Origin of the sequence: Asanoa hainanensis (assembly GCF_900188485.1) — a bacterium.
Lineage (GTDB): Bacteria > Actinomycetota > Actinomycetes > Mycobacteriales > Micromonosporaceae > Asanoa > Asanoa hainanensis.
The window spans coordinates 1-226811 of record NZ_FZPH01000009.1; the positions used below are offsets into that span (position 1 = coordinate 1).

The following is a 226811-nucleotide window of genomic DNA, read 5'->3' on the forward strand; positions in this document are numbered from 1 at the left end:
CGACCATCTGGATAGCCCGTTTGAGTAGTGGCAACGCCGCGCGGAGTCGTTTGTTGTAGCCGGACTGACCTGGCAGGTACGGGAACGCGCCCGGTAGATGCACGGGTAGGAAGCGCAGCCATCGGGCCTCGGAACGGACCCCGAGCAGGGCCTGGGCCACCGCGATCGTCACCAGTTCGGCGTCCGAGAGCCGCGGCGGGCGACCAACCCGCCGTGGCCGTCCGAGCCAGTCGTCGATCTTCACGTACAGTGCGGTCAGAAGGGTGTTGATGTCTGTCGTCACAAACGGATCATCGACACCCTTCGCCGTACCCACGACTTAGGGGTAGTTAGGACTTACTCGTCTAGACCAGTTCCGCGTGGTCGAAGGCGGCTGTCAGGTGGGTGATGCCGTACTCGAAGGCGTCGTCGACCGAGCCACCGAGGCGGAAGGCGCCGGCCAGTTCCATGCTGACGAAGCCGTTCGCCCAGGCGGTGAGCGTGCGGGCGGCCGACAGGGCGTGCTCCGGGCCGGCCAGCTTCTCGGCGATCCGGAGCAGGGGAGCGCTGGCGCTGACGAACGCGTCCTGCTGTGGCTGGCCCGGCTCCGGACCCCAGCCGAAGATCAACCGGTAGCCGGCCGGTCGTTCGTGCGCGAACGCCCGGAACGCCCGGGCCAGCGATGCCAGGTCCGCCCGGGCGTCGGTGCTGCCGTCGAGGGCCCGGAGCCGCTCGCCGAGGTCGAGGATCGTGGCCTCGGTGACCAGGCCGATCAGGTCGTCGCGGCTGCGTACCCGCTTGTAGAGCGAGGGCGCGCGCACCCCGACGCGGTCGGCCACCGCCTGCATGGTCAGCCGGGCGAGCCCTTCCGACTCCAGGATCTCCCGGGCCGCCGCGACGATCTGGTCGAGGGACGTCCGCTCAGGCGTCGGCATCGGCAACTCCAAGATCTTTCGTGATAGCTATTGCCCATAGCCATGATGGCTATGTATCGTAGCTATCGTAAACGACGTACCCGATCATCTGGAAGGGGCGGACCGTGAAACTCGGTTCTCACCTGCACCGCATTGGCAACGACATCGTGGCGGTCTACCTGATCGACACCGACGAGGGCGTGACGGTCATCGACGCCGGCCTGGCCGGGCAGTGGAACGAGCTGACCGCCGAGCTCGCGACCATGGGCCGGTCGCTCGCCGACGTCCGCGGCGTGATCCTCACCCACGGCGACACGGACCACATCGGCTTCGCCGAGCGGCTGCGGCGTGAGCAGGGCGTCCCGATCTACGTCCACGGTGCCGACGCGGCCCGCGCCCGCGGCGAGGTCAAGTCCAAGGCGAGCTGGGGCAGCTTCAAGATCGGCGCCCTGTCGAAGTTCCTCTGGTACGCGAGCACGCACGGCGGCCTGCGCACGACCTACCTGACCGAGGTGGTCGAGGTCCAGGACGGCCAGGTGCTCGACCTCCCGGGCGCGCCGCAGATCATCGGCCTGCCGGGCCACTCGCCGGGCAGCATCGCGGTCTACTCGCCGCTCGCGGACGCGGTCTTCGTGGGCGACGGGCTCACCACCCGCCACGTGCTCACGGGCCAGAACGGCCCGCAGCCGGCCCCCTTCACCGACGACCCGAAGGAGGCCGCGGCCTCGCTGAGCCGCCTGGAGGGCGTGGACGCGACCTGGGTGCTCCCCGGCCACGGCACACCCTGGAACGGCGGCGTCAAGGAAGCCATGCGCCAGGTCAAGGCCGCGGCCAGCTAGGCCCCCAGTTACGAAACGGGGCTCACCGGCAGGTCGACGCGGCGACCGAGTCCGAACTCGGCGGCCTCGTCGTCGGTGACCATGGCGAACGAGCCGCGCGGCACTCGGGCGAGCGTCGCCACTCGCGACGCCGCCCGGAGCACGGACGCCTCGTCGCTTCCGGTGAGGAAGAAGATGTAGACCTCACCGTGCTGCTCGCCGTCGTCGTAGTCCCGCGCTCCGTCCGTACCCTCGTCGAGGTCCGCCAGGAAATCCTCGACATCGTCGATCCACGGGTACTGGTATTCGTCCGGAGCGACCGCCGGCGCTGGGAGCAATGGGACGTGCACCTCGACGATCAGTGTGGCCACCCGGCCATGATTCCCAACCCGCCGGCGCCGTTCAAGAGCATGCGTCAGGCGGCCGGGAGGTCGAAGCCCGAGGCGACGTTCAGGGTCGTGGCGAAGGTCAGGTACATGAGCCACAGCCCGACCAGGATGTGTACGGCGCCCAGCGCCCGCTCGCCCAGGTTCGGCGACTCGTGGCCGTCCGCGTCCACCCGCACGCCGATCTTGAAGCTCGCGAAGAACTCGCAGATGTAGACCGCGGTCAGGCCGCCGAACAGCACCCCGAGCGGCCAGGCGCCCGCGTCGAAGAAGACCACCACGCCCAGCACCGACACGATGATGAACGGGATCGCCATGTAGCCGTTGGGCCTCGGGTCGTTTCCGCGAGCCCGGTTCCAGCCCAGGGCGAACCAGTGGATGCCGTAGGCGCTGAACGCCAGCGCGGCCATGTACTGGCCCGGGTTCGTCGTGAAGACCGGAAACCAGGTCAACCCGATGAACAGCAGGATGCCGACCAGGAACTGGCAGAACCCCGGCATCAGGATGCCCCACACCCCGGTCGCGCGGTCGTCCTCCCGGCTGCGCCGGGGATACCGGAACAGCTCCTGCGGACCCCAGATCAGGTAGCCGGTGCCGAGCCCGAAGAACCCGAGCACGACGGGCGCGAACAGCGACGCGGGAAACAGGGACACTCAGGCAGTATCCGACAAATCGACCGCGCCAACGCCCTCTTTGGACTGCTCGACGTGGACATTGACTGCGATCTTGGTCGTCGTTACCGTCGATCCGTCAGGGAGGAGCCGGCATGGCAGCCCACTACGTCGTGCGCCACGTCGACCGGGCCGATCCGGCCGTCATCGAAGCGCTGGCCGCCGCCGGCGTCGCCACCGTCCACGAGGCGGCCGGGCGGGTCGGGCTGCTCGGCCCGCGGGTCCAGGCCCGCCAGGACGGTGCCACGATCGCTGGCTCGGCGATCACCGTGTCCTGCCACCCCGGCGACAACCTGATGATCCACGCCGCGGTCGAGGTCTGCGCGGCCGGCGACGTCCTCGTCGTCACGACGACCTCGCCCTCGACCGACGGCATGTTCGGCGACCTGCTGGCCACCTCGCTGGCCGCCCGCGGGGTCCTCGGGTTGGTGATCGACGCGGGCGTACGCGACCTCGCGAGCCTGCGCGCCATGGGCTTCCCGGTCTGGTCGGCCGCCGTCCACGCCCAGGGCACGGTCAAGGCCAGCCCCGGCTCCGTCAACGTGCCGGTCGTCGCCGCCGGTCAGCTCGTGCGGCCCGGCGACATCGTGGTCGCCGACGACGACGGTGTGGTCGTCCTGCCCGCCCCGGCGGGTGAGGCCGTGGCCGAGGCCGCCGCAAAGCGGATCAGCAACGAGGAGGCCAAGCGCGCCACGCTCGCCTCCGGCACGCTCGGGGTCGACCTCTACGGCCTGCGCCCGCTGCTGCGCGACCTCGGCGTCGAGTACGTCGACCGGCTGCCGGACCGATGAGCACCGACGGGATCCGCTGCATGCAGCTACGCGGCGGCAGCTCCAAGGGCGCGTACTTCCTCGCCGACGACCTCCCCGCCGACCCCGCCGAACGCGCCGACCTGCTCCTGCGGATCATGGGCTCGCCCGACGAGCGCCAGGTCGACGGCATCGGCGGCGGACACCCGCTGACCAGCAAGGTCGCCGTGGTCGCACCGTCGGAGGACGCCGCGGCCGACGTCGACTACCTGTTCCTCCAGGTGGTGCCGGACCGGGCGATCGTCACCGACGCGCAGACCTGCGGCAACCTGCTGGCCGGCGTGGGACCCTTCGCCATCGAGCGGGGCCTCGTCCCGACAGCAGACGACATGACCGAGGTGCGCATCCGGATCGTGAACCCCACCGTGTCGTACGCGCGCGAAAGGGTACGCACGCCCGGCGGCCGCGTGACCTACACCGGCGACACCACCATGGCCGGCACCCCGTTCCCGGCCGCCCCGATCGAGATCGAGTTCCCGGGCGGCGACCGGCTGGTGTTCCCGACCGGCACCGTCGTCGACCGGTTCGCGGGCATCGAGGTCACCTGCGTCGACGCCGGGATGCCCGTTGTCCTGGTGCGCGCCGCCGACCTCGGCCTCGACGGCACCGAGGCACCCGCCACGCTGGAGGGCGACGCCGCGCTGAGGTCGACCGTCGAAAGACTGCGCCTGGAGGCCGGCCCCGCGATGGGCCTCGGCGACGTCACCGACAGCACGGTCCCGAAGATCACGATCGTCTCACCGCCCCGGCACGGCGGCACCGTCACCACCCGGACGTTCATCCCGCACCGGGTGCACGCGGCGATCGGGGTCCTGGGCGCGGTCTCGGTGGCCGTCGGCGTAACCGCACCGGGACAAGCGACACAGGTGAGGATCGAGCACCCGACCGGCACCTTCGACGTGACCGTCGACCTCGACGGCGAAGGACCGCGGACCCGGCTGCGGTCCAGTGCCGTCGTCCGCACCGCCCGCAAGCTGTCCGACGGCCTGGTCTGGCCCCGCGACAGAGAGGCAACCGCATGAGCCACGACCCGGATCGGCGCCGCGACCTCGCCCACGTCGGCCCGGTCGAGCTCTACACGCCCGTACTCGAGCAGTCCCGCGACTTCTTCGTCGACCAGATGGGCCTGCGCGAGGTGCATCGCGACGCCACCTCCGTCCACCTGCACACCTGGGACGACTACCAGTCCTGGACCCTGCGGCTGGTCCAACGCGACACCGCCGGCATCGGCCGCACCTACCTGCGGGCCGCGAGCCCCCAGGCGCTGGGCCGGTTGGCGGAGGAGGCGAAGACCGCCGGGCTGCACCGCGGCGTGGTCCACGACGCCCGCAATCTCGGCGACGTGCACCTGATCGACGACCCTGACGGGCACGAGCTAGGCGTCTACTGGGACGTGGAGTGGTACAGCGCCGACGACAGCGACCGGCCCGCGCTCAAGAACCAGGCCGCCGCCTATCCCGGCCGGGGCGCCAACCTGCGCCGCCTCGACCACGTCAACTACCTCACCGCCGACGTGCCGCGGACCGCCGCCTTCCTGCGCGACACCCTCGGCGCGCGCTGCACCGAGCAGATCGTCAAGGACGACGGCAGCCCGCAGGCCATCTGGTACTCGCTGGGCAACAAGAGCTACGACCTCGTCTACACCGAGGACTGGACCGGCACCCGCGGCCGCCTGCACCACCTGGCGTTCGCCACCGACACCCGCGAGGAGATCCTGCGCGCCGCCGACGTCTGCCTCGACGCCGGCGTCCACATCGAGACCGGGCCCCACAAACACGCCATCCAGCAGACCTTCTTCCTGTACGTGTGGGAGCCCGGCGGGAACCGCATCGAGCTCTGCAACGCCGGCGCGCGCCTGATCCTCGCCCCCGACTGGCAGACGATCAGCTGGACCAAGGAGGAGCGCGCCAAGGGCCAGGCCTGGGGCCTGAAGACCATCGAGACCTTCCACACCCACGGCACCCCGGTCGTGCCGGTCCAGAATGGATAGCCGACCAAAGGTCGCCGTGCTCGGACTGGGCGAGGCCGGCGGCGAGCTCGCCCTCGACCTGGTCGCCCAAGGTGTCGACGTGCGCGGCTCCGACCCGCTGGTCGAGGCACCACCCGGTGTGGAACAACGACGGGACGATGCCGACGCGGTCCGTGACGCCGACCTCGTGCTGAGCGTCAACAGCGCCCACGACGCCCTGCCGGCCCTGGAAAACTCGCTGCCCGCCCTCGTCCCGGGCACCATCTGGGCCGACCTCAACACCGCCGCACCAGAGGTGAAGGCCGCGCTGGTCGACCGTGCGACCGGCATCGAGGTCGTCGACGTCGCGCTGATGGCGCCGGTGCCCGGCAACGGACTGCGCACCCCGATGCTCGTCTCCGGGACGGCCGCGGCCCGCTACGCCGCGCTGCTCACCCCGCTCGGTGCCGACGTCACGGTCCAACCCGGCCCGGCCGGTGCCGCCATCGCCCGCAAGCTCCTGCGCAGCGTCTTCTACAAAGGACTGGCCGCAGCGGTGGTCGAGGCCCTCGCCGCGGCGGAGGCGGCCGGCTGCGCGGACTGGCTGCGCGGCAACATCAGCGCGGAGCTGGCCGGCTTCGACGCGCGCACGATCGACCGGTTGGTCGACGGCACCCACCGGCACGCCCGCCGGCGGGCCGACGAGATGACCGCGGCGGCCGAGCAGTTGACGGCGCTGGGAGTCGAGCCCCGAGTCACCGCCGCCGCCCGCGACCTCCTCCGGGAACTGACATGATCATCGACTGTCACGGTCACTACACGACCGCGCCGGCCGCCCACACCGCGTGGCGGGATGCGGGGCAGACAACGCCGTACCCGAGGATCTCCGACGACGAGCTCCGCGAGTCGATCGAAGGCAACCAGCTGCGGCTGATGGCCGAACGCGGCATCGACCGCACGCTGTTCTCGCCGCGCGCGTCGGCGATGGGCCACCACGTGGGCGACGAGGCGACCAGTGCGGCCTGGGCCACGGCGTGCAACGACCTGATCGCCAGGGTGGTCCAGCTCTTCCCCGACAGCTTCGCCGGGATCTGCCAGCTGCCGCAGTCGCCCGGTGTGCCCATCGCCAACTCGGTGGCCGAGCTGCGGCGCTGCGTCGAGGAGCTGGGATTCGTGGGCTGCAACCTCAACCCCGATCCCAGCGGCGGCCACTGGACCGCCCCGCCGCTGACCGACCGGAGTTGGTACCCCTTCTACGCGGCGATGGTCGAGCTTGACGTGCCGGCCATGGTGCACGTGTCGGCGGTGACGAACCCGAACTTCCACGCCACCGGGTCGCACTACCTCAACGCCGACACGACCGCGTTCATGCAGCTGCTCCAGGCCGACCTGTTCACCGACTTCCCGACGCTGCGGCTGGTCGTCCCGCACGGCGGGGGAGCGGTGCCGTACCACTGGGGCCGGTTCCGTGGCCTGGCCGACATGCTGGGCCGGCCGCCGATCGAGGAAGCGTTGCTGGGCAACGTGTTCTTCGACACGTGCGTCTACCACCAGCCCGGCATCGACCTGCTCTTCGACGTCGTCCCGGTCGACAACCTCCTGTTCGGGTCGGAGGTTCTGGGCGCGGTGCGCGGTATCGACCCGCGCACCGGCCACCACTTCGACGACACCCGCCGCTACGTCGACGCCATGGAGCTGAGCCCCGAGGACCGGTCAAAGGTGTACGAACGCAACGCGTACCGGGTCTATCCGCGGCTCAGTCGACGACCTTGACGTCCTTCCAGAACGCCACCCGGTCGCGGACCATCTCGGCGTCCGGCTTCGGGTCCGGGTAGTACCAGACCGCGTCCGCGCTGGTCCGGCCGTCGTGCGCGAGGGTGTAGTAGGAGGCGGTGCCCTTCCAGGGGCAGATCGTGTGCGTGCCGGAGTCCTTGATCAGGTCGTCCCGCAGCGCCGCGCGGGGGAAGTAGTGGTTGCCCTCGACCACGACGGTGTCGTCGGACTCGGCTATGACCAGGTCGTTCCAGATCGCTTTCGGCATGATCCCCAACCTATGCCGGGCCGGTGGGGACTGCCACCGGGCTGAGCCGGCCGTACGAGACCAGCGTCCGCAGGCTGCCCAGGGTGACGATCCCGCGCCACTCGCCCAGGGCGGCCTGGCCCGGTGGCTCCCAGGTGACCGGCCAGCCGCCGTCGTCCTGCTGGTCGCGGGCCAGCCGGTCGAGGTGCGCCTGGATGACGTCCTCGCCGAACAGGCCGCGCCACGGGCTGTCGGCGGACGGTGCCACGCTCAGCGGCGAGAGCCCGTAGCCACCGTCGTCCGGGTCGAGGCGGAACCACGACGCCGTGGTGAGCGCGTCGCGTACGCGGTCGGCCGCCGCGATGGCCCGGCTCCGCTCCGGGGTGTGCTCGAGGAAGCCCAGCACCTCGCTGAGGGCGTGCGCGTCGGTGGGCAGGTCCACGGTGTCCAATGTGGTCCACACGTAGGCCGCCGCCGCCGGGACGAACGGATGCTCGACGCCGAGCTCGTACAACAAGCCGACGATCCCCGCGGTGGGGTTGAGGCCGGGCTCGTAGGTCCAGTCCGTCCAGTGGTCGGCCCGCGGGAAGTCTTCGATCACCGGGAACGCCAGCGGCACCGCCCCGTCGGAGGCAGCGACCTTCGTGAGGTAGTCGCACGCGTCGCGTACCAGTGCCTGGTCGACGGTCTTCGCCGTGGCCATGGCCCGCAGCGCGCACTCGACGTCGATGGGCAGGCTGGCCGGGCAGCGCTTGTCGGGCTCGAGCCCGTGGCCGAACCCGCCGTCGTCGTTGCGGTAGCCACGCACCGCGTCGAGCACCCCGGCGCCGGGCGCGCCCTCGAAGCACGTGGCGAACAGCCGCTGTTCCAGAAGCCGGCCCTCACGCCGGATGAAGTCGCGCCCGTCGGCGAATCGCTTGTCCATGCCCGCGACCGTACGCGCCCGCGCCGCCCGTGGCTTGAACGAATCGGACCCTAGCTAGGCGTTGCGGGCTTCGATGGCCTTGATGGTGCTCGCGAGCCCCTTGCCGAGCACGCCGGCGCCGGTGACGCTGAGCACCGCCCCGATGGCCTTGCCCTTGAGGTTTTTGCCCTCGCGCACCACGACGACGTCCACATCGGTCGTGCCGTCGGGTCGCGGGGTCAGGTTGTAGGTGTGGCCCGACTTACCGCCCCAGGTGTTGGAGTCCGTCGTCGTGAGCACGACGTGGTGCGGGTCGGACCAGTCGTAGTGCAGGCGTTCCCAGATGCCACCGGAGCCTTCGGTGACATCGGCGTGATCAGTGCCGCGCTCGTGCACCTTGAGATATCCGTCGTCACTGCGGCCGAAGAGCTCCGACCGCCCGGGGCCGAAGTCGGTGAGCCCGGCGACGAACTGCTCGGGCGTCGCGGTGGTCGTCTGGTGAAGCCGAATGGTGGCCATGCTCAACACTAGAACAGCAGCCGGTCGAGATCCTCGAAGAAGTCCGGGTACGTCTTGGTGACGCAGCCGGGGTCGGCGATCTCGATGCCCGGCACGCGCAGGCCCAGCAGCGACAGGCTCATCGCCATCCGGTGGTCGTCGTACGTCGCGAACCGGGTCGGTCGGGGCTGACCGGGGTGGATGGTGAACCCGTCGTCGTCCTCGGTGGCGTCGATGCCGGCCCGGCGCAGCTCGGTGACGATCGCCGCGACGCGGTCGGTCTCCTTGCGGCGGATGAAGCCGATGCCGCGTACCCGGGTGGGCGAGTCGGCGAAGACGGCGACGGCGGCCAGCGTCTGCGCGGTGTCGGAGATGTCGGCCATGTCGACGTCGACGCCGGTCAGTGGGCCGTCGACGCTGACCGTCAACGAGTCGGCGGTGCGCAGCACGTGGGCGCCCATCTCGGCCAAGACGTCGGCGAACCGCACGTCGCCCTGCAGGCTCCCGGTGCCGAGCCCTTCCACGGTCACCGTGCCACCGGCCACCGCGGCGGCGGCCAGCAGGTAGGAGGCCGCGCTCGCGTCCGGCTCGACGGCGTAGTCGGTCGCGCGGTAGGAGCCCGGTGCCACCCGCAGGCCGTCGACCGGGACACCGAACGCGGCCATCACCGCCTTGGTCATCTCGACGTAGGGCACGGACACCAGGGGAGAGGTGACCTCCACGGCCAGGCCGCCGGCCATCAGCGGCCCGGCCAGCAGCAGTCCGGACAGGAACTGGCTGGAGATGTGGCCGCTGACCTGGACCGGGCCGCCGCGCAGCGGGCCGCGCACGGTCGCGGGCAGGAACTCGCCGGCGGAGACGTCCGCGCCGAGGTCGCGCACGGCGTCCAGCACCGGCCCGAACGGCCGGGCGCGCAGCTGCGGGGCGCCGTCGAGCACGGTGTGCCCCGGCCGCGCCGCCGCGACCGGCAGGACGAACCGGGCCGTGGTGCCGGACTGGCGGGCGTCGACCGCGATGTCCGAGGTGCCGGCACGGAGGTCGACCCCGGTCACGGTGACGCGGGAGGTGGCTGGGTCGGCGTCGACGGTGGCGCCCAGCGCGGTGATCGCGCCCAGCATCGCCCGGGTGTCGTCGGCGAACAGCACGCCGCTCAGCGTCGAGGTGCCCGGCGCGAGCGCGGCACACAACAGCGCCCGGTTGGTGATGCTCTTCGAGCCCGGCGGGCGCACGACGGCATCGAGCGGCCCACGCGAGGGGGAAACGGCCAGGACGTCCGGGAAATCAGGCACGACCGTGGAGTCTAGGCCGGGCGGCGGTAGACGCCGTACCACCACGTGCGAGCCAGCTCGCGGGCGAAGGTGGCGTCGTCGGCGGGTGGCGCGCTGGTGATGTGGTCGAAGATGGCCCGCTCGCCGCCCACGACGATCACCCGGGCGGCGCTGACCAGGTCGATGTCGGCGGGGGTGCGGCCCGCGGCCTGCTCGACGCGGAGCGCCTCGATCGTCCGCTCGGTGAACCGCGCCAGGCCCTGGCTCCAGAAGTCGCGGACGGTCTGGTCGTAGGTGGCGACCTCGCCGATCGCCCGCAGGACTCCGGCGTGCTCCCGGTAGATCCCCAGGATCCGCAGGAAGTCCTCTGCGGCCTTGTCGACGCCCTCGGTCGGCTCCCACGAGGAGGCCACGTCGAAGGACGTGGAGAGCATCTCGGTGGCCAACCGCAGGAGCAGGTCGGTCTTGTCGCGGAAGTGCGCGTAGAAGGTCGACCGGGCCACGCCGGCCGCGGTCGAGATCTGTTGCACGCCGAGATCGGTGAAGCTCGCGCCCTCGGTCAGGATCCGGCGCGTCGCCGCCAGGATCTCGGCCTCGGCCGAGGCGGGCCGGGAAACCGCGCGTCGCCGGGTGATCGAGGCCATGGTGGGAATCCTATGGGCTGGGCGGGATGTCGATCATCACACTACACCATGTCCGGACGGCGTGTAGCGTTGCGCCGGACATCGTGTCCGGACGAGCTGACCGCGTAAAAGGGGTAAACGGTGAAATATCGTCTATTAGGGCGCACGGGGGTATGGGTTTCCGAGCTCTCCCTCGGGGCGATGACCTTCGGCGGCGCGAGCCACCCGGTCTACAAGACCTTGGGCGCCCTGGGCCAGGACGGCGCCGACCGGCTCGTCGGCATGGCGCTCGACGCCGGGGTCAACTTCGTCGACACCGCCGACGCGTACGCCGACGGCGAGAGCGAGCAGCTGCTCGGCCAGGCGATCAAGGGGCGCCGCCGGGACGTGCTGATCGGCACCAAGCTGCTCGCACCCGTCGGGCCGGGCCCGAACGACCAGGGCCTCACCCGGCTGCACATCATGCGCGCCCTGGAGGACAGCCTGCGCCGGCTGGACACCGACTACATCGACCTCTACCAGCTCCACAACTACGACCACCTGACGCCGCTGGAGGAGACGCTCGGCGCGCTCGACGACGCCGTACGCCAGGGCAAGATCCGCTACATCGGCTGTTCGAACTTCTTCGCATGGCAGATCAGCAAGGCGCTGGGCATCTCCGCGCTGCACGACCAGGCCCGGTTCGTCGCCAACCAGACGCACTACTCGCTGGTCTCCCGCGACGCCGAGCGCGACCTGGTGCCGATGGCCGAGGACGAGGGCGTGAGCCTGACGGTCTGGGCCCCGCTGGCCGGCGGGTTCCTGTCGGGCAAGCACGACCGCGGCGGGGTGAGCACCGAGCAGGACTCCCGCCGGGTCCAGTCGGGCCGCGACTTCGTGCCGTTCGACGAGGAGGCCGGCTTCAAGATCCTCGACGTGGTCCGGGCCGTCGCGGCGCGGCACGAGGTGAGCCCCGCCCAGGTCTCGCTCGCCTGGGTGCTGGCCCAGCGGGCGATCACCAGCGTCGTCGTCGGTGCGCGCAAGCCCGAGCAGCTCGCCGACAACCTGGCGGCCGCCGACCTGACCCTCACCGAGCAGGATCTCGGGGAGCTCGACGAGGTCAGCCGCCCGCCGGTCGCGTACCCGAACTGGATCCAGACGGCCTTCAACCCGGCCCGGATCCCAGCCGCCAACGTTGCCTAAGCGGCGTAGGCCTCGAACTCGTAGATGCGGGCGGCCTGGTCGGACGTGCTGGTCGGGGTGATCACGTCGAGCCGTAGGTAGCGCGTCGTGACCGGGCCGAACGTGCTGGTCGTGACGTTGGCCGTGTTGCCGCGCACCTGCGCGACCGTGGTCCACGTGGTGCCGTCGACGCTGGTCCGCAGGTCGAAGTCCCGGGTGTTGAACCCGGCGCTCTCACCACCGGCACCGGCGTGGCGCACCACGACGCGGCCGACGGCGGTGCTGGCCGACAGGTCGACGCGCAACCACTTGGACGCGCCGACGGAGCACCACTTGTCGGCGTTGCCGCCGTTGGTCGTGCCGTTGACGGCCTTCTCCGGCCCTTCGGTGGTGGCGCAGCGGCTGTCGGCGGTGGCGGGCTTGTTCAGGGCGAGGTTCGTCGCCGGCGGTGTGGCGCCGGTGAGGGCGAAGTCGTCGATGTCGAACAGCCCGCCACCGCTGCCGGTGAAGACCAGGAACAGCGACCCGGTGCCGGCGGACAGGCCGGTGCTGACGTCGGCGTAGGTGCCGTAGCCACCGGTGTTGGGCACCGCGACCGAGCCCAGCAACGGGCCGGTGGCCGAGCCGGACCGCACCTGGATCGTCCCGCCCGTCCCGCCGGACGAGACCCGCGCGGTGAAGCCGGTCCGGCCCGCCACGGACACGCCGGAGAAACCGATCCAGTCCCCGGCGTCGATGTAGCCGACCCGGTTGCCGCCGTGCGCCGCCGCGTCGGCGACGATCTGCACCCCCGACTGCGAGGTGTACGACTCCGCCTCGACGCGGCCACCGGTCGGCGGCGCCGTCGCCCACGGCACCTGCGGCGAGCGGTAGAACGAGATGCCCTGCGCGGTCCACCGTGGGCCCTGGGCGCCCAACCGCACCCTGAAGGTGTCCCAGCTGCGGGCCGACTGCGGCGACCACGCGATCTCCGCGATGGCGGGCATCCGCGGGAACGCCATGAACTCGATGTGCGCGAGCTGGGTGAGCGTCTCGCTCCACATCGGAGCCTCGACGCCGAGGACCGCGCTCGCCGGCACACCGGGCACCAGGGTCGCCGGATCCCAGCTGTACGCCGTCTGCACCTCGATCAGCCCGGCCCAGCTGAGCCCGAGCGGCGTCTCGTTGGTGTACTTCATGTCCAGGTACGCCTTGTTGGCCGGCGACATGACCACCTTGTCGCCCTTGGCCACCGCCGCGCTCAGGTCGGCGTCCGAGGTGGTCGTGCCCCAGAACTGCGCGATCCGGCCGGGCGTGTGGTCGGCCTGGCCGAGCTGGTGCCAACCCATGACGGTCTTGCCGAGCGCGGTGGCGAACGGCTGGACTCGGTTCATGAACGTGCGGTAGTCGGCGTCGGAGGTGCTGTGCGCCTCGTCGCCGCCGATGTGCAGGTACGGCCCGGGGGTGAGCGCGGCGAGCTCGGTGAGCACCTGCCGCACGAACGTGTAGGTGACCTCCTTGCCGACACACAGCGAGCTGAAGCCCACCGCCGTGCCGGTGTAGAGCGGCGGGGCGACGTTGTCGCAGTTGAGCTCGGCGTACGAGGCGAGGGCCGCGTTGGTGTGCCCCGGCATGTCGATCTCGGGCACGACCGTGACGTGCCGCGCGGCGGCGTACGCGACCAGGTCCGTGTACTGCGCCTTGGTGTAGAAGCCGCCCGGGCCGCCGCCGACCTGGGTGCTGCCGCCGACGCTGGTCAGCCGCGGCCACGCGTCGACCACGATCCGCCAGCCCTGGTCGTCGGACAGGTGCAGGTGCAGGGTGTTCAGCTTGTACTGGCTGATGTGGTCGATGTAGCGCTTCACGACGTCGACGCCGAAGAAGTGCCGGGACACGTCGAGCATCGCGCCCCGGTACGCGTACCGGGGCCGGTCGATGATCCTGCCCCCGGCGACCTCCCATGGTCCGGGTTGGACGGTCCGCGCCTCGACGGAGGCGGAGAACAGCTGCCGCAGCGTCTGCACGCCGTAGAACAGCCCGGCGGCCGTCTGCGCCCGGATCGTGAGCACGCTCGCGGTCACGTCGAGCTGGTAGCCCTCGGCACCCACGCTCGCGTCCGCACCGGAGAGCAGCAACGCGATGCCACTCGTGGGTGTGCCGCTCGCGGTCGTGACCGGCAGCGCGAAACCGGTGGAGGGGCGCAGGATCCCGGCGAGGTACGTGCCGACGGCCGCGCCGCCCGCGTCGGTCTGGATCGCCGCGCCGGCCGGCAACGTGTACGTGACCCCGGCCGCCGCCTGCACGGTCGCCGGCACCGGCACGACGCTTCCCAGGCTCACGACGGCCGCCGAGGCGGGGGTGGCACCGGCGACGAGCCCGGCGGCGGCGAGGATGGTGGCGGCGGCGAGCGCCAGGGCGCGACGGGGCACGACGTCCTCCAGCGAAACGGTAAAGTTTCCTGCGAGTTCGACGGCAGGCTATGTCTCCCCGGCGGTGGTGTCAACGGCTCACGGCCGTCTCCCGCTCCACGCGCGACAGCTTCTCGGGGTTGCGGACGATGTAGAGCCCGGTGACCAGACCGTCGTCGATCCGCACCGCGACCACGTTGTCGAGCTCCCCGTCGATCCGGATGATCAGCGCGGGCCAACCGTTGATCTGCACCGGCTCGGCCGTCACCACGCCGGCGACCCGAGGCAGCCCGGCGCCCAGGATGCGGGACACCTTGTCGACGCCGACGATCGGCTTCGGCACCGCCTGGCGGACGCCGCCGCCGTCGCCCAGCAGCACCACGTCCGGTGCCAGGACGTCGACCAGGCCCTGGAGGTCGCCGGTCTCGATCGCCCGCTGGAACGCGCCGACGGCGTCGCGGGCCTGCTCGGCGGAGACGTCGCCGCGCGGCCGGCGGGCGGCGACGTGGGCCCGGGCGCGGTGTGCGATCTGGCGGACCGTGGCCGGCTCCTTCTCGACGGCCTCGGCGATCTCCTCGTATTCGAGCGCGAACACCTCGCGCAGCACGAACACGGCCCGCTCGGTCGGCGTGAGCGTCTCCAGCACCAGCAGCATCGCCATCGACACGCTGTCGGCGAGCTCGACGTCGTCGGCCACGTCGGGCGCGGTCAGCAGCGGCTCGGGCAACCACGGGCCGAAATAGGTCTCCTTGCGGCGGCTCAACGTGCGCAGCCGGTTCAGGGCCTGCCGGGTGGTGATCTGCACCAGGTACGCCCGCTGGTCCCGGACCGTGTCGAGGTCGACGTCCACCCAGCGCAGCCACGTCTCCTGCAGCACGTCCTCGGCGTCGGCGGCCGAGCCCAGCATCTCGTAGGCGACGGTGAAGAGCAGGTTGCGGTGGGCGACGAACGTCTCGGTGGCGGGCATGGGTGGCTCCTGTTCGCGTTCGGCTCCGACACCCACCAGACACCGGCCGCCGCGATTCCGTGACAGCGGGCCGGCTATGGCGTGGGTCACCTCGCCACCCTGTCACAGGGAGCGGGCGGCCGGCATCTCATGAGCATCCGGAACGCGAGACACGAGCGAGGAGAACGTCATGGAAGCCCGCTTCAACCTGTTCGAGAGCCCGATCGCCGCGAAGTTCGGCAGGCGGGTCTTCGGCGCCGCGTCGGTGCTCCACGAGTCGACGCTCCCGCTGGCCACCGTCGAGCTGGTGCAGCTGCGGATCAGCCAGATCAACGGCTGCGCGATGTGCGTCGACATGCACACCAAGGAGGCCACCGCCGCGGGCGAGACCGCGGTGCGGCTCAACCTGGTCGCCGTCTGGCGCGAGGCCACCGTCTACACGGAGTCCGAGCGCGCCGCGCTCGCACTGGCCGAGGAGGGCGCCCGACTCGCCGACGCACACGAGGGTGTGTCCGACGAGACCTGGGCCCAGGTGCGCAAGCACTTCGACGACGACCAGATCGGCGCGCTGATCTGCGTGATCGCCATGATCAACATGGCCAACCGGCTCAACGTGATCGCGCGGACCCCGGCCGGCTCCTACGAGGCCGGGATGGCCGCCAAGATGTTCGCCTGAACGGGTGTTGGCCCGGCCCGCGCGCGGGCCGGGCCAACACCTACTTCACCGCCGGCGTCTCGCCGCCGTTGGCCCGATCGCCGAGCCGCGCCAGCAGCGCGGGCAGGTCGACACCGGTCAGGTCCGAGCCGAGCTGCAGACCCTGCGCGACGTTGCCGGCCACGGACTTCGCCAACGACGACGCGCCGTCGGTGGAGATGACGGTCATCTTGTCGATCGCGCTCATCGGGCGGCTGGCGGCCTCGACGACCTCGGGCAGCACCCGCACGAGCAGGTCGAGGACCGCGGCCTCGCCGTACGTGGCGAACGCGTCGGCCTTGCGGGCCATCGCCTCGGCCTCGGCGTTGCCCTTGGCCAGGATCGCCGCCGCCTCGGCCGAACCCTCCCGCTCGATCGCGTCGGCGATGGCGGTGCGCCGGCGCTGCTCGGCCTCGCCCTCCTTGGCACCTTCGATCGCGTTGGCCTCCGCCAGCGCCGCCCGCCGGGCCCGCTCGCCCTCACCGGTCAGCCGCGCCTGCTCGGCCACGGCCTGCGCGGCCGCGATGGTCGCCTGGCGCTCGGCGTCGGCCCTCAGGACGGCCGCGTTGCGGGACGCCTCGGCCTCCTGCTCGACCTTGTAGCGGGCCGCGTCGGCCGGCTTGCGCACCTCGGTGTCGAGCTGGCGCTGCTTGAGCTCGGCGTTGCGCTCGGCGACCTTCTGCTGCTCGGCCAGGATGGCCTGGTCGCGCTCGGCCGTGGCGAGCGGGCCGGCCGCCGCCGACCGGGCCTTGGCCGCGTCGATCTCGGCCTGGATGCCCGCCTTCTTCAGCGCGAGGTTGCGCTCCGCCTCGGCGATCGCCTCCTCGGCCAGCAGGCGCTCCTGCTCGGCGGCCTGCCGCGCGCGGGCCTCGGCGATGGACGCCTCCTTGAGCACCCGGGCGGCCTCGGGCCGGCCGAGGTCCTGCAGGTAGGACCCTTCGGCGACGATGTCCTGCAACTGGAACGTGTCGAGCACCAGACCCTGGTTGGTCATCGAGTGCTCGGCCTCCTCGGCCACCGCCGACGCGAACGCGGCGCGGTCCCGGATGATCTCCTCGATGGTGAGCCGGCCGACGATCGCGCGCAGCGAGCCGGCCAGCACCTCGCGGGTGAACTCGTCGATCTCGGCCTGCTGGCGCAGGAACCGCTGCCCGGCCGCGCGGATCGCGTCCTCGGTGCCGCCGACCTTGACGATCGCGACGCCGTGCAGCGCGGCGCGGATGCCCTGCTTGGTGACCGCGCCGGTGATCTCGACGTGGATGCGCCGGCTCGACAGGTCCAGCGACTGGAGCTTCTGCACCACGGGCACGACGAACACCGAGGCGCCCATCACGACCTTCTGGCCGGACAGGTCGGTCTGCCGGATGCCGTCGGACGACACGGTGGCGCGGCCCTTGCGGCCGGTGACGATGAAGGCCTCGTTGGGCCCGGCCACCTTGATGCGGGAGAGCACGAACATGACCAGGAGCAGGACCAGCAGCACGGCGCCGCCGATCCCGATGAGGAGTGGCATCTGGACTGCCCTTCAGGAGAGGGGGTGCACCGGCTCGACGACGACGCTCGTCTCGCTGGCGGCCTCGACGACGAAGATCTCGGTGCCCGCGGACAGCGGCCGGTCGGCCTTGGCGTACAGCTTGATCGGTTGCCCGCCGAGGCGGACCCGCACTTCGCCGTAGCCGGTCGCGGTGATCGGTGTGACGACGACGCCGGTGGTGCCGACGAGGTCGGCCCGCGTGGGCGTGGCGTCGGTGTGCATGTTGCGGGCGGCCCGCGACAGGCGGACCGTGAGAAACCCCGCGGGCAGCGCGGCGACCACGCCCACGGCCACCGCCGCCACCACGGCTTGGGTCGCGCCCGCGCCGACGAGCTCGTTGGTGATCGCCGCGGTGAACCCGAACGCACCGAGGAAGCCCGCGAGCGTCTCGATGGAGAACAGGTCAGGCAGGTCGAGGTGTCCTAATTGGAACAGCTCGGCGCCGAGCAGCGAGAGGGCCAGCACCGCCACGCCGGCGCCGCCGATGACCAGGAAGACAACGGTTGCCCCGTCCATCCGCACCGCCCTCCCCGTGTCCTGAGTGCAGGGTAGCGACCACGCGCCAGGGGAGAGAGCAGGCGAAAGGGCCGGGTGCCCGCGCACCCGGCCCTTTTCGGGATCGGTCGGTCAGCTGACGGTGATCGTCACCCGGTCGTAGCGGGTCAGCGGGAACTGGCCGTCGTCGGTGCCCTGCACGATGACCGAGATGGTCTGGCCGCGCACGGCGTCAGCGGGGACGTGGACGGTGCCACCCGCCGAGACCGGCACCGCGCCGGGGTAGGTGCCCTCCTCGCGGTACTGCCACCAGCTCGTGGTGACGCGGTCGTGGTCGGGGTCCGAGGTGCGCGCGCTCAGCGACACCGTCGATCCCGGCCGCGCCCGCACGCTGTCCTTGCCCCGCACCTGGACCGACGGTGCGTGGTTGCCGTCCCGGTAGCTCGGGGTCAACGTCCACTGGATCCGGGCCGCGAAGTCGTTCTGTGCCGCGGCCGCCCAGCGCAGGGTGGTCAGGTTGGCCACCGGCGTGCCGGTCGCGTCGACCTCCGTGGACGCCATCGTCCACAGGTCCGGCGACGTGGTGGTCTGGGTGGCCCGGCCACCCCAACCGCCGAGCAGCGGGTTCGCCGGGTCCTCGATGCCCGTCCTGAGCAACGGGTTGAAGGCGACGTTGTCCCCTTCGGACAGGAAGTCGTACGGCGCGAGCGGCTTGCACCACCCGCCCGGCGCGAGCACCGGGTCGCCGAAGATGTCGAGCTGGTCGCCCGGCATCGACTGGCCGTCGAGCCACGAGCGGTACAGCGAGCCGTACGGGCCGATCTGGATGTTGTCGCGGATCCACGGGCCGCTGAAGTAGACCCGGTCGGCCGGCAGCCCACGCACGTTGCCCTGGCCGCCGCGGTTGCAGTTGTAGCCCCACGTCGAGTAGCCGGCGGACAGCTGCTCGACCCGGATGCCCGGCCACGCGGGCGCGATGTAGTCCTGGTACGTCTCGTCCTGGAACCCGCTGGCCAGGATGACCGCCTTGTGCGACACCTTCTCCTGGACGGCGGCCCACTTACGGGTGCCGGCGTACTGCGACTCGATGGACTTCAGCGCCCGGGCGATGGTGCTCGTGCCGCCCCACGCCTGCAGATACAACGGCCGCTTGTCGTTGTCCAGCAACAGCTTCCTGATGAGGTCCGAGCCCGGCGTGTCCTTCGCCATCTCGCCCTCGAACTCGATGTTGCCGAGCTTGATCATCGACTTCAGCTTCGCCGGGCTGGGGTAGTCGCTGTCGTGCCGGCGCAGGTTCGGGTAGGCGGCGGCGTACGCCGGCAGCACGTGGTCCTCGATGTAGGTCGAGCCGACCCACCGCCACGAGGTCTGCGGCGTCGAGTACTCCCGGCCCGGGAGGAAGAACTCGGTGCCCTGGCCGTCGCCGGACCAGTGGAACCGACCGCTGGCGTAGACGATGCCCTCGGTGTCGACCTCGTTGGTGTAGAGCAGGTAGCGGATCAGGGACGCGAGGTCGTCCTGTTCCATGTCGGTCGTGACGACGGTGCGGGGCTTGTCGGCGCGGTCCGAGCCGTGGGCTGATGCCGGCGCGGCACCGATCGTGGCGGTGACGGCGACCGCCAGGGAAACGGCGGCCAGTAGTCGTAGGCGCATGCGACCTCCTTCGTCTGGCTATTCGGCGGGGGAACCGAACAGGGCGTCCTGGACGATGCGTTGCGCGGCCATCGCGTCCTGCCGCTCCTGTGCCTCCGCGAGCGCGGTGACGTCGAGCCGGTCGAGGGCGCGGTGGATCCGCTTGAGGGTGCCGATCGCGGTCTTCGCCGCGTCGACGCTGTCCTCGCGGAACGGGAACTGGTCGAGCTGCCAGACGCCGTCCCAGTTGTTCTTGCGCAGGGTGTGGAAGAACTCGAAGATCTCGGTCAGGTGGACGGTGCCGACCACGAGGTCGTCGTCCCAGCCGCGCAGGTTGTCGTTGACGTCCATGCCGAACAACCGGCCGTGGTCGATGATGAGCTGGGCCGCGTCCGCGGGCGACTCGCCGCCGTAGAGGCTGTGGCCGAAGTCCAGCAGGACCCCGACGTTGTCGAGGCCGATCTGCTGGATGCCCAGCAGGGTGCGAGCGGCCGAGTCCCAGGTCATCTTGACCCGGGGCTCGCGGGGCTTGTACTCGATCGCGAACTTGAGGTCCGGGTGCGCGCCGGCGAGCTCGCGCATGCCGTCGACCGCGAGCTTCCACAGTGTTCGGTGGTCGACCTGGAACGGGTAGTCCCACCCGTCCTGGCCCGGCCAGATCTTCACGTAGTCGGCGCCGAGCTCGCGGACCACGCCGGCCGCCTCGTGCATCAGGTCGAGGGCGGCCTTGCGGGCCGCCGGGTCGGGGTTGGTGAACGCGCCCCGGCCGAACCGGCGCAGGTAGATCTCGGGGGTGATGCCGATCGCGCCCAGGCCCTGCGCGGCGAGCGCGTCCTTGACCTCGCTGAGCCCGACGCCAGGGGTGAACGGGTAGTTGAGGTCGACGACGGACAGGTCACCGACCTGACCGGCCAGCTCGATGGCGTCCAGCGTCGTGCGCGCCGGGCCGTAGCCGTCGGTCGCGTAGCGGTCGACGTAGGTGGCGAAGTGCCAGAGGCCGGCACCGAAACGGGGGTACGTGCTGGGCATGCTGATCAGCTCCCGGGGTGAGGGGCGGACGGGGTGCGGGCCCGGGCGACGGCGGTGTGCCAGGCGGCGCGGGCCTCCTGGGCTCCGGCGCCGGGCCGGGGATGGAAGTCGTCGTACTCGATCGGCGGGTGCAGCCCTCCGGCCAGGAAGGCGGCGCCGAGCGCGGACAGGTTCGCGGTGCGGGCCCGCCGGACCGGCACGCCGGCCAGGTCCGCCTGGATTTGCATGAGGGTGTCGTTGCCGGTGGCGCCGCCGTCGGCGAGCAGCCGGCCGGCCGGTCCCAGCGCGTCGACCACGTCGGCGACCTGGTGCGCGATCGACTCGATGGCCGCCCGGGCGACCTGGGCCGGCCGGGTGCCGAGGGTGAGCCCGCTGAGCACGCCGACTGCGCTGTCGTCCCACCACGGCGCGGCCAGCCCGCCGAACGCCGGCACGAGGTGCACGCCGTCGCTGGACGCTTCGTCGGCGAGCTCGGCCACCCGGGCGGGGTCGACGCCGAGGAACTCCGCGAGCCAGAGCACGGTGGCGCCGGTGGAGCGGATGTTGCCCTCGGCGGCCAGGCGGATGCCCGGGTCTCCCCACGCGACCGTCAGGCACACCGCGTCGCTGGGCACGGTGGAGACCAGGCCCATCACCGACGACCCGGTGCCGTAGGTGACTTTCACGCCGCCGTCGACCTGCGTGCCATGGGCGTACAGGGCCGCGTGCGAGTCGCCGAGCACCGCGGTGATCGGCAGCCCGGCGAGGACGCCGCCGGCCGCGCCGATGGTGCCGAGCGAGCCGGCCGACGGGGTCAGGGCCGGCAGCGCGCTCTCCGGGATCCCGAACAGGTCCAGCAGTTCGGGGCTCCAGGACCCGGACCGCACGTCGAGCAATTGGGTACGCGACGCGTTGCCGACCTCGATCTGGTGGCGGCCGGTCAGCGCGTACAGCAGCCAGGCGTCGACCGTGCCGACCGCGGCGTCCGGTGTGCGGTCGAGCAGCCAGCGCAGCTTGGCCGCGCTGAACATCTGGTCCAGCGGCAGCCCGCTGATCCGGCGGATCTCGTCGGCGTGGGTGCGGAGGTCGGCACACGAGGCCCGGCGGTCCTGCCAGCCGAGCACCGGTCCGGCGGGCCGCCCGGTGCGCCGGTCCCAGACCACCGCCGACTCGCGCTGGGTGCTGAGGCCGACCGCGTCGACGGCGCCGCGCGGCACCCCGTCCAGGCAGGCCCGCGCGGCGGTCAGGACGCTGGCGAGGATCTCGTCCGCGTCCTGCTCGACCCAGCCCGGCGCCGGGTACCGGATCGGCACCGGGGCCGAGCCGCTGGCCACGACCGTGCCGGACCGGTCGACCAGGAGACACTTCGTGGAGCTGGTCCCCTGGTCGATCGCCAGGACGAGGCCGTCAGGCATCGGCGCGGGCCAGGTCGACCACCGCCGCCCGGATGTCCGAGGCGGCCAGCCCGAAGTGCTCCAGCAGGAACGCGGTGCTGCCCGTCGGCGCGAACTCGCGGTGCACGCCGAGCATCCGCATCGGCACCGGCGCGCGCTCGGCGACGACCACCGCCGCGACCGCGGCACCGAGACCGCCCGTCGTGGTCGCCTCCTCGGCGGTGACGATCCCGCGCGTCTCGCGCATCGCCCGGCGGATCACGTCCTCGTCCAGCGGCGCGATCGTCGACATGTTGAGCACCCGCACCGACACGCCGTCCGCCAAAGCCTCGTCAGCGGCGGCCAGCGCACGGGACACCATGGTGCCGGCCGCCACCACCGTGACGTCGCTTCCGTCCCGCAGCAACGTCGCCGTGCCGAAGCTGAAGGAATCGGTGACGGCGGGGACTTTGAACCGGCCGATCCGCAGGAACACCGGGGTCGCCGCCGACGCCGCCCAGCGCACGGCGGCGCGCGTCTCGGCCGGGTCGGCCGGCACGACGATGCCGAGGCCGGCGATCGCCCGCAGCCACGACAGGTCCTCGATCGAGTGGTGGGTGGGTCCGAGCTCGCCGTACGCCATGCCAGGGCTCATGCCGCACAGCACGACGGGCGACTGGCTGTACGCGACGTCGGCCTTGATCTGCTCGAGCGCGCGACCGGTCAGGAACGGGGCGGCACCGCAGACGAACGGCACGTAGCCGCTGAGCGCCAGGCCCGCGCCGACACCGACCATGTCCTGCTCGGCGATGCCGACGTTGATCAGCCGGTCGGGGAACTCCTTGGCGAACGCGACCAGGTTGCTCGAGCCGACGGAGTCGTTGCACACGGCCACGATCCGCTCGTCCGCCCGGGCCAGCGCGAGCAGCTCCTCGGCGAACGCGACCCGACAGTCAAAAGTCTCGGCCACCATCGTGCTCATCGGGCCAGCTCCGCCATCGCGTCGGTGATCTGCTCGGGGGTCGGCACCTTGTGGTGCCACTCGACTCGGTCCTCCATGAAGGAGACGCCTCTTCCCTTGATCGTGTTGGCGATGACGCAGGTCGGCCGCTCGCCCCGGGGTGCGGTGAACGCCGCCAGCAGGGCGAGGTGGTCGTGGCCGTCGACCTCGATCACGTCCCAGCCGAAGCTACGCCACTTGGCGTCGAGTGGATCAAGGGCACTGGTCTCCTCGGTACGCGCGCCCTGCTGGAGCCGGTTGCGGTCGACGACCGCGGTGAGGTTGGCCAGGCGGCGGTGCCCGGCGGTCATCGCGGCCTCCCAGTTGCTGCCCTCCTGGAGCTCACCGTCGCCGAGCACGACGTACACGTGCCGGTTCGACGCGGCCAGCCGCCCCGCGACCGCCATGCCGACGGAGACCGGCAGCCCGTGGCCGAGGGGACCGGTGTTGGTCTCGACACCGGGCACCTTGACCCGGTTGGGGTGGCCGTTGAGCGCCGAGTGCGGCCCGGCGAACGTGTCGAGCTCCTGCGCGGAGAAGAACCCGGCGGCCGCGAGGGTCGCGTACAGCGCGCCGGCGGTGTGGCCCTTGCTGAGCACGAAGCGGTCGCGGTCGGCCCAGTCGGGCCGCTCCGGATCGACCCGCAGCACGGCGAAGAACAGGGTGGTAAGGATGTCGAGGACGGACAGGTCGCCGCCCACGTGACCGAGACCGGCCCGGCCGATCATCTGGAGGTCGGTGGTGCGGGACTGGTTGGCCCGCCGCCGCAGCATCTCGCGGCGGCGCTCGGGTCCGGAGTCGGCGAGGTCCTGACGGAATCGACGCCAGGCGGCAGCGGCCCGGGGGTCGGCGACCAGCATGGTTGCCCTTTCTGTGGTGTTGACTGTCGCGGGCGGGCCGCGTCGGACGGCCCGCCCGCGCGGCGGTCAGGAACCCGCGACGGCGAAGTCCGTGACCGACTTGGCGTTGTCGGGGTTCACCAGCACGCAGTCCACCGACTGCTTCTCCGGCTGGCTGGCCTTGCCGCTCTTGATGTACGCGTCGGCCTGGTCGACGGCCATCTCGGAGATCTGGCTGGCCGGCTGGAGCACGGTCGCCTTGATGCCGTCCTTGAGGATCGAGGAGACGACGTCGGGGCTGCCGTCGAAGCCGACCACGATGATCTTCTTGCCCGCCGCCTGCACGGCCGCGTACGCGCCCAGCGCCATCGTGTCGTTGCCGGCGATGATGCCCTTGATGTTCGGATGCGCCTGCAGGATCGTCTGCGTCTTGGTCAGCGCCTCGGCCTGGTCCCAGTTGGCGCTCTGCTGCGCGACCATCTTCAGGTCCGGGTACTGGTCGAGCACGCCGTGGTAGCCCTGCGATCGGACGCCCGCGTTGGTGTCGGTGGCCTTGCCGGTCAGCTCGGCGTACTCGCCCTTGCCGCCCATCAGCTTCGCGAACTCCTGGCCGCCGAGTCCGGCGCCCTGCGCGTTGTTGGAGACGATCTGGGCGACCGCGACGCCGGTCTTGTTGATCTCACGGTCGATCAGGAACGTCGGGATGCCGGCGTCCTTCGCCCGCTGGATGGCGGCCACCGAGGAGTCGGCGCCCGCGTTGTCCAGGATGATCGCGGCGGCCTTGCGGGAGATCGCGGTGTCGATCTCCTGGCTCTGCTTGGTCGGGTCGTCGTCGTGGCTGAGCACCAGCGTCTCGTAGCCGAGCTTCTTGGCCTGGGCGGCCGCCGCGTCCTGCTCGGCCTTGAAGAACACGTTGTCCGGCGACGGCGTGATGATCACCATCAGCTTCGACCCGCCCGCGCCGGCGGACGGCGACGCCGCATCGCCCGTGCCAGAACCGGAGTCGGAGCCACACGCGGCCACGGCGAGCACAGCCGCCATGCCGATCGGCAGCAGGATGCCCGATAGCTTTCTCATGGGTGTGTCCTTTCGCGAGGGGGGTCAGGCGGTACGTTTCGCGAGCCCGGACTGCAGCCGTTGCTGCGCCTGCTCGGTGATGACGGCGAAGACGATCACGGCGCCCTTGACCACCGACTGCCAGAAGGTGGAGACGCCGACGAGGACGAGGCCGTCGCTGAGGAAGCCGATGACGAAGGCGCCCATGACGGTGCCGATGATGGTGCCGCGACCGCCGGCCAGGGCCGTGCCGCCGAGCACGGCGGCGGCGATGGCGTTGAGCTCGTACGTGGTCGCGGTGTCCGGGTACGCCGCGCCGAGCTCCGAGGTGAGCAGCAGGCCCGCCAGCGCCGCGCAGGCACCCGAGATGACGTACACGGCGATCTTGACGCGGTTGACCCTGATGCCCGAGAGCACCGCCGCCCGCTCGTTGCCGCCGACCGCGTAGACCCGGCGGCCGAACGGCGTGCGCGTGGTGACGACGATCGCCGCGGCGGCCACCGCCGCCATGATCCAGACAGCGACCGGGATGCCGAGCAGGCTGTCGACGCCGATGACGTGGAAGCCCTGGTTGCCGCGCTCGGGCGTGCCCGCGAGGTCGGGGAACGTGCCGCCGTCGCTGCGCAGCTGCGCGACGCCGCGGGCGACGTAGAGCATGCCGAGCGTGGCGATGAACGGCGCCACCTTGAACCGGGTGACCAGCAGGCCGTTGACCGCGCCGACCAGGGCGCCGACCACGATGCCGATGAGGATGACCACGGCCACCGAGAAGAAGACGGTGCCGCCCGGTAGGGCCAGGCCGGTGAACAGCAACCCGCCGGAGACCATGCTGGCCAGGCCGGCGATCGAGCCCACCGACAGGTCGATGCCGCCGGTCAGGATCACGAACGTGACGCCGATGGCGAGGATCGCGTTGATGGCCACGTGCTTGGTCATCAGGATCAGGTTGCTCTGCGTCAGGTACTCGGGGGAGATCGCGCTGAAGAACGCGACCAGCACGACGAGGACCACCAGCGTGCGCCCGCGCAGCAGCAGGAGCGCGGCCTTCGCCAGGGCCTGGTTGCCCGGCGGCGCCTCGGCCGGCGCCGGTGCGGGCGGCGCGACTGTGGTGTCGGTCATGCCATGACTCCCTCGGACGCGGAGGCCGTGACCAGGGCCTCCTCGGTGACGTTCGCGGCGGTGAACTCGGCGGTGACGCGGCCGCGGGCCATCACCAGCACCCGGTCCGCCATGGCGATGACCTCGGCGAGCTCGGAGGAGATGAACAGGACGCCGAAGCCGGCGGCGGCGAGCTCGGCCATCAGGGTGGCGATCTGGCCCTTGGCGCCGACGTCGATGCCGCGGGTCGGCTCGTCGAGCAGCAGCACGACGGGCTCGGTCAGCAACGCCCGGGCGAGGACCACCTTCTGCTGGTTGCCGCCCGAGAGCGCGGTGACGGTGGCGGCCAGCCCCGGCATCTTGATCGCCAGCTCGGCGACCTTGGCCGCGGCGGTGCGTTGCTCGGCGCCGCCGCGCAGCAGTCCGGCCTTCGTCAGCCGGCCGATGGTGGCCAGCAGGATGTTGTCGCGCACCGACATGGTCTGCACCAGGCCGTCGCGCTGGCGGTCCTCGGGCACCAGCGCCAGCCCGGCTTTCAGGCGCGCCCGCACTGTCGCCTTGGGTTCGAGGGTGCCGCGGACACGGACCTCGCCGGTACTGGCCCGCCGCAGGCCCATCAGGCACTCGACGAGCTCGGTGCGCCCGGCGCCCATGAGGCCGTAAACGCCGACCACCTCGCCGGCCCGCACGGTCAGCGACACGTCGTCGACCAGCGCTCTCGTCGGTCCGGGCACCGTGAGGTTCCGGACGTCGAGCAGCACGTCGCCCGTCGGCGAGGTGTTGCGGGTGTAGAGCGTGTCGGGGTCGCGGCCCACCATCTGCCGGACGATCCAGCCGGTGTCGGTGCGGCTCATCGACTCGTGCGCGACCAACCCGCCGTCGCGGAACACCGTGACCCAGTCGCCGATGCGCCGGAACTCGTCGAGCTTGTGCGAGATGTAGATGACCGTGACGTCCTGCGCGCGCAGGTCACCCATCACGTCGAAGAGCACGTCCACCTCGTGGCTGGACAGTGCCGACGTCGGCTCGTCCATGATCAGCACGCGGACGTCCTCCAGCAGCGCCCGGCCGATCTCGACGAGCTGCTGCTGGCCGATCGGCAGGTCGCCGACGAGGGTGTCCGGGTCGAGGTCCTGGCCCAGCCTGCGCAGGACCTCTCGGGTGCGCCGGCGCTGCTCGCCGCCGTCGACGAACCGCCGCGCCCGGCGCAGCTCCCGCCCCGCGAAGATGTTCTCCGCGATCGACAGGTTGGGGAACAGGCTCAGCTCCTGGTGGATGATGCCGATGCCGCGCGCCATCGCGTCCCGGGGGCTGGCCAGCTTGACCGGCTCGCCGTCGAGCAGGATCTCGCCGGCGGTCGGCTGCTCCGAGCCGGACAGGATCTTCATCAGCGTCGACTTGCCGGCGCCGTTCTCACCGACCAGGACATTGACCTTCCCCCGGTACGCGGTGAAGGTGACGTCCTTGAGCGCCCGCACCCCGCCGTAGCTCTTGCTCACCCCGCGCGCGACCAGGACTTCATCGGAGGTCATGAGGCCACCGCGAGCTCGGTCGGCACCAGCAGGATCGACGGCGCTCCGGGCAGGGCGGCGAAGGCGCCGTAGAAGGTGACCTCCTTGCCGGTCACCGCGGCCAGGTCGAGCTTGGCGATCACCTCTGTCTTCACCTTGCTGTTGATCTCGTTCGCCACCTCGGCGTACTCGATTTGGTTGGTGAAGTCCCCGAACGCGATGAAGCCGACGCCGTCGCGGACCGCGGTGCCGGCGATGACCGGGCCGGTCGCGATCGTCAGCGTCAGCGGCTTGCCGCCGGGCCGCGCGACCTCCACGGTCATCGGCCCGGTGGGCACCGAGGTGTCGACCTTGGTGACCGTGCCGGTGCCCATGACCATGAAGGCGTACGGGCTGCCGCTGCCGGCCTGGTGTCCGTACTGCTTGCCGGCGGCGGCCGGGTCCTGCTCGAGCGCGGCGGCCACCGTCACGATGTCGACCGCCTTCTCGTGGACCGTCGGCACGATCCGGGCGGACCAGGCGTCGGCCACGTAGCTCTTCGCGTCGGCCGGCGCGGCCGTGGCGGCCGCGCCGTCACGTTCGTAGACGTAGATCCCGGGGACCTTGGCGCAGGCTGCCAGCGCCAGCGCGAGCACCAGCCCCGCGACGGCGGCGCAACGGCGAAGAGTTAGCATCTGAATATCCATTCATTGGCGATTGGCCATGCAGATACTGTGAACGCTGGATGTCGCGCTTGTCAACGGGTGACATCGCAGGCGCGGTCGAGCGGCTACGCTTCGTTGACCACATCAGGAGGCCCTCGTGAGCCCGAAGTTCGACGCGAACGCCGGCGTGGAGCCCTACGGCGTCGCCGACGAACACACCCGGCTACTGACCAAAGTGGCCCGGATGTATCACGAGCGCGGCCTGCGCCAGCCCCAGATCGCCGAGCAACTGCACATCTCCCAGCCGCGCGTCTCGCGCCTGCTCAAGCAGGCGGTGGCCCTGGGCATCGTCCGCACCGTGGTGATCACCCCGCGCGGCGTGCACGCGGAGCTCGAGGAGGCGGTCGAGCAGCGCTACGGCCTGACCGAGGTGGTCATCGCCGACACCGACGGCCAGACCGAGGAGTCCGCGGTCACCCAGGCGATCGCGTCCGCGGCGGCGGTTTATCTGGAGACCACGCTGATCCGCAACGACCGCGTCGGCATCTCGTCGTGGAGCGGCACCCTGCTGGCCACGGTCGACGCGATGCACCCGACCCCGAGCCTGTCGGCGGAACGCGTGGTGCAGATTCTCGGCGGTGTCGGCACCAGCGCGGCCCAGAGTGCGGCAACCCGACTGACCGGCGGCCTGGCCCGCAACACCCGTGCCGAGGCCGTCTACCTGGTGGCGCCGGGCCTGGTCGCCACGCCGGCGATGCGCGACGCCCTGGTCCACGAGCCGAGCATCGCGTCGGTGATCGAGGCCTGGCAGGACCTGACGGTCGCGCTGGTCGGCGTCGGCAGCCTGGCGCCGTCGAAGCTCCTGCGCCAGAGCGGCAACGCGATCGCCGCGGAGGAGGAGCAGCGCCTGCGCGAGGTCGGCGCGATCGGCGACGTCTGCATGCGCTTCTTCGACGAGCACGGCCAGCACGTCGCGTCCCCTTTGGACGATCGCGTGCTGGGCATCAGCGCCGAGACCCTCAAGAAGGTCCCGCGCCGCGTCGGGGTGGCCGGCGGAGAGCGTAAGTGGCGCGCGATCCGCGCGGCCCTCAGCGGCGGCTGGCTCAACGTCCTGATCACCGACCACGCCACCGCGCTGGACCTGGTCGCCGACTAGCTACGATCTTGGGATGGACAGCCTGGTTACGCCCCGGATCCTGCTGCGCCGGTGGCAGGACGACGACCTCGACGCCTTCGCCGCCGTTTGCGCCCAGCCCGAGGTGATGCGCTGGATCCGCGACGGCAGCGTGCTGGACAGGGAAACCACCGCCGAGCACCTGGCCGCGTTCCGGCGACACTGGGAGGAACACGGGTTCGGGCTCTACGCCCTCGTCGTGCGGCAGACCGGCGAGTTGGCCGGGTTCACGGGCCTGGCGGTTCCGACCTTCCTTCCGGAGATCATGCCGGCCGTCGAAATCGGGTGGCGGCTGGGCCGGCAGCACTGGGGACAGGGCCTGGCCACCGAGGCGGCCCGGGCCGTCGTCCGGCACGCCCGCGACGAAGTAGGCCTCAAACGCCTGGTCAGCATCCATCAGGTGGGCAACGACGCCTCGGCCAACGTGATGATCAAGATCGGCATGCACCTCGAACGCGAGACGATCGAGCCCAGGGGCGGGCGCCCGGTCCGGGTCTACGCCATGGACCTGGTCGACTAGGCGGGGTTGAAGAGCTTCCAGGACCCCTCGGAGACGACCTCCACGGTGCCGTCGCTCACCTTGATGGCCGTGTTGTCGTCGATCGCGTACGCCGGACCCGCGATGTCTTCCGCCCAGCCCTCGGCCGCGGCCATGGTGAACCACGGGGTGTCCGGTTGGTCCAGGTGCGGGAAGATCGAGAAGTCGACCATCCCGAGCATGCGGTCGTCGTCGGACGGCGATTCGACGAAATGCCGCCCGACCCGCGGGGTCAGCACCAGGCTCCCGGCGCTGGATCCCACCCACACCAACTCGGGCAATGACGGCAGCAGGTCCGCCAGCCCGGACTCCCGCATCCAGTGGCGCAGGAACAAGCTCTTGCCGCCGTTGACCAGCAGGACGTCGGCCTCCCGGACCCACTGCACCCACTGTTCCCGGTCGATGCTGGGCAGCACGCTGAGCTCCAGCACCCCGACGGACTTCCACCCCAGGCCGACCAGGCGCGCGTCGGACCGTCCGGTGACGAAGTTGAACGGCCCGGCCGGATCGTAGAAATAGCCCGCCGTCGGGATGCAGAGCGCGTTGGACTCGGCGATCGGTTTGCCCAGCAGGTCGACCAGCGCCGCCTCGATCGAAGGGTTGTTGACGCCGGAGGAGCAGAGCAAGAATCGCATGCGGCAACCTAACATCGGTTAGCCCTTGGTCGCGCCCGCCGTCAGGCCGCCGACGATCCAGCGTTGCAGGATGACGTACGCGACGAGGATCGGGACCACCGCGATCAGGATGCCGGCTGCCAGGCCCGTGTTGTTGTTGGCGAACTGGCCCTGGAAGTTGAGCAACCCGACCGGGATCGTCTTGCTGGCGTCCGAGTTGAGCACGATCAGGGCGAACAGGAACTCGTTCCACGTCGCCACCGCGTCCAGGATCGCCACCGTCACCAGGGCCGGCAGCGACAGAGGCAGGATCAGCGTGAAGAACACCCGCCACTCGCCGGCTCCGTCGATCTTCGCCGCCTCGATCAGCTCGTCGGGCACCTGCCAAAAGAACGACTGCAGGACCAGCACCGTGAACGGGATGCCGAACGCCAGGTACGGGCCGACGAGCCCGAGCAGGTTGTCCGTGAGCCCGAAGCCGCGCAGCATGATGAACACCGGCACGATGGTGATGTAGATCGGGATCGTCAGGCCGAGGAACACCGCGAACATCAGCGTGCGGCGGAAGCGGATCCGCAGCTTCGACAGCGCGTACGCCAACATCGCCGACAGCAGCACGCCGACCGGCACCTTGAGCGCCAGCAGGATCGCGCTGTTGCGGTACGTGGTGGCGAAGTTCCCGAAGGATGAGGCAGTGGCGATCGGCTCTGTCGGTCGTGTGAGGATTCCTCCGTGAGCGCATGGGTCTACAACGAGCGTCCGACGGACGTCAGGTTCCTGACCGACCGGATCACCGAGCCGGGCCGCAGCGAGATCGAGGACGAGATCTGGGACTGGGTCGTTCGCGGCGAGGATGACGGCAGCGACTTCGTCGACTACAAGGACGACGAGGAGGAGCGGCACGGCGCCACCGACGAGGAGCTTTCTTCCGCGTACGCGAAGGCGGTCGCCGCCCGGATCGAGCAGCAGCGTGGCTTCGGCGACGTGGCAAGCAACCTGAACCGGGCCTTCGAGGAGCTCAACGACCTCGGCATCCTGGCCCGCGAGAACTTCAGCTGCTGCGGCACCTGCGCCTCCGCGGAGATTCACGACGAGCGCGACGATTCCCGCCACTGGCACGGCTATCTGTGGTACCACCAGCAGGACACCGAGTCCCTGCTCGCCAGCGCGGACGGCGAGGTCTACCTCGGCTACGGCGTCTACCCGCCCGAGGACTTCGACGAAGCCGCGTACGAGGCCCTGTCGGAGGACGAGAAGCGCGCGGGCTACCAGGCCGACCTGGAGCGCGTGCTGGACGAGATCGCCTTCCCGGTTCTGCTCAAACATGGCATGCGGGTCGACTGGAACCGCAACCAGTCCAGGCGAATTCGCGTCACGGGCGCCCAATGGTACGCGACCCTGGAGGCAGACGACGACGAGACAGGGGAGACCGCATGACCGAGCAGCCGCCGGCCGCGATCAGCGCGCTCATCGACACGACGAACGCCGCTGACAGTGCGGCGTTCGTCGCCGCGTTCACCGACGACGCCTACGTCCGCGACGGCAGCCGGGAGTTCACCGGCCACGCGGGCGTCGCCGACTGGGACCGCACCGACAACATCGGCGTCGGCATGCACTTCGACCTGCTGGGGTGGAAAGCCAGCGGCGTCGACACCTACGTGGTCACGATCCGGGCGAAGAGCCGGCGTTTCAACGGCACCGGCGACCTGGTGCTCACCGTGCGCGAGGGGTTGATCGCGCGCCTGGAGATCGGCTGACGGCCACTTCAAATCAACCTGCCGTTCACGGTAAGGTCTCACGCCTCGGTAGCTAGATACAGGGGAGTGAGTCGTGGAACGCATTGCGCTCGCAGAGGTGCGGGAGCGCACGTACAAGAAGCGGGACTCGTGGTGGACGGTCCTGCTCGTCGACCCGCTGGCCAGCCGGCTGACCCGCTGGATCGCGCCCTACCGCTGGTTCACCCCCAACCGGATCACGCTGCTCGGCTTCCTGGTCGGCTTGACCGCCGCCGCGTTCTTCGCCCTCGGCGGCGTCCGGGAGAACAACTGGTGGCTGGTCGCGGGCGCGCTGGCGTACCACGTCAGCTTCGTCATCGACTGCATCGACGGCAAGATCGCGCGCCTCAACGGCACGGGTTCGGTGTTCGGCGCGTGGCTGGACTACGTCTTCGACCGCCTGCGGATCGTGGCCTGCACGATCGGCCTGATGGGCGGGCAGTACGCGGCCACGAAGAGCATCGTCTACCTGGTCCTCGGCGGCGTCGTGGTCTTCCTCGACATGTTCCGCTACCTCAACGCCCTGGAGAACGCCAAGGTCAACCGGGAGCTGAAGACCCAGCTCGTGGAGGCCGGCCTCGCGGCCAAGCACCTGCCGACCGGCCCGGAGGCCGAGACCGACGGCAACCCCGACCGCGTGTCGATGCTCGCCATGGTCGACAGCTCGACGGTCGGGTTGGGCCTGTTCCACCGGATGCGGGTTGCCCTGCGCCGCAGCCGCATCCGGCCGCACCTGGTCGGCGGCATCGAGTTCCAGATGGCCGTCTTCATCATCGCGCCGCTCGTGGGCGCGATCGTGCCGGTCACCGTCGTCGCCGGCGCCCTGATGGTGCTGTTCGAGCTGGCCCTGATCTACATGCTCTACCAGGGCACGACCGCGGTGGCCCGCCAGCTGGCCGCCGCCGGCAACGGCGCGATCCCGGCCCAGCGCACCCCCGAGGCGGAACCGGTCGCCGCGCGAAGCTGACAACGATCGTTGGTCTGGTGACACGCCGCCACCCGACCAGGGAGTCCACTAATGCCGCACGCCGGTGCCCAGCGCGCGATCCTGGCGTTGCTCGCGTTCGCGATGCTGATCGTCTCGCTCGACCAGTACATCGTGGTCGTGGCGCTGCCCGAGATCGGGCGGGCGCTGGGTTACTCGGCACAGACCCTGCAAGCGGTGATCAGCGCGTACGCGGTGGCGTCGGCGGGCTTCCTGCTGCTCGGCGGCCGGGCATCGGATCTGCTCGGCCGCCGGCGGGTGCTGGTCACGGGACTCGTCCTCTACGGCGCCGGCTCGTTGGTCGGTGGGCTGGCGACCGGGCCGGGCCTGCTGCTGGTCGGCCGCGCGGTGCAGGGTCTCGGCGGAGCGCTGGTCTTCCCGGCGACCCTCGCACTGATCAACACGACCTTTCCCGAAGGCCCGCGACGTAACCGCGCCGTCGCCGTCTGGGGCGGCACCGGCGCCGCCGGCCTCGTCGTCGGCGTGCTCCTGGGCGGTCTGCTCACCCAGGCGTTCGGCTGGGAGGCGGTCTTCTATGTCAACGTCCCGCTCGCGGCGCTCGCGCTGATCCTGACGTTCGTGCTCGTCCCCGCCGACGGCGAGCGCGAGCACGGGCGCAGGTTCGACCTGCCGGGTGCGCTGACCGCCGCGCTCGGCATCACCCTGCTCGTCTTCGCCCTCGTGCAGGGGCCCAACCTCGGCTGGGTCTCGCCCGGCGTCATCGCGAGCGCGGTCGGTGCCGTGCTGGCCCTGACCGTGTTCGTGCTGCTCGAGCGCCGCGGCAGCGACCCGCTCGTGCCGCCGCGGTTGCTGGCCAACCGCAACCTCGTCACGGCGGCGGCGATGGCCTTCATGTTCTGGGCGACGTTCGGCTCGGTGCTCTACTTCCTGACCCTCTATTTCCAGGAGGTACGCGGGTACGACGCACTGGGCACCGGCGTCGCCTTCCTGGTCCCGACCGCCGTGGTGGTCGCCGGCTCGACGTTCGCCGGGCGGGTCGCGACCCGGTGGGGGCTGCGGCCCACGCTGGTCGTCGCGCTGGCGGTCGGCACCGTCGGTGCGGTCGCCCTGGGCCTGGCCATGTCGTCCGACGCGGCGTACCCCATCTTGATCCCGGGTCTGGTGCTGACCAGCGTCGGCGACGGGATCGCCTTCACGATGATCTTCATCGCGGCCGGCACCGGGGTCGCCGACCGGGAGCAGGGCGTTGCCTCCGGTATCGCCTCGACCAGCACGTCGATCGGCGCCGCGGTCGGCCTCGCGCTGCTGGTGCTGGTGGCCGCCGCCGGCACCGAAGGGCTCGCGGGTGAGTCGCTGCGCCTGGAGACCGCCGCCGGTCTGCGCACGGCGGTGTTCGCGATCGCGGGTGGGATCGGGGTCACCGGGCTGCTCGCGCTGAACCTTCGCCCCGATCCCCGTACCCGCGCGGAGGCTCCCTGCCCGCGCGGGGTGACCGTCAGAGCGGAGCCGGGGTGATGTTGAGGCTCGGCCGGAACAGGTTGTCCGGGTCGTAGGCGTGCTTGACCCGGACCAGTCGGGTGTAGGTCTCCGGGTCGTACGCCCGGCGTGCCCCGTCCGGTGTCGCGTCGTAGGTGCGCATGAAGTTGGCCATCGCGCGTCCCGTGGCCCACGGCGACAGGGCGTCGAGGAGGCCGGTCAGCGGCCGGTGGAGCTGTTCCTCGGCGCCCGGGTCGGCGGCCGCGCCGGCCAGGAACTGGAAGCCGGCGTCCCGACTGCCGACGGCGTTGGCCACCGCGGGCTCCCGGCCCAGCGCGCCGCCGAGCTGGCGGACCTCGACGACCAGCGCCGGCGTGTCCGCGTCGGGCCCGGCCGCGGCGATCAGCGCCTCGGCCGTCTCCGCCGGGAAATCGCGCAGCAGCGCCGTGGCCTCGTAGCCGGGCAGTGGGTCGACCGGATCCGCGTGGATCGCGGGGATGCCGGTGAACGGCATCTCGGCCACCGTGTCGACCAGGGTGGGTGCCGTCGCGCTCGGGACACCGTCGCCCAGGTGCGCGGCGGCCTGCGAGGGACGGTCCGGATGGGCTGTCCCGCGTTGATCGGCGCGCGGTTGGGCACGCAGGGGCTGCCGCACGTCGACCTGCCGGCGATCCTGGGCCGGTTCCACGAGAGCCATCCGCAGGTGGTCATCCGGCTGCGGGGCGCGACGGGCGGGTCGACGGCGCAACTGGTCGAGGTGGTGGGTGGCGGCCTCGACCTCGCCCTGGTCGGCACGATCGAGCGGCCGGCCGGCATCCGCCTGTTCCCGCTCGGGTCGGTCAGGTGCTGCCTGGTCTGCTCAGGCCACAACCCACTGGCCGGCGCCACGTCGGTCACCCTCGCCGACCTGGCGCACGAGACGTTCGTCGACTTCCCCGTGGGCTGGGGCATCCGCACGTTGGTCGACCGCGCGTTCGCCCTGGCGGGCGTCGTCCGCGACGTCCCGTTCGAGGCGGCCGACCAGGCGAGTGCGCTGGCGTTGGTCCGCAACAACCTGGGCGTCGCGTTCCTGCCCCGGGAGGGGAGCGAGACTCCGGAGACCGCCGTGGTCGACGTGACCGGCGTGGACCTGGACCTGTCGGTCGCGCTCGCCACCCCGGCCGACAGGTCGCCGTCACCGGTGACAGCGGCGCTCGTCCACGCGATCCTGGCCGCGGCGGGCGACGCGACTGCGACCTAGGCGGGCGGGTTGCCTTGGGCTAGGCGGCGGCGAGTGCCGGGGCCGGGGCGGTGGCGGCCGGCTTGGGCAGGCCGATCCGGAACGAGACGTCCGGCATGCGGCGCAGCGCCCGGATGCCCCAGCCGGCGCAGACGACGACCATCACCGCGGTGAGGATGCCGCTGAACACGCCGCGGGACAGGACGGCCGCGTCCAGGCCCAGGTGCAGGAAGCCCAGGCTCATGCCGGCGTCGACGAGCCGGCCGATGCCCCACAGGGCGGCGGTCTGCACGAAGACCTTGTGCAGGCCCGGGTGGTGGCGCAGGTGCGCCGGCAGCGCGACGAAGTCGCGGGCCAGTCTCTTGGTGATCGGTCTGCCGAGCAGTGCGCTGCCGAGGAACAGGGCGGCCATGAAGACCGAGGCGATCACCGGTTGTACGAAGTAGACCAGCGCGCTGGACAGCGCCAGCGCGACGCTGGCCCGGGCGATCATGGCGCCGGAGCAGACCAGCAGCGTGCCCGGCAGGTGGCGGCCGGAGACCCAGCGGATGGTCACGGTGATCACGGACCACCCGATCACCGCCAGCAGCGCGGGCAGCAGGCCCGCGGTGTGCAGCAGGATGTACAGGAGGCCGGTCGGAACGAGCACCGTCTCGGCGAAGAGGCGGGCGGCGCGCACCAGGGCTGGCTTGATCGCGCCAAGTTCGATGACGTGAGGACCTGCGTCGATGCTGATGGTGTGACTCCCGAGGGGATTCAGCGGACCGAGTTACACACCGTAGCGGGCCTACCTGAGTACGCATCCCCAGGAAAGCCGCGAATCCCTCGCGCATCGCGCTTACACCGATATATCCGGACAAAGCTTGTGGGGTCGTTCAGCCCTTAAGGACCGAATCGAGAAGGTTGACGAGCCTGGCCGCGTGTCCACCGTCACCGTCGAGGTCCGGACGGAAGTCGGCGACGCTCACTCCTAGCAATCTGTCCGACACTGCGAGTGGCGCCAGGGCAGCGGCGAGCTGATCGAAATCCGGGCCGCCGGCCTGCGGATAGGTCACCGCGGGCAGAACCGCCTGGTCGAGCACGTCCAGGTCGATGTGCAGCCACATCGATAGCCCGAGCCCCTCGCCCCACGCGGCGGCGGCGCGACCGGCTCCGGCCGGGTCCCGGAGCACGGCGGGCGCGTCGACGGCGAACACGTCGCCGGGCACGCGGGCCAGCTCCGCCGCCGACTCCGGATCGAGGTCCGCGGTCCGGTGCCCGATCAACGCGACGTGCCGGGCCGCGACCATCGGCACCGTTCCGCCGAGGCCGACGAGATCCGGGGGACCGTCCCCGGTCAGCACGGCGAGGTCGAGGTCGGCGGTCTCGCCGGTGTCCGAGCTGCTCCCGTCGGCGAAGTCGGGGTGGCCGTCGACGTACCAGAGCCCGACCTCGCCCACGGCCGCGCGCAGGTGGGCGAAGGCGCCGAGCAGGAGAGTGCAGTCACCGCCGACCACCAGGGGCCGCAGGCCCGGATGATCGCGCAGGCCGGCCGCCAACGACGACGCCAGGGCACGCGCCGCCGCGACGGTGTCGCCCAACGCGCGTACCCCCGTGACCGGGTCACGGTCTTCGGTCGAGATGTGGGTGGCCGCGTCACCGAGGTCGACGTCGACCAGCTCGGCCAGGCCGGCGACCCGCAGTGCGGACGGCGCCGCGGCCTCTCCTCGGCCCGTCCCGGAACAGTCCCAGGGCGCGCCGAGGAGAAACCAGCCACTCATGGCCCGAGCGTACGGGTCAGGCCGCGCGCTTGACCTCGGTCGCGGGGTTGCCGTCGATGGCCGTGGCCATCTGGGGCACCAGGTTGTCGAGCAGGTACGGCAGCGACAGCGGGGTGACGAACGACGTGGCGGCGCCCAGGGTCTCGTTGTTCTCCAGGAACACGTCGCGCGCTTCCTTCTTGACGCGCAGCGGCGCGTACAACGGGTTCGCCTGGACGCTCGCCTTGTCCTTCGCGTAGTCGTCGATCAGCCAGACGAGCACGTCGGTGTCGACCAGGTTGGTCTTCTCGGGGCTGAGCGTGACGCCGAACTCGGTGCCGGTCAGCGCGTCCAGGCCGTCGGGCAGCTTGAAGCCGAGGTCCGTGAGGAAGCGGCCGCGGGCGTCCTGCGACCCGTACACGTAGATGCCCTGGTAGTAGGTGACCACCGCGGCGACCTTGCCGGCGAACTCGGGGTGCGCCTGGCGGGCGGCCGCGAACTGTCCTTCGACGTCGGAGACGAGCTTCTCCGCCTCGGCCTTCTTGCCGACCGCGGTGCCGACGATGCGGGTGACGTCCTGCCAGCTCACGCCGTAGTCGATGACACCCTTGGGCTGCGCGATCGTGGGGACCCGCGCCGACAGCTTGTCGTACTCCTCCTTGGTCATGCCGGAGTAGGAGCCGAGGACGAGGTCGGGGTTGAGGGCGAGCACCTTCTCGATCTCGATGCCGTCGGTCGGCTTGAGGACCTGGGGCACCGGGTTGCTGCCGAGCTTCTCCTTGGCCCATGGCCAGAGCGCGCCCGGATGCTCGCCCCACCACTCGGTGGTCGCGATCGGCGTGACGCCGAGGGCCAGCAGCGCGTCCTGTTCGACGAGGCCGACGACGACGATGCGCTTGGACTCGGCGGGCACGGTGGTCGTGCCGTACTTGTGCTCGATGACGGCCGGGAACGCCGCCCCACTCGCGGCGCCTGGTGCGGCGGCCTCTGGGGTCTTCTCCCCGCAGGCGGCCAGGCTGGATGCGAGCACGAGAACGCTGGCCACGGCCGCGATATGACGACCTAGACGCATGGGATTCCTTCCGGTGGAGCTTCGCTGGACTCGACCGGGAGCATAGGTTAGCCTGCCCTAACTGTCTACGAGGGAGGCGGGATTGCTGACAGCGGTCTCTCCGGCGCCAACGGAGACCGCACCGCCCCCGCGGTCGGCTCCCCGCCGGCGCGCAACCGTCGGTGTCGCGGCCGCGGCCGGCCTGCTGCTCGCGGCCGTCGTGCTCAGTGTCGCCGTCGGCACGCGCTGGATCGACCCGGCCACGGTCTGGCACGTGCTGTGGCATCCCGACGGCTCGCAGGAGTCCGCCATCGTGCACGACGTGCGGATACCGCGGACGCTGCTGGCGGTGGCCGTCGGTGCCGCGCTCGGCCTGGCCGGCGCGGTGATGCAGGCACTGACCCGCAACCCGCTCGCCGAACCGGGCCTGCTCGGCGTCAACACCGGCGCCGCCACCGGGGTCGTCGTCGCGATCGCGTTCGTCGGCACCAACAGCCTCGGCGGGTACGTGTGGTTCGCGTTCGCCGGTGCCGGCCTGCTCTCGGTCGCGGTCTTCGTGCTCGGCGGTGCGGGCCGCGTGCCGACACCGGACCGGCTCGTGCTGGCCGGGGTCGCCGTCGACGCGGTGCTGTCCATGCTGATCTGGACCGTGCTGATGACCCGCCCCGACTCGTTCCTGCGCTACCGGCACTGGGACGTCGGCTCGCTGACCGACCGCGGCTACGACGTGCTCGGCCAGGTCGCCCCGTTCCTCGTGCTCGGCATCGCCGCGGCGCTCCTGCTGGGCCGCGGTCTCAACGCACTCGCGCTCGGCGACGACGCGGCCAAGGCGGTCGGCGCCAGGCCCGGCCGGATTCGCCTGGCCGGCATGGTCGTCGTCACGCTGCTCTGCGGCGCCGTGACCGCCGCCGTCGGGCCGATCGCCTTCCTGGGCCTGGCCGTGCCGTTCGCCGCCCGCCTGCTCGTCGGCGCCGACAACCGCGCCATCCTGGCGATGTCGATGCTGATCGGCCCCGGCATCTTCGTGATCGCCGACGTCCTCGGCCGGGTCGTCGTGGCCCCGTCCGAGCTTCAGGTCGGCATCGTCACCGCCGTCATCGGCGGCCCAGTGTTCATCGCGCTGTGCCGCCGGCGCCGGGTGGGTGTGCTGTGAACGCCCATCTGGTGCTGCGGATCGGTCCGTGGTCGCTGCGGCTGCGCCCGCGCACCGTCGTCGTCAGCTCCTTGCTGGTGGCCGCGGCGCTGGCCCTGGCCGTCGTCAACCTGTCCACAGGGGACTTCCCGGTGCCCTTCCCCGACGTGCTGCGCTCGCTGTTCGGCAGTGCTTCGGACGGGACCGCCTACGTCGTACGGGAGCTTCGCCTGCCCCGGGTCGCGGTCGCCATGCTGGTCGGCGCCGCCCTCGGCATCAGCGGCGCCATCTTCCAGAGCCTGACCCGCAACCCGCTCGGCAGCCCCGACTTCATCGGCCTGACCGTCGGCGCGGCCACCGGCGCGCTGGTCGTCATGTTGCTGCTCGGCGGCAGCGGGCTCTCCGTCGCCGCCGGCGCGCTGATCGGCTGCCTGATCACGTTCGGCGTGATCTACCTGCTGGCCTTCCGGCGCGGCGCCCAACCGGTGCGGCTGGTGCTGATGGGCATCGGCGTCTCGACGATGCTCGCCGCGTTCGACACGCTGCTGATCGTCCGGGCCAAGCTCGAGGAGGCCATGGAGGCCCAGCGCTGGCTCATCGGCAGCGTCAACACCAGCACCATGGTCGAGGTGGCGCTGATCGGCGGCGCCCTGCTGGTGCTGCTGCCGCCGCTGGTCCGTTACGGCCGCGAGCTCGAGATGCTCAGCCTCGGCGACGAGGCGGCCATCGCGCACGGCATCCGCGCCGAACGGTCCCGGCTCGTGCTCGCGGTTATCAGCGTCACCCTCGCGGCGGTCGCCACCGCCGTGGCCGGCCCGATCGCGTTCGTGGCGCTGGCCGCACCGCAGCTCGCGAGCCGGCTGACCCGCGCACCGGGCGCCAACATCGGTGCCGCGGCGGCGATGGGCGCGTTCCTGCTGACCGCCAGCGACTGGATCGGCCGGCGGGTGCTGCCGCTGGACCTGCCGGTCGGCGTGGTCACCGCCGCGCTCGGCGGCCTGTATCTGACCTGGTTGCTCGCCGGCGAGTGGCGGCGGGGACGGCAGCTGCTATGACCTCGGAGAGCACAATGGACAACCGGCTGGGCGCGCGCGAGCTGACTCTGGCGTACGACGGCGCACCCGTCGTCGACGACCTGCACCTCGACATCGCCGACGGTTCGTTCACGGTGATCGTTGGCCCCAACGCGTGCGGGAAGTCGACGCTGCTGAAGGCCCTCGCGCGGGTGCTCAAGCCGCGCTCGGGCTCCGTGCTGCTGGACGGGGCGGCGATCGCCTCGTACCCGACCCGCGAAGTGGCGCGGCGGCTCGGCCTGCTGCCGCAGTCACCGCTGGTGCCGCCGGGCATCGTGGTCGAGGACCTGGTGGCCCGGGGCCGGTTCGCGCACCAGCGGCTGCTGCGGCAGTGGTCGACCGAGGACGCCGCGGCGGTCGCGGACGCGATGCGCCTGACCCAGGTCACCGACCTCGCGTCGCGCTACGTCGACGAGCTCTCCGGCGGCCAGCGCCAACGCGTCTGGCTGGCGATGGTGCTCGCGCAGCAGACCTCGATCATGCTGCTGGACGAGCCGACCACGTTCCTGGACCTCGCGCACCAGATCGACGTGCTGGACATCTGCGCCGAGTTGCACGAGGGCGGCCGCACGATCGTCGCGGTGCTGCACGACCTCAACCAGGCCTGCCGGTACGCGACGAACCTGGTCGTGATGCGCGGGGGAGTCGTGGTGGCGCAGGGCCCGCCGGCGGACGTGATGACCGCCGACCTCGTCAACGACGTGTTCGGCGTGCCCTGCCTGGTGATTCCCGATCCCGCGACCGGCACGCCGCTGGTCGTGCCGGTTGACCGCTCCCGACGGGCGCTATTGCCGCAGTGACCGAACGGTCACTAAGGTGCGAGGGCGCGCACCCTCCACCCTCGACGGAGGCCCCTCATGCGACGACGCATGTTCGCCCTGCTCCTGTCCGTCTCCCTGGCGCTCATGGTGCCGATGCCGGCCTCCGCGCACGCGTCCGGGCTGCCGCGCGGGGTGTCCGTCGCGCGCGACGGCAACGGTATCGCGCACATTCGGGCGGGCAGCGAACGCGACCTGCTCTTCGCGCAGGGCTGGGTGCACGCCTCCGACCGGCTGTTCCAGATGGACACCACGCGCCGGCAGGCCTCGGGCACGCTGGCCGAGCTGCTCGGCCAGTCGGCGCTGCCCGGTGACATCGAGGCGCGGACGATCGGGTTGCGCCGGGCGGCCGAGCGGAGCCTGCCCGTCTACTCCTCGGACCTGCGACGGAACCTCGACGCGTACGCCGCGGGCGTCAACGCCTGGGTCGCGAGCCATCCTTTGCCGGCGCAGTACGCGGCCCTGCGGATCACGTCGTTCGCGCCGTGGACCCCGGTCGACAGCATCGTGCTGCTCAAGGCGATCGCGTTCAACCTGTCGTTCGACCTCGACATCGAGCTGACGGTCGCCGCCGACGCGTACGCCGCCGCCGGTTCGCAGGCCGGTTTCGACGGAGCGGCGCTGTTCAGCGACGACCTGTTCCGCGCGGCGCCCTTCGACGCGGCCTCCACTGTGCCCGACGCGACCCGGTCCCGGGCTGTCGAGGTGTCCGACGACGCGCTGCGGCTGGCGCGCGACTACCAGGGCCGGGCCGAGCGCACACCGCTGCTGGCCCAGGCCGTCGACCGCACCTTCACGCTCGGCTCCAACGAGTGGGCCATCTCGGGCCGGCACACCAAGTCGGGCCGGCCGATCATGGCGAACGACCCGCACCTGAGCCTGACCACGCCGGCGACGTTCTATCCCGTCGGGCTGCGCGGCGGCGGCCTCGACGTGCAGGGTGAGAGCTTCGCGGGTGCGCCGTACGTCATCCTCGGGCAGAACAAGCGGGTCGCCTGGGGCGCCACCACGAACCCGATGGACGTCACGGACACGTTCGTCGAGCGGCTGGTGCCGTTCGCCGGGTCGCCCAGCGGCCTGGCCACCGTCTATCAGGGCCAGCCGGAGCCGGTCCTCGCGATCCCGGAGACGTACCGCGTCAACGTGCTCGGCGAGCTGGTCACCGTGCCGGCGGGCGGCGCCGTGCCCGCCGCCACGCTGATCGTGCCGCGGCGCAACAACGGCCCGATCGTCTCGCTCGACCAGTCCACCGGGACCGCGCTGTCGGTCCAGTACACCGGGTTCTCGGCGACCCGCGAGATCGAGGCGGCCCGCGGGTTCAACTACGCGCGTGACATCGGCGACTTCCAGCGGTCGCTCGACTTCTTCGACGTGGGCTCGCAGAACTGGTCCGTGACTGACGTGAGGGGGCACATCGCCTACTTCACGAGCGCGGAGATGCCGCTGCGCGAGGACCTGGAGGCGGGCGCGGTGCGGGGCCGACCGCCGTACCTGCTGCGGGACGGCACGGGCGGCAACGAGTGGCTGCCGGCCAGCCGGACCTACCGGGGTCAGGCCCTGCCCTACGAGATCCTGCCGCCGGCCGAGATGCCGCACGTGGTCGACCCTTCGGCCGGATTCTTCGTCAACGCCAACAACGACCCGGCCGGCACCACATTGGACAACGACCCGGTCAACGAACGCCGCCCGACCGGGGGCATCTACTACCTCAACGTCGGCTACGACGGCGGCTTCCGGGCCGGCCGCATCACCGATATGGTGCGCGCGTCGATCGCCGGCGGCCGCAAGGTGACGGTGCGCGACGTCCAGGACCAGCAGGCCGACGTGACGCTGCTCGACGCCCAGTTCTTCCGCCCGTACCTGGTGTCCGCCCTGCACCGGGCCACCCGCAGCTCCACCCCAGCGCTGGCCGCGCTGGCCGCGGACCGCCGGGTGGTCGAGGCCGTGGGCCGCCTCGCCCGCTGGGACTGCACGACGCCGACGGGCATCCCGGAGGGCTACGACGCCACCGACGTGGCGGGTCACCGGCGCCCACCTCGATCTGACGAGGTGGCCGACAGCGTGGCGGCGACCATCTACTCGGTCTGGCGCGGGCAGTACGTCAAGAACGTGATCGACGTGCGCCTGGCGGGCCTGCCGCAGCCCAGCGGCCCGGAGGCCCTCAAGGCGCTGCGGGTCCTGCTGGAGCGGTTCCCGTCCCGCCAGGGCGTGGGCACGTCAGGCGTCGACTTCTACGCGGTGCCCGGAGTCGCGTCGGCGGCGGACCGGCGGGACGTGCTCTTGCTGCGCAGCCTGTCCGACGCGCTTGACCTGCTGTCCGGCCCGTCGTTCGCGGCGGCGTTCGGCGGCTCGACCCGGCAGGACGACTACCGCTGGGGCCGGCTGCACCGGGTGACCTTCTCGGCGCCGCTGGGCGCGCCGTGGTCGATCCCGCCGGCGGGTGGCGCCTTCCCGCCGCCCTTGCCGGACCTGCCGGGCGTGCCGGTCGACGGCGGCTTCGGCACGGTAGACGCGGCCAGCCACAACGTCCGAGCGGACTCGGCCACGGAGTTCACCTTCGGCGGCGGCCCGGTCCGACGCGCCGTAGCCCAACCCACCCGCAACGGCATCGAGGCGGTCTCGTCGCTACCGGGAGGCACGAGCGAAACCCTCGGCAGCCGCTGGTACGCCAACCTCCTGCCGCAATGGTTGACCAACGAGACCTACGAGGTGGAACTGGGCCGTTAGCCGGCGGGGCGGTGCACGCGGTCCTCGCCCTGGCCGCATTGGCATAGTAGGCCCGTGCCGAACCTGGACTTCTACGCTGCGGAAGACGACTGGTCCGCCGTGCTGCACGCCGTGTTCGACCTGGGGCTGTTCCGCGTCTTCGAGTCCGACTCGCGGCACGACCACGAACTGCGCGAGTTTCGAGCCGTCAACGAGGTATCCCCCGACCGCCACGGTCGGCACCTGCAGCTGCTGGTCGTGGGCGCCGGCCCGGAGCCAGTGGCCAGACGCATCAACTACCTTCCCGGGATCGTCGACGCCACCTTCCGATATACCTGCGAAGGCTGGGGCCTCATCCAGCTGCTCTACGGCGGAGCCTTCGGAGACCGTGAGCTGCGCTGGAGCCACACCAACCACAACACCGAGAAGCGCGCGACATCCTGGGCACGAACCGTGGACCACCTGGGCGATCCCGCCGCATGGGACTGGCCAGCCGTCACCAGCGCTTCCGGCGAGCTGAACCGGGCGATTCGCCGGATGGCCGTCGACAAGATCAGCTCACATCCGGTACTCCCGCAAGCCGCGCGGGTCATCGCGGGAGCGAACCTGCGATACGAGTACGGAATGGGGATCCACGCAACACCAGCATTCGGAATGACTTCCTGATCAGCTGGTCAAGCTTCCTGTTGCCACACATCGCTACCGTGATCGAAGGAGATCGTTGCGGCCGAGCGGGGGGCGCCCACGTGGCACGGCGGGAGATCGACGAGAAGATGTTGACTCGGATGCGCAACCGGCGGGCATGGTGGTGGGCCGTGTGGGCCACGCCGGTCACTTATCTGGGCTGGCTGGGCGTTCTGATGGGGGCAGCTCTGCTGCTGGCCCTTCCCGGTGCGCGGCTGGCTCAGGTGGTCCTCGGCATCGTCGGTCTCGCCGTGGGGGCGGCGGTGGTCAAGGCAATGGCAGTGGAGCTCGTCATCCGGCGCACGCTTGACCGCTCGACACGGTTCTCGATGCGCGCGCTGGACCGCGACGTCAATCGTCGCCAGATCTACCGGAAGACGCGCTGGGACGCCGTGGTGTGCAGCGGCGCGCTCCTGTGGGCCCTCTTCGGCCTGTAACGACGAACAGGGCGCGGTGACCCCGATGTCACCGCGCCCCGTCGTCTCCCTACCGGATCAGGTCGCGGGGGTTCCCTTCACCTTCAGGTCGGTCAGCCGGCCGATGTTGTCGAACGAGCCGAAGCCCACCCGACCCGAGCTGAACGTCGTGTCCTTGGCGGTCATCAGCGGGTCCTTGTCACCGTCCACATAGACCGCGATCTCGCCGGTCGCCGGCAGGTGCTTGACCCGCACCGTGTGCCACTTCGCGTCGACGATCGCGGGGTTGGCGCCCAGCGAGCGGCCGTTCCACTGGTAGTCGATCCGCTCGCGGTCGGCGTTGTTGACCTTGAAGATGCCGTTGTGCGGGTAGATCGTGTTGTCGGTCGAGACGTGCGCGTAGTAGAACTCCGTGTCCGACCTGTAGCCGAACACGATGATCACGTCGCGGTTGGTGATCTCGACGGGGGTGTCGAGCCGGACCTCGCCGGTGACCTCCACCGCGCCGAACACCGGGCCTGCGGTCAGCACCGCGTACTCGAAGGGGCGTCGGGGTCCGGGTCGGGCCTCGCCGGCCTCGGCCAGGATGACCTCGTTGTCCTCGAACCGCCACTTTGACGGCGTGACCGGCGCCCAGTTGGTCGGGCGCATGGTGTCCCGCACCGTCACCGAGCCCACGGATCCGCTGGCGAACTCCCGCGTACCCGTCACCTTCCAGATCTTGCCGTTGGCCTTGGCCAGGATGTAGAGCTCGCCCTGCGCGTCCGTGCCGAACCGCAGGTCGACCCGGTTCGGGTCGCCGGGCGCGCCCGGTGCCGACAGGTCCTGCATGCGCACCGGCGAGCCCGCGGCGTTGAACAGCGCCAGCCGGTGGATCGTCGCCGGGGTGCGGCCGCGGCGCATCTCGGATGCCTCCGTGTACATCACCCGGCCGTCGACCAGGTCACCGAAAACGTACTTGCCGCGCAGCTTCGGCACGTCCTTGCCGCGGTAGACGAAGCCGCCCGCCACCGCGACACCCACGTCGGCGGTGCAGTTCCAACCCGGTGCCGGATCATGGTCGTACGCGGCGACGGGGTATACGTAGCCCGCGTCGTCGGCCGGCAGCGGGAAGATGCGGTCGCACGGGTTGGTGGCCGTCTTGTCGAAGACGAACGCGCCCTCGCGCTCGCTCCAGCCCATGTTGTCGCCGGCGCGGACCTCGTAGATCGCCTCGATCGCGTGCTCGCCGATGTGGCCGAGGTAGAGCTTGCCGGTGCCGCGGTCCCAGCTGAACCGGTGCGGGTCGCGGTAGCCGTACGAGAAGATCTCGCCGAGCTTGCCGGCCTGGCCGACGAACGGGTTCGACGGCGGGATCCCGTACGCCCCGTTGGCCGCGTTGGTGCCCAGCGGGTCGATCCGCAGCAGCTTGCCGTGCGGGATGGCCAGGTTCTGCGGGTCGGTGTTGCGGGCGCCGAGGCCGCCGTCGCCAACCGCCAGATACAGGTTGCCGTAGTCGGCGTCCCCCCGCCGGGCCGTCGGGTTGAAGTTGATCTCCTGGATGCCGTGGACCTGGCCGCCGAACCCGACCCGCAGGACCTCGCGGCGGGTGCCGGCGAACGTGCCGGCGGACGGGTCGGTCGCCGTCCACTCGTTGATCACACCGTGGAACAGCGTGCCGGTCTGCTGCCAGTCGGGCACCTCCGGCGTCAACGACGCCTGCTCCGTGTGGATCGTGTAGAACTTGCCGTTGCGCTTGAAGTTCGGGTGGAACGCGACGTACCCGAAGCCCTGGCCGAGGCCGCGGCCGGAGAAGAACTGCGGCGCGAAGGTCGCGGCGACGTCGAGGTAGACGTGCGGCACCCCGTTCTCGACGAGGTAGAGCTTGCCGTTGAGGTCCGGCACGGCACGGCGGCCCGAGCCGTCGGGCAGCTCCATGATCGTGTTGATCCGGGCCTGGCGCATGAGCCGCCCGTCGGTGGGCGCCGGGGTGGGGTCGGTCTTGGGGAACGACGCGTACTCCTCGAGCACCAGCCCGAGGCGGCTCTGCACCTGGGCCTCGGGCACCGGGTCGTAGATGGCGTCGGCGGCGCGGGCCGGTGACGCGACGAGCAGAGACAGGGCCAGCGTGGCGGCGGTGAGGCAGGCGGTGGCGATGGGTCTACGCACGCGATCTCACTCCGTTCTCAGGGACGGGTCAACGCATGTGCCGGTACTGCTTCTCGACGTCGCGCGCCGAGACAACGGTGTCGAGGAACATCAGCGAGTCCATCCGGCAGTCGCACGGGTTCTGCTCGCGGGTGTCCTGCGGGAAGCTGCCGCCGATCTTGATGCCGCGCGGGTCCGACGCCGTGGTGACGTGCGGGCCGGGGCCGCCGACCAGCCACGGGTCGTCGGTGCGGGTGTAGAACCCGTCGACCGGCTTGCCGTTGCGGTAGAGGGCGAGCGTGCCGTCGGCGAAGTTGAAGGTGGCGGCCAGGTGCACCCACTCGCCGCGCGGCAGCAGCTCCTGCCACGGCTGGCTGGCCGCGAACGTCTGCGAGTTGCCGCCGTCGATCCGCCGGCCGAGCGCCACGAGTCGGAGCTCGCCGTTGACGTCGATCAGCTCCAACAGGGCGCGTACGCCGTGGCCGTCGGAGTCGCCGGTGAGCACGCCCGCCAGGCCGATCGCGTTGAACCGGTCGTCGGGTGCGGGCGTGACCGAGTTGAGCGCGGGTGCGTCCATGTCCACGTTGAACCAACCCATCACGGTGGTACCCGCGACGGAGTTGAACGCCCGCAGGGTACGCACACCGGGCTGGGCGTAGATGCCGGCCTTCCAGTCGTCGTTGCCGGTGACGGTGGGGTCGACCTGTTTCGTCTGTAGGGCGTTGCCCGAGCCTCTGAACGCGCGGTCGCGTACCCGCATCGATGTGCCGCCGTTGACCAGGTCGATCTCGGTGCCGGAGCGGCCCTGGTCGCGTTCGAGGGCGGCGTCACCCTTCACCGGGTGGTCGAAGTCGTAGTAGGCGACCAGGTCGCCGCGCAGGGACGGGTGGACGTCGCGCGGCCCGTCGTTGCTGGCCGCGGCCGGGACGGCGGCCGCGGTGACCAGCCCGGCGGTGAGGACGATGGCGAGGACGGCTTTCCGCATGGGCGTGCCTCCTAGGGACGGGGTTCGGCGGGTCGACCGCCGAGGTACAGCTCTGCGAGTTGCGGGTCGGCGACGAGCTGCGCGGCCGGCCCGGAGATGTGGACGCGCCCGAGGTCCAGGACGCAGCCGAGGTCGGCGGTCTCCAGCGCCCGGCGGGCGTTCTGCTCGACGAGCAGCACGGCCGTGCCGGCGTCGCGCATCCGGACGACCTGTTCGAAGACGGTGGTGGTGGCCTTGGGGTCCAGGCCCATGGACGGCTCGTCGAGCAGCACGACCTTGGGGTCGACCATCAGGGAGCGGGCGAACTCGACCTGCTTCTGCTGGCCGCCGGAGAGGAGGCCGGCGAGGCTGGTCCAGCGGTCGGCGACGACGGGGAACAGACTCTTCACGAATTCGGTGCGGTCGCCGACAACGGCCTTGTCTTTGAGGGTGTACGCACCGAGCAGGACGTTCTCCGCGACGGTCATCTCAGGGAAGACGCTGTGGCCCTGGAGCACGTGGGCCACGCCGTTGGCGAGCATCCGTTGTGGACCCTGCCCGGCGACGTCGACGCCGCCGACCAGGATCTTCCCCGCGCGTGGCGCGAGCAGGCCGCTGGCCACCTTGAGCACGGTGGACTTGCCGGCGCCGTTGGGGCCGACGAGGCAGACGATCGTGCCCGCAGGCACCGCGACACTCAGTCCACGTAGGACCGGGGCGGCACGGCCGTAGCCCGCCTGGACGTCGACGAGCTCGAGCTCAGGCACCAAGGTAGGCTCCCAACACGCGTTCGTCCGTGCGGATCAGCGACGGCGGGCCCTCGGCGATCGGCCTTCCCCGGTCGAAGACCACGATGTGGTCGCTGATGCTCATCACCAGGTCCATGTTGTGCTCGACGATGACGAACGTGCGTCCTTCGGCGTTGAGGTCGCGGACCAGGGCGCCGATCCGGTCGAGCAGCGCCGGGTTGACGCCGCCGGCCGGCTCGTCGAGCAGCACGGTCTCGGGCTCGCTCATCAGCACGCCGGCCAGTTCGAGGAGCTTCTGCTGGCCCCACGACAGGTTGCGCGCCTCGGCGTGGGCGAGGTGCTCGATGCCCAGCTTGGTGAGCCAGCCCCGGGCCCGGTCGGTCTCCTTGCGGCCGCCGGCACCGCGCAGCAGGTTGACGCCGCGTGGTCGGGTGGCGGCCAGGACGTTGTCGAGCACCGTCATCCGGGGGAAGACGCGGCAGAGCTGGAAGGTGCGGCCGAGCCCGGCGCGGGCAATCGCATGTGGACTGCGGCGGGTGATGTCGGCGCCGGCGTAGCTGATCCGACCGCTGTCGGGCCGGATCAGCCCGGTGACGCAGTTGAAGAACGTCGTCTTGCCCGACCCGTTGGGGCCGATGAGCGCGTTCACCTTGCCGTGCTGGAAGCTCACGGTCGTCTTGTCGAGCACCAGGTTGCCGCCGAAGGCCTTGGTGAGCTCAACCGTTTCGAGACTGCGCATGCTGTGGCTCACCTCCGATCGCGGCTACCTCGCCGGCCGTCACCTCACGGATCGAGGTCTCCGTGGTGGGGGAGAGGCGCCGCAGCAGGGCGCCGAGGGCGGGCAGGACGCCGTCGGGCATGAAGAGCACGACCAGGGCCAGCAGGACGCCGGTGGCGACCAGGTGCAGCGGGGTGTTGCCGAACTCGACCTTGAAGTACTCCAGCGCCGACCCGACGATCAGTGCGCCGACCAGGGGGCCGAACAGGTTGCGGACGCCGCCGAGCAGGGCCATCAGCACCATGTAGGAGCCGGTCAGGATGGAGAACTGGAAGATGGGGTCGAGGTCGCCGAACCAGAGGGCGTAGAGGCCGCCGGCCAGCCCGGTGAAGAACGCCGAGACGACGAACACGACCAGCTTGTACGCGAAGGTCGGCGTACCCAGTGTCTCGGCCTTGTCCTCGTCTTCCCGGATCGCCTTGAGGCCGAGCCCGAAGCGGGAGCGGTCGATCAGCCACCAGACTGTCAGCGCGATCGCCAGCAGGGCGAGGAAGAGGTAGAAGAAGACGCGGTGGTGCTCCGGTCTGAGCATTCCCGGGAACGGGCGGGGCACGTTGAGGCCGCGGGAGCCGCCGGTGAACGACGCCCAGCTCTGGAAGACCAGCAGGGTGACGAGGACGAGGGCGATCGACACGATGACGAACGAGGCGCCGCGTACGCGCAGGGCAGCGTACCCGATGGGGATCGCGATGGCCGCGACGATTGCCGCGCCGGCGGCCAGGGCCACGAAGCTCGGCAGGCCGCCCTTGGTGACGAGCAGGCCGGTGCCGTAGGCGCCGAGGCCGGCGAGGGCGCCGTGCCCGAGGGAGATGTAGCCGGTGAAGCCGCCTACGAAGTTCCACGAGGTGGACAGCACGGCGTAGTTCAGGACGACGATCCCGACCGAGAGGATGTACGGGTTGGGCGCGAGCTCGGGGAACGCGAGCGCGACGGCCGCGAACGCCACGATGGCGATGCCTGTCGCTAGGCGTTTAGAAACGCTGGGCAAGGCGACCTCCGAAGAATCCCTGCGGCCGGATCGCCAGCGTGAGGAACAGCGCGAGGTAGAAGACCGTCTGCGCCCAGGTGGTGCCGAGCTCGATCTGCAGGAGGCTCTGCGCGAGGCCCAGCACCATTGCGGCCGCGGCGGCGCCGGGCACGCTGCCGAGGCCGCCGACCACGATGATGGCCATCAGCGGGCCGATCCAGTGCCAGTGCAGGGACGGGTAGATGGTGGTATCGAGGCTGAGTGCGGTGCCGCCGATGGCGGCGGTGGCCAGGCCCAGCCCGAAACCGAAGCCGGCGACGCGGTCGGTGTCGATGCCGACGAGCTTGGCCGCGTCCCGGTGCTGGATTGTCGCGCGCAGGGCCCAGCCGAACGTGGTCTTCTTCATCACCAGGTAGAGCGCGGCGAGGGCCACGCCGGCCAGGCCGAACGCGATCAGCTTGACCACCGCGATGCGGCCGCCGAACAGTTCGAGGCTGGCCGACCCGTAGCCGAGTTGGATGCGCCGTTGGGTGCCGCTGAACACGTAGCCCAGCAGCCCTTCGATGACCACCGCGATGGCGAAGGTCAGCAGCACCGACATCATCGTGAGGGTGACGGCGCGCAGTCGGGCCAGCAGCAGGCGTTGCAGCAGCACCCCGCAGCCGAAGAACAGCGGGACGGTCACCAGCATCGACAGCAGCGGGTCGATGCCCAGCTCGGTGTGTGACCACCAGGCGAGGTAGGCGGCCAGGATGAGGAACGCCGAGTGGGCGATCATCACCACCCGCATGATTCCGAAGTAGAGCGTCAGCCCCGCCGCCAGGAGGGCGTAGAGCCCTCCCAGCAGCAGGCCGAGGATGACGCTCTGGAAGAGCAGGGCGCCGGACGGCATGGTCAGCTCACCAGGCCGGCTTCGGGTAGACGAGGTCGGACTCCTTGGCGTCCGCCGGCAGCACGATCTTGATCTCGCCACCGACCCACTGCTGGATCATGTGGGCACCCTTCGGCCGGCCGGCCTCGTCCCAGGACAGCGGTCCGACGACCGTGTCGACGGTGGCCGTGCGTACCCAGTCAATGAGTTTCTGCTGGCACTCACCCTGGTCGGCGCACCCGGCGGCGGTGATGGCGGCGGCGACGACCTGACCCGTGGTGTACGCGTTGGCCTCGTCCTCCTCCGGAGGCGAGCCGAACTGGGCCGTGTATTTCTCGACGAACTCCTTGTTGCTCTCGTAGGGCGCGTCCTGCGTGTAGCCCGTGGGGGAGAGGATGCCCTCGGTCTTGTTGCCGATCGCGGCCGCGAACTCGGGGCTCGTCGGAGCGGTCGAGAAGGCGGCGAGCTTGGGCTGGTAGTTCAGCTGTTGGAGGGCGACGATGAGGTTGACGCCGTCCTGGTACTGCGAGCCGCCCACCAACATGTCGGCCTTCGACGTCGCGATCTTCGCCGCGATGCTGCTGAAGTCGGTGGTGTTGGGCGGGTAGACCTCGTTGACCACGGTCTTGACGCCGGCGGCCTCGAGCTTGTCCTTGAGACCGTAGGCGGTGCCCTGGGCGAACGGGTCGTCCATGGCCGCGTAGGCGACGGTGGTCGGCTTCTGCCCTTCGGGGAGCGCGAGCAGGTATTCGGCCAGGTGGTTGTAGTGGTCGTTGGCCACCGCGGGGGCGGCGTAGAACAGGTTCTTGAACCCCTGCTCGAACACCTCCTTGGCGGCGCCGGCTGGCTCGACGAAGAGCATGCCGTATTCCTGGGCCACTCTTGCCGCTGGCACGACCAGCCGGGTCGAGAAGGGCCCGACCACGATGTCGACCTGGTCGCTGCCGATGAGCTGCTCGTAGTCGGCCACGACCCGGTCCGCATTGGACTGGTCGTCGAGAATCTTGAGCTCGATCTGGCGGCCGAGCAGGCCACCCTTGTCGTTGGTGATCTTCGCCCAGGCCTCGTAGCCGCGCTGCACGCCCTTGCCGGGCTCGGAGAAGTCTCCGGTGAGCGGCAACGAGATCCCGACGACGATGGGCCCGTCGTTGTTCGCTTCTTCTGGTTCGTCTCCACCGCAAGCGCCGAGCGCGAGAGCAAGCGTTGCCCCGACCGCGGTGATCCATGTGGTTTTCCGGTTCGTCATCTCCGGGCGCTCCTTCGAGCCGGTGACGGAAGCGCTTGCGAAAGCGCTTTCGTAGCCTAAGCTGTGGCATGCGGGGCTGGCAATAGAAAGATTTCGCTAGATCAATGTGCCGCGTGGGAGTCGCGTATGCCCAAGCCAGGATCACGGTTGCGCCTCGTGGATGTGGCCGAGGCCGCGGGCGTCTCGCTGGCCACCGCCTCCCGGTCCTTGACGGGGCGCGACGGGGTGAGCGAGGAGGTCGCGTCGCGGGTCCGCCAGGTGGCGGCGTCGCTGGGGTACGTGGTCAACCCTTATGCGCGGACGCTGGCCGGTGGGGCGAGCTCGTCGGTGGGCCTGGTGGTGCACCAGGTCGACGACCCGTACTTCTCGGAGATCGCGGGCGGGGTGATCCAGGTCGCGGGGGAGCAGGGCCTGATGGTGCAGATCTGCCATTCGGGCCGGGACCCGCACTACGAGCTACGCCAGATCCGCCACCTGATCGCACAACGGGTGGGGGTGATCATCATCGCGGGGTCGGGCTATGACGACCCGCGCACGGAGGCGGAGACCAAGGCGGAGCTGACGGCGTTTCAGAACCTGGGCGGTCGGGTCGCGGTAATCGGCCGGCATGCGTTGGGCGTGGACGCGGTGCTGCCGGACAACGAGGCGGGGGGTTTCGCGCTCGGCGCACACCTGCTCTCGCTTGGCCACCGCCACCTGGCTGTAGCAGCGGGCACGGGCGGCCTGACGACGGTCACGGACCGAATGGCGGGGGTGCTGCGCGCGCTGCGCTCTCTGGGCCTGGACCCCTCATCGCTCCCGGTGGTGCACACAGACTTCACCCGTGATGGCGGCTGCCGTGCCGCGGAGCAGATCCTGCGCGACCACCCGGACACGACAGCCATCATCGCCCTGAACGACGCGATGGCGATGGGAGTGCTGTCGGTCCTGCGTGGCCTGAAGATCTCGGTCCCGAAAAAGATGTCGGTAGTCGGCTTCGACGACGTCTCAGTCGCGGCGGACCTGGCACCGTCGCTGACAACGGTCCGGTTGCCGATGACTGACATGGGACGGATGGCGCTAGAGCTGGCCCTCAAACCACCGTCGACCCGAGCCCGCCGCAGATCGACCGGCCACACCCTAGTGGTCCGCGACTCAACTGGCCCACCCCGCCGCTAACGCGTGCCGCCGGCCGGTCCGACTGCCTCGGACCATAGACCTCCGCTCAGACGGATCGGATACTGAGCATCGTTAGCGTCGACATGCCCTTCGAGCGCGTAGCGCGGAGCCTTAAATGGGTGGTTGCGCGGAACCCGACCACACAGGTAGAGGCAAGGAGCGGAAGCCACCGATCAGACAAGCCCCAAGCCTCGGATCCACTCACCCGAACTTCAAAGTGAAGCAAAAAGAGGAACTTGATCTCTAGCGCCCCAGGTCAACAAGTCTGCTCCCCGCGCACGCGGGGATGGTCCCATGGTCAACTTGACAGAGTTGACGGGTGCCAACTGCTCCCCGCGCACGCGGGGATGGTCCGTACTTCGCGGTGCGGCCCTCGTCGTGCCGGAGCTGCTCCCCGCGCACGCGGGGATGGTCCTACCAGGGCCCGATCGCGGAGACGGTCGGGCTCCTGCTCCCCGCGCACGCGGGGATGGTCCCCAGTTGCGCCGAGACTGGCGCGCTGGCGTGCCCTGCTCCCCGCGCACGCGGGGATGGTCCCTGCTCACCGACGGAGGCCAGTGATGGCGGTCCCTGCTCCCCGCGCCCGCGGGGATGGTCCCTGCTCACCGACGGAGGCCAGTGATGGCGGTCCCTGCTCCCCGCGCACGCGGGGATGGTCCCAACGGATTCGGGATCCCGCTCGGCGTGGCGGTCTGCTCCCCGCGCACGCGGGGATGGTCCTAGATGAGCGCCAGCAGTAGCAGTAGCGCCATCCTGCTCCCCGCGCACGCGGGGGTGGTCCCTCGGCGCTGCCGAGGCGAGTCTCAAGTGCGTCCTGCTCCCCGCGCACGCGGGGATGGTCCGGGGGCGTGGCGTGAGCGAGCGAATCCTGACGCTGCTCCCCGCGCCCACGGGGATGGTCCGGTCGGCTTTCTGCCCGGCGAGTCCGGCTGGGCCTGCTCCCCGCGCACGCGGGGATCGGGCGCGGATCCCGGCCGGCCGGGCCAGCACGGCGACCGTAACGAAGGACCGAAAGCGATGCCCGGCTGCGCACCGCGATCCGCGCGCCAACCGTACCCTCAGCCCGCTTGTGAAGATCCGGCCCAGATGTTGAGGTCCGACTCGGTCGCGTGGCGGTCGATCTCGCCCAGCTCCTCCGCCGTGAAGCTGAGGTTGTCCAGCGCCGTCAGGCTGTCGTCGAGCTGCGCGACGCTGCTGGCGCCGATCAGCGTCGAGGTCATCCGCGGATCGCGCAACGTCCACGCGAGCGCCATCTGCGCCAACGTCTGACCCCGGCCAGCGGCGATGTCGTGCAGCGCCCGGATCTTCCGGAGGTTCTCGTCGGTCAGCCAGGCCGCGTCGAACGACCCCTGCCGGGCGGCGCGCGAATCGGCCGGAACCCCGTTGAGATAGCGGTCGGTCAGCAACCCCTGGGCCAACGGCGAGAACCCGATGCAGCCGACCCCCTGCTCGCCGAGCACGTCGAGCAACCCGTCTTCGATCCAGCGGTTCAGCATCGAGTACGAGGGCTGGTGGATCAGCAACGGCGTACCCAGGTCGCGCAGGATCTGGACCGCCTGCGTCGTCATCGCCGGCGAGTAGGACGAGATGCCCACGTAGAGCGCCTTGCCCTGGCGCACCGCGGAGTCGAGCGCGCCGAGCGTCTCCTCGAGCGGCGTTTCCGGGTCGAACCGGTGCGAGTAGAAGATGTCGACGTAGTCCAGGCCCATCCGCGACAGGCTCTGGTCGAGGCTGGCCAACAGATATTTGCGCGAACCCCAGTTGCCGTACGGCCCGGCCCACATGTCATAGCCGGCCTTGGTGGAGATCACGAGCTCGTCCCGGTGCGGCCGCAGGTCCTTGTCCAACAGGATGCCAAAGGCTTCCTCGGCGGACCCGTAAGGCGGTCCGTAGTTGTTGGCCAGGTCGAAGTGCGTGACACCCCGGTCGAAGGCCCGCCGCGCGATGGCCCGCTGGGTCTCCAACGGCCGCTCGCCGCCGAAGTTCTGCCACAACCCGAGCGAGATCGCGGGCAGCTTCAGCCCACTGCGCCCGGTGCGGCGGTAGCTCATCGAGTCGTAACGGTCCTCAGCGGCGGCGTAGCTCATGGGGCATAGCTTTACATGGTCTTCGCGAGGTAGCTCTGCACGGTGTCGTCGGCCACAGCCTGGAAGAGGGCCTTGGCCTTGGTCTTGTCCGAAAGGACGACACTCTGCCCGTCGCGGGTGGCGGTGCCGGCGTTGGGGCTACCCATGAAGGTGAGGTCGGCGCTCCGCAGCCCGCGCAGCTCGACGGCCGTGTCGACGAGGTCGAAATCCTGGTCCACGGTCAGGGATTTGGTGGCGGCCTGCAGGAAACTGTTGAGCTTGACGGGATTGGCGAGCGTACCGGCGCTAGCGGCCTTGTCCAGCAGGGCCTGCAGGAACTCGCGCTGGTGGCGCTCACGACTGAAGTCCCCGTCGGCGAACTGGTAACGCTGCCGCACGTAGTCCAACGCCTCGGCCCCGTCGAGGTGCTGCGTGCCCTTCTTGAAGGTCCGGTAGGGCGCGTGGATGGACTTGATCGTCTTCTCGATCTTCAGATCGACGCCACCGAGCGCGTCGACCACGTCGGCGAACCCGCTGAAGTCGATCAGCGCCACGTGGTCGATGTGCACACCGGTGAAGCCCTCGACGGTCTGGACGATCAACGGCGTGCCACCCCACGCGTACGCTGCGTTGATCTTCGCCATGGTGTTGCCGTTGTTGCCGTCCGGCGAGGTCGGCACGAACACCCAGGTGTCGCGGGGGATCGAGATGACCTCAGCCTTCTTGTGGTCGGCATCGACATGCAAAATCATGATCGTGTCGGTACGGGAGTCGGCCGTCTTGTCGGGGTCGCGGGAGTCGCTGCCGAGCAGAAGCACGTTGAGGGCGCCCTGGACGACCTGAGTGGGCCGACTCTCCTGAGGCACGTCCTTGAACGCGTCGGTACGCGCAAGGTGATTGTTGAGTGACCGTCCGTAGGCCCAACCGGCGACAACACCGCCGATGCCCAGCAGCACCACGACCGCCAAAGCCCCGATCAAAATCCGTTTCGTCCTACGCCGCACGATCCAAGCCCATCCGTCCCACCGAAACCAAGCCAATCCCCGAACGTGAGCGACGTTATATGTCGTTCCTGTGTGCTTTCTTGGAGGTCTGTGTTGATCTTCGGCGTTGTGCGGCGACGGTGATCGGCGCTAGCAGCCGACTCAGTTCTGCGCCGCCAGCGCCGGTCGCAGATCGGTGAATCGCCGGGGGAGCAGGGCGGCCTTCTGTTCGGGGAACTCGTCACCTCCGCAGCGGTAGATGCGGGCGCAGTTCTGCCCGCGCGTCTCGGTCGTCAGTGCCCGCCGTGCGAGCGGTGAGTACATGGTGCTGTGCTTCACCCAGGCGGCCTCCTCTCCGTGCCGGTCGAAGCCGCGCCCGCTTCCCGCGTGCCCGAAAGCGTCGTGGACCGCGCGGAACCAGTCGTTCTGCCCGTCGCTGAGATAAGGGTGGGCGTTGCCGCTGGCGGCGCTCGCCCACACCTTCAATCGGCGGAACCGCAGATCGTGAACCATGGACCCGACTTCCGTGTACGGGTCCTCGTCGACGAACCGCACGGTCACTCCCAGGCCACCGAACTCGGTGCGGCCGATCAGGAAGTCGAACTGGTCCCGGGTTTCGCGACAGAACGCGGCGTACGCGGAATAGGCGCGCTCTTCGCGGATCGGCGCGGCCAGGTAGGCGTCCGCGATCTCCGCGCCGACGTCCGGATCGAGCCGCACCCGGGCGTACACCTCGGTCGGGATGTCGACCTTCGAGCCGAACTTGCTCGAACCACTACGCAGGTACTCGACCGGTGGGAAGGGCAGTGACGGCGTGGGTACGAACAACGGTGTTCATGGTCCTCCTCGGGTAGTCGGAACTGGGGAAGCGTCAGCGGGCCGCCGAGCTCTTCCGGTGGGTGGCCGCAGGCGCTCGGTCTTCGGTGGCCCGCTGCTCGCGGCGCAACTGCTCACTGAACAGGCGGATCTCGGATACCCGACGGTCCTGATAGAACTTCGCGATCTTGCCGATGGTCGTGCTGTGCCCCCGACGCGGCATGTGGACCCCTCCGTGGAAGTGCGTAAACCAGGAACGGTGAACAAGGTAGCGACTGTGAACACTATCCACAAGCGCTTTGTCGATGCTAGCGTTCACGTGTGACAAACGAGCCGACAGTGACCATGGGTGAGGCCACGCTGACCGCCAGTGGCATCGCGCGACTTGCCAACGTCGGCCGGGCCGCCGTGAGCAACTGGCGCCGCAGGTACGCCGACTTCCCAGAGCCCGTCGGCGGCACCCCGGCGAGCCCGTCCTTCGCCGCGCGCGAGGTGGAACAGTGGCTGAGCCGCCACAACCGGCTGCACGAGCTCGGCACGGAGCAGTGGGCGTGGCGGCACATCGAGAGCTACCAGCCGGCGGCGGAGGTCAGCGACGTCCTGGCCCTCTGCGGTGCGCGCCTGCTGACCTTGGCGCGTGGCGCCTCGGCCGACGCCGTGCCCACGCCGCGTGAGCTCGTCTCTCAGCTCGACTCACTCGATCCGGGGCTGGCGCGGCTCGTCGCTGGTATCGCACCCAAACGGTGGACGCCACAGCATCACACCGTGCTGGGCACGATCGACCAGCTCGCCACCGAACTCGATCCGGAAGCCGCCTTCGAGTATCTGCACCGCCAGTTCGTGTCCTCGGCCCACTCGCTATCTGGTCTGGCGGGCACCCCGGACACCGTGGCCGCGGCCATGGTGGCGCTCGCGGGCTCGGGCCCGGTCACGTTCGACTTCACCAGCGGGACCGGATCGCTGCTGCGGACGGCCGCCGACCGCGCGCTCGCTAACGGGTCGTCGACGCGGTGCTACGGGCAGGAGATCAAGTCCGAGTACGCGTTGGTCGCATTGCTGCGGCTGTGGTTCGTACATCTGCGCAGTGGTCTTCCGGCGGAGCCGCCGCTCGTCCACGTGGGTGACAGCCTGCTCGCGGACGCGTTGCCGGACCTGGCAGCCGACGTCGTCGTGGCGAACTTCCCGTTCGGTGTGCACGACTGGGGCAATGAACGGCTCGCTTACGATCCACGGTGGACATACGGTCTGCCGCCGCGCACCGAACCGGAGCTAGCCTGGGTGCAACACGCCTTGGCCCACCTCGCGCCCTCCGGCACCGCGGTCGTGCTCATGCCGCCGGCCGCCGCCTCGCGGCCGGCCGGCCGGCGCATCCGCGCGGAGCTGATCCGTCGGGGAGCACTGCGGTCGGTGATCGCGCTTCCGGGCGGGCTCATGCCACCGACCAACGTTGGCCTGCATATCTGGGTGCTCAGACAGCCGTCGTCACGCGCCGGTTCGATTCTCATGGTCGACGCCACCGCCGCCCCGGCCGACCAATCCCTGTCCGAGGTGGTGGGGACCATTTGGCGTGCGTACGCCGGTGATTCGTACACCGAAGAGCCTGGCGTCCACCGCGCGGTGCCGGCCATCGACGTGCTCGACGACCAGGTGGATCTGACGCCGCAGCGTTATCTGCCGCAGGCCGACGAGACCGCGTCCGACCCGACGGAGGTCGTCGCTCGGCTCAAGGACTTCGACCAACGCATCGAGTCTTTGCGGCAGAGCGTGCCAGTGGTGACGGCAGCACCGCCGGGATCGTCGCGGCCCGCGCCCCGGGCGGAGATCGCCGACCTACTCCGGTCAGGCAGCGTCTCGGTTTTACGCGCCCTGGCCCGCAACCGACCGACGGAGGACGACACGACCGCGGTAGTCCTGACCCCTGGCGACGTGCTGTCCGGAGGGTCCGCGACAGGCTCGGCGACCCGCGCCACCCCGGGCCCACAGGTGCGCGCCGGCGACATCCTCATTCCGATCGTCGGCCACAAGATCACCGCCAGGGTGGCTGCCGAGGACCAGGTAGGAGCCGAGTTGGGCGCCGGCGTCCAACTGGTGCGGCTGGACGCGACGGTCTTCGACCCGTGGTTCGTCGCTGGTGTCCTCTCCCGAACAGACAACGCCCGGGTAGCCGGCCGAACCTCCAGCACTGTCAGCGGCACCTTCCGGATCGACATCAGGCGCCTGGCCATTCCCGTGCTGCCGTTGGAACAACAGCAGCGCTACGGGCTGGCCTACCGACGGGTGGCGGAGTTCCGTGCACAGCTCGATGTGGTGGCGGAGGTCGGCGCGGCGTTGGCCCGGGAGATCGGTGACGGGCTCACCGCGGGCGGCCTCGAACTCTCGCCCGAGTAGGTCTCAGCCGTCGAGGTCACGGAGGAGGGCGGCAAGGTCCTGCCGCTCGCTGCGCCCCAGTGCAGTGAAGATCTCCAGTGACTCGGTCGCTGACGTCCCGCGCTGCCTCGATGTCGCCGGCCGCTCGCTGCGCGCGAGCCAGATGATGCAGCACAGAGGCGACGCCGACCGGGGCGCTCTGTGTCCGCGCGATCTCGAGCGTCCCCGCGAACAACTCCAGCGCCGCCGACAGGTTGCCGCCCGCCAACGCGACCTCTCCGGCAAGGTCGAGGGCGTCCTTGCGGGCCAGGGCGAACGGCGCTCGTGCGACCAGTGCCAGTGCCTGCTCCGAGTGCTGACGGGCCGCCCCCAGGTCCCCGGCGCGCAGGCTGACCCGGCCCAGTGCGATCTCGACCATCAACAGGCCGAGCGGCTCGTCCACCTCGCGGAGGATCTGGACCGCCTCGTGGTAGCGCATCGTCATCTGCTCGTACCGGCCGCTTCGGCGCAGTGACTGCGCCAGGGCGATGAGCACGTTGGCTTCGCCTGCGCGGTCGCCGGCTGTTCGCATGACTGTCAACGCGCGGGCGTACTCGGACCGGGCAGCCGGCGGGTCGTCCATCTCCAGCAGCAGGTTGCCGAGGGCTAGCTGTGCCCAGCCGAGCTGCACCGGCACCGGCGAGGTGTCGAGCCGCGCCACAGCCCAGCCCACCGCGGCCAATGCCGGCCGCCAACGGCCCAGCACCCGGTACGCCATGCTCAGGTACGTGGCCGCCGTCGCCGCACGCAAGGAGTCGCCACCAACCGCATAGGCCCGGCGTGCCGCTCGCAGCGGGCCGCGCGCTGCCAACGGCCGACCGCTGCGCTGCCACACCATTCCCAGTCCGAGCTGCAGCGCGGCAGCGCCCTCCGGACCCGGCCCGGCCGCGAGCACCCGCCCGGCCGCATCCGTCCACTCCGGACCGTACGCGTGCGTCAAAGCGACATTGGTCGTCGCACAAACCAGCCGCCACGCCAGCGTGACCCAGCCGCGGGCGACGCAGTCCAGCGCCGCGGACAACACCAACGCCTGATCCACCGGCGAGGTGGCCGGCCCGGCCGGTGCGGGCTCCGCCGGATAGGGCCGCGACCCCAGGTCGGCCCGCAACGCCTGACTCAACAACGCCTCGTAGCCGCGCCGCAGCGCGGCCACATCCGCGTCCTCGCAGAGTTCCCGGGCAAAGAGCCGCACCAGGTCGTGCATCCGATACCTGAGCTCCTGCCCGGTATCCCACACGGACACCAGCGACGCAGCCGACAGCCGCTCCAAGCGTCGTGAGGCGTCCGGAAGACCGACGTCCAGCAGCGCGGCCGCGAGCGAAGCGCCGGCCGACGGCACCGGCAGCAGAGCCAGCCGCCGCAACAGCAGGGCCGCCGACTCGTCGACCAGTCGAAGGCTCTCCGCGAACACGGCCCGCACATCCCGGTCACCCACGGCCAGCTCGTCCAGCCGCGACCGCTCGTCGTCGAGCCGCGCCGCCATCCGTTCCAGCGACGTCCCCGGTTGCCGGGCGAGCCGCACACCCACGATCCGCAACGCCAACGGCAGGCCACCACACAGCGACAGGAGCCGGCGGGCCGCGTCGGGCTCGTCGACCGTACGCGATCGCCCAGAGACGTTGTCCAATAACGCCGCCGCGTCACGCGCGCCCAGCACGCCCGGCTCGACCGCGACGGCCCCGTCGAGACCGGACAAAGTAGACCGCGATGTCACGATGGTCCGGCATCCAGGCGCGCCCGGCAAAAGCGGCCGCACCTGAGCCTCACCGGCCGCGTTGTCCAGGACCAGCAACGGCCGACGTTCGGCCATTGTGGACCGGTAAAGACCAGCTCGGGCATCCCGGTCCGACGGCACCGACGGCCCGGGCAGACCCAACGAGCGCAGGATCGAGCCCATCACCTGGTACGCCTCCGGCGGCGAAGGCTCCGTCCCGTGCAGGTCGACGAACACCGCCTCGGTGTCGAGCCGGTGCGCCAGGTGCACCGCGAGCGTCGTCTTGCCCGCGCCACCCAGCCCCGAAGCACAGACGGTCACGGGCCGAGCAAAGGCGCCAGAGAGCAACGCCCCAACCCGCTCCAGCTCAGCCACCCGCCCGGTGAAATACGCGACGTCGGCCGGCAACTGGAGAACGCGCGGCGCGGGCCGCGCCGGCGACCCACCGAACCACGCCCGGACCAGAGCGACCCCAGCCCCCGTGTCACCGAGCAGCACATGCCGTTCCAGCGAACGCAGCTCCGCACCAGGATCAAGCCCCAACTCGTCAGCCAGAACCTGCTGCGCCCGCCGGTACGCGGCCAGCGCCTCCGCCTGCCGACCCTCCAGCGCCAACCCGAGCACATGCAGCACCCAGAACCGTTCCCGCAACGGCTCGGCCAGCACCAGGTCGGCGGTCTGCTCGGTGACCGGCCGACCGGCGAGCAGGTCGACGGCCAGGTGGCGTTGGAGTGCCTCCATCCGTTCGGCGTCGAGCAGCCCGCCCGCCGACCGGATCCGTTCGCCGGACGCGTCCTGGCACGCCCGCCCGCGCCACAGCCGCAACGCCGCCTCGTACCCTTTGCTCGCTCCGGACCAGTCCGCGGACGCCGCCCGCTGTGCGGCCCCCGCTGTCAGGGACCGGAACGCGCCCAGGTCGACCTCGACGGCGTCCGCGGCCAACCGGTAACCCGCCGGGTGCGTGGCCAGCAGCACCTGCGGGTTGAGACCGGCCGGTGCGAAGGCCCGCCGGATCCGGTGCACGGCGATCTGCAGCTGGTTGACCGCCGTGCGCGGCGGGGCCGCGCCCCAGACCATGTCGACCAGGTCGTCGACCTGCACGAGTACGCCCGACCGCAGCGCGAGCGCCGCCAGCACCGTCCGGGCCGGGGCACTGGTCAGGGCCGCCACCACGCCATCCGCCACGATCTCGACGGCACCCAGGATCCGAACTTCGACAGCGGGCACAGCCGCACGCTACCGCTGCCGCGCCTCACGAAGCCCGGCGCTCTCGCGCGGTGAGACATCGTCTGACCCACCCGTCCCACGATCGCCGAGCGGGGTTTGGTTTGGCGATTGGCGGTTACGGGTGGATTGGTCCGATCAGACGAGGGAGACCACCATGGCATTGCCCACGATCGTCCTGGTGCACGGCGCCTGGGCCGACGCGGCCAGCTGGAACGGTGTCGCGTCCGTGTTGCAGGCGCGCGGATTCACGGTCTACGCCCCACCGAACCCGCTACGCGGCGTGACCATCGACGCGCCGTACATCGCATCGTTCAACGCCCAGCGTACGAGCGGGCCCGTGGTCCTGGTTGGACACTCGTACGGTGGCCTGGTCATCACCAACGCCGCCCTCGGCGGCGGCGACGTGAAAGCGCTCGTCTACGTCGACGCGTTCATCCCCGACGAGGGCGACACGACCTTCGGGATGCTGGCCAACGCCGGTTCGGCGCTGGACGTCCCGGACCCGTCGACGGTGTTCGACGTGGCCGGCTACCCGGGCGGTCCGCAGGGCGACGCCGACGCGTTCCTCAAGCCGGACGCCGTGCACCAGTCCTTCGCGCAGGACTTGCCGGAGGCGGACCGGTGGCTGATCGCCGCGGGCCAGCGGCCGCTGACGTTGAGCGCCAACCAGATCCCGTCCGGCGCACCGGCGTGGAAGAGCCTGCCGAGCTGGGCCGTGATCGGCACGCAGGACAAGATCATTCCGCCGGTGGCGCAGCGCCGCATGGCCGAGCGGGCGGGCGCGACCATCACCGAGGTCGAGGCCTCGCACGTCTCGCTGATCTCGCATCCGGAGGCGGCGACGGACGCCGTTCTGGCCGCATCGGCGGCTGTCGGTGGGTGACTGTTGCCGCGCATCGCCCTGGCCGCCGCGATCGAGGAGGTGGCGGCGCGGGACCGGACCTTCGCGCGGTTGGTGGCGACGGTGGGCCCGATCCGTTTCCTGCCAAGGACTCCGGACGGACCGTTCGGCATGCTGGTCCGGGCGATCTGCTCCCAGCAGATCTCGGCGGCGTCCGCCCAGGCCATCATCGGCCGGCTCGCCGCCGCGATGGGTGGGCTGTTCACCCCGGAAGCCCTGGCGGAGGCGTCGGACGAGGTGATGCGCGAGGCCGGCCTGTCCCGCAACAAGATGGTCTCGCTGCGGGACCTGTCCGCGAAGGTCCTCGACGGCACGGTCGACGTCAGCCCGTCGACCAGACAAACCGACGAAGAGATCATCGAGCGATTGACGACGGTACGGGGGATCGGCCGCTGGAGCGCCGAGATGTACCTCATGCACTGCCTCCGCCGCCTCGACGTCTGGCCGGCCGGCGACCTGGACGTCCGCGAGGGCTACGCCCGCACCTGGCAGGTCGACCCGCGACCGACCGAAAGGGAACTGCTGCCGCTGGGCGACCCGTTCCGCCCGTACCGCTCGGTCGTGGCCCGCTACTGCCAGGAGGCCGTGTTCCTCGACCTACGGAGCTAGGACGTGGTCCAAGCCGCGCCGGGGCAATGATCCGCGAGCTACGCCGTGGCGTTAGCCTCGTCCGCATGGTGACGCGGCTGGTGCACATCACGATGAAGGCTCGGGACCTGAACGCGCTCGGCGATTTCTGGGCGCAGGCGCTCGGCTGGGGCGTCATCGTCGAGGAACCCGGCGTTGTCATCAACATCGAGCCCGAAGGCTTCCACTATCCCGACCCGGCCGCGATCTCGATCGACATGGTCGTCTCCGCCGAGCCGAAGACCGTCAAGAACCGCGTCCACGTCGACCTGGCGACCACCTCGACGGCCCACCAGGCCGAGCTGGTCGCGCGCCTGACGGAGCTCGGCGCTAAACCCGTCGACGTCGGCCAGGGCGACGACGCCTCGTGGATCCCCATGGCCGACCCGGAGGGCAACGAGTTCTGCGTGCTGGCCCCCGGGCCGCTCGTCCAGGACACCGGCCCGATCGCCTCGGTCGTCGTCGACTGCGCGGATCCGCGCGCCATGGCCCGCTTCTGGGGCGAGGCCACGGACTGGACCCTGCTCAAGGCGACCGACGAGAGCGCGGCGTTCCGTTCGTCGACGGGCCTCGGCCCGTACCTCCAGTTCCTCCGCACCCCCGACGTGAAGACCGTGTGGAACAGGGTCCATCTCGACGTCCGCCCTTACGCGGATGGCGACCCGGACGCCGAGGCCGCCAGGTTGCGGGCCCTCGGCGCCACCAAGATCGAGCTGGACGGCATCGGATGGCAGGTCTTCGCCGACCCCGAGGGCAACGAGTTCTGCCTGCTCACCCCGCGCTGACCGTCAGCCGAGCAGCGGCAGGGCCAGCTCCCACAGGCGGTCGGCGGCTTCCGGGTCGAGGGCATGTGCGGCCACGCCGTTTCTTCCGTTCGGGCCACCGGGTACGACGGGCGACTCCCGGTTGTCCTCGAAGTAGCGCCCGGTCACGCCTTCGACGGTCGGTGACGCGGCCAGCAGCACCGTGGTCGACGCGCCCTCCTCGGGCGTCTTGAAGTGCGCCGGGACCACCAGTTCGCCGGTCTCGGACATCGCGCCGAAGCTCATCATCGTCGCGCGGTCGAGGTGCCGCTGCAGCTTCGTGTGGATCGACCCCGGAGCGACGGCGTTCGCGGTGATGCCGTTTGCCGCCCACCGCCGGGCGATCCCGACCGCGAGCAGCACGTCGGCCGTCTTGGACTGCGCGTACGCGGCCCACGCCTCGTACGGCCGCCGCTCGAACTGCGGGTCCTCGAAGTCCATCGGCGAGCGAAGATGCGCGCCCGAGCTCACCGTCACGACCCGCGCGTCGCCGGCCGCCGCGAGCGCGTCGTGCAGCCGGTAGGCGAGCGCGAAGTGGCCCAGGTAGTTGGTCGCGAGCTGGAGCTCCCAACCGCCCGGCGTGGTCTGGCGGGTCGGCAGCGCCATGATGCCCGCGTTGGCGACGAGCGCGTGCAACGGCCCGGACCAACCGTCGGCGAACGCCGCCACCGAGTCGAGGTCGGCCAGGTCGAGCCGGCTCGCCGACACCCGACCGGCACCGGGGCGGGCGGCGATCTCGTCGATGATCGGCTTGGCGTCGGCGGGCTCGCGGGTGGCCACGGTCACCTCCGCGCCGGCTCCCGCGAGGGCCCGGACGGTCTCCGCGCCGATCCCGGATGCACCCCCGGTGACGATCATCCGGCGACCGGTCAGATCAACTCCGGCCAGGATCTGGGCAGCGGTGGTACGAGCGTCGAACTCAGTCATGGCTGCTACGGTACGAAGTGATCATCGGACGATGAATAGTTCACAATCCGGCCTTCTTTAGCGAGCGTCCAGCCATGGATCCACTGGAAGACGTCCTGACCCTGACCGCCGCCACCGGTCACCTGTCCACGAGCATGGCCGCCGGCGGGCGCTGGGGCCTGCGATTCACCCCGCTGGACGGGGTCAAGTTCAACGCCATCCGGCGCGGTCGCTGCCTGTTGCGGGTCGACGGCCTGGCCGACCCGCTCGCGCTCACCGCCGGCGACTGCTTCCTGCTCACCCGCCCGGTGCCGTTCGAGCTGGCCAGCGATGCCGACGCACCCGTCGAGCCGGCCGATCCCGTCTTCCGGGCCGCGATCGACCGGGTCGCGCGGGTGGGCACCGGCGACGAGGTCTTCCTGATCGGCGGGCGGTTCAGCTTCCGCGGCCGGGCCCGGGCGCTGCTCCTCGACGGCCTGCCGCCGGTGATCCACATCCCGGGCGCGACCCCTGAGGCGGACGCCGTGCACTGGGCGATCGACCGGATCGACCGCGAGGTACGGCGCTCGCAGATCGGATCGACGCTCGTGGCCGAGCACCTGGCCGTGGTGATGCTGATCCAGGTGCTCCGGTTCCATCTGGCCACCGCGGCCGCGCCCGCGTCAGGTTGGCTGGCCGGGCTGACGGATCCGGTTGTCGGCCCGGCGTTGCGCGCGATGCACGACCGCCCGGCCGATCGGTGGACGGTCGAGGCGTTGGCATCCGCGGCGGCCGTTTCGAGATCGACGCTCGCGGCCCGGTTCAGTGCTCTCGTCGGCAAGGGCCCGCTGGACTATCTGACCGGTTGGCGGATCGAGTTGGCCGCGGACCGGCTGCGGCGCGGCGACGGCACGCTCGCGAGCATCGCGCGGGACGTCGGGTACGGATCGGAGAGCGCGTTGAGCGTCGCCTTCAAGCGGGTCACCGGCTCGTCGCCGACGGCGTACCGGGGGAGTCCCTCGATCTAAGCGATTTGCCCGTTTGGTTCGCTGGGGCCGCGTAGCCGGCGGTGGCCTGGTCTGATCTTCGCGTGAAAGTTCCGTGGGCCGCGTTCGCCTCCGTTGCCGCGGTCCTGGCGGTGGTCGCCGTGCTCGTCTCGTCGTGGCCGTCGACCACGCCAGCGCCGCGGTTCGTGCTGGCCTCGCCGACGGTGGCCGCGCCGACATCGACCGTTTCGCCGTGGCCGTCGCCGTCGGCTCGCCTGACGTCGTCAGGGGACCCTTCGCCGACGTCCAGCCTTCGGGTTCCGGAGCCCACGTCGGTGCCGGGTGCCACGCAGCAGGGGAGACGGCCGCCGGTTGTCAACAACGGTCCGCGTACGGGCAATCTGGTCGCTTTGACCTTCGACGCGGACATGACCGTGTCGATGAAGGCGTCACTCGACTCCGGAAGGGTCAAGTCCTACGCCAACCTGCGCATTCTCGACCAGTTGGAGCGCGAGCGCGTACCCGCGACGTTCTTCCTCACCGGAATGTGGGTGGAGCGCTATCCGCAGGTGACGCGCCGGATCGCCCGCAATGAGCGGTTCGAGCTCGCGAACCATACCTACGGTCACGAATCCTTTGTGGATTCCTGCTACGGGTTGCCACGGATCGCGTCGTCGAAGATGACGTCCGATGTGGACAAGACCTTTAAGATCATCAGCCGGTACGGGGGTCGGCAGACCCGTTTCTTCCGTTTCCCTGGGCTGTGCCACGACCGTGCCGCGTTGGATGCGTTGGCCCCGCTGGGTGTCACGGTGGTGGACGGGGATGTGGTCAGTGGCGACCCGTTCGCGAAGCGGTGGCAGCCGATCGTCAAGGCGGTGCTGTCCAACGTACGCCCGGGTTCGGTCATCATCCTGCATGTCACGGAGGCGAACGCTCCGATGACCGACGACGCGCTGCCCCACATTCTCGCGGGCCTGCGGGAGCGGGGACTTCAACCCGCGATGCTGTCGGAGGTGCTCGCCACGCGGTAACGCTCGAGCCCGTCGAGCAACAGGTCGAGGGTGAACTCGAACTCGACCTGACTGTCGCACCACCCGAGCGTCGGGTCAGCGGCGCCGTGCATCTCGTGCGCCACCATGGCCGTCAGGTTGGGCAACGCCGCGGCCATCGCGGCCAGGTCGGCTTCGGCATCATCGGGCTCGAGACTCCCACCGGCGGCCGCGGGACTGAACACCTCCTGCGCGAACCCGAACGGCATGCTCCCGAAAGCATGAATGGCGCGATGCGCGAGATGGTACGAGAACCCGGCGTCGACAAGCGTCCCGACGATCCGATCGAAGTATGCGTAGACGCCGCCGGGAATGGTGCGCCGGGTGGTGAGTAGTCCGGGTGCCCACGGGTGGCGCAGCATCACCTGCCGGGCGGCGAGAAACTGCTGCCTGAGGTGCGCGCGCCAGTCAGCCTGATCGCTTGTCTTGACGATCTCGTCGAGCACGGTAGAGATGACGCCGTCGAGCAGCTCCTCTTTGCCGGCGACGTAGAAGTAGAGCGACATAGCCTCGACCCCGAGCTCCGCCGCCAAGCGCCGCATAGTGAGCGCCTTGATCCCCTCGGCGTCGACGAGCCTGACAGCAGTGGCGAGCACGCGCTCGCGGCTGAGCGGCTCCCGAAATGTCTTAGCTGTCATCCACTTCCCAACCCTTGTGGCGCCACCTTGCCATGTAAGGCACCCCACCTTACGTTGTAAGGCCAGACCTCGACGAGGGAGCCAAAGGACATGGACCCGCTGATCCGCACCGCCCGCGTGACGGGCCTGCTCTACCTGGGCCTGGCCGTCTCGGGCGCTCTAGGTTTCCTACTGATCCGATCGCGCCTGTACGACCCCGACAACGCCGCGACGACGCTGTCCAACGTGGTGGCCCACGAGTCACTGGCCCGCGCGGGCATCGCCTTCGAACTGCTCACAGTCCTGACACAGGCCCTGGTAGCGGTGTGGTTCTACCGTCTGTTCCACGCGGCGGACCGCTTCGCGGCAGGCGGCATAGCCGCCTTCGGCCTAGCCAACGCGCTAGCCATCCTCTCGAGCGCGGCGCTGCTCGCGACGGCCCTGGACGCGGCCCTACGCGGAGAAGCGGCGACTGTCCAACTGCTCTACGGCATCAGCGACAACCTGTGGGGAGTCGGAGCCCTATTCTTCGGCCTGTGGCTGATCCCCATGGGCCAGGCCGTACTGCGCTCAGGCTGGCTACCGAGCAAGCTGGGCTGGCTCTTGATCGCAGGCGGCATCGGCTACGTACTGAGCGCCTTCCTCCGCTACGTATCCCCAGACGCCCAACCCATCGCCGACATCCTCGCCTTCCCAGCCACCGCCGGCGAGTTCTGGATGATCGGCTACCTACTACTCCGAGGTGTCCGCAGACGGCCCGCCAGCCACGCCGCAGCTACGCTAGAACCAGCAGCCAACTGACCGGTCTATTCATGGTTGGCCAGCTCAGAGCGTGCCTAAAGAAGCCGTGGCCGGTAAGTTGACTTGGGCATCACCGTCCATCAAGCACACGAACGTCGTTCGAAACACGCGCCAGAGAAACCGATGAAGAATTCCAGTTCTTGATCTATAACGGCGCAGGTCAGCAAGTGTGCTCCCCGCGCACGCGGGGATGGTCCCAGTCCTCCGCCGGCAACGGCACGGCCGCGGGCGTGCTTCCCGCGCACGCGGGGATGGTCCGATGGGCGCTCCCTGGATCGGTGACGAGTAGGTGTGCTCCCCGCGTACGCGGGGATGGTCCGTCGCGCTGCTGGTTGGCGTGCTCTCATACCAGGGACCCGCAGGCCTCTTCGGCAGGTGAAAAAGCGTCCGCAAAGCAGGCCCGTCCAGACTGGCCTCGTCATTCAGCCACGGGGGTTGAAAGGCACCTGGACGCCAAGGCGGAGACATGAGTTCCTGCCAGGGTCCTGCGCACCGTCGCGATGTCACTCGGGGCTAGCGACCTGCCAACCGCGTCCGCTCCGTCCAAGAACAGCTAGGGCGGGGCGGGCGTTACGTTGGTCGGGCCGTTAGCGGCAGGCTTGCCCTCGGCGGCGGTGGGAACGGTCGGCATGACGCCCGGACCACCAGTTCCGTCGGCAGCCGAATGTGGGTCGAGCGTTCGACCCCCGCGATCAGGTCCACCAGCAACCGCAACGCCTCGGCGCCCATCCGCTGCAAGGGCTGCGTGATCGTCGTCAGCGGCGGGTTGACCAAGGCCGACTCAGGAACGTTGTCGAACCCGATCACCGAAAGGTCGTCCGGCACCGACAACCCCATCGTCCGCGCCACGTCCATCATCGAGATGGCCGACAGGTCATTGCCAGCGAACACCGCCGTCGGCCGGTCCGGCAGGGACAGCAGCTCCGCGGCAGGTGCAGAAGCGCTCTCCACCCGGAACCCACCCACCCGCACCAGCCGCTCGTCGACCGCGACCCCCGCATCAGCCATCGCCTTGCGGAACCCCGCCTCACGCAACCGCGCGGACTCCAGGTCAGGTCGACCGCTGAGGTGCCCGATCCGCCGATGCCCCAGCGACAGCAGATAGTTCGTCGCCAGCACCGCCCCGGCGAAGTTGTCCGAGTCGATAGTCGGCAACCCAGACGGCCCCGTATGCGGGTCGACCGCCACCACGTGAAAATCCTGCTTCGTCTCCACGACCGTAGGCGTCACGATCACCGCCCCGTCGATCAACGTCCCAGACAGCCGCGCCAGGGACCGCCGCTCCCAACCGATAGCCGTGCCGCCGCCGTCACCGCTCGAGTACGCCAGCAGCTGATACCCAGTCCCAGCCACCTCCTTCGACGCACCCTTCAGCAGCTCCGTCGAGAACGGTTCGAACTCCGCCACCAGGATGCCCAGGACGTTCGTGCGGTGGCTGCGCAGCGACTGCGCTCCCAGGCTGGCCTCATAACCGAGCTGCGTGATGACCTGCTGCACCCGCTCCACCGTGGCCGCGGCAACCCCATACCGTCCGTTGACGACCTTTGACACGGTGGCCACGGAGACGCCGGCCGTGCGGGCCACGTCCGACATCTTCACACGCTGCGGGAACGCCACGCCGATGATGATAGATGCCGCCCACGCGGGTGTCCGGCGTGTTTCGAAAACGATATCGATAACGATTGACACTGGCGTCAACCGGCTGCAAAACTCCCCGTCAATGCCGAGTACCGCGACTGACTGAGGTCGAGGAGACATTGATGGCAACCAAGAACCGTATGGCCCCATTTTTCGGGACACTCACCGTGGCCGCGCTCCTGCTGGCCGCCTGCAGCGGCGGCGGCGAGAGTGAGGAACCCGCCGCCAACGAGCTCTACCAGAACCCCGTCACGCTGACCTGGTGGCACAACGCCTCGCAGGACGGCCCGGGCAAGACCTACTGGGAGAAGGTCGCCAAGGACTTCTCCACCGCGCACCCGTCCGTCACGATCGAGATCGAGGCGATCGAGACGAACCAGCTCCAGCGCACGCGGCTGCCCGCCGCGCTGTTGACCAGCGACCCGCCGGACATCTTCCAGGCCTGGGGTGGCGGTGAGATCCGCGAGCAGGTCGAGGCCGACTACCTCAAGGACGTCACCGAGCAGACCAAGACCGAGGTCGCCAACATCGGCAGCGCGTCCGAGATCTGGCAGGCCAACGGCAAGCAGTACGGTCTGCCGTTCCGGATGGGCATCGAAGGAATCTGGTACAACAAGGACATGTTCGCGCAGGCGGGCATCGCCGCTCCACCGACCACGTTCGACGAGCTCAACGACGCCGTCGCCAAGCTCAAGGCGATCAACGTCGTGCCGATCGCGCTCGGTGCCGGTGACAAGTGGCCGGCGGCGCACTGGTGGTACAACTTCGCGTTGCGCGCCTGCTCCGTCGACACCTTGAAGAAGGCGTCCGTCGACCTCACCTTCGACGACCCCTGCTTCGTCAAGGCCGGCGACGACCTCAAGACCTTCATCGGCACCCAACCGTTCCAGAACAACTTCATCGCCACCCCCGGCCAGAACGACCCGACCAGCGCCAACGGCCTGCTGGCCAACGGCAAGGCCGCGATGGAGCTCATGGGTGACTGGAACAAGGGCACGCTGGAGACGGTCGCCCAGGACCCGGCCAAGCTGGCCAAGTTCCTCGGCTGGTTCCCGGTGCCGGCGATCGCCGGTTCCGCGGGCGACCCGAAGGCGGCCCTGGGCGGCGGTGACGGCTTCGCCTGTGCCAAGAACGCGCCGGCCGAATGCGTCGAGTTCCTCAAGTACATCGTCAGCCCCGAGGTGCAGAAGGCGTACGCCGAGACCGGCACCGGCCTGCCCGTGGCCAAGGGCGCCGAGGCGGGCGTCGAGGACCCGGCACTGAAGTCCATCTTGGAAGCGACGAGCAGCGCCTCGTACGTGCAGCTGTGGTTGGACACCGCCTACGGCAGCACCGTCGGCAACGCGATGAACGACGCCATCGTCGCCATCTTCGCCGGCAAGGGCACCCCGCAGCAGGTCGTCGACGCCATGAAGTCGGCTGCCCGCAAGTGACCGCTACGAAATCGGTGAGCCTCGCCGGCGGCGTCTCGACGTCGCCGGCGGGCTCGCGCAGCAGAGCGGCCGAGAAAAGGCGCAAGTGGTACGAGATCATCGGGCTGACCACCCCGGCGATCGCGGTCTACGTCATGTTCGTCCTCGTGCCGATGGGCTTCGCGGTCTACTACAGCCTCTACCGCTGGCGCGGGGTCGGGCCGCCGACCCAGTTCGTGGGCTTCGACAACTACGTCCTGGCCTTCCAGGACCCCATCTTCATCGACGCCCTGCGCAACAACGCCATCATCGTGGTCGGCTCGCTGCTGGTGCAGGGCCCGATCGCCCTCGGCGTCGCCCTGCTGCTCAACCGCCGCTTCCGCGGGCGCACCGTGTTCCGCCTCCTAGTGTTCGTGCCCTACGTGCTCGCCGAGGTCACCGTCGGCATCATGTGGAAACTGATCCTGACCGACGGGGGTACGGTCGACGCGCTGCTCAAGTCGCTCGGCCTCGGCGGCCTGACCCAGGCGTGGCTGGCCGACCTCGACGTGGTGATCTGGACGCTGCTGTTCGTGCTCACCTGGAAGTACGTCGGCTTCGCCATCATCCTGCTGCTCGCCGGACTGTCCAATGTGCCCAGCGAGCTGACGGAGGCCGCCGCGATCGACGGCGCCGGGTGGTGGCAGATCCAGCGACACATCACGATTCCGTTGCTGGGCCCCACGATCCGGATCTGGATGTTCCTGTCGATCATCGGCTCGCTGCAGGTCTTCGACGTGATCTGGGTGACCTCGGTGCCGGCCGTGCGTTCCCTCGGCGCTTCGGGAACCATGGCGACGTACATGGTGGACAACGGCTTCTTCGCCCGGCTCTGGGGGTACGGCAACGCGGTCGCCGTCATCCTGTTCGTCATCTCGTTCGTGGCGGCGCTGCTCTTCCAGCGTTTCCTGCTCCGCCGCGACATCGAGGGCGCCATCACCGGAAGGGTGGGCTGATGACCCAGCGCAAGCCGTTCTCCTGGGGCAGCCCACTGACGTACACGTTGGCGCTTGCCGTCGCGGCCGTGTCGATCGCGCCGGTGGTCTATGTGATCGTCGGGGGCTTCCGGACCACGCCGCAGATCGTGGCGAACCCGGCCGGGCTGCCGGACCCGTGGGTGTGGGACAACTACGCGCGGGTGCTGACCCAGAGCGACTTCTGGGGCCAGGCCTTCAACAGCGCGGTGATCGCCCTGGGCACGACCGTCGCCGTGGTCGCGTTGGGCGTCAGCGCCGCGTACGTGCTGGCCCGCTACACCTTCCGCGGCCGCGAGGCGCTCTACACGTTCTTCACCCTGGGCCTGCTCTTCCCGGCGGGCGCGGCGATCCTGCCGCTCTACCTGATGCTGCGCGACCTGAACCTGACCAACTCGTACTACGCGGTGATCCTGCCGCAGGTCGCGTTCTCGCTGCCGCTGACGATCGTGATCCTGCGCCCGTTCCTGAGCGCGATCCCGCGCGAGCTCGAGGACGCGGCAGCGATCGACGGCACCGGCAAGCTGGGCTTCCTGTGGCGCATCACGCTGCCGCTGTCCAAGCCGGCCCTGGTCACCGTCGGCGTCCTGGCCTTCGTGGCGAGCTGGAACGCGTTCCTGTTACCCCTGCTGGTGCTCAGCGACGTCAACCTGCACACGCTGCCGCTCGGCGTGCAGAACTTCTCCAGCCAGTACACCTCCGACACGGCCGGCATCCTGGCCTTCACCTCCCTCGCGATGCTCCCGGCGCTCGTCTTCTTCACGTTCGCGGAGAAGCAGATCGTCGGCGGCCTGCAAGGTGCGGTGAAGGGCTAACGCGTGGCCCGGGGGACCAGGAGGGACACGACGACGGCTACCACGGCCGTGGCGGCGATCGTGAGGAAGGCGACCGTGTAGCCCGTCGACGTCGGCAGGCCGTTGGACGCGATCGTGCCCGTCACCACGGCGCTGACGACGGCCGTGCCGATCGCGCCGCCGATGTTGCGGATGTTGGCGTTCATGCCGGTGGCGGCGCCGGTCGCGGACGGGCTGACCGAGTGGACGATGACGCTGGTCATCGCCGCGTACGCGAGGCCCAGCCCGAGCCCGAACACCGCCGCGGCGAGGGACACCTGCCACGGCGCGTCGTGCAGGAGCGCGAAGCCCGTCGCGCCGACACCCAGGAACGCCGACCCGTACGCGAGCTGCGACCGGAACCCCACGACCCGGTGGATGGGCCCGCTGAGCATGCCGCCGACGGCCATCGTGACCAGCATCGGCAGGACCAGGAAACCGGCGACGGTGACGCTGGAGCCGAACCCGTACCCGGCCGCCCGCGGGGTCTGGATGAACTGCGGCAGGAAGGTGACGACGGAGAACATGGCGGCGCCGAAGAGCAGGGCGACCAGGTTCGTCGTCCACACCGGACGGTGACGCAGCATCCGCATGTCGATCATCGGGTTCGACGAGCGGGTCTCGACCAGCACCCACGCCGTGAACGCGATCGCCGCCACCAGAAACAGGCCCACGGTGGGCGCCGACAGCCAGCCCCAGCGGGCGCCGATGCTGACCGGCAGCAGCAGGGCGACCAGCCAGCCGGCCAGCAGGGTCGCCGCGGGCCAGTTGACGCGGCCGCCGCCGCGCACCGGCGAGGCCGGAACGTACTTCCAGGCCAGCGCGCCCACGGCCAGGACCAGCACGAGCGGGATGCCGAAGAGCGCGCGCCAGCCGAAGGCGGCGGTGATCGGGCCGGCCAGCACCGTGCCGAGGCCGCCGCCGACGGCGATCACGCTGGACATCGCGCCGATCGCCCGGGGCACGCGGTGCGCCGCGTACTCGTCGCGGATGATGCCGAAGACGATCGGGAAGATGGCGCCGCCGAGGCCCTGGACGATCCGGCCGCCGATCAGCACGCCCAGGTTCGGGGCGAGTGCGGAGACGAGGCTGCCCGCGGCGATCGCGCCGAGGACGATCAGCAGGGCGCGGTGCTTGCCGATCAGGTCGGCGATGCGGCCGAGGATCGGGGTGGCAACGGAGGCGGAGAGCAGCCAGGCGATCAGCACCCAGGACACGCCCGCCTGGGTGGCGCCCAGGTCATGGCGGATCACCGGAAGCACCGGGCTGATCAGCGACTGGAGGGTGGCGAACGTGCCGGCGCCGAGGCCGAGCAGCACGAAGACCAGCGACGTGGTCGAGCGCGCCGGCGCCATGGCCGGCGGTGGTGCGGTGAGGGTCATCGGAACGCTTCCTGCGACGGGTAGACTGATAACCAGACTCCGGTAAAACGGAGCCGTGTTATCGGATTACTGATAACCGTACTCCGCTTCGAGGGGAGCGCCAATGCCGGGCCTCGACCTGTCCGTGGTGGGCGCCCGCCGGCCCCACCGGGCCGACGCGGCGCGCAACTTCGACGCGCTGGTGGCGGCGGCCCGGGACGTGTTCACCGAGTACGGCGCCGACGCGCCGCTGGACGAGGTCGCCCGGCGGGCCGACGTGGGCATCGCCACCCTCTACCGCAACTTCCCCACCAGGGAACAGCTCCTGGAGCAGGTCTACCTGACCGAGGTCGACGCGGTCTGCCGCGCGGCGGAGGGCGCGGCCGAGCTCGGCCCGTGGGAGGGCCTCACCACCTGGCTGCGGCGCTTCATCGACTACGTGGCGACCAAGCGCGCCGTCGCCACCGGGATCGACCGCGGGTCGGCCGCCTACCGGGCCGCCACCGACGCGCTCTTCGCGGCCGGGGGGCCATTGTTGGCCCGCGCGCAGCAGGCCGGCACCATCCGCACCGACGTCGACATCGACGATGTCATGCGCTTCACCATGGCGTACACGACCGTGAACTTCGCCTCGGCCGAGCAGCGCGACCGCATGCTCGCGGTCGCCTTCGACGGCCTAGCCGCCCAGCCCGCGCCGTAGCGTCTCGACGACCAGGTCCGCCGCCTGTGGGGGAGTCAGATCCGGGAAGCGGTACGCGGCCGTGCTGATCAACTGGTCGAGGACGGCACGGGCCCAGGCCGGGTCGCCGCGCAGGAAGCCCTCGTCGACCGCCCGCCGGACGAAAGCGTCCAACCGGGCGCTCTGTGCGCGGGCCCGGCTGTCGGCCGACGGGTCGGCGCGCATCATCCGCCGCGTGTCGACCGGCCATTCGCGGCTGACCGGGACGATTCCCTCGACGTAACGGTGCAGGGCGACCGCTACCGGTGCCTCCGTGAGCCGGGCCTCGTCGAGCACCCGCCCCGATGAGTCGAGCTTCGCCTCGAACACCGCGCTCAGCAGCGCCTCGCGGGTGGCGAAGCGGCGGTGGACGGTCGTGCGGTCGACCCCGGCGGCGCTGGCGATGGCCGCCAGGGGCGTGCTCGGGTCGTCGGCCAGCAGCCGGGCCCCGGCGCGCAGGACCCCGGCCAGGTTCCGGGCGGCATCAGCTCTCATCGTGCCGTACATCATAGCCTCCGTAGTAGATCAGCCAAAAACCACAACGCTAGCGTTGCACTTACCAATCAATCCCCGACACAGGAGCTTCGCAATGACACGTACGTGGCTGATCACCGGTGGTTCCCAGGGCCTCGGCCAGGCCCTCGCCGCGGCGGCGCTGGAGAAGGGCGACCGGGTCGCGGTCACCTCCCGGCGCGCCGACGTCCTGGCCGACCTGCGGGCGGCGTACCCGGAGCAGCTGTTGACCTTGGCTCTGGATCTCACGGACGAACAGGCGGTGCGGGCCGCGGTCACGGCCGTCGTGGGCCGCTTCGGCTCGCTCGATGTCGTGGTCAACAACGCCGGCTACGCCACCACCGGCACCGTCGAGGACTTCCCATCGGACGAGTTCCGCGCGCAGGTCGAGACCAACCTGTTCGGAGTCGTCAACGTCAGCCGGGCCGCGCTGCCGATCATGCGTCGCCAGCGGTCCGGGCATTTCATCCAGGTCTCGTCCGTCGGCGGGCGGGTCGGTGGCACGCCGGGCCTGAGCGCGTACCAGGCCGCGAAGTTCGGCGTCGCCGGCTTCTCCGAGGTGCTCGCCAACGAGGTGGCCCACCTGGGCATCAAGGTGACGATCGTCGAGCCGGGCGGCATCCGCACCGGCTGGGCCGCCGGCGCCGCACAGACCTCGGGCCCGACCCGCCCCGAGTACGCGGAGTCCGTCGGGGCCTGGCAGGACCGGTTCACCCAGTACGCCGGCAACGAGCCCGGCGACCCCGCCCGGATGGCCAAAGCGATCGTCGACCTGGTCGACGGCCCCGCCCACCCGCGCCGGCTGCTGCTCGGCAACGACGCCCTGGACATCACCCTCGCCGCGGAAGAGCAGCGGCTCGCCGAGGCCCGCCAGTGGGCCCCCGTCAGCCGCGGCACGGACCTCGAAGGAGCCAACTCATGATCACTCGCGACAAGCTCTACATCGGCGGCCAATGGGTCGCACCGGCAGAAGAGAACCTGCTCGAGATCCGCTCACCGCACGACCAGTCGGTGCTCGGCCGCGTCGCCCAGGCGCATCCGCGAGACGTGGACAGGGCCGTGGCCACGGCCCGAAAAGCCTTCGACGACGGACCCTGGCCGCGCACCGACCCGGCGGACCGCCAAGAAATCATTCGGCGGCTCAACGCGCTGCGCGAGGCCCGGGCCGACGAGATCGCCGAGGTCATCTCGGCGGAGAACGGCTCGGCGGGCTGGTTCACCAGGCTCGGCCAGCCGTTCCTGACCCGCCAGGTGAACGCCTACCTCGCCGCGGCCGAGGGGTTTGGCTGGGAGGAGGTCGTGCGACCCACGGACCCGGCCGTCGCCTTCGACACCATCGTCCGGCGCGAGCCGATCGGCGTGGTCGCCGCGGTCATCCCGTGGAACTCGCCGTTCTCGGCCGCCACCGCCAAGCTCACGCCCGCCCTGCTGGCCGGCAACACCGTGGTCCTCAAGGTCTCGCCGGAGAACTCGCTGAGCATGACGCTGCTGGCGGACCTGTGGCACGAGGCCGGGCTGCCGGAGGGCGTGCTCAGCATCCTGCCGGCGGACCGGGACACCAGCGAGTACCTGGTCTCCCACCCGGACGTGGACAAGATCGCCTTCACGGGGTCGACCCGGGCCGGGCGGCGGATCGCCGCGATCGCCGGCGAGCAGCTCAAGCGGGTCAGCCTGGAGCTCGGCGGCAAGTCCGCGGCCATCATCCTGGACGACGCCGACGTGGCGGCCGCCGTCCAAGGGCTGCGGTTCGGCTCGCTGGCCAACAACGGCGAGGCGTGCATCCTGCAGAGCCGGATCCTGGCGCCACGGAGCCGCTACGACGAGGTCGTCGCCGCGCTGAAGGACATGGTGGAGTCGCTGAAGGTCGGCGATCCGGCCGCTCCCGACACGTTCGTCGGACCGATGATCAGGCCAAACCAGCAGGAGCGGGTGCGCGACTACATCCGCACCGGCGTCCGGGAGGGCGCCCGGCTCGTGACCGGCGGCCCCGAGGTGCCGCCAGGCCTGGAAACGGGCAACTACGTCACGCCCACGCTCTTCGCCGACGTCCACAACGGCATGCGGATCGCCCGCGAGGAGATCTTCGGCCCGGTGCTGGTCGTGATCCCGTACGACGACGAGGACGACGCGGTCCGGATCGCCAACGACTCCGAGTACGGCCTGTCCGGCGGCATCTGGTCGGCCAGCACCGATCGGGCACTGAACGTGGCCCGCCGGTTGCGTACCGGCACCGTCACCCTGAACGGGTCACCGATGAGCTTCGACGGGCCGTTCGGCGGCTACAAGGCGAGCGGAATCGGCCGGGAGTACGGCGTGGTGGGCCTGACCGGCTACGTGGAGCACAAGACGGTCACGCGTTAGCCGCGCGCCGGCCCCTGGTAGTCGGGGGCGACATAGACCGGGAGGCGGTCGTCGCCGCCCGAGCGCACGTACCGCCGGGTGTAGTTGACGTGTCTCGGGCGCACACCGTCGAAGGTGGGCACCGCGAAGTGCAGCGGCAACCGGCCCGCGGACTGGCGGGTGGGGGTGACGTCGTGGCGCTGGTCGTGCCAGGGACCGCCGAGGAAGAGCACCATCACGGCCGCGCTCCGGGGTGGCGAGGCGTGAGCACGCTGGCGGCGGTTACATAGGTTTCTTCGCCGGTCGCGGGCGACACCGGATACGTCATGACGACCTGCCAATCTCGGGAGGGGATCCGACCACGGCCCGGGTCGCCGGCGAGGACCAGCGTGTCGCGGCGGGCGGCTGTGAGCAGGAAGGGAAGGACCTGGTCGGCGAGTTGGTCATCGTAGAACGCATCGCCCGCCAACACCACGTCGGCCCGGATGTCGAGCACGGCCTCGGGTGTCAGGTCCAGGAGGTTGGTCGAAAGGGGTACGACGTGCACGCCGTTCGCGCGGGCGTTGGCCCGGATGGCGGCGGGGGCGTAGGGATCGATGTCGTTGGCGACGACGACGGCGGCACCCGCCTTGGCCGCCGCGATCGCGACGAGGCCTGACCCGGAACCCAGGTCTAGCACCCGGCGGCCGGCGACGGTCTCGGGCGCGTCGAGCACATAGCGGGCGACGGCCTGGCCGCCGCCCCATGCCGTGGCCCAGAAGGGTGCCGGAAGGTTGTGGCCCACCTGGGCCTCCAACCGAGCCCAGAGGATCGTCGGATCCTCGGCAAGGAAAAGGCGCACCTCAGGTACGAGCCGCGCCGAGGTGAGTCGGAGACCATCCATGTCAATCCCCGCTCTGATGTTGTCCGGGCCGACGCCCGGGGTTCTGTCGGTGGCCGTGCCCCCGTGCACGGAAAGTGACCAGGGGCACGGCCGCGACAGGTCTAGATCAGATGGTGCGGATGTTCGCGGCCTGCGGGCCCTTCTGGCCCTGCTCGACGTCGAACTCCACGCGCTGGTTCTCCTCGAGCGACCGGAAGCCGGACGCGGCGATGGCGGAGAAGTGGGCGAACACGTCCGGGCCGCCACCATCCGGGGTGATGAAGCCGAACCCCTTGTCAGCGTTGAACCACTTGACGGTGCCTTGAGTCATTTCTTAAAACCTTTCGGAATGGCGCCCGCACCGTGCGGGGACCGTAATTGCCGAACTCATCCATCCCGACCGGTTGACCCGGCACAACACAAAACGCCCGTGGCTGGAGACCCGGGCGTCTGCAAGGTATGAACGTGAAACCGCAATACCTGTACTTTAGCACGCCCTGCCGGCTTAGTTGACCAGGGTCCGCGAGTCGTCCGGCACCTGGAGCAGGTCGAGGGAGTTGCGCCAGAGGGTGTCGAGCTGCTCGGGGTCGTTGAGCAGCTTCGCCAGCAGCACGCGGCCCTCGATCTGGGCCACGATCGAGCGCGCGGCCTCGCGGCTGTCGACCGCCGGGCCGGCCTCGCCGAGGTCCTTCGCCTGGGTGACGACGGCCTCGATCAGCTCGATCTGGGCGTCGAAGATCGCCTGGAGCCGCTCCCGGATCTCCGGGGCCTGGTTGCTGAGCTCGAGGGCGAGGTTGCCGAACATGCAGCCGACCACCACGCCGGAGCGCTGCTGCGCGACCCGCTGCACCTCCTCGGTGACCTCGAACAGGTCGTGCAGCCGCCGCAGGGGGCTGGCATCGGCGTTCAGCACCGCTTCCCACTCGGCACGCTGGGCCGCCCAGTGCTCGTCGATCACCGTCAGCGCGAGCGCCTGCTTGGACTCGAAGAAGTAGTAGAAGCTGCCCTTGGGCACCCCGGCCGCCGCGCAGATCTCCGCGACGCCCAGCGCCGAGTAGCCCCGCTGCTCGATGAGCACCTTGGCCGCCTCGAGGATCTTGTTTCGCGCGTCACTTGTCCGTCCCACCCTTGGAGAATACATGACCGGTCGTCTAGCTTCTTAGTCGACCAGTCGTCTACCGGCGACATCCAGTCGGATTTGCGAGGTTAAGACAGCTATGAGCACCACCAACGCAGCGCAGAAGGTCGTCGTCATCACCGGTGCGTCCCAGGGCATCGGGGCCGGCCTCGTCGAGGCATACCGCAAGCTCGGGTACGGCGTCGTGGCCAACTCCCGCTCGATCACCCCCAGCACCGACCCCGACGTCGTGACCGTGCCCGGCGACATCGCCGACAAGGCCACGACCGACGCCGTGATCGCGGCCGCGCTGGACCGGTTCGGCCGGATCGACACCGTGGTGAACAACGCCGGCGTCTTCATCGCCAAGCCGTACACCGACTACACCGCCGAGGACTACGACCTGGTCTTCGGTGTGAACGTCGCCGGCTTCTTCAACCTGACCCAGCGCGCCATGCCCCACCTGCTGGCCAGTGGCGGTGGCCACATCGTCAGCATCACCACGAGCTTCGTGGACCAGCCGAACTCCAACGTGCCGTCCGTGCTGGCCTCGCTGACCAAGGGTGGGCTGACCTCCGCGACCAAGTCACTGGCCATCGAGTACGCGAACCGGGGCGTACGGGTCAACGCGGTGGCCCCGGGCATCATCAAGACCCCGATGCACTCGCCGGACTACTACCCGACGTTCGACGCCCTGCACCCGGTCGGCCGGATGGGTGAGACGAGCGACATCGTGGAGGCGGTGCTCTTCCTGGAGTCGGCGCCGTTCGTCACCGGCGAGATCCTGCACGTCGACGGTGGTCAGAACGCCGGCCACTGAGCCGGGGTTGGGTTTGGGGGCGGCGCGGACGTGCCGCCCCCACCTCTGAGAAAATTGGATCTCCCGTTGGGAAACCGGGCCGGGTGGAGGTAGTTTCGGCGTTAATCGGGGGATGTGATGGTTTTTCATGGCAGGCTGGGGCGACTCCGTGATCCAGACTCCGGATCACCGACTACGCATCTTCATCTCTTCGGCGGTCGAGGAACTGGAACCTGAGCGCCTCGCCGTCCGGGACACCATCGCCCGGATGCGCCTGGTGCCGGTGATGTTCGAGCTCGGCGCCCGCCCCGCCGGCGGCCCCGAGGTCTACCGCGAGTACATCGACGCGAGCCAGCTCTTCGTCGGCATCTACTGGGAGCACTACGACCACGCCGGCATCGAGGACGAGTACCTGGCCGCCGACCAGCTCCCCAGGCTGATCTACGTCAAGACCCCGGCGCCCGGGCGCGACCCGCGCCTTTCCGCGCTGCTCGACCGGATCCGCGACGACGCCCGGGTCAGCTACCGGCAGTTCCGCGACGCCGACGAGCTGCGCCGGGCCGTGGGCGAGGACATCGCCCTGCTGCTCAGCGAGCGGTTCAACCCGAACGGCACCGAGCCGCCGGCCGACGCGCGCGTGCCCCTGCCCCTGCCGGTGGCACCCAACCGGCTGCTCGGCCGCAGCGCCGAACAGCAGGCCCTGACCGACCTGCTGACCGACCCCCAGGTGCGGCTCGTGACGCTCACCGGCCCCGGCGGCGTCGGCAAGACCCGGCTGGCCCTGGCCCTCGGCACGTCGCTGCGCGAGAAGTTCACCGACGGGGTCGCGTTCGCCGACCTCTCCGCGGTCATCGAACCGGACGCGGTCGGGATGACCATCGGCAACGCGCTCGACCTGCGGACCATGCCCAACCAGTCCGCCGTCGACAACGCGGTCGCCTACCTGCGCGACCGCTCGGTGCTGCTCATCGTCGACAACATGGAGCACGTCACCGCCGCCGCGACCGAGCTGTCCGCCATCCTCGACGCGTGCCCCCGGGTCACGATCCTGGTGACCAGCCGGGTCCCGCTGCGGCTGACCGGCGAGCACGTCTTCGACGTACCCCCGTTGCGGGTGCCCCTGGCGACCGACGACCCGACCGTGGCGATCGGCCGCGACGGCGCCGCCCAGCTGTTCGTCGAGCGGGCCAAGGCGGTCAACGCCGGCTTCCGCTACGACGCCGACGGTGCCGCCGCGATCGTCGAGATCGTCCGCCGGCTCGACGGGCTGCCGTTGGCCATAGAGCTCGCCGCGGCCAAGGTCCGGGTGCTGCCGCCGCGGGCCCTGGTCGACCGCCTCACCCGCCGGCTCGGCACGCTGACCGGGGGCGCCCGCGACCTGCCCGCCCGCCAGCGCACCCTGCGGGACACCATCGACTGGAGCTACCAGCTGCTGCCGCGCGCCGAGCAGGAGATGTTCGCCCGCTTCGGGGTCTTCTCCGGCGGCTTCGACCTCGACGCGGCCCGGGCCGTAGCCGAGATGAAGGACCGGTACGCCGGCCTCGAGTCGCTCACCGACCTGATCGAGAGCAGCCTGGTCACCCAGGACAACCGCGGCCCCGAGCCGCGCCTGTCGATGCTCGGCGTCGTCCGCGAGTTCGCGCTGGACAAGCTCCGCTCGGACTTCGACTGGGAGGACACCCACGAGCGGCACGCCCGCTACTACCTCGCCTTCGCCGAGGCGACCGCGCCGCCGGTCGGGCAGACCTCGACCGACCCCGCCGCCGTCGACCTGCTGGAGCACGAGCACGACAACCTGCGCGCCGCCATCAACTGGTTCATCGACAAGGAGCAGATGGTCGAGGCCGTCCGGCTCGGCTGGATGCTCTGGCCGCTGTGGTGGCTGCGCGGCCACATCGACGAGGGATCCCGGACGGTCCGGCGGATGCTCGAGCACGCGGACGCCGCACCGCGCCGCACGTACGCCCACATGCTCTTCGGCGATGGTGCGATCGGTTTCCTCAGCGGCGACCAGGAGCGCGCCCGGGTGCAGCTCGAGCGGGTCCTGCCGATCCTGCGCGAGGTGGGCGACCAGGACGTCAACGCCCGGGCCGCGGGCATGCTCGGCCAGCTCGCGCTGACCCGGGGCGACTACGACGAGGCGCGCGTCCTGCTCGGCGAGACCAAGGAGATCAGCGAACGGATCGGCGAGGTGTGGATGGCCGCGCTCTACCACACCCGGCTCGGGCTGGTGCCCTTCAACGAAGGCGACTACGAGGCCGCGGCGGCGCAGTTCACCGACGGACTGCGGACGGCGCGCAAGACCGACGACCACCTCGGCGAGGTCGTGGCGCTCTACAGCCTCGCCGTGACGGCGACCGCGGCCGGCGACACGGAGGGCGCGGCCCGGCACCTCGCGGCGGGGCTGCGGCTGTCGGCCGCCGCGGGCGACGAGGCCGGCACCGCCCTCTACCTGTCGGCGTTCTCGGACCTCGCGGCCCGCAAGGGCGAACCGGCCCGGGCGGCGCGGCTGGCGTCCTCCGCGCGCAAGCTGCGCGCCTTCGCCGGCAGGGCGTGGATGCAGGCGTACGTGCTGCCGTGGCCACACCTGGGCGCCGACCTCGACGCGCGCGACTATATGGAGGCCCGCGAGCAGGGCTACGCCGACACCCTGCAGTCCGCCGTCGCCTACGCCCTGAGCGACATCGAACCCTAGCGTCCCTTGTGGACAGCTTGGGCCAGGCGGCGGACCGCCTCGTCCATCAGGTCCGGCTGGGCGGCGGCGTAGGTCAGGCGTAGGTGCGGGGCCGGTGGTTCGGCGGCGAACCACGGGCGGCCCGGGAAGACCACGACGCCTTCCGCTGCGGCGGCCGCGGCCAGGGCGACGTCGTCGGTGCCGTACGGTAGGCGGGCCCACAGGTGCAGGCCGCCGCGGGGGATCGGTGGGTCGGCGAGCTCCGGCAGGTGCCGGCGGAGTGCCGCCAGCAGTGCGTCGCGGCGGGCCCGTAGGGCCGTGCGGAGGAAGCGGCGGTGGCGGGCCCAGGCGGGTGCGCTGACGAACTCCAGGGTGGCCTGTTGGAGCGGGCCGGTGACGAAGAAGTCGTCGAGCAGTCGCGCGGTGCGCAGCCGGGTGCCGGCCGGGCCGCGGGCGCCGATCGCCGCGACCCGTAGGCCCGGCGCGGCCGACTTGGCCAGGGAGCGCACGTAGACGACGTGGCCGTCGGGGTCGTCGGCGGCCAGCGGCGGTGGCGCCTCGCCGTCGATGGTCAGGTCGCGGGCGTAGTCGTCCTCGATCAGGAAGGCTCCCGCTTCTCTGACCGCGGCGGCGACCTGCGCCCGGCGGTGTGTTGCCAGCGTCGCGCCGTGCGGGTTGGCGTGCAGCGGCTGGCAGTAGAACAGGCGCGCGCCGGTGCGGTCGAACGCGGCCGCGAGGTGGTCCGGGCGCACGCCGTCGGCGTCGGCGGGCACCGGCACCACCTTGAGCCCGGCCGCGCGCGCCGCCGCCAGCGTGCCGAGGTAGGTCGGCGACTCGACGAGCACGGTGTCGCCGGGCGCCACGAGCGCCCGCAGCGCCGTCGACAGGGCGGCCTGGCCGCCGGGGCAGATCACCAGGTCGTCGGGGCGCAGGCCGCCGCCGGCCTCGCGCGCGAACCAGGCCCGCAGGTCGGCGTTGCCCTCGGCCGGTCCGCGTTGCCAGGCCGCGGGTTGCCGCGCGGCGCGGGCCAGGGCGGCACCGAGCGGGGCGGCGGGTTGCAGGTCCGCGTCGAGGTAGCCGCCGGAGAGCGGGATCGACCCGGCGGGCGGCAGGGCCAGCAGGGCGCGCATGTCGTCCTCGCCCGGCCGTCCCGGGCCGAGCGCGACGGTCTGCCAGGACAGGTCGGGGACGCGGCGGTCCGGTGGCGCGGCCGCGACGAAGGTGCCGCGGCCCGGCCGGGTCTCGACCAGGCCTTGCGCGACGAGGTGGCGGATCGCCTCGGCGACGGTGACCGGCGAGGCCTGGTGGCGGGCCGTCAGCTCACGGACCGCCGGGAGGCGCGTGCCGGGCTCCGCCGCCGCGACGGCCGCGCGCAGATCTTGGATCACGCGGGCCGCTGCGTTACTGTCATTCATGAGAAGCAAGAGTAACGCTACTGCTGCCGGCACGGTAACGGCGACCGGCCTGGTGCTCGGCGCGCTGGGCGTGCTCGCGTTCAGCATGTCGCTGCCGGCCACCCGGGTCGCCGTGGAGCGCCTCGACCCGTGGTTCGTGGCGTTCGGCCGGGCCGTCGGCGCGGCGGTGCTCGCGGCGGTCTACCTGCGGTTCACCCGGGCGCCCCGGCCGAACCGGACCCAGTGGCGGCGGCTCGCGGTCGTCGCCCTCGGTGTGGTGGCGGGCTTCCCCCTGTTCACCTCGCTCGCGCTGCGCGACGAGACCGCCGCACACGGCGCCGTCGTGGTGGGGGTGCTGCCGGCCATGACGGCCGTGTTCGCGGTGCTGCGGGCGGGGGAGCGGCCGCCGGGGACGTTCTGGCTCGCGAGCGCCGGCGGCCTGCTGGCGGTGCTGGTCTTCCTCGGGGCCAGCGGTACCGTACACGGTGGACTGTCGCTCGCGGACCTGTTCCTGCTCGCCGCCGTCGTACTCTGCGGCCTGGGCTACGCCGAGGGCGGCGCACTGGCCCGCGAGCTGGGCGGAGCCCGCACCATCTGCTGGGCGCTGCTCGTGGCCTTGCCGGTCACCGTCCCAGTGACCGTCGCCGCGGCGGTCGCCGCGCCGCCGCACGCCGACGGTCCCGGCTGGGCCGCGTTCGGCTACCTGACGGTGGTCTCGATGTTCCTGGGCTTCTTCGCCTGGTACGCGGGCCTGGCCCGAGGCGGCATCGCCCGCGTCGGCCAGATCCAACTCGTGCAGCCAGTGCTCACCATGACCTGGTCTGCCCTGCTGCTCAGCGAGTCGGTCACCACGGGCGCGATCGCCGCGGCCCTGGCGGTACTGGTCTTCGTGGTGCTCACCCAACGCACCCGCGCCGCAGGCGGTGCGCCCGCGGAGGTTGCCGATGGCGGCATGGCCGGGGAGGTCGTCGCGGGCGGTGTCTCCGCGACGGTCGACGCGCGGTCCCGGGCGCGCTGACGGCGTCCGGGACCGCGCGGCGGACCTAGGCGGCCAGGTGGCTCTGGATGTCGTCCAGGATCTTGTTCGCTGCCGTTACGCCGATGCCGGTCATCCAGGTTTCGGCCGGGACGTCCCAGGACTTGCCGGCCTTGACCGCGCCCAGGTCCTTCCACAGGTTGCCGCTCGTGACCTTGGCTTTCTGGCCCTCGGCGGTCGGGCCCTGGGCCGTCACGAACATGACGTCGCCGTCCAGGTCCGCGATGCGCTCCGGGCTCACCTTGTCGAAGCGCTTGTCGTCCTTGTTCGCCAGCAGTTGGCGCTCCGGGCGACCCAGGCCGATGTCGCCCAGGACGATGCCGGAGAAGCCGTCCGGGCCGTACACCCGGATCTCGGCCGGCATGAAGCGCACGATGGAGACCTCGACGTTCGCGGCGTTCGGGATCTTCGTGCCCAGCTCCTTGGCCCGGGTCTCGTACGCGGCGAGCAGGTCCTTGGCCTTCTGCTCCTGGCCCAGGGCCTTGCCGTCGAGGAGGAAGTTCTCCTTCCAGGTGATGCCGACCCGCTCGGTGAACACGGTCGGCGCGATCGCCGACAGCTCGTCGTAGAACTTTTCCTGGCGGAACTTGCTGCCCAGGATCAGGTCCGGCTGGAGCGCCGCTACGGCCTCCAGGTCCGGCTCGGAGATCTCGCCGACGGGCTTCATCGAAGACAGGTCGCCGAGGTACGCCGGCGGCTTGTCCAGCTCCGGCAGCTCCGTCGCGCCGACCGGGGTGATGCCCAGGCTGACCGCCGTGTCGATCTTATCCGTGTCCAGTACGACGACCCGCTTCGGGTGCAGCGGCACCGTCGTCGTGCCCATCGCGTGGGTGATCTGCTGGGTGGCGGCCTCGTCGGTGGTGCCGGCGACCGGGTCGCTGGAGCACGCGGTGAGGGCCGCCGCGGCCAGCGCCAGGCCGGCGAGCACGGTCGCGGTTCTACGAGTCGACATGGGATTTCCTAACTCTTCAGATGTGCAGTACGAGAGGTGCGGAGCTCACCGGGCACGGCACGACCACGGAGTCGAGCCCGAAGACGTCGCGGACCAGGTCGACGGTGACCACCTCGCGGGGTGGGCCGGCCGCGACCACCGTGCCGTCACGCATCGCGACGAGGTGGTCGGCATAGCGCGCCGCCTGGTTGAGGTCGTGCAGGACGGCCACGACGGTGCTGCCGCCGTCGCGCATGCCGCGCAGCAGGTTGAGCACCTCGACCTGGTGCGCCAGGTCCAGGAACGTGGTCGGCTCGTCGAGCAGCAGCGTCCCGGTCCGCTGGGCGAGCGCCATGGCGATCCAGACCCGCTGGCGCTGCCCGCCGGAGAGCTGGTCCACCGGTCGGTCCGCCAGCGACGCGACGCCGGCCTGCTCCATGGCGGAGGCAACGGCCACCGTGTCCTCCGGCGACCACTGCTGCCACCACCGCTGGTGCGGCTGCCGGCCCCGACCGACCAGGTCGGACACGGTGACGCCCTCGGGCACCAGCGGGCTCTGCGGCAGTACGCCGAGCCGGCGGGCCACCTCGCGGGTCGGCAGGGAGGTGATGTCGCTGCCGTCCAGCAGCACCGTGCCCTGCCGGGCCGGCAGCAGCCGCGCGAGGGTGCGCAGCAGCGTCGACTTCCCGCAGGCGTTCGGGCCGACGATCACGGTGAACGCGCCGTCCGGCAACTCCAGGTCGAGCCCCTCGAACACCGCCCGGTCGTGGTAGCCGGCGGCGAGGTCCTGCGCGGTCAGCTTCACTGTTTCCTCCGGACGAGCAGGAACAACAGGTACGGGCCGCCGATCGCGGCGGTGACCACGCCGGCCGGAAGCTGGGTCGGTGCGAACACCAGGCGCCCGACCAGGTCGGCCAGCACCACCAGCAGGGCGCCGGTCAGGCCGGCGGCGACCAGCGGCGGGCGTTCGGCGCGGACCAGCCGGCGGGCCACCTGCGGTGCGACCAGCGCGACGAAGTCGACGGCGCCGACCTGGGCCGTGACCATCGCGGCGAGCAGCACGCCGGCGGCGGCCAGGCCGACCCGGCGGGCTACCGGGCGGGTGCCGAGGCCGCGGGCCGTGTCGTCGTCGAGCGCGCTGGTGCGCAGCGCCCACCCCGCCCAGAACAGCACCGGCAGCAGCACGACCAGGGTGCCGGACAGCCACAGGGTCTCGGTCCAGCCGCGGCCGGCTAGGGTGCCGACGAGCCAGATGTGCGCGCGTTGCCCGTCGATCGGCTCGGCGGTGAGCATGACGATCTCGGTGAGTGCCCGCAGCGCGATGGCGACGGCGACGCCGGCGAGCACGAACCGCTTCGCGGCCAGGCCGTGCCGGGCGCCGAGCGCGAGCACCATCGCCGCCGCGAGCAGCCCGCCGGCCAGCGCCGACGGCGCGATCACGGCGGCCGCGGCGCCGCTGGTCAGCGCGACCGTGGCGGCCAGCCCGGCGCCCTGGGTGATGCCGATGATGTCGGGGCTGGCCAGGGAGTTGCGGGCGACGCTCTGGATCAGCGCCCCGGCCACCCCGAACAGCACGCCGACCGCGACCGCGAGCACAGCCCGGGGGAGGCGGAGGCGTTGCACCACGACGTCGTACGGGGTGCCGGCACCGGACAGCGACCGCAGCACGTCGCCGGGCGCCACGTACGGCTTGCCGAGCGAGACCGCGAGCACCAGCGCGACGGCCAGCAGCACCAGCAGCACGAGCGAGACGGCCACGGCGCGCTGGCGGACGACCAGCGACGCGCCCCCGAGACGAAGAACGGTCATGCCGACACCACCTTGGCCCGGGTCACCAGGACGGCGAGCAGCGGTGCGCCGATCAGCGCGGTCACGATGCCCGCCGACACCTCGCCCGGCAGCGCGACGACGCGGCCGATCACGTCGGCGGTCAGCAGCAGCGCGGGGCCGAGCAGCACCGAGGTGGCCAGCACCCACCGTTGGTCGCTGCCGACCAGGAAGCGCGCGAGGTGCGGCACGGCGAGGCCGACGAACGCGATCGGGCCGGCGGCCGCCACGCCCGCGCCGGTGAGCAGCACCGCCGCGACTCCGCCGCCGATCCGGGTCAGGCCGACCCGGGTGCCCAGGCCGCGCGCGACGTCGTCGCCGAGCGCGAGCGAGTCCAGGCCGCGGGCCACCACGGCGGCGAGCACGAGGCCGGTCAGCAGGAACGGCAGCACCTGGAGCGCGACGCCCGAGTCCCGGCCGGTCAGCCCGCCGACGACCCAGAAGCGGAACTCCTCGAACGTACGGGCGTCGGCGCTGAGCAGCCCGGCGGTGATCGCGCCCAGGCTCGCGTCCAGGGCGGCGCCGACGAGCGCCAGGGTCACGGGGGAGGCGCCGTCCCGGGTGCGCGCGGCGACGCCGAAGACCAGCAGCCCGGCACCGAGGGCACCGGCGATGCCGAACCAGACGTACCCGGTCAGCGAGCCGATCCCGAACAGCGTGATGGCCACGACGACGCCGAGCGAGGCGCCCGCGCTGATGCCCAGGATCCGGGGCTCGGCCAGCGGGTTGCGGGTCAGCGCCTGGAGCAGCACGCCGGCGGCGGCCAGGGCCGCGCCGACGACGAGGCCGAGCAGCGTCCGGGGCACCCGCAGGTCCCAGACGACGCTGGCGGCCTCACCACCGTCCGGAGCGACGAGCGCGTGCCAGACGCGCCCGATGCTCAACGGATTGCTGCCCACCGCGAGGCTGGCCAGCACGACCAGGACGAGCAACGCCACCCCGGCCAGCAGCACCAATCGACGACGCACCCGAATCCTTAGCTAAGCCTGCCCTAACTGCGAAGGGCACTCTAATAGCCGGACTCACGCCGTGTCCCAGCCGGTGATCTAGCGCACGTCGAAGACCCCCGCGAACGAAGGCCACGCCGCAGCCCGGCAGTAGACCGGGATCAGGTCGATCGGGGTGTCCCGCCGGTGTTCCTGGCCACCGAGAACAACGTCTCCGGTCCACACGTCGACCCAGTCGCCGGCTGGCAGATAGCTCGTCCAGGACGTCGCCCCCGGCGAGGTGACGGGGTTGACCAACAGGTCGGCGCCGAGCATCCACTGCCGTGGCCTGGTCCAGACGAAACTGTCGGCGGGCTGGTCGAAGAACAGCGGCCGCATCAACGGCCGGTCGGTCGCGATCGTCGTGGCGGCCTCTCGGGCCAGGTACGCCACCAGGCGCTCGCGCAGGTGGGCGAACCGCCGGAAGACCGGCACGACCCGCTCGTCACCGGACGTCTCGGCGACGTGCCAGGGCGTGCGGTCGCGCGGCGGAAGCTGGTGGTGGTTGAACTCCGAGTGGTACTGCATGATCGGCATGAAGGTGGACGCGGCCGCCGCGCGCAGGTAGAGCTCCGCGTCGGGCACCGGTCCGGAGAAGCCCGCGAGGTCCCAGCCCCAGTAGACGATCCCGCAGGCGGCCGCCGTCAGTCCGGCCGTGACGGAGTTGCGGAACGCCTCCCAGGTCGAGTCCTCGTCGCCCGCCCAGAACACGCCGTGCGCCTGCGAGCCGGTGAACCCGCTACGGGAGAACGTGACCGGTGCCTTGCCGTGGGCGCGCAGCAGGTCACCGAACGCCCGGGCGTAGTGCACCGGATAGCGGTTGTTGCCCTCGTCGCCGCGGCTGCCGTCGCCGTACCGCAGGTCGTGTCCCCAGGCGTGCTCGCCGCCGTCGGTCTTGAACCCGTCGACGTCCCAGTCCCGCACGAGGTAGGCGCGCTTGGCCGTCCACCACTCGCGCGTCGCGGCCGTGGACAGGTCCGGCAGGAGCGACTTCGGGAACCACCAACCCCGGTTGTGGTACGGCGTGCCGTCGTCCTCGAGCACGGCGTGCCCGCCGGCCACCAGCGCGGCACCCTCGGCCAGCACCTGCTCGTGCAGCCCGGGCTCGGAGTCCGCGGTCTTCAGCAGCGGGATCTGCCACAGCAGCACCTTGACGTGCCGGTCGTGCAGCTCCGCGACCATGCCCCTCGGGTCCGGCCAGGCGCCGTCGGCGGGATAGCCGAAGTCGCCGTCCTTGAACGGCGACCCGTCCGGGTGCGGCGCATACAAGGCATCCCGGGGGATCATGATGCCTTCCTCGTCACTCCACGCCTCGATGACCACCGCGCCGACCGGGATGTCGAGCTCGCGGTGCTTGTCCATCCGGTCCAGGACGATCCGCTGGGTGTTCCACTCGTTGCCGGACGCCCAGAGCCGGAACACCCAGTCGGGCAGCTCCTCGGCCCGGCCGGCCTCGTCCAGGAACGCGCTCAGCACCGCGGTCGGGGTGCCGTCATAGATCGCGAGGTCGACGCTCTCCTTCGCGCTGCCGCCGAGCGCGACCTCGACGACGAGCCGGTCCGGAGTGGTCGCGCCGACGTCGTACCAGGTGCGCCGGCTGGTCCGCACGTGGAAGCCCCAGCTGTCGGTGCCGATCACATGGGCGAACGGCATCGGCAGGTACGTGCGGCCGTGCGCGCCCTGCGCCTTGTACTGCTCGAAGACCACGGCGTCGAGCCGCCGCCCGGCCTGGTCGAGGTGGTCGAAGCGCTCGCCGAACCCGACGACGTGGTCACCGGGCCGCAGCGCGAGGGCGAAGCGGGCACGGTGCACGCCGTCGGCGGAGACCAGCCACTCGACGTCACCGGCGAGGCGCTCTCCGCCGCCGGTCAGCGCCACGTCGACGCCGACCGGGACGTTGGTCGTCCAGTCGGCCGAGACGACGCGAAACCACTCTGTCGACTGGTCTCCCGCGACGAACCGGTAGTCGGCGCTCCCGGTGACGGGCGGGGACTCGACGGCCCAACCGCCGTCCCCGCCCAGCGCCGCGGCCTGCGCGCCCGCGAGGTGGCCTTCGCCACCGGCCAGCGCGGCCGCGTCGGCGGCACTGCCCGCGTGGGGTGCCAGCGCGAGCGAGACCAGGCCGTCGGCGGTCCGCCACTCACAGCTGACCGAGTCCACCTCGGCAGAAGCCCACACACCGAGCACCACGCGCTGCCCGGCCAAGGGCAGCACCGGCACCCGCTGGTCCAGCGACGTGGCGTACGGGTGCTCGATCCCGTGTGGACGGTGTCGGATCATGCCAGCACTCCCAGCTCGTCGGCGAGAATCAGGTACATGCCGTGTGACCACAGCAGCGGCGTCGCGACCGGCCCCCAGCGGTCGAGCCACTCCTGGCGGCTCGCCGGGTGCAGCAGGTGGTGGGGGACCTGCTCGGGCAGCTCGCCGTCGGCGGTCGCCTGGTCCGCGATCCAGCTCAGGTGCCGCCAGGCGCCGGCCCGGTCTCCGGCGCGGGCCAGGTTCCAGCCGAGCAGCGCGGACAGCAGCAGCCACTGGCCGCCGCCGTAGAAGACGTCGGCGGTGAAGCGGTGCACGCCGCCGTCGACGTCGAGGTCCGCCGCGACCTTGGCGAGGGTCGCGGCGGCCAGCGGGGATCCGGGGGAGACCAGCCCGAACGGGACGACGCAGGCCGGCAGCGAGCCGTCGACGGCGGGGGAGCCCAGCCACTTCACGAGGTGGCCGTCGCGCACCCCTTCGGTCAGGGCCAGCTGTCGCGCCGCCTCGGCAGCCGAAGCCGCCGAGGTCGCACGGTCGCCGGTCAGCACGACGAGCGAAGAACGGAGCCCGCCGTGGATCGCGCCCAGCGTCGAGACGTGCCGGTGCTCGACGTGCTCCTCCCACCAGTCGTAGCAGGGTCGGTCCCAGAACGCGGTGAGGAAGTCGACGGCGACCTCGATGCCGGGCAGCCAGCGGGCCGGGTCGAGCCCGTGCCGCCGCGCGTGGGTGACCACCGACCACAGCCAGGTGCCGTAGCCGTCGGTCTGGAAGTCCCACCAGGGGTCGGAACCGTCGCCGCCGTCGAACGTGAAGCGGGTCGGGAGCATCTGCTCGATCGGTGCGGCGGCGCCGGCCGACCGCAACCGGTCGACCTGCCCTCGCCGGTCGGCCAGGACGCGGCTGACCCAGTCGTGGAAGCGGTTGGCCGAGGAGACGTCCCCGTACCGGGAGACGCCCTCGGCGGTGAAGCCACCGTCGCGCAGCCAGGCATAGCCGCGGTACGCCGAGAAGGTCGGCGCGGCCGGGTAGGCGCCGCCGGGGTGCTGGTGTGCGGTGATGACGGCGTGGCTGCGAGCGGCCAGCGCGACGGTGGTCGTGGTCACGCGAGGAGCTTGTCGACGGCCTTTTGGGCATCGGCGAGTGCGGTGGCGACGTCCTTGCGGCCGGCCGCGGCGGCCGATAGCTCCTTGTTGACGGCGTCCTGCATCTCCTGCTGGCGCTCGATGACCGGCGGTAGGACGGTCGCGTCGAGCGAGTCGAAGACGGCCTGCCGGTTGGCGGGCTTGCCGGCGGTCAGGTAGCTGTCCACCTTGCCGGTGTCGGCGACCGGCGGCAGCTCCCAGCTCGTGGCGAGTCGAGCCTTGACCATGTCGTCGGACGAGGTGAGGAAGGTGACCCATTTCTGGGCGGCCGCCTGGTTCTTGCTCGCGGCGGACACGACGGCGCCGTTGGTGAACATCGCCGACGCCTTCTTCGTGTCACCGGGCTCGACGGCGATGTCCCAGTCGAACTTCGCGTCGGCGAGGCCGGAGAACATCCAGATGCCGCTGTGCCACATGGCCAGCTTGCCGTCCTTGAACAGCTTGGAGTCGAAGTCGGGGGTGCCGGCGCCCTGGGCCTCGGTCGGCATGGTCTTGCCGGCCTTGGCGACCAGGAACTCGGCGGCCTTGCGCCCGGCGTCGGAGTTGAAGGTCGAGGACTTCTTGTCCGGTGCCAGGAACTCGCCGCCGGCCTGGTCGAGCGTCTTGTAGAACTCGAAGAACGAGATCGGCTGGTAGTCGCCCCAGACGCCGTTGCCCTTGTTGGTCAGCTTGGTCGCCGCCGCCTGCTCGTCGGCCCACGTCCAGCTCGCGGTCGGCGGTGCGACCCCGGCCGCCGCGAACAGGTCCTTGTTGTAGAACAGCACGACGTTGGAGAACGACGCCGGCAGGCCGTACTGCTTGCCGTCGGCCTTGAAAGCATCGAGCAGGGACGGCTTGTACGGTGCGGCGTCCACGCCCTTGAGCTCGGCCAGCGAGCCGTTGGCGGTGTAGGTCACGAAGTTCTCGTAGTTGAGCTCGAAGGCGTCGCCCGCGGTGCCACCGGCGACGGCGGTCTGGAGCTTGGTGAAGTAGTCCGCGTACGGCAGCGTCTCGATCTGGACCGTGATGTCGGGGTTGGCGGACTCGAACGCGGTCTTGATGGCGTCGAGGTCCTTCTCGTGACCGTCGTTGGCGGAGAAGTTCATGTAGCGGACGGTGGTCTTGCCGGCGACCGGCTCGTCCGAGCGGGTGGCCGATCCCTGCGAGCAGGCGGCCAGTGCCAGCGCCAGTGCAGCGACGACGGGCACGGCGGTGCGTCTGACGAAACTCCTCATGTCAGCGTTCCTTTCGTAACCGGGGGATGGGGTTCACTTGATGCCGGTGTGTGCGATCCCGGCGATGATGTGGCGCTGCGCGACCAGGTAGACGACGGCGATCGGCAGGATCGAGAAGACCGAGCCGGCCATCACCACGTCCCAGTCGGTGGTGAACTGGCCCTGGAGGGTGGACAGGCCCAGCGGCAGCGTCATGAGCTCGGGGGAGCGGATCACGACCAGGGGCCACAGGAACGAGTTCCAGCTGCCCATGAACGCGAAGACCGCGACGGTGGCCAATGCCGGCCGGATCAGCGGCAGCACGATGGTGGTGAAGATGCGCAGGTGGCCGGCGCCGTCGATGGTGGCCGCCTCGTCGAGGTCGCGGGGCAGCGACTCGACCGCCTGCCGCAGCAGGAAGACGCCGAACGCGGACGCGATCGACGGCGCGAGCAAAGAGAGATAGGTGTCCTGCAGGTTGAGCGTCTTCATCTCGATGAACAGCGGCACGACCAGCACCTGCATCGGCACCATCAGGGTGGCGAGGTAGAGGCCGAAGACGAGGCCCTTGCCGCGGAAGGCGAGCCGGGCGAACCCGTACGCCGCCATCGAACCGGTGACGAGCTGGAAGAGGGTGCTGGCGGCGGCGATCCAGAGCGAGTTGAGCGCGATGCGCCACATGGGCAGGGCATCGAGCAGCTCGCGGTACGCGGCCAGGGTCGGGTCCTTGACCACGAGCGTGGGACCGCCGGCCAGGCTGCCGTTCGGGGTGATCGAGGTGATCACGGTCCACACGAACGGGACGAGCATGATTGCGGCGCCAAGAACGACCGCGGCCCAGCGCGACACCGTGCGGAGGCTAGGCATAGTGCACCCACCGGCGCTGGCCGCGCACCTGGACCGCGGTGATGAGCAGGATGACGGCGAACAGGATCCAGGACAGCGCGCTCGCCTCGCCGGCCCGCCCGTACCTGAAGGTGAGGTCGTAGATCTGGCCGACGACGACCTGGCTGGAGCCGGACGGCCCGCCGCCGGTCATCACGTAGACCTGGTCGAAGACCTGGAAGCCGTTGATGAGCGAGATGACGACGACGAAGAACGTCGACGGTGACAGCAGCGGCAGCGTGACGCGCCAGAAGCGTTGCCACGCACCGGCGCCGTCGGTGCGGGCGGCCTCCAGGACGTCCTGCGGGATCGCCTGCAGCCCCGCGAGCATGATCACCATGACGAAGCCGAGGTCCTTCCAGGCCGAGGCGAGGATGACGGCGGGCAGGGCCCAGGCGGGGTCGGTCCACCAGCCGGGCTGGGGCGCCCCGAGCGCGCCCAGCAGCGAGTTGACGAGCCCGCTCGACGGGTTGAGCAGCCACTTCCAGACGAGGGCGACGACCACCCAGCTCGTCACGACCGGCAGGAAGTACGCGGCGCGGAAGAAGGCGCGGCCGGGCATCCGCTGGTTGAGCAGCAGGGCCAGGCCGAGCCCGCCGGCGAACACCAGCGGCAGGTAGCCGGCGCAGTAGACCAGCGTGTGGGCGAACACGTCGCGGGTCGCGGGGTCGCTCAGCAGGTGGGTGTAGTTGTCGACGCCCACCCACTGCATCGGCGAGATCAGGTTCCAGCGGTTCAGGCTGACCCAGGCCGAGGAGACCATGGGTACGGCGGTGAACAGCACGAGCGGGATCGCGCTGGGCAGCAGGAAGAACAGCACCCAGCCCCGGTTGCGCCAGCCGCGGCGGCTCATCGCGCCGCCTCCGGGCCGGTCTGCAGCCGGGCCCGGACGAGCTCGCCCTGCGCGCCCGCGGCGGCGGCGTCGAACGGGGACGCCAGCACCAGCGAGGCGGCGCCGACGGCCCACTGGTCCTCGGTCCACGACTCGACCAGGCACCGGATGCCGCGCCGGGCCGGCATCAACTGCCGCCGGAACGCCTCCTCGAAGCCGGTCTCCCAGAACGCCCAGTCGCGGATGCCCTCGCCCATCAACACGACCAGCTCGGGGTCGACGGTGTGCACGACGCCGGCCAGCGTGCGCCCGAGCAGCCGGCCGGCGTCGTGGTAGACCTCCAGCGCCGCCGGCTGGCCGGCGCGGGCGGCCTTGGCGAGCGTGGCGATCGTGCCGCGCGGCCCGATGGCGCCGGCCCGGACGGCGGCGGCGACCAGCCCCGCCTCGCCGATGTAGGCCTCCAGGCAGCCGGTGTTGCCGCAGCCGCAGGCCGGCCCGTCGGCGGAGACCGGGATGTGCCCGATCTCGCCGGCGCCGCCGTGCGCGCCCCGGCTCACCGAGCCCTGGTGGACCATCCCGCAGCCGATGCCGAGCCCGATCGTGACCACCATGAAGTTCGCGTGCTCGCGCCCGTGGCCGTAGACCATCTGGGCCGCCGCGAGCGTGTTGACGTCGTTGTCGACGAGCACCGGCACCCCGAGCGCGTCGCGCAGGCGCCGCCCGACCGGCACCTGGCTCCAGCCGAGCGTCGGGGCGTCGACCATGCCGGACGCCTGGGCGTCGACCGCGCCGGGCAGCCCGACGCCGACGCCGAGCAGGTGGCCGTCGTGGGCGGTGACGACCTCGCGCAGGATGCCGCTGAGCGCCTCGAGGGCGGCCGGCCGCGCGGGATCGAACGGCTCGGAGCGGGCCGAGCGGACGGTGCCGTCGAGGTCGACGGTGACGACCGCGACGTGGTCGGCGGTGACCTTCGCGCCGATCGCGCCGCCCGCCGCGCGGACCAGGCCGAGCAGGGTCGCCGGGCGCCCGCCGTTGCTGGGCACCGAGCGCAGCTCGGTGACGAGCCGGCGCTGGAGCAGTTCCTTGGTGGTCTGCGTGACGGTGGCGGGGCTGACCCCGAGCACGCGGGCGATGTCGGCGCGGGACGAGGCGCCGCGGGTGCCCAGCACGCCGAGCACGGCGGCGCGGACGAGGTCGCCGCGTGGTGATGCCTGCCCGGACCGTGCCATGCCGCCCACCCTTCGTTTGGACCTAAATTTAGGGCGCAATCTAGAGCGGCGTGGATCACCCCGTCAAGGCCCGGTCCGGCAGTGCCTCGACCAAACGGGCATAAACCTGCGGAAACCACGAATTACGTGCGAAGCATCGCTTAACCTCCGAAACAACGGGCCGCGAAGTCTGAGGAGCCGCGATGACCGACCAAGCCGTTCCGGCGGCGGAGCTCTACACCGACGAGTTCGCCGCCGACCCGTATCCCGCGTTCGCCAAGCTGCGCACGGACAGTCCAGTGTGTCCGGTCACCTCGCCGCGGTTCGACTCCTTCCTGATCACCAGGTTCGAGGACGCCAAGGCGGCGCTGAACGACCCGCGGCTGTCCAAGGACCTCTACGGTCCGGGCGACCACTACCTGCGCATCTTCGGGCCGAACTCGGCGGGCCTGAACAAGAACATGCTCAACTCGGACCCGCCGGAGCACAGCCGCCTGCGCCAGGTCACCGGGCGGGCGTTCGCGCCGCGCCGGATCGAGGCGCTGCGACCCAGGGTGGCCGAGATCGTCTCGGACCTGCTGGACCGGATCGAGCCGCAGGGCCGGGCCGACCTGATGCGTGACTTCGCGATCCCGCTGCCGATGCTGGTGGTCTCCGAGCTGTTGGGCATCCCGCGCACCGACAACGACGAGGTGCTCGAGTGGACCCAGGTGATCCGCGAGTCAGGGTCGTCCGGCCGGCCGCCGGCGGAGGAGCGGGCGCGGGTGCAGGAGGCACAGGCCTGGCTGGCCGGTTATCTCAACGAGCTCGTGACGGCCAAGCGCGCCGAGCCGGGCGACGACATGGTCAGCATGCTGATCAGCGCCTGTGACGACGAGGGCGTGCTCTCCGAACGGGAGCTGGTCAGCACCGCGTTCCTGCTGTTGTTCGCCGGGCACCAGACGACCGCGGACTTCATCGGCAACGCGATGGTCGCGCTGCTGACCAACCCCGAGCAGCTCGCGCTGTTGCGTAAGACGCCGGAGTTGCTGCCGCACGCGATCGAGGAGCTGCTGCGCTTCGACGGGCCGCTGCCGGTGGCCAGTCCCCGGATCGCGACCGAGGACCTCGAGTACCAGGGCGTGCATATACCCGCGGGTTCGATCGTCGGTGTGGTCATCAACTCCGCGAACCACGACTCCGCCCAGTTCGAGGACGGGGACCGCCTCGACCTGACCCGCGATCGCGGACCGCACCTGGGCTTCGGCCACGGCGTGCACTACTGCCTCGGCGTCTCGCTGGCCCGCATGGAAGCGCAGATCGGCATCGGCGCGCTCCTGCGCCGGCTGCCCGGCCTGGCGCTCGCCGTGCCGCCCGACAAGCTGCGCCGGCTGCCGGCCGCGTCACCGTTCCGCGGCCTGCTGGAACTTCCTGTGCTGTTCAACGCCTGACGTCCGTATGTCCAATCCTCGTGAGGAGCTGCCGTGGTATACCGCAACGTGATCGTCTGCCGCATCGTTCCGGGCAGTGAGCAGAAGGTGGCCGACGTGTTCGGCCACTACGACAAGGTGACCCGGCCGCAGGACGTCGGTGTGACCGGCCGCATCCTGCTGTCGCTGAAGGACCTCTACATCCACGTCGTCGAGCGCGCCCAGGATCCCGCCGTCACCGGCAACAACCGCGGCCTGCCGGCGTTCAAGGAGATCGCCGAGCTCATCGCGCCGTACGTGACCCCGTACCCGCGCAACTGGGAGAACCCGTCCCACTCGGTGGCCAAGGAGTTCTACAGCTGGACGGCCCCGGGGAAGACCGCCGCGGCCGGCGCCAACCCGATGCTGATCGTCCAGCGGATCAAGCCGGGCTCGGAGCCCGAGGTGGCCCGGATCTTCCGGGAGTCCGACGAGACGCCGCTGCCCACCCAGATGGGCGTCACGGGCCGGTGGCTCTACTCGATCGACGATGTGTACGTGCATGTGATGGAGCGCACGGACGAGGCGGTCGCCGAGGGCTTCGGCTCGAACCACCACGCACCGGCCTTCACCAAGATCATCGAGGATCTGGCGCCGTACGTGGCGCCGTACGACCCGGAGACCTGGCGTGGCCCGCAGGACTCGATGGCCAAGCCGTTCTACAGCTGGCAGGCCAGCGACTGATCGACAGCGTGGCGGCGGGGGTGCGGGCGGTGGGCCGGCACCCCCGCCGCGCGTTATAAATGGCCTGGTGACAGACGTTCGGGCTGGTGTGACCGGGGGCACGTCCGACCGGCTGATCCTGACACCGGACCAGCGGGTCCGGGTGTTCGTCAGCTCGACCCTCACGGAGCTGGCGGCGGAGCGGGAGGCGGTCCGGGCGGCCGTCGACCGGCTGCACCTGCTGACCGTGATGTTCGAGGCCGGCGCCCGCCCGCACGCCCCGCGGGACGTCTATCGGTCGTACCTGGCGCAGAGCCAGATCTTCGTCGGCATCTACGACGAGAGCTACGGCTGGATCGGGCCCGACTCGACGATCTCCGGGCTGGCCGACGAGTACCGCCTGGCCCGCGGCCTGCCCCGGCTGGTCTACGTCAAGGAACCGGCACCGGACCGCGACCCGCGGCTCGTCGACCTGCTGGCGGAGGTCGCCGCCGACCTCGACGTCGTGCGTCGCCGGTTCCGGTCGCCGGACGAGCTGCGTGGCCTGGTCGAGCGGGACCTCGCGGCGCTGCTCTCGCAGCGGTTCCACCAGACCCGGCAGGCCCGCGCCGGCGAGCCCGGTGAGGTCCTGCGCGTGCCGTCGGCCCGCACGCCCCTGGTCGGGCGCGAGCACGAGCTGGAGGTGCTGACCTCCCGGCTCACCCAGGACCGCGTGTCGCTGCTCACGCTCGTCGGTCCCGGCGGAGTGGGCAAGACCAGGCTGGCCACGGCGCTCGCCGAGCGGGTCGCGTGCGGTTACCCGGACGGCGTGCGGTTCGTGGACCTCTCGACCGCGGCCGGCGTCGACGGCGTCGGCGAGGTGTTCGCCCGGGCGCTGCGGCTGCGCACGTCCGACAACGTGGGCTCGTTCGACGACGTCGAGTCGTTCCTGCGCGCCAAGCGGATGCTGCTCGTCGTCGACAACTTCGAACACGTCGCCGGCGCCGCGCCCGGGCTGGCCGCCCTGCTGCGCGCGGCGCCCGGCGTGACCGCGTTGGTGACCAGCCGGGCCCCGCTGCGGCTGACCGACGAGCGGGTGTACCGCGTCCCACCCCTACGCTCGGCGCCGCAGTCGACCCGGACCGACCTGGCCACGATCACCCAGCGGTTCAGCGCCGTGCGCCTGTTCGTCGACCGGGCCCGCGCCGCTGACCGGCGGTTCAGGCTGACGGACGACAACGTCGAACCGGTGCTGGAGATCACGCGGCGGCTGGGCGGCGTGCCGCTGGCCATCGAGCTGGCCGCGGCGCGGGTGCCGCTGCTGCCGCCCGCGCAGATCGCCGCCCTGCTCGACGACCAGCTCAGCCTGCTGACCGGCGGCCAGCGCGACCTGCCGGCCCGCCAGCGCACGGTGCGCGACACGCTGGCCTGGAGCTACCGGCTGCTGCCACCGGACGCGCGCCGGCTGTTCGCCCGCACCGGGGTGTTCACGGGCGGGTTCGACCTCGCCGCGGTCGAGGCCGTGTGCGCCGGCGAGTCGTTCGACGTCTTCACCGCGCTGGAGTCCCTTGTGGACGCCGCGCTGGTCGAGCCGGACGAGAACGACCGGTTCCGGATGGTCGACAGCGTCAGGCTGTACGCGTTGGAGCGGCTCGCAGCCGACGACGACGCGACCGCGGTCCGCGACCGGCACGCCGCCCACTTCGTGGACTTCGCCCTGCTGGCCGCGCCCCACCTGAACACCCCCGACTCGCCGGTCTGGCTGGACCGGCTCGACCGGGACCTCCCCAACCTCGGCGCGGCGACGGACTGGCTGCTCGAATCCGGCCGACCCGGCGAGGCGCTTCGCATCGGCTGGGCGATCTGGCCGCTGTGGTGGCAGCGCGGCTACATCGACGAGTCCAGGCGTTACATCAGTGGCATCCTCGACCAGGCCGCCCGGCTCTCGCCGAAGCTGCACGGCCGGGCGCTGGTGGCCTCCGGCGCGATGGCGCTCGTGTCGGGTCAGGACGAGCAGGCGCGCGGCGACTTCGAGCGGGCGCGGGTGCTGGCCCGGGAGGCCGACGACCCCGTCACCGAGGCCCGCGCGCTCGGCCCGCTCGGCTCTTTCGCGAGCCGCGACGGTGACCACGAACGGGCCGGCCAACTCCTGCGGGAGGCGTACGAGCTGGCGATCAACGGTGACCAGCAGTGGCTGATCAGCCTCTTCCACAGCCGGATCGGCATGATCGCGTACCGCGAGGGCGATCCGGCGGCCGCTCGTCGCCACCTGGACGACGCGGTCCGGGTGTCGGCGCAGGGCGGCGACGAGCTCGGCATGGTGGTCGCCCGCTACACCGCCGCCGTCGTGCGGTCGGCGGACGGCGACGGCGCGGGCGCGCACCACAGCCTCCTGGCCGGTCTGCGGCTGGCCGCGCGCAGCGGTGACCAGGCCAGCGTGGGGCTGTTCCTGGCCGCGTTCGCGGACCTGGCGGGCGCGGACGGCCGGCTGGACAGGGCCGTGCGGCTGGCCGCCGCCGCCGCGAGCTTCGAGACACCGTCGAGCAAGCTGTGGATGCGGGCCTACGTGCCGCCCTGGCCCGTCGCCGGGCCGGGCCTCGCGACGATCCGCGTGCGGCTCGGCGACGACGTCTTCGACCGCGGCTGGCGCGAGGGCGAGCGACTCGGGCTGCGCGGCGCCATCGACGAGGCGGCGCGAGAATGACACCCGACCTGATCCTGACTCCGGACCAACGCGTCCGCGTGTTCGTCAGCTCGACGCTGACGGAGCTGGCGGCCGAGCGGCAGGCGGTCAGAGACGCCGTGGTCGGGCTCCACCTGCAGCCGGTCATGTTCGAGTCCGGCGCCCGTCCCCACGCACCCCACGACGTCTACCGGTCGTACCTCGCCCAGAGCCAGGTCTTCGTCGGCGTCTACGACGAGAGCTACGGCTGGATCGGGCCCGGCTCGACGGTCTCCGGGCTCGCCGAGGAGTACGGCCTGGCGGGCGACCTGCCCCGGCTGGTCTACGTCAAGGAACCGGCACCGGAGCGCGACCCGCGCCTGGCGGACCTGCTGGCGCGGATGGACCGGGACGAAGTCTCCTACCGCTCGTTCCGCTCGCCGGACGAGCTGCGCGGTCTCGTCGAACGGGATCTCGCCGCCCTGCTCTCCCAGCACTTCGACCAGGACCGCACGACGCCCCAGAGCGCGGACACCGGCGCGGGCAGCGGCATTCCGGTGGCCCGCACGCCGTTGGTGGGCCGCGAGCACGAGCTCGACGTGCTGTCCGCCCTGGTGGTCGACGACCGGGTGCCATTGCTGACCCTGGCCGGCCCGGGCGGCGTCGGCAAGACGAGGTTGGCCGGCGCCCTGGCCGAACGCGTCGCGGCGGGCTTCCCCGACGGCGTCCGCTACGTCGACCTGTCCGCGGTCACCGGCGGCCACGCGGCCGGTGAGGCGTTCGCCCGGGCCCTGCGGCTGCGTACGTCCGGCGGGGTGGCCGCGTTCGCGGACGTCGTCTCCTTCCTGCGCTCCAAGCGGCTCTTGCTGGTCGTCGACAACTTCGAGCAGGTCGTCGACCTGGCACCGCACTTCGCGACGCTGTTGCGCGCGGCACCCGGTGTGTCCGTGGTCGTGACCAGCCGGGTCCCGCTGCGGCTGAGCGTCGAGCGGGTGTTCCGGGTGCCGCCGCTGCGCTCCGCGCCGGACTCCGCGCGCTACGGGCTGGCCACGATCACCCAGCGGTTCAGCGCCGTCCGGCTCTTTGTCGACCGGGCCCGGGCGGCCGACCGGCGATTCGTGCTGACCGAGGACAACGCCGCCGCGGTGCTGGAGATCACCCGTCGGCTCGGCGGCATCCCGCTGGCCATCGAGCTGGCCGCCGCGCGGGTTCCGCTGCTGCCGCCCGCGACCATCGCCTCTCTCCTCGACGACCAGCTCAGCCTGTTGACCAGCGGCCGGCGCGACCTGCCGGAGCGGCAACGGACGGTGCGGGACACGCTGGCCTGGAGCTACCGGCTGCTGCCCGCCGAGGCGCAGCGGCTGCTGGCCCGGACCGGGGTGTTCGCCGGCGGGTTCGACCTCGCCGCGATCGAGGCGGTGTGCGTCTGCGACGACGGACCGCTGGACACCTACGGCTGCCTGGAGTCCCTTGTGGATGCCGCGCTGGTCGAGCCGGACGGCGACGACCGCTTCCGGCTGGCCGAGAGCGTGCGCGACTTCGCCCTGGAGCGGCTCGCCGACACCGGCGAGTCGGAGGTGACGCACGAGCGCCACGCGGCGTACTTCCGCGACCTGGCCCTGCGCGCCGAGCCTCATCTCAACACCGCCGGCTCGCCCCAGTGGCTGAGCCGGATCGAGCGCGACCACCGCAACCTCGACGCCACGCTGGACCGGCTCCTCGACACCGGCCGGATCGTCGAGGCGGTCGAGGTCTGCTGGGCCATCTGGCTGTTCTGGTGGCGACGCGGCCACATCGACGAAGGCGTGCGCTACGTGCGGCGCGTGCTGGCGGACCCGGAGCTGCTGCCGCCGGCCACCCGGGGTCGGGCGCTGGTCATCTCGGCCGCGATGGCCTACGTCTCCGGCCAGGACGCGGAGGCCCGCACCACCTTCGAACAGGCGGCGGAGCTGGCCCGGGCGGCGGGCGACGCCGTCGCCGAGGCCCACGCGCTCGGCCCGCTCGGCATCTACGCGGCCCGCGCCGGCGACATCGAGCGGGCCCGGGCCCTGCTCGGCCAGGCGTACGAGCTCGCGGTGCGCGGCGGCCGGCTCTGGCTGGTCACCCTGTTCCACTGCCGGCTCGGCATGATCGCCTTCTGGTCGGGTGACCCCGTGCGCGCCGAGGAGCACCTCGACGAGGCCAAACGGGTCGCCGTGGAGATCGACGACGAGCTCGGCCTGGTGGTCGCACACTATTCGGCCGCTGCGGTGCGGGTCTCGAGCGGCGACCTGGCCGGTGCCCACGACAGCCTCGTGTCGGGCCTGCGGTCGGCGTCCACCAGCGGCGACCTGGCCTGCGCCGGGTGGATCCTCGCCGCGCTGTCGGACGTGGCCGCGGCCCGCGGCCGGTTGGTCCGGTCCGTGCGGCTGGCGGCCGCGGCAGCCACGTTCCGCACCCCGTCGGGCAAGCTGTGGATGCGGGCGTACGTGCCGCCGTGGCCGACCGCCGGCCCCGACCACGCCGAGCTCCGGGTGCGGCTGGGAGACGAGCGCTACGAGCGGAGCCGGCGTGAGGGCGAACGGCTCGGCCTCCCGGGCGCGGTCGAGGAGGCGGCCCGGGACGACGAGGCGGGCGCCCCCGAAGGGACGCCCGCCCAGAGCTAGACCTCAGCCGCGCCAGTGGTAGAACTCGCGGGCCACCGCGTCCTGCGGCGACTTCCACGTCTGCGGGTCGTACGGCTTGATGTAGGCCCGCAGGTCGTCGCTGATCTGCTTGAACCCGGCCAGGCCGGGGCCCTTGCGCAGCGCCTCGGTCGGGTCGTCGGAGAACTCGATCACGTGCAGGTACAGGTCGTTGAGCGAGTACAGCGAGCGGGTCCTCACCCCCAGGTCGTGCGGGAGCGAGGTGGCGTCCGACGCCGCGAAGATCTGGGCCACCGACTGCTGGGCGTCGGGCTGGATCTTGGCGACGATCACGGTGCGGTTCATGCGTCCCCTCCCAGGGCGAAAATGCCAGCTAGGTGTGCGTCCAGGGCCTCGGCCGCGACCGGCGAGGTGCGGAACCCGACGTGGCCGTCGGGGCGGATCAGGTAGGCGCCCGTGCCGCGCAGGCCGTACGCGGCGCGGAAGGTGCCCGCGGCGTCCCGCAGCACCGGCACGTCGAGACCCTCCGGCACCGCCGCGTCCGGGCTGGCCAGGACATAGATGCTGACGAAGCCGCGGACCTTCTCGGCCAGCTTCTCGAAGCCGGCGTATTCCTCGTGCGGAGTCGAGCCGTCCGCGTGCACCAGCAGCGTGTGCCCGGTGCCGCGGGTCAGCTCGAACAGCCGCGTGGGGTGACCGACCCCGAAGCGCCGCAGGTCGTGCGCGTCGGGCGCCCGGTCGCCGGGCTGCGGCCCGCCGTCGAAGGAGTCACCGTGCGCGCCGACCAGCGGGCTGCCGGCATAGCTCAGCGTCATCTGCATCTCGAGCAGGAACTGCTCCCGCTCGTCGTCCATGTCCATCTCGTCGGTGAACGCGATCTTCACCGCCCGGTCGACGATCGCCTTGCCGGCCGGGCGCCGCTCGGCCTCGTAGCTGTCCAGCAGCGCGGGCGCGGCGTCGCCGCCGCACGCCAGGGCCAGCTTCCACCCGAGGTTCCAGGCGTCCTGGATGCCGGTGTTCATGCCCTGTCCGCCGGCCGGCGGGTGCAGGTGCGCGGCGTCACCGACGACGAACACGCGCCCGTCGCGGTAGCGGTCCACGATGCCGTGCTTGATCCGGAAGATCGACGACCAGCGCAGGTTGCTCGCGGTCGTGGGCTCCGGGGCGAGCTCGTCCAGGACGACCTGGATGTCCGCCAGCGACGGCGGGTCGTACTCGGCCGAGAAGCCCGGCGGGATGGGGTTCGCGCCGATCTCGGCCTGCAACCGCGGCGGTGCGAGCGTGGCCACCCGGTAGCGGTTGCGGCCCTTGAGCGGCACGCAGACCAGCATGCCTTTCATCTCGTCGTCCTCGACGTGGATGAAGCGCAGCAGGTGGCCCTCCGGCATCGACCAGTCCAGGTCGACGTCGCCCAGCATGAACAGCTGGGGGAACATGCCCATGCCGCCCTCGAAGGTCAGGCCGAGCTTCTGCCGCACGGTGCTGTGCGCGCCGTCGGCGCCGACCAGGTACTGCGCCCGCACGGTCTCCGCGCGACCGTCGGCGCCGACCAGGTAGGCGGTCACCCCTTCGGCGTCCTGGGTGAACTCCTTGAGCTCGGTGCCCCGCTCGACCCGCACGCCGTGCCCGGCCAGGCACTTGGTGAGGAGGTTCTCGGTCTCGTACTGCGGCAGGCCGACGTGCGCGTACGGCAGGTCGGGCAGGTCCCAGTCGACCTGGTGCGTCTGCCGGCCGTTGACGAACACGGTCTGGCCGTGCAGCCAGATGCCCGCGTCCATCGCCTCCCGGACGATGCCGAGGTGCTCCCAGATCTCCATCGTCCGGCACTGCACGCCGATCGCCTTGTCGGCGGTGCCGGCCGCGTCGGGCCGCTTCTCGACGAGCCGGCACGGGATGCCGCGCCGGGCCAGCTCGATCGCCGCGGTCAGGCCGGCCGGGCCGGCACCCACGACGATCACGTCGGTGGCGCTGTCCACCGCAGGCCGCTCCTTTGTGGAGGCTGCCACGGGCTCGACCCGGGCGACCGGCTGCGGCGCCGCGGCGGGCCGGACCGCCGCGCCCGGCTGCGGGCTCTCCTCGGGCCGCGCCACGATGTGGTACGTGGCCCGCTCGAAGTTCTCGCAGATGTACTGGATCAGCGGAGCGGTCTGCTCCAGGTGGGACTGGTCGTCGGTCCAGGCCTCGAAGGACGCCTCGTCCCGCCATTCGGCGAAGATGTGGTACGTCCCGGTGCCGGGCTCGCGCAGCAGCTCCTCGCGGACGTGCCCGGGCGTGCCGCGCATCCGCTCGGCGACCTTGCGATAGGCCTTCTCGTACGCGGCCTCCTCGCCCTCCGGCACGGTGACGGTGACCCGCACCCGGATCCCGGGACCCCGGCCGACCACGGTGGACAGCACCTCGTACGTGTTCTTCTCGCCCGACTCACGCAGGTCCCGCAGCGCGGCGGTGAGCTGCTCGCGGGCGGCGCTGGGCCCGAACGCGTCGAGCGCCTCCTGGTCGCGCCAGTCGCTCACGATCAGGAACGTCTGGGGATCGTCGGCGTCCCGGATCAGCTCCTGGCGCAGACTGCCCGGCGTCCGGCTGATCTCGTCGGCGGCGAGCCGCCAGGCGGCCTCGAAGGCCTCGACGCAGCCCTCCCGCGCCCGCATCCGCAGGATCGTCCGAACTGAACCCTCATCCGGCATCGCGCAGCCCTTCCTCCCGATAGCGCTTGAGCACGATGGAGCTGTTGAACCCGCCGAAACCGCGGGCGTTGACGAGCACCACGTCGGCGGCGAGCTGGCGCGGCTCGCGCACCAGGTCCAGGTCGTGACCCGGGCGGGCGAGGTTGCCCACCGCCGGCACGATCCCGTCGCGCAGCGCCAGCAACGCGGTCGCCACGGTGAGCGCGCCGCCGCCGGAGCAGAGCCGCCCGACGTAGCCCTGCGGCGCGGTGACCGGCACCGGCCGGCCGAACACCTCGCGGATCGCCTGCGCCTCCAGGGCGTCCAGCGCCGGCGTGGCGGCACCGTCGGCGACCACGAACCCGACGTCGTCCGGCGTGACGTCGGCGTCGGCGAGCGCCTTGCGCATCGCCCGCACGAGCTGCGCGCAGTCCGGCGCGGGGCGCTCCGGGTGGTACGCGTCGTGGGTCGCGGCGTATCCCGCGATCTCGCCGTAGATCTGTTGCGCGCCGCGCTCCGCGGCCGCCGCGGCGTCCTCGACGATCAGCACCGCGCCGCCCTCGCCGGGCACGTGGCCGTCCGCGTCGGCGTCGAACGGCCGGTAGCCGGTCGTCGACAGCCGCTCGCTGGTGCTCTGGCAGACCAGCGCGTACGGGGACAGTGGCGCCTCGGTGCCGCCGGCGATGACGGCCGGGGTGCCGCGCCGGATCACCCGGCGGGCGGCGCCGAGGCTGTCCAGCCCGCCCGCACCCTCGGACACCAGCACCTGGTTGGGGCCCTTGGTGCCGTGCAGGATCGAGGTCTGCCCGACGCTGGCGGCGTAGAACCAGGCGATCGACTGGTACGCGGTGACGGCCCGGCGCCCCTTGCTCCACAGCGCCTGGATCTCCCGCTGGCCGAACTCGTTGCCGCCGGAGCCGCTGGCCAGCACGACCGAGGTGGCGTACGGGTCGTGCGCCGCCGGGTCGTACTTGGCGTCGTCGAGCGCCTGCCGGGTCGCCGCCAGCGACATCCAGGTCCACCGGTCGGTCTGGATGATCAGCCGTGGGTCGACGGAGCCCTCGGCGGCGAAGCCCGGCACCTGCCCGACCAGCCGGCCGTCGAGCTCGCTCACGTGCCGCTCACCGGCCAATGTGGAGCGCCAGTGGTCCTCCGTGGTCAGACCGCTCGGCGCCACGACGCCGATCCCGGTCACGACGGCCCGCTTCATCACGACCACCTCCGCAACACGGCGGCGGACTGGAAGCCGCCGAACCCGCTACCCACGGACAGCGCGACGTCGACGCGCTGCTCGCGCGCGTTCTTCGGCACGTAGTCCAGGTCGCACTCGGGATCCTTGTTCTCCAGGTTCGCGGTCGGCGGGACCACGCCGTAGCGGATCGCCAGCACGCACGCGGCGAGCTCGATCGCGCCGATCGCGCCCAGCGAGTGGCCGACCATCGACTTGATCGAGCTGACCGGCACGTCGTACGCGTGCTGCCCGAGGCTGCGCTTGAACGCGGCGGTCTCGTGCCGGTCGTTCTGCTTGGTGCCCGAGCCGTGCGCGTTGACGTAGGAGACCGCGGTCGGGTCCAGGCGCGCCTGACCCAGCGCGTCGGTGATCGCCTCCGCCATCTCCAGCCCGTCGGGCCGCAGCCCGGTCATGTGGAACGCGTTGCTGCGGTTGGCGAAGCCGGCCACCTCGCAGAAGATCTCCGCACCGCGGCGGCGCGCGTGCTCGAGCTCCTCGAGGATCAGCACGGCCGCGCCCTCACCCATCACGAAGCCGTCCCGGGTCGCGTCGAACGGCCGGGAGGCGTGCTCCGGGTCGTCGTTGCGCGCCGAGGTGGCCCGGATCGCGTCGAAGCACGCCATCGAGATGGGCGAGATCGGCGCGTCGGCCGCACCGGCGATGACCACGTCGGCCTCGCCATCCTCGATGAGCTGGTGGCCGTGGCCGATCGCGTCCAGGCCCGAGGTGCAGCCGGTCGAGATCACCGCGGCCGGCCCGTGCGCCCCGAACCGGCAGGCCACCTCGGTCGCCGCGCTGCTCGGCACCAACGCCTGGTAGAGGAACCGGCTGCCGTAGCGCTCGTCGACGTGCCAGTTCCGGCCGTGGTCGCTGACGTTGACGTACTCGTCCTCGAGCCGGGTCGTGGCACCCACCGCGCTGCCGATGCTCACCGCGACGTTGTCCCGGTCGGTGGCGCCGAGGTCCAGGCCGCTCTCTTTGAGGGCCTCGTCGGCGGCGACCAGGGTGAACTGGGCGAACCGGTCGTTGCGGTGGATCTCCTGCGGCGTCAGCCCGGCCGCGCGCGGGTCGAAGTCGCACTCGGCCGCGATCTGCGAGCGGAAGTCGGCCGGGTCGAAGAACGAGATCCGCCGTGTCGCCGTGCGCCCGGCGGTCAGCAGGTCCCAGAACGCGGCGCGGGTGACCCCGCCGGGTGCGACCACCCCGACGCCGGTCACCACGGTGCGCCTCCCGGTCACGGCGTGCTCCCGGGCAGCGCCTCCGTGTCCACGTGCCCGAGCTCCGGGCGCGGTGCCAGCGGGCCGAGCGTGAAGACCAGGAACGCCGCCGTGGGGCCGTCGTTCATCAGCCGGTGCTTGACGCCGATCGGGATGTGCACGCCCTCGTTCGCCCGCAGCGGCAGCTCCCGGCCGTCCAGGCGCACGGTGATCTCACCCTCGACGCAGAACAGGAACTCCTCCGAGTACGGGTGCCAGTGCTCGGTGACGACCTCGGCCGGCTGCAGCCGTAGCGTGCCCATGAAGCCCGACGTCGAGCCGACGGTGGCGGGCGACAGGATCGTGCGGATGTCGCCGCCGCGGCGCCGGTTGCTCGGCACGTCCTCGATGGACACCGTCCGGATCGCCGGCCGGGCCTTGCTCGGGCCGCCGATGCCGTGCAGGGCCATCCGCTCGACCTTGTCGCGGATGACGTCCATCTGGATCGCCGTGTTGGCGTTGATCCGGTCGGTCATCGCGGCCGTGTCGATCGGCGCGTCGGGGCGCATCCGGAAGTCCTGGATCCAGCGCATCCGGGTGGCGTTCTTGCCGTCGGCCTCGTACAACCACTCGATGTTCATGAACTCGAACGGGCCCGGCTCGACCCGGCGGGCGACGACCCGCTTGGCGGCCTTGTCGGGCGTGCGCTCGGAGACCCAGCTCCACACCTTGCCGTTCTCGTCCGGGTGCATGGCGAGCCGGAACCGCACGGTCGCGCCGGAGCGCTCGATGATCTCCGCGGTCGCGTACTCGGTGAACAGCTCCGGCCATTTCTCGACGTCGTTGGTGGCCTCCCAGACGACGTCGAACGGCGCGTTGATCAGGATCTCGTTGTCCACATGGCCGATCGTGGGTGCGCTCATGCCGCCGGCTCCTCGTCACGCGAAAGCCGCTCGTTGATGGCGGCGGTCATGTCGCCCACGCTGAACGCCAGCGGGCGGTCGTCGGGCAGCTCGAAGCCGTAGGCCTCCTGCAGTTCGGACTGGAGCTGGAGGAACGCCAGCGAGTCCAGCCCCAGGTCGCCGAAGGTCTTGCCCGGGTCCTGCGTGCGCATGTCCGAGGGCAGCCCGACCTTGCTGACCAGCAGCTGCATCAGGTCGTCGATGGTGAACCTCATGATTCCTCCCGTGTCTGCGGATCGGTGAGCCGGCCGACGAGCGACGTGTCGTGGGTTCCGGCGACGAATTGCTCGTGCTTCAGTGCGGTCAGCAGGAAGTCGCGGTTGGTCCGCACCCCCGGACCCTCGACGGAGAGCTCCGCGAGTGCCCGCCGCATCCGGGCGATCGCCTGGGGCCGGTCCGGGGCCCAGACGCAGATCTTGGCGAGCAAGGGGTCGTACGCGGCGGAGATGCGCCCGCCGGCCACCGCGGCCGTGTCGACGCGGACGAACGGGCCGCCCGGCAGCGCCAGCCCGGTCAGCCGCCCCGGCGTCGGCATGAAGTCGCGGTCGGGGTCCTCGGCGTTGATCCGGCACTCGATGGCCCACCCGCGGGCCTTGAGCTCCTCCTGGGACACGTCGAGCGGCTCGCCCGCGGCGATCCGGAGCTGCTCGCGGACCAGGTCGACGCCGTGGGTCAGCTCCGTCACCGGGTGCTCGACCTGGATCCGGCAGTTGACCTCCATGAAGTAGAACCGGTGCTGGTCGTCGACGAGGAACTCGACGGTGCCGGCACCGACGTACCCGGCGGCGAGCAGGCCCCGCACGGCGGCGTGGCCCATCTGCTCGACCAGCCCGCGCGGCAGGCCGGGGGCCGGGGCCTCCTCGATGATCTTCTGGCGGCGGCGCTGCACGGAGCAGTCGCGCTGGCCGAGGTGCAGCCCGTTGCCGTGGCTGTCGCAGAGCACCTGCACCTCGATGTGCCGGGCCGCCGGCAGGTAGCGCTCGACGTAGACCCGGTCGTCGCCGAACAGCGACTGGGCGGTGCTGCGGATCTCGCGGTACTGCCGCGGCAGGTCGTCGGGCTCGGTGACCACCTGCATGCCCCGCCCACCGCCGCCGGCGACCGCCTTGACGATGACGGGGTAGCCGATGTCGGCGGCCACCTTCGCGACGGCCTCCGCGTCGCTGACCGGCTCGATCGTGCCCGGCAGCAGCGGCAGGCCGGCGTCGGCCATCGCGGCGCGGGCCGTCGACTTGTCGCCGAGCCGGTCGATCACGGCCGGGGGAGGTCCGACGAAGACGAGCCCTTCGGCCTCGCACGCCTCGGCGAAGTCGGCCTGCTCGGAGAGGAAGCCGTAGCCGGGGTGGACCGCGTCGGCTCCCGTCTGGCGGGCCGCTTCCATGATCGCCGGCAGGTAGAGGTAGCTGTGCCGGGCGGGACCGGGGCCGATGCATACGGCCTGGTCCGCGAAGCGTACGACGGGGCTGTCCCGGTCTTCCGTGGAGTAGACGGCAGCCACGCGGATGCCGAGCTCGCGGCAGGTGCGGGCGACCCGCATCGCGATCTCGCCGCGGTTGGCGATGAGCACGGTGTCGAACACGGCGACCTCCTAACCGGCCTGGGGATCGATGGTCAGGAGCCGCTCGCCGAACTCGACCGCGGCACCGTCGGCGACGTGCAGCGCCACGATCCGGCCGTCGGCGTCGGACTCGACGGGGATCATGAGCTTCATCGCCTCGACGATGCCGACCTGCTGGCCCCGGCGGACCTGGTCGCCTTCGGCGACGAACGGCGTGGCACCGGGCTCCGGCGCCCGGTAGAAGGTGCCGACGATCGGGGCGCACACGCCGACGCCGGGCGGCAGGGCCGGCTCGTCTGACGCTGGCGTTTCCACCGGTGCGGCAACGGTGGTGGTGGCCGGGGCGGGGGCAGCGGGTGCGGCCTCCTGCGCGGTCCACTCCATCTCGACGACCACGTCGCCGGCGCGGATCCGCAGGGCACGGGGCCGGTGGCCCAGGTCGGCCAGGAGCGACTGCGCGCTGCGGCGGACCTCGTCCAACGCCTCCGCGAGCGGGGCGGTGCTGTCCGTCGGCGCTGGTTCGATCAACGACGTCACTGGGATCCTCCAGGGTGGGAGAGTGCGGCGGCGCTCTGCGGGACGTAACCGGGACCGGCGCCGAACCGGCGGAACCGCGCGCGCCGCTCGGCGACCAGGCGCCCGGGGTCGCGCGAGGCGAGGTCGCTGAGCTCAGCCCGGATCGCGGCCCGGACGAGCGCGGCGGCGGCCGTCTGGTCCGACTCGGCGCCGCCCTCGGGCTCGGGCACCACGCCGTCGACGATGCCGAGGGAGAGCAGGGAGCGGGCGTCGACGCGCAGCGCCCGGGCGGCGGTGGGAGCGGCGGACGAGTCCTTCCAGAGGATGGCCGCGCAACCCTCCGGGCTGATCACCGTGTAGATCGCGTTCTCCATGATCAGGACCCGGTCGGCGACCGCGATGGCGAGCGCGCCGCCGCTGCAACCCTCTCCGGTGACCACCGTGACCAGGGGGACCGGCAGGGCGCCCATGAGGCGCAACGTCTCCGCGATCACGGTGGCCTGCCCCTGTAGCTCGGCGTCCACTCCCGGATACGCACCGGGCGTGTCGACGAGCGTCACCACCGGCAGGCCCCACTTGGCGGCCAGCCGCATCAGCCGGGCCGCCTTGCGGTAGCCGGCCGGGTTGGGCATCCCGAAGTTGTGCGCGGCCAGGTCGGCCGGCGTGTGCCCCTTCTCGTGGCCGATCACGACGACGCTGTCGCGGCCGATCCGGCCCACGCCGCCGACGATGGCGGGGCAGTCGCCACCGACCCGGTCGCCGTGCAGCTCCTCGAAATCGTCGAGGATCATCCGGAAGTAGTCCGATGTGGTCGGTCGGCCGATGTGCCGGGCCTTGCGCACCGCGTCCCACGGGTCCTGCTCGGCCACCTGGTCGGGGTCCCGGACCACCACCTGCTCGACCGGGCAGACGTTGGCGGCGGTGTCCCGGCGGCCACCGACCGACAGGATCCGGCCCAGCCGCTCGCGCAGCGCCCCGCGCGGCGACACCAGGTCGACGAACCCGCGCTCCAGCAGGAACTCGGCCGTCTGGAAGCCCTTCGGCAGCTCCTGCTTGATGGTCTGCGCGATCACCCGGGGGCCGGCGAAGCCGAACCGCGCGCCGGGCTCGGCGATGACGATGTCGCCGAGCATCGCGTACGACGCGGCCACGCCACCGTAGGTCGGGTCGGTGACCACGCAGACGGTGATCAGGCCGGCCTCGTCGAGCTGCTGCATCGCTTGGGCGGTCTTGGCCATCTGCATCAGGCCGACCACGCCCTCCTGCATCCGCACGCCGCCGGACGCGGTCACCGTGATCAGCGGCAGGCGCTCGGTGAGCGCGATCTCGGCGGCCCGCGTGATCAGCTCACCGACCGCGCCGCTGAGGCTGCCGCCCATGAACCGGAAGTCCATCGCGGCGACGATCGCCGGAGTGTCCCCGATGGACAGTCGCGCGCAGAGCACCGCCTCCGGCATGCCGGTCGCCGCGCGGGCCTGGGCCAGCCGGTCGGCGTAGGGCACGCCGTCGGTGAAGCCCAGCGGGTCGGCGGACGCGACCTCGCAGTCCAGCGGGCGCAGCGAGTCGCGGTCGGCGAGCAGGTCGAGCCACTCCTGCGCGGTCAGCGGGAAACAGCCGCCGCACTGCGGGCAGACGCCGTGGTTGCGGGCCAACCGCTTGGCGTAGACCACGGCCCGGCAGTGCCGGCACAGGGCCCAGTCCGGTCGCGCGCTCATGCCGTCACCCCCGTGTCGACCAGGAACAGGGTGCCCTCGTCGTCGAGGTACCCGACGTCGCCGGTGTGCAGCCAGCCGTCCGCGTCGGCGATCGCGGTGGCCACCTGCGGCCCGCGCACCCCCACGAGACCGGGCTTTCCCGGCGGGGCGGGGCGCCGGCCGTCGAGCTCCAGCACGCGGCAGTCGGTGCCGGCCACCGGGTGCCCCACCGAGCCGGCCGTCTGGCGGTCCAGCAGGTCGCAGTGGGTCAGCGGGCCGCCGGCGGGGCCGTACCACTGCACCAGCGGCGCCCCGACGCGCAGGGCGAGCCGGCTGGCGGCGGACGGGGGGAGGGTGGCGCCGCTGGACAGCACGGCCCGCACGGTCGGCGTGCGCGGGTGCGTCGAGCGGGGGTCGGCGGCCAGCCGGGCCAACGGCGCGGGCAGCCCGCAGTAGTGGGTGGCGGCCTCCCGCGCGGCCAGCGTGACACCGCCGGCCGGGTCGGGGTCCGCGCAGAGCACCTGGGTCGCGGCCGCGTGCACCGCCGCGTTCAGGTACACCTGCTCGTACGTGGGTAGCTGGTTGACCACCGTCGACCCGGGGCCGAAACCGTAGGCCTGGGCCGCCTGCGCGGCGCCGACCGTGAGGTTGCGGTGGGTCAGCGGGACGATCGCGCCGTCACCGGCGAACCGCAGGCAGGCCACCGCGTCGGCGTCGGTGGGCGAGGCCGGGCGGCGCCGCCCGGCGTGCTTGCGCACGAGCGCGGCCACGGTCTGCGCCCGGTGATGGCCCGGCTGGTCCAGGTAGGCCACGTCCAGGTCGTCGCGCTCCACCCGGATCCGGCGCAGCTGGTCGGCCATGCCGGCGGTGGCCACGAGAAGCTCGATCCCGGCCCGCCCGACGCGGTCGTCGAGGGCGTCCTCGGCCAGGGCGGGGTCCAGGACCGCGCAGACGTGGCCGGCGCGCACGGCACCGAAGTAGGCGATCGGGAACGCGGGGTGCAGGGCGGCGGTGACGCCCACGACCGCGGTGGGCCGCAGGTGGCGCAGGGCGGCGGCGAAACCGTCCACCGCGGCGTCCAGCTCGCGATAGGTCAGCGCGCGGGTGCCGTACCGGATGGCGGCCTGGTCGGGTGCGATCGTCGCCGCCCAGCGCAGCAGCCCATCCAGCGACTGAGTGGACTCAGTTTCGGACACGGAGGGCTCCTTCGGGCCGGCTGTCTTACGGCCTCCCGACGGTCGCAGTTGTCCACTTGAGCCCGGCTGGAATGTCGCTGGAGGCGAAAAAGCCTCGGTCACAATCGTACGATCAGTCCGAAAGGGTGACTCATGTCGTTTATGAGCTTTAAGGTTCTTCACAGCGACGGTCAAACGGGGGCGCGATGAACTACCACGTTCTTGGTCCGCTGCTGGTGAGGGCCACACCTGCCGGCCCGCCGGACCAGCTCACCGCGCCCAAGCCACGCAAGGTGCTGGCCCTGCTGCTGCTGCACGCGAACCTCGTCGTGCCGGTGGAGACGCTGATCGCCGAGCTGTGGGGCGACGACCCGCCGGCCAGCGCGCAGACCACGCTCCAGACGTACATCCTGAAGATCCGCCGGATGCTGGTGAGCGCCCTGTCCGTCTGCCCGAACCAGCTCGCCAACGAGATCCTGGTGACCGCGTCCGGCGGCTACCGGCTCAACGTGGGCCCGGGCGAGCTCGACCTGCACGAGTACGAGCGGCTGGCCGCCGCCGGCCGGGCCGCGCTCGACCAGGGCGACGACGCCGAGGGAGCGCGCCTGCTCGCCGAGGCGCTCGGCCTGTGGAAGGGCGGGGCGCTGGTCGACGTGCGGCGCGGCCCGGTGCTCCAGGCGGAGGTGCAGCGGCTGGAGGAGCGCCGGCTGAGCCTCTGGCGGCAGCGGATCGAGGCGGACCTGCGGCTGGACCGGCACCAGGCGGTGCTCGGCGACCTGGGTTGGCTGGCCGCCCGGCATCCGCTCAACGAGGACCTCCAGGCGCAGTACATGGTCGCGCTCTACCGGGCGGGCCGGCGCACCGACGCGCTGGAGGCCTTCCACCGCCTGCGCGGCACGCTCCAGGACGACCTGGGCCTGGAACCGTCACAACGGGTCCAGCGGCTCCAACACGCCATCCTGACCGCCGACCCGGCTCTGGACCACCACGCGTACGCGTCGTAGGCCCTGTTTCGTAGCAGGGGCCGGGCTGCGGCGGGCCCAGGCGCCGTCTGGCCGCACGGCACCTTCACCCGGATACAACACCGGTATCCGGGCAAAGCCGCCGCGCACCCAGACGACCCCTGGACTCCGCCTCGCCTCGACCCCTGCTACGAAACAGGGCCTAGGTGACCGGCTCCGCGAGGCGGCGGCGGAGCAGGACGTCGAGCGGGATCGACTCGCCGTCGCGGCCGCCGCGCCCGACGATCAGGGGCGCCGGGTGGGGTTCCAGGTGCGCCCCGGTCAGCCGGGCCCGGGTGGAGTTCGGCACGTTGAGCAGATAGAAGCGGCCCTGCGTGTCGACGCCCAGGCTGCGGTGGCGGTCGAGGTACCAGCCGTGCAGGCCGGTGCGGTAGCGGGCGCTGCCGCGATGGGCGGCCGCGGTCAGGGCCACGGGCGCGATCCCGCGCTCGGCCGCGTCGCGGACGAACTCCGCGATCAGCCCGGCGGCCCGCTCCGCCTCGCGCGCCCGCCGGTCGGCCTGCGCGCGCGCGTGGGCGTCGAGCGCCCGGCGGCGCTGCGCGGCCCAGTCAAGATCGGCCTCTGTGCTCACGAGAGCGGAATCTACCGCCCGTCGCCCGGTCCGAGCAGCCCCCGTTCGAACGCCTTCGCCACGGCCGCCGCGCGGTCGCGGACACCGAGCTTCGCGTACGCGTGCAGCAGGTGGGTCTTGACCGTCGCCTCGCTGACGAACAGCCGCCGGGCCGCCTCCCGGTTGCCGCAGCCCTGCGCGACCAGCGCCAGCACCTCGAGCTCCCGCTGCGTGAGCGGATCGTCCCCGGCCCCGCGCACCCGGTTCATCAGCCGGCCCGCGATCGCCGGCGACAGCACCGACTCGCCCTGGTGCGCGGCCAGCACCGCCCGGCACAGCTCGTCGCGCGGGGTGTCCTTGAGCAGGTAGCCGGTCGCGCCGGCCCGGATCGCCGGCAGCACGTCGGTGTCCGTGTCGTAGGTGGTCAGCACCAGCACCCGGGCCGCCGACCCGCTGGACCGCAGCTCGCGGATGGTGGAGACGCCGTCGAGCACCGGCATCCGCAGGTCGAGCAGCACCACGTCCGGCTGGACGGTGGCGGCCACGGCCAGCGCCTCCCGGCCGTCGGCGGCCTCGCCGACCACCGCGAAGCGGCCGTCGGCGGCGAGCATGCCGCGCAGCCCGTCGCGGACGACCGGATGGTCGTCGACGATCAGCACGCCGATCATGCGGGGACCTGCTCCGCGCTCACCGGCACGGCCGGCACGCAGACCGCGATCGCGGTGCCGTCGCCCGGCTCGGACTCCACCTCGAGCGTCCCGGCGACCCGGGCGACCCGGTTGCGCATCGCGGACAGCCCGAACCCGCCGTCGTCCCCGACCGCCTGCGGGTCGAAGCCGATGCCGTCGTCCCGCACGTCCAGCGTCACCAGGTCGCCGAGGTAGGACAGGCTGAGCGCGACCCGGCCGGCCCGCGCGTGGCGGGCCACGTTGGTCAGCGCCTCCTGCGCGGCGCGCAGCAAAGTGGCCTCGATCTCGGGCACCAGCGCACCGGCGGCGCCGGTCACGACCAGGTCGGCCCGCACGCCCGTCAACCGCGACCAGTCCTCGACCAGCTCGCCCAGTGCCGCGGGGAGCCCGGTGGCGGCCAGCGGGCCCGGTCCCAGGGCGTGCACCGAGCGCCGGGCCTCGGTGAGGCTGTCGCGGGCGAGCCGGGTGGCGGTGTCCACGTGCCGGCGCCAGTCGACGGGTCGGTCCGCGGCCGCGCCGGCGGCCTCGAGCTGGGTGACGATGCCGGTCAAGCCCTGCGCCAGCACGTCGTGGAGCTCGCCGGCCAGGCGCTGCCGCTCGTCGTGCACCCCGGCCGCGCGCGCTTGGGCCAGCAGCCGCGAGTGCAGTCCCGCGTTCTCCGCGAGCGCCTCGGCCAGCTTCGCCTGCTGCTCGCGGTTGACCGTGGCGAAGTGGGTCATGGCGACCGCGACCAGCACGTTGAACGCCAGCAGGACGGCGAACAGCCACGCCTCCTCGGACCCGCCCGGCCCGAAGCCGCGGGCCTGCGCGGCGGCGGTGAGCACGGCGACCGCCGCCGTGCCGACCAGCCGCCACCGGCCCCGCAGCGCGGTGACGGTGAAGAGGTAGCCGGTCCACGCGAAGAACCCGAACAGCGGGCTGCGCCAGACCAGCGCGCCGGAGAGCAGCACCAGCCCGACGAAGAAGGCGCCGCCGGCGTGCTGGCGCACCGTGACCCACCAGAGCAGCCAGGCGGCGGTGGCGGCCACCAGCGCCAGCGCCACCGGGTCGAGGCCGCCGGTGACGACGGCGAGCAGGGTGGCGCCGGCGAGGGACGCGTAGGGCGCTATCACCAGCATCCCGGCTGCTCCCCTCTCAGCTCCATCGGAAGAGGCGGGCGGCGGCCAGCCCGCAGCATCCGAGGTACGCCACCAGCACGGTAACCGACAGCGCGTTGGGCCAGCCGCCGGTGATCGCGTCGTGGAGGGCGTGCTCGCCCGCGCCGAGCGGGGTGAAGTCGCCGATCCGCGCGATCGGGTCCGGCAACAGCTCACGCGGCGTCCACAGGCCGGCGAAGAACATCATCGGGAAGAACAGCAGCGTGCCGGCCGAGTTGGCGGCCTTGCCGGTGGGCGCCAGCGCGGCGACGAGCAGGCCGATCGCGTACACGCCGCCCAGGCAGAGCAGGAACGCGAGGACGAACGCGGCCGGCTGGGCGGGAAGGGCGACGCCGTAGGCGAGGCGGCCGACCGCGACGGCCAGCACGGTGGCCACCGTGGCCGTCACGGTCACCGCCGCCGCCTGCGCGGCCAGCAGGTGGACGGGCGAGACCGGCGTCGTGGCGAGCCGGCGCAGGATGCCCCGCTCCCGGTAGGAGGCGAGCGCCATCGGCATCACCTGGAGCCCCACCATCGCCAGCGACAGCGCGACCGCGATGCCGACGTAGGCGTCGATCACCCGGGCGCCGTCGAGCTCGGGCCGCGGCTCGCGCAGCTGGGGAACGCTCCCCAGAACGGCGACGAGGATGGTGGGGGCGAACAGGGACAAGAAGGCGGGCATCAGCTCGCGCAGGTTCAGCTTCAGCTCGGTGCGGACCAGTCGGAACAGCACGGCTCACTCCACCCCGGTCGTCGTGGTCAGGCTGATGACGGCGCTGTCGAGGTCGCCGTGCCCGGCGGCCAGGGCGGCCGGGGTGTCCAACGCGACGATCTCGCCGCGGTCGAAGACGGCGACCCGGTCGCACAGCCGGGCGGCCTCCTCGGTCAGGTGCGTGACCAGCAGGACCGTGACCCCGCGCTCGCGCAGCCCGGCGACCAGCGCCCAGACGTCCCGCCGGCCCCGCGGGTCCAGCCCGGTCGACAGCTCGTCGAGGATGACCAGGCGCGGGTCGCCGATCAGGGCGAGCGCGATCGACAATCGCTGCTTCTGGCCGCCGGAGAGCTTGGCGTAGCGGGTGCCGAGCCGGTCGGTGAGTCCCAGGCCGGCGGCGAGGGCGCGCCAGTCGGCGGGTTCGCGATAGCACGCGGCGTACAGCTCGAGCGCCTCTTGGACGGTGAGCTTGTCCTGCAGGCCACTCTCCTGCAGTTGCACGCCGACGAGCGCGCGCAGTGCGCGGTCGCGCGGGTCGCGGCCGAGGACACGGATCGAGCCGCTGTCCGGGGTCCGCAACGCCGCGACACACTCGACGGTGGTGGTCTTCCCGGCGCCGTTGGGCCCGAGGATCCCGAAGATCTCGGCCGGCTCGACGGCGAACGAGACGTCCCGCACCGCCTCCGTCGCTCCGTACCGCTTATTCAGGTGCTCGATCTCGATGGCTGGCATACGTTCGACGATGTCAACGCGCCCGGCGCGGTGAATCGACCAGCGGGCGATCATCTCCGTCAACCGGTTGGTGGATGCGGTGTTGGTGCTGTGGCTCTACGGGCCGCCCGGCGTCGGGAAGACCACGGTCGGGTGGGAGCTGTTCGAGCAGCTTCCCGAGCCGGTCGGCCTCGTCGACATCGACCAGCTCGGGATGTGCTACGCGCCGGCCACCCCGGACGAGTGGGCGCCGGAGCCCGCGTCCGACCCGGGTCGCCATCGGATGCAGGCGCGCAACCTCGACGCGGTGCTGGCGAACTTCGCCGCCGCCGGGGTGAGGTGCGTCGTCGTGCCGGGCGTGGTCGACGCCGGGCGCGGGGCCCCGCCGTTGGCGAACGGCACGGTGATCGCCTGCCGGTTGCGTGCCTCGCCCGACGAGCTGCGGCGGCGACTGGCTGTGCGGGGCAATCCGGCGGACCGGGTCGACGACACCCTCTCGTACGCCGTGGAACTGGACCTCCTGCCCGGACCCAGCGTCGACACCAGCGGGCTCGAGGTCGCCGAGGTCGTGCGCCTCGTGCGCGCACATCTACCTGCCGTCGAGCCCGTCGCACCCGTCCCGTGGCCCGCGCCGGTGGGCGGCCCGGGTGAGATCCTGCTGCTGTGCGGGCCGACCGCGGTCGGCACGTCGACCGTCGGTTGGCGGATCCGCCAGGAGCTTTGCCAGGCCGGTGTGCTGACCGCCTTCGCGGACCTGCGGCAGATCGGCTTCGCGCGGCCCGACAACGGCGGCAACCATCGGCTCAAGGCGGCCAACCTGGCCGCGATGTGGCGGACCTTCCGCGCCCGCGGTGCGCGCCGGATGGTCGTGGCCGGCCGCGTCGACGACGTCGCGGTCTACCGGGCCGCGCTGCCCGACGCGACCCTGACGGTGTGCCGGCTGCGCGCCTCCCCGGACGTGCTCACCGCGCGGATCATGATGCGCGGCCGGCGAGAAGGGCCGACGTGGGGCCTGGCCGGCGACGAGCTGACCGGCAAGCCCGCCGACCTCCTGCGCGACGTGCCGGCCCGGGCCGCCGCCGAGGCCGCGGCCCTGGACCGGGCGGGCATCGGCGACCTGTGCGTCGACACCGACCACCGTGCGGTCCAGGACATCGTCGAGGAGATCCGCGCGGGCTGGTGACCCCTGGGTTTCGCGATCGTCGATGACTACGATGCGCCCGTGTCGCTGCCATCGCTGCTCGTCGCCGGGACGCTCGGTGCGTGCTGGGGTGCGGTGCTGCCCGGGCTGATCGCGCGGTTCGCGGTGGTCTGGCCCGAGGGCGACGCGCACGCTCCGGCCTGGCGGCGCAGCTGTCCGCACTGCGGTGCCGACCGGCCGCGCTGGTGGCTGGCGTCGGGGAAGTGCCCGTCGTGCGGTCGCGCGCCGGTGCCGGGCCGCTGGCTGCTGGTGCCGGTGACGGCCCTGGTCTGCGGTGTGCCGGCGGCCGCGGTCGGGCCGGCGGCGGTGGTGCCGGCCGTCCTGCTGCTGGCGGCGCTCGCGGTGCCACTGGCGGCTGTCGACCTGCTCGTGTTGCGGTTGCCCGACCCGCTGGTCGGCGTGCTCTTCGGTGGCGGGCTGGCCCTGCTCGCGCTCGCGGGTGACGGCCGGGCCCTGCTGCGCGCGGTGGTAGCCGCCGCGGCCTGCGGGGCCGGTTACGGCCTGCTCGCCCTGGTCCTGCGCGGCCAGATCGGCTTCGGCGACGTCAAGCTGGGCGCCGCGCTCGGCCTCTATCTCGGCTGGTTCGGCTGGCCGGCGGTGGTCGCCGGGGTCGTGCTCGCGCCCGTGGTCAACCTGCCGCTGGTGATCGGACTGCTGGTCAGCGGCCGGACTGATCGTCGCTCGGCGGCGCCGTTCGGCCCCGCGATGCTGGCCGCGGCCCTCGCAGCCGTCACCTTCGTCGCCCTCCGCTAGCCGACCGGCCATAGTTGCCCTCGGTCAATCGTGTGGTGGTCGTGTAGCCACGCTCAGCGATCATCCAGGCCGGATATCGACCGGTGACTGAATGACAGTGATCTCTTCCCGAATGAGACTCATGTGCGTTCCCCGACCGTGTCCCGACATCTCTTGGAGTCCTGTCTCATGATCGAGAAGATCAAGCGGTTCGCCGAGCGCCGTAACCGTGATCGTGGCGCGAGCGCGACCGAGTACGCGTTGATCCTGGGGTTCATCGTCACCGCGCTGATCGTGGTGCTCGCGGTTTTCGGCCCGTCCATCGCCCGGACGTTCGACAAGGCGTGCAAGGGCGTAGCACCCACCGACACGTGCCGCGTCGCGACGCCGTAGGCCCCGGTCAGGCCTCGGCCGGCCGCCCTCGGGCGGGCACCGTCGGTCGCCTGACCGACCGCGGTGCGGCGGCCGTCGAGGCGGCCCTCGTCTTCCCGATCCTGTTGTTGCTGATATTCGGGATTGTCGACTTCGGACGGATGCTCAACGCCCAGATGAATGCCACGGAAGCGGCTCAGCAGGGAGCCCGGATCGCCTCCTTCGGCGACCGGCCCGACGCCCGGGTCCGGGAGATCGCCGGTGACGGGGCCCGCGTCGACGCCGTCGTCTGCCCGATCGCCGCCAGCGCCGGACGGACGGCGGAGGTGACCGTCACCTACCCGTTCGCGTTCGTGACGCCGATGGGCGCGATCGCCCGCGTGTTCGGCGCCGACGGCCCCGGCGGCACCGTCGAGCTGACCGGCCACGGGGTCATGCCGTGCTCGTGACACGGCCCGGCCGCCGGGGCGATCGGGGCGCCGTCGGTGCCATCGTCGCGGTGCTCTTCGGGACCGGGGTGGCGCTGGGCATGTGCGCGCTGGTCATCGACATCGGGCTGATCTTCGTCGAGCGCAAGCAGCTCCAGACCGGCGCCGACGCCGCCGCCGTCGAGGTGGCCCGGGTCTGCGCGACCAGCGCCGTCGCCTGCGGCGCACCGGGTACGACCGCCACCGCGGCCGCGTACGCCCGGGAGAACGTCGCCGACGGCGAGGCGACCGCGGCAGTGTGCGGCCGCGGTGGCGGGCTGAGCCCGTGCCCGACACCGAGCGCCTGTGCCCGCCCCGCGCCCGCGACCGGCGTCTACGCCGAGGTGCGCACCAGCATCCTGCGGCCGGACGGCTCGACCCTGCTGCCGCCGGTGTTCGCGCAGGCGGTGGTCGACGACTACGACGGTGCGGCGGTCACCGCCTGCGCCCGGGCCACCTGGGGCCCACCGCGGGCCGCGCGGACCCTCGCGCTGGCCGTCTCCGCCTGTGACTGGGAGGCGATGACCGGCCGGGGCGCCCGGTTCCCGTCCCGCGAGCGGACCCTCGGCGGCTACCCGGACACGGACCCCGGGGCCTGTGGCCGTGGTGCCGGCAGCGCCGGCGCGGGTGGCTTCCGCTGGGTGGCCGGCTCCGACGCCACCTGCCGCACGCCGGTGTCGACCACCACGGCGTTCCGGGTGACCGGGCGCACCGAGCTGCCCGCCGGCTGCCGGAACGTCCTGGAGACGTTGCCGCCGGGGCAGGCCGTGGCCGTGCCGATCTTCAGCGCCGTCAGCGACGCCGGATCCGCGTACACCGTGCTGGGGGTCGCGGCCTTCGTCGTGACCGGCTGGCGGCTGCCCGGCTCGCGCTCGACGCGGGCGCCGGCCGCCTGCGGCGCGGGGGGCTGCGTGTCCGGATATTTCACGCGGGCGCAGGTGCCCGGCGGGGGAACGGTCGGCGGGCCGAACCTCGGCGCACAGATCACCGAGCTCATCGGTTGACGAGGGGACAGACCACTGATGAACCGACGCATCATCGCGGTGCTCGCCGCCGTCGTCCTGGCCGCGGCCGGGGCCGGCGCCGTCCTGCTGTACGTCAGGTCGGCCGACTCCCGTGCCGTCGCCGGCAAGCAGGCCCGCACCGTGCTGATCGCCGACAAGCAGATCCCGGCCGGCACTGACGGCCGTGCCCTCCGGGAGGGTGGCTACCTGCGGCAGACGCGGATGCCGACCGACACGTTGCCCGAGGACACCCTGGCCGCGGTCGAGTCGGACCTGGACGCCCTGGTCACCACCGCGCCGGTCCAGCGTGGACAGCTCGTGCTGCGGACGATGTTCGGCACGGCGGTCGACAGCTCCGGGATGGCGATCCCCGACGGCAAGCTGGCGATCTCGGCGAAGGTGAAGTCGGCCGTGTTCGGCCCCGGGTCGGTGCGGGCCGGCACGCGGGTCGCGATCTTCTACACGTACACCCCGCTGACCGCGGGCAAGATCGACGACGTGTCCGGCAGCGGGCTCGAGCGTGGCCGCGACACCAACAGCGTCACCCGGGTGCTGATGACCGACATCGAGGTGATCTCGGTCGGCATCGCCGCGGAGGACGCCGTCGGCGACGCGCCGCTGCCGGCCACCGCCAGCACCGGCGACGTCGCGATGACCTTCGCGCTGGACCAGCGGCAGGCGGAGATCCTCGCGCACGCCACCGCGCTGGGTGGCCTGCTCAACGTCGGCCTGCTCGGCGACTCCTCCGACGTCCGACCCGACCGCGGGGTCGACAACGGGACCCTCTTCGGGAAGGCGGGCTGAGATGACCATCCTTTTCGAACCGAGCCGGCAGTGGTCGGCGCACCTGACGACCCTGCTCGGCGCCGGCGTGCACGCGGTCGGCGAGGTCGCCGACCTGCGGCGGCTGCTGGCCGACCTCCCCGGGGAGCCCCTGGTCGTCGTAGGACCGGGCGCACCCGCCTCGGTGGCGCTGGAAGTCGCGGCACAGCAGCGGCTGCTGCGGCCGGCACTCGGGGTGGTGCTGCTCCGGGAACGCCTGGACCTCGAGACGATGTCGCAGGCGCTGCGGGCCGGCGTGCGCGAGGCCGTCGACGCGCACGACACGACCGCCGTGCGGACGGCCTGCAGCCGGTCGCTCGAGGTGTCCCGGCAGCTCACCGGCGCTCCGGTGGCGGCACCGCCCGGGGAGGCGAAGATCGTCACGGTCTTCTCCGCCAAGGGCGGCTGCGGGAAGTCCACCCTGGCCACCAACCTCGCCGTCTGCCTGGCCGAGGGTGGCCGGCGCAGGGTCTGCCTGGTCGACCTCGACCTCGCGTTCGGCGACGTCGGCATCATGCTCCAGCTCTCGCCCGACCGGGGCATCGCCGACGCGGTCGCCTCGCGGGACCGGATCGACGCCGGGCTGATCCGGGCGTTGCTGACCTCGTACGCGCCGGGCGTCGACGTGCTGCTCGCACCGGTCGGGCCGACGGAGGCCGAGCGGATCGACCGGGACCTCGTCGTCGCGGTGCTGGCCGCGGTCCGCACGATGGCCGACTACGTGGTCATCGACACGCCGGCGCACTTCACCGAGGGTGTGCTGGCCGCGCTCGACGTCACCGACGTCCACGTGCTCGTCGCGACGCCCGACGTGCCGGCGCTCAAGAACCTGCGGATCGCCATGGACATGCTCGACCTGCTCGGCCTCGGCAAGGACAACCGGCTCGTGGTGCTCAACCGCAGCGACGCGAAGGTGGGGCTTTCCGGCGCCGACATCGAACGCGTGCTCCAGGCCCGCACGACCGGACAGATCCCGTCCAGCCGCGACGTGCCCATCTCGATCAACCGGGGCACGCCGATCGTGGTCGAGAAGCCGGGCCATCCGGTCAGCAAGGCGATCCGCGAGCTCGCGGCGGGCCCGATCGCCCAGCGGGCGGGCGCCCGTGGCCGCCGGTGGCAGCGGGCCGGCCGATGAGCTTGACCGACCGGCTGTCCCAGCGGCACTACGCCGGCGGCGACAGCGGGGCGTGGCCAACCAGGGCGGGCGTGGGCTCGGCGGCGGCCCTGCGCGTGCGCGTGCACCGCGAGCTCCTGGCCATCCTGGGACCCCAGCTCTACGACCAGCGCACCGGCGACCAGGCGCTGGAGCAGAAGGTCCGCGAGACCATCAGCGAGGTGCTGGCCCGCGACGACTCGCCCCTCGCCGTCGCCGACCCGGCCCGGATCGCCGCCGAGCTGATCGACGAGATCCTCGGTCACGGGCCGATCGAGCCCCTGCTCCGCGACCCAGACATCACCGAGATCATGGTGAACGGCCCCAACCGGATCTTCGTCGAGCGGTTCGGGCAGATCCACCACGTCGACGCCTCGTTCGTCGACGAGGACCACCTGCGCCGGGTCATCGACCGGATCGTGCGGCGGGTGGGCCGGCGCGTGGACGAGGCGAGCCCGATGGTGGACGCCCGCCTGCCGGACGGCAGCCGGGTCAACGTCGTTCTGCCGCCCATCGCGCTGGACGGCTCGATGCTGACCATCCGCAAGTTCGCCCGCGAGGCGTTCACGGTGGACGACCTGATCGGGTTCGGCACGGTCACCCAGGAGGTGGCCCAGCTGTTGTACGCCTGCGTGCGCGGCCGCCTGGACGTCGTGATCAGCGGCGGCACGGGGTCCGGGAAGACGACGACCCTCAACGTGCTGTCCGGCTTCATCCCACCCAACGAGCGGATCGTCACCATCGAGGACGCGGCCGAGCTTCAGCTTCGCCAGGACCACGTGCTGCGGCTGGAGGCGCGTCCACCGAACATCGAGGGCCGGGGCGAGATCACCATCCGGGACCTGGTCCGCAACTCGCTGCGGATGCGTCCGGACCGGATCGTCATCGGCGAGGTCCGCGACGGCGCCGCGCTCGACCTGCTCCAGGCCATGAACACCGGTCACAACGGATCGCTGACCACGGTGCACGCCAACGCGCCGCGGGACTCGATCGCGAGGCTGGAGACGATGGCCATGATGGCGGGCCTGGACCTGCCGGTGCGGGCGATCCGCGAGCAGCTCGCCTCCGCCGTCGACCTGATCCTGCACCAGGACCGCCTGCGCGACGGCTCGCGGCGGGTCACCCACGTCTCCGAGGTGATCGGCATGGAGGGCGAGGTCGTCACGTTGCAGGACCTGTTCGTCTTCGACCACCGGGCCGGCCTCGACGAGCACGGCCGCCATCGCGGGACGCTGTGCTGGACCGGCCTGCGACCGAAGTTCCTCGACACCCTGGCCGACAGCGGAATCCCGTTGCCCGCCGGCCTGTTCGAGAGTCCACCGTGGTGACCCGGCGGGCGCTGGCCGCCGTCGCCGGCGGGCTCGCGGCGAGCCTGCTGACCGGTCCGGCGGCGCACGCGGACGGCGCCCTGCCCGTCTCGGTGGCGGACGTGCGTCCGGGACAGGTGCGCCTCGTGGCAGCGTTGCCGGGCGGGCGGACTCCGGCCGTCACGGTCTCCCGCGACGGCTACGCGCTGCCCGCCACCGTCCGGGCCGGCGTCGCGGCCGGAGCGACGCCGGCCCGGACCCTGACCGTCGTGGTCGACGCAGGTCCGGAGACGCTGGACACCGCCCGGTCCGCGGTGGCCGCGCTGGCCGGCAGCGTGCCGGACGACGTCGCGCTCGGCCTTGTTGCCGCGACCGACCCGACCGTGGTGACGGTGTCCCCGACCCGGGACCGGGCCGCCTTCCGGGCCGGCCTCGACCGCCTGCGGGCCGAGGCCGGCCCGGGTCCCCTGACCGCGCTGCGCACCGCGGCGGCGCTGGCGCCCAGAGCGGGCGAGCGACGGCTGCTGCTGCTCGACGCCGAGGCCGCGACCGGCGCGGTCGATCCCGGCGCCGCGGACGCCCTGGCCCGGGCGGGCCAGCGCCTCGACGTGGTCACCCTCGGCCCGGCCGGCGCCGGCCTGCGCGAGCTCGCCGCCGCCACCGGAGGCGAGGCCCGGTCCGCGACCGACGGCACGCTGGCAGAGACGCTCCGGTCGGCCGCCGCGCTGCCGGCGCTGTTCACCATCACCGTGGCCGTGCCGGCCGAGCTCGCCGGTGCCGCGACGTCGCTGCGGGTCAGCACCGGCGCCGGCGCCGCCCGGCGCACCGCCGACGTCAAGGTGCGGTTCGCCCCGGCCGTGGCCGCGCCCGCCGAGGCCGGCAGCGTCCGCCCGGGTTGGCGGCTGCCCCGGCTGGGCAGCGGCGTGCTCGGCGTCCTCGTCTTCGCCGTGCTGCTGGTGGCGCTGCTGCTCGTGGTCTTCGGCGTCGGCGGCACCCGGCGGCAGCGCCGGCTCGACCAGGTCCAACGGTTCCGGCTGGCCGGCCAGGGCGGCGGCGTGCCGGTCATGTCCGCCGCCGGCTTCGCGGGCACCGTGTCGAACCTGTCCGGCCGGGTCGCCCGGGCGACCGGCCAGGAGCAGCGGCCGGACGACGCCCGTCCGGTGCTGGGGCCGGGCTGGAAGATCCGACTGGCCGCGGTGGCTGTCGGCATCGCCGTCCTCGGTCCGTTGGCCGGAGCGTGGGGCATCGTGCTCGGCGGCCTGCTCGGCGCGCTGGTGACGGCGCTCTACCCCCGGATTCGCGAGGGCCGGCGCCGGCAGTCGTTCGCCGACCAGCTCCCGGACGCGCTCCAACTGATCGTGAGCTCGCTGCGCTCGGGGTTCTCGCTGACCCAGTCGCTGGACGCGGTGGTGCGGGACGCCCCACCCGGGCCGCTGGCGGTCGAGCTCGGCCGCGCGATGGCCGAGGTGCGGCTGGGCGCCGACCTGGCGGACTCGCTGGACCGGGCGGCCGAACGGGCCGGAAACCAGGACCTGGCCTGGGCGGTGATCGCGATCCGGATCCAGCACGAGACCGGCGGCAACCTCGCCGAGACGCTGGAGACCACGGTGGACACGATCCGGGAGCGCGCCCGGCTGCGCCGTCACGTGCGGGCACTGTCGGCCGAGGGACGGCTGTCCGCGTACCTCCTGCTGGGTCTGCCGGTCGCGATCGGCGCCTGGATGTTCCTGGTCAGCCGCGACTACCTGAGCGTGCTGTGGACCACGACGGCGGGGCTGGTCATGCTCGTCTGCGCGGGTCTGCTGATGGTGCTCGGCGCGTTCTGGATGTCCCGCTGGCTGAAGGTCGAGGTCTGAGCATGCTGCTGGTCATCGGGTTGCTCGCGATCACCGCCGCGTTGGCGGTCGCCGCGGTCACGGTGGTCGGCGGCCGTCCGCACGCGGCCGTCACCCGCACCGTCGACACGGCCGACCGGGGCTACCGGGTGCCCGGTGCGCAGGCCGCGCTGCCGGCCGACGACCGTGGGGGGCTGCCACCCGCGGCGTACGCGCTCGGCCACGCGTTGGGTCGCGGCGGCGTGTCCGCCTGGCTGTCCCGCCAGCTCGACCAGGCCGGCAACCCGGGCTGGCTCAACGTGCCCAAGGTGATCGCGTACCAGGGCCTGCTGGTGGTCGTGGGCGCCGCCGGCGGGCTGGCGCTGGCCGTGCTCGCCGCGCCGCCGCTGGGGTGGCCGGTGTGGACGCTGGTGGGCGCCGCCGCCGGCTATGCCGCGCCGACCCTGCTCGTGCTGCATCTCGCGCAGGAGCGGCAGGACTCGGTCCGGCGCACGCTGCCCGACGTCCTGGACACCCTGGTCGTCACCGTCGAGGCCGGGCTCGGCTTCGAGGCGGCGCTGGCGCAGGTCGTGCGCAACGGGCGCGGGCCGATGGTCGGCGAGTTCGCCCGGGTCCTGCACGAGATGCAGATCGGACGGGCACGGGTCGACGCCCTGCGCGAGATGGCGGCCCGCACCACCGTCACCGAGCTGCGGGCCTTCGCGTCGGCGGTCGTGCAGGCGACGACGCTGGGCATTCCGATGGGTCAGGTGCTGCGCCAGCAGTCCGCCGAGATGCGGACCCGGCGCCGGCAGCGGGCGGAGGAGGCGGCGCAGAAGGTGCCGGTGAAGATCCTCTTCCCGATGGTGTTCTGCATCTTTCCGGCGCTGTTCGTGGTCGTGATCGGTCCGGCCGCGATCAAGATCTTGCGGGCGTTCGGTGGCTGAGTCAGCCGGCCTGCGGCAGGTCGCCGCCGCCGGCGGTCTTGGCGCGGACCCGGGCGACGTAGGTGCGCACCGTCGACTCGCCCAGGCCCAGCTCGTCGGCCACGACGGCGGGGGTCAGGCCCGCCCGGAGCAGGTCGTACACCTCGCGCTCGCGGCGGCTCAGCCCGGTCGTGCGGTGCTGGCGGAGCGCGGCGTTCAGGGTGTGTGCCGAGTAGCTGCCGCCGCCGGACAGGCACGCGCGGATGGCCGCCGCGACCTCGACGGCACCGGCCTCGCGCGACACGTACGCGGCGACGCCGGCGGTCAGGGCCCGTTCGAGCAGCCGGTGCGTGGCCGCGCCGACCACCAGCACCGGCAGGTGCGGCCGGGTGGTGCGCAGGCGTTCGGCCAACGCGATCCCGTCGCCGTCGGGCAGGCGGAGATCGACGGTGACAAGGTCCGGTGCGAGGGACTCGACCACCCGCTGCGCCTCGACCGCCGAGGCGGTGCGGCCGGTCAGCTCGGTGTTGGCCACGGAGGCCACCGCCCGGCTGATCATGAGGTGTGTCGCCGCGTTGGCGTGGATGGCGAAGACGGTCGTCGCCACTGCACCACTCCGATTCGCTCGGTTCCTTCCTTGGCCCCGTGTGAAGTCCTGCCGACGGTACTTGACACGCCTATGGATCCACCTAGGACCGGCTTAGCCGGCGGTTAGGTCTTGCTTAAATCGGAGGGAGGATTCGGCACAGTGCGGGACGAGACGCTCAGCGCGCGCTACCGGCTCACCCGCCGGCTCGGCGCCGGCGGCATGGGCGTCGTCTGGCAGGCGTACGACCAGGTCCTCGATCGGGACGTCGCGGTCAAGCTGCTGGCGCCGCAGTTCGCCCGCGACGCCGAGTTCCGCCGCCGGATCCTGGCGGAGGCCCGCGCGGCGGGGCGGCTCAGCCATCCGCACATCGCGAGCGTCTACGACTACGGCGAGACGACCGGCCCCGGCGATCCGCTGCCGTTCGTGGTGATGGAGCTCCTGCACGGCCGGTCGCTGGAGCAGCGGCTCAAGCGCGGCCCGATCGGCGTCGAACCGGCGCTGCGGATCTGCGCCGAGGTGGCCTCCGCCCTCGCGGCCGCGCACGCTCGCGACGTGGTCCACCGGGACGTCAAGCCCGGCAACGTGATGCTGCCCGCCGGCGGCGCCAAGGTCGTCGACTTCGGGCTCGCCGCCGTGGCCGGGGCCTACGATGCCGCGGCGGGTGAGCTGGTCCTCGGCACCCCCGCGTACCTCGCCCCGGAACGGCTCGACGGGCGGCCGGTGGTCGCCGCGACCGACGTGTACGCGCTCGCCCTCCTGCTCTACCGCCTGCTCGCCGGCCGGTTGCCGTGGACCGCCGAGACCAGCACGCAGATGCTCGAGGCGCACGTCTACCTGGAGCCCGACCCGTTGCCGAAGCTGCCCGGCGTGCCGCCGGTGGTCCGCGAGCTGCTGCTGCGCTGCCTGGACAAGGAGCCGGACGCCCGCCCCGTCAGCCGCGAGGTGACCGTGACGCTGGCCCGCGCCGCCGGCGTCCACGTCCCGCTGGACGGCGTCGACGACGACGAGCCGGACGACGACGAGGAGGAGGCTGCGCCCGGCCCGGGCACGACCGCCGACCGCCGCCCGCCGCGCGCCGTGACCGGTGGGCGACCGCGCACCGGACCCTTCGCCAAGCGGGTGGGCGCCGACCTCGACGTCGCGCTCGACCACGTCGACCTGCGCCGCCAGGCCAGCGCGATGCTCCGCGAGACCGTCGGGTTCGACCTGGCGATCTGGGCGGTGCTCGACCCGGTGACGCTGATGTGGGCGGCCTGCGTGGTCGACGGCGGGCCGCACGACGAGTCGCTGGAACGCGAGCTGTTCGCCAACGAGTACGGCCAGGACGACGTGCTCCGGCTGGTCGACCTGGCCGGCGACCAGCGGGTCGGCACGCTGGACGCGGCCACCCACGGCGACCCGGCGTTGAGCCCGAGGTTCCGGGGCGTCCTGCTGCCGCGCGGCTTCACCGACGAGCTCCGGGCGTCCTTCCACGACGCGGACGGCACGTGGGGAGCACTGTTCGCTTACCGCGCCGGTGGCCGGTTCACCAGCGCGGACGTCGCCCAGGTGGCGCCCGCCGGCCGCCTGCTCGGCGCGGCCCTGCACAACGCCCTCGCCCGTGGCCGCGAGCTGCCACCGCCGCCTCCTCCGACGCCGTCGCCTGGCCCCGCCGAACCGGCCCCGCGGGTCTCGCGGTTCCGGCTGCCCCGCCAGCGGCGGACCCGCCGCGCCGACCTCGCCCCGGCGCCTGCTCCGGCCACGGCCGCGCCCGACTCCGACTCGGGCCGCCTCACCCTGTCACCCGACGGCCGCCTGCTCGACGTGACGGCCTCCGCCCGCGGCGTGCTCGACGCGGGGGAGCTCGACCGGGTCGGCACGGCCGTCGCGAAGGGCCGGCGCACGGGGCTCGTCGACACGTCCGGCGGGCGCTGGCTGGCGTTCCACGCCGTCGACCTGGACAGCGCGATCGCGGTGAGCGTCGGCCGCATCCGCCCGCACGAGATCAGCGCCTTCGTCGTGCAGGCCCGCGGCCTGCAGCCGTGGCACGGCACGGTCCTCGGCGCGGTCGCCCGGGGCCGCGACACGCGGCAGATCGCCCGCGAGCTGGGCCTGTCCGTCTACGCGGTCGAGGACGGCCTGACGGCGCTGCTGACCGCGTTCCGGGCCGGCGGCCGGGCGGAGCTGCTGACCAGCCTGTTCTTCGACCACTACGTTCCGTTCCACGCCTCCGACGTGATCCTTCGCGGCTAGTCGGACAGGCCCCGGCCGTGGCATTGTCAGGGCGGCGGAGGAGGCGTACGGGATGAACGAGACCCAGGTCCTGGTTTTCCTGCTGGCGGTGTCGGTCGGTGCCATCGCGATCGGCGGCGTGTTGATCGCCCGGCGCGGCGGGCTCGATGCCGAGCGGTTCGAGGTGCCGGTCCGCTGCCGTGACGGGCACGTGTTCACCACCGTCTGGGTGCCGGGCGTGTCGCTCAAGGCCATCCGCCTCGGCCCGGTGCGGTTCCAGTGGTGCCCGGTGGGCGAGCACCGCACGTTCGTCACCCTCGTGCCCTGGTCGCGGCTGAGCCCGGAAGAGCGCTGGATGGCGGCCCACAATCACGACTCCCGCGTGCCCTGATTCCGCCCCGACCCGCCGGGATCGGTGCGAGTCTGGGGTTCATGGCACCACTTGTGTACGAGACCTACGTCGCTCCTGGTAAACCCGTGGTTTCTGATGACCTGCCCGCCGGTGAGACGGCGGAGATGTGGTCTCCGACCAGCGCGACGCTGATCCACGGTGACCGGGACGCGGTGCTCGTCGACGCGCTGCTGACCGACCGGGAGGGCTACGACCTGGCCGACTGGGTCGAGGAGTCGGGCAAGGAGCTGACCACCATCTACGTCACGCACGGCCACGGTGACCACTTCTTCGGCGCCGCCGCCGTGCTCGACCGGTTCCCGGACGCCCGGCTGGTGGCCACCTCGGAGGTGGTCGACGTGATGGCCGAGCAGGTCGAGCCGGACCTGCTCGACGGGTTCTGGCGGGCGGCGTTCCCGGACCAGATCGGCGACCCGGTGATCGCCGAGCCGCTCGACGGCGACACCATCGAGCTGGAGGGCCAGGAGCTGCACGCCGTCGCGCTCGGGCACAGCGACACCGACCACACCACCGCGCTGCACGCGCCGTCGATCGGGCTGGTCGTGGCCGGCGACAGCGTCTACAACGACGTGCACCTCTACCTGGCCGAGGCCGGCCGGGACGGGCTCGACGGCTGGTTCGACGCCCTGGACACGGTGGCCGGCCTGCGGCCGCGGGCGGTGGTGGCCGGGCACAAGCGCGCCGATGCCGACGACCGCCCGACCGACGTCGACGCGACCCGCGACTACCTGCGTGACTGGGTCGAGGCCGTGCGCCGCACCTCGGACGCCCAGGCGCTCTACGACGCGATGGTTTCGCGCTACCCGGACCGGATCAACCGGGCCGTGCTCTGGCACTCGGCCGAGGCCGCCAAGCCTTAGGCGCCCAGCCGCGCCGACAGCGACGCGGTCTCGGCCAGCAGGATGCGGGCCAGCTCGTCGACGCGGGTGCGGATGCGCTCTACCGGGCCGCAGACGCTGATCACCGCCACCGGCCGGCCCTCGTGGTCGAACACCGGCGCCGCGACCGACGCCGCGCCGGTCTGGCGCTCGCCGAACGACGCCGCGTAGCCACGCTCGCGGATCACCCGCAGCTCGTCGCGCAGGAAGGTCGGGTCGACCACCGTGTGGTCGGTCAGCGCGGGCAGCAGGCCCGAGCCGAGATACGCGTCGCGCTGCTCATCGGGCAGGAAGGCCAGGAACGCCTTCGACGAGCTGCCCGCGTGCAGCGGGAACGGCTCGCCGATCCGCACCTCCATCTTCACGTCGCGGGCCGGCGTCACCTGGTCGAGGTAGACGCGGCTGTCGCGGACGCGGATCGACAGCGTCGAGGTCTCGTTCGTGGCGGCGCTGAGCCGGCGCATGGGCTCGCGGGCCAGGTCGCGCACGTCGACCCGGTCGAGGAACGCGCGGCCGAGGGCCAGCGAGGCGGGGCCCAGGCCGTAGCGGCGGCTGGTCTCGTCGGCGACCACGAGCTGCCGGCTGCACAGGGTGGTCAGGATGCGGTGCACGACGGCCTTCGACAGGCCGAGCCGGCGGCCGATCTCGGTGACGCCGAGGCTCGGCTCGGGGGAGCGGGCGAACAGCAGCAGCACGTCGAGGGCGCGTTCGAGGCCGTTGACGGTGCGCTCCGTCGACTCCTCCGCAGTGGTCGTGGTCACAAGGGCGAACGTAGCGCACGCCGGCGCGGCGGCGAGTCGGCCGCCGCGCCGGGTAATCATGGCTGGTCAGACACTGATCCGGCCGGCGCCCGCGCCGGCCGAGACGCTCGCCTTGACGCCGCTGGCGCTGTCGAGCTGGTACGAGTAGGGAACGCCGGAGACGCTACCGCCACCGCTCTCCGGGGTGCCGGAGCCGGTGAAGTAGTTGTTGCGCTGGAGGATCGCGCCGTCGTCCGAGTCCGCGTACCCGACGAGCGTGGGCTCGTCGACGCTCTCGAAGTAGTTGCCCTCGACCAGCACACCCGCGCCCATGGTGGACGCGACGCCGTACTCGTTGCCGCGGTAGTAGTTGTTGTAGACGTGCACCGGGTTGCCGAACCGGACCCGCGGGTGGCGGGTGCCGGAGCCGTCGAACCAGTTGTGGTGGTACGTCACCCGCAGGTGGCCCCGGTCCTCACCGGCGTTGTCGTCGCTGTGGCCGAGCAGCATGGACTTGTCGTGGCCGTACACCCGGTTCCAGGAGACGGTCACGTAGTCGCTGGCCCGTTTGACGTCGACCGCGCCGTCGTACCCGTTGGTGAAGCTGTTGTGGTCGATCCAGACCCGCGTCGAGTACTGGACGTTGATCGCGTCGTCGTCCCAGTCCCGGAACGAGATGTTGCGGATGATCACGTTGCTGGCGTTGGACACGTTGAGTCCGCAGCCGGCGATCGTCGCACCGGAGTTGCCGAGGATCGTCTTGTTCGACCCGACGGTGATCATGCCGGAGCAGGAGATGGTGCCGGAGACGCGGACGACCCGGGCGGTCGAGCCGGAGACGGCGCTGGACAGCGCCGACGAGCTCGTCACCGTGGTCGCGGACGCGCTGCCGCCGCCGCTGGTGCCGCCACCCTGGGTGGCCCAGCCGACCAGGCCGGTCTGCGGGGTGCCGCCTCCGCCGCCTCCGCCGCTGCCGACCACGGCGAGCTGCCACTGCTGGTTCCAGCCGCCGAGGTCCGCGTACTGGGAGATGATGCCGCCGTCGGCCGTCGACCATTCCCAGATGTCGAGCGCCTTGCCGCTGTGCCGGTTGAGCAGTTTGACGAAGCCGCTGTCGGTGTCGCGGACGGCGAAGTGCTGACGCGTGGTGCCGTTGTCGGAGTTCGCGACGAGTTGCGTGCCGTCGTTGGCGTTCGGCAGCTCCAGGACCTTGCCGCTGTGCCGGGAGCGCAGCTTGTAATAGCCGCTGCCGGCGTCGACGAACTGCCACTGCTGGGCGTTGTTGTTGTTGCGGGCCCACTGCACGATGGGCGCGCCGTCGGCCGTGTTGAAGTTGTAGAGATCGATCGCCTTGCCGCTGTGCCGGGAGACGATCACGTAGTAGGCACCGGTGTCGATGGTGGCCGCTTGCGCGGGTGCGGCCACCACCTGCGTGACCGCGACGGCCGCGAGCAGGCCAAGGGCGCCTGCCAGCAGCGCGCGTACGCGGCGCGCGGGAGCGGAATGTCGCATGGGGAAAGGACCTCCATTGCCGATCAGCCGGCGGGGCTGGTCGCCGGCATGCTGAGTTAGCTATAGGTAAGCGCTTTCCTGCCGGGAAAGGTAGGCGTTTACAACCATGCTCGTCAATGCTTTGGCATGTGCAGGAAGTTTGCAGTGCGTTCGGCTGAGGCCACGCACGGTGTGGGGGTGCGATCATGCCTCATGACCGAAAAGCCAGACACGATTGTCCTGATCCACGGTTTCTGGGTGACACCGCGCAGTTGGGAAGAGTGGAAGGCGCATTACGAGGCGAAGGGCTTCACGGTCCTCACGCCCGCCTACCCCGGCTTCGAGGTCGAGGTCGAGGCGCTCAACGCCGACCCCTCACCGATCGCCTCCCTGACCGCCCCGCAGGTCATCGAGCACCTGTCCGCGGTGGTCGGGGCCCTGCCGAAGCCGCCGATCCTGATGGGCCACTCGGCCGGCGGCGCGTTCACCCAGGTGCTGCTCGACCGCGGCTATGGCGCGTCGGCCGTGGTGCTCAACTCGGCGCCGACCGAGGGCGTCAACGTCATCCCGCTCTCGCAGATCAAGTCGACGTTCCCGGTGCTGAAGAACCCGGCCAACCGGCACCGCGCGGTCGGCTTCGACTTCGACCAGTGGAACTACGCGTTCACCAACAACTTCCCCGAGGACCGGGCCCGGGCGCTCTACGAGCGCTACGCGATCCCGGCCTCGGGCGGCATCCTGTGGAACAGCGTGCTGGCCAACCTGATGCCCGGCCCGCAGGACATCGCGGTCAACTACCACAACGCCGACCGGGCGCCGCTGCTGTTCATCTCCGGCTCCGAGGACCACATCATGCCGCCCAGCGTGCAGAAGTCGAACGCCGCGCACTACAAGGGCAACACGATCACCGAGGTGCGGTTGTACGAGGGCAAGGCGCACCTGCTGCCCTCGCAGGACGGCTGGCAGGAGATCGCCGACTACGCCCTCGACTGGGCGCTCGATCACGCCAAGTGACCCAGGCCCGGCTGACGCACGTCGGCGGCCCGACCACCCTGGTCGAGGTCGCCGGCTGGCGGCTGCTCACGGACCCGACCTTCGACCCGCCCGGCCGGCGGTACGGGTTCGGCCTGGGCACCTCGTCGCGCAAGCTGACCGGCCCGGCGGTGGCGGTCGACGCGCTCGGCCCGATCGACGCGGTGCTGCTGACCCACGACCACCACGCCGACAACCTCGACGACGCCGGGCGCTCGCTGCTGCCGCTGGCGGACGACATCGTCACCACGGTCTCCGGGGCGCGCCGGCTCGGCCACCGGGCCCAGGGGCTGCGCCCGTGGCAGACGCTCACCCTGTCGCGGCCCGGAAGGCCGAGCATCGAGGTCACCGCGACGCCCTGCCGGCACGGTCCGCCGCTGAGCGGCCCGCTGGTCGGCGACGTGATCGGCTTCGCCCTGGCGTGGGAGGGGCAGCGGCACGGCGCGCTCTGGTTCACCGGCGACACCGTGCTCTACGGCGGCGTGCGCGAGGTCGCCGGCCGCGTCCCGGTCGGCACCGCCGTGCTGCACCTCGGCGGCGTGCGGTTCCCGATCACCGGCCCGCTGCGCTACTCGCTGACCGCCCGCCGTGCGGTCGAGCTGTGCGAGCTCGTCCGCCCGCACACCGCGATCCCGGTGCACTACGAGGGCTGGAGCCATTTCCAGGAGCCGCGACCGGCGATCGAGCGGGCGTTCTCCGCCGCGCCGCCGGCCGTGCGCGAGAGCGTGCGGTGGCTCCCGATCGGCGCCGCCACGGATATCGACGTCTGACATTCGCCGGGGCTATCGTCACCCGCATGCGGGTGGTCAGCCAGGAACGGGTCGTGCGGGGCGGCTGCGCCTTCTTCCTGCGGCACGGCACTGTGGACATGGACGGCCTGGCCGGCAGCCTCTCGGTCAGCCGCGCCACCCTCTACCGCGTGGTGCACGGCCGCGACCCGCTGCTCGGCGAGGTGCTCTGGCGGCTCGCCGACCGGATGTTGGCCCGCGCCCACGCCGAGACCACCAGCTCCGGCCTCGACGGCGTCCTGGAGACCACCCGCCGGTTCGCCGACCAGGTCAGGCGGGCCGAGCCGTTCCTGGCGTTCCTGGCCGCGGAGCCCGCCACGGCCGCCCGCGTGCTGTTCACGCCGGCCGGGGGAGTGCACGCCCGGGTGGTCGCGGCGCAGCGGGGCATCCTGGCCGCGGCGACCGATCCCGCCTGGTCGCCCGGCGACCTCGACGGCGCCGCGTACCTCTACGTCCGGATCATCGAGTCCGCCCTGTACGCCGAGCTGCTCGGCGGTCACCAGGCCGACCCGGGCACCACCGAACGGGCCGCCCGGGCGGTGCTCGAGGCCTGCTGAGACGGCCATCTCAGCTTCTCCGCGACCGGTAGCAGCACGCATCGACGACCACTTATGGTGCGGCGCAGGACCGTCGTCGTGAAGGAGCTCGCCGACATGACCCGTCTCTGGAGCCGTGCCGCGCTCGCCGCCGGACTGCTCGCCTCGCTGCTGTCCGCGACCCCGGCCCAGGCCGGCCCCGCACCGGTCGCTCGCCCCACCGTGCAGGGGCCGATTCCCGGCACCGCGCCCGGCGACCCGAAGTCGTCCGAGCTCGCCGACACGTACCCCTTCTTCTCGACGCCCTTCGACCTGGCCCGGCACGGCTACGTGGAGCAGGAGTTCTACCTCTCCGGCGCCGCCGACGGCTGGGACACCCTGGGCAACCAGGTGGCCACCGACGTGCCGTACCGGACGCGCCTGGTGGTCCGCCGACCCGCCGACGCCCGCCGGTTCAGCGGCACGGTCCTGGTCGAGTGGCAGAACGTCACCGCCGGCTACGACCTCGACGCGCTGTGGAACGCGGAGGCGACCATCCGCGCCGGGCACGCCTGGGTCGGCGTCTCCGCGCAACGGGTCGGCGTCGACCAGCTCCGCGGCTGGAGCCCGACCCGCTACGGCACGCTCGACGTCACCGGCGCCAGAACCTTGGTGGGCGACGAGCTGTCGTACGACATCTTCGCCCAGGCCGGCAAGGCGATCGCGGACCCGCGCGGCGTCTCCCCGCTCGGCCGGCTGACGGCCCGCACGGTCCTGGCCATCGGGGCGTCGCAGTCGGCGTCCCGGATGACGGTCTACTACGACAAGGTGCTGCCCCAGGTGCGCCCGGTGTACGCGGGTTACGGCTTCATCGTCGGCTCGGCACCGACCCGCGTCGGTCCGGAGCCGGTGTTCCAGGTGCTGTCGGAGACCGACGTGCGCACGCCGGCGCGCCCGGCCGACACCAACCAGTTCCGTCGGTGGGAGGTGGCCGGCGGTGCGCACAGCGGCTCCAACGGCCAGGTCTACCGGGCACCGATCCAGGTGCGCGACCTCGGCGCGGCGCCGGTCTACACCTGCGCGCAGCCCCCGTTCAGCCAGGTCCCGGTGCAGCACGTGACGGCGGCGGCGTACGCACACCTGGAGCGCTGGGTGCGCCGCGGCACGCCGCCGCCGACGGCGGAGCCGATCGCGTTCAACCCGGACGGCACCAAGGCCCGCGACGAGCTGGGCCTGGCCCGGGGCGGCATCCGACTGTCCCAGGTGGACGTCCCGACGGCCCTGAACACCGGCGACAACGCGGGCGAGTCGTTCTGCTTCCTGTTCGGCACGCACCAACCGTTCGACGAGGCCACACTGGACGGTCTCTACCGCACGCACCTGGGTTACGTCGCGCGCGTGGTCGCCACCGACGTCCGCAACGTCGTCGCCGGCTACCTCCAGCCCGCTGACGCGGCAGAGAACCTACGGGCGGCGCTGCGGTCCAGCGTCGGCCGCTGAGGAAAGGCCCGCCGGCCCCGACCCGACGGGGTCCGGCGGGCCGCCCCGACGCCCGGTCAGTGGTGGTGGTAGTAGTCCGCGCGGCGCCACACCATCGCGGCGAGCATCGTCACGAACATCAGCACGTGGCCGCCCATCATCAGGCCGTGCCCGGAGAGTGCGCCCAGCCAGTACGGCACCAGGAGGACGACGAAGGGCGCGTACATCGCGGCGACCATCTCCGCGATCCGCGGCCACGAGTGGCGCCGGATCGCCATCCAGCCCGCCATGCCGATGGACATGTTGGTGGCCATCACCAGGGCGTCGGCGGCGGCGTGGTCGGCCAGGCCGGGCAGCGCCATGGACCACAGTGGACCCAGGGCGAACATGCCGACCAGCATCGAGACGACCATCTCGAGGTAGTGGAGGGCGAAGCGGAGGTGGCCCCGGCGGGTGCTGTGCGTCGTCGTTGTCATGTGGACGATCCTCCCGGCGCGCTACCCGCGGGCGCAGGTGCCGAAGGTCATGACCGGGGTCATGTGACCCCTCAGAGCAGGCCGAGCTCCCGCGCCCGCAGGGCGGCCTGCGTGCGGTCCCGGGCGTCGAGCTTGCCGAGCACGTTGGTGACGTGGTTCTTGACCGTGCCCTCGGCCAGGAAGAGCGCGGCGGCGATCTCCCGGTTGCTGCGCCCGCCGGCGAGCAGCCGGACGACCTCGAGCTCCCGCTCGGACAACGACACGGACAACGGGGCCGGGGCCGCGGGCTCCGCGGCGATCCGGGCCACCAGCTTGGCCGCGACCGACGGCTGGAGCACCGACTCGCCGCGGGCGGCCGCCAGCACCGCCTCCACCAGCCGCTCCGACGAGACGTCCTTGAGGAGGTAGCCGAGCGCCCCGGCGCGCAGGGCCGCGAAGACGTCCTCGTCGTCGTCGAACGTGGTCAGCGCGATCACCTGTACGCCGGGATGCTCGGCCCGCAGGCGCCTGGTAGCGGCGACCCCGTCCAGCACCGGCATCCGCAGGTCCATCAGCACCACGTCGGGCCGCGTCGTGGTCACCGCGGCGAGGGCCCGCGCGCCGTCGCCGGCCTCACCGACTACCTCGATGTCCGGGTGTACGCCCAGCAGCATCGCCAGCGCCTCCCGGAACAGTGCCTGGTCGTCGACGAGCAGCACCCGGACGCTCATCCGGGCACCTCGACCCACAGCGTCGAACCCTGGCCCGGCACCGATTCCAGGCTGGTCCGGCCACCCAGGTGCGCCGCTCGCTCCCGCAGGCCGAGCAGGCCGAAGCCGTCGCTCCCGGCGGCCGTGCCGGCACCGTCGTCACGCACCTCGACCCGCACCTCCGCCGGCCGAGAGTAGTCCAGCGTCACCGCGGCCTGTCGCGCGCGGGCGTGCTTGCGCACGTTGGTCAGGCCCTCCTGGACGGCCCGGAACAGGGCCTCCTCGGCGTCGGCCGGCAGCGCGCGCACCGGGCCGGTGACGTCGAGACCGGTCGGCACGCCGGCGGCCGACGTCTCCGCGGCCAGTGCCTTCAGCGCCTCCGGCAACGGCACCGCCGGCTGGCGCTCGCGCAGCGCCCCCACCGAGCGGCGTACCTCGCGCAGCGCCTCCTCGGCCTGGTCCTGGGCCTTGGCCAGCACCTCGTCGGCCCGGTCGGGCTGGGCCGCCAGCACCGCGCGGGCCGCCTTGATCTGCATCTGGACCACGGTCAGGGAGTGCCCGAGGCCGTCGTGGATGTCGCGGGCCACCCGGTTGCGCTCCCGCACGGCGGCGAGCTCCTCCACCTGCACCGCGTACTCCCGGAGCTTGGTCCTCGCCTCCTGTTCCCGCAGCAGCAGCTTGGTCAGCACCGCCGCGAACACGGCGGCGGCGAGCAGGCCCAGGCCCTCGCGCAGGCCCTCGGCGAAGGCCATGCCGGCGTGGAAGAACGGCACCAGCGCGACCACGACGACCACCGCCGGCACGGGCAGCAGCAGCGTGGTCTGGCTCACCAGCACGACCAGCAGCAGGGCGGAGCCCACATAGCCACCTGAGGTGGCGAAGACGGCACCCCCGAGCAGGAAGAGCGCCACGATGTACGCGTACCGCGGCCAGATCCTGCTGCTCTTCTCGACGCGTCCGAAGCCGAACGTCGCGGCGAGCACGAAGGCGACCGCCGGCCCGAGGGACACCGCCGACCGGTGTCCGGCGACGACGTCGACCACGAGGGTGACGAACGCCGCGACGGTCAGCGCGGCCAGGGCACGTCTCACGGCACCACTGTGGGCTCTCAGCGCAGACACAGCAACCCTGGGCGATCCTGCACGCATGATCCTGGCTACCCATCTGGGCAAGCGGTACGGCGCGAAGGTCGCCGTCGACGACCTCTCGTTCGAGGTCCGCCCTGGCCTGGTCACCGGCTTCCTCGGCCCCAACGGCGCCGGCAAGTCGACGACCATGCGACTGATGCTCGACCTCGACCGCGGCGCCGGCGAGACGCTCTTCGACGGCCGGCGGTTCGCCAGGTTGCGGCACCCCATGCGGGAAATCGGCGCGGTGCTGGAGGCGCGCGCGTTCCACCCGACCCGGACCGCCCGCAACCATCTGCGCATGCTCGCCGCGGGCAGCGGCATCCCGGCGTCGCGCGTGGACGAGGTGCTCGAGTTCGTGGGCATCGCCGACGTCGCGCGCCGCAAGCCCAAGGGCTTCTCGCTCGGCATGGCGCAGCGGCTCGGCCTGGCCCAGGCGCTGCTCGGCGACCCGGGCACGCTGATCCTCGACGAGCCGGCCAACGGTCTGGACCCGCATGGCATCCACTGGCTGCGCGACGTGCTGCGGGCGCTGGCCGCCGAGGGCCGCACGGTGTTCGTCTCCAGCCACCTGCTCTCCGAGATGGAGCTGATGGCCGACGAGCTCGTGGTGGTGGGCCGCGGGTCGATGATCTACTCCGGCAAGGTCGACGGCTTCGTGAGCGAGTTCACCCGGTCGACGGTGCTGGTCCGCAGCCCCGAGTCGGCCGTGCTGGCCGCCGCGCTGCGGGCGCTGGACGGGGTGAGTGTGGAGCCGACCGACGACGGCGGCCTGCGGGTCGCGGGCGCCGACGCGGTGACGATCGGCGACGTCGCGTTCGACAACGGCGTACGCCTGCACGAGCTCGCCACGACGACGGCCTCGCTGGAGACGGCGTTCATGACCGCGACCGGCGACGCTTCGGAGTACGTGGCGGTGGCCCATGGCTGACGCGCTGCGCTTCGAGTGGGTGCGGCTGCGCACCTTGCGGTCCACGTACTGGCTGATCGGTTCGGCGCTCGTGCTCAACGTCGCGATCGCGCTCCTGGTGGCCTCGCTCGTCGCCGACCCGACGCCGGACGTGGTCGCGGCCGCGGTGACCGGTGGCGGCGCGAACACTCCGGTGCCGATGGCCGTGGTGCTGCTGGCGGTGGTCGGGGTGTTCGCGTCGGGCCACGAGTACCGCTACGGCACGATCCAGCCGACCCTGACCACGGTGCCGCAACGGGCCCGGCTGTTCACGGCGAAGGTGCTCGTCGTGGGCGCGACGGCCCTGGTCGTCACGACGGTGTCGGTGTTGCTCGACGTCGCCGCGACGCTGCCGTTCTGGGCGGACACGCCGGCGCTGACGGGCGTGACGGTGATCGGCTACGTGCTGCTCGCGGTGCTCTGGGCGGTGGTCGGCGTGGCCTTCGGCCAGTTGCTGCGCGGCGTACCCGGCGCCCTGACCGTGATCCTGGTAATGCCGATGGTCGTCGAACAGCTGATCTTCCGGCTGTCGTACGTGCCGGCGCTGGACTGGCTGCACCCCGTGGTGAAGTTCCTGCCGTTCACCGCCGGCATGCAGTTGGTCAGCGCGGCCGGCGAGGCGTCGGGCGGGCTGGCCTCGGAGGTCGGCCTGTTCAGCCGGTGGCCGTCGGCGGCGGTGTTCGCGGTCTTCGTGGCCGCCGTCCTGGCCGCCGCCGTCACCCTGTTCCGTCGGCGCGATGCCTAGGGGCGTATGGTGGCGCCAGGTCATGAGTGTCAGCGCGTAGCCCCGGCTTGCTGACCGGCAACCCTTCATCGCGATGGGGTGCCCCGGGTGAGGACCTGGCCGACGCCGCCCGGTGTTCGGCAAGCGCGAGCATCGGAAGGCCCTCGTGATCACTCTCGCTGCCCTGCCGCCCCAGGTGGCGCTCCCCGACGGGCACAAGGTGCCCTTCGCCAACCTCGACTACGCCGCGACCGCGCCCGTCGCGCGCGCCGCGGCCGAGGCGGTCGAGGCCCTGCTGCCCTGGTACGGGAGCGTCCACCGGGGTGCCGGAGCCCTGTCGCAGAAGACCTCGCTGGAGTACGAGCGCGCCCGCCAGACCATCGGCGACTTCCTGGGTTGTCGGCCGGGCGACGAGGTGGTGTTCACCAGGAACACCACGGACGCGATGAACCTGCTCGCCCACGCCCTGCCGCCGGACACGCTGACGGTGACGTTCCTCGGCGAGCACCACGCCGGCCTGCTGCCCTGGCCCTCGGTGCACCGGCTGCCGATACCCGCGTCGCCGGAGTCGGCGGTCGCGTCGCTCGCGGAGGCGTTGCGGGCCATCCGGGCCCGCGACGGCGCCGCCCGGCCGGTGCTCGTGGCCGTGACCGCCGCGAGCAACGTGACCGGCGAGGTGTGGCCGATCGCGGACCTGGTCGAGCAGGCGCACCGGTGCGGCGCCCGGCTGGCCGTCGACGCTGCCCAGCTCGCGCCACACCGGCCCGTCGACCTGTCGTCCTGGGACGCCGACTACGTGGCGATCTCAGGCCACAAGCTCTACGCGCCGTTCGGCGCCGGGGTGCTCGCCGGACGGGCCGACTGGCTGGACCAGGCGCCGCCGTACCTGGCCGGTGGCGGCGCCACCCGGTCGGTCGACGCCGGGGCCGAGACGGTGACCTGGACGGACGGCCCGGCCAGGCACGAAGCGGGCACGCCGAACGTGTTCGGTGCCGTGGCGCTGGGTGCGGTCTGTGCCGCGCTGGCGTCGTCGGACCGGGCCGACTGGCAGGACCACGAGGCCCGGCTGTCCGCGCGTCTCGAACGACGGCTGGTCGGGATCCCGGGTGTGGCGGTGCTGCGGTCCTTCCCGGCCGGGTCCGACCGGGTGGGCATCGTCTCGTTCGCCGTGTCGGGGGAGGACAGCGGCGACCTGGCCACCTGGTTGAGCGTGGAGCACGGCATCGGGGTCCGCGAGGGCCTGTTCTGCGCGCACCCGTTCAGCCGCCACCTGCTGTCCGAGGCGGGTCGCCGGACGGGCCGGCCGATGCCCGCGACCGCGCTGCGCGCCAGCATCGGCGCGGGCACCACGGCCGACGACATCGACCGGCTCGTCGCGGCGTTGGCGGACCGGGTCGGCACGGCACGATGACGGCCTGAACCGTCTCGTACAGGTGCCGGGCTGTCGCGAAGGCCGTCCCGGTCAGGGCCGGCAGACCCGGCGGACCAGGTCGCGCCAGCCGTTCGCGAGCGCGTCGGTGACCTGGTCCGCGGCGTGGTCGGCGTCGGTCGCCGACAGGTAGCGCAGCAGCGGCACGTCGAGCGCCGCGGTCAGTTGGGCGGTGAGCACCGTGAGGTCGGCCGGGCCGAGGTCGATCAGGCCCAGCAGCATCCGGATGTGGGTGTGGGACAGCGACGCCGGCAGGCCGCCGGCGGGAACCGGCAGGCGGCCGAGGAGGGCGGCCCGGGCGGCGTCGCGGTTGTCCATCAGGAACCGCATCCGGGCCTCGCCGTACGCGGCGAGCCGGTCGATCGGCGGCGCACCGGGACCGAGCGGCGGCGGCCCGCCGAGCATCTGCTCCTGGAAGTCGCGCTCGGCGTCGTCGAGCAGTGCGACGAAGATCCCCGTGCGGGTGCCGAAGCGGCGGAAGACGGTGCCCTTGCCCAGCCCGGAGCGCTCGGCCAGCGCGTCCATGGTCAACCGTTCCGGGCCGGCCTCGGCCAGCATCTCGCGCGCGGTGGCGAGCAGATGCTGCCGGTTGCGGGCGGCGTCGGCGCGTTCCGGCTGTGGCGCCTGCCACACCAGGGGCTCGGTCACCAGGTCACCCTACCGGCCACGGCAGAAGCGGGGTAAAGTCCGCTTACGAAAAGCGGGGTGAAGTCCGCTTAGCCGAAGATCCAAGGAGAGACCCATGACCGACAGCCGTTTCACCACGCTCCCGGACGAGCAGACCCTGAAGGCGACCGTGGTCGCGCTCGAGGAGCACGGCTTCAGCGTCGAGATCGTCGACGACCTCGACGCCGCGCGCGAGGTCACCCTGGCCCGCATCCCGCACGGCGCGTCGGTGATGACCAACACCTCGATGACCCTCACCGAGTCCGGCATCGAGGCCGCGATCAACGACGCTGGGCCGTACGACTCGGCCCGCGCCAAGATGCTCACCCTGGACTGGCAGACGCAGGGCCAGGAGATGAAGCTGATCGCCAACCAGACCGACTACGCGCTCGGCAGCGTGCACGCGATCACCCGGGACGGCACGCTGGTCATCGCCTCGGCGTCCGGCAGCCAGTTCGCCTCGTACGCCTGGGGCGCCGCCAACGTCATCTTCGTGGTCGGCGCCCAGAAGCTCGTGGCCACCCTGGCCGAGGCCCACGAGCGGATCTACCAGCACAGCCTCAAGCTCGAGGACGCCCGCGCCCAGGCCGCCTACGGCATGCACAGCAGCGTCGGCAAGGTCCTGGAGATCCACCAGGAGATGCCCGGCCGGATCCACATCGTCCTGGTCCGCACGCTCGTCGGCTTCTAGGCCGCGACCGACGAGGACACCTCGAAGGTCAGGGACCCCTCGCGTTCGCCGACCGTGACCTTCTGGCCCGCCGAGAGCCGCCCGTCCAGCAACATCTCCGAGAGCCGGTTGTCGACCTCGCGCTGGATGGTGCGGCGCATCGGCCGGGCGCCGTACGCCGGCTCGTAGCCCTTGTCCACCAGCCACCGGATCGCCTCCGGCGTGAACTCGGCGGTGATGTCCTGCGCGTGCATCCGCCGCCGGGTCTGCTCCAGCATCAGGTCGGTGATCGCGACGAGCTGCTCGGGGTCCAGCCGCCGGAAGATGACGACCTCGTCGATCCGATTGATGAACTCCGGGCGCAGCTCCTCGCGCAGCCGGCGGGTGACCCGGTCGCGCAGGTCCTGCTCGGCGTCGCCGCTGCCCGCCGTGGCGAAGCCGACCGACGGCTGCTCCGCGGTGATCAGCTCGGAGCCCAGGTTGCTCGTCATGATCAGGACGGTGTTCTTGAAGCTGACCGTGCGGCCCTGGCTGTCGGTCAGCCGGCCGTCGTCGAGCACCTGCAGCAGCAGGTTGAACACGTCCGGGTGGGCCTTCTCGATCTCGTCGAGCAGCATCACCGAGTACGGGGCCCGGCGCACCGCCTCCGTGAGCTGGCCGGCCTCGTCGTAGCCGACGTAGCCGGGCGGTGCGCCGACCAGCCGGCTGACCGTGTGCCGCTCCTGGAACTCGCTCATGTCGAGGCGGATCATCCGGTCCTGGTTGCCGAACAGCGTCTCGGCCAGCGCCCGGGCGAGCTCCGTCTTGCCGACGCCGGTCGGGCCGAGGAACAGGAAGCTGCCGATCGGCCGGTTCGGGTCGCCGAGCCCGGTCCGCGAGCGGCGGATCGCCTGGGCGACCACCTGGACCGCCTCGTCCTGACCGACCAGGCGCTCGTGCAGGCGCGACTCCAGGTTGGCGAGGCGCTCCTTCTCCTCCTCGCTGAGCTGCCGCGCCGGGATGCCGGTGGCCCGGGAGACCACCTCGGCGATGTCCTCGGGCGTCACCTCCGGCACCCGGCTCTGCCCGTCGGCGTCCCGCTGGTCGATCTGCTTGCGCAGCTCGGCGACCTGGTCGCGCAGCTCGCTGGCCCGCTCGAAGAGCTCCGCGGCGACCGCCTGGTCCTTGTCGCGGCAGAGCTGGTCGATCTGCTGCTCCAGGTCGCGCTCGTCCTTGGCCACCGACCGGCTGCGCAGCTGCACCCGGGCACCGGCCTGGTCCATCAGGTCGATCGCCTTGTCCGGCAGGAAACGGTCGGTCAGGTAGCGGTCGGACAGCTCCGCCGACGCGATCAGGGACTGGTCGGCGAACCGTACGCCATGATGTGCCTCGTAGCGGTCGCGCAGGCCGCGCAGGATCTCGATGGTGTCCTCGACGCTCGGCTCCGGCACCAGGATCGGCTGGAAGCGCCGCTCCAGCGCGGCGTCCTTCTCGATGAAGCGCCGGTACTCGTCCAATGTGGTCGCACCGACCGCGTGCAGCTCGCCGCGCGACAGCGCCGGCTTGAGGATGTTGGCCGCGTCGGTCGCGCCCTCGCCGCCGCCCGCGCCGACCACCGTGTGGATCTCGTCGATGAACACGACGAGGTCGTCGGAGTGGGTACGCACCTCCTCGAGGAGGTTCTTGAGCCGCTCCTCGAAGTCGCCCCGGTAGCGGGTGCCGGCGACCAGCCCGGTCACGTCGAGCTGCACGAGCCGCTTGCCGGTCAGCGTCCGCGGCACCTCGCCGTCGACGATCCGCTGCGCCAACCCCTCCACGATCGCGGTCTTGCCGACCCCGGCCTCGCCGATCAGCACCGGGTTGTTCTTGGTGCGCCGGGCCAGCACCTCGACGCACTGCTCGATCTCGTCCGCGCGGCCGACCACCGGGTCGATCCGGCCCTCCCGGGCCATCGCGGTCAGGTCCCGCCCGTACTGGTCGAGGGTGGGTGTGTCGGTCTCCTGCTGCTGTTGCGCGGGCCGGGGCACGGTCTGCGCGCCGGGCCGCGACGCCGCCTGCAGCGACTCCGGGTTGATCCCGTGCATCGCGAGCAGTCGGCCGGCCTCGGTCTCCTGGCTGAGGGTCAGGGCCAACAGGATGTGCTCCGGACCCAGGTACGAGGACCCGAGCCGCCGGGAGATCTGGTGCGCCTGCAGCAGCACCCGCTTGGCCGCCGGGGTCAACGCCGGCATGCCCTCGACCGCGTTGCCGCGCCGGTCGCGCTGCTCGATCTCGCCGGCCAGCGTCGCCGGGTCGGCGCCGGCCCGGGCCAGCAGCTCGTTGAGCGGCGGCTTCTGGGTCATCGCCCAGAGCAGGTGCTCGGTGTCCAGGTCGCTGCTGCCCAGTTGGGCGGCCTCACCCGCGGCCGCCTGGAGCAGCTCCCGGGCGTCCTGGCTCATCACCTTGCCCAGGTCGAGCCGGGCCCGGGGTTGCCCCGGGGAAAGGAACTGGGCCATGAACTCGTCGAACGGGTCGCCGCCGAAAGGCCCGTTTCCCCAGTAACCGGTAGACATCTGACTCTCCTCGGGTCGAAACCACGATTGCCGGCGCCTACCCGTTCACCGGGCGGGCAAACCGGCAGCGCGGCGGGCGGGAAACGCGGTGCCACTGAGTCGAAAGCGCACGATCCCGGGCGTGTAGCCCCGGGCGCAGGGGGCACGTGACCCCCATGGCCCCGAAAGAGATGGAGGGCGACAACCGTCGCCGTCGCCAGTTGGCCCGGGAGGCCCGCAACGCGGACCGCAAACCCAGTGCGGAGGGCGTCACGCTGGGCGCCTCGAAGCAGCAGGAGCATCGCGAGGAGAAACGTCGGTCGGGGCCGGAGCCCGTGGGTCGGCACAAGCCCCGCGCCGGCTCCGCCGAGATCACCGGGCCGGGTGTGCCGGAGTCGACCTGGCCGCGGCGCCCGGCCGGGGCCGACAACGGCACCGACGCCGGTGCGGGTCCCCGGCTGCGCTACCGGGAGATGGTCACCGAGATCGCCCGGTTGACCGGCGACGAGTTCGCGGTGGCCCGCGAGCTGACCCAGGCCGTGGTCGGGGTCACCGCCCGGTCGCTCGACGAGCCGGACGGCAAGCACCTGGTCGCCGTCCTGCCGGGTGAGCTGGAGGTGCCGCGGGCGCTGAGCGGCCCGCCGGAACGCGACCTGACCATGTTCCTGCGCGAGGTCGGCCGGCTGGTCGAGCGGCGGCCCGAGCAGATAAGGGTCAAGGTGCAGGCGGTGTTCGCCGTGCTGGGCGACGCGGGCGTCGACCTGCCCCTGCCGCCGGAGCTGCGCGAGCTGTCCGACCCGCTGCCGCCGGAGGAGCGCACGGAGGCCGGGCGGCCGCTGCCGCTCAGCGACGCCGACGTGGTCGCGGCGCTGCGCGACCTGCCGGAGTGGTCCGGCGACCACCACGCCATCAGCCGCACGATCGAGCTGCCACCCGACAACCTCGACCGGGTGCTGCCGAGGATCGAACGGCTGCGCGAGACCGGGCGGGCCCCGCACATCGCCCGACCGGACGCCCGCACGGCCACGCTCACGGCGTACACGTCGGCGACCGGGACCGTGACCGACGCGGACGTGACGCTCGCCCACCGGGTGGACACCGCGATCGACGAGGCCGGGGCGGGAATGGCCGGTTGAGCAGCCGTGCGAGGATCCCGGCATGCTCCACGAGTCGGTGTTCGACAGCGGTGACCTCGCGGTCGGTGACTGGTTCGACGCCTGGTGCGAGCGGATGGGCGCGACCCACGCGCCGATGCGGCTGGCGAGCGACCACGCCGCCGACTACCGCGCCCACCAGCGGCTGATCTCCCTGGGCGCGGTGACGATCTGGCCCGCGACGTTCGACCAGCTCGTGTTCGTGCGCACACCGAAGCTGATTCGGCAGGCCGATCCCGAGGTCTACCACCTCTCGCTCATGCGGGCCGGCTCGGCCAAGGCGTCCTGGGGAGAGAGCCAGGCGGCCTACCGCCCGGGCGACTTCCACCTCAACGACTCGTCACGGCCGTACGAGATCTGGACCGGCCGCACGTCCGCCGTGGGCGTCGAGATCCCCAAGGCGCTGCTGCGGCTGCCCGCGCGCACCGTGCGACAGGCTGTCGGGCGGCGCCTGTCGGCCGAGGCCGGCCTGGGTGCGCTGGCGCAGGCGGTCGAGGCCGAGCCGAACGGGCACGCGTTGGTGCCGCGGGTCAAGGACTTCATCCGGCAGCACCTGCACGACCCGGGGCTGACCCCGGCGCGGATCGCCGACCAGCACCACATCTCGCGCGGCTACCTGCACCGGCTCTTCCAGGCCGAGGGCGAGACGGTGAGTGCGTACATCCGGCGCAACCGGCTCGCGGGCGCGCACCGGGATCTCGCGGACCCGGCGCTGGCGGGCACGCCCATCCACGTCGTGGGAGCCAGGTGGGCTATCCGCGGGCGGCGGACTTCACGCGCGCGTTCCGCGCGGCCTACGGCATGCCGCCCTCGGAGCGGCGCGCGGCGATGCCGTCGTCCAGGTCCCCCCGTGCCAACCTGGACGACGGCTGTGCCGTGCGCACCCACGGCACCCGCAAGACTGCCGGCCCGACGACCGGACGTCGTTAGCGCTCGGTGCCCAACCGCGTTGGCGCTGGATCCACCCGGGTCGAGCTGAAGCGGCGCTGATAGGCCGCCGGGCTGATCGACAGCCGCCGGGCGAAGACCCGGCGCATGCTCTCGTAGCTCGGGAAGCCGGCCATCGTCGCCGCCCGCGTGGCGGTGTAGCCCTGGTCGAGCAGCGTCCGCGCCAGGTCGAACCGGATGCTCTCGACGAAGCGGGCCGGGGTCGTGGCGAGCTCGTCGTGGAAGAGCCGGTTCAGGTGCCGGGTGCTGACGTTGAGGTGTTTCGCCAGCTCGCCGACCGAGTGCTCGGCCCGCGGGTCCGCGCTCACCAGGTCCGTGACCTTGCGCAGGATCGGCGAGCGCGGCGGCGGCCCCTGCAGCGGCGCCGAGAACTGCGACTGGCCGCCGGTGCGCTGCAGGTAGACCACCAGGGTGCGGGCGACCTCGCGGGCCACGTCGGCGCCGAGGTCCTCCTCGACGAGGGCGAGCGCCAGGTCGATCCCGGCCGTCACCCCCGCCGACGTGTACGTCGTGCCGTCGCGCACGTAGATGGCGTCAGGCTCGACCTGGCAGGTGGGGCAGCGCAGGGCGAGCTCGTGCGTCACCTTCCAGTGCGTCGTGGCCCGCTTGCCGTCGAGCAGGCCCGCGGCGGCGAGGACGAACGCTCCGGTGCAGACCGACGCGACCCGGTCGGCCACCGGCACGCGCACGGCGTCGACCAGCTCGGCCGGGACGCGGGCACGCGGATAGCGGTCGGAACCGGGCACCAGCAACGTGTCGTACGTCGGCTTGGCAGAGACCGGGCCGTCGACCGACATCCGGAACCCGAGGTTCGACGTGACCTCCGCGCCGGTGGGCGACAGCAGCACGAGCGCGTAGTCACCCCCGAACCGGTTGGCCTCCTTGAACACCTCCGCCGGGCCGGCGACGTCCAGCATCGTCACCCCGTCGTACACGAGGATCGCGACGCGATGGCTGGGCATCGTTCATTCGTAACACACCGTAACCGGCGGCGATTTCGCGTTGTCCGGATGCGAGGGGTTCATGGCCGGAGAAACGCAGCACCGCCACAGGCCGGTTGGGCAGCATGGAACCCGAGATCTAGCTGTGCGTCTTGAAAGGGACCGACATGCGAGCGATCACCGTACGAGATCGTGCCGCCGGTGTGGGCGGCCTCACCCTGACCGACCTGCCGTACCCGCACGCCGCGGAGAACGACGTCATCGTGCGTGTGCACGCGGCCGGGTTCACCCCCGGCGAGCTCGACTGGCCGGCGACGTGGACCGACCGCGCCGGCCGCGACCGCACGCCGACCGTTCCCGGGCACGAGCTTTCCGGGACCGTGGCCGCGCTCGGCTACGGCACCACGGGCCTGTCCGTCGGCCAGCGGGTGTTCGGCATGGCCGACTGGGCCCGCGACGGATCCCTGGCCGAGTTCACCGCGGTGGAAGCGCGCAACCTCGCGCCCCTGCCGGCCGACATCGACCACACCGTGGCCGCGGCGCTGCCCATCTCCGGGCTGACCGCGTGGCAGGGGCTGTTCGACCACGCCCACCTCACCACCGGCCAGCGGGTCCTCGTCCACGGCGCGGCCGGGGCCGTCGGCTCGATCGCCGTCCAGCTCGCCCGCGAGGTCGGCGCCTACGTGATCGGCACCGGTCGGGCCGGCGCCCGCGACGCCGTGCTGGGCCTGGGCGCACAGTCCTTCGTGGACCTGGGCGCCGCCGACTGGGACAGCGTCGGCGAGGTCGACGTGGTGTTCGACGTCATCGGTGGCGACGTCCTCGCGCGGTCGACCGCGCTGGTCGGCCCGGGCGGCACCGCCGTCACCATCGCCGAGCCACCCACCGTGCGGCCCAAGGACGGGCGGGCGGTGTTCTTCGTGGTCGAGCCCGACCGCGCCCGGCTGGTCGACCTCGCCGAGCGCGTGCGGTCCGGCCGGCTCACGCCCGCCGTCGGGGTCGTGCGGCCGCTGGCCGAGGCCGCCGACGCGTTCGTGCGGCGCCACCCCGCCGGCAGGACGATCATCCAGGTGGCCGACGAATGAGCAAGGTGGTCGTCTGCGCGACCCCGTTCCAGGGCCACGTGACCCCGGTCCTGACCGTCGCGGCGGACCTGGTCCGGCGCGGTCACGAGGTCGTGGTCTACACCGGGTCCCGGTTCGCGGACCGGGTCGCGGCGACCGGGGCGCGGTTTGCCCCGCTGCCGCCGAACGCCGACCTCGACGACCGGGAGCTGGACGCCCGCTATCCGGTGCGGGCCACGCTCCCACCGGGACCGGCGCGGCTCTCGTTCGACTTCGAGACGTTCTTCGTCGGCCAGTTGCCCGCGCAGCTGCGCGGTCTGCGGGAGCTGTTGGCGACCTTCCCGGCCGACGTGGTGATCGGCGAGCTCGGGTTCTGGTCGATCCCGGCGCTCAGCCTGACCGAGGCCCGCGCTGACCGCCCGACGCTCGTGACGCTGGGCGTGGTGCCGCTGCTGTTCCAGGACGAGGAGCCGCCGGGCTTCGCCTACCTGCAACGGTTCGCCGAGGCGATACTGGCGTCGGTGGGCGCGTCGTTGGACGGCTTCGCGCTCAGCGCGCCCTTCCGGCACACGGACCACTACCTGCAGCTGACCGTGCCCGGGTTCGAGTACCCCCGCGACGACCTGCCGCCGCACATCCGGTTCGTCGGTGCGCTGCCACCGCACGCGAGCGGGCAGTTCGACGAGCCGTCGTGGTGGCCGGAGCTGTCGACGGAGCGGCCTGTCGTGGTCGTCACGCAGGGCACGGTCGCGCGGACCGACCTGACCGAGCTCGTCGTCCCGACGGTGCTGGCCCTCGCGGACCAGGACGTCCTGGTGGTCGCCGTCACGGCCAGCGCGGACGGGCCAGAACGGGTGCGCCGCGAGCTCGGTGTCGTGCCGGACAACCTGCGGCTGGCCGGCTTCGTGCCGTTCGACCGGCTGCTGCCGCGCACCGACGTGCTGGTCACCAACGGCGGCTACGGCGGCGTGCAGGCCGCCCTCCACCACGGGGTTCCGCTGGTGGTCGCCGGCGCCAGCGAGGACAAGCCCGAGGTGGCGGCCCGCGTCGCATGGAGCGGCACCGGTGTCGACCTGCGCACCGGCCGACCCCAGCCGGCGGACCTGCGCGTCGCGGTGCGGACGGTGCTGGACGATCCCGGCTACTACGACCGGGCCAGGATCATGGCCAAGGAGATCAGCCGGTACGACCCGTTCGAGGCGATCGCCGAGATTGTCGCGCCCCGATAACGGCGCGGTCTCGAAAGGACGGACAATTTCCCTGACGGCGAGGCGCGGTTAGGGTGGCCTCATGCACCGCGCCAGCCGGACGCACGTGGGCCGCGGCCCGCGATGACCGACGAGGGCGTTCCGCCGCCCCGCCCCCGCTGGTCCCGGCGGGGCGCTCTGGCCGGTGCGGGCGTCGTCGTGCTGCTGGTCGTCACCGCCGTGGTCGCGTTCCAGGCCGGCGGTGGGGGAGACGCCGGTCCCGAGGCTGAGCCGAGCCCGTCACCCACCGGCAAGCCACCGCTGACGACCGCCCAGGTGTACGCCACGCTGGCGCCGTCCGTGGTCAGCATCGAGGGTGCCGGCAACGGCACCGGCGTCGTCGCCAACGCCGACGGGCTCGTGGTCACCGCGCTGCACGTCGTCGACGGCGCGCGGAAGATCGCGATCACCTTCGCGGACGGCACCGAGGTGCCGGCCACCCTCGCCGGCAGCGACCCGGAGAACGACATCGCCCTGCTGATGCCGAACAGCCCGCCCGGCCTCATCGTGCCGGCCGTGCTCGGCAACGCCGGCCGGCTCGTGGTCGGCGACGACGTCGTGGCCATCGGCAACCAGCTCGGTCTCGTGCACAGCACCACCGCCGGCGTCGTGTCCGGGTTGGAGCGGGTCGCGACCGGCACCGACGGCACCCGGCTGCGCGGGCTCATCCAGTTCGACGCCGCGGTCAACCCGGGCAGCTCCGGCGGTCCGCTGGTGAACACCCGGGGCGAGACGGTCGGCATCGTCGTCGCCCTGCTCAACCCGACCCCGGCCGGCACCTTCGTCGGTGTGGGCTTCGCCGTGCCGATCGGCGCCGCGCTCGGCGGCGGCTCCGACGGCACCGGACCACCCGGACCGATGCGATAGGAGCGTGGATGGACACCGAGCAGATCCTGTACGAGGTCAAGAAGACCATCGTCGGCCAGGACGTGCTGCTGGAACGGCTGCTGGTCGCCCTGCTCTCCCGCGGCCACATCCTGGTCGAGGGCGTGCCGGGCCTGGCCAAGACCCTCGCCGTCAAGGCGCTCGCCGGCGCCATCGGTGGCCAGTTCCACCGGGTGCAGTTCACCCCCGACCTGGTGCCCGCGGACATCGTCGGCACCCGGGTCTACCACCAGCACAGCGGCGAGTTCCAGGTGTCGCTCGGTCCGGTGTTCACCAACCTGCTGCTCGCCGACGAGATCAACCGCGCGCCGGCCAAGGTGCAGAGCGCCCTGCTCGAGGTGATGCAGGAGCAGCAGGTCACCATCGGCCGGGAGACCCACCGGGTGCCGCGCCCGTTCCTGGTGATGGCCACCCAGAACCCGATCGAGTCCGAGGGCACCTATCCGCTGCCGGAGGCACAGGTCGACCGGTTCATGATGAAGGTCCTCGTCGGCTACCCGAGCCCGACCGAGGAGTTCGTCATCGTCGAGCGAGCGATCGCCGCGATCGCCGTCGGCCAGGCCGTGTCCGACCCGGAGAAGCTGGTCGCGATGCAGGACCAGGTCGACCGGGTGTACGTGGACCCGGCGCTGATCGAGTACGCGGTGCGGCTGGCCAACACGACCCGGGACCCCGCCGCCGCGGGCCTGGGCGACCTGGCCCGCTACGTCAGCTTCGGCGCCAGCCCGCGCTCCTCGATCAACCTGATCCTCGCCGGGCGGGCGCTGGCCTTCATCAGGGGCCGCGACTACGTGGTGCCGGCCGACGTCACGGAACTCGTCCTCGACGTGTTCCGGCACCGCCTGGTGCTCTCCTACGAGGCGCTCTCCGACGACGTGACCCCCGACCACATCCTCACGACGGTGATGTCCGCCGTCCCCGTACCCGAAGCGCCGTTGCAACGGGCCGGACGTCCGTGAGTACCGCCCCGGACCGCCTCCTGCGCCGCCTCGAATGGCGGGTCATCCGCCGGCTCGACGGGCGGTTGCAGGGCGCCTACCGCACGGCGTTCCGGGGCACCGGGATCGACTTCGACAGCCTGCGCGAGTACGCGCCCGACGACGACGTCCGGCACATCGACTGGAACGTCACCGCCCGGCTGGACCAGCCGCACGTCCGGCAGTACACCCAGGAGCGTGAGCTGACCGCCTGGCTGGTGCTCGACCAGTCGGCGTCCATGCGCTTCGGGGAGACGCCGCAGGGGAAAGACTCGATGCTCACCGACCTGGCCGTCTGCCTGGCCCGGTTGTTCACCCGGGGCGGCAACCGCGTCGGCGCGATCCTCTACGACAACCGGGCGCACCGGGTCGTGCCGCCGCGCACCGGCCGCGACCACGTGCTGCGGCTCACCGACCTGGTCACCGCGCCGACGGCGGACCGCGGCGGCGGCAGCACCGACCTGGCGGCGATGCTCCGGCTGGCCGCCGCCAGCGCGCGCCGCCGGAGCCTGGTGTTCGTGGTCTCCGACTTCATCGGCGAGGGCGACTGGTCCGGCGAGCTGACCCGGTTGGCGCTGCGGCACGAGGTGGTGGCGATCCGGGTCGTCCACCCGGCCGAGCTGGAGCTGCCGGACCTGGGCCTGGTGCTGGTGGAGGACGCCGAGACCGGCGAGCAGCTGCTGGCCGACACCGGGGATCCGCTGTTCCGGGAACGGTTGCGGGCCGAGGTCGAGGCCCGCGAGTCCATGGTGGACGGCGCCCTGGCCCGCACGGGCGTTGCCGCGCACCGGGTGCGCACCGACGAGGACCTCGTCGAGGTGCTGGTCGAGATGGTCCGCCGGACCAGGCGTAGGCGCCGATGAGCGTGCAGCATCCCGCCATGGTCGCGGTCGCCGTCCTCGTCGGCGCCGGCTGCGCGCTCGCGCTGCGGTGGCTGCACCGCGAACGGAACCGGGCGTACGCGGCTGCCGGTGTGACCGCCCGCGGCGGACTGCGCCGTTACCTGCCGCCGCTGCTGTTCCTCGCCGCCGTCGTCTTCCTGCTGCTGGCCGTCGCTCGTCCACAAGCGACACTCGGCGTACCGCGTACCTCCGGCACCGTGATCCTGGCCTTCGACGTCTCCAACAGCATGGGCGCCGACGACATCGCGCCCAACCGGCTGGCCGCCGCGCAGGCCGCCGCGACCGCCTTCGTCGAGGCCCAGCCCGACACGGTCGACATCGGTGTCGTCGCGTTCAGCCAGGGCGCGCTGACCACCCACCAGCCGGCGAACCGGCACGCCGAGACCGTCGACGCGATCAAACGCCTGCGGGTCACCGGCGGCACCTCGCTCGGCCAGGCCATCCTCGCCTCGCTCACGGCGATCGCCGGCCGGCCCGTCACGCTGCCCGAGCCGCCCGCACCGCCGCCGGACATCGGCTACCACTCCGACGCGACCATCGTGCTGCTCACCGACGGCGAGGACACCGGCGGGCCGGACGCCCTGCAGGCCGCCGAACTGGCCTCCAACGCCGGGGTGCACATCCAGACGGTCGGGGTCGGCACGGTCGAGGGTGACACGGTCGACATCGACGGCTACCAGGTGTCGACGGCGCTGGACGAGGACCTGTTGACCCAGATCGCCGCGACCACCAGCGGCGCGTACCACCGGGCCCAGGACGCCGGCGCGCTCGACGCCGCCTACCGCGACCTCGACCTGCGCACCACGATCGAGCCGCAGCCGATCGAGCTGACCGGTGCGATCGTCGTCCTGGCGTTGCTGCTGCTCGTGGCCGGCGCGCTGCTCACGATCCACTGGTTCGGGCGGTTGCTCTGATGTCGCTGACCTGGCCCTGGGCCCTCGCCGCGCTGCTGGTCTTCCCGGCCTTGCTCGGCTACCGCTGGTGGACGCGGCGCTGGCGCCGGCGGGAGACGGTGCGGCTGCCGAGCATCGCGCTCGTGCGGGCCGCGCTGCCGGGGCGGTCCCGTTGGCGGCGCCGGATCCCGCTGTGGCTGTTCGCCGCCGGCCTGGTCGTGCTCGCCACCGGTGCCGCCCGGCCACAGGCGTCGGTGCCGGTGCCGGCCAACTCCACCACCATCATGCTGGCGATCGACTCGTCCGGCTCGATGTGCTCGACCGACGTGCCACCCAACCGGCTCACCGCGGCGCAGCAGGCGGCCAAGGAGTTCGTCGAGAGCCAGCCGGAGGGAGCCAGGATCGGCCTGGTCACCTTCTCCGGCAACGCCGGCCTGCTGGTCGAGCCGACGGAGGACAAGAAGGCGCTGACGGCCGCGATCGACGCCCTGCGCACGGCCCGCGGCACCGCGATCGGCCTGGCCATCCTCGCCTCCGTGGACGCGATCGCCGAGGTCAACGTCGACGTGCCGCCGACCGGCGTGGAGCTGCCGGTGGGCGTCGCGCCCGGTGAGGTCCAGGCGGACACCATCGTGGTGCTGACCGACGGCCGCAACACCCAGGGCGTCGACCCGACCACCGCCGCGGAGCAGGCGGCGGCCCGCGGGCTACGCGTATACACGATCGGCTTCGGCACCACGCAGCCCTCGTCCATGGTGTGCAACCCCACTCAGGTCAGCGGCGACGCGACGTTCGGCGACAGCTCGCGCTTCGGCGGCGGCGGGTTCGGCGGGCGGCGCTACCAGAACATCGACGAGCCGACGCTGCGCGAGGTCGCCGACCTCACCGGCGGCGAGTATTACCAGGCGCAGGACGCGGCCGAGCTGAGCCGGGTGCTGCGCGACCTGCCCAGCAACATCGTGCTCCAGAAGCGAGACATGGAGATCACCGGCTGGTTCGCGCTGGCCGGCGCCCTGCTGGTGCTCGCCGCCGTGGCCCTGGCTCAATGGTGGACCCGGCCCCCGGGGTCGAGCGGGTCGAAGCCGTAGAGCCAGTCGATGTCGGGTGACAGGCCGTAGGTCGATGCGATCGCGGCGTCGCGGTCCCGCTGTTGCGGACCGTCCGGCAGGTGGAACCGGGTCGCGTTGCCCCGCGAGAGCTCCTGCACGCGCGCGGTGCGGTCGTGCCGCAGGAGCTCGTAGCGGGCCAGCGCGGCGGGCACGTCGGCGGCCGCGTCGCGCAGGCAGGCGGCCAGCACCGCGGCGTCCTCGATCGCCTGCGCGGCGCCCTGCGCGCCGTACGGCAGCATCGGGTGGCACGCGTCACCGAGCAGGGTCACCGGGCCCTCGCTCCAGCGCGCGAACGGCAGGCGGTCGAACAGCGCCCACTTGAGGGGCGCGTCGAGCGCGTCGACCAGCGCCCGCACCACCGGGTCCCAGCCGGCGAACGCCGCCCGCAGTTCGGCGGGATCGCCGTGGTCGGTCCACGACTCCCGCGTCCACGAGTCCTCCTCGATCACGCAGACCACGTTGAGCAGCCGCCCCGCCGAGACGAAGTAGTGCACGCAGTGCGCGCCCGGTCCCATCCGGACGGTGGACGTGTGCCCGACCGGCAGGTCCGCGACCCGAGCGGCCGGGATCAGCCCGCGAAACGCCACATGGCCGGTGAAGCGGGCGTCGGCCGTGCCGAGGATCACCTGCCGGACCACCGAGTGGATGCCGTCCGCGCCGACCACCAGGTCCGCCCGCTCCCGCCGCCCGCCGGCGAACCGCAGCTCCACGTCGCGGTCGCCGGGCAGCACGTCGACGCAGCGCGCGCCCACCTCCACCGGCACCGCGTCGGCCAGCACGGCGACCAGGTCGCCGCGGTGCACGTGCAGGTACGGCGCGCCGTACGCGGACTCGACCGGGGCGCGCAGCGGCGTCGAGGAGAGCACCCGCCCGTCGTCCCAGCGCCGGAACTCGAACGCGGTCGGCTCGACAGCGCCCCGGCGCACCGCCGGCAGCACGCCGAGCGCCGCCAGCACGCGGGTCGCGTTGGGTGCGAGCTGGATGCCGGCGCCGACGGTGCCGACCGCCGGAGCCTGCTCGAAGACCCGGACGTCGAGCCCGGCCTGGCGCAGCGCCAGACCGGCCACCAGCCCACCGATCCCGCCCCCGATCACCGCCGCCCGCACTGTCATCGGCCACCCCCGAAACGCATCATCCCCTATGGGGTGTGGCGGCCGGAATGACAGATTCTTCGGGCGCACAGCCCTTCGTGGAATCCGTTAGATTCAACGGCGATGCTCGACGCACCAACGGTCTCCGCGCCCGCCACCGAAACCTCCCCGCCGCCCCGCACGCGCTGGTTCTCCAGGCTCACCTGGTCCGACCTCTCGCTGCTGCCGTTGGCCTTCGGGGTGCTGCTCTATGTCCGGCAGTACGCCAACCATCTGCCGCTCTGGCTCGACGAGCAGATGATTTCCCGCAACCTCCGTGACCGCGGTTTCGGCGGGCTGGTCGGCGAGCTCGCCAACAACCAGAGCGCGCCGCTGGGCTGGCTCTGGGTCCAGCGTGCGCTGATCTCGGTGTTCGGCACCGACGAGTACGTGCTTCGGCTGCTTCCGTTGCTGGCCGCGATCGGCACGCTGGTGGTTGCGTGGTGGGCCGGCCGCCGCTGGCTGGGCCCGGTGGGCGCGATCACCCTGGTCACGGTGGTGGCCACGAGCGCCGCCGCGATCCGCTACTCGGCCGAGGTCAAGCAGTACTCGGGCGATCTGTTCTGGACGATGCTGCTGCTGGTCGCGGCCATGGTGCTGCTGGAGCAGCCGCGCCCGGCGATCCGGTCCTATGTGCTCTGGTGGTCGCTGGCCGGGCTCGCCTGCCTGTTCAGCATGGGTGCGATGCTCGCCACGCCGGTCTTCGCGGTGGTCGTCGTCGCGTCCGCCCTGGCGCGCGCGGGCTGGCGCGAGGCGGTCCGGGCCGCGGCGCCGTTCCTGATCTGGCTCGCGCTCTTCGCCTTCCACTATCTGGCCTCGCTGCGCCACGTGGTCGGCAGCGAGTTCATGGCGACGTTCTGGGGCCGGCGTGGCTACCCGCCGGTCGACGCGGGCCCCCGACAGCTCGCGGGCTGGGCCTGGGACCGTCTCGAGGTGCTGGGCCGCGACCCGCTGGGCCTGCTCCCGCCGGGCCAGGGCGCGCACTACCTGGAGATCGCGTCGCACCTGTTCTGGGCGCTGTTCCTGCTCGGTTGCCTGGCCGCCGCATGGCACCGCCGCCCGTTCGGCGCGCTGCTGGCCGGCGTCGTGGTGTTCGCGTACGTGCTCGCCGTCGCCGAGGTCGTCCCGCTCTACATGCGCATGGCGATGTGGATCCTCCCGGCGGTGTACGTCGGGATCGGGTTCGCCGCCGACGCCGGCGCGCGGTTGGTGGCGGCCGCCGTGCGCGCCCGGCGCATGCCGACCGCCGTGCGCTCGCCGCGTGCCCTGGCCGGCGGTCTGGTCGGGGCGGCCGCCGTGGCGCTGGTGGGTGTGCTGGTCGCGCCGCTGGCCGTCGCCCACGCGGACCCGCCGGCACTGGTCAACACCGACGAGCGGGCCGCGGTGCGCTGGATGGCCGGCCAGCACCGGCCCGGCGACCTGACGCTGGTGCTGTCGTCGAGCCGGCACGCCGTTCCCTGGTACGCCGACTCCCTGCGCCCGAGGCGGGAGCCGAAGCTCTGGGAGATGCCGGCCGGGGGGACCTGCAAGTTCACCGACCTGAGCGCGGCCGTCGACGGCTACCAGCGCCTGCTGCTCATCGGCTACCTGAAGGAAGGCCCGGCGGCCACGACCGGCAACCGGCTGCGGGCCGACGTCGGCGCCATCGGCACGGTCGTCGCGGAAGGCCCGTTCGGTCCCTCGATGATCGCGCTGGTCGTCGAGCTGCGTCCGGCCGCCGAGCGCGGTCCGACCGGCTGCTACGAGCTGTTCTAGGGTCGTTTGATCCGTCGGCCGTCCGCGTACGTACCCCCTCGTGGCGATCGGTGGTGCCTGCCGCCGGCCCGGCACGAGGGAGAGCTGGCATGCACGCGGTAACCGCCGCGCTACCCGGTGTGATGTCGCCGAACTGGACGTTCCGGGCCTCGCCACGCATTCATGGGGCGGCTACTGACGAGTCGGTGGTCGCACGACAGAATGATCGCGTGCTGCCACGTTCGGAACCCGGTAAACCCTCAGCCGGGTCAGGGCCCCCCGGTGACGCCGACGAGCTCATGCGGCTGCTTTACCGCGAGCACGCGGGTCCGTTACTGATGTTCGTGCTCCGGCTGACCGGAGGCGACCGCCAGCGCGCCGAAGACGTGGTGCAGGAGACCCTGCTGCGGGCCTGGCGCAACGCGGACCGCCTCACCACCTCCACACAGCCGTCGCTGCGGCCCTGGCTGGTGACCGTGGCCCGGCGGATCGTGATCGACGAGCACCGCAGCGTGCAGGCCCGGCCGCAGGAGATGTACGACCAGGACCTGTCGCGCTTCGCGGAGTCGGACGAGACCGAGCAGGTCGTCCGCCGGATGACCATCACCTCCGCGTTCAAGACGCTGAGCCCGGTGCACCGCGAGATCATTCTGGCGACGTACTTTCGCGGCCGGACCGTGCCGGAAGCGGCCGCGGAGCTGGGGGTTCCCCTGGGGACGGCGAAGTCCCGCGTCTACTACGCGCTGCGCGCCCTGCGCGAGGCGCTCGAGGCACGCGAGGTGACCGAGGCATGAGCCGCGAGGAGCACTGGGACGTCGCGTCGTACGCGCTCGGCGTTCTCGACGAGGCCGACACCGAGCGGTTCGAGGAGCATCTCGCCACGTGTTGGGTCTGCGCCGGCGAGCTGGAGTCGTTCCTGCCGGTGGTGGACGCGCTCGGGGCGGTCAACGGCAACGACCTCGCGGTGACGGAGCAGGTCGACCGCGACGGCCGCCTGCTCGGCCGGATGCTGACCGCGGTCGGCGACGACCGCCGCCGGGCCCGCCGGCAGCGCGTGCTCAGCCTCGCGGCCGGCGTGGTGCTGATCGCGCTGGTGGGCGCGTTGGCGCTCTTCGCGGGCGCCAACTGGGTGGCCGAGCCGCAGGTGGCCGCCGGACCGCCACCGTCCTCGTCGGCGCCGAAGCCCGACGTCGGCCCCGGCGAGCGGCACAGCGCGACCGACGCGAAGTCGGGTGTGCACGCCGAGGTCGCCGTCGACACGAAGCCCTTCGGCACCCGGATCTCGTTCGCGCTCAGCAACCTCGACGGGCCGGCGACCTGCCGGTTGGTCGCGCTGACCAAGGACGGCGCCGCCGAGGTGCTGTCCAGCTGGCAGGTGCCGCCGGGAGGCTACGGCACGCCGGCGCGACCGGACGCGCTGACGCTCCAGGCGGCCACCGCGTCGCCGCTCAAGGACCTGCAAGCCGTCGAGGTGCAGGTGCTCCAGCCCGACGGCGCGACCAGCCCGCTGGTCACCGTCCCCGTCTAGGGACAGAACCGGCCGAGCACCTCCGTGGCCACCGCCTGCAGTGTGTGGCCGCCGGCGGCGCTGTCGAGCAGGCCCGCCACGACGGCGTCCGCGGTGGCCGGCGTGAGCACGTCCTGTGCGTTGCGGCGGAACTTGGCCGCGACCTCGTCGTCCGGCAGCGGGTCGGACGGATTGCCGCGGGCGTTGCGGACCGACGCCGTTTCCGCCGAGCCGTCGCGCCAGCGCACCGTGACCGTGGTCGGGCGTTCGTGGGGTAGGGCCGCGGTGTACGCCGGCTCCTCGCGCAGCCGCACCAGCGCGGCCAGTTCGCCCACCTCGGAGCGGGCCAGCCGGTCGGGCAGGAAGCCGGCCGCGGCGAGCTCCCCGTCGAGCGCGTACGTGGCCAGGCTGACCGGCACGGAGAACCGGGCGTGCAGGTCCGAGGCGACCCGCACGGCCGACAGCGACGCGGCGAAGGCGAACGTGTCGACCTCGATCGCGGCCAGCCCGCCCCTCTCCGGCGCGCCCGCGACGGCCAGGCGGAACGCGTCCAGGGCCGGATGGATCCAACGCGCGCAGGCGTACGGCTTGAGGTAGCTGTCCGCCAGCCGCCAGCGCTCGCCCAGCCCGCCGGTCAGCTCCGATGTGGACAGACCCGTGGTGACGAGGCCGTCGAGCAACTGGCTCAGCACCGTTGCCGAGCCGGCCACCCCGTCGGCGGCCCGTCCGGCGGCCGCGGCGCCGTAGTAGGCGCCGAGTCCCGTCCAGAGGTTGCGCACCGTGCCGCCGTGCATGGGCACGGCTAACGTCGCCGCCAGCGGCACCGAGCCGGCGAGCTCCACCGAGGTGGCGGTGAGCGCGGAGGAGAGGTCGTGCAGCAACGCGGTGGCGACGGCCGAAGCGATCGGACCGTGGATTCCGTGCGGGTGCAGGCCGGGCCGCAGCGTGGTGCCCACGCCGAACCGCATTCCGACCTCGTTGGCGACCAGGAAGATCTCCAGCAGGCGGCGGTCGTCGAGGCCGCCGGCCGCGGCGTGCAGCAGGACCGGCAGGGAGTGCGGGGCCGGGTGCGCGGTCGGCACGGGCGGCAGGCGGTGGCCCTGCGGGTGGAACGAGCCGCCGGAGTCGGCGTCCAGCCAGGTGGCGGCCGTGCCGAGGGTGACCAGCCGGCCGAACGGGAGGTCGCGCGGCCCGGCCGGCTCCGCAGCGCGCAGGCTGTCGCCGAACGCCGTCACCTGCGGGTAGCGCAGGCCGCCGAGCAGCGCGCCCAGCGTGTCGAGCAGCAACCGGCCCGCGAAGGCGACGACCTCCGGCGGTGCGTCGTCGAGGCGGGCGTCGTGGGCGAACGCGGCGATCCGCGCGGTGTCGATCATGATTCCCCCATCCCGGTGCGGACGGCGGTCCCGAGCTCGTCGAGCCGGTCCCACACGCCGTCCAGGGCGCCGGCGAGCACGACGCCGTCGACGCCGAGCGCGCGGAACTCGGCGAACCGCGCGGTGACCGCTGCCGGGTCGCCGGTGACCACGAATCGGTCCCGGACGAAGCGGTCGGCGCCGGCCGGCACCTCACCCCGGCGGGCGTCGGCGGTGCCGTGCCGCCGGTAGTCGTGTGCGTCGGCGACGGCGCTGACCGCCGGGCGCCGGTCGGCCGGCACGTCGAACCAGTCCGGTGCCCGCACGAGCCGGGCCGCGCAGGAGCCGAGCACGGGTGCGGCGGCGTCGGGGTCGTCGGTCACGACCGCGCGGACGAACATCCAGACGGTGGCGTCCGGTCGCTCGGACCGGGCCAGCGCGACCGCCTTGCCGACGATCGCCGGGTCGGCGCCCGCGTCGACCAGCACGCCACCGAGCAGGGCCGCGGTCGACGCGATGGTGCGCGGCCCGGACGCGGCGCCGAGCACGACGGCCGACGGCGGCACCAACTCGCGCAGGGTGCGCAGGGACTCCTCGTACGCGCGCAGCGACGGCGGCGCCACCCCTTCGTTGCGCACCGAGCTCTCGCCCCGCCCGACCACCGTGAACACCCGGCCGGGATGGTGCCCGTCGAGGGTGCGCACCGCGCCGGCGACCGTGGCCGGGTGGCGCAGGCCGAGGCTGAGCACGCACGGCCCGGCCAGCCGGGCGGTGGTGCCACCGAGCACGCGCTCGGTCTCCACCAGGCAGTCCGGGAACAGCCGGGGACTGTCGGCCAGCGCGATGCCGTCCAGGCCTGCGGCCAGCGCCGTGCCCGCCAGCGCGACCGGGTCCGCGGTGCCGATCGGCCGGACGATGTTGAGCAGGATCATCGCAGCGCCCTGACGAGCTCCGCGACGTCCACATCGGACGGATCGTCGGACAGCAGGGAGACGGTGTGCGCCAGGGCGCCCGACATGCCGACGATGCCGGCGTCGCGGGCGCGCAGGGCGAGCCAGGCGGCGGCCGGGTCGTGCCCGGGTGCCACGCCCGGCGGCCCGATCACCATCAGGCTGGCCGCGAGGTCGAGCAGCGCCGGCAGCTCGTCCTCCGGCACGCGGGCCAGCCGGGCGGCGCACACCGTGGCGGCCAGCACGCCGGTGCTCACGGTCGCCCGCGGTGCCGGGTACGCGGCACCGGCGGCGACGGCGTCGGACAGCTCGACGGCCGTCCGCCCGTGCGCGGCGCCGACCGCGAGCCCGACCAGGGTCAGCGCGCTCTCCTGACCGAGGCCGGCCCGCGCGCAGCGCTCGCCGTTCCACAGCAGTGCGGTGTAGGTCTCCGCCCGGGTCCCGGTGCCGATGAGCGGGAAGTCACCGTCCGGGGTGCCGACCCGGGCCGCCCACGCGGACAGGTCGCCGTCCGGAGCCGGCAGGGCGGCGAATGCGGCGAGCATCGTGCCGACGGTCATTCGCGGGTCACCTCGGTGCTCTCGGTGACCAGGTAGAACTTGAACTTCGTGCGCCCGGCCGGGCCACGCTCGACCGGCAACGGATTCTCCTCGAACCACCGCAGGTAGTTCGCGTACGCCTCCTCGTCGGCGTAGTACATCTCCGCGATCCGGTAGAACGTGTAGCCCTCCGGCACCGCGGCCGTGTTGCCCGAGGCCTGGCGCACCGGCCGCAGCACCTTGTTGAAGACAATCTTGTCCAGGTACTGGTTGGCCAGCAGGTCGGGCGCGTGCACCTCGAACAGCCAGCGCTCGTACTCCACGGGGCTGACGCCGTCCTCGATCTCGTACCCGAGAATGTTCTTGATCATGTGGTTTCTCTCCTCACGGTCCAGAGGTGGGACTCCGCACCGGCGCCGAATCCCTCCAGCCGCACCCGGGCGGGAACGATGCGTACCCCGGCCAGTTCGGCGACGACCTGTTCGTCCGTCCGCAATGGAGCCTTGGTGTGTCCGGCGGCCCGCTGCCGCGTCACCTCCCGCCGGTAGACCGCGACCGTCCAGTCCGCCGGCATCAGCACCGCCGTGCCGCGCACGGCGACCACGCGGGGTGGCAGCAGGTCGAGGTCGAAGACGTGCGGATGGTCGTTGCTGGCGCCGGGAGCCGGCGTGCCGACCCAGGTGACCAGCGTGTGCGGATCGCGGCGCCACTGGTCGAGGCGGCGGTGCCCGGCCCGCTGCACCAGGCTGACCGACCAGTCCGGCTCCAGGAACGCGGTCATCGTGCGGGCGACCGGGAAGCCGCCGCGGTCGATGGTGGTCACCTGGGCGAAGCCGGCCTCGCGGAGCACGAAGTCGTAGGCGGAGTCGAGGTCCATCAGCTGCTCCACGGCGCGAGGCGCCAGGTCGTGACGGTGGCCGGCGTGCGACCGACGCGGGAGACGAGCTCCGCGTGGCTGAACGGCCGGTCGGGGACGGCGGTGCTGACCACGTCGACCGTCATTTCCGAAGCGAACGGGTACGGGTCGAGCCAGAGCACGCCGGGCACGCGGACGCCGACGGTGATCCGCTGGGCAGGCCCGAACGGGTTGCCGCGCACCGGTGGCAACAGCACGTCCTCGGCCGCGTGCGCCAGGGCCGCGAGCTGCGGACCCCACGGTGTGGCCGGGCCCGGCGCGGCGGCCGGCTGCGACGGCATCACGCACAGGTAGAGCGACAGCAGGTCCCAGAGCTGGAGCAGCTCGAAGTTGTGCCAGAGCCGGGCCTCGAACGCGGCCCGCGGCTCCTGCGACGTCCAGGCCAGCCGCTTGGCCTCGACCCAGCGCCGTTCCTCGGCGTCCACCGCGGCGTCCTGCGCGGCGCGGCCGTCGGCGCCGAGGTCGAGCCGCCCGCGCGCGCCGGGCGCCGACCAGCGGCCCCGGTAGAGGCCGGTCCAGTGCATGCCGACCAGCACGCCGGCGTAGACGTCGCCGAGCGCGACCCGCTCGACGCCCTGCCGGTAGAGCTGGACGTGCTCGCTCGCGTCGATCTCCAGGAAGTGCAGCGGCCGCCGGTCGAGCTCGTGGAAGAGCACCCGGGCGTCCCAGGCCCGCCAGCCCTCGTCGTGCCGGGTCGCCGCGGTGCGCACCGGCTCGCCCGGGGTGGGCGCCTCGAACACCTCGTTGCCCCAGGCGGCCGCGAGGACGCCGGAGACCCGGCCGTGCTCGACCTGCTCGACCAGGTGCAGGGCGCCGTCGCGGCGGGTGACGATCACGCGGCCGCCGCCGTCCGCAGCGCGGCACCGAGCTCCCGGGCGGAGCCGCCGGTGGCCAGGCCGTCGACCGCCGCGAGCACGGCGCCGGCGTGGCCGGGGAAGCGGTGGCCGATCAGGCGGCGGGCCTTGGCCCGCAGGGTGTCCCGGTCGAACGCCCGCTCGTCGTCGCCGCGCGGGAGGTCGGCGGAGGCGGTCAGCTCGCTGCCGTCGGCCCGGACCACCCGCACCCGGGCCGGCCGGCCGGCCGGGTAGCCGGCGTCCAGCTCCGGGTCGTGGCGCACGTCCACGCGGCCGGCGAGCTCGCGGACCGCGGGCGACCGGACGATCTCCGTGGTCAGCGTGGTCTCGTCGAGCCGGCCGGTGAGCAGGGCGACCGCGACCGAGGTGGGCACGCTGAACCGCGCGGCCAGCTCGGTGTCGGCGACCTGGTCGAAGGCGGCCGCGTGCGCGAACGTCCGGACCTCGACGCGCTCCACATCGGACAGCGGGCCGATATCGGCGACCGCGTCGTTCACGCCGTGCAGGTGTGCGCAGGTCGGGTGCGCCTTGAGGTAGCCGCCCAGCACCGCGTAGCCCTCGTCCGGGGCGAGACCGGACCAGTCGCGGGCCGCGACGGCCGCGAAATGCCGGTCCAGCGCGCCCGGCTCCGGCTCCAGGCCGCTCACGGCGGCCGCGCCCAGGCTCGCGCCGAGCTGCACCGAGGCGCCCAGGAAGGCGTGCCCGCCGGTGCGTCCCGCGAAGATCGTCGCCGCGTCGCTGAGCAGCACGGCGGACGCCGCGAGCTCGACCGCCCGGCGCATCGCGGCCGGGTCGCCGGGCGCCAGCAGCCGCGCCACGCCGGCGGCCGCGCCGACCTGCCCCCACGTGCCGATGTCGTGCACGCCGCTCGGCGTGCCGCCCATCGCCCGCCCGATCCGGACGCCGGCCTCGTAACCGGCGAGCACCGCCGACAGCAGCTCGGCGCCGGAGCGGTCGCGGTCCTCGGCGAACGCCAGCACCGCCGGCACGACGTGCGAGGCGGGGTGACCGCGGGCCAGGCGGTGACCGTCCTGGAGCTGGTCGGCGGCGATCGCGCTGCCGTTGCGGAACTGCGCGTCCGCGACCGGCCAGCCATCGTGGGAGCCGACCACTGTGGACAGCCCCGAGCCGCCGCAGGACAGCGCCCGCAGCTCCGGCCGTCCGCTGCCCAGCGCGGCCACCGCGACCGTGTCGGCGACGAGGTCGACCACGCGGTCCCGGACGGGCGACGGTGCGGCGGCCCAGTCCGTCGCGGCGAGCCGCTCGATCATCCCCGTACCCGGTCCATCAGGCCGGCCACGTCCGGTGCGGCCACGAGGTCGAGCACGGCCGCGGCGATCGCGTCGCGGTCCTCGACGGCGGCCGCGTTGAAGGCGAACTTCGTGGCCAGCTCCGCGGAGGACAGTGGGTTGCCCGGGCCGCCCCGGTTGACGTCGACGCGCACCTCGTGTCGGGTGCCGTCGTGCAGGACCACCCGGAGCACGGCGGGGAACTGGTTCGGGAAGATCTCGTCGCAGCGGGCGTCCGGGACGCAGGTGACCTTCGCGGCCAGCGCCAGCCGGGCCTCGTCGGCCGCCGCCGCGTCGGTGAAGTCGGCGTGACCGAGGCCCAGGCCGCCACCGCCGAGCAGGGCCGCGGCGACGGTGTACGGGCCGCTGAACGCCGCGTGGTAGCCGGACTTCGGCCGCGCCTTGTCCTCGGGCGGCTGCGCGATCGTGCGCAGCACCGGCGAGGGCACGCCCAGCTCGATCGACTCGATCGCGGCCGGGTCGACGCCCCGGGCGCGCAGGGTCAGCGCCGCGTCGATGCCGGCCTGGGTGAAGTGGTTGCACGGGTACGGCTTGAAGAAGATCCCGGGCAGCTCCCAGTGCTCGCCGAGCCGGTCGACCACCGCGTCGACGTCGGCCCGCTCACCGCAGAACGCGTGCAGGAAGCCGAAGCGGCCCTCGACGACCGTCGGCGGGCCGGTGAGCCCGTGCCGGGCCAGCGCCGCCGCCACCACGCCGGCGTGCGCGGCCCAGCCACAGTGGACCCGCTTGACCGTGCCGCCGGTGCGGTTGGCCTCCAGCAGCCCGGCGCCCATGCTGGCGGCGATGCCGGCCGCGTGCGCGATGCCCTCGGCGTCGGCTCCGCCGACCATGGCGGCCGCGACCGCGGCGCCGACCGCGCCGCAGATCGAAGTGGCGTGCTGGCCGCGCTCGAAGAACTCGGAGTTGCCCAGGACGCGGTCGTAGCCGCCCATGCCGAGCCGGACCGCGACCTCGATGCCCATGCCGGCGGCGTCCAGCAGCGCGGCGCCGGACGCACCCCGGGCCTCGGCCACGGCGAGCGCGGCCGGCACCACCGGCGACGACGGGTGCAGCACCGACGGCAGGTGGGTGTCGTCGAAGTCGAGGGAGTGCGCCAGGGTTCCGTTGACCAGGGCGGCGTTGGCGGCCGGCACGCGCAGCCCGGTGCCGATCGCGACCGCCTCGGGGGTGCCGCCGGCCTCCCGGACGTACGCGGTGACGGCGCGGGCGGGCGGCAGCCCGGTGGCCGCGAGGCTGTTGCCGATCAGGTCGAGCACCCGGCGGGCCACGTCCTGCCGCAGGTCGCCCGGCAGGCCGTCGCGGCGCACGTCCGCGGCGACGGCGGCCAGCCGCTGCACGACGGTGGGGGCGGTCATGCGGCTACCGCCGCGAACGGCCGGACCGGCGAGCCGGTGCCACCCACGATGCGCAGCGGGGCCATCCCGAAGACGAACTCGGTCAACCCCTGTGCCGCCGCGTCCTCCAGGTTGAGGTGTTCGATGATGTAGATGCCGGCGTCGACCAGCAGCACCCGGTGCACCGGCAGCACGCTGTGCCCGGCGCCGGGGCGGATCTGCTCGTACGCCGTGGTGTCCGACCCGGTCGCGACCACCTCGCGCGCGGCCAGCCACTGCGCGGCCTCGGTGGTGGCCCCCGGAACGCCGCTGCTCTGTCCGAGGTAGGTCGGCGCGTCGTCGAAGTGCCGGGCCCAGCCGGTGCGGACCAGCGCGACATCGCCGCGACCCACCTCGACACCGGCCCGTTTGGCGGCGGCGTCGAGGTCGTCGGCGGTGACGCCGTAGCCGGCGGGCAGCACGTCCACGCCGTGCACGGCGGCCACGTCGAGCAACACGCCGCGGGTGAGCAGGGCGGGGGTGTGCTCGGCGCCGAGCGCGGTGAACCGGCCGCCGGTCTGGGCGGCCGCGGCGTCGACGCCGCCGTGCAGCTTGCCGTCGTGGCTGACGTGGGAGAGCGCGTCGACGTGGGTGCCCACGTGCCCGCCCGTCACGATCATCTCGTTGGCCGCCGAGCCGCCGTCGGGGCGCACCATGTCGCCGTGGCGGCGGATCAGGCTCATCCGGAAACCGGGGTGGTTCGGCGAGCACGGCATGCCCGTGAAGTGCGGGTGCCCGAGCTCGACGAGCCGTACGCCGGCGGTCACCGCGGCGAGCAGGGCGTCAGGCGCGGGGCGGGCCTGCGGCTCGGTGGTCAATTCGTTCCTCCTGCGGAAAGGTCGGACAGGTCGAGCACGAGTCGGGCCCGGCGCACCACGGCGGGGTCGACGAACCGCCCGTCGGCGTCGAGCACGGCGACCTCGCCGCGCTCCTGCGCGCGGGCCGCGGCGGCGAGCACCGCCCGCGCGGCGGCCACCTCGGCGGCGCCGGGGGTGAAGACGTCGTGCACGACCGGGATCTGGCGGGGATGCACCACCGACCGGCCGACGAAGCCGCTCAGCCGGGCCTGCTCGGTGCTGGCCCGCAGGCCGTCGAGGTCGGCGACGTCGGTGTAGACGCTCTGGATGGGCGAGGGCAGGCCGGCCGTGCGGGCCGCGACCACGATCCAGCCGCGGGCCCAGGCCAGTCCCTCGTCGCCGGTCACCCGCAGGTCCGCGGACAGGTCGGCCTCTCCGAGCCCGAGGGCCGCGACCAGCGGGTGCGCGGTGGCCAGGTCGGCGGCCCGGGCCAGGCCGGCGGCGGTCTCCACCAGCAGTTGCAGGGGAAGCCCGGCGCGGTTGCCGACCTCGCGGACGACGGCCGGGTCCTCGCAGCGGGGCAGGCGCAGGCCGGCCAGGTTCAGCCCGGCGAGGGCCTCGACGTCCGCCGCGCCCCACGGGCCGGCGGGGTCGTTCACGCGTACCCACACTGGACGGTCCTCGGCGGCCAGCCGCAGCGCGGTCTCCCGGGCGACCCGCTTCTGGTCGGGCGGCACGGCGTCCTCGAGGTCGACGACGACCGCGTCGGCCCCGGCGGCCAGGGCCTTGGCCACCCGGTCGGTGCGGTGCCCGGGCACGTAGAGCCAGGAGCGCGGAGTCACTTGGGCAACCCGCCGGACCAGCCGAGGGCGCGCGAGATCCGGTCGGCGGCCTCGCGGACCAGCGGCCCGTAGCGTTCCCGGGCGTCCGCGTCGACGCGGTGCGCCGGCCCGCAGACGGAGATCGCGCCGATGACGGTGCCGTCGATGCCGAACACCGGCGAGGCGACCGAGCCGGCGCCCTCCTGCCGCTCGCCGTCGGAGCCGGCGACGCCGGTCTCGCGGATCTCGGCCAGGCGGATGCGCAGCAGGTCGTGGTCGGTCGTCGTGCGGCTCGTCAGCGTCGGCAGGTCGGCGCGGAGCACCGCCTCGCGCTCGGCGTCCGGCAGGAACGCCAGGATGCACGTGCTCGAACTGCCCGCGTGCAGCGGGTATCGGCGGCCCACCTCGACGGTCATCTTGATTTCCCGGGTGGACTCGACCTGGTCGAGGTAGACGCGGCCGCTGTGCACCCGCGCCGAGACGGTGGTCGTCTCGCCGGTGGCCAGTTGGAGCTCGCGCAGCACCGGCATCGCGACGGTGCGCAGTTGCGACTCGCGCAGCGCCCGCGCGCCGAGCGCCGCTGCTGCGGGGCCGAGCTGGTAGCCGCGGCTGGCCGGGTCGCTGACCAGGAGCCGGCGCTCGACGAGGGTCTGCAGGATCCGGTGCACCACGGCCTTGGACAGGTCGAGGCTGCGCGCGATGGCGGTGACCCCGAGGAAGTCCGGCCCGTCGGTGAACAGGAGCAGCACGTCGGCGACGCGGGTTGCCGCCTCCGTGCCTTGACCTTCTGCCACGTCCACATCCCTCAGTACGGTGTTTCAGCCAGCGGAACACGATTTCAACACCGACCCGCTCGGGGGTCAACCCCTCAACCCGCCTCTGTGCTGCGTTGAAGAAGATTCTGCAACGGAGTCTTGACCCGTAACACGGGCAGTGCCAGAGTCAGCCTTCATGCGACGTTCCGTGCGGCGGAACACTGTCACCCCCAGGAGCTGACATGAGGAAGACCTGGACCCTGAGCCTCGCCTTAGCCCTGCCGCTGGCGCTCGCCGCCTGCGGCGGGTCCGCGCCGGCCGGCACGACCAACGGCGGCGGCGGGCAGTCCGGCGGCACCATAAAGATCGGTTCCCTGCACCCGCTGAGCGGCTCGTCCGCGGCTGACGGGCAGCAGATGGACAACGGAGCCAAGCTGGCCGTGGAGGCCATCAACAACGCCGGCGGCATCAAGTCGCAGGGCGGCAAGAAGCTCGAGCTGGTCAGCGGCGACACCCAGGGCAAGCCCGAGGTCGGCCAGAGCGAGGCCCAGCGCCTCATCCAGGAGGGCGCGGTCGGCCTGGTCGGCACCTACCAGAGTGCCGTCAGCGCCAACGTGTCCACCGTGGCCGAGCGCAACAAGGTTCCGTTCGTCATCGACGTCTCCAGCGCGGACTCGATCCTGGCGCAGGGCTACAAGAACACGTTCCGGGTGCAGCCCAGCTCCACCGTGCTCGGCACCGCCGGCGCGCAGTTCCTCGACCAGGTGGCCAAGGCGGCCGGCAAGCCGGTCAAGAAGGTCGCCGTCCTGCACGAGCAGGGCCCGTTCGGCACCGCGGTGCGGGACGCCTTCAAGGCCGAGGCGCAGAAGGCGGGCATCACGGTCGACCCGGCCATCGCGTACGACGCCGCCAGCGTCTCCGACCTGACCACCCAGGTCACCCAGGTGAAGGCCAGCGGTGCCGACGTGCTGATGGTCGCCGGCTACTACCGCGACGGCGTGCTGGCCGCGAAGGCCGTCGACACCGTCAAGCCGGCGCTCAACGCCGTCTACGGCGTCGCCAACGGTGCCTTCGACCTCCCGCAGTTCCCCAAGGAGGTCGGCGCCGCGGGTGAGGGCTACTTCGACGCCAACTACCACGCCGACATGACCAAGCCGGAGATGCAGGCGCTGGCCCAGCTCTACCAGTCGAAGTACAACGACGCGATCCGGACCGGCGCCGTCCTGGCGTACGACTCGGTGCGGGTCATCGCCGCCGCGCTGGAGAAGGCCGGCAGCGCCGAGCCGGCCAAGGTGCGGGACGCGATCGCCAGCGGCGAGGTGCCGACGCTGATCGCCGGCCCCGGCACGATCAAGTTCGGCCCGACGGGCGAGAACCTGAACGCCACGCCGATCCTGATGCAGGTCCAGGGTGGCGCCCCCAAGCAGGTGTTCCCGGCCGACAAGGCGGAGGCACAGCCCACCTACCCCGCGTTCAAGAGCCAGTGACGTCGGCATCCGACCAGGACCACGTCGCCGCCGGAAACGGCGGCGGCGTGGCCGCCCTGGACCCCGACGAGGTGCGCGCGTCCCCGGCGCGCACCGTGCCCTGGCTGCGCATCGCGGTCATCGTCGCGCTGGTCGTCGTCGCGATCGTGCTCGCCTACGTCCGCGCCGGCAGCAGCGTGGTCGTGGTGCAGGCGGTCACCACCGGCATCCTCATCGGTGGCGTCTACGGCCTGGTCGCGATGGGCCTGACGCTGATCTTCGGCGTCCTCGACATCGTCAACTTCGCGCACGGCAGCTTCCTGGCGCTGGCCCTGTTCCTCACCTTCGGGCTGACCCAGGCGGGCCTGCACGTCTACCTGGCGTTGGCGATCAGCGTGCCCGCCATGTTCCTGCTCGGCGTGCTGGTGCAGCGTGGCATCCTGGCCGGCGCGATGGGCAAGCCGCTGGAGAACCAGCTGCTGATCACGCTGGGCATCTCGCTGATCATCGAGAACGCGCTGCTGCTGTTCTTCGGCGCCAACCCCCGCTCGGTCGCGCTGTCCGGCGACCGCGGCGTGCCGATCTTCGAGGCCGTGGCCAACCTGTCCCGGATCCTCGCGTTCGTCGGGGCGCTGCTCCTGGCCGGCCTGCTCTACCTGCTGCTGCAGCGCACCCGGCTGGGCACCGCGATCCGCGCCGTGGCTGCCAACGACACCGGCGCGCAGCTCGTCGGCATCGACACCCGGGTGATCTACGCGGTCACCTTCGCGCTCGGCACGGCCTGCGCCGGCGCCGCCGGCACGCTGGTGGCGCCACTGGTCACCATCGAGCCGACGACCGGCTCGCTGTTCAACATCGTGGCCTTCGTGGTCGTCGTGCTGGGCGGCATGGGCAACGTGGTCGGCGCGCTCGTCGGCGGCCTGATCATCGGGCTGGCCGAACAGCTCGGCGGCATCTACCTGCCGGGCCAGTCGCCGCTGCTGTCGGTCTTCATCGTCTTCGTGCTCGTGCTGTTCCTGCGACCGCAGGGACTCTTCCGGAGGTCGGCATGACGACCACCACCGCACCGGCCGCGGAGACGGCGGCGACCAAGCCGCTGCCCCGCCAGCCCTGGAACCGGCACCTGCTGGCGATCGCGGTGCTGACCGTGCTGCTGATCCCGCTGCCGCTGATCCTGCCGCCGGCTCAGGCGTCGGTCGCCGTCCGCGTGCTGATCTTCGCGTTGATGAGCATCGGCTGGAACATGATGAGCGGCTTCGGCGGCATGTTCAGCTTCGGTCACGCGGCCTACTTCGGCATCGGTGCGTACGCCGGCGGCTATCTGCTCGTCGAGCACGACGTCTCGCCCTGGATCGGGATGCTCGTCGGCATGGCGGTCGCCGCGGCCTTCGCCACGCTGATCGGCTTCCTCGCGCTGCGCTACAAGCTGCGCGGCGCCTACTTCGCGCTGGCGACCTTCGCCTTCGCGGAGATGCTGCGGCTCTGGGCGACCAACAGCGAGTTCGTCAACCGCGCCGTCGGCTACCACGTGCCGCTGCGTCCCGAGAGCTCGTGGTGGTGGCTGCAGTTCGAGCCGTCCTCGGCGAACTACTTCTGGATCGCGCTCGGCCTCACCGTGATCGCGCTCGTGGTCAGCGTCCAGTTCGTCCGGTCCCGGGCGGGTCAATTCGCCAAGGCCGCCCGCGACGACGAGGACGCGGCCGCCGCCGTCGGCATCCCGGTGATGCGCTACAAGCTGCTGACGATGGCGCTCTCCGCCGCGATCACCGCCGTCGCCGGCGCCTTCTACGTGCAGTACTTCCTGTTCATCGACCCCGACCTGGCGTTCGGGTCCAGCGTGTCGATCCAGGCGATCCTGCCCGCGGTGATCGGCGGCGTGGCGACCATCTGGGGCCCGGTGATCGGAGCCGTGGTGATGGGCCCGCTCAACGACGTCACGGCGACGATCCTGCGCAACCCACCGCCGGCGCTGGAGTTCCTGCAGGGCCGCGGTGGCCTCGACGTGATCGTCTACGGCGTACTGCTGATCATTATCGTCCTGCTCCTGCCGCAAGGCATCTACGGAGCGCTGCGCAAGAGGTGGTCCCGGCGATGACCCTGTTGCGGGTGGAGAACCTGGCCAAGTCCTTCAAAGGGCTGCGGGCGGTCGACGACGTCAGCTTCGAGGTCACCGAGGGCAGCATCCTCGGCGTGATCGGGCCCAACGGCGCCGGCAAGACCACCATGTTCAACCTGGTCGCCGGCGCCCTGCGGCCCGACACCGGCCGGGTGCACCTGGGCGGCAAGGAGATCACCGGGCACGCGCCGCACCGGATCACCGCCGCCGGCATGACCCGGACGTTCCAGCTCATGCGGCCGTTCTACTCGATGACCGTGCTGGAGAACGTCACGGTCGCCGTGCTGGCCGGCGGCGCCGCCAAGCGCACCGCCCGGGAAGCCGCCGCCGAGGTCATCGCGCGCGTCGGCCTGGACCGGTGGCGCGACTCGCCGACCGAGGGCCTGCCCACCGCCGCGCTCAAGCGCCTCGAGCTGGCCCGGGCGCTGGCCAGCAAGCCGCGGGTGCTGCTCCTCGACGAGGTGCTCGCCGGGCTCGTGCCCGCCGAGCGGGCGCCAGTGATGGAACTGCTGGAGCGGCTGCGCACCGAGGACGGCGTGACGCTGGTGTTCGTCGAGCACATCATGGCGGCCGTCATGCGGCTGTCGGACTCGGTGCTGGTGCTCGACCTGGGCCGGGTGCTCACCTCGGGCGCGCCGGAGGCGGTGACCCGGGACCCCCGGGTCATCGAGGCCTACCTCGGGGAGGACCCGCATGCTCAAGCTTGAGGGGCTCAGCGCCGGCTACCACGGCCTCCAGATCCTGCACGAGCTCGACCTGCGGGTCGACGAGGGCGAGATCGTGGCGATCGTCGGCGCGAACGGCGCGGGCAAGACCACCACGCTGAAGACCGTCTCCGGGCTGGTCAAGCCGACCGCGGGCACGATCACCTTCGACGGGAAACGCGCCGACGGGGTACGCCCGAGCGAGCTCGTCTCCCGCGGCCTGCTGCACGTGCCCGAGGGGCGGGCGTTGTTCGGCCCGCTCAGCGTCGAGGAGAACCTGCGGATGGGCGGGTGGACCCGCGGCCGCAAGCCGTTGGACGCGCCGCTGCGCGAGGTCTTCGAGCTGTTCCCGATCCTCGCGGAGCGCCGCACCCAGGCCGCCGAGACGCTCAGCGGCGGCCAGCAGCAGATGCTCGCGATCGGCAGGGCACTGATGGCGGCGCCGAAGCTGCTGCTGCTCGACGAGCCGTCCACCGGCCTCTCGCCGAAGCTGACCTGGACGGTGCTCGACGCGGTCAAGGCCATCCGGGACAAGGGCGTCTCGGTGCTGCTGGTCGAGCAGAACGCCGCGCACGCGCTCAACCTGGCCGACCGGGCGTACGTGCTGGAGAGCGGCAGCCTGGTCCTCGACGGGCCGGGACCCGAGCTGGCCCGCGACGACCGGGTCCGGGCCGCGTACCTGGGGCTGTGATGTCTACTGTGGAGGCCGTCGCGCGGCTCGGTGACTGGGTCGCCGGGCTGCGCTGGGCCGACGTTCCCGCGTCCGCGCGGGACCGGCTCGGTCTGGTGCTGCTCGACTCGCTCGGTGTGACGGTCGTCGGTGCGCGTCAACCCGAGCAGCGCGCGCTGGCCGCGGCGTGGCGGCCGTCCGCCGGGCCGGCGCCGCTGATCGGCGGCGGTCTTCGCACGACGGTGGAGGCGGCCGCCTGGCTCAACGCGACCGCCCTCTGCCGGCTCGAGCTCGACGAGGGACACAAGTACGCCAAGGGCCACCCGGCCGCGCACGGGCTGCCGGCGGTGCTGGCGCTGGCCGCGGACCTCGGCGCGTCCGGCCCGGCGACCCTGACCGCCCTGCTGGCGGCGTACGAGGTGGCCGCCCGGTTCGGCCAGGCGACCTCGCTGCGGGCGGGGATGCACCCGCACGGAAGCTGGGGCGTCGCCGGCGCGGCGGCCGGCGCCGCGCACCTGCTGGGGCTGCCCGGGGATCGGGTGGCCGCCGCCATCGACGCCGGCGCCGGGCTGCCGGTCGCCGGCCACTTCGCCAGCGCGCTGGACGGCAACCCCGTCCGGGACGCCTGGCTCGGAGCGTCCAATGTGTCCGGTCTCGCGGCGGCCCGGATGGCGGTGGCCGGTGTCGCTCGCAATACCGGCACGCCTTCCCTTTCGCTGGGGGACGTGCTCGGCAGCTTCGATCCCGCGCCGTTGACCGACGAGCTCGGATCTCGATGGGATGTCTCGCTGGGCTACTTCAAGCGCCATGCTTCCTGTTCGTTCACCCACCCGGCCGCCGACGCGGCGTTGACGATGGGCGACCTGGACCTCGGCGCCGTCGAGGAGATCCTGGTCGAGACCCACTCGCTGGGCGGCGGCCTGAGTCGCACGACCTGGGACAGCCGGCTGGGCGCGTTGTTCTCGACGCCGTTCGTCGTCGCCGCCGCGCTCGTGCACGGCACCGTCGACCCCTTTGTGTCCGCCGACGAGCCGCGCGCAAACCCGCGGATCCGCGAGCTGGCCGCGAAGGTCACGCTGCGGGTGGCGCCCGACCTCGACGCCCGACTGCCCGACGAGCGGGCGGCCCGGGTGACCGTGCGCGTGGCCGGCGCCGAACCGCGTGTCGTCGAGGTGCCGAACCCGATCGGCGACGCCGCCTACCACCCGATGGCCGAGGACGACGTGCTCGCCCTGCTCGGCCGCCTGCTCGACCCGGGCACCGTCGCCACCCTGCACGAGGTGGCGACCGGCCTGCCCGACAGCCCCGACGTCGGCCCGGCGCTCCGGCGGCTCGCCGACATCTGAAAGGAACGTGCTGTGCGGATCTACGCCGTGACCCCGATCCACGTCGACACCGACGAGCTGGCCCGCCGGCAGGCGCGGTACGCCGCGCTGTCGCCGCCGGGTGTCGAGGTGCTGCTGCACGACATCGGGCCTGCCGCGCCACGCGCGTTGGACACGGCTGAACAGGTGCGCGAGAGCGAAACGCTGGTGATGGCGGCGTTGCGCGACGCGCAGGACGGCTTCGACGCGCTGCTGCCCGACTGCGTCCTCGATCCCGGCGTCGCCGACCTCGCCGGCACCCTTCCGGTCCCGGTCTTCGGGCTGCTGCGGCTCAGCCTCGGCTGGTCGGTGCTGACCGGGCGCAAGTCCGCGGCGGTGGCCCGCAACAAGGCGATCGCCGACGAGATCGTGGCCCGGGCCGCCGTCTACGGCTGGTCCGCCGAGCTGCTCGGCGTCGAGGTGCTCGACCTCGACGTGCACGCGATCGCCGACGACGCCCGCTGGGCGGACGCGCTCGGCGGCGCGGTCGGCACGCTGGCCTCGGGCGGGGCCCGCGACGTCATCAACGGCTGCTCCGCCGTCGACGTGTCCGACGAGCTCGACCTGCCCGCCCGGGTGGTCGACCCGACCGCGCTCGCGCTGCGGCTGATCGGGGCCGGGCGATGACCCTCGACCTGGTCGTCGCCGGCGCCGGCGGCGGCCTCGTGGCCGCGCTGCGGGCCGCCCAGCTGGGCCTGCGGGTACTGGTGGTCGAGGCCAGCGAGCACTTCCGCCGGGGCAACAACACCTCGATGTCCACGGCGATGATCCCCGGCGCCGGCTCCCGGTGGCAGCGCGCCGCGGGCATCGACGACTCGCCGGAGCTGTTCGCCGCCGACGTCGCCCGCAAGACGCACGGCGAGGGGGACCAGCGCCTCGCCCGCACCCTCGGTGACGTCAGCGCACCGCTCGTCGAGTGGCTGGCCGACGACGTCGGGCTCGGCCTCTCGCTGGTCACCGACTTCCACTACCCGGGCCACTCGGTCGACCGTTGCCACACCGTCGAAGGCCGGCACGGCACCGTGCTGCTGGACCACCTGGTCTCGCGGGTCGAGCAAGCCGGCATCGACGTGCTGGTGCCGGCGCGCCTCGTCGACGTTCTGGTCGCCGCCGACGGGGCCGTGCGGGCCGCGGTGGTCGAGCGCCCGGACGGCTCCCGGGAGGAGATCGAGACCCGGGCGGTGCTGCTGGCCACCAACGGGTACGGCGCCGACCGGGCGCTGGTCGCCGAGCACCTGCCGGAGATCGCCAAGGCGGTCTACCACGGCAGCGAGACCTCCCGGGGCGACGCGCTGCGGATCGGCGCCGCGCTGGGCGCGTCGTCGGCGTACCTCGACGCGTACCAGGGGCACGCCGCCCTCGCCGCCCGCTCGGCGACGCTGGTCGGCTGGGCAACCGTGATGCACGGCGGGTTCGTGCTCGACACCACCGGCCGCCGCTTCGGCGACGAGACCACGGGATATTCCGAGTACGCCGCCGCCCTCGCCGCCCGCCCGGACGCGTTCGGCTGGCTGGTGCTCGACGAGCGGATCCACGACGCCTGCCTCGCCTTTACGGACTTCCGGCAGAGCGTGGAGTCCGGCGCACTGCTGACCGCCCCCTCCGCTGCTGAACTCGCGTCGCTGGCCGGACTTCCGGTCGAGGCGGTCGCCGCGGAGCTGGCCGAGACCGCCGCCGTCGCGCGCGGCGAACAGGCCGACCGGTTCGGCCGCACCTTCTTCGAAGCGCCGCTGGCGCCGCCGTACCGTGTGGCTCGGGTGGTTCCGGCGCTCTTCCACACCCAGGGCGGCCTGGTGGTCGACGAGCATGCCCGGGTGCTGCGCCCGGACGGCGCGCCGATCCCCGGGCTCTACGCCTCCGGCGGTGCCGCGTCGGGCATCTCCGGGCACGGCGCGGCCGGTTACCTCGCGGGCAACGGACTGCTGCCCGCCCTCGGCCTCGCGTACCTAGCCGCCAACCACGCGGCCGCAACCACGGAAGGACCCGCATGAAACCTCTAGAGACCCTGATCAAGAACGTCACCGTGGTACGGCCCGACGCCGGCTCTCCGGACGGCGACCAGCTCGACATCGGCATCGCCGGCGGCAAGGTCGTCCGGCTGGAGGCCGACATCCCCGCGTCCGACGCCGAGGTGGTCGTCGACGGTCGCGGGCGGCTCGCGTACCCGGGTGCGGTCGACGCGCACCAGCACTGGGGCATCTACAACCCGCTGGACGCCGACACCGCCACCGAGAGCCGGGCCAGCGCGCAGGGCGGCGTGACGACCGGCCTGACCTACATGCGCACCGGGCAGTACTACCTCAACCGGGGCGGCTCGTACGCGGACTTCTTCCCGCACGTGCTCTCGGCCTCCGAGGGGCGCTCGTACATCGACTACGGGTTCCACCTCGCGCCGATGAGCAAGGAGCACATCGGCGAGATCCCGTCGATCGTGGAGAGATTCGGCGTCACCTCGTTCAAGATCTTCATGTTCTACGGCAGCCACGGCCTGCACGGGCGCTCGTCCGACCAGAGCTCGTTCCTGATGATCCCGCCGGACGAGCGCTACGACCTGGCCCACTTCGAGTTCGTGATGCGCGGCGTGCAGGAGGCGCGGGAGAAGCTGGTCGACGCGGCGCCGCACGTGTCGCTGTCGCTGCACTGCGAGACCGCCGAGATCATGACCGCGTACACGAAGCTGGTCGAGGAGGACGGCTCGCTGTCGGGCCTGGCCGCCTACAGCGCGTCGCGGCCGCCGCACTCGGAAGGGCTCGCGGTCACCATCGCCGCGTTCCTGGCCGACGAGACCGGGCTGCCGAACATCAACCTGCTGCACCTCTCGTCGCGCAAGGCGCTCAAGGCCGCGATGGCCATGGCGCGGACCTTCCCGCACGTCGACTTCCGCCGTGAGGTGACGATCGGCCACCTGCTGGCGTCGGTCGACACGGCGCACGGCCTCGGTGGCAAGGTGAACCCGCCGCTGCGCCCGCAGGAGGACGTCGAGGCGCTCTGGGAGCACGTGCTCGCCGGTGACGTCGACTGGGTGGTCAGCGACCACGCGTGCTGCAAGGACGAGCAGAAGTTCGGCGACCCGCGAGACGACATCTTCGCCGCCAAGTCCGGCTTCGGCGGTGCCGAATATCTGTTGCCCGGCCTGGTCTCCGAGGGACGCAAGCGGGGCCTGTCGCACCAGCGGATCGCCCAGCTCGTCGCGCTCAACCCGGCCCGCCGCTACGGCCTGCCCGGCAAGGGGACCATCGGGGTCGGCTTCGACGCGGACCTGTGCCTGGTGGAGAACACGTCGTGGACCGTGCACGCGGCCGACTCGGAGTCCACTCAGGAGTACACGCCGTTCGAGGGTTTCGAGCTCGGCGCCCGGGTGACCGACACGTGGGTCCGGGGCCAGCGGGTGCTGGAGAGCGGCAACGTGGTCGGCGCACCGTCCGGTCGCTACGTTCACCGTCCTTACCAGGGGTGAGCGTGTCTACTGCTGACGGTCCGCTGGCGGGACTGCGGGTGCTCGATCTTTCGACGATCCTCGCGGGCCCGCTGGTGGCACAGGTCCTGGGAGACTTCGGCGCGGAGGTCATCAAGATCGAGCACCCGGCCCGTGGCGACGGCATGCGCGGGCACGGGTTGGCCAAGGACGACCAGCCACTGTGGTGGAAGATGGTGGCCCGCAACAAGCGGACCGTCGGGCTCTACCTCGGCGACCCCTCGGGCGCTGCGGTCTTCCGCAAGCTGGCGGCGACCGCCGACGTGGTGATCGAGAACTTCCGGCCCGGCACGTTGGAGCGCTGGGGCCTCGGCTACGACGTGCTCTCCGCCGACAACCCCGGGCTGATCCTGTTGCGGGTGACCGGCTTCGGGCAGTCCGGCCCGTACGCGTCGCGGCCGGCGTTCGGCACGCTGGTCGAGGCGATGAGTGGTTTCGCGCATCTCACCGGCGAGCCGGACGGCCCGCCGACGCTTCCCGCGTTCGGGCTGGCCGACTCGATCGCGGGAATGGCCGGGGCGGCGGCGGTCTCGATGGCGCTCTTCCAGCGGGAGAAGGACGGTCACGGGCAGGAGATCGACCTCGACCTGCTCAGCCCCATCATGACCGCCGTCGGCCCCGGTGTGATCTACGCCGACCAGCTCGGCGTCGACCAGCAGCGCACCGGGAACCGGTCGGCCAACAACGCGCCGCGCAACACGTACCGCACCTCTGACGGTCACTGGGTGGCCATCTCGACGAGCGCCGACAGCATCGCCCGCCGCGTGCTGACTCTGGTCGGCCATCCGGAGGTGCTTTCCGAGCCTTGGTTCGCGACCGGGAGGCAGCGGGCGGCCCATGCCGACCTGCTCGACGGGTACGTGGGCTCGTGGATCGCCGCGCGGACGCGTGACGAGGTGCTGCGGGCCTTCGAGGAGGCGGGTGCCGCGGTCGGTCCGGTCTACAAGCCGAGCGAGCTGCTCGACGACCCGCAGGTGCGGGCGATGGAGCTGGTGACCACGGTGGACGATCCGGACCTGGGCGAGATGCGGATGCAGAACCTGCTCTGGCGGATGGGGCGCACGCCGGGCCGGATCCGGTTCACCGGGCGGGCGTTGGGCGCCGACACCGACGCGGTGCTCGGCGACGAGCTCGGGCTGTCCGCCGCGGAGCTCGCGGACCTGCGGGAGCGTGGCGTGGCGGGCTAGGTTCCGCTTGGTTCCGCTGGGCGGAACGACCGATATGGATGTTGACACAAGATCGACCCGGTCCTAGCGTCAGCGTTCAGATAGCGGGGGAACCATGTTCCGTTCAGCGAAACGATGGAGGCCATCGTGCTCCGCAGTTTCCGTCCTCTGATCGGGTTGGCGCTCGTCGCCGGCCTCGTCGTCGCCGTGTCGCCTGGGACCGCGGCCCAGGCGCACGGCAAGCCCACTCTCGAGTGTTCCACCACCGCCCTGTCGACCGCGGGGCTCACGCGGGCCGTCGGTTATCCGACGACGGTCACCGCCGCCACCACCGCGGCCACGACCGCCGGCACGGCCTTCTGCGACGTGCGGGCCAGCATCACCGTCGGCGCCCGCGACGGCAGCACCTCCGTCATCCAACTCCGGCTGCAGGCGCCGACCGACTGGAACCGGCGCTACGTCCAGCTCGGTGGCGGCGGCTTCTGCGGCAGCATCCCGACCGGCGGCACGTCCGGCAACGCCAACGTCGACCTCGGGTATGCCGTGGCCTCCGACGACACCGGCCACGTCGGCGGCGGCTCGGACGCCTCGTTCGCCCTCGACAACACCGCGGTCCAGAACACCTGGGGCTACCTCTCCGAGCACCTGACGGCGCTCGCTTCGAAGTCCCTCCTCAAAGGACTGTCCGGGCGCGCCGTCTCCTACTCCTACTTCGTCGGCTGCTCCACCGGCGGGCGGCAGGCGCTGATCGAGGCGCAGCGCTGGCCCGACGACTTCGACGGCATCGTCGCGGGCGCGCCGGCCAACCGGCAGAACTACCTCGCCACCCTCTCGCAGGGCGTGCGGGAGCAGCAGAACCGGGACGCTTCCGGGGCCCAGGTGGTCGACGCGGCCGCGGCCGCGGTGGTGGGCGCTGCCGTGGTCGCGGCGTGCGACGGCGTCGTCAAGGACGGCGTGGTCGACGACCCGCGTACCTGCCGCTTCGATCCTGCCGCGGTGGCCTGCCCGGGTGGCGTTGCCGCACCGGGTTGCCTGTCGGCCGCGCAGGTCGCCGTGGTGAAGGACTGGTACGACAGCCCGCGCGACAACCGGGGCCACGAGCTCTACCCCGGCGGGCTGCCGGTGGGCTCCGAGGGTGGCTGGGTCGGCTCCGACATCAGCACGTCGCCGACCAGGCTCAGCGGCGGTGGCGCGTACGCGGAGCAGGTCCTGCGGTATCTGGCCTTCCCGACCGACCCGGGCGCGAGCTACTCGCTGTGGGACTTCGACCCGAGCCGGGACGCCGCTCAGCTCGGCACGATGGCGAAGGTGTACAACGCCGACACCACCAACCTCGACGCCTTCCGTAAGGCCGGCGGCAAGCTGATGCTCTACCACGGCCTGGCCGACCCGCTGATCACGCCGTTCGGCACTATCCAGTACTACGACGACGTGGTCGCGCGCTACGGTTCGCTGGACCGCACGCAGCAGTTCGCCAGGCTGTTCCTGTTGCCGGGTGTCTACCACTGCAGCGGCGGCCCCGGCGCCGACCGGGTCGACTGGCTGGCCGGCATCCGCGACTGGACCGAGCGGGGCAAGGCACCGTCGTCGGTGCTGGCCACGAAGGTCAGCGGCGGAGTGACCACAATGGAGCGCCCGGTGTACGCGTACCCGCTCCAGGCCCGCTACGACGGCACCGGCGACCCGAACGTGGCCGCCAACTGGAAGCCGGCGCACGGCCCACGCGGCCGCGACGTGCTGGTCCGGAACTGACCGCTCGCCGGCGGAGGGCCCAGGTCTTGATCTGGGTCTTCCGCCCTCCGGGGCCGCGCCTACACTCGGCATTGTGGATGATCGACTAACCCAGGCGCGGGAGCTCTACCACGCGGCGGTGTTCGGTGGCGCCGACTCTGGCCTGGACCTCGCCGACCGGGCCCTCGACAGCGTGGAGGCCGACACGGCCCTGGCCCGGGGCCGGATCCGGCACGCCCGCTACCTGTCCGCGCGGGCCGCGGGGGAGGAGCCGGCCGAGGACCCGACGGAGCTGGCCCTGTTCGAACGCGCGCTGGCCCTCTACGAAGACCTCGGCGACCCCCGCGGCACGGCCGAGGCCCAGTTCCTGGTGGGCCTGTACCACCAGGTCTTGCGGGGCGACATGGACAACACGGAGCCGATGTTCGTCCGCGCCCGCGACCTGGCTCTCGAGGCGGGCGACGACCTGACCCGCTCGTACGCGTTGCGGCACCTGGCCTTCGCCGCCCAGCACGCCGGCCGCGCCGACGACGCCCGCGCCAACCTCGCGGAGTCGACCCGGCTGCGGCGCGACCTGGGCTTCACGGCGGGCGTCGCGGCGAACCTGGTCGCCGAGGCCTACCTGGCCGACGATCCTGGCGCTGCCACCGCGCTGCTGGACGAATCCGCCACCCTGGCCATGGAGTCCGGCGCCCACGCGGTAGCCGGCTGGGTCAGCGAGGCGCGGCTATCTCTCGGCTAGCGGTCCTGGACGCGGTCGCCGATCGGGTTCTTGGCTGCGTCCGGGTCGGTGTGGACGGACCGGACGGCGCCGGCAAGACCGTGTTCGCCGACGGCCTGGCCGCCGTGCTCCGGTCGAGGGGGCGGTCGGTCGTCCGGATCTCGCTCGACGACTTCCACAACGTGCGCGCGGTGCGCTACCGCCGGGGCCGGTCGTCGCCGGAGGGTTTCTGGCGGGACTCGTACAACTACGCGCGGTTCCGCGCCGACGTCCTGGAGCCGTTCGGTCCGAACGGGTCGCGCCGCTACCGCCACGCGGCCCACGACCTGGCCACCGACGCTCTCCTTATCCCCGCGCCGCGGCTGGCCCCGCCCGACGCGGTGCTCGTCGTCGACGGCCTGTTCCTGCACCGCGACGAACTGGCGTCCGCGTGGGACTTGTCGGTCTTTCTCGACGTCCCGTTCACGGAGACCGCCGCACGGATGGCACTGCGCGACGGCACTCATCCCGACCCCGACCACCCCGACCTGCGCCGCTATGTGGGGGCGCAACGCATCTACTTCGCCGCGTGCGCCCCACTGTCACGCGCCAGTGTCGTGATCGACAACAGCGACTTCGACCGCCCCCGGATCGTGCGGGGCTAGGCCAGGGCCTCGGCCAGCTTGCGTAGGTAGGCGTCGACCTGGCCGCGGTCGTAGCCGCGGAACGAGACCGGCAGTCGTGCCTCGGCGATCGCGCGCAGGGCCGCCGCCCGCCGGAAGGGGTCGTCGTCGCCGAGGCCCGCCTCGACGGTCGCGAACAGCGCCTCCGTGTCGGCGATCCGGTAGCCACGCAGCACGATCGTCGGCCGCAGCGACGGGTCGTCCGGCACCAGCGGCAGCAGCGTGCGGCAGGAGGCCAGCCAGGCGTCGACCTGAGCCCGGTCGTAACCGCGCAGCGCAACCGTCATCGGCTCCGCCTCGGCGATCAGGGCCGCGATCCGGTCAGGGTCGCCGGCCGCGGCTTGCACGGCTTTCACGAGAGTGTCCACGGTGTACCGGTCGTAACCCCGCAAGCTGACGTCGAAGTCGGTCACGCCAGACATTGTCGTACCTGCTCGCTAGTCTGCCCCTCGTGAGTTTCGACCTGTACTTCTGGCCGTCCGGGGCGCCCAGGCGCCCCAGGCGGCTGGCGGCCCGTCTCGCCAACGAGAACACATGCGGCCTGGCGGTGACCGACCGGGTCCTGGCGTTCCGCGCCGACCTACTACGCCGCTTTCCGGACCTCACCGACCGAATCACTCCCTGGCACGACGACCTGGGGCGCGACCCTGGGGACGCACCGATCTCGCCGACCGGTTCGTCGGTCTGCGGCTTCCTGCCGGCTATGCGGCCGTCAGCGCCCTGCCGATCCTGGCCGGTGGCTATCAACTCGACTGCTACGACCCCCAGAGAAGGACCGCTGGTTCGACTACCCCTTGGCCGGCACGCCACCGCTAACGGTCTTCCTGGCCTGGTCAGACGGCGCCTCGGTGGTCATGGTCCGAGTCGAGGGCACGATGGACCTGGTGCTCTCAACCCGGATCGAGACGGCGTTGGATCTGCTCTGAGCGGCGAGTGTCCACCGTGCATCGGTCGCGCCCCCGCAAGCTGACGTCGCAATCGGCCACGCCAGACTTTGTCGTCCCCCATCGCTAGTCTGCCGCCGTGAGCTTCGACCTGTACTTCTGGCCTGCCGGTGCGACGAAGCGACCGCAACAGCTCGCGGATCGGCTCGCCGAGGAGAACACCCGCGGTCTGGTGCCTGACGCGCGCGTCCTGGCCTTCCGCGCCGAGTTGCTGCGCCGCTGGCCGGAGCTCGACGGCCGGATCGAGCCGGAGCACGAGGAGGCGCGCTACGTCGTGCTGACTCTGGCCTTCGGCTGGCCGGCCATCAGCGCCCTCCCGGTGCTGGCGCGGGCCCACCAGCTCGACTGCTACGACCCACAGGTGGGGCGACTAGCCGTCGCCCCGGCGGCGGTCGGCCTCGAGGGTGCCTCGACGCTGGAAGGCCGGGTTCTCGCGCACCACCTCGTGCGGGCGCTGCGGCAGATCAGCGCCTACATCGGCTATCGCTACGACGACCTCGACGAGGAAGCGCTAACGGGCGCACTCGACGACACCGACGACGAAGCCGGCCCCTGGTTCGACTACCCGTTGGCCGGCACGCCCGCTCTGACGATCTTCCTGGCCCGGTCACAGGGCGGTTCGGCCGTGTCGATCCGAGTCGAGGGCCTGATGAACCTGGTCCTGTCGGCCCGGATCGACACCGTGCTGGACGTGTACTGAGCGGCGCTGGTCAGGTGGCCTGGTCGGCATGGTCCGGGTCGGAGACCTGGTGTTGTCGAGCAGCATCGAGACCGTGCTGGACCTGGCGTGTGGCCACGATCCGAGTCGAGGCGGCCTGGCGCTCTCGACCCGGATCGAGGCCGTGCTGGACGTGCACTGAGTGCGGGCCGTCAGGCGGTCCAGTCCGCGCGGCGGCCCAGGTAGGCGAGGAGGGTGGTGACGTCGTCCTCGGTCGCGGAGGTCGTGATCGCCGGGGCGTAGGCGAAGGCGCGCAGCGGTTCCACGATCTCGACCGCGACCTTCATCAGCGACCGTGCGAGCTCCGGGGTCAGCGGCGACGGCTGGCCCGTGGCGACCGCGATGTCCCACGCGTGCACCGCCGCGTCGAGGGCGGCCGCGCCCGCTCCGACCCAGGCCGGCAGCGGGCCGAGGGGGAGCGGGGTCGGTGCGGTCTCGGCGCTCTTGTCGACCGTCGCCCACGCGGCGGCCGCCGCGTCGAGGTGCGGGTTCAGGTAGGCGATCGGGTCCTGGGCGAGGACGCCGGTCGGTGCGAACGGGTTCTCGGTCGGCCAGCCGTCCCCGACGATCGCCGCCGCGAAGCCGAGTTGGTCGCCGGCCGCGTGCTGCAGCACCTGGGTGGCGTTCCAGTCCGTGCACGGGGTGGGCCGGTTCCAGCCGCCGGCGGCGACACCGGCGACCGTCGCGCGCAGCACGCGGTGGGCCTCGTCCAGCACATCCCAGCCGCTGACGGTGACGTTCTCGCTCATGCCCAGCTCCATCCGAAGAAGGGAACGGATTGGACCGTTCCGCTAAGACCCAGCTTAGCGGAACGGATCCTTCCGTTCAACCCCTAGAGCGCCGGCTTCGCGTGCTCCAGCCAGAGGGAGGCGAGCAGGTCGTGGCCGCGGTCGCTCGGGTGCACGCCGTCGGGCGCCATCTCCGCGGGGGTCCCCGCCGCTGCTAGCGCGCCGTCGGCCGGCACCAGGATCGTTCCGTACTCCGTAGAAAGCGCCCGGACCACCGCCAGCTTCGGGTCCAGGTCTTCGCGCCAGGTGACCTGCTCCTCGTTGATCGGCAGCAGGAACGGCTCGATCAACACGACCGGGACGCCGGCCAGCGAGTCCAGCAACGCCCGGTAGTTCGACTCGAACGCCTCCACCGTCGTCACCGTGCCGCTGTCGTAACGGCGCCACGTGTCGTTGACGCCCACCAGGATGCTGACGAGGGCCGGCTGTTCCGCCAGCACGTCGGTCGTCCAGCGGTCGCGTAGGTCCCGCGAGCTGTTGCCGCTGATCCCACGGTTGACTACGCGGGCGGCGTCGCCCAGGGTCGTGGCGATCCGGCGGACGTAGCCGTCGCCGAGGCCGGCCGGGTCGTCGCGGCGTTCGCAGTCGGTGATGCTGTCGCCGGCGAGAACGATGGTGGTCATGAAATCCTCTCGATGTCGATCAGCATGGCCTGTTGGGGGTTGAGCGTGGGCAGGGGCAGGCCGGCCACGGTCAGCACCGCGCCGGACACCTCGATCCGGCCGGCGGCCACCCACTCCGGGTCGGCCGCCTGGTGCCGCGAAGCCGCCCCGAGCTCCTCGCGGACGGTGACCCGGTAGCGCGCCCCGGCGCACAGCCCGGGGAACCGGACCCGGCCGGACTGGCCGGCCGCCGACGTCGCGAACCGCAACCACGTGAACAGCGCCCGCGAGCCGTCCTGCGCGATCGTGCCGTAGAGCGCGGTCGCGTCGTCGGCCAGGTCGGCGTTGACCACCCGGCCGGTGTGCAGCAGCGGCCGGAACTCGCGGTACAACGCGGACCAGGCCGCGACCGTCGCCAGCGTCGCGGGGTCGGCGGCGGTGAGGTCCTGCTCGATGCCGGCGTGCGCGGTGAGCGAGGCGGCGAGCCGGAACGACAGGTCCGTGGTCCGCGAGGTCGTGTGGGCCCGCGCCGCGCCGAGGTGCGATCCGACGAGCTCCGGCGGTACGAGCACCCGGGTCCAGCGCTCGATCTGGGCCCGCTCGACAGGGTCGTTGCAGTCCGAGGCCCAGACCCGGTCGGTGCGGTCGAGAATCCCCAGGTCCACCCGACCGCCGCCGCCGGAGCAGGTCTCGATCTCCAGGCCCGGATGCCGCGACCGCAGCTCGTCGAGCAGCCGGTAGAGCGCCAGCGTCTGCCGCCGCACCCCGGGCCGCTCCCCGCTGACCGCCTCGAGCAGATCCCGGTTGTGGTCCCACTTCAGATAATCGATCGAGTACGCCGACACGAGCTCGTCGAGCCGCGCCAGCAGGTAGGCGTACGCGTCGGGGCGGGCGATGTCGAGCACGTACTGGCGGCGCGCGGTCGGTCCGAGGCCCTCTCGCGGTCCGAGGATCCAGTCGGGGTGCGAACGGGCCAGGTCGGAGTCGAGGTTGACCATCTCCGGCTCGAACCAGAGCCCGAACTGCATGCCGTGCGCGCGTACGACCTTGACGAACGGCTCGAGCCCGTCGGGCCAGACGTCGCCGTCGACGAACCAGTCGCCGAGGCCGGCGTCGGCCTCCCGGCGGCCCCGGAACCAGCCGTCGTCCAGCACGATCCGCTCGACGCCCACGGAGGCGGCCCGCTCGACCAGGTCGGTGAGCCGGTCGAGGTCGTGGTCGAAGTACACGGCCTCCCACGTGTTGAGCACGAGCGGACGGGGCGAGCCGGGGTGCCGCGGCCGCGCCCGCAGCCGGCGGTGCAGCCGGTCGGCGACCCCGTCCGTGCCCGCGTCCGACCAGACGAACAGCACCGTCGGCGCGTCGTAGCGCTCGCCCTCGGCCAGGATCACCTCGCCCGAGCGCAGCGACTCGCCGGCGCCGATGACGGCGGAGAAGGTGCCCGCGCCCTCCGGCAGCCGCTCGGCCAGGTACCGCTGCTCGCCACTCCAGGCCAGGTGCGCGGCCCAGACCTCGCCGTGCCCGAACCCGAACGCGGCCGTTCCGGCCATCAGCAGGTACGGGGAGTCGTGGCCGGGCTTGCCGCGCCGGGTCGACCGCAGGTGCGTGCCGTAGCCGAACGGCGCCCGCTGCGGAGCCCGTTCCCTGCACCACTTCCCGGTGAAGTCGAGCAGCTCGACGGCCCGCTCGGGCACGGGCAGGAGTGTGACCAGACCATCCAATGTGTACGAGCCCGGAGCGTCACGCTCGACGCTCATCGAGACGGCCAGCACGCCGAATCGGTCCAGCTCATAGTTGACGGTCGACCGCAGCCCCGACACGCGATCGTTGAACTGGAAGGAGATCCTCCCTCCCACGCCGTCCGCCGGCACGTCCATCCAATGTGAATCGAGCGACGGCCGCGGCGTCGTGCCGTACCCGTCGGCGTTGCCCGCCTGTGCGGGCGTGCCCGACCACCCGTCGCGCTCGCTCGGCCACACCGACAGCACCCGCGGCACGTCGGGCGAGTTGTTGAGCACCGCGGGCCCGGCGGTGCGGCGAAGGTCGTCCCCGGGGGCGTCGAGGTCGGCACCCCAGTGCAGCACCCGGGGCACCGGATGGCACACCTCGACGACGAAGGCGGTACCTCCGGCTCGCAGGGCGAGGACGGGTTCGGTGCCGGACAGCATGTGTAACAGCCTCCGTGGACGTTACGACGAGGTTACTTGACGGCGTTAATTAACCATGCTTAGTCTGTCGCCGCAAGCGCCGGGGCGCAGGCCACAACGTGCGGGAGCAGGCAGACCAATGGCGGTCCTGGAAACAACCGCCCGCGATCAGCGGGCAGCGGGAGAGGCGACGCGGCGGCGGAAGAACGCCCGCCGCACGACCAACCCGTACTCGCCCGCACACCGCGGCGACGCGAAGCTGGCGTGGGTGCTCATCGCCCCGGCCCTGGTTGGGTTCGCCGTTTTCGCGGCCTACCCGACCCTGCGGGGGATCTATCTCAGCTTCACCGATTTCGCGGTGCTCTCGCCGCCGGAGTGGATCGGCCTCGACAACTACCGGCAGCTGCTGCACGACGAGGTCTTCTGGTCGTCGCTCGGCGTCACCGTCTACTTCGTACTGTTGTCGGTGACCCTCAGCCTCATCGTATCGGTGGTCACCGCCGCCGTGCTGCACCGGCTCACGTCCTCGACGGTCGTCCGGGGCCTGATCATCCTGCCGTTCCTCATCTCCGCGGTCGTGGCCGGCACGGTGTGGTGGTGGATGCTCGACAGCCAGCTCGGCATCGTCAACATCGTCATCAAGGCGTTCGGCGGTGACGGCATCCAGTTCCTGACCTCGCGGGACTGGGCGATCCCGTCGGTCGCGCTGATCAACGTGTGGAAGCAGATGGGCTACACGTCGATCATCATCTTCGCCGGCCTGCAGACGATCCCGCCGACCATCTACGAGGCCGGCCGGGTCGACGGAGCCAGCGAGCTGCGGATGTTCCGCACGCTCACCCTGCCGCTGCTGCGCCCGATCCTCGCGCTGGTCGTCGTGCTGAACGTGATCGGCGCGTTCCAGGTGTTCGACATCATCTCGGTGACCACCAAGGGCGGCCCGGCCAACGCCTCCAACGTGTTGCAGATGTACATCTACAGCAAGGCGTTCGGGCAGTTCGACTTCGGGTACGCGGCGGCGATGTCGCTGGCCCTCTTCGTGATCCTCATTGCCATCACCTTCCTGCAGATGCGGCTGCTGCGGGCGAGCGAATCGGACACCAACTGATGACGGCCACCGCCACCCGCCGGCGCCGGTTCAGCGTCGGTAAGGGCTTCGCCTGGGCGTACCTGATCGGTGTGCTCGTCGTGACGATCTTCCCGTTCTACTGGATCCTGCGCACCGCGCTGTCCGACAACTACGCGCTGAGCGCGCACCCGGCCTCGCCGCTGCCCGTCGGCTTCACCTGGGGCCCGTTCAAGCGCGTGCTCGGCCTCGCCACGACCCAGGAGTCGATCGCCGAGGGCGGCTCGGGCGCGTCGATCGAGATCGGCCACTTCCTGGTGAACTCGGTCGTCTACGCCAGCGTCTCGACCGCGCTGATCGTGTTCTTCTCGACCCTGGCCGCGTACGCGTTCTCCCGGTTGCACTGGCGCGGCCGCGACTTCATGTTCAGCCTGTTCCTGACCGCCCTCATGGTGCCGGGCATCCTCACGCTGCTGCCGAACTTCGTACTCGTGAAGGAACTGGGTCTGCTCAACACGTTCGCCGGCATGATCCTGCCGGGCGCGCTGTTCTCGGCCTTCAACATCTTCTTCCTGCGCCAGTTCATGCTCGGCCTCTCGACGGAGACAGAGGAGGCGGCGCTGCTCGACGGCGCCGGCCGGCTGCGGGTGCTGTTCGGCATCACGCTGCCCATGTCGAGCGGCCCGATCATCACGCTGTCGATCCTGGGCTTCATCGGGATGTGGAACGACTACTTCTGGCCGCTGCTGGTCACCAGCGACGATTCCGTGCAGCCGCTGACGCTCGCGCTGGCCGTCTTCAAGCAGTCCTCGCCGCAGTCGCAACCCGACTGGGCCGGCCTGATGGCAGCGACGCTGGTCGCGGCCCTGCCGATGCTCGCGCTGTTCATGGTGTTCGGCCGGCGCATCGTCAACTCCATCGGCTTCTCGGGGATCAAATGAGCCTCCGACTCTCCTGGGACGCGCCGGCGCGCGAGTGGGTCGAGGCCGTCCCGCTGGGCAACGGCCGGATCGGGGCCATGGCGTACGGCGGGGGCGCGTCCGCTCTGATCCAGGTCAACGACGCGACCGTGTGGTCGGGTCACCCGGCTGGGCCCGCTCTTGCGCTCGATGCCCTGGTCGCCGGCGGGGCCGGCCCTGCCCGGCTCGCCTCGGTCAGGTCGGCCATCGATGCTGGAGACCTGCGCCGCGCCGAGTCGTTGCTGATGAGCTTCGAAGGGCCGTACTCCCAGGAGTTCCTGCCGTTCGTCGATCTGACGCTGCGCACCCGCGGGGTCTCCGGCGGTCCGGCTCGGGTGCTCGACCTGGACGAGGCGCACCTGACCGAGCTTCTTGACGTCGACGGGGTCGCCGTCGTCCGGCGGACCTTCGTCTCCGCGCCGGCTGGCTGCCTGGTCGTCTCGTACGCGGCTGACGCGCCCGTCCTCGACGTGGATCTGGGCCTGTCGACTGTGCTGCGGGACCTCGGGCGGTCCGGCGACGCGGCGTCGTTGACCCTCGACGTGCTCGCGCCCGTCGACGGCGCACCGCTGCACGAACCCGACGTGCCGGCCCACCGGTACGAGACGGACGGCTTCGACCATTTCGCCGCCGCGACGCTCGCGGTGGACAGCGACGGAACCCAGGGTCGGGACGGCGACTCCCTGTGGATCCGTGGGGCGAGCCGGCTGCTGATCGCCCTGTCGACGTCGAGCCGGGCCGCACTGTGGTGGGGCGACCCGGACGGCGCCGACTGGCGGACCTCCTCGCGCGAGGAGATCCGGGAGCGCGCACGCTCGACCGCACGCGCCGCCCGGCGGCGTCCGGCGGCCGAGCTGCTCGCCGAGCACGTGGCCGATGTGCGTGACCACGTCTCGGGAGCGCGCTTCGCGATCGGCGGCCGGCGCGCCGGCACCTGGGACGTGGCGCGCGACGTGCTGCGGGGCCCCGACGAGGGCCTGCGGGCGACGATCATCGCGGAGTACGGCCGCTACCTGCTGGGCGCCTCGTCGCGGTCCGGGAACCCGGCGGCGAACCTGCAGGGCATCTGGAACGCGTCGCTACGGCCGCCGTGGTCCTCCAACTACACGATCAACATCAACACGCAGATGAACTACTGGCCGGCGCCGGTGGTGGGTCTTTCCGACTCGGCCGAACCACTGGCGGCGCTGGTCGGCCAGCTCGCCGCGACCGGCACCGAGGTGGCGGCTCGCCTCTATGGCGCACGCGGCTGGGTGGCCCACCACAACAGCGACCTGTGGGGCTGGAGCCTGCCGGTCGGCCTGGGCCACGGCGCGCCAAGCTGGGCAATCTGGATGATGGGCGGCGTCTGGCTGACCCACAACCTGTGGGACCACTACGAGTTCACCGGCGACCGCGCGCTCCTGGCCGACACGGTCTGGCCGCTGATGCGGGGTGCGGCAGAGTTCTGCCTGGACTGGCTCGTCGCCGATCCGGCGACCGGCGGCCTGCGGACGATCCCGTCGACGTCGCCGGAGAACCTCTACGTCGGCCCTTCGGGCGCCCCGGAAGCCCTGAGCGTGTCGACGACGATGGACCTGGCCCTGATCCGTTCCCTCTTCGAACGTTCGCGCCGAGCGATCGCGACCCTGGCTTCGACGGCCGATCCGCTCGACGGCGGTTCAGCCGCCGCGGGCGGCCTGCGGCCTGGCGAGCGAGATCTGCTGAATCTGGCGGTTGCCGGCGCGGGCGACCGCCAACGGGTCGCCGCCGACCGACTGAGTGCCGAGCCTGCCGGCGACGGCGACTCGCGGCCACATCTGGTTGATCCGCCGGACGGCGCGACTGCCGGCGCGAACGACCGGCAACCGGTCGCCGCCGACCGACTGGGTGCCGAGCCTGCCGGCGACGGCGGCTGGCGGCCACATGTGGCCGATCCGCTCGACGGTGGTTCAGCCGCCGCGGGCGGCCTGCGGCCTGGCGAGGGCGATCCGCTGAATGTGGCGGTTGCCGGCGCGAGCGACCGGCAACCGGTCGCCGCCGACCGACTGGGTGCCGAGCTCGCCGGCGACGGCGACTGGCGGCCAGCCGTGGCCGAGCCGCTCGATGCCGAGCTTGCGGCCGCGCTCGCGCGGCTGCCGGGGCTGTCGGTCGGCCCGGACGGCCGGTTGCGCGAGTGGTCAGCGGACCTGGTGGACCAGGACCCGCACCACCGGCACCTGTCGCCGCTGGTCGCCCTCTACCCGCTCGATCTCGTCGACGCCGACGCGACGCCCGATCTGGCCAAGGCGGCCCGGGCCTTCCTCGACGGCCGCGGCCCGGGAGCGATGGGCTGGTCGTGGGCCTGGAAGATCGCGCTGCGGGCCCGGCTCGGCGACGCGGCCGAGGCCCGGGAACTGCTGCTCGAGGCGTTGACGCCCTACGACCGCGACCACAGTGAGCACAACCCCGTCGACGGATCCGAATGGGGTGGGCTCCTGCCGAACCTGTTCAGCACGCACCCACCGGTGCAGTTGGACGGCAACTACGGGTTCACGGCGGCCATCGCCGAGATGCTCGTGCAGAGCCACCGCGGCCGCGTCCGGTTGTTGCCGGCGCTGCCCGCGCAGTGGCCTGACGGCCACGTCACCGGGCTGCGGGTCCGGGGCGGGCTTTCGGTCGACCTGCGCTGGGCAGGCGGCGCGGTCGAGCGCGCGGTGTTCCGCGGCCCGCCGCAACACATCGTCGTCGTGCACGGCGACGACCTCTTCGAGCTCGACGTGCCGTCCCACGGCGAGGTCACCCTCCACATCTGACAACGCGACCACCTGCCGGCCATCGGACGCGCACCTCAGCGTCCGATGTGGATGAAGCACGCCCCTTTGACCCACCACGCCCCCGGAAAACCAACAGTGAGGAATCGATGAAAGCGAAGCGAATCGCGACCGCGCTCGCGCTTGCCCTGGCCGCCACGACCGCGCTCGCCGCGTGCGGCAGCGACAAGGACAGCGCCGACTCCGCCGGTGGCAAGACCGTCAACTGGTGGACCTGGGACGAGCGCCAGGCGGCCTCGTACAAGAAGTGCCTTCCGGGCTTCGAGGCGGCCAACCCGGGCATCACCGTGAAGATCTCGCAGTACGCCGTCGACGACTACTTCACCAAGCTGACCGCCGGCTTCGTCTCCGGCGCGGCGCCGGACGCCTTCCAGAACAGCGTGCCGCTGCTGGGCGCGTACGCCGGTCAGAAGCAGATCATGGCTCTCGACGACCAGATCAAGAAGACGAACTACGACCTGTCGGTGTTCGACATCGGCGTCGAGTCGTGGAAGTACACCGACGGCAAGCAGTACGGCATCCCGCTCGACTGGGCCGGCGCCGCGATCTACTTCAACGAGGACAAGGCGAAGGACGCCGGCGTCACCGCCGACGACATCGCCAACATGACGTGGAACCCGGACGACGGCGGCACGTTCGACAAGATCGTCACCAAGCTGACGGTCGACAAGAACGGCAAGCACGGCGACCAGCCCGGCTTCGACAAGAGCAAGATCGCCACGTACGGCATCGCCTCCCTGGCCTCCGGCGACTTCAACGGGCAGACCTCGTGGAACCCGTTCGTCTCCACGACCGGCTGGCGGCTCGGTGACAAGCCGGCCTGGCCGACCAAGTTCCCGTACGACGACCCGAACTTCGTCAAGACCCTGGAGTACATCAAGGGCCTCGGCGACCGTGGCCTGATGCCCAAGTTCGGGCAGCTGACCGTCGCCGGCAGCCAGCAGATCGGTTCCGGCCAGGTAGCGATGGCCCAGGGCGGCACCTGGGACGCCACCTCGATGACGAAGATCCCCGGCGTCAAGGTCGGTGTCGCGCCGACGGTCAAGGGTCCGCAGGGTCGCTCGATGATCAGCAACTCGAACGCCAACAACATCTACGCGGGTACGAAGAACCTCGACTCGACGTGGAAGTGGGTCACCTACATGGGCTCGGAGGCGTGCCAGTCGACCGCCGGCGCGGACGCCACGTTCCTCCCGTCGATCGCGAAGTCGCTCCAGGTCGCGGTCGACGCGCAGAAGAAGGACGGTCTCGACCTGACCGGCTTCGTGAACGCGCTCAACAACGGCGAGCTGTACCCGGCCCCGCCGACCGCCAACGGCCAGCAGCTCGTCGACACGATCCAGCCGCTGTTCGAGGCGTACTTCAGCGGTGAGAAGGACAAGTCCGTCTTCCCGGAGATGGCCGCGAAGACGCAGGAGATCCTCGCGAAGCAGTAGCACCCGGTGCCCGGGGCGGGAGCTGTCCCGCCCCGGCACGCCGGCTGCCGTATCGTCCATCTGCGACCCAGCGCCGGCTCTTTGAGCAAAGGACTCCAGCGATGCATCAACCAGGCGCCGCCGTCGCGCTCCTCAAGGGAGCGTCCGCGGCAGCGGCCGACGTCTTCCGGGCGATCCTGACCCGGGGACCGATCAGCCGGATCGACGTCGCGCGGCTCCTCGGCCTCTCGCAGGCGGCGGTCACCAAGGCGGTCGGCCCGCTGCTCGAGGTGGGCCTCGTCTCCGACGAGCTGGAGGTGCCCCGCGACGGCCAGCCGGGCCGCCCGGCCAACCCGCTGATGGTCGTCGCCGACGCCCTGCTCTCGATCGGCATCAAGGTCAACGCCGACGAGATCGTGGGGGTGGTGACGGACCTGCGCACGACGGTCCTGGCCGCCAACCGCCGCGCCCTCAAGTCGACCACCCCGCAGGCGACCATAGACGCCATCGCGGCGACGGTGGACGACCTGATCGACGCCCTCGGCGACCGGGCCGACCGCCTCTGCACGGTAGGCGTCAGCGTCTCGGGCGACGTCGACGCCCACAGCGGCGTCGTCCGCGAGTCGGCCATCATGGGCTGGACGGCCGTGCCGCTGGGCACCCTGCTGTCCGCGCGCCTCGAACGCGACGTGCTGATCGAGAACGACGTCCGAGCCCTGACGATCGGCGAACACTGGTTCGGGGTGGGTGTCGGCACGGACCTGTTCGCGATCGTCACGATCGGCCGAGGCATCGGCAGCGGCCTGCATGTCAACGGCGAGGTAGTCGAAGGCGCGTACGGCGTAGCTGGCGAAATCGGTCACCTCCCTCTCACGTCACCGGACCGGATCTGCCCCTGCGGCCGCCGAGGCTGCGTGGAGGCGGTCGCCGGCACACCCGCGATCGTCGCCGAGGTGTCCCGCGCCCACGGCCGGGACCTGTCGATCGGCGAGATCGTCGAACTGGCCCACGAAGGCGACCCGGCCGCGGTCCAGACCTTCGAACACGCGGCCACCACCATCGGCACGGCGATCGCGACGCTGGTCAACCTCACCGGCCCCGAGCTGGTCATCATCGGCGGCGAAGCGGTCAGCAACTTCGACCTCTTCGAGCGCCACCTGCGGGCGTCGTTCGCGTCGCACGCCTTCGGCGCGGCCGGCCGCTGCCAGATCGTCACCCGCCCCCATACCTTCGAGGACTGGGCCAGGGGGGCCTCCGCCGCCGCCATCCGCCAGCTCGCCGAAAACCGGTTCTGACCCGCATGCCGTTCCCGACGACGGGCGCATCGCCGCTGCCCGCTCGCGGGACGGCCTCGCCGTCGGAGCATAAGAACCAGTTCAATACTCGGGTTCGCGGTGGTGCGGGCCGTTCCTCCCGCGAGGGATCGCTCCGCTTCGCTGCGCTTGCCAACTCCGTCGTTGGTCACCCCGCCCGAGCGGCCCGGTTCGGTGGCGGACTATGTGGGTCACGTTGTCGCTCATGACGGTTGGTACCGGCGGCGGCGCCGAAGGTTCACCGAACTGAGAGATCGACTTCGTGGCGCCGGCCTAGGCCTGGAGCAGCGGTCCGCGCCCGACGCACCCGACGGTCCCACCGCTTTGCCGCGACGTCGATCGACACGGCCCGCGTGGGCTACAACTACCTCGCCAACCTGAGGTTCTAGCAGGGGACGGCCGCGGGCCGGAGATCTCCGCGCGCAGCTCGGCCCGCAACCGCGCGGTAAGACGATCGTGCGTCCTCGTCGCCGATCACGACGAGGGAATGCGGGTCGGAGACGGGCACGCCCGAGCTACAGACGCCCTGGTTCTCGTCGGCTATCACCAGGACGGTGCTCGGCCAGCCAGCGAACCGTCGGTGCGGTCCTCGGGGCGGTCGATCACCACTCGATGGGGAGAGCCCACTCGGTCCGCTTAGGTTGGCGCCGCCTCCTCGGGCGCCCCCGCGGTGATCAGGTCGCTGATCACCGCGGGCCCGCAATCAATCAGAGCGCCGGTGGGCGGCAGCGGACCAGTTCGACGTCACCGTCCACGGTGACCCGCCCAGCGTCGTGCGGCACCAGCACGGTCATGCCGGCCCGCAGCGGCAGCGAATCGTCGCTGCCCCAGGCGATCCGGCCGGTTCCGGAGAGGACGACGGCGATGGAGAAATCCTCGTCCCACGTGGACGGTCCATTGTGGTGGTCGGCACGGAAGAATGCGTCCGCGTACACCGGGAAGATGTGTTGGTCGTCGAGCCGGCCACAGAGTTCCTTGAGCGTCTCGGTTGGGACCGCCTGGCGGCGGACGCAGGGGAGTGCGGCGTCGAAGCCGATGCCGAGGTGGCCGTCGCGAGGGCCGTCCACGGCGAACCCGTCGTACTCCAGCAGCAGCGACAGGTCGGCCGCCTGCTGCAGTTCGAGCAGGAGGATGCCGGCGCCGATGGCGTGGGCGTAGCCGGCCGGCACGAAGATCGTGTCGCCGGCGCGCACCTCGATGCCGTGCAGCGCGTCGAGCATCGCGGCCCGGTCCTGGCGTGCCACCCAGTCGGCCAGCGTCTCCGGCGGCACCTCGTCGCGGAAGCCGAGGTGCACCCGTGCGCCGGGCTCGGCGTCCAGAATGATCCAGGACTCGGTCTTGCCGTTGCGGCAACCCAGGTGCGACTGCGCGAACGCGTCGTCCGGGTGGGCGTGCACCGGCAGCCGCTCACCGGCGTCGAGCAGCTTGACCAGCAGCGCCGGGTCGGCACCGAACCGCTCGACGTGCGCGGCACCGAGCCACCGCACCGGGTCGTCGGCGATCGCGGCCCGCAGGGTGCGTCCGTCGTCCAACACGGTCAGGCCGAGCGAATCGAAGCCCGCGACCGTGGTCGTCGACCCCACCCAGTCCTCGGGTACGTGGTCGCCGCTGGGAGCGCTGCCACGAAAGGAGGCGATCCGGTCGCCACCGAGGTAGAACCGATCGGCCGGCTGGTTGGCGGGTAGCGCGATGACGGTCATTGGGTTGCTCCTCCGGGGGTACGGGGGCTGGCGGTGATCATTGGCGCGGATGCTCGGGCGCGTCAAGCCCTCCGCGAACCAGGTCGGGGGTCGGAGTGATGGCTTCGAGTCGGGGACGGGTCGCGTGTGGGATCGCTCGGGGCCGCGAGTCCGTCGAGCACCGCGCGGACCTGGTCGGCAGTCGGGGCCGCGGCGTTGACCGCGAGGTGCCGTGCCGCGGGCGGGCCGAGGTCGACTCGGTCCAGGAACGCGGCGAGGTCGGCGAGCTTTTCGCGGTCACGGTCGGCGGCGCGAGCCGACATGCGCGCGCGGACCAGTTCTGGCGTGACGCGCAGCCACACCAGCACGGGACCTCCGCCGGCGGCGGCGAGGCGGTCGGCCACCCGCTGCCAGGCGTCCGGGTCGCGGCGTTCCGCGGTGAACGGCGCCACGAGGACGACGGGGTTGCCGGCCGCGAGGTTGTCGATGGCGGCGGCGTAGAGCGTTTCGTACCGGGCGGATCGGGTGGCTTCGGCGAGGCGGGCGTTGTCGAGCTCGTCGGTGCCCAGCAGGTCCGCGATCACCGAGGTCAGGGGTCCGGTCAGGGCATCCTGGTCGAGCAGCGTCGCGCCGAGGCGGCGGGCCAGGGCGGCGCCGAGCACCGTCTTGCCGCTCGCCGGGGGTCCGGCTACGAGCAAAGTGGACAAACCCACCGTGCCGCACGCTCCTTTCGTCGCGACGCTACGTGACGAACAGGTCACGCTCGATATCGCAAAGGCGTTTCAGGAAACGATCCAGTCACGAAACCTGCGTGAAAACTCTTCGTCATCTTGACAGTCATGAAGCCGAGTGCACATAGTGCGAACACCGCTGTGACATCGATTACCTCGTCCGGTGACAACGATTACCTGGCGAGCCCGAAGAGGGGACCGATCAGTGCTGATCGCGACGCCCAATCTGTGTCTGGATAGGACACAGCTCGTCCCAGAGTTGGTGCTGGGCGGCGTGATGCGCGCCCGATCGGTGGAAGTCACGGCCGGCGGCAAGGGTGTCAACATCGCGCGGGTCGCCCGGGCACATCGCCAGAAAGCCACCGTTGTCGGCCTCGTGGCCGACCGCGACCGGGAACGCCTGCTGCGGCTGCTCGCCGAGGAAGGCGCCGACGTCGTCGACGTGCCGATGCCGGGCGACACCCGCAACGCGGTCATCATGATCGAGCAGCCCAGCGGCCGCACCACGATCGTCAACGAGCAGGGCTCGACGATCGACGCCGAGATCTGGGAGCGCTACCGCGGCGCGGTCGCGACCAACCTGCCGGCACACCGGACGTTGTCCTGTTCGGGCAGTCTGCCGCCGGGAGCGCCGGAGGACGGCTACGGCCAGCTCGTGGAGCTCGCGCACAAAGCCGGCGTGCTGGCCGTCGTCGACACGGCACCCGGAGCCCTGCGCGCCAGCCTGGCCAGCGCGCCCGATCTGGTCAAACCCAACCTCCAAGAGGCCGAGGCGGCCATCTCGGGCACCTCGGGCCTGGTGCTCACCGACGCCGACAGCGACGTCCGCGAACGCGCGATGGACGCCGCCGCGACGCTGTGCACGCTCGGCGCCCGCAACGCGGCGGTCACCGCCGGCGCCCACGGCGCCGCCTTGGCCGAAGGCGCGGGCGGCCCGGTCCGCTGGTTCCCCGCACTGAAGGTCCAGGTGGTCAGCGCGGTAGGCGCCGGCGACTCCTTCCTCGGCGGCGTCCTCCTCGAGCTCGAAGCCGGCGGCGATGCACCGGACTGGCCCGCCGCGATCCTGCGCGGCTCGGCAACGGCCAGCGCGTCGTGCGAACAGCTACGCGCGGGCGGCGTCGACCCGGACCGCGCGGCGGAGCTGCTGACGCAACTCCGCAACCAGCCCACCGAGCCCGCCGGGCGGCTGTCATGACGCCCACCCACTCGCGCCTGCGAGGCCCGGCGCCCAGGTCGCATCGCCCCGATGCGGCGAGGGGGAGACTTCGCGTCCTACCAAGCGGGTCCGGTCGCGGTTCGGAAGCGGGATTCGTGCCGGCGATATCTGCGCCCAGGTCGCGTCGAGGTGCGGCGTCGTGGGGGAGCCTTCGTGTCCTGTCGTGTGGGTCCGGTCGCGGTTCGGAAGGCGGCTTTGTGCCGGCGGTGTCTGCGCCCAGGGTGCGGCGCTCCGACGCGGCCCGGGGAAGCCTTCGCGGCCCGCAGAGCCCGCCCGACGGCCGCGCGGAAGGCGGCATCGTGCTGACGACGATCGCGTCGCGTCGCGGCGAGGTGGACCGACGAAGCATGTGCGTCCCGCTGGCGAGTGCATCGGACAGCCGCACGGAGAACAGCCTTGTGCCGACGACGCTGCGGCCCTCGACGGGGTGGCGGTTGTGAAGGCGCCGAGGCCGCGGTTGCGGGATGTCGCTCAGGCGGCGCAGACGAGCACCAAGACCGCCTCGCGGGTGATCAACGGGGACGAGCGCGTCTCCGCCAGCACCCGTGCCCGGGTCGAGCAGGCCGTTCAGGACCTCGGCTACCGTCCGGACCCCCTGGCCCGGTCCCTGCGGCTCGGCCAGGACGAGACCATCGGCGTCGTGGTGGACGAGGTCGGTGACCCGTTCTTCGCCAGCGTGATCGGTGAGATCGAGCGGATGGCGCTCGACCGCGGCATCTCGGTCATCATCGCCAGCACACGCCGGCTGGCCGAGCGCGAGCGGATCGTGCTGGACGGCCTGCTGCAGCGCCGGGTCGCCGGCCTCATCATCGCGTCCATTTCGGACAACCACGCGTACCTGCGTACCTCACCCTGCCCCTTGGTGTTCATCGACCGCGCGGCCGCGGACCTCGCCGCCGACGCCGTGGTCGTCGACGACCGGGGTGGGGCCCGGATGGCCGTCGAGCACCTGATGCGGCACGGCCACCGGCGCATCGCCTACATCGGTGACCGGCTGGACACGGCGACCGCCCGCTCCCGGCTCACCGGCTACCGGGACGCGCTCGACGCCGCCGGCATCGCGCCCGACGACGCGTTGATCGCCGAGGTCGAGCCCGCCAAGGGTGACGCCGGGGTCGCGGCCGAGACCTTGCTGCGCCTACAAGACCCGCCGACCGCCATCTTCAGCGCCAACACGCGCTGCTCGCTCGGGACCCTGCCGACCGTGCACCGGTTGCGCCGGACGGACATCGGGTTCGTCTCGTTCGGGGACTTCGCCATGGCCGACACGATCACGCCGGCGATCACCATCGTCGACCACTCGCCCGAGCTGATCGGTCGGCTCGCGGCGGAGCGGCTGTTCAGCCGCCTCGCCGGTGAGGAGCCGCCCGTGGAGACGATCTTCGCCCCGCTGCGGGTCGTGCCGCGCGGCAGTGGAGAGCTGGGGCCGCTGTGACCGAGCTCGTGGCCGGGGTCGACCTCGGCACCACCGACACCAAGGCCGTCCTGACCCGCCCGGACGGCGAGACCGTCGCGTTCGCCCGCGGCGCCACGACGTGGTCGCACAAGCCCGACGGCCGCCTGGAGACCACCGGGGCCGCACTCGCGAACGACGTGCTGCGCACCCTCGAGAAGGCCGTCGCCGAGGCCGAGCAACGCAAAGGCCCGGTCAATGTCACCGGCATCGGCATCGCTGGGCTAGCCGAGAGCGGCGTCATCCTCGACGCGCACGGCAACGAGACCTCCCCGGTCATCGCCTGGTTCGACGAGCGGGGGAACGAAGAGCTCACCGCGCAGGGCCCCACATTCGTCGAGGAGTTCCCGCGCCGGACCGGACTCCCGTTCGGCACCCAGTGGAGCCTGCCCAAGCTCCTCTGGATGCGGAAGAACGGCATCCACCTCGACCACGCGTCCCGCTGGCTGAACATGCCGGAATACGTGGCGTACGCCCTCACCGGCGAACAGGTCAGCGAGCCGTCCCTGGCATCAAGGACCGGCCTGCTCGACCAGGCGACGGGCCGCCCGTGGGCGGAGGCGCTCGACCGGATCGGCGCTACACACGCGTTCCTGCCGGAGCTTCGCGACGCGGGGCAGCCGGCCGGCACCGTCAAACACGGCAGGTTCAAAGGCGCCACCGTCACCGTCGCCGGGCACGACCACCCCGTCGCCGCGATCGGAGCCGGGGCCACCGGCCCCGAGGACCTCTTCAACTCGTGCGGCACCGCCGAGGTCCTCCTGCGCTCGGTGCCAAGGATCCTCACCGACGACGAGCGGCAAACCCTGGTGGACCGCGGGATCGACGCCGGCCGCCACGTGCTGCCCGGCCACGGCGTGCTGATCGGCGGGATGCGGTCCGGCCTGGTCATGCGCCGCGTCCTGGCCCTCGTCGGCGCCGACGATCATGACCGGCGCGACGAGCTCGACAGAAGATGGCGGCCGGCCAACGGCGACGGGGTCACCGTCCTGCCCGCGGCGCCCCACGACAACGACGTGACGCTGCGGCTGCGCGACGGCGCCGGGCCGGACCAGTTGTGGGCGGCCACGCTCGCGTACCTCAACGAGCAGACCGAAGCCCTCCTGTCCGCGGTCAACTCCGTGGTCGGCGAGCACCGCACGGCGGTCGCGGCCGGCGGGTGGACCCGGATGCACAGCGTACGAACAGCGAAAGCGGCGGTGATCCCGCGTCTGCGGATCTCCGCACTCGAACAACCGGGTGCCCGTGGTGCGGCGATGTTCGCCGCCCGCGCCGCCTACGACGTCCCGTTCGACAAGGTGACGCGGCAGTTCCAGAGCACGGCCGCCGCCACGGAAAGGACCCACGCATGACGGCCCGAAATAACGGCCTCGGGGCGATCGCGGACGCCGACGGCGTCTTCTCGATCGTCGCGATGGACCAGCGCAACACATTGCGCCGCATGTTCGCCGCGGTCGGCCACGAAGCCACCGACGCGGACATGCGGCAGGCGAAGATCGACGTCGCCGGCGCCCTCACACCGTTGGCCAGCGCCATCCTGCTCGACCCGACCTACGGCGTCCCGGCCACGACCGAGGCCGGTGCCCGGGCGGCAAGCTGCGGCCTGCTGGTCGCGGCCGAGCCGGCGGACCGGGGCAACTACAACGGCGAGCCGCGTACGCATCGCGACCCGAAGCAGGACGCCGACTGGGTCCGGTCCCAGGGCGGCGACGCGGTCAAGTTCCTCGTCCAGCTGCGCCCCGGCCGGCCGATCGGCGACGGCCCGGACATCTCCGCCGAGGTGCTCGACATCGTGCGTGCGGTGGCCGAGGACTGCCGCGCGGCCGGCGTCCCGTCGGTGGTCGAGAACCTGATCTACAGCCTGCCGGGTGAGCAACTCACCGAGCAGCAGCGCGAGGATCTGATCGTCGAGGCGGCCGTGCAGATCGCGGACACCGGCGTCGACCTGGTCAAGATCGAGTACCCGGGCTCGGCCAAGGGCTGCCGGCGCGTCGCCGAGACGGTCAAGGCGCCGTGGGCGGTGCTCTCGGCCGGCGTCGGCTTTGACGAGTTCCAGAACGTCCTGCGGGTCAGCTGCGACGAGGGCGGCGCGTCGGGCTTCATCGCCGGGCGCTCGATCTGGAAAGAGGCGATCGGCCTCGACGGGTCGGCACGGCAGGAGTTCCTGGACACCGTCGCGCGCCAACGGCTGCAGACCTGCCTCGACACGGTGGCGGGACGCGCCCGACCCTGGACGGAGGCAGCGAAATGACAGCGGTTCTCGAGGCGCGCGGCATCACCAAGCACTATGGACACGTCGAGGCGCTGACGAACGCGAACTTCGACGTGCAGGCCGGCGAGGTGGTCGCCCTGATCGGCGACAACGGCGCGGGCAAGAGCACGCTGGTCCGGATCCTCTCCGGTGCCGAGGCCGCCGACGGCGGCGAGGTGCTGTTCGACGGAAAGGCCGTGCAGCTCACCTCGCCGACGGACGCCCGCGAGCTCGGCATGGAGACCGTCTTCCAGGACCTGGCGCTGGCGCCACACCTGTCCCCGGTGCAGAACATGTACCTGGGCCGCGAGGTCATGCGCAAAGGCCTGCTCGGCAAGCTCGGCTTCATGGACAGCAAGGCGATGCGCGACGGCAGCCGCAGCGCGTTCGACCGGCTCGGCGCGACCGTGCGCGACCTGAACGGCACGGTCGGCGGGATGTCCGGCGGCCAGCGCCAGGGCATCGCGGTCGCTCGGGCGGCCGCCTGGGCGCAGAAGGTCATCTTCCTCGACGAGCCGACCGCGGCGCTGGGCGTGGTGCAGACCCAGAACGTGCTGGACCTGGTGCGCCGGGTCAGCGGAGAGGGCATCGGCGTGGTCTTCATCAGCCATTCGATGCCGCACGTGATGGAGGTCGCCGACCGCATCCAGGTGATGTGGCGGGGCCGCCGCGTGGCCACCTACAACAAGGCGGACACCTCGATGGAGCAGCTGGTGTCCGCGATGACCGGTGCCGTGGCACAGGAGGCGTCATGAGTACGACAACCACAGCGCCGCCGGCCTCCACTGAGGACGCTCCCACCAGCCGGCTGTCCCGGATCTCCCGCCTGCAGGCCCTGCAGATCCTGATCCTGTTGGTGGTCACGATCGCGGTGTTCACGGCGCTGCGCCCGGACACCTTCCTCACCGGGTTCAACATCCGCGGCATCGTGCAGAACACGGCCATCTACGCGGTGCTCGGCGTCGGCATGACGTTCGTCATCATCACCGGCGGCATCGACCTGTCCGTCGGCAGCGTGCTGGTGTTCAGCGGCGTGGTGGCCGACAAGATCATGGTGGCGTACGGCGGTCAGGGCTGGGGGACCGTCCTGGTAGGACTCGTCGCCGCCCTCGCCTCCGGCCTGGCCTGGGGTCTGCTCAACGGCATCCTGGTGGCCAAGGCGAAGGTGCCGCCCCTGGTGGTGACGCTCGGCTCGCTGAGCGCCGCGCTGGGCTTCGCCCAGATCATCACGAAGGGCCTCGACCTGCGCGACGCGCCGCAGACCCTGGTCAACGACATCGGCTTCGGCAATATCGTCGGCCAGGTGCCGACCATCGCCGTCGTCTCCGCGGTGGTCGTGATCTTCGGCATCGTGCTGCTGCACCGCACCCGGTTGGGCCTCTACACGTACGCCATCGGCTCGAACGCCGAGGCCGGCCGCCGCGCCGGTGTCAAGGTCGAACGACACCTGATCAAGGTGTACGCGTTCGCGGGGTTGCTCGCCGGCTTCGCCGGCCTGTTGAACCTCGGCTTCTTCCAGTCCACGACGATCGGCGGCCAGTCCAACACGCCGCTGAACGTCATCGCTGGCGTCGCGATCGGCGGCACCAGCCTGTTCGGTGGCATCGGTTCCGTGTTCGGCACCGTCATCGGACTGTTCATCCCGATCGTGCTGCAGAACGGATTCATCCAGACCGGCGTCCAGCCGTTCTGGCAGCAGGTCGTCGTCGGCGCGGTGCTCGTGGCCGTGGTCTACGTCGACCAGCTCCGCCGCGCGGCGGCACTGAGAGGGACGAAAACCCGCCTGCCATTCCTGTCCCGTGCAGGAAGCACATCGAGAAAGGGATCAGCATGAAGCGCAAGTCAACCGCCATAGTCGCCGCGTTGGCCGCCGTCGCGCTCGGCGCGGCCGCCTGTGGCTCCGACTCCGACAGCGGCGGCACCACCGCAGGCGGGGCCAAGGACGGCAACTACAAGCTGGCATTCGTCCAGGGTGTGGCCGGCGACGCGTTCTACATCACCATGGAGTGCGGCATCAAGGAGGAGGCGGCCAAGGAAGGCGCCACCGTCACCACCCAGGGTGCCCAGAAGTTCGACCCGACTCTGCAGACCCCGATCCTGCAGTCGGTGATCGCCTCCAAGCCCGACGCGATCCTGATCGCCCCGACCGACGTCTCCGCGATGCAGCAGCCGATCGCGCAGGCCAAGGCCCAGGGCATCAAGATCGTCCTGGTCGACACCACGCTCAACGACCCGTCGGTCGCGGTGTCGGCGATCTCGTCGGACAACACCGCGGGCGGCAAGGCGGCGTTCGAGGCGATCCAGAAGCTCGCCCCCAACGGCGGCAAGGTGCTCGGCGTCGGCGTGCAGCCCGGCATCAGCACCACCGACGCCCGCGACAAGGGCTTCGCCGACGCCGCCAAGGCCGACTCGAAGTTCACCTACCTGGGCGTGCAGTACTCGCAGAACGACCCGGCCAAGGCCGCGTCGATCGTGAGCGCGGCACTGCAGAAGGACCCCGACATCGTCGGCATCTTCGCCTCGAACCTCTTCTCGGCGCAGGGCTCGGCGACCGGTATCCGCCAGGCCGGCAAGCAGGGTCAGGTAAACGTCGTCGGCTTCGACGCCGGCCCGGAGCAGATCAAGGCGCTCCAGGACGGCACCGTGCAGGCCCTGATCGCGCAGCAGCCGGGCGACATCGGCGTCCAGGGCGTGCAGCAGGCGATCAAGGCCCTGAAGGGCGAGTCGAACGAGGCCAACATCCAGACCGGCTCGACCATCATCACCAAGGACACCATCGACAGCGCTGAAGGCAAGGCGGCCGCCTACAAGGCGAGCTGCTGACGTCGGCCGGCCCGGCACCTCGCGAAGCGGGGTGCCGGGCCGCACCGTCACTTGTCGAGCGTGACCGCGATGTCGGTGACCGGGGTCTTGCCGTCGAAGGAACCGATCAGGTTGGCCCGGCCCGTCAGCAGGGACACCCGGTAGAAGCGCTGCCGGCCGTCGACCTTCAGGGTCGCGTACGCCGTGTTGCCGCTGCCGATGTCCAGCCCGGCGTCGCCGGTCGCGTCGACGCCGAGGGCGCCGGTCGGGGCGAGCTCGCCCTGGTTCGCCGGTGACTGCACCAGGATCTGGTCCGTCGTCGTGTTCAGGTCGAACAGCGTGGTCGCCGTCGTCGCGTCCAGGTCGTTGTTCGTGTACGCCGCCGCCGTCACGCCGGACACCGCCGTGGCCGCCGGGGGCACCGTGAGCGTCGTGTCCATGGCCGTCGTGCCCGTTGCCGGTGCGCCCGCCGCGTCGTCGAGGTTGTGGCGCAGGTTCTGCCCGGTGTCGCTGACGACCCGCAGCCGGTTGGCCGCCGGGTTGAAGTCGACGCCGAAACGCGTCCCGGCCAGCGGCACGGTGAGCTGCGAGACCTGGGTCGCCCGGGCGCTCGACGTGTTCAGCGTGTAGATGCCGCCCTGGTTGCCGACCCCGTACAGCTTGCCGTCCTGCACCCGGAAGTCGAGGCCCACCAGCCGCGTGTCGCCGGTCAGGCCCTTGACCATGCCGATCCGGCGCGCGTCACCGGGCCGGTCGGCCCGGAAGCTCACCATGTCACCGCCGCGGGTCAGCCCGACGATCCGCGACCCCTGGTCGGACCGCTGCGACCTGCCCACCAGCAGCGCGTCCGCCGGCGCCGATCCGGACGAGTCACGCAGCGCGCCGATCGCGAGCGTGCCGGCGGCGACCGCGCCGGCGGCGGCGAGCACACCGGCGATCATCTTCTTGCGCATCCGATCCTCCACTCAGGTCACGCCGCCCGGAGTGGGTCGGCATACCCCTGATTCGGAGACGGGCCGCGCGTGGACAGGTCGGTTATCCGACTTTGCGCCCGGTCGATAAGATCAGGATCTCGGCGGCGGAGGGCGGATCAACGTGGACGGTCCGAACGAGACAGTGCGCAAAGCGGCCACGTCGGCCCGGATGTACGACTTCTACCTGGGCGGGGCGCACAACTTCGCGGCGGACCGGCAGGCGGCGCTCAAGGTCATCGAGCAGTACCCGGCGGTGCCCGCGGTGGCCCGCGCCAACCGGGCGTTCCTGGGCCGGGCCGTCCGCTTCCTCGCCGACGCGGGCGTGCGCCAGTTCCTCGACATCGGCTCCGGGATTCCCACGGTCGGCAACGTGCACGAGATCGCCCAGCGGGCCGCGCCCGACGCCCGCGTGGTCTACGTCGACATCGACCCGGTCGCGGTGGCCGAGAGCCGCGAGCTCCTGCACGGCAACGACCGGGCGACGGCGATCCACGGCGACCTGCGCGACCCCAAGGCGATCGTGGCCAACCAGGGCCTGCTCGACGTCACCCGACCCGTCGCGGTCGTCCTCGCCGCCGTCCTGCACTTCGTGCCCGACGACACGCAGGCGTACGGGCTGGTCGACGAGCTGCTCGCGGTCCTGCCTGCGGGCAGCCACCTGGTCGTCTCGCACGGCGCGGCCGAGACGTTCGGGCTCGGCGACGAGCGCACCGCGGCGGCCCGGGCGGTCTACACCCGGCAGACCTCGACGGCGGGCAAGCCGCGAACGAAGCAGGAGGTCGAGCGGTTCTTCGGCTCCCGGTGCGCGCTCGTCGACCCCGGGGTGACCTGGGCGCCGGACTGGCGCCCGGCCGCCGGAGACCCGACCGACTTCGCGTACGACACCCGCCGCAGCGGCATGTGGGCCGCCGTCGGCCTAGTCCAGGCAGCGTAGGGCGACCTCGGCCGAGCGCATGAGCGCGTCGCGGTCACCGTTGATGGCGCCCATCACGCGCAGGCCCTGCAGGGTGGTCACCAGGAACGCGGCCAGGTCGTGGGTGTCGCGGTCCTTGGCGATCTGGCCGCGCAGCTGGGTCTCGGCCAGCAGGTCGTAGAGGGCGATCTCCAGTGACCCGGTGGTCGAGCGGAGCCGGTCGACCACCCGCTGGTCGACGTGAGCCCGTTCCATGGCGGCTCCGACGATCAGGCATGCCAGGTGCTGCCCGTCGCCGACGATGTCGTCGATCACACCGACGAAGATCTCCCGGATGACCGCGCGGGCGTCGTTGCCGGAGCGCAGGATGTCTACCAGTGGGGCGGCGTACCGTGCCGGTAGCGGTCCAGCGCGGCCAGGTAGAGGCCTTCCTTGCTCCCGAAAGCGGCATAGAGGGATCCGCTGCCCAGGTTCGTCGCCTCTGCGAGGTCGCGCATCGAGGCGCCCTCGTAGCCCTTGGCCCGGAAGACGCCCATCGCGGCGTCGACCGCCGTATCAAGATCGAACTCCCGGGTACGCGCCATGGCCGCAACGCTACAACTATCTGGAACGAACGCCAAAGTATGGACGGCCCGCCACCCGGGAAGGGTGACGGGCCGCCGCAGGACAGGGGTCAGCCGAACTGGACCCAGTTGAGGTTGACGAGGCCGGTCGTCGGGCCGCCGGTGACGCCGCCGAAGACCAGGTAGAGCCGGTGTGCGCCGGCCGGCTGGCTGACCGGCACCGAGGTCTCGGTGAAGGCGCCGTTGCCCGTCGTCGCGTTCAGGGTCGCCGTGCCGACCACCGGGCCGGTCGGCGAGTCGAACCGGAGCTCGACCGTGGCCCGCGGCGTGCCCACCGTGGCCGCCGAACCGCCCGAGTGCCGCAGTGTCACCGTCGACACGCCGCCCAGGTTGATCGGGTCGAACGCGATGTTGTCGCCGATGTCGATGCCGTTGACGTGCTGGCCGCCGCCGGTGTCACCGGTGTTGGCGATCGTCACGCTGGTCTGCACCTGCGCGAACTCCGCCTCCTGCCGCGGCGTCTGGATGACCGCCTGCGCCACCGTGGTCAGCGGCGGCTGGCCGCCACCACCGAGGTCGGTGTACGAGGCGCTGACCGCACCGAACAGGTAGCCGCCCGCGTGGTCGCCGCCGTCCGCCGGGGACTGCACCGTGCCGGTGCAACCGGTGGTCGAGCCGTCCGGGTGGCCGTGGGTGTCGTGGCCGAGCACGAACGTCACGACGACCCGCGAGCAGTCGATCGGTCCGTCCTCGGGGTCGGAGACCTCGACCGCGTACGGAATCGAGTCACCCCAGTTGAACAGCGTGCCCGCGATCGGCGTCGTGACGCGAACCGTGGGCGCTGTGTTGCCCACCACGATGACCGTCGTCAGCACACCCGTCTTGCCGCTCGAGTCGGTGACCGTCAGCTTGGCCACATAGGACCCGTTCTGGGTGTACGTGAAGGACGGGTTCGGGTCGGCCGAGTCGACCGTGCCGTCGTTGGTGAAGTCCCACGCGTACGAGATGGACTCGCCCGGGTCCGGGTCGTAGGTGCCGGCCGACGAGAACGCGACGGTCAGCGGTGCCTGCCCGGAGGTCGGTGTCGCGCTCACCTTGACGACCGGCGACCGGGTGCCCTTCACGTAGCGGATGACGGAGAGCTGGGCGTCCGGGTTGGCGTTGAAGAAGCCGTCGCCGTACTCCAGGACGTAGAGCGCGCCGTCCGGCCCGAACTGCATCTCCATCGGGTTGTCGAAGATGGTGCCCGGCAGGAACTGCTCGACGCCGTTCAGGTTGCCCTTGCCGTCCGTCCGCATCATGAACAGCTTGTCGCGGGTGAACTCGCCGAACACCACGGCGTTGTTGAAGTACTCGGGGAACTTCACCTGCGAGGTGCTGTCCGCGTCGTACTTGTAGATCGGGCCGCCGTGCGGGCCGACGCCGCCCGTGCCGATCACCGGCCACTTGAAGTCGCAGGCGATGGGCGGGTTCTGCAGGTACGCGCTGCCGCACGGCGTGCGGGCCTCGTACGTGTACCAGAACTGCGGCTGCTGCACCGCGGGCAGGACGGTCAGACCCGTGTTGTGCCGGGAGTCGTTGACCGGCGCACCGCAGTTGAACGCCTCACCGGACGTCCGCGTCGCGAAGTCGAAGTCGAAGTACGGCAGGCTCGGCGACACACACAGCGGCCAGCCGTAGTTGCCGGCCTTGTTGGTGCTGAACCACCGACCGGTGCCCTCCGGGCCGCGCGCCGGGTTGGAGACCCGCGAGTCGGGGGAGTAGTCGGCGATGTAGAGCCGGCCGGTCGAGTCGACGTCGAACCGGAACGGGTTGCGCAGGCCCATCAGGAAGATCTCCGGACGGGTCTTGCCGGTGTGGTCCTGCGCCTCCGGGAACAGGTTCCCGTTCGGCGACGTGTAGGTGCCGTTCGGTTTCACCTTGATCCGCAGCACCTTGCCCCGCAGGTCGTTGGTGTTGGCGGAGGACCGCCGCGCGTCGTACCCGGGGCCCTGGGTCGGCTGGTCGTTGATCGGCGTGAACCCGTCCGAGCCACCGGCGTTGGTGTCGTCACCGGTGATCAGGAACAGGTTGCCCTTGCCGTCGAACTTGACCTGGCCGGCCACGTGGCAGCAGATGCCGCGGTCGACGTCGACGCGGATGATCTGCTGCTCGGACGCCATGTCGAGGTGGGGGGTGGGGGATTCGACCAGCTTGAACCGGGAGAGCTGGTTGTAGCCCTTGAACTTGTCCCACGTCGTCGGGTCGGCGTTGGTCGCCGGCGCGTCACCCTCGTTGACGCCCGGGGTGGCCGGGTTGTCGACCGGGGTGTTGAGCTGCGGCGCGTAGTAGACGTAGACCCACTTGTTCGTGGCGAACTCGGGGTCGATCGCCAGCGTCTGCAGGCCGTCCTCGTCGTGCGAGTAGACCGGCATCGTGGTGATCACCGGGCTGGCGTTGGTCGTCGGGTCGTAGAGCCGGATCTGGCCGCCGCGGGTGTTGTGCAGCACCCGGCCGTCGGGCAGCACGGCCAGCGACATCGGCTCGCCGGGCTCGTCGTTGAGCGTGACCTTCTCGTAGTTGGCCAGCACGGTCGCGCCGCAGTCGCCCTCGACGACGCCGGACGCCCACTGGATGCCGCCGAGCAGGTGCTTCTTGTAGGCACCGACGCGGTACGTCTCGATCGAGTGGCCCAGGCCCGTGTAGAACGACCGGCCGCCCTGGTAGTCCTTGCACCAGCTGATCGGGTGGTCGAAGCCCATGCTCCCGCCGGTGACGCTGTTCTCGTCGACGGTGGCGAGCACGTGCGACTGGCCGCGGACGTTGGCGGTGAAGTTGTACCACTCCTCCGTCAGGGTCAGCGCGCGCGGCACCGTCTCGGTGGCCGGGTGCACCCGGTCCGCGACGTCGACGTTGCCGGGCTCGACGCCGGTGACACTGGCCACCTTGGCGCCGACCAGGGTCTGGTAGAACGGCCAGTCCGGCTCGGTCTCGGCCGCCGCGTGCACGCCGACGTAGCCACCACCGGCCTTGATGTAGCCCTCGAACGCCGCCTGCTGGGTCGGGTTGAGGATGTCACCGGTGGTGTTGAGGAACACGACCGCGCGGAACTTGGCCAGGTTCTCCGCGGTGAAGTCGGCCGCGTTCTGCGACGTGGTGACCGTGAAGTCGTTGTCCTGGGCCAGCGCCTTGATGGTGGCAACACCATCCTGGATGGACGGACGGCGGACGCCGGCGGTCTTGGTGAAGACCAGCACCTTGTAGTTCTTGGGCGCCCGGGCCTCGGACCGCAGGGCCGCCGGGCCGTTCTCGGCCGCGACCAGTGGCTCCGGCGCCGTCGCCGGATCGGTGGGTCGGGGGTCCGCCGTGGCGCTGGTCGGAGCCAGCACCACGAGCGGAAGCCCGATGGTCGCCGCGGCCAGCACAGCCAGCCGGCGACGAAGGGTGGTTGGCATTTCTTCCTCCGGGGTGGTGGGTTGCCTTGCCTCGGAGGCCGGGCGCGCGCCGCCGCGCCCGGCCCGTTTCACAGGTGAAGCGGGGTGTAGCCGAGAATCAGTGGCCGCGCTTGTAGATGGTCAGCTCGGACATGTTCTGGTACGAGATCGCCGCGAAGTCCAGCGACTGGCCGGGGTTGGCCGCGCCGCCGGGTGCGGTGTCCTGCTCCCAGTTGGCGTGCCGGTAGTTTGCGTCGCCGATCGTCTCGAAGAACTGCTGGAAGTTGATGTCGCCCTCGCCGAGCGGGGTCATCTCGTACCCGTTGGCCAGTGCGCTGTTGCGGTTGCCGTCCTTGGCGTGGAACAGCGGGAAGCGGTCGCCGCGCGAGGCCACGTTGAGGATCGGGTCGAACAGGTCGGTGCGCTCGACGCCGCGCTTGTCGATGTACTTCTGGTGCTTGAACCGGGCCACGTACGCCCAGTAGATGTCGAGCTCGAAGAACACGTACTTCGGGTCGGCCTTGCCGAAGAAGTACTCCAGGCGCCGCATGCCGGACGACCGCGTGGGCTTGCCGTTGGCGTCCAGCGGGCCCTCGTCGAGCAGGAACGAGTACGCCGCGTCGTGGTTGTGCGTGTAGAGCTTCATGCCGCGCTTGCGGGCCTGCCGGCCGAGCTCGTTCCAGACGTCGGCGGCCGCGTCCCAGTCCGCCGTGTAGTTCGAGTTCGTCGGGTCGGAGCCCGTGCCGATGTGCTTCATGCCCAGCGCCTCGGCGATGTCGAGCTGCGCGGTGAAGGTCGTCGGGTTGACCGAGGCGTGCGTGCCGTTGGCGACCAGCCCGTTGTCGTCCAGGATCTTGCGGATCTCGGCGGGGGTGATCTGCCGGCCGAGGATCGAGGTGTGCTGGTTGTAGCCGGCGAACTCGACCTCCTTGTAGCCGAGCTCCGCGATCCGGGCCAGGACCCGCTCGAAGCCGTACGGAACGCCGCTGTCGTCGGGCGCGGCCGAGATCCGGTCGCGCACCGAGTACAGGATGATGCCGCGCCGCTTCTCCGGGATCAGCTCCTCGGAGTGCAGGCCCTTGGTGCCGATGGCGGGCGTGCTGGTGGACAGCACGGGCAGGCCGGCGGCGCCGATCGCGGCGCCGGCGGCGGCCGAGGCCTTCAGGATGTTGCGCCGGGTCAGGCGGCGGCGCTCGGCGGGGTCCATCGGTGTTTCGGTCATCGTCGTCCGTCCTCTCGGCGGCGGACAGCCGCCAGCTGCGCGACGGCAAGGGGAAGCCGCCACGTGGGATGAGGTGAATCGATTCAGGCGCCGCCGAAACGCCCGACCGTGCGCAGAGTCCGACAGGGGCAGAAACAGGCCGCGGTGCCACCCGCGGCGAGCGGTCGGCCTCTGGGAAAGCCGGACCACCCAGTGTGTCCTGTGTGTTACGGGAGACGATAATGTCAGACGCGGCCAAAAGATAGATGGTTGCGAACGAAAGTTCTTAGTGGATCGCCGTAACTTTTGCACGATCATCGGAAAGTCCGGCAGCGTCGTAAACGAACTCACGGTAATGAATATTTGCGCTGGTCGTCAAGGATCGTTGCTAGCTGGCAATGTGTTCGCATAGCGAACGCATGGTTCACCAGCTGTGCAGGGTGCCGTCCTCGAGGCGGTTGACCGGCAGCGCGGCAGGTCGGTACGGGTACTGCGCGGCCAGGTCCTCGTCGATGTCGACGCCCAGGCCGGGCTCCTCCGCCGGGTGCAGGTAGCCGTCGGCGAAGTGGTAGCCGTGCGGGAAGACCGCGTCGGTCTCCGCGGTGTGTCGCATGTATTCCTGGAGACCGAAGTTCGGGATCGCGACGTCGAGGTGCAGCGCCGCGGACATGCAGACCGGCGACAGGTCCGTCGCGCCGTGCGATCCGCTGCGCACCTGGTAGAGCGCGGCCAGGTCGAAGATCCGGCGCAGGTGCGTGATGCCGCCGGCGTGCACGACGGTCGCCCGGATGTAGTCGATGAGCTGCTCGGTGATCAGCTGCTGGCAGTCCCAGATGCCGCTGAAGATCTCGCCGATCGCGATCGGAGTCGTGGTGTGCTGCCGGATCAGCCGCAGGCTGTCCTGGAGCTCGGCCGGCGTCGGGTCTTCCATCCAGGTCAGCGCGTGCGGCTCCAGGCTCTTGCCGAGCCGGCCCGCCTCGATCGGGGTCAGCCGGTGGTGCACGTCGTGCAGCAGCTTGAGATTCGGACCGAACTCGTCGCGTACCTGGGCGAACACGCCCGGCGTGTGGGCCAGGTAGCGCTCGGTCGACCAGACCGCCTCGGTCGGCACCGCCGCGTCGGCCGGCTCGTAGAACATCTTGTCGCCGCTGACGCCGTAGGTGGTGGCCAGCCCCGGCACGCCCGCCTGCACCCGCACCGCCTTGTAGCCGAGGTCGACGTAGCGGGCCACCTCGGCCAGCACGCCCTCGACGGTCTCGGCGTTGGCGTGCCCGTACACGGTCACGCCCTCGCGGCTGCGACCGCCGAGCAGCTGGTAGACCGGCATGCCGGCGGCCTTGCCCTTGATGTCCCAGAGTGCCGTGTCGACCGCCGCGATCGCGGTCATCGTCACCGGGCCGCGCCGCCAGTAGGCACCCTTGTAGAGGTAGTTCCAGGTGTCCTCGATCCGCGACGCGTCGCGGCCGATCAGCGTGGGCACCACGTGGTCGCGCAGGTAGCTGGCCACCGCGAGCTCGCGACCGTTGAGCGTGGCGTCGCCGACGCCGGTGAGCCCGTCGTCGGTGACCAGCTTGAGGGTGACGAAGTTGCGACCCGGGCAGGTCACGATCACCCGCGCGTCGACGATCTTCACGGCTGCCTCCGTGGGGTCAACCCGCGAGGGTACGCAGGTAGGCGAGGTTGTCCCGGGTGCGCTCCGCCAGCGGTAGCGCCGTCGAGAAGTCTTCCACGGTCACCCAGCCGTCGTAACCGACCTCCCGCAGCGCCGTGAAGTACGCCCCGAGGTCCGCCTGCCCTTCGCGCAGTGGCGCCCAGTCCGCCGCCCACGCGGTCGAGCCGTCCGGGCGGGACCCGACCGGCCGCCAGGCGACGTTCTTCACGTGTACGTGCGCGAGATACGGCCCGAGCAGCTCGAACGCCGCGCGATGGTCCTCGTGTCCCTCGATGACCAGGTTGCCGACGTCGTGGATGACCGCGACGTGGGCCGGGTCGAGCCCGTCGACCAGGCGGAGCGCGGCGGAGGCGGACGCCGCGATGGTGCCGTGGTGCAGCTCGACCAGCGCGGTGACGCCGTGTCCCGCCGCTCGCTCCGCCGCCCAGGTCAGGTCGTCGCGGGTCGCCGCGAACAGCTCCGGATAGGGTGCGGTGCCGAGCTTGGGCATGGTCACGCGGACCCGGCCTGCGCCGAGCGCCGCCGTCGCCGCTAGCACGCGCTCGATGTCGTCGTGGTCGCCGGCTGGCACATAGGCGCCGAGGCCCGAGAAGTCGAGCCCGGCCTCGCGGGTGATCCGGGAGATCTCCGGCAGGCTCTCCTCCAGCCCGCGCAGCGGCCAGGTGGCGCGGTTGCCGGCCCAGAAGCCGGGCGTGGCAGCGTCGTCCTGGTCGGTCACCCGCCACTCGACGCCGTCCCAGCCCTGCGCGGCCAGTTCCCGCGCCGCCTCCGCCGGTGTCCATTGTGGTGTCGAGGCGGTGAAGACCGAGAAGCGCATCAGGAGACCTCCGCGACCTTGACCGGGCGGCCGAGAGTGGCCGACTCGTATACCGCGTGCACCACCGCGACCGCGAGCAGCCCGTCGCGCAGCCCGACCCCGGGTGGCCGCCCCCCGTCGATGGCGGCCACCAGGTCGTCGTACTGGCGCAGGTGGCCCAGCACGAAGCTGTCCGGCGGCTTCGGCGCCCCGCGCAGCTCGCTGACCGGCACCGCGTCGGAGGCTTTGGCCGGCCCGGCGTCGGCGTGCAGGTATTCCAGCTGGTCGTCGTGGATGACGGCGGAGCCCGCGGTGCCGTGGAGCTGGAGCCGCACGCCGATGCCCGGGTTGCCGGCGGTGGTGGCGTGCAGCGTGGCCAGCGCTCCGGACGCGAACCGCAGCGTGGCCACGGCGACGTCCTCGACCTCGATGTCGTCGTGCGCGAGCCGGGCCGTGTACGCGAACACCTCGACCGGCTCGCCGAGCAGCCAGAGCAGCAGGTCGACGGTGTGCACGCCCTGGTTCATCAGCGCGCCGCCGCCGTCCAGGGCCTGGGTGCCGCGCCACGTGGCTGAGTCGTAGTAGGCCTGCGCCCGCCACCACGGCACCGTGGCGACCGCCGAGGTGAGCCGGCCGAGGCCGCCGCCGTGCGCCGCCGCCGCGACCGCGACGCTGGCCGGGTCGAACCGGTGCTGGCTGACGACGGAGGCGACCAGCCCGCGCGCGGCGAACTCGTCGGCGCGGTCGGCGAGCCGGCGGGCCGGGCCGAGCGCGGCGTCGAGCGGCTTCTCCACGAGCACGTGCGCGCCGGCCGCGAGGGCCTGTTCGGCGAGGTCGGCGTGCAGGCCGGACGGCGTGCAGACGGTGACAAGACCACCGGGGGTGAGCGCCCCGGCCAGGTCGGCGAACGCCTCGGCGCCTGCGCGGCCCGCGAGCCTCTCTCTGGCGACGAGGTCGGTGTCGACAACGGCGGCGACGTGCAGCCGGGGGTGGCGGAGCACGGCGTCGACGTGGGTCTCGCCGATGATGCCGGCGCCGACGACGGTGACAGGGATGGTCATCTGATCTCGACTCCGATCTCGTTGGTGAGCGCGGCGAACGCGCGGGCGGCCCGGCCGAACTCCGCCGGACCCGAGAACCCGCCGGTGGCGTGCTGCATCGCGAGGTGCGGCTCCAGCGAGGCGAAACCGGCATAGCCGTCGTCGCGCAGGGCGGTCAGGGTCGCGCGCAGCTCGCCGTCGCCCTCGCCCGCAGGCACGACCTCGCCGGTCGCCGCGATCGCGTCCTTGACCTGCAGATATTCGAGGTACGGGCGGAGCATCTCGTAGCCGTCGGTGAACGGGCGCACGCCGACCTGCACGAAGTTGGCGTTGTCCCAGGCGACCCGCAGCGCGGGGGAGCCGACCGACTCGACGAGGTCGCGTACCCGGTCGGGGGTGTCGCCGTAGATCTCCTTCTCGTTCTCGTGCACCAGCACGATGTTCTCGCGCTCGGCAACGGCGGCCCACTCGCGGACGCGGCGCAGCACCTCGTCGCGGATGCTCTCGGCGGTCGTGTCCGGGGGGCGGTAGAAGGAGAACAGCCGGATGTAGCGGCAGTCGAGCCGGTGCGCGGCGGCGATCGCGCGGTCGAGCCGATCAAGCTCGCCGGCCGGGTCCTCGGTGATCTGCACCTTGCCGATCGGAGACGCGATCGCGGACACGGCCATGTCGCGCTCCGCGAGCAGAGCCGCGATCCGGTCGAGCTGGGCGGGGGAGAGGTCGACCACGTTGACGTCCCAGGCGCTGCGCAACTCCAGGTGCCGGGCGCCGAGGGCGGCCAGCACCGCGAGCTGCACCACCGGGTCCGGGTCGATCTCGTCGCCGAAGCCCGACAGGTCCCACACCGTCACCGCACGCCTCCCGTGGTCAGGCCGGCCACCAGATATCGCTGGAAGACAAGGTAGAGCGCCACCACCGGCACGGCGCAGACGAGCGCGGCCGCCATCAGCTGCCCGTACACGGGAAGCGCCCCGCCCTCCTGGCTCGCGCCGAAGATCTGCAGCTCGACCGCGGCCGTGCGGGTGTCCGGGTTGGTCAGCACCGAGGCGAACAGCACGTCGTTCCAGCCGAGCAGGAACGCGAACACGCCGCTGACCACCAGGCCGGGCCAGCTCAGCGGCGCGATCACCCGCGTCAGCACCCGCCACGGCGAGGCGCCGTCGACCCGGGCCGCCTCGTCGAGCTCCGGCGGCAGCTCGCGCAGGTACGTGACCATCACCCAGGTGGAGAACGGCAGGGCGAAGGTGAGGTACGTGATGAGCACCGCCCACCGGGTGCCGATGACGGTGACGCCCAGGGCCGTGGCGGCGCTGGCGAACAGCACGAACACCGGCAGGAGCAGCAGCGTGCCGGGGATGCTCTGCAACGCGAGCAGGGCGCGCAGCACGGCGATGCGGCCGCGGAAGGCATAACGCACGAGGACGTACGCGGACAGCAGCGCGACGAACGCGCTCACCACGGCCACCGCGCCCGCCACCAGCAGGCTGTTGACCAGGCCCCGGCCCAGGTTCGTGGTCGACCAGATCTTCGCGTAGTTGTCGAGGTGGAAGCCGTCGGGCCAGAGCGCGCCGCGGGCCACCGCGAGGTCGGAGCTGACGCTCGCGAGCGCCATGTAGGCCAGCGGGCCCAGCACGACCAGCAGCAGCACGGTGAGCACGGCCGCGCGCAGCGGCGCCGGCAGCAGGCGGGCGACCTCCTCCGAGCGGGCCCTCACCGCTGGCCCCGGCCGGTGTCGAGCCGCACCGCGCGCAGGTAGACCGCCATCGGGATGGCCACCAGGACCAGCGAGACGACGGCCATCGCGACGCTGAGGCCGAACTCGAAGTTCTGGAAGCTCTCCACATAGGTCAGCACGGGCAGCACCTCCACGTCGTACGGGCTGGGCACGCCGAAGAGCACGAACGGCAGCGTGAAGCTGTTGACGTTGTGCAGGAACGAGATGACGAGCGCCAGCGAGACCGGGCCGCGCAGCTGCGGCAGCACCACGTGGCGCAGCTTGGCCCACCAGCCGGCGCCGTCCAGCGCGGCGGCCTCGTGCACGGTGACGTCCAGCGACTGCAGGCCGGCGGCGGCCAGCAGGTAGACCAGCGGCCAGCCGGCCCAGAGCTGCACGATGACCAGTGCCCAGAAGCTGCGCGGCCCGTTGAGCCAGAGCCCGCTCGTGCCGAGCACCTCGTTGGCGACGCCGTCGGGCTGGAAGATGATGCGCCAGGTGCTGCCGACCACGAACGCGGGCAGCACGTACGGGACGAGCAGGACCGAGCGGACCAGGCCGCGGCCCTTGAAGCGGTCCTGGGTGGCCACGGCGGCGGCCAGCCCGATCGGCAGGCAGCCGACGGTGACCAGCGCCGAGTAGCCGACGCTCAGGCCGATCGCGTGCACCAGGTTGGAGTCGCGGACCGCCTCGACGTAGTTCTCGAAACCGATGAACTCGGCGCCGACCCACTCGCGGATCGAGTACTGGTCGAGGTCGAGCAGCGAGATGTAGAGGGCGAGCGCGAGGGGGACGACGATGACCAGGAGGGTGAGCACGCCGCCCGGCAGGAACATCCAGAGTGGACGTCCCTGCCGGGTGACGGTCCGGCGCCGCGAGGTCACTTCGCCTTGTCGAGCGCCTGCTGCGCCTTGGTCTGGGCCTGCCCGAGCAGGCCGGTGAGCTTGGCGTCGTCGACCTTGCCGGCGGACAGGTCGGGGATCGACTGGACGACCACGTTGGTCAGCTCGAGCTGCACCGCGCTCCAGCCGCCGGTGAACGGGGTGTTGAGCGACTTGCCGGCCGAGTCGACGATCGCGGCCAGGGCCGGGTCGCTGCCCAGCGCCGTGGCGGCCGCCTGGTTGGTCGGCAGCTCACCGAACGTCTTGTAGTAGCTGGTCTGGCTCTCCTCGCTGGTCAGCAGCTTGACCAGGGCCAGCGCGAGGTCCTTGTGCTTGCTGTATTTCGCGACCACCACGTTGTCGCCGGAGAGGATGCTGGTGGCGGCCACGCCGCCGGCGGGCAGGCTGGTCGCGCCGGGCGGGATCGTCGGCATCACGGCGTACGCGTATCTCCCGGCGACCTTCGACTTGTCGAGGCTCACCTTGGAGCTCGCGGAGACCATCGGCAGGTACGCCGCCTTGCCCTCGCCGAACGCGGCGATCGCCTGGGCGTTCTTCCAACCGACCGCGGCCGGGTCGACCACCTTGTCGGTGGCCAGCCAGCCCAGGTAGGCCTCGTAGGCGGCCTTCGTGTTCGGGCCGTCGAGCGCGGCCTTCCCGTCCTTGACGACCGGGGTGCCGGCCTGCGTGGTCATCGCCCAGATGAACTTCCAGGGGTCGAAGCCGTCGGCATAGCCGATCGCCAGGCCGTACGCGCCGTCCTTGGTGAGCTGCTTGGCCTGGTCGCGCAGCCCGTCCCAGCTGTCGGCCGGCTTGTCGATGCCGGCCGCGGTCAGCAGGTCCTTGTTGTAGGCCATCACGAACGGCCGGCTCGCGAACG

General features: G+C 71.8%; 216 protein-coding genes, 3 pseudogenes, 1 CRISPR repeat array and 1 riboswitch (1 of these 221 running past the window's edge). Of the genes and pseudogenes, 104 read left to right on the forward strand and 115 right to left on the reverse strand.

Annotated elements, in window-relative coordinates; all coding sequences use genetic code 11:
• Both CHC05_RS21600 and CHC05_RS21605 read right to left on the reverse strand, forming a co-directional pair.
• Window positions 1-283, reverse strand: a pseudogene (locus CHC05_RS21600) (IS982 family transposase); the annotation flags it as partial.
• A 61-nt stretch (window positions 284-344) separates the two neighbouring features.
• On the reverse strand, window positions 345-914 hold the full coding sequence (locus tag CHC05_RS21605; RefSeq protein ID WP_089252246.1) for a TetR/AcrR family transcriptional regulator: 570 nt from the start codon (window positions 912-914) through the stop codon (window positions 345-347).
• A gap of 104 nt (window positions 915-1018) precedes the next feature.
• Between CHC05_RS21605 and CHC05_RS21610 the strand changes: the two genes are divergently transcribed.
• Complete coding sequence (locus CHC05_RS21610) at window positions 1019-1732, forward strand: MBL fold metallo-hydrolase (protein WP_089251694.1); 714 nt, start codon at window positions 1019-1021, stop codon at window positions 1730-1732.
• An 8-nt stretch (window positions 1733-1740) separates the two neighbouring features.
• Here CHC05_RS21610 and CHC05_RS21615 read toward each other — a convergent pair whose 3' ends face one another.
• Together CHC05_RS21615 and CHC05_RS21620 are read right to left on the reverse strand one after the other, a co-directional pair.
• Window positions 1741-2082 carry a hypothetical protein gene (locus CHC05_RS21615; protein ID WP_089251696.1) on the reverse strand — a complete coding sequence of 114 codons (342 nt, stop codon included), beginning with the start codon at window positions 2080-2082 and terminating at the stop codon, window positions 1741-1743.
• A 44-nt stretch (window positions 2083-2126) separates the two neighbouring features.
• Window positions 2127-2750 (reverse strand): hypothetical protein, encoded by a 624-nt coding sequence (locus CHC05_RS21620; RefSeq protein WP_218824621.1) that lies wholly within the window; start codon window positions 2748-2750, stop codon window positions 2127-2129.
• A gap of 113 nt (window positions 2751-2863) precedes the next feature.
• On the opposite strand from CHC05_RS21620, the gene CHC05_RS21625 reads away from it, so the two are divergent.
• From CHC05_RS21625 to CHC05_RS21645, 5 genes are read left to right on the forward strand one after another with little or no spacing between them, the layout of a single operon-like run.
• Complete coding sequence (locus tag CHC05_RS21625) at window positions 2864-3559, forward strand: 4-carboxy-4-hydroxy-2-oxoadipate aldolase/oxaloacetate decarboxylase (protein WP_089251698.1); 696 nt, start codon at window positions 2864-2866, stop codon at window positions 3557-3559.
• Window positions 3556-4599 (forward strand): PrpF domain-containing protein, encoded by a 1044-nt coding sequence (locus tag CHC05_RS21630; protein WP_089251700.1) that lies wholly within the window; start codon window positions 3556-3558, stop codon window positions 4597-4599. Before CHC05_RS21625 ends, CHC05_RS21630 begins: the two co-directional genes overlap by 4 nt.
• Window positions 4596-5567, forward strand: coding sequence for a VOC family protein (locus CHC05_RS21635; RefSeq protein WP_089251702.1), 972 nt, complete (start codon window positions 4596-4598; stop codon window positions 5565-5567). Before CHC05_RS21630 ends, CHC05_RS21635 begins: the two co-directional genes overlap by 4 nt.
• Window positions 5560-6321, forward strand: coding sequence for an NAD(P)-dependent oxidoreductase (locus tag CHC05_RS21640; RefSeq protein WP_089251704.1), 762 nt, complete (start codon window positions 5560-5562; stop codon window positions 6319-6321). Before CHC05_RS21635 ends, CHC05_RS21640 begins: the two co-directional genes overlap by 8 nt.
• Window positions 6318-7298 carry an amidohydrolase family protein gene (locus CHC05_RS21645; RefSeq protein ID WP_089251706.1) on the forward strand — a complete coding sequence of 327 codons (981 nt, stop codon included), beginning with the start codon at window positions 6318-6320 and terminating at the stop codon, window positions 7296-7298. Before CHC05_RS21640 ends, CHC05_RS21645 begins: the two co-directional genes overlap by 4 nt.
• Here the strand turns inward: CHC05_RS21645 and CHC05_RS21650 are convergent.
• From CHC05_RS21650 to CHC05_RS21670, 5 genes are read right to left on the reverse strand one after another with little or no spacing between them, the layout of a single operon-like run.
• Entirely contained in the window at window positions 7282-7566 is a 285-nt protein-coding gene (locus tag CHC05_RS21650; RefSeq protein WP_089252250.1) for a DUF427 domain-containing protein, read from the reverse strand. The two genes, CHC05_RS21645 and CHC05_RS21650, sit on opposite strands and share 17 nt — an antisense overlap.
• Window positions 7567-7576: 10 nt before the next feature.
• Window positions 7577-8470: a hypothetical protein gene (locus CHC05_RS21655; RefSeq protein ID WP_089251708.1), complete on the reverse strand. Its 894-nt coding sequence runs from the start codon at window positions 8468-8470 to the stop codon at window positions 7577-7579.
• 54 nt (window positions 8471-8524) lie between these two features.
• Window positions 8525-8968 carry a hypothetical protein gene (locus CHC05_RS21660; RefSeq protein WP_089252252.1) on the reverse strand — a complete coding sequence of 148 codons (444 nt, stop codon included), beginning with the start codon at window positions 8966-8968 and terminating at the stop codon, window positions 8525-8527.
• An 8-nt stretch (window positions 8969-8976) separates the two neighbouring features.
• Window positions 8977-10236 carry a 3-phosphoshikimate 1-carboxyvinyltransferase gene (aroA, locus tag CHC05_RS21665; protein ID WP_179266310.1) on the reverse strand — a complete coding sequence of 420 codons (1260 nt, stop codon included), beginning with the start codon at window positions 10234-10236 and terminating at the stop codon, window positions 8977-8979.
• Between the two features lie 11 nt (window positions 10237-10247).
• Window positions 10248-10859 (reverse strand): TetR/AcrR family transcriptional regulator, encoded by a 612-nt coding sequence (locus CHC05_RS21670; RefSeq protein WP_089251710.1) that lies wholly within the window; start codon window positions 10857-10859, stop codon window positions 10248-10250.
• Window positions 10860-10979: 120 nt separating this feature from the next.
• On the opposite strand from CHC05_RS21670, the gene CHC05_RS21675 reads away from it, so the two are divergent.
• Entirely contained in the window at window positions 10980-12020 is a 1041-nt protein-coding gene (locus CHC05_RS21675; RefSeq protein WP_089251712.1) for an aldo/keto reductase, read from the forward strand.
• Here CHC05_RS21675 and CHC05_RS43090 read toward each other — a convergent pair.
• The gene (locus CHC05_RS43090; RefSeq protein WP_089251714.1) at window positions 12017-14407 is read right to left on the reverse strand and encodes a family 20 glycosylhydrolase; all 2391 of its coding nucleotides are present in this window, start codon (window positions 14405-14407) and stop codon (window positions 12017-12019) included. The two genes, CHC05_RS21675 and CHC05_RS43090, sit on opposite strands and share 4 nt — an antisense overlap.
• Before the next feature lie 70 nt (window positions 14408-14477).
• The gene (locus CHC05_RS21685) at window positions 14478-15353 is read right to left on the reverse strand and encodes an RNA polymerase sigma-70 factor (RefSeq protein WP_089251716.1); all 876 of its coding nucleotides are present in this window, start codon (window positions 15351-15353) and stop codon (window positions 14478-14480) included.
• A 169-nt stretch (window positions 15354-15522) separates the two neighbouring features.
• On the opposite strand from CHC05_RS21685, the gene CHC05_RS21690 reads away from it, so the two are divergent.
• Complete coding sequence (locus tag CHC05_RS21690; protein WP_089251718.1) at window positions 15523-16008, forward strand: carboxymuconolactone decarboxylase family protein; 486 nt, start codon at window positions 15523-15525, stop codon at window positions 16006-16008.
• 40 nt (window positions 16009-16048) lie between these two features.
• Here the strand turns inward: CHC05_RS21690 and CHC05_RS21695 are convergent, their stop codons facing one another.
• From CHC05_RS21695 to CHC05_RS21745, 11 genes are all read right to left on the reverse strand, one after another.
• Window positions 16049-17539 (reverse strand): flotillin family protein, encoded by a 1491-nt coding sequence (locus CHC05_RS21695; protein ID WP_089251720.1) that lies wholly within the window; start codon window positions 17537-17539, stop codon window positions 16049-16051.
• 12 nt (window positions 17540-17551) lie between these two features.
• On the reverse strand, window positions 17552-18076 hold the full coding sequence (locus CHC05_RS21700) for an NfeD family protein (protein ID WP_089251722.1): 525 nt from the start codon (window positions 18074-18076) through the stop codon (window positions 17552-17554).
• Between the two features lie 111 nt (window positions 18077-18187).
• Complete coding sequence (locus tag CHC05_RS21705; RefSeq protein WP_089251724.1) at window positions 18188-19708, reverse strand: DUF1593 domain-containing protein; 1521 nt, start codon at window positions 19706-19708, stop codon at window positions 18188-18190.
• Window positions 19709-19726: 18 nt separating this feature from the next.
• Entirely contained in the window at window positions 19727-20716 is a 990-nt protein-coding gene (locus CHC05_RS21710) for a sugar phosphate isomerase/epimerase family protein (protein WP_089251726.1), read from the reverse strand.
• 5 nt (window positions 20717-20721) lie between these two features.
• Window positions 20722-22110: an FGGY family carbohydrate kinase gene (locus CHC05_RS21715; RefSeq protein WP_089251728.1), complete on the reverse strand. Its 1389-nt coding sequence runs from the start codon at window positions 22108-22110 to the stop codon at window positions 20722-20724.
• Window positions 22103-23050, reverse strand: a complete 948-nt coding sequence (locus CHC05_RS21720; RefSeq protein ID WP_089251730.1) for a transketolase family protein — start codon at window positions 23048-23050, stop codon at window positions 22103-22105. The genes CHC05_RS21715 and CHC05_RS21720 overlap by 8 nt, the downstream gene beginning before the upstream one ends.
• Complete coding sequence (locus CHC05_RS21725; protein ID WP_089251732.1) at window positions 23047-23928, reverse strand: transketolase; 882 nt, start codon at window positions 23926-23928, stop codon at window positions 23047-23049. Before CHC05_RS21725 ends, CHC05_RS21720 begins: the two co-directional genes overlap by 4 nt.
• A gap of 66 nt (window positions 23929-23994) precedes the next feature.
• Complete coding sequence (locus CHC05_RS21730) at window positions 23995-24984, reverse strand: D-ribose ABC transporter substrate-binding protein (protein WP_218824622.1); 990 nt, start codon at window positions 24982-24984, stop codon at window positions 23995-23997.
• A 24-nt stretch (window positions 24985-25008) separates the two neighbouring features.
• On the reverse strand, window positions 25009-26082 hold the full coding sequence (locus CHC05_RS21735) for an ABC transporter permease (protein ID WP_089251734.1): 1074 nt from the start codon (window positions 26080-26082) through the stop codon (window positions 25009-25011).
• On the reverse strand, window positions 26079-27593 hold the full coding sequence (locus CHC05_RS21740; protein ID WP_089251736.1) for a sugar ABC transporter ATP-binding protein: 1515 nt from the start codon (window positions 27591-27593) through the stop codon (window positions 26079-26081). The genes CHC05_RS21735 and CHC05_RS21740 overlap by 4 nt, the downstream gene beginning before the upstream one ends.
• Complete coding sequence (locus CHC05_RS21745; RefSeq protein ID WP_179266311.1) at window positions 27590-28246, reverse strand: DUF2291 family protein; 657 nt, start codon at window positions 28244-28246, stop codon at window positions 27590-27592. The genes CHC05_RS21740 and CHC05_RS21745 overlap by 4 nt, the downstream gene beginning before the upstream one ends.
• A gap of 127 nt (window positions 28247-28373) precedes the next feature.
• On the opposite strand from CHC05_RS21745, the gene CHC05_RS21750 reads away from it, so the two are divergent.
• Together CHC05_RS21750 and CHC05_RS21755 are read left to right on the forward strand one after the other, a co-directional pair.
• Window positions 28374-29372, forward strand: a complete 999-nt coding sequence (locus CHC05_RS21750; protein WP_245871138.1) for a sugar-binding transcriptional regulator — start codon at window positions 28374-28376, stop codon at window positions 29370-29372.
• 13 nt (window positions 29373-29385) lie between these two features.
• Window positions 29386-29910 carry a GNAT family N-acetyltransferase gene (locus tag CHC05_RS21755; RefSeq protein ID WP_089251740.1) on the forward strand — a complete coding sequence of 175 codons (525 nt, stop codon included), beginning with the start codon at window positions 29386-29388 and terminating at the stop codon, window positions 29908-29910.
• On the opposite strand, the gene CHC05_RS21760 is transcribed toward CHC05_RS21755, so the two are convergent.
• Together CHC05_RS21760 and CHC05_RS42580 are read right to left on the reverse strand one after the other, a co-directional pair.
• Window positions 29907-30563 (reverse strand): Type 1 glutamine amidotransferase-like domain-containing protein, encoded by a 657-nt coding sequence (locus CHC05_RS21760; RefSeq protein WP_089251742.1) that lies wholly within the window; start codon window positions 30561-30563, stop codon window positions 29907-29909. The two genes, CHC05_RS21755 and CHC05_RS21760, sit on opposite strands and share 4 nt — an antisense overlap.
• Window positions 30564-30581: 18 nt before the next feature.
• Window positions 30582-31160, reverse strand: coding sequence for a carbohydrate ABC transporter permease (locus tag CHC05_RS42580; protein ID WP_245871139.1), 579 nt, complete (start codon window positions 31158-31160; stop codon window positions 30582-30584).
• A 114-nt stretch (window positions 31161-31274) separates the two neighbouring features.
• Between CHC05_RS42580 and CHC05_RS42585 the strand changes: the two genes are divergently transcribed.
• The 4 genes from CHC05_RS42585 (at window position 31275) to CHC05_RS21780 (ending at window position 34778) form a co-directional block, all read left to right on the forward strand.
• Window positions 31275-31979 (forward strand): DUF6891 domain-containing protein, encoded by a 705-nt coding sequence (locus CHC05_RS42585; RefSeq protein ID WP_144022706.1) that lies wholly within the window; start codon window positions 31275-31277, stop codon window positions 31977-31979.
• Complete coding sequence (locus tag CHC05_RS21770) at window positions 31976-32299, forward strand: hypothetical protein (protein ID WP_089251746.1); 324 nt, start codon at window positions 31976-31978, stop codon at window positions 32297-32299. The genes CHC05_RS42585 and CHC05_RS21770 overlap by 4 nt, the downstream gene beginning before the upstream one ends.
• Before the next feature lie 73 nt (window positions 32300-32372).
• Window positions 32373-33284 (forward strand): CDP-alcohol phosphatidyltransferase family protein, encoded by a 912-nt coding sequence (locus CHC05_RS21775; protein ID WP_089251748.1) that lies wholly within the window; start codon window positions 32373-32375, stop codon window positions 33282-33284.
• A gap of 51 nt (window positions 33285-33335) precedes the next feature.
• Entirely contained in the window at window positions 33336-34778 is a 1443-nt protein-coding gene (locus CHC05_RS21780; RefSeq protein ID WP_089251750.1) for an MFS transporter, read from the forward strand.
• On the opposite strand, the gene CHC05_RS21785 is transcribed toward CHC05_RS21780, so the two are convergent.
• Window positions 34759-35253 carry a BBE domain-containing protein gene (locus CHC05_RS21785; protein WP_144022707.1) on the reverse strand — a complete coding sequence of 165 codons (495 nt, stop codon included), beginning with the start codon at window positions 35251-35253 and terminating at the stop codon, window positions 34759-34761. The two genes, CHC05_RS21780 and CHC05_RS21785, sit on opposite strands and share 20 nt — an antisense overlap.
• Window positions 35254-35310: 57 nt before the next feature.
• On the opposite strand from CHC05_RS21785, the gene CHC05_RS21790 reads away from it, so the two are divergent.
• A complete protein-coding gene (locus tag CHC05_RS21790; RefSeq protein ID WP_144022708.1) occupies window positions 35311-35979 on the forward strand; it encodes a LysR substrate-binding domain-containing protein in 669 nt (222 codons plus the stop codon).
• 19 nt (window positions 35980-35998) lie between these two features.
• Here CHC05_RS21790 and CHC05_RS21795 read toward each other — a convergent pair whose 3' ends face one another.
• The 3 genes from CHC05_RS21795 to CHC05_RS21805 all read right to left on the reverse strand — a co-directional run bounded on the left by CHC05_RS21795 (window position 35999) and on the right by CHC05_RS21805 (window position 38742).
• On the reverse strand, window positions 35999-36637 hold the full coding sequence (locus CHC05_RS21795) for a DUF3159 domain-containing protein (RefSeq protein ID WP_245871140.1): 639 nt from the start codon (window positions 36635-36637) through the stop codon (window positions 35999-36001).
• Between the two features lie 196 nt (window positions 36638-36833).
• Window positions 36834-37718 carry an arginase family protein gene (locus CHC05_RS21800; protein WP_089251758.1) on the reverse strand — a complete coding sequence of 295 codons (885 nt, stop codon included), beginning with the start codon at window positions 37716-37718 and terminating at the stop codon, window positions 36834-36836.
• A 16-nt stretch (window positions 37719-37734) separates the two neighbouring features.
• On the reverse strand, window positions 37735-38742 hold the full coding sequence (locus CHC05_RS21805; protein ID WP_245871141.1) for an iron-siderophore ABC transporter substrate-binding protein: 1008 nt from the start codon (window positions 38740-38742) through the stop codon (window positions 37735-37737).
• A gap of 109 nt (window positions 38743-38851) precedes the next feature.
• On the opposite strand from CHC05_RS21805, the gene CHC05_RS21810 reads away from it, so the two are divergent.
• From CHC05_RS21810 to CHC05_RS21835, 6 genes are all read left to right on the forward strand, one after another.
• The gene (locus CHC05_RS21810; RefSeq protein ID WP_089251762.1) at window positions 38852-39901 is read left to right on the forward strand and encodes a FecCD family ABC transporter permease; all 1050 of its coding nucleotides are present in this window, start codon (window positions 38852-38854) and stop codon (window positions 39899-39901) included.
• Window positions 39898-40935 carry a FecCD family ABC transporter permease gene (locus tag CHC05_RS21815; RefSeq protein WP_089251764.1) on the forward strand — a complete coding sequence of 346 codons (1038 nt, stop codon included), beginning with the start codon at window positions 39898-39900 and terminating at the stop codon, window positions 40933-40935. Before CHC05_RS21810 ends, CHC05_RS21815 begins: the two co-directional genes overlap by 4 nt.
• Window positions 40932-41753, forward strand: coding sequence for an ABC transporter ATP-binding protein (locus tag CHC05_RS21820; protein WP_089251766.1), 822 nt, complete (start codon window positions 40932-40934; stop codon window positions 41751-41753). Before CHC05_RS21815 ends, CHC05_RS21820 begins: the two co-directional genes overlap by 4 nt.
• 57 nt (window positions 41754-41810) lie before the next feature.
• A complete protein-coding gene (locus CHC05_RS21825) occupies window positions 41811-44498 on the forward strand; it encodes a penicillin acylase family protein (protein WP_089251768.1) in 2688 nt (895 codons plus the stop codon).
• 54 nt (window positions 44499-44552) lie between these two features.
• Window positions 44553-45143, forward strand: coding sequence for a hypothetical protein (locus tag CHC05_RS21830; protein WP_089251770.1), 591 nt, complete (start codon window positions 44553-44555; stop codon window positions 45141-45143).
• 80 nt (window positions 45144-45223) lie between these two features.
• Window positions 45224-45598, forward strand: coding sequence for a hypothetical protein (locus CHC05_RS21835; protein WP_089251772.1), 375 nt, complete (start codon window positions 45224-45226; stop codon window positions 45596-45598).
• Between the two features lie 57 nt (window positions 45599-45655).
• Here CHC05_RS21835 and CHC05_RS21840 read toward each other — a convergent pair whose 3' ends face one another.
• The 7 genes from CHC05_RS21840 to CHC05_RS21870 are packed head-to-tail and all read right to left on the reverse strand — an operon-like array spanning window position 45656 to window position 53279.
• On the reverse strand, window positions 45656-47725 hold the full coding sequence (locus CHC05_RS21840) for a PQQ-dependent sugar dehydrogenase (RefSeq protein ID WP_089251774.1): 2070 nt from the start codon (window positions 47723-47725) through the stop codon (window positions 45656-45658).
• Window positions 47726-47753: 28 nt separating this feature from the next.
• A complete protein-coding gene (locus CHC05_RS21845; RefSeq protein WP_089251776.1) occupies window positions 47754-48689 on the reverse strand; it encodes a LamG-like jellyroll fold domain-containing protein in 936 nt (311 codons plus the stop codon).
• Window positions 48690-48700: 11 nt separating this feature from the next.
• Window positions 48701-49435, reverse strand: coding sequence for an ABC transporter ATP-binding protein (locus CHC05_RS21850; protein WP_245871142.1), 735 nt, complete (start codon window positions 49433-49435; stop codon window positions 48701-48703).
• Window positions 49428-50156 carry an ABC transporter ATP-binding protein gene (locus CHC05_RS21855; RefSeq protein ID WP_089251780.1) on the reverse strand — a complete coding sequence of 243 codons (729 nt, stop codon included), beginning with the start codon at window positions 50154-50156 and terminating at the stop codon, window positions 49428-49430. Before CHC05_RS21855 ends, CHC05_RS21850 begins: the two co-directional genes overlap by 8 nt.
• Complete coding sequence (locus tag CHC05_RS21860; protein WP_245871143.1) at window positions 50134-51141, reverse strand: branched-chain amino acid ABC transporter permease; 1008 nt, start codon at window positions 51139-51141, stop codon at window positions 50134-50136. Before CHC05_RS21860 ends, CHC05_RS21855 begins: the two co-directional genes overlap by 23 nt.
• Before the next feature lie 25 nt (window positions 51142-51166).
• On the reverse strand, window positions 51167-52054 hold the full coding sequence (locus CHC05_RS21865; RefSeq protein ID WP_089251784.1) for a branched-chain amino acid ABC transporter permease: 888 nt from the start codon (window positions 52052-52054) through the stop codon (window positions 51167-51169).
• Window positions 52055-52061: 7 nt separating this feature from the next.
• A complete protein-coding gene (locus CHC05_RS21870) occupies window positions 52062-53279 on the reverse strand; it encodes an amino acid ABC transporter substrate-binding protein (RefSeq protein ID WP_089251786.1) in 1218 nt (405 codons plus the stop codon).
• A gap of 156 nt (window positions 53280-53435) precedes the next feature.
• Between CHC05_RS21870 and CHC05_RS21875 the strand changes: the two genes are divergently transcribed.
• A complete protein-coding gene (locus tag CHC05_RS21875; RefSeq protein ID WP_245871166.1) occupies window positions 53436-54437 on the forward strand; it encodes a LacI family DNA-binding transcriptional regulator in 1002 nt (333 codons plus the stop codon).
• Between the two features lie 265 nt (window positions 54438-54702).
• Window positions 54703-55400: direct repeats of the CRISPR family, unit length 28 nt; unit sequence CTGCTCCCCGCGCACGCGGGGATGGTCC.
• A 95-nt stretch (window positions 55401-55495) separates the two neighbouring features.
• On the opposite strand, the gene mgrA is transcribed toward CHC05_RS21875, so the two are convergent.
• The 4 genes from mgrA to CHC05_RS41600 form a co-directional block, all read right to left on the reverse strand.
• Window positions 55496-56524: an L-glyceraldehyde 3-phosphate reductase gene (gene mgrA, locus CHC05_RS21880; RefSeq protein ID WP_089251790.1), complete on the reverse strand. Its 1029-nt coding sequence runs from the start codon at window positions 56522-56524 to the stop codon at window positions 55496-55498.
• A gap of 11 nt (window positions 56525-56535) precedes the next feature.
• Complete coding sequence (locus CHC05_RS21885) at window positions 56536-57462, reverse strand: LCP family protein (RefSeq protein WP_245871144.1); 927 nt, start codon at window positions 57460-57462, stop codon at window positions 56536-56538.
• 186 nt (window positions 57463-57648) lie between these two features.
• Window positions 57649-58314 (reverse strand): hypothetical protein, encoded by a 666-nt coding sequence (locus tag CHC05_RS21890; protein ID WP_245871145.1) that lies wholly within the window; start codon window positions 58312-58314, stop codon window positions 57649-57651.
• 43 nt (window positions 58315-58357) lie between these two features.
• Complete coding sequence (locus CHC05_RS41600) at window positions 58358-58525, reverse strand: hypothetical protein (RefSeq protein WP_179266312.1); 168 nt, start codon at window positions 58523-58525, stop codon at window positions 58358-58360.
• Between the two features lie 98 nt (window positions 58526-58623).
• On the opposite strand from CHC05_RS41600, the gene CHC05_RS21895 reads away from it, so the two are divergent.
• Window positions 58624-60690 carry an N-6 DNA methylase gene (locus CHC05_RS21895; RefSeq protein WP_089251794.1) on the forward strand — a complete coding sequence of 689 codons (2067 nt, stop codon included), beginning with the start codon at window positions 58624-58626 and terminating at the stop codon, window positions 60688-60690.
• 16 nt (window positions 60691-60706) lie between these two features.
• Here the strand turns inward: CHC05_RS21895 and CHC05_RS21900 are convergent, their stop codons facing one another.
• Window positions 60707-63649 carry an AfsR/SARP family transcriptional regulator gene (locus tag CHC05_RS21900; protein WP_089251796.1) on the reverse strand — a complete coding sequence of 981 codons (2943 nt, stop codon included), beginning with the start codon at window positions 63647-63649 and terminating at the stop codon, window positions 60707-60709.
• Window positions 63650-63803: 154 nt separating this feature from the next.
• Between CHC05_RS21900 and CHC05_RS21905 the strand changes: the two genes are divergently transcribed.
• From CHC05_RS21905 to CHC05_RS21915, 3 genes are all read left to right on the forward strand, one after another.
• The gene (locus tag CHC05_RS21905; protein ID WP_089251798.1) at window positions 63804-64532 is read left to right on the forward strand and encodes an alpha/beta fold hydrolase; all 729 of its coding nucleotides are present in this window, start codon (window positions 63804-63806) and stop codon (window positions 64530-64532) included.
• 3 nt (window positions 64533-64535) lie between these two features.
• Window positions 64536-65159 carry a DNA-3-methyladenine glycosylase family protein gene (locus CHC05_RS21910; protein WP_089251800.1) on the forward strand — a complete coding sequence of 208 codons (624 nt, stop codon included), beginning with the start codon at window positions 64536-64538 and terminating at the stop codon, window positions 65157-65159.
• Between the two features lie 65 nt (window positions 65160-65224).
• Complete coding sequence (locus tag CHC05_RS21915; RefSeq protein ID WP_089251802.1) at window positions 65225-65962, forward strand: VOC family protein; 738 nt, start codon at window positions 65225-65227, stop codon at window positions 65960-65962.
• Window positions 65963-65965: 3 nt separating this feature from the next.
• On the opposite strand, the gene CHC05_RS21920 is transcribed toward CHC05_RS21915, so the two are convergent.
• A complete protein-coding gene (locus CHC05_RS21920; RefSeq protein WP_089251804.1) occupies window positions 65966-66907 on the reverse strand; it encodes an SDR family NAD(P)-dependent oxidoreductase in 942 nt (313 codons plus the stop codon).
• Window positions 66908-66981: 74 nt separating this feature from the next.
• Between CHC05_RS21920 and CHC05_RS21925 the strand changes: the two genes are divergently transcribed.
• Window positions 66982-67893 (forward strand): AraC family transcriptional regulator, encoded by a 912-nt coding sequence (locus tag CHC05_RS21925; RefSeq protein WP_089251806.1) that lies wholly within the window; start codon window positions 66982-66984, stop codon window positions 67891-67893.
• Between the two features lie 110 nt (window positions 67894-68003).
• Complete coding sequence (locus tag CHC05_RS21930; RefSeq protein ID WP_245871146.1) at window positions 68004-68885, forward strand: polysaccharide deacetylase family protein; 882 nt, start codon at window positions 68004-68006, stop codon at window positions 68883-68885.
• Here the strand turns inward: CHC05_RS21930 and CHC05_RS21935 are convergent.
• Window positions 68846-69541 carry a TetR/AcrR family transcriptional regulator gene (locus CHC05_RS21935; protein WP_089251810.1) on the reverse strand — a complete coding sequence of 232 codons (696 nt, stop codon included), beginning with the start codon at window positions 69539-69541 and terminating at the stop codon, window positions 68846-68848. The genes CHC05_RS21930 and CHC05_RS21935 overlap by 40 nt on opposite strands.
• Window positions 69542-69631: 90 nt before the next feature.
• Here CHC05_RS21935 and CHC05_RS21940 point away from each other — a divergent pair, with 90 nt between their 5' ends.
• Window positions 69632-70321, forward strand: a complete 690-nt coding sequence (locus CHC05_RS21940) for a DUF4386 domain-containing protein (protein ID WP_089251812.1) — start codon at window positions 69632-69634, stop codon at window positions 70319-70321.
• Between the two features lie 570 nt (window positions 70322-70891).
• Here CHC05_RS21940 and CHC05_RS21945 read toward each other — a convergent pair.
• Window positions 70892-71938, reverse strand: a complete 1047-nt coding sequence (locus CHC05_RS21945; RefSeq protein WP_089251814.1) for a LacI family DNA-binding transcriptional regulator — start codon at window positions 71936-71938, stop codon at window positions 70892-70894.
• A gap of 143 nt (window positions 71939-72081) precedes the next feature.
• Between CHC05_RS21945 and CHC05_RS21950 the strand changes: the two genes are divergently transcribed.
• Genes CHC05_RS21950 through CHC05_RS21960 form a run of 3 tightly spaced genes read left to right on the forward strand, consistent with a single transcriptional unit; the run spans window position 72082 to window position 75199 of the window.
• Window positions 72082-73392 (forward strand): extracellular solute-binding protein, encoded by a 1311-nt coding sequence (locus CHC05_RS21950; protein WP_089251816.1) that lies wholly within the window; start codon window positions 72082-72084, stop codon window positions 73390-73392.
• Window positions 73389-74366: a carbohydrate ABC transporter permease gene (locus CHC05_RS21955; protein ID WP_089251818.1), complete on the forward strand. Its 978-nt coding sequence runs from the start codon at window positions 73389-73391 to the stop codon at window positions 74364-74366. The genes CHC05_RS21950 and CHC05_RS21955 overlap by 4 nt, the downstream gene beginning before the upstream one ends.
• Window positions 74366-75199, forward strand: a complete 834-nt coding sequence (locus CHC05_RS21960) for a carbohydrate ABC transporter permease (RefSeq protein ID WP_089251820.1) — start codon at window positions 74366-74368, stop codon at window positions 75197-75199. Before CHC05_RS21955 ends, CHC05_RS21960 begins: the two co-directional genes overlap by 1 nt.
• Here CHC05_RS21960 and CHC05_RS21965 read toward each other — a convergent pair.
• On the reverse strand, window positions 75196-76599 hold the full coding sequence (locus tag CHC05_RS21965) for an MFS transporter (protein ID WP_218824623.1): 1404 nt from the start codon (window positions 76597-76599) through the stop codon (window positions 75196-75198). The two genes, CHC05_RS21960 and CHC05_RS21965, sit on opposite strands and share 4 nt — an antisense overlap.
• 103 nt (window positions 76600-76702) lie before the next feature.
• Between CHC05_RS21965 and CHC05_RS21970 the strand changes: the two genes are divergently transcribed.
• A complete protein-coding gene (locus tag CHC05_RS21970; protein ID WP_089251822.1) occupies window positions 76703-77278 on the forward strand; it encodes a TetR/AcrR family transcriptional regulator in 576 nt (191 codons plus the stop codon).
• Here the strand turns inward: CHC05_RS21970 and CHC05_RS21975 are convergent.
• Window positions 77255-77791 carry a TetR/AcrR family transcriptional regulator gene (locus tag CHC05_RS21975; protein WP_089252264.1) on the reverse strand — a complete coding sequence of 179 codons (537 nt, stop codon included), beginning with the start codon at window positions 77789-77791 and terminating at the stop codon, window positions 77255-77257. The genes CHC05_RS21970 and CHC05_RS21975 overlap by 24 nt on opposite strands.
• A 94-nt stretch (window positions 77792-77885) precedes the next feature.
• On the opposite strand from CHC05_RS21975, the gene CHC05_RS21980 reads away from it, so the two are divergent.
• Both CHC05_RS21980 and CHC05_RS21985 read left to right on the forward strand, forming a co-directional pair.
• A complete protein-coding gene (locus tag CHC05_RS21980; protein ID WP_089251824.1) occupies window positions 77886-78731 on the forward strand; it encodes an SDR family NAD(P)-dependent oxidoreductase in 846 nt (281 codons plus the stop codon).
• Window positions 78728-80170: an aldehyde dehydrogenase gene (locus CHC05_RS21985; RefSeq protein ID WP_089251826.1), complete on the forward strand. Its 1443-nt coding sequence runs from the start codon at window positions 78728-78730 to the stop codon at window positions 80168-80170. Before CHC05_RS21980 ends, CHC05_RS21985 begins: the two co-directional genes overlap by 4 nt.
• Here CHC05_RS21985 and CHC05_RS21990 read toward each other — a convergent pair.
• The 4 genes from CHC05_RS21990 to CHC05_RS22005 all read right to left on the reverse strand — a co-directional run bounded on the left by CHC05_RS21990 (window position 80167) and on the right by CHC05_RS22005 (window position 82137).
• Window positions 80167-80388, reverse strand: a complete 222-nt coding sequence (locus CHC05_RS21990) for a hypothetical protein (protein WP_144022709.1) — start codon at window positions 80386-80388, stop codon at window positions 80167-80169. The two genes, CHC05_RS21985 and CHC05_RS21990, sit on opposite strands and share 4 nt — an antisense overlap.
• Window positions 80385-80933, reverse strand: a complete 549-nt coding sequence (locus tag CHC05_RS21995) for a class I SAM-dependent methyltransferase (RefSeq protein ID WP_245871147.1) — start codon at window positions 80931-80933, stop codon at window positions 80385-80387. Before CHC05_RS21995 ends, CHC05_RS21990 begins: the two co-directional genes overlap by 4 nt.
• 205 nt (window positions 80934-81138) lie before the next feature.
• A complete protein-coding gene (locus CHC05_RS22000; protein ID WP_089251832.1) occupies window positions 81139-81342 on the reverse strand; it encodes a cold-shock protein in 204 nt (67 codons plus the stop codon).
• Window positions 81343-81516: 174 nt separating this feature from the next.
• Window positions 81517-82137 (reverse strand): TetR/AcrR family transcriptional regulator, encoded by a 621-nt coding sequence (locus CHC05_RS22005; protein ID WP_089251834.1) that lies wholly within the window; start codon window positions 82135-82137, stop codon window positions 81517-81519.
• Between the two features lie 91 nt (window positions 82138-82228).
• On the opposite strand from CHC05_RS22005, the gene CHC05_RS22010 reads away from it, so the two are divergent.
• Together CHC05_RS22010 and CHC05_RS22015 are read left to right on the forward strand one after the other, a co-directional pair.
• Window positions 82229-82948: an SDR family NAD(P)-dependent oxidoreductase gene (locus tag CHC05_RS22010; protein WP_089251836.1), complete on the forward strand. Its 720-nt coding sequence runs from the start codon at window positions 82229-82231 to the stop codon at window positions 82946-82948.
• A gap of 127 nt (window positions 82949-83075) precedes the next feature.
• On the forward strand, window positions 83076-85622 hold the full coding sequence (locus CHC05_RS22015) for an ATP-binding protein (RefSeq protein WP_089251838.1): 2547 nt from the start codon (window positions 83076-83078) through the stop codon (window positions 85620-85622).
• On the opposite strand, the gene CHC05_RS22020 is transcribed toward CHC05_RS22015, so the two are convergent.
• Window positions 85619-87016, reverse strand: coding sequence for an aminotransferase-like domain-containing protein (locus tag CHC05_RS22020; protein ID WP_089251840.1), 1398 nt, complete (start codon window positions 87014-87016; stop codon window positions 85619-85621). The two genes, CHC05_RS22015 and CHC05_RS22020, sit on opposite strands and share 4 nt — an antisense overlap.
• Here CHC05_RS22020 and CHC05_RS22025 point away from each other — a divergent pair.
• Window positions 87015-88013 (forward strand): DMT family transporter, encoded by a 999-nt coding sequence (locus CHC05_RS22025; protein ID WP_089251842.1) that lies wholly within the window; start codon window positions 87015-87017, stop codon window positions 88011-88013. The two genes, CHC05_RS22020 and CHC05_RS22025, sit on opposite strands and share 2 nt — an antisense overlap.
• 25 nt (window positions 88014-88038) lie before the next feature.
• Here CHC05_RS22025 and CHC05_RS22030 read toward each other — a convergent pair whose 3' ends face one another.
• The 10 genes from CHC05_RS22030 to CHC05_RS22075 form a co-directional block, all read right to left on the reverse strand.
• Window positions 88039-88983: an ABC transporter substrate-binding protein gene (locus tag CHC05_RS22030; RefSeq protein WP_089251844.1), complete on the reverse strand. Its 945-nt coding sequence runs from the start codon at window positions 88981-88983 to the stop codon at window positions 88039-88041.
• Between the two features lie 16 nt (window positions 88984-88999).
• Window positions 89000-89767 (reverse strand): ABC transporter ATP-binding protein, encoded by a 768-nt coding sequence (locus CHC05_RS22035; RefSeq protein ID WP_089251846.1) that lies wholly within the window; start codon window positions 89765-89767, stop codon window positions 89000-89002.
• Complete coding sequence (locus CHC05_RS22040) at window positions 89764-90771, reverse strand: FecCD family ABC transporter permease (RefSeq protein WP_089251848.1); 1008 nt, start codon at window positions 90769-90771, stop codon at window positions 89764-89766. Before CHC05_RS22040 ends, CHC05_RS22035 begins: the two co-directional genes overlap by 4 nt.
• A complete protein-coding gene (locus CHC05_RS22045) occupies window positions 90768-91757 on the reverse strand; it encodes a FecCD family ABC transporter permease (protein WP_245871148.1) in 990 nt (329 codons plus the stop codon). Before CHC05_RS22045 ends, CHC05_RS22040 begins: the two co-directional genes overlap by 4 nt.
• 78 nt (window positions 91758-91835) lie before the next feature.
• Entirely contained in the window at window positions 91836-94055 is a 2220-nt protein-coding gene (locus CHC05_RS22050; RefSeq protein ID WP_089251852.1) for a glycoside hydrolase family 31 protein, read from the reverse strand.
• Window positions 94052-95134, reverse strand: coding sequence for a glycoside hydrolase family 15 protein (locus CHC05_RS22055; RefSeq protein ID WP_089251854.1), 1083 nt, complete (start codon window positions 95132-95134; stop codon window positions 94052-94054). Before CHC05_RS22055 ends, CHC05_RS22050 begins: the two co-directional genes overlap by 4 nt.
• Window positions 95131-96387, reverse strand: coding sequence for an ABC transporter substrate-binding protein (locus CHC05_RS22060; RefSeq protein WP_089251856.1), 1257 nt, complete (start codon window positions 96385-96387; stop codon window positions 95131-95133). The genes CHC05_RS22055 and CHC05_RS22060 overlap by 4 nt, the downstream gene beginning before the upstream one ends.
• Before the next feature lie 33 nt (window positions 96388-96420).
• Window positions 96421-97215 (reverse strand): carbohydrate ABC transporter permease, encoded by a 795-nt coding sequence (locus CHC05_RS22065; RefSeq protein ID WP_218824624.1) that lies wholly within the window; start codon window positions 97213-97215, stop codon window positions 96421-96423.
• Window positions 97216-97225: 10 nt separating this feature from the next.
• Window positions 97226-98104, reverse strand: a complete 879-nt coding sequence (locus CHC05_RS22070) for a carbohydrate ABC transporter permease (protein ID WP_089251860.1) — start codon at window positions 98102-98104, stop codon at window positions 97226-97228.
• Window positions 98101-99312, reverse strand: a complete 1212-nt coding sequence (locus CHC05_RS22075) for an ROK family transcriptional regulator (protein ID WP_089252266.1) — start codon at window positions 99310-99312, stop codon at window positions 98101-98103. Before CHC05_RS22075 ends, CHC05_RS22070 begins: the two co-directional genes overlap by 4 nt.
• Before the next feature lie 182 nt (window positions 99313-99494).
• Here CHC05_RS22075 and CHC05_RS22080 point away from each other — a divergent pair, with 182 nt between their 5' ends.
• The 4 genes from CHC05_RS22080 (at window position 99495) to CHC05_RS22095 (ending at window position 106688) form a co-directional block, all read left to right on the forward strand.
• Entirely contained in the window at window positions 99495-100721 is a 1227-nt protein-coding gene (locus tag CHC05_RS22080) for a cytochrome P450 family protein (RefSeq protein WP_089251862.1), read from the forward strand.
• A 33-nt stretch (window positions 100722-100754) separates the two neighbouring features.
• Window positions 100755-101423: a TcmI family type II polyketide cyclase gene (locus CHC05_RS22085; RefSeq protein ID WP_089251864.1), complete on the forward strand. Its 669-nt coding sequence runs from the start codon at window positions 100755-100757 to the stop codon at window positions 101421-101423.
• Window positions 101424-101490: 67 nt separating this feature from the next.
• Window positions 101491-104085: an ATP-binding protein gene (locus tag CHC05_RS22090; protein WP_144022710.1), complete on the forward strand. Its 2595-nt coding sequence runs from the start codon at window positions 101491-101493 to the stop codon at window positions 104083-104085.
• A complete protein-coding gene (locus CHC05_RS22095) occupies window positions 104082-106688 on the forward strand; it encodes an ATP-binding protein (RefSeq protein WP_089251868.1) in 2607 nt (868 codons plus the stop codon). The genes CHC05_RS22090 and CHC05_RS22095 overlap by 4 nt, the downstream gene beginning before the upstream one ends.
• A gap of 3 nt (window positions 106689-106691) precedes the next feature.
• Here CHC05_RS22095 and CHC05_RS22100 read toward each other — a convergent pair whose 3' ends face one another.
• From CHC05_RS22100 to CHC05_RS22145, 11 genes and pseudogenes are all read right to left on the reverse strand, one after another.
• The gene (locus CHC05_RS22100) at window positions 106692-107012 is read right to left on the reverse strand and encodes a TcmI family type II polyketide cyclase (RefSeq protein ID WP_089251870.1); all 321 of its coding nucleotides are present in this window, start codon (window positions 107010-107012) and stop codon (window positions 106692-106694) included.
• Complete coding sequence (locus CHC05_RS22105; protein WP_089251872.1) at window positions 107009-109351, reverse strand: FAD-dependent oxidoreductase; 2343 nt, start codon at window positions 109349-109351, stop codon at window positions 107009-107011. Before CHC05_RS22105 ends, CHC05_RS22100 begins: the two co-directional genes overlap by 4 nt.
• Window positions 109341-110543: a beta-ketoacyl synthase N-terminal-like domain-containing protein gene (locus CHC05_RS22110; protein WP_281257701.1), complete on the reverse strand. Its 1203-nt coding sequence runs from the start codon at window positions 110541-110543 to the stop codon at window positions 109341-109343. Before CHC05_RS22110 ends, CHC05_RS22105 begins: the two co-directional genes overlap by 11 nt.
• On the reverse strand, window positions 110540-111799 hold the full coding sequence (locus CHC05_RS22115) for a beta-ketoacyl-[acyl-carrier-protein] synthase family protein (RefSeq protein WP_089251876.1): 1260 nt from the start codon (window positions 111797-111799) through the stop codon (window positions 110540-110542). The genes CHC05_RS22110 and CHC05_RS22115 overlap by 4 nt, the downstream gene beginning before the upstream one ends.
• Window positions 111796-112227 carry a cupin domain-containing protein gene (locus CHC05_RS42105; RefSeq protein WP_218824649.1) on the reverse strand — a complete coding sequence of 144 codons (432 nt, stop codon included), beginning with the start codon at window positions 112225-112227 and terminating at the stop codon, window positions 111796-111798. The genes CHC05_RS22115 and CHC05_RS42105 overlap by 4 nt, the downstream gene beginning before the upstream one ends.
• A 105-nt stretch (window positions 112228-112332) precedes the next feature.
• Window positions 112333-112680 (reverse strand): annotated as a pseudogene (locus CHC05_RS42110) (SRPBCC family protein); the annotation flags it as partial.
• Complete coding sequence (locus CHC05_RS22125; protein WP_089251880.1) at window positions 112677-112934, reverse strand: acyl carrier protein; 258 nt, start codon at window positions 112932-112934, stop codon at window positions 112677-112679. The gene CHC05_RS22125 and the pseudogene CHC05_RS42110, both read right to left, overlap by 4 nt.
• Complete coding sequence (locus CHC05_RS22130; protein WP_089251883.1) at window positions 112931-114298, reverse strand: acetyl-CoA carboxylase biotin carboxylase subunit; 1368 nt, start codon at window positions 114296-114298, stop codon at window positions 112931-112933. The genes CHC05_RS22125 and CHC05_RS22130 overlap by 4 nt, the downstream gene beginning before the upstream one ends.
• 9 nt (window positions 114299-114307) lie before the next feature.
• On the reverse strand, window positions 114308-114814 hold the full coding sequence (locus CHC05_RS22135; RefSeq protein WP_245871150.1) for an acetyl-CoA carboxylase biotin carboxyl carrier protein: 507 nt from the start codon (window positions 114812-114814) through the stop codon (window positions 114308-114310).
• Window positions 114811-116508, reverse strand: a complete 1698-nt coding sequence (accA, locus tag CHC05_RS22140) for an acetyl-CoA carboxylase carboxyltransferase subunit alpha/beta (RefSeq protein WP_089251885.1) — start codon at window positions 116506-116508, stop codon at window positions 114811-114813. The genes CHC05_RS22135 and accA overlap by 4 nt, the downstream gene beginning before the upstream one ends.
• The gene (locus CHC05_RS22145) at window positions 116505-117683 is read right to left on the reverse strand and encodes a class I adenylate-forming enzyme family protein (protein WP_179266313.1); all 1179 of its coding nucleotides are present in this window, start codon (window positions 117681-117683) and stop codon (window positions 116505-116507) included. The genes accA and CHC05_RS22145 overlap by 4 nt, the downstream gene beginning before the upstream one ends.
• A 185-nt stretch (window positions 117684-117868) precedes the next feature.
• On the opposite strand from CHC05_RS22145, the gene CHC05_RS22150 reads away from it, so the two are divergent.
• Entirely contained in the window at window positions 117869-118666 is a 798-nt protein-coding gene (locus CHC05_RS22150; protein ID WP_089251889.1) for an AfsR/SARP family transcriptional regulator, read from the forward strand.
• Window positions 118667-118826: 160 nt separating this feature from the next.
• On the opposite strand, the gene CHC05_RS22155 is transcribed toward CHC05_RS22150, so the two are convergent.
• The 5 genes and pseudogenes from CHC05_RS22155 to CHC05_RS22175 all read right to left on the reverse strand — a co-directional run.
• Entirely contained in the window at window positions 118827-119255 is a 429-nt protein-coding gene (locus CHC05_RS22155; protein ID WP_089251891.1) for a hypothetical protein, read from the reverse strand.
• Window positions 119256-119266: 11 nt separating this feature from the next.
• A complete protein-coding gene (locus CHC05_RS22160) occupies window positions 119267-119902 on the reverse strand; it encodes a response regulator (protein ID WP_089251893.1) in 636 nt (211 codons plus the stop codon).
• Window positions 119899-121041, reverse strand: a complete 1143-nt coding sequence (locus CHC05_RS22165) for a sensor histidine kinase (RefSeq protein WP_089251895.1) — start codon at window positions 121039-121041, stop codon at window positions 119899-119901. Before CHC05_RS22165 ends, CHC05_RS22160 begins: the two co-directional genes overlap by 4 nt.
• 16 nt (window positions 121042-121057) lie before the next feature.
• Window positions 121058-121792 carry an ABC transporter permease gene (locus tag CHC05_RS22170; RefSeq protein WP_089251897.1) on the reverse strand — a complete coding sequence of 245 codons (735 nt, stop codon included), beginning with the start codon at window positions 121790-121792 and terminating at the stop codon, window positions 121058-121060.
• A 63-nt stretch (window positions 121793-121855) separates the two neighbouring features.
• Window positions 121856-122503: pseudogene (locus tag CHC05_RS22175) on the reverse strand (ABC transporter ATP-binding protein); the annotation flags it as partial.
• 79 nt (window positions 122504-122582) lie between these two features.
• Between CHC05_RS22175 and CHC05_RS22180 the strand changes: the two are divergent.
• The 10 genes from CHC05_RS22180 (at window position 122583) to CHC05_RS22225 (ending at window position 132301) form a co-directional block, all read left to right on the forward strand.
• Window positions 122583-123665, forward strand: coding sequence for an AAA family ATPase (locus CHC05_RS22180; RefSeq protein ID WP_218824625.1), 1083 nt, complete (start codon window positions 122583-122585; stop codon window positions 123663-123665).
• Between the two features lie 3 nt (window positions 123666-123668).
• The gene (locus CHC05_RS22185; protein WP_425426827.1) at window positions 123669-124436 is read left to right on the forward strand and encodes a prepilin peptidase; all 768 of its coding nucleotides are present in this window, start codon (window positions 123669-123671) and stop codon (window positions 124434-124436) included.
• Window positions 124437-124604: 168 nt separating this feature from the next.
• Window positions 124605-124808 (forward strand): Flp family type IVb pilin, encoded by a 204-nt coding sequence (locus tag CHC05_RS22190; RefSeq protein ID WP_089251905.1) that lies wholly within the window; start codon window positions 124605-124607, stop codon window positions 124806-124808.
• Window positions 124787-125236: a TadE/TadG family type IV pilus assembly protein gene (locus CHC05_RS22195; protein ID WP_218824626.1), complete on the forward strand. Its 450-nt coding sequence runs from the start codon at window positions 124787-124789 to the stop codon at window positions 125234-125236. The genes CHC05_RS22190 and CHC05_RS22195 overlap by 22 nt, the downstream gene beginning before the upstream one ends.
• Window positions 125227-126258 carry a pilus assembly protein TadG-related protein gene (locus CHC05_RS22200; protein WP_089251907.1) on the forward strand — a complete coding sequence of 344 codons (1032 nt, stop codon included), beginning with the start codon at window positions 125227-125229 and terminating at the stop codon, window positions 126256-126258. Before CHC05_RS22195 ends, CHC05_RS22200 begins: the two co-directional genes overlap by 10 nt.
• An 18-nt stretch (window positions 126259-126276) precedes the next feature.
• Complete coding sequence (locus CHC05_RS22205) at window positions 126277-127062, forward strand: RcpC/CpaB family pilus assembly protein (RefSeq protein WP_089251909.1); 786 nt, start codon at window positions 126277-126279, stop codon at window positions 127060-127062.
• Window position 127063: 1 nt separating this feature from the next.
• Window positions 127064-128215 carry a CpaE/TadZ family protein gene (locus CHC05_RS22210; protein WP_089251911.1) on the forward strand — a complete coding sequence of 384 codons (1152 nt, stop codon included), beginning with the start codon at window positions 127064-127066 and terminating at the stop codon, window positions 128213-128215.
• Window positions 128212-129561 carry a TadA family conjugal transfer-associated ATPase gene (locus CHC05_RS22215; RefSeq protein ID WP_089252272.1) on the forward strand — a complete coding sequence of 450 codons (1350 nt, stop codon included), beginning with the start codon at window positions 128212-128214 and terminating at the stop codon, window positions 129559-129561. The genes CHC05_RS22210 and CHC05_RS22215 overlap by 4 nt, the downstream gene beginning before the upstream one ends.
• Window positions 129558-131396, forward strand: coding sequence for a type II secretion system F family protein (locus tag CHC05_RS22220; protein WP_144022711.1), 1839 nt, complete (start codon window positions 129558-129560; stop codon window positions 131394-131396). The genes CHC05_RS22215 and CHC05_RS22220 overlap by 4 nt, the downstream gene beginning before the upstream one ends.
• A 2-nt stretch (window positions 131397-131398) precedes the next feature.
• A complete protein-coding gene (locus tag CHC05_RS22225) occupies window positions 131399-132301 on the forward strand; it encodes a type II secretion system F family protein (protein ID WP_089251915.1) in 903 nt (300 codons plus the stop codon).
• Window position 132302: 1 nt separating this feature from the next.
• On the opposite strand, the gene CHC05_RS22230 is transcribed toward CHC05_RS22225, so the two are convergent.
• Complete coding sequence (locus tag CHC05_RS22230) at window positions 132303-132887, reverse strand: response regulator transcription factor (protein WP_089251917.1); 585 nt, start codon at window positions 132885-132887, stop codon at window positions 132303-132305.
• 141 nt (window positions 132888-133028) lie between these two features.
• Here CHC05_RS22230 and CHC05_RS41605 point away from each other — a divergent pair, with 141 nt between their 5' ends.
• The 3 genes from CHC05_RS41605 to CHC05_RS22245 are packed head-to-tail and all read left to right on the forward strand — an operon-like array spanning window position 133029 to window position 136352.
• The gene (locus CHC05_RS41605; RefSeq protein ID WP_245871151.1) at window positions 133029-135101 is read left to right on the forward strand and encodes a protein kinase domain-containing protein; all 2073 of its coding nucleotides are present in this window, start codon (window positions 133029-133031) and stop codon (window positions 135099-135101) included.
• A gap of 52 nt (window positions 135102-135153) precedes the next feature.
• A complete protein-coding gene (locus CHC05_RS22240) occupies window positions 135154-135471 on the forward strand; it encodes a hypothetical protein (RefSeq protein WP_089251919.1) in 318 nt (105 codons plus the stop codon).
• 41 nt (window positions 135472-135512) lie between these two features.
• Window positions 135513-136352: an MBL fold metallo-hydrolase gene (locus tag CHC05_RS22245; RefSeq protein WP_089251921.1), complete on the forward strand. Its 840-nt coding sequence runs from the start codon at window positions 135513-135515 to the stop codon at window positions 136350-136352.
• On the opposite strand, the gene CHC05_RS22250 is transcribed toward CHC05_RS22245, so the two are convergent.
• Together CHC05_RS22250 and CHC05_RS22255 are read right to left on the reverse strand one after the other, a co-directional pair.
• Complete coding sequence (locus CHC05_RS22250; RefSeq protein ID WP_245871152.1) at window positions 136349-137131, reverse strand: IclR family transcriptional regulator; 783 nt, start codon at window positions 137129-137131, stop codon at window positions 136349-136351. The genes CHC05_RS22245 and CHC05_RS22250 overlap by 4 nt on opposite strands.
• A 66-nt stretch (window positions 137132-137197) precedes the next feature.
• The gene (locus CHC05_RS22255; protein ID WP_089251925.1) at window positions 137198-138622 is read right to left on the reverse strand and encodes a pectate lyase family protein; all 1425 of its coding nucleotides are present in this window, start codon (window positions 138620-138622) and stop codon (window positions 137198-137200) included.
• A gap of 192 nt (window positions 138623-138814) precedes the next feature.
• Here CHC05_RS22255 and CHC05_RS22260 point away from each other — a divergent pair, with 192 nt between their 5' ends.
• From CHC05_RS22260 to CHC05_RS22275, 4 genes are all read left to right on the forward strand, one after another.
• Complete coding sequence (locus CHC05_RS22260; protein WP_089251927.1) at window positions 138815-139615, forward strand: alpha/beta hydrolase; 801 nt, start codon at window positions 138815-138817, stop codon at window positions 139613-139615.
• A complete protein-coding gene (locus CHC05_RS22265) occupies window positions 139612-140403 on the forward strand; it encodes an MBL fold metallo-hydrolase (RefSeq protein WP_089251929.1) in 792 nt (263 codons plus the stop codon). Before CHC05_RS22260 ends, CHC05_RS22265 begins: the two co-directional genes overlap by 4 nt.
• A gap of 26 nt (window positions 140404-140429) precedes the next feature.
• Entirely contained in the window at window positions 140430-140978 is a 549-nt protein-coding gene (locus CHC05_RS22270) for a QsdR family transcriptional regulator (protein ID WP_089251931.1), read from the forward strand.
• A 96-nt stretch (window positions 140979-141074) separates the two neighbouring features.
• On the forward strand, window positions 141075-142436 hold the full coding sequence (locus tag CHC05_RS22275; RefSeq protein WP_218824627.1) for an alpha/beta hydrolase domain-containing protein: 1362 nt from the start codon (window positions 141075-141077) through the stop codon (window positions 142434-142436).
• 56 nt (window positions 142437-142492) lie between these two features.
• On the opposite strand, the gene CHC05_RS22280 is transcribed toward CHC05_RS22275, so the two are convergent.
• The 3 genes from CHC05_RS22280 to CHC05_RS22290 form a co-directional block, all read right to left on the reverse strand.
• The gene (locus CHC05_RS22280; protein ID WP_089251933.1) at window positions 142493-142891 is read right to left on the reverse strand and encodes a hypothetical protein; all 399 of its coding nucleotides are present in this window, start codon (window positions 142889-142891) and stop codon (window positions 142493-142495) included.
• Between the two features lie 71 nt (window positions 142892-142962).
• Window positions 142963-143601, reverse strand: a complete 639-nt coding sequence (locus CHC05_RS22285) for a response regulator (RefSeq protein ID WP_089251935.1) — start codon at window positions 143599-143601, stop codon at window positions 142963-142965.
• Complete coding sequence (locus CHC05_RS22290) at window positions 143598-144671, reverse strand: sensor histidine kinase (protein WP_179266314.1); 1074 nt, start codon at window positions 144669-144671, stop codon at window positions 143598-143600. Before CHC05_RS22290 ends, CHC05_RS22285 begins: the two co-directional genes overlap by 4 nt.
• A 55-nt stretch (window positions 144672-144726) precedes the next feature.
• On the opposite strand from CHC05_RS22290, the gene CHC05_RS22295 reads away from it, so the two are divergent.
• The 3 genes from CHC05_RS22295 (at window position 144727) to CHC05_RS22305 (ending at window position 147791) form a co-directional block, all read left to right on the forward strand.
• Window positions 144727-145638, forward strand: a complete 912-nt coding sequence (locus tag CHC05_RS22295; RefSeq protein WP_089251939.1) for an ATP-binding cassette domain-containing protein — start codon at window positions 144727-144729, stop codon at window positions 145636-145638.
• Window positions 145631-146401 carry a hypothetical protein gene (locus tag CHC05_RS22300; protein ID WP_089251941.1) on the forward strand — a complete coding sequence of 257 codons (771 nt, stop codon included), beginning with the start codon at window positions 145631-145633 and terminating at the stop codon, window positions 146399-146401. Before CHC05_RS22295 ends, CHC05_RS22300 begins: the two co-directional genes overlap by 8 nt.
• 18 nt (window positions 146402-146419) lie before the next feature.
• Window positions 146420-146533: riboswitch (SAM riboswitch) on the forward strand.
• 31 nt (window positions 146534-146564) lie between these two features.
• Window positions 146565-147791 (forward strand): aminotransferase class V-fold PLP-dependent enzyme, encoded by a 1227-nt coding sequence (locus CHC05_RS22305; protein ID WP_245871167.1) that lies wholly within the window; start codon window positions 146565-146567, stop codon window positions 147789-147791.
• Between the two features lie 51 nt (window positions 147792-147842).
• Here CHC05_RS22305 and CHC05_RS22310 read toward each other — a convergent pair whose 3' ends face one another.
• On the reverse strand, window positions 147843-148457 hold the full coding sequence (locus tag CHC05_RS22310) for a TetR/AcrR family transcriptional regulator (protein WP_089251943.1): 615 nt from the start codon (window positions 148455-148457) through the stop codon (window positions 147843-147845).
• Between the two features lie 94 nt (window positions 148458-148551).
• Between CHC05_RS22310 and CHC05_RS22315 the strand changes: the two genes are divergently transcribed.
• On the forward strand, window positions 148552-149166 hold the full coding sequence (locus CHC05_RS22315) for an LUD domain-containing protein (RefSeq protein ID WP_089251945.1): 615 nt from the start codon (window positions 148552-148554) through the stop codon (window positions 149164-149166).
• On the opposite strand, the gene CHC05_RS22320 is transcribed toward CHC05_RS22315, so the two are convergent.
• Window positions 149163-151676, reverse strand: coding sequence for an ATP-dependent Clp protease ATP-binding subunit (locus CHC05_RS22320; RefSeq protein ID WP_089251947.1), 2514 nt, complete (start codon window positions 151674-151676; stop codon window positions 149163-149165). The genes CHC05_RS22315 and CHC05_RS22320 overlap by 4 nt on opposite strands.
• A 155-nt stretch (window positions 151677-151831) precedes the next feature.
• On the opposite strand from CHC05_RS22320, the gene CHC05_RS22325 reads away from it, so the two are divergent.
• Entirely contained in the window at window positions 151832-152791 is a 960-nt protein-coding gene (locus CHC05_RS22325; protein WP_144022713.1) for a DUF2267 domain-containing protein, read from the forward strand.
• Window positions 152792-152813: 22 nt separating this feature from the next.
• Window positions 152814-153788 (forward strand): AraC-like ligand-binding domain-containing protein, encoded by a 975-nt coding sequence (locus CHC05_RS22330; protein ID WP_218824628.1) that lies wholly within the window; start codon window positions 152814-152816, stop codon window positions 153786-153788.
• On the opposite strand, the gene CHC05_RS22335 is transcribed toward CHC05_RS22330, so the two are convergent.
• Window positions 153736-154719, reverse strand: a complete 984-nt coding sequence (locus tag CHC05_RS22335) for a GlxA family transcriptional regulator (protein ID WP_089251951.1) — start codon at window positions 154717-154719, stop codon at window positions 153736-153738. The two genes, CHC05_RS22330 and CHC05_RS22335, sit on opposite strands and share 53 nt — an antisense overlap.
• Window positions 154720-154865: 146 nt before the next feature.
• On the opposite strand from CHC05_RS22335, the gene CHC05_RS22340 reads away from it, so the two are divergent.
• From CHC05_RS22340 to CHC05_RS22370, 7 genes are all read left to right on the forward strand, one after another.
• Window positions 154866-155783, forward strand: coding sequence for an NADP-dependent oxidoreductase (locus tag CHC05_RS22340; RefSeq protein ID WP_089251953.1), 918 nt, complete (start codon window positions 154866-154868; stop codon window positions 155781-155783).
• Window positions 155780-156991, forward strand: a complete 1212-nt coding sequence (locus tag CHC05_RS22345; protein WP_089251955.1) for a glycosyltransferase — start codon at window positions 155780-155782, stop codon at window positions 156989-156991. The genes CHC05_RS22340 and CHC05_RS22345 overlap by 4 nt, the downstream gene beginning before the upstream one ends.
• A 102-nt stretch (window positions 156992-157093) precedes the next feature.
• On the forward strand, window positions 157094-157876 hold the full coding sequence (locus CHC05_RS22350; RefSeq protein ID WP_089251957.1) for a S1C family serine protease: 783 nt from the start codon (window positions 157094-157096) through the stop codon (window positions 157874-157876).
• A gap of 8 nt (window positions 157877-157884) precedes the next feature.
• Window positions 157885-158853, forward strand: a complete 969-nt coding sequence (locus tag CHC05_RS22355; RefSeq protein ID WP_089251959.1) for an AAA family ATPase — start codon at window positions 157885-157887, stop codon at window positions 158851-158853.
• Window positions 158850-159734 (forward strand): DUF58 domain-containing protein, encoded by an 885-nt coding sequence (locus CHC05_RS22360; protein WP_089251961.1) that lies wholly within the window; start codon window positions 158850-158852, stop codon window positions 159732-159734. The genes CHC05_RS22355 and CHC05_RS22360 overlap by 4 nt, the downstream gene beginning before the upstream one ends.
• A complete protein-coding gene (locus CHC05_RS22365; RefSeq protein ID WP_089251963.1) occupies window positions 159731-160687 on the forward strand; it encodes a VWA domain-containing protein in 957 nt (318 codons plus the stop codon). Before CHC05_RS22360 ends, CHC05_RS22365 begins: the two co-directional genes overlap by 4 nt.
• Entirely contained in the window at window positions 160687-161754 is a 1068-nt protein-coding gene (locus tag CHC05_RS22370) for a VWA domain-containing protein (RefSeq protein ID WP_089251965.1), read from the forward strand. The genes CHC05_RS22365 and CHC05_RS22370 overlap by 1 nt, the downstream gene beginning before the upstream one ends.
• Here CHC05_RS22370 and CHC05_RS22375 read toward each other — a convergent pair.
• The gene (locus tag CHC05_RS22375) at window positions 161709-162887 is read right to left on the reverse strand and encodes an FAD-dependent monooxygenase (RefSeq protein WP_089251967.1); all 1179 of its coding nucleotides are present in this window, start codon (window positions 162885-162887) and stop codon (window positions 161709-161711) included. The two genes, CHC05_RS22370 and CHC05_RS22375, sit on opposite strands and share 46 nt — an antisense overlap.
• Window positions 162888-162989: 102 nt before the next feature.
• Here CHC05_RS22375 and CHC05_RS22380 point away from each other — a divergent pair, with 102 nt between their 5' ends.
• The 3 genes from CHC05_RS22380 (at window position 162990) to CHC05_RS22390 (ending at window position 166167) form a co-directional block, all read left to right on the forward strand.
• On the forward strand, window positions 162990-164660 hold the full coding sequence (locus tag CHC05_RS22380; RefSeq protein ID WP_089251969.1) for an ArnT family glycosyltransferase: 1671 nt from the start codon (window positions 162990-162992) through the stop codon (window positions 164658-164660).
• 89 nt (window positions 164661-164749) lie between these two features.
• On the forward strand, window positions 164750-165433 hold the full coding sequence (locus tag CHC05_RS22385) for a sigma-70 family RNA polymerase sigma factor (protein ID WP_089251971.1): 684 nt from the start codon (window positions 164750-164752) through the stop codon (window positions 165431-165433).
• Complete coding sequence (locus CHC05_RS22390) at window positions 165430-166167, forward strand: zf-HC2 domain-containing protein (protein ID WP_089251973.1); 738 nt, start codon at window positions 165430-165432, stop codon at window positions 166165-166167. Before CHC05_RS22385 ends, CHC05_RS22390 begins: the two co-directional genes overlap by 4 nt.
• Here CHC05_RS22390 and CHC05_RS22395 read toward each other — a convergent pair.
• Genes CHC05_RS22395 through CHC05_RS22445 form a run of 11 tightly spaced genes read right to left on the reverse strand, consistent with a single transcriptional unit; the run spans window position 166164 to window position 175852 of the window.
• Window positions 166164-167519, reverse strand: a complete 1356-nt coding sequence (locus CHC05_RS22395; RefSeq protein ID WP_089251975.1) for an MmgE/PrpD family protein — start codon at window positions 167517-167519, stop codon at window positions 166164-166166. The two genes, CHC05_RS22390 and CHC05_RS22395, sit on opposite strands and share 4 nt — an antisense overlap.
• Window positions 167516-168430, reverse strand: a complete 915-nt coding sequence (locus CHC05_RS22400) for an LLM class flavin-dependent oxidoreductase (RefSeq protein ID WP_089251977.1) — start codon at window positions 168428-168430, stop codon at window positions 167516-167518. Before CHC05_RS22400 ends, CHC05_RS22395 begins: the two co-directional genes overlap by 4 nt.
• Window positions 168427-169008: a hypothetical protein gene (locus CHC05_RS22405; RefSeq protein WP_089251979.1), complete on the reverse strand. Its 582-nt coding sequence runs from the start codon at window positions 169006-169008 to the stop codon at window positions 168427-168429. Before CHC05_RS22405 ends, CHC05_RS22400 begins: the two co-directional genes overlap by 4 nt.
• On the reverse strand, window positions 169005-169358 hold the full coding sequence (locus CHC05_RS22410) for an EthD domain-containing protein (protein ID WP_089251981.1): 354 nt from the start codon (window positions 169356-169358) through the stop codon (window positions 169005-169007). The genes CHC05_RS22405 and CHC05_RS22410 overlap by 4 nt, the downstream gene beginning before the upstream one ends.
• Entirely contained in the window at window positions 169355-169864 is a 510-nt protein-coding gene (locus tag CHC05_RS22415; RefSeq protein ID WP_144022714.1) for a hypothetical protein, read from the reverse strand. The genes CHC05_RS22410 and CHC05_RS22415 overlap by 4 nt, the downstream gene beginning before the upstream one ends.
• Window positions 169864-170739, reverse strand: a complete 876-nt coding sequence (locus tag CHC05_RS22420; RefSeq protein WP_089251985.1) for a DUF3891 family protein — start codon at window positions 170737-170739, stop codon at window positions 169864-169866. The genes CHC05_RS22415 and CHC05_RS22420 overlap by 1 nt, the downstream gene beginning before the upstream one ends.
• On the reverse strand, window positions 170736-172028 hold the full coding sequence (locus tag CHC05_RS22425) for an MmgE/PrpD family protein (RefSeq protein WP_089251987.1): 1293 nt from the start codon (window positions 172026-172028) through the stop codon (window positions 170736-170738). The genes CHC05_RS22420 and CHC05_RS22425 overlap by 4 nt, the downstream gene beginning before the upstream one ends.
• On the reverse strand, window positions 172025-173422 hold the full coding sequence (locus CHC05_RS22430; RefSeq protein ID WP_089251989.1) for an MmgE/PrpD family protein: 1398 nt from the start codon (window positions 173420-173422) through the stop codon (window positions 172025-172027). Before CHC05_RS22430 ends, CHC05_RS22425 begins: the two co-directional genes overlap by 4 nt.
• Entirely contained in the window at window positions 173419-174258 is an 840-nt protein-coding gene (locus CHC05_RS22435; RefSeq protein WP_089251991.1) for a cyclase family protein, read from the reverse strand. The genes CHC05_RS22430 and CHC05_RS22435 overlap by 4 nt, the downstream gene beginning before the upstream one ends.
• Entirely contained in the window at window positions 174255-175079 is an 825-nt protein-coding gene (locus CHC05_RS22440) for an HpcH/HpaI aldolase/citrate lyase family protein (RefSeq protein WP_089251993.1), read from the reverse strand. Before CHC05_RS22440 ends, CHC05_RS22435 begins: the two co-directional genes overlap by 4 nt.
• Window positions 175076-175852 carry an IclR family transcriptional regulator gene (locus tag CHC05_RS22445; protein ID WP_218824630.1) on the reverse strand — a complete coding sequence of 259 codons (777 nt, stop codon included), beginning with the start codon at window positions 175850-175852 and terminating at the stop codon, window positions 175076-175078. Before CHC05_RS22445 ends, CHC05_RS22440 begins: the two co-directional genes overlap by 4 nt.
• A gap of 203 nt (window positions 175853-176055) precedes the next feature.
• Here CHC05_RS22445 and CHC05_RS22450 point away from each other — a divergent pair, with 203 nt between their 5' ends.
• From CHC05_RS22450 to CHC05_RS22510, 13 genes are all read left to right on the forward strand, one after another.
• Entirely contained in the window at window positions 176056-177300 is a 1245-nt protein-coding gene (locus CHC05_RS22450) for an ABC transporter substrate-binding protein (protein ID WP_089251997.1), read from the forward strand.
• Window positions 177297-178331: a branched-chain amino acid ABC transporter permease gene (locus CHC05_RS22455; protein ID WP_218824631.1), complete on the forward strand. Its 1035-nt coding sequence runs from the start codon at window positions 177297-177299 to the stop codon at window positions 178329-178331. The genes CHC05_RS22450 and CHC05_RS22455 overlap by 4 nt, the downstream gene beginning before the upstream one ends.
• A complete protein-coding gene (locus CHC05_RS22460) occupies window positions 178328-179374 on the forward strand; it encodes a branched-chain amino acid ABC transporter permease (protein ID WP_089251999.1) in 1047 nt (348 codons plus the stop codon). Before CHC05_RS22455 ends, CHC05_RS22460 begins: the two co-directional genes overlap by 4 nt.
• A complete protein-coding gene (locus CHC05_RS22465) occupies window positions 179371-180102 on the forward strand; it encodes an ABC transporter ATP-binding protein (RefSeq protein WP_089252280.1) in 732 nt (243 codons plus the stop codon). The genes CHC05_RS22460 and CHC05_RS22465 overlap by 4 nt, the downstream gene beginning before the upstream one ends.
• On the forward strand, window positions 180089-180790 hold the full coding sequence (locus tag CHC05_RS22470) for an ABC transporter ATP-binding protein (RefSeq protein ID WP_089252001.1): 702 nt from the start codon (window positions 180089-180091) through the stop codon (window positions 180788-180790). Before CHC05_RS22465 ends, CHC05_RS22470 begins: the two co-directional genes overlap by 14 nt.
• Window positions 180790-182115: an MmgE/PrpD family protein gene (locus tag CHC05_RS22475; protein ID WP_089252003.1), complete on the forward strand. Its 1326-nt coding sequence runs from the start codon at window positions 180790-180792 to the stop codon at window positions 182113-182115. Before CHC05_RS22470 ends, CHC05_RS22475 begins: the two co-directional genes overlap by 1 nt.
• Before the next feature lie 12 nt (window positions 182116-182127).
• The gene (locus CHC05_RS22480; protein ID WP_089252005.1) at window positions 182128-182760 is read left to right on the forward strand and encodes an aspartate/glutamate racemase family protein; all 633 of its coding nucleotides are present in this window, start codon (window positions 182128-182130) and stop codon (window positions 182758-182760) included.
• Window positions 182757-184124, forward strand: a complete 1368-nt coding sequence (locus CHC05_RS22485) for an FAD-dependent oxidoreductase (RefSeq protein ID WP_089252007.1) — start codon at window positions 182757-182759, stop codon at window positions 184122-184124. The genes CHC05_RS22480 and CHC05_RS22485 overlap by 4 nt, the downstream gene beginning before the upstream one ends.
• Window positions 184121-185590, forward strand: a complete 1470-nt coding sequence (locus CHC05_RS22490) for a dihydroorotase (protein WP_089252009.1) — start codon at window positions 184121-184123, stop codon at window positions 185588-185590. Before CHC05_RS22485 ends, CHC05_RS22490 begins: the two co-directional genes overlap by 4 nt.
• A gap of 2 nt (window positions 185591-185592) precedes the next feature.
• Window positions 185593-186795 (forward strand): CaiB/BaiF CoA transferase family protein, encoded by a 1203-nt coding sequence (locus CHC05_RS22495; protein ID WP_218824632.1) that lies wholly within the window; start codon window positions 185593-185595, stop codon window positions 186793-186795.
• A 126-nt stretch (window positions 186796-186921) separates the two neighbouring features.
• The gene (locus CHC05_RS22500) at window positions 186922-188526 is read left to right on the forward strand and encodes a tannase/feruloyl esterase family alpha/beta hydrolase (RefSeq protein WP_179266315.1); all 1605 of its coding nucleotides are present in this window, start codon (window positions 186922-186924) and stop codon (window positions 188524-188526) included.
• A gap of 73 nt (window positions 188527-188599) precedes the next feature.
• Window positions 188600-189247 (forward strand): hypothetical protein, encoded by a 648-nt coding sequence (locus tag CHC05_RS22505; protein ID WP_089252015.1) that lies wholly within the window; start codon window positions 188600-188602, stop codon window positions 189245-189247.
• A 50-nt stretch (window positions 189248-189297) separates the two neighbouring features.
• Window positions 189298-189870, forward strand: a complete 573-nt coding sequence (locus tag CHC05_RS22510; protein ID WP_245871153.1) for a nucleoside/nucleotide kinase family protein — start codon at window positions 189298-189300, stop codon at window positions 189868-189870.
• Here CHC05_RS22510 and CHC05_RS22515 read toward each other — a convergent pair.
• Entirely contained in the window at window positions 189867-190301 is a 435-nt protein-coding gene (locus CHC05_RS22515; protein ID WP_179266316.1) for a DivIVA domain-containing protein, read from the reverse strand. The genes CHC05_RS22510 and CHC05_RS22515 overlap by 4 nt on opposite strands.
• Window positions 190302-190911: 610 nt before the next feature.
• Between CHC05_RS22515 and CHC05_RS22520 the strand changes: the two genes are divergently transcribed.
• Window positions 190912-191532 carry a hypothetical protein gene (locus CHC05_RS22520; RefSeq protein ID WP_089252021.1) on the forward strand — a complete coding sequence of 207 codons (621 nt, stop codon included), beginning with the start codon at window positions 190912-190914 and terminating at the stop codon, window positions 191530-191532.
• Window positions 191533-191560: 28 nt separating this feature from the next.
• Window positions 191561-191692, forward strand: coding sequence for a hypothetical protein (locus tag CHC05_RS43095; protein ID WP_281257707.1), 132 nt, complete (start codon window positions 191561-191563; stop codon window positions 191690-191692).
• Window positions 191693-191702: 10 nt separating this feature from the next.
• On the opposite strand, the gene CHC05_RS22525 is transcribed toward CHC05_RS43095, so the two are convergent.
• The 3 genes from CHC05_RS22525 to CHC05_RS22535 all read right to left on the reverse strand — a co-directional run bounded on the left by CHC05_RS22525 (window position 191703) and on the right by CHC05_RS22535 (window position 195108).
• Window positions 191703-192299, reverse strand: a complete 597-nt coding sequence (locus CHC05_RS22525; RefSeq protein WP_089252282.1) for a TIGR03086 family metal-binding protein — start codon at window positions 192297-192299, stop codon at window positions 191703-191705.
• Between the two features lie 83 nt (window positions 192300-192382).
• Window positions 192383-192961, reverse strand: coding sequence for an SGNH/GDSL hydrolase family protein (locus CHC05_RS22530; protein ID WP_089252023.1), 579 nt, complete (start codon window positions 192959-192961; stop codon window positions 192383-192385).
• Entirely contained in the window at window positions 192958-195108 is a 2151-nt protein-coding gene (locus CHC05_RS22535) for an alpha-galactosidase (protein WP_089252025.1), read from the reverse strand. Before CHC05_RS22535 ends, CHC05_RS22530 begins: the two co-directional genes overlap by 4 nt.
• Before the next feature lie 118 nt (window positions 195109-195226).
• Here CHC05_RS22535 and CHC05_RS22540 point away from each other — a divergent pair, with 118 nt between their 5' ends.
• From CHC05_RS22540 to CHC05_RS22565, 5 genes are all read left to right on the forward strand, one after another.
• Window positions 195227-196195, forward strand: coding sequence for a carbohydrate ABC transporter permease (locus tag CHC05_RS22540; RefSeq protein ID WP_089252027.1), 969 nt, complete (start codon window positions 195227-195229; stop codon window positions 196193-196195).
• Window positions 196195-197094, forward strand: coding sequence for a carbohydrate ABC transporter permease (locus tag CHC05_RS22545; RefSeq protein WP_089252029.1), 900 nt, complete (start codon window positions 196195-196197; stop codon window positions 197092-197094). The genes CHC05_RS22540 and CHC05_RS22545 overlap by 1 nt, the downstream gene beginning before the upstream one ends.
• Window positions 197091-199886, forward strand: a complete 2796-nt coding sequence (locus CHC05_RS42115) for a glycosyl hydrolase family 95 catalytic domain-containing protein (RefSeq protein ID WP_218824633.1) — start codon at window positions 197091-197093, stop codon at window positions 199884-199886. The genes CHC05_RS22545 and CHC05_RS42115 overlap by 4 nt, the downstream gene beginning before the upstream one ends.
• A gap of 107 nt (window positions 199887-199993) precedes the next feature.
• Window positions 199994-201340, forward strand: coding sequence for an ABC transporter substrate-binding protein (locus tag CHC05_RS22560; RefSeq protein WP_089252031.1), 1347 nt, complete (start codon window positions 199994-199996; stop codon window positions 201338-201340).
• Window positions 201341-201441: 101 nt separating this feature from the next.
• Window positions 201442-202614, forward strand: a complete 1173-nt coding sequence (locus tag CHC05_RS22565; protein ID WP_089252033.1) for an ROK family transcriptional regulator — start codon at window positions 201442-201444, stop codon at window positions 202612-202614.
• A 725-nt stretch (window positions 202615-203339) separates the two neighbouring features.
• Here the strand turns inward: CHC05_RS22565 and CHC05_RS22570 are convergent.
• The gene (locus tag CHC05_RS22570) at window positions 203340-204332 is read right to left on the reverse strand and encodes a class I mannose-6-phosphate isomerase (protein ID WP_089252035.1); all 993 of its coding nucleotides are present in this window, start codon (window positions 204330-204332) and stop codon (window positions 203340-203342) included.
• 62 nt (window positions 204333-204394) lie between these two features.
• Window positions 204395-205024, reverse strand: a complete 630-nt coding sequence (locus CHC05_RS22575; RefSeq protein ID WP_179266317.1) for a P-loop nucleotide/nucleoside kinase family protein — start codon at window positions 205022-205024, stop codon at window positions 204395-204397.
• A gap of 223 nt (window positions 205025-205247) precedes the next feature.
• Between CHC05_RS22575 and CHC05_RS22580 the strand changes: the two genes are divergently transcribed.
• The 7 genes from CHC05_RS22580 (at window position 205248) to CHC05_RS22610 (ending at window position 212785) form a co-directional block, all read left to right on the forward strand.
• Window positions 205248-206237, forward strand: a complete 990-nt coding sequence (locus CHC05_RS22580; protein ID WP_342745661.1) for a 1-phosphofructokinase family hexose kinase — start codon at window positions 205248-205250, stop codon at window positions 206235-206237.
• A 457-nt stretch (window positions 206238-206694) separates the two neighbouring features.
• On the forward strand, window positions 206695-207693 hold the full coding sequence (locus tag CHC05_RS22585; RefSeq protein WP_179266318.1) for a LacI family DNA-binding transcriptional regulator: 999 nt from the start codon (window positions 206695-206697) through the stop codon (window positions 207691-207693).
• The gene (locus tag CHC05_RS22590) at window positions 207690-209063 is read left to right on the forward strand and encodes an FGGY-family carbohydrate kinase (RefSeq protein WP_089252043.1); all 1374 of its coding nucleotides are present in this window, start codon (window positions 207690-207692) and stop codon (window positions 209061-209063) included. Before CHC05_RS22585 ends, CHC05_RS22590 begins: the two co-directional genes overlap by 4 nt.
• Window positions 209060-209962, forward strand: a complete 903-nt coding sequence (locus CHC05_RS22595; RefSeq protein WP_179266319.1) for a hypothetical protein — start codon at window positions 209060-209062, stop codon at window positions 209960-209962. Before CHC05_RS22590 ends, CHC05_RS22595 begins: the two co-directional genes overlap by 4 nt.
• A complete protein-coding gene (locus tag CHC05_RS22600; RefSeq protein ID WP_089252045.1) occupies window positions 209959-210717 on the forward strand; it encodes an ATP-binding cassette domain-containing protein in 759 nt (252 codons plus the stop codon). Before CHC05_RS22595 ends, CHC05_RS22600 begins: the two co-directional genes overlap by 4 nt.
• Complete coding sequence (locus CHC05_RS22605) at window positions 210714-211796, forward strand: ABC transporter permease (protein ID WP_089252047.1); 1083 nt, start codon at window positions 210714-210716, stop codon at window positions 211794-211796. Before CHC05_RS22600 ends, CHC05_RS22605 begins: the two co-directional genes overlap by 4 nt.
• Complete coding sequence (locus CHC05_RS22610; RefSeq protein WP_089252049.1) at window positions 211793-212785, forward strand: ABC transporter substrate-binding protein; 993 nt, start codon at window positions 211793-211795, stop codon at window positions 212783-212785. Before CHC05_RS22605 ends, CHC05_RS22610 begins: the two co-directional genes overlap by 4 nt.
• A 47-nt stretch (window positions 212786-212832) precedes the next feature.
• Here CHC05_RS22610 and CHC05_RS22615 read toward each other — a convergent pair whose 3' ends face one another.
• A complete protein-coding gene (locus CHC05_RS22615; RefSeq protein ID WP_089252051.1) occupies window positions 212833-213717 on the reverse strand; it encodes a DUF4394 domain-containing protein in 885 nt (294 codons plus the stop codon).
• Between the two features lie 142 nt (window positions 213718-213859).
• Between CHC05_RS22615 and CHC05_RS22620 the strand changes: the two genes are divergently transcribed.
• Window positions 213860-214672: an SAM-dependent methyltransferase gene (locus tag CHC05_RS22620; protein WP_245871154.1), complete on the forward strand. Its 813-nt coding sequence runs from the start codon at window positions 213860-213862 to the stop codon at window positions 214670-214672.
• Here CHC05_RS22620 and CHC05_RS42120 read toward each other — a convergent pair.
• The 11 genes from CHC05_RS42120 to CHC05_RS22670 all read right to left on the reverse strand — a co-directional run.
• Window positions 214655-214966, reverse strand: coding sequence for a TetR family transcriptional regulator C-terminal domain-containing protein (locus CHC05_RS42120; RefSeq protein WP_218824634.1), 312 nt, complete (start codon window positions 214964-214966; stop codon window positions 214655-214657). The two genes, CHC05_RS22620 and CHC05_RS42120, sit on opposite strands and share 18 nt — an antisense overlap.
• Window positions 214967-215022: 56 nt before the next feature.
• A complete protein-coding gene (locus CHC05_RS42125; RefSeq protein WP_218824635.1) occupies window positions 215023-215235 on the reverse strand; it encodes a TetR/AcrR family transcriptional regulator in 213 nt (70 codons plus the stop codon).
• A gap of 89 nt (window positions 215236-215324) precedes the next feature.
• Window positions 215325-218648, reverse strand: coding sequence for a ThuA domain-containing protein (locus CHC05_RS22630; RefSeq protein ID WP_089252053.1), 3324 nt, complete (start codon window positions 218646-218648; stop codon window positions 215325-215327).
• A 97-nt stretch (window positions 218649-218745) separates the two neighbouring features.
• Window positions 218746-219849 (reverse strand): sugar phosphate isomerase/epimerase family protein, encoded by a 1104-nt coding sequence (locus CHC05_RS22635; RefSeq protein ID WP_179266320.1) that lies wholly within the window; start codon window positions 219847-219849, stop codon window positions 218746-218748.
• Between the two features lie 403 nt (window positions 219850-220252).
• Window positions 220253-221461, reverse strand: a complete 1209-nt coding sequence (gene manD, locus CHC05_RS22640) for a D-mannonate dehydratase ManD (protein ID WP_089252055.1) — start codon at window positions 221459-221461, stop codon at window positions 220253-220255.
• Window positions 221462-221477: 16 nt separating this feature from the next.
• A complete protein-coding gene (locus CHC05_RS22645; RefSeq protein ID WP_089252057.1) occupies window positions 221478-222317 on the reverse strand; it encodes a sugar phosphate isomerase/epimerase family protein in 840 nt (279 codons plus the stop codon).
• Window positions 222317-223357, reverse strand: coding sequence for a Gfo/Idh/MocA family protein (locus CHC05_RS22650; protein WP_089252059.1), 1041 nt, complete (start codon window positions 223355-223357; stop codon window positions 222317-222319). Before CHC05_RS22650 ends, CHC05_RS22645 begins: the two co-directional genes overlap by 1 nt.
• Window positions 223354-224187 carry a sugar phosphate isomerase/epimerase family protein gene (locus tag CHC05_RS22655; RefSeq protein WP_089252061.1) on the reverse strand — a complete coding sequence of 278 codons (834 nt, stop codon included), beginning with the start codon at window positions 224185-224187 and terminating at the stop codon, window positions 223354-223356. Before CHC05_RS22655 ends, CHC05_RS22650 begins: the two co-directional genes overlap by 4 nt.
• Window positions 224184-225050 carry a carbohydrate ABC transporter permease gene (locus CHC05_RS22660; RefSeq protein ID WP_245871155.1) on the reverse strand — a complete coding sequence of 289 codons (867 nt, stop codon included), beginning with the start codon at window positions 225048-225050 and terminating at the stop codon, window positions 224184-224186. The genes CHC05_RS22655 and CHC05_RS22660 overlap by 4 nt, the downstream gene beginning before the upstream one ends.
• The gene (locus CHC05_RS22665) at window positions 225047-225934 is read right to left on the reverse strand and encodes a carbohydrate ABC transporter permease (protein WP_245871156.1); all 888 of its coding nucleotides are present in this window, start codon (window positions 225932-225934) and stop codon (window positions 225047-225049) included. Before CHC05_RS22665 ends, CHC05_RS22660 begins: the two co-directional genes overlap by 4 nt.
• Window positions 225931-226811: the 3' portion of a sugar ABC transporter substrate-binding protein gene (locus CHC05_RS22670; protein WP_089252065.1), read on the reverse strand. The gene runs 451 nt beyond the window's last position; the window shows 881 of its 1332 coding nt (coding positions 452-1332); the start codon falls outside the window, past its right edge; its stop codon occupies window positions 225931-225933. The genes CHC05_RS22665 and CHC05_RS22670 overlap by 4 nt, the downstream gene beginning before the upstream one ends.

Coding starts and splice junctions, on each gene's coding strand:
- CHC05_RS21605 (WP_089252246.1), bottom strand. CDS start 914: ATGCCGACGCCTGAGCGGACGTCCCTCGACCAGATCGTCGCGGCGGCC.
- CHC05_RS21625 (WP_089251698.1), top strand. CDS start 2,864: ATGGCAGCCCACTACGTCGTGCGCCACGTCGACCGGGCCGATCCGGCC.
- CHC05_RS21630 (WP_089251700.1), top strand. CDS start 3,556: ATGAGCACCGACGGGATCCGCTGCATGCAGCTACGCGGCGGCAGCTCC.
- CHC05_RS21635 (WP_089251702.1), top strand. CDS start 4,596: ATGAGCCACGACCCGGATCGGCGCCGCGACCTCGCCCACGTCGGCCCG.
- CHC05_RS21640 (WP_089251704.1), top strand. CDS start 5,560: ATGGATAGCCGACCAAAGGTCGCCGTGCTCGGACTGGGCGAGGCCGGC.
- CHC05_RS21645 (WP_089251706.1), top strand. CDS start 6,318: ATGATCATCGACTGTCACGGTCACTACACGACCGCGCCGGCCGCCCAC.
- CHC05_RS21650 (WP_089252250.1), bottom strand. CDS start 7,566: ATGCCGAAAGCGATCTGGAACGACCTGGTCATAGCCGAGTCCGACGAC.
- CHC05_RS21655 (WP_089251708.1), bottom strand. CDS start 8,470: ATGGACAAGCGATTCGCCGACGGGCGCGACTTCATCCGGCGTGAGGGC.
- CHC05_RS21660 (WP_089252252.1), bottom strand. CDS start 8,968: ATGGCCACCATTCGGCTTCACCAGACGACCACCGCGACGCCCGAGCAG.
- CHC05_RS21670 (WP_089251710.1), bottom strand. CDS start 10,859: ATGGCCTCGATCACCCGGCGACGCGCGGTTTCCCGGCCCGCCTCGGCC.
- CHC05_RS21685 (WP_089251716.1), bottom strand. CDS start 15,353: ATGCCCGCCACCGAGACGTTCGTCGCCCACCGCAACCTGCTCTTCACC.
- CHC05_RS21690 (WP_089251718.1), top strand. CDS start 15,523: ATGGAAGCCCGCTTCAACCTGTTCGAGAGCCCGATCGCCGCGAAGTTC.
- CHC05_RS21695 (WP_089251720.1), bottom strand. CDS start 17,539: ATGCCACTCCTCATCGGGATCGGCGGCGCCGTGCTGCTGGTCCTGCTC.
- CHC05_RS21700 (WP_089251722.1), bottom strand. CDS start 18,076: ATGGACGGGGCAACCGTTGTCTTCCTGGTCATCGGCGGCGCCGGCGTG.
- CHC05_RS21705 (WP_089251724.1), bottom strand. CDS start 19,708: ATGCGCCTACGACTACTGGCCGCCGTTTCCCTGGCGGTCGCCGTCACC.
- CHC05_RS21710 (WP_089251726.1), bottom strand. CDS start 20,716: ATGCCCAGCACGTACCCCCGTTTCGGTGCCGGCCTCTGGCACTTCGCC.
- CHC05_RS21715 (WP_089251728.1), bottom strand. CDS start 22,110: ATGCCTGACGGCCTCGTCCTGGCGATCGACCAGGGGACCAGCTCCACG.
- CHC05_RS21720 (WP_089251730.1), bottom strand. CDS start 23,050: ATGAGCACGATGGTGGCCGAGACTTTTGACTGTCGGGTCGCGTTCGCC.
- CHC05_RS21725 (WP_089251732.1), bottom strand. CDS start 23,928: ATGCTGGTCGCCGACCCCCGGGCCGCTGCCGCCTGGCGTCGATTCCGT.
- CHC05_RS21730 (WP_218824622.1), bottom strand. CDS start 24,984: ATGAGAAAGCTATCGGGCATCCTGCTGCCGATCGGCATGGCGGCTGTG.
- CHC05_RS21735 (WP_089251734.1), bottom strand. CDS start 26,082: ATGACCGACACCACAGTCGCGCCGCCCGCACCGGCGCCGGCCGAGGCG.
- CHC05_RS21740 (WP_089251736.1), bottom strand. CDS start 27,593: ATGACCTCCGATGAAGTCCTGGTCGCGCGCGGGGTGAGCAAGAGCTAC.
- CHC05_RS21745 (WP_179266311.1), bottom strand. CDS start 28,246: ATGCTAACTCTTCGCCGTTGCGCCGCCGTCGCGGGGCTGGTGCTCGCG.
- CHC05_RS21755 (WP_089251740.1), top strand. CDS start 29,386: ATGGACAGCCTGGTTACGCCCCGGATCCTGCTGCGCCGGTGGCAGGAC.
- CHC05_RS21760 (WP_089251742.1), bottom strand. CDS start 30,563: ATGCGATTCTTGCTCTGCTCCTCCGGCGTCAACAACCCTTCGATCGAG.
- CHC05_RS21770 (WP_089251746.1), top strand. CDS start 31,976: ATGACCGAGCAGCCGCCGGCCGCGATCAGCGCGCTCATCGACACGACG.
- CHC05_RS21780 (WP_089251750.1), top strand. CDS start 33,336: ATGCCGCACGCCGGTGCCCAGCGCGCGATCCTGGCGTTGCTCGCGTTC.
- CHC05_RS21785 (WP_144022707.1), bottom strand. CDS start 35,253: ATGCCGTTCACCGGCATCCCCGCGATCCACGCGGATCCGGTCGACCCA.
- CHC05_RS21800 (WP_089251758.1), bottom strand. CDS start 37,718: ATGAGTGGCTGGTTTCTCCTCGGCGCGCCCTGGGACTGTTCCGGGACG.
- CHC05_RS21820 (WP_089251766.1), top strand. CDS start 40,932: ATGACCTCGGAGAGCACAATGGACAACCGGCTGGGCGCGCGCGAGCTG.
- CHC05_RS21825 (WP_089251768.1), top strand. CDS start 41,811: ATGCGACGACGCATGTTCGCCCTGCTCCTGTCCGTCTCCCTGGCGCTC.
- CHC05_RS21845 (WP_089251776.1), bottom strand. CDS start 48,689: ATGCGGAAAGCCGTCCTCGCCATCGTCCTCACCGCCGGGCTGGTCACC.
- CHC05_RS21855 (WP_089251780.1), bottom strand. CDS start 50,156: ATGCGCAGTCTCGAAACGGTTGAGCTCACCAAGGCCTTCGGCGGCAAC.
- CHC05_RS21865 (WP_089251784.1), bottom strand. CDS start 52,054: ATGCCGTCCGGCGCCCTGCTCTTCCAGAGCGTCATCCTCGGCCTGCTG.
- CHC05_RS21870 (WP_089251786.1), bottom strand. CDS start 53,279: ATGACGAACCGGAAAACCACATGGATCACCGCGGTCGGGGCAACGCTT.
- mgrA (WP_089251790.1), bottom strand. CDS start 56,524: ATGAGCTACGCCGCCGCTGAGGACCGTTACGACTCGATGAGCTACCGC.
- CHC05_RS41600 (WP_179266312.1), bottom strand. CDS start 58,525: ATGCCGCGTCGGGGGCACAGCACGACCATCGGCAAGATCGCGAAGTTC.
- CHC05_RS21905 (WP_089251798.1), top strand. CDS start 63,804: ATGGCATTGCCCACGATCGTCCTGGTGCACGGCGCCTGGGCCGACGCG.
- CHC05_RS21915 (WP_089251802.1), top strand. CDS start 65,225: ATGGTGACGCGGCTGGTGCACATCACGATGAAGGCTCGGGACCTGAAC.
- CHC05_RS21920 (WP_089251804.1), bottom strand. CDS start 66,907: ATGACTGAGTTCGACGCTCGTACCACCGCTGCCCAGATCCTGGCCGGA.
- CHC05_RS21925 (WP_089251806.1), top strand. CDS start 66,982: ATGGATCCACTGGAAGACGTCCTGACCCTGACCGCCGCCACCGGTCAC.
- CHC05_RS21935 (WP_089251810.1), bottom strand. CDS start 69,541: ATGACAGCTAAGACATTTCGGGAGCCGCTCAGCCGCGAGCGCGTGCTC.
- CHC05_RS21940 (WP_089251812.1), top strand. CDS start 69,632: ATGGACCCGCTGATCCGCACCGCCCGCGTGACGGGCCTGCTCTACCTG.
- CHC05_RS21950 (WP_089251816.1), top strand. CDS start 72,082: ATGGCAACCAAGAACCGTATGGCCCCATTTTTCGGGACACTCACCGTG.
- CHC05_RS21960 (WP_089251820.1), top strand. CDS start 74,366: ATGACCCAGCGCAAGCCGTTCTCCTGGGGCAGCCCACTGACGTACACG.
- CHC05_RS21965 (WP_218824623.1), bottom strand. CDS start 76,599: ATGACCCTCACCGCACCACCGCCGGCCATGGCGCCGGCGCGCTCGACC.
- CHC05_RS21970 (WP_089251822.1), top strand. CDS start 76,703: ATGCCGGGCCTCGACCTGTCCGTGGTGGGCGCCCGCCGGCCCCACCGG.
- CHC05_RS21975 (WP_089252264.1), bottom strand. CDS start 77,791: ATGAGAGCTGATGCCGCCCGGAACCTGGCCGGGGTCCTGCGCGCCGGG.
- CHC05_RS21980 (WP_089251824.1), top strand. CDS start 77,886: ATGACACGTACGTGGCTGATCACCGGTGGTTCCCAGGGCCTCGGCCAG.
- CHC05_RS21985 (WP_089251826.1), top strand. CDS start 78,728: ATGATCACTCGCGACAAGCTCTACATCGGCGGCCAATGGGTCGCACCG.
- CHC05_RS22000 (WP_089251832.1), bottom strand. CDS start 81,342: ATGACTCAAGGCACCGTCAAGTGGTTCAACGCTGACAAGGGGTTCGGC.
- CHC05_RS22010 (WP_089251836.1), top strand. CDS start 82,229: ATGAGCACCACCAACGCAGCGCAGAAGGTCGTCGTCATCACCGGTGCG.
- CHC05_RS22015 (WP_089251838.1), top strand. CDS start 83,076: ATGGCAGGCTGGGGCGACTCCGTGATCCAGACTCCGGATCACCGACTA.
- CHC05_RS22025 (WP_089251842.1), top strand. CDS start 87,015: ATGAGAAGCAAGAGTAACGCTACTGCTGCCGGCACGGTAACGGCGACC.
- CHC05_RS22020 (WP_089251840.1), bottom strand. CDS start 87,016: ATGAATGACAGTAACGCAGCGGCCCGCGTGATCCAAGATCTGCGCGCG.
- CHC05_RS22030 (WP_089251844.1), bottom strand. CDS start 88,983: ATGTCGACTCGTAGAACCGCGACCGTGCTCGCCGGCCTGGCGCTGGCC.
- CHC05_RS22040 (WP_089251848.1), bottom strand. CDS start 90,771: ATGACCGTTCTTCGTCTCGGGGGCGCGTCGCTGGTCGTCCGCCAGCGC.
- CHC05_RS22050 (WP_089251852.1), bottom strand. CDS start 94,055: ATGATCCGACACCGTCCACACGGGATCGAGCACCCGTACGCCACGTCG.
- CHC05_RS22060 (WP_089251856.1), bottom strand. CDS start 96,387: ATGAGGAGTTTCGTCAGACGCACCGCCGTGCCCGTCGTCGCTGCACTG.
- CHC05_RS22070 (WP_089251860.1), bottom strand. CDS start 98,104: ATGAGCCGCCGCGGCTGGCGCAACCGGGGCTGGGTGCTGTTCTTCCTG.
- CHC05_RS22075 (WP_089252266.1), bottom strand. CDS start 99,312: ATGGCACGGTCCGGGCAGGCATCACCACGCGGCGACCTCGTCCGCGCC.
- CHC05_RS22080 (WP_089251862.1), top strand. CDS start 99,495: ATGACCGACCAAGCCGTTCCGGCGGCGGAGCTCTACACCGACGAGTTC.
- CHC05_RS22095 (WP_089251868.1), top strand. CDS start 104,082: ATGACACCCGACCTGATCCTGACTCCGGACCAACGCGTCCGCGTGTTC.
- CHC05_RS22100 (WP_089251870.1), bottom strand. CDS start 107,012: ATGAACCGCACCGTGATCGTCGCCAAGATCCAGCCCGACGCCCAGCAG.
- CHC05_RS22105 (WP_089251872.1), bottom strand. CDS start 109,351: ATGCCGGATGAGGGTTCAGTTCGGACGATCCTGCGGATGCGGGCGCGG.
- CHC05_RS42105 (WP_218824649.1), bottom strand. CDS start 112,227: ATGGCCCTGCACGGCATCGGCGGCCCGAGCAAGGCCCGGCCGGCGATC.
- CHC05_RS22125 (WP_089251880.1), bottom strand. CDS start 112,934: ATGAGGTTCACCATCGACGACCTGATGCAGCTGCTGGTCAGCAAGGTC.
- accA (WP_089251885.1), bottom strand. CDS start 116,508: ATGAGCGCGCGACCGGACTGGGCCCTGTGCCGGCACTGCCGGGCCGTG.
- CHC05_RS22150 (WP_089251889.1), top strand. CDS start 117,869: ATGAACTACCACGTTCTTGGTCCGCTGCTGGTGAGGGCCACACCTGCC.
- CHC05_RS22160 (WP_089251893.1), bottom strand. CDS start 119,902: ATGATCGGCGTGCTGATCGTCGACGACCATCCGGTCGTCCGCGACGGG.
- CHC05_RS22165 (WP_089251895.1), bottom strand. CDS start 121,041: ATGCTGGTGATAGCGCCCTACGCGTCCCTCGCCGGCGCCACCCTGCTC.
- CHC05_RS22190 (WP_089251905.1), top strand. CDS start 124,605: ATGATCGAGAAGATCAAGCGGTTCGCCGAGCGCCGTAACCGTGATCGT.
- CHC05_RS22205 (WP_089251909.1), top strand. CDS start 126,277: ATGAACCGACGCATCATCGCGGTGCTCGCCGCCGTCGTCCTGGCCGCG.
- CHC05_RS22210 (WP_089251911.1), top strand. CDS start 127,064: ATGACCATCCTTTTCGAACCGAGCCGGCAGTGGTCGGCGCACCTGACG.
- CHC05_RS22215 (WP_089252272.1), top strand. CDS start 128,212: ATGAGCTTGACCGACCGGCTGTCCCAGCGGCACTACGCCGGCGGCGAC.
- CHC05_RS22225 (WP_089251915.1), top strand. CDS start 131,399: ATGCTGCTGGTCATCGGGTTGCTCGCGATCACCGCCGCGTTGGCGGTC.
- CHC05_RS22240 (WP_089251919.1), top strand. CDS start 135,154: ATGAACGAGACCCAGGTCCTGGTTTTCCTGCTGGCGGTGTCGGTCGGT.
- CHC05_RS22245 (WP_089251921.1), top strand. CDS start 135,513: ATGGCACCACTTGTGTACGAGACCTACGTCGCTCCTGGTAAACCCGTG.
- CHC05_RS22255 (WP_089251925.1), bottom strand. CDS start 138,622: ATGCGACATTCCGCTCCCGCGCGCCGCGTACGCGCGCTGCTGGCAGGC.
- CHC05_RS22260 (WP_089251927.1), top strand. CDS start 138,815: ATGACCGAAAAGCCAGACACGATTGTCCTGATCCACGGTTTCTGGGTG.
- CHC05_RS22270 (WP_089251931.1), top strand. CDS start 140,430: ATGCGGGTGGTCAGCCAGGAACGGGTCGTGCGGGGCGGCTGCGCCTTC.
- CHC05_RS22275 (WP_218824627.1), top strand. CDS start 141,075: ATGACCCGTCTCTGGAGCCGTGCCGCGCTCGCCGCCGGACTGCTCGCC.
- CHC05_RS22280 (WP_089251933.1), bottom strand. CDS start 142,891: ATGACAACGACGACGCACAGCACCCGCCGGGGCCACCTCCGCTTCGCC.
- CHC05_RS22285 (WP_089251935.1), bottom strand. CDS start 143,601: ATGAGCGTCCGGGTGCTGCTCGTCGACGACCAGGCACTGTTCCGGGAG.
- CHC05_RS22295 (WP_089251939.1), top strand. CDS start 144,727: ATGATCCTGGCTACCCATCTGGGCAAGCGGTACGGCGCGAAGGTCGCC.
- CHC05_RS22300 (WP_089251941.1), top strand. CDS start 145,631: ATGGCTGACGCGCTGCGCTTCGAGTGGGTGCGGCTGCGCACCTTGCGG.
- CHC05_RS22315 (WP_089251945.1), top strand. CDS start 148,552: ATGACCGACAGCCGTTTCACCACGCTCCCGGACGAGCAGACCCTGAAG.
- CHC05_RS22320 (WP_089251947.1), bottom strand. CDS start 151,676: ATGTCTACCGGTTACTGGGGAAACGGGCCTTTCGGCGGCGACCCGTTC.
- CHC05_RS22325 (WP_144022713.1), top strand. CDS start 151,832: ATGGCCCCGAAAGAGATGGAGGGCGACAACCGTCGCCGTCGCCAGTTG.
- CHC05_RS22330 (WP_218824628.1), top strand. CDS start 152,814: ATGCTCCACGAGTCGGTGTTCGACAGCGGTGACCTCGCGGTCGGTGAC.
- CHC05_RS22335 (WP_089251951.1), bottom strand. CDS start 154,719: ATGCCCAGCCATCGCGTCGCGATCCTCGTGTACGACGGGGTGACGATG.
- CHC05_RS22340 (WP_089251953.1), top strand. CDS start 154,866: ATGCGAGCGATCACCGTACGAGATCGTGCCGCCGGTGTGGGCGGCCTC.
- CHC05_RS22345 (WP_089251955.1), top strand. CDS start 155,780: ATGAGCAAGGTGGTCGTCTGCGCGACCCCGTTCCAGGGCCACGTGACC.
- CHC05_RS22350 (WP_089251957.1), top strand. CDS start 157,094: ATGACCGACGAGGGCGTTCCGCCGCCCCGCCCCCGCTGGTCCCGGCGG.
- CHC05_RS22355 (WP_089251959.1), top strand. CDS start 157,885: ATGGACACCGAGCAGATCCTGTACGAGGTCAAGAAGACCATCGTCGGC.
- CHC05_RS22365 (WP_089251963.1), top strand. CDS start 159,731: ATGAGCGTGCAGCATCCCGCCATGGTCGCGGTCGCCGTCCTCGTCGGC.
- CHC05_RS22370 (WP_089251965.1), top strand. CDS start 160,687: ATGTCGCTGACCTGGCCCTGGGCCCTCGCCGCGCTGCTGGTCTTCCCG.
- CHC05_RS22375 (WP_089251967.1), bottom strand. CDS start 162,887: ATGACAGTGCGGGCGGCGGTGATCGGGGGCGGGATCGGTGGGCTGGTG.
- CHC05_RS22380 (WP_089251969.1), top strand. CDS start 162,990: ATGCTCGACGCACCAACGGTCTCCGCGCCCGCCACCGAAACCTCCCCG.
- CHC05_RS22385 (WP_089251971.1), top strand. CDS start 164,750: ATGCACGCGGTAACCGCCGCGCTACCCGGTGTGATGTCGCCGAACTGG.
- CHC05_RS22390 (WP_089251973.1), top strand. CDS start 165,430: ATGAGCCGCGAGGAGCACTGGGACGTCGCGTCGTACGCGCTCGGCGTT.
- CHC05_RS22395 (WP_089251975.1), bottom strand. CDS start 167,519: ATGATCGACACCGCGCGGATCGCCGCGTTCGCCCACGACGCCCGCCTC.
- CHC05_RS22400 (WP_089251977.1), bottom strand. CDS start 168,430: ATGATCCTGCTCAACATCGTCCGGCCGATCGGCACCGCGGACCCGGTC.
- CHC05_RS22405 (WP_089251979.1), bottom strand. CDS start 169,008: ATGACCGTCGGCACGATGCTCGCCGCATTCGCCGCCCTGCCGGCTCCG.
- CHC05_RS22410 (WP_089251981.1), bottom strand. CDS start 169,358: ATGATCAAGAACATTCTCGGGTACGAGATCGAGGACGGCGTCAGCCCC.
- CHC05_RS22415 (WP_144022714.1), bottom strand. CDS start 169,864: ATGGACCTCGACTCCGCCTACGACTTCGTGCTCCGCGAGGCCGGCTTC.
- CHC05_RS22425 (WP_089251987.1), bottom strand. CDS start 172,028: ATGATCGAGCGGCTCGCCGCGACGGACTGGGCCGCCGCACCGTCGCCC.
- CHC05_RS22430 (WP_089251989.1), bottom strand. CDS start 173,422: ATGACCGCCCCCACCGTCGTGCAGCGGCTGGCCGCCGTCGCCGCGGAC.
- CHC05_RS22450 (WP_089251997.1), top strand. CDS start 176,056: ATGAGGAAGACCTGGACCCTGAGCCTCGCCTTAGCCCTGCCGCTGGCG.
- CHC05_RS22460 (WP_089251999.1), top strand. CDS start 178,328: ATGACGACCACCACCGCACCGGCCGCGGAGACGGCGGCGACCAAGCCG.
- CHC05_RS22465 (WP_089252280.1), top strand. CDS start 179,371: ATGACCCTGTTGCGGGTGGAGAACCTGGCCAAGTCCTTCAAAGGGCTG.
- CHC05_RS22470 (WP_089252001.1), top strand. CDS start 180,089: ATGCTCAAGCTTGAGGGGCTCAGCGCCGGCTACCACGGCCTCCAGATC.
- CHC05_RS22475 (WP_089252003.1), top strand. CDS start 180,790: ATGTCTACTGTGGAGGCCGTCGCGCGGCTCGGTGACTGGGTCGCCGGG.
- CHC05_RS22485 (WP_089252007.1), top strand. CDS start 182,757: ATGACCCTCGACCTGGTCGTCGCCGGCGCCGGCGGCGGCCTCGTGGCC.
- CHC05_RS22490 (WP_089252009.1), top strand. CDS start 184,121: ATGAAACCTCTAGAGACCCTGATCAAGAACGTCACCGTGGTACGGCCC.
- CHC05_RS43095 (WP_281257707.1), top strand. CDS start 191,561: ATGGTCCGGGTCGGAGACCTGGTGTTGTCGAGCAGCATCGAGACCGTG.
- CHC05_RS22525 (WP_089252282.1), bottom strand. CDS start 192,299: ATGAGCGAGAACGTCACCGTCAGCGGCTGGGATGTGCTGGACGAGGCC.
- CHC05_RS22530 (WP_089252023.1), bottom strand. CDS start 192,961: ATGACCACCATCGTTCTCGCCGGCGACAGCATCACCGACTGCGAACGC.
- CHC05_RS22535 (WP_089252025.1), bottom strand. CDS start 195,108: ATGCTGTCCGGCACCGAACCCGTCCTCGCCCTGCGAGCCGGAGGTACC.
- CHC05_RS22540 (WP_089252027.1), top strand. CDS start 195,227: ATGGCGGTCCTGGAAACAACCGCCCGCGATCAGCGGGCAGCGGGAGAG.
- CHC05_RS22545 (WP_089252029.1), top strand. CDS start 196,195: ATGACGGCCACCGCCACCCGCCGGCGCCGGTTCAGCGTCGGTAAGGGC.
- CHC05_RS42115 (WP_218824633.1), top strand. CDS start 197,091: ATGAGCCTCCGACTCTCCTGGGACGCGCCGGCGCGCGAGTGGGTCGAG.
- CHC05_RS22560 (WP_089252031.1), top strand. CDS start 199,994: ATGAAAGCGAAGCGAATCGCGACCGCGCTCGCGCTTGCCCTGGCCGCC.
- CHC05_RS22565 (WP_089252033.1), top strand. CDS start 201,442: ATGCATCAACCAGGCGCCGCCGTCGCGCTCCTCAAGGGAGCGTCCGCG.
- CHC05_RS22570 (WP_089252035.1), bottom strand. CDS start 204,332: ATGACCGTCATCGCGCTACCCGCCAACCAGCCGGCCGATCGGTTCTAC.
- CHC05_RS22595 (WP_179266319.1), top strand. CDS start 209,060: ATGACGGCCCGAAATAACGGCCTCGGGGCGATCGCGGACGCCGACGGC.
- CHC05_RS22600 (WP_089252045.1), top strand. CDS start 209,959: ATGACAGCGGTTCTCGAGGCGCGCGGCATCACCAAGCACTATGGACAC.
- CHC05_RS22605 (WP_089252047.1), top strand. CDS start 210,714: ATGAGTACGACAACCACAGCGCCGCCGGCCTCCACTGAGGACGCTCCC.
- CHC05_RS22610 (WP_089252049.1), top strand. CDS start 211,793: ATGAAGCGCAAGTCAACCGCCATAGTCGCCGCGTTGGCCGCCGTCGCG.
- CHC05_RS22615 (WP_089252051.1), bottom strand. CDS start 213,717: ATGCGCAAGAAGATGATCGCCGGTGTGCTCGCCGCCGCCGGCGCGGTC.
- CHC05_RS42125 (WP_218824635.1), bottom strand. CDS start 215,235: ATGGCGCGTACCCGGGAGTTCGATCTTGATACGGCGGTCGACGCCGCG.
- CHC05_RS22630 (WP_089252053.1), bottom strand. CDS start 218,648: ATGCCAACCACCCTTCGTCGCCGGCTGGCTGTGCTGGCCGCGGCGACC.
- CHC05_RS22635 (WP_179266320.1), bottom strand. CDS start 219,849: ATGACCGAAACACCGATGGACCCCGCCGAGCGCCGCCGCCTGACCCGG.
- CHC05_RS22645 (WP_089252057.1), bottom strand. CDS start 222,317: ATGCGCTTCTCGGTCTTCACCGCCTCGACACCACAATGGACACCGGCG.
- CHC05_RS22650 (WP_089252059.1), bottom strand. CDS start 223,357: ATGACCATCCCTGTCACCGTCGTCGGCGCCGGCATCATCGGCGAGACC.